The sequence below is a fragment of the Marisediminicola sp. LYQ134 genome (assembly GCF_046599635.1).
Classification (GTDB): domain Bacteria; phylum Actinomycetota; class Actinomycetes; order Actinomycetales; family Microbacteriaceae; genus Marisediminicola.
In genome coordinates this window covers 734986-964164 of record NZ_JBKIWP010000001.1, presented here as the reverse complement: position 1 = coordinate 964164, position 229179 = coordinate 734986, and the positions used below count along the sequence as shown (strand labels likewise).

Here is a 229179-nt window from a genome sequence, read left to right as displayed (position 1 = left end):
CCCTGGTGACCGAGCTCCGGGCGCGACCGGTGCGCGACCTCCCCCGCGATGACGGCAGCGAACTGATCGACACACTGCCGCAAAGCGGTCACCGCCTCGACAGCCGCCGTCAGATCAGCGTGGCCGAGAGCCGCGATCGACTCCGCCGTGCCACCGAGATCGGCGACCACAGCGGCCCGATCGAGGAGGGAGGCGGAGAGGGTGGGCATGCATCAATTCTCCCGAATCGATCGCGTGTTCGAAAGAAGAACGAATCGTCTGCGGAGAGCGGGTTCTCCACACGGGGTGGGGAGGAGAAGACAGTCGGGAGGAGGGGTGTGCCCGCCCCACCCACACTCTTCGGCACACCTCGCCCGCTCGGGATCAGCGTCGCGGAGCGGCGCTGGGGTTTCGCCGTCGAGTTCGCGCCCGCCGTGTCGGCGGTCGGTGTCGGCCTCCTCGTGCTCGCGAGCGGGCTCGGACTGTGGGCCGCGGTGTCGATGCCGACGCTCGGTGGCGGCACCCCTTTTCCGGCGGCTATGGCGAACCGCCTCGTCGTGGTGGGTCCGTATCGTTTCGTTCGCAACCCCATGGCTGTCGCCGGGATCGCGCAGGGCGTCGCCGGTCGGCTTCATCGCGTCGTCGTGGCTCGTCGTGCTCTACGCGGTGGCGGGGTCGCTCGTGTGGAACTACGTCATCCGCCCGCTCGAGGAGACCGACCTCGAGCGGCGCTTCGGCGACGACTTCCGCCGCTATCGAGAGCGCGTGCGGTGCTGGGTGCCCTCGTTCACTCGCCACTGACGGCGCTGTCGGCAGTCACAGCACCGAACGCACAGCGCTCCCCCTCGATCGCCTACTGGTCCGAGACGAAGATGCAGAACGGATGTCCGCTCGGGTCGGCGTAGACGTACAACTCTTCCTCGGGGTCGTTCGACCGGTCGAGCAGAACGGTCGCGCCGAGGTCGAGTGCGCGGTCGTGCTGCCGGGAGAGCGCCGCCGTGTCGGGCACGGTGAGGTCGAGGTGCATCATCTGCGGAACGGTGCCTTCGGGCCACTGCGCTCGGGGTAGGCCGGGCGAGACTTGGAACGCGAGCTTCTCGCCCGCGTCGCCGTGCAGCACGAGCCACTCGGGGGTCCCCTCGCCCTCTCGGGGCTCGTCTCCCGCGCGATAGCGGTAGCCGAGGAGTCGGCGGTAGAACTCGGCGAGACCGCGGGGGTCGGGGGTGTCGATCGCGGTCAGCCGCAGTGTCGGAAAGTCGGTCGTCGTGTCGGTCATGCAACCGTTCTACCGGCACCCACCGACACGGGCGACGACGAGTGCCCCCTACCCTCCCCGAACGATGCGCGCGAAGGATGCCGGCAGCGCGACGTTGCTCGGGGCGCCCGAGAACGCGGGTGCGACATCCGCTGGCGCGTATCCGGCGATTCCGCAGCCGATCTCGGTCACGAGGAAGGTGAGGTCGGGGTTCTCTGCCGCGAATGTCAGGAATGCCGCGATCTGCGCTGTCATGGTCGCGAGCCCGCTCATGGTGTCGATCGCGTAGCTGCCGCCGTGGAGCCCTCGGCCTTCGCCCCACACCGCGCCGAACCTGTCGTGGGCGATGCGCGCGGCTCCCCCGCCGTGATGCCCCGATGCGTTGGAGCCGAACACGAAGATCTCGCCGGGCCCCAGATCGGTGATCCGAGACGAGGAGATGAGGTCGCCGCGCTCGTCTGTCGTGACGTTCGATGCCATGTCTCGGGTCCTCTCGCGGGCGCCGGGCGCGCCATCCGGTGCCGACCAGGGTAGCTCCGCAATCGTCGACCCGCCCGAGCCGGCGTGAGTCTCGGCCCCCGGTTGTCGATAGGGTGACCGCGCGGCGGGAGACACGTGCCCCGGCGCGATCGGCGGGCGAGGCCCGACCGACTCGACGACCCGAGGGACGCCTGTGACTCGCACCACTCCTCCAGCTCCGACGCCCGACCGTGCCGCGCCGATCGCCAGACACGGCATGTTGCGCACGTCTCGAGGCGCGTCGGCCGTCGTCCGGGTCATCGCCATGGCAGCTGCCGTGCTCCTCGTCGCGACGGTCTCCGTCACCGCGATCACCGCCGCGAGGCTCGCGGGCAATGTCGAAACGGTCGCCCTCCCCGGGGAGGATGCCGCAGCACCCGTCGTGGGTCTCGGTGCGTTCGAGGGCGGCTTCGACATGCTCATCGTCGGGAGCGACGAGTGCGTCGACACGGGCGGGTGCCCCGACCGCACCGAAAAACTCAACGACTTCACGATGCTCCTGCACGTCGCCGACGACCAGCAGTCAGCGGTCGCCGTGACTTTTCCCCGCGACCTCATCGTGCCGATCCCCCCGTGTCCGCGGGAGGACGGCTCGGGAACCTACAACGCGATGTCGGCCCAGCAGATCAACGTGACCCTCACCTACGGCGGTCTGCCGTGCACGGCCCTCACGGTCACAGCCCTCACGGGTGTCGAGATCCCCTACGGCGCCATCATGACGTTCGAAGGCGTTCGACAGATCAGCTCCGCCATCGGTGGGGTGGATGTCTGCATCGACGCGCCCATCTTCGACCCCTTCTCCGGCCTCGACCTCCCCACCGCGGGCTTGCACAGCGTCGAGGGCGAGCAGGCTCTCCAGTTCTTACGAACCCGGCACGGCATCGGTGACGGAAGCGACACGGGGCGCATCGGAGCCCAGCAGTCGTTCCTGTCGTCGATGATGCGCAAGATCAAGTCCGAGGAGACCCTCACCGACTTCACGAAGGTGTTCTCCCTCGCCGACGCCGCCTCGCGCAACATGACGGTGTCGGAGAACCTCAAGAACGTCAACACGCTCGCGGCGATGGCTCTCGTCTTCCGCGACATCCCCCTCGAGAACATCACTTTCGTGAAATACCCGGCGGCCCCCGGTATCGACAACCCGTCACGCGTGTTCCCCATCACGAGCTCGGCCGACGCCCTCTTCGAGCGCATCGCGGCGGGCCTCCCGGTCGGGCTCGATTCGGGCGCCGTGGGTGTCGTCGAGCCGCCGTCGCCCGAGACCCCCGCCGACCCCGAGAGCCCGGGGAGCCCCGAGGATCCGTCGACGCCGGCGGCCCCCGACACCGAGGAGCCGATTCCGGATGCCTCGGCGAGCCCGTCTCCCGACCCCTCCCCCTCGGGCGGCTCCCCGACCGATCCCGTGACCGACCCCGAAGACGTTCCGATCGCGGGGGCGACCGGCCAGACCGCGGCACAAGAGACGTGCGCGAAAGCCAACGGCTGACCTGGGAGTGGACTGGACGTCGTCCCCGACAGGAATGGTCACGGGAGCGCTCCCGTTACCGTCCCCTATGACTACCAACACCGAACTCTCTGCTGCGGCATCCGGCACCTACTCCATCGGGGGCGACCTGCCGGTCGTGCGCCTCGGCTACGGCACGATGCAGCTCACCGGCGAGGGCGTGTGGGGCGACCCCCGCGACCCCGCCGAAGCCGTTCGGGTTCTGCGTCGCGCCGCCGAGCTCGGGGTGACGTTCTTCGACACCGCCGATTCCTACGGCCCTGATGTCGCCGAGCAGCTCATCCGCGAGGCGCTCCACCCCTACGCCGACGACATCGTCGTCGCGACGAAGGCGGGGCTCACGCGCTCGGGTCCGGGTGAGTGGAGTCCCGTCGGTCGCCCCGAGTACCTCCGCCAGCAGGCCGAGAAGAGCCTCCGCCACCTCGGTCTCGATCGCATCGACCTCTTCCAGTTGCACCGCATCGACCCTCAGGTGCCTCTCGCCGACCAGGTCGGTGAGCTCAAGGCCTTGCAAGACGAGGGCAAGATCCGCCACATCGGCCTGAGTGAGGTCTCGGTCGACGAGCTGAAGGCCGCATCGGAGTTCGCGACGATCGCCTCGGTGCAGAACCTCTTCAACCTCGCCGATCGCTCCGCCGAGCCGCTGCTCGACTACGCCACAGCCAACGACATCGCGTTCATCCCGTGGTTCCCGCTCGCGACGGGCCAGCTCGTCGGCGACGGCGGACCGCTCACCGAGCTCGCCGCGAAGCACGACGCGACTCCGTCGCAGCTCGCGCTCGCGTGGCTGCTCAAGCGTTCGCCCGTGATGCTGCCGATCCCCGGCACGTCGTCGGTCGCGCATCTCGACGACAACGTCGCCGGCGCCACCGTAACGCTCACCGACGAGGAGTTCGACGCCCTCACCGCGGCGGTCTGATCTCCCGACCGACCGCGAGCCGCACGGCCCCCACCCGCTGAGGGTGGGGGCCGTTCTGCGCGGCGGAGGCCACCGTTCGTGCCGGTCCCCGCGCGGTACTCAGGGCTTTCGGCGCCCGCATCCGTAGGGTTGGGCCCGACGCGTCCGCACGACACAGCCACACCCGAGCCCCATGAACGTCGAGGAGCCCCCGATGAGACTGACCGACACGAGCGACCTCTGGTGGAAGACCGCGGTGTTCTACAACCTCGATGTGCAGACCTACCTCGATTGGAACGACGACGGCGTCGGCGACTTCGAGGGGCTCGCGCACCGCCTCGACCATCTCGCCGAGCTCGGGGTGACGTGCCTGTGGCTCGCGCCGTTCTACGAGTCGCCCCGCCAGGACAACGGCTACGACATCTCGAACTACTACGGCGTCGACGAGCGCTACGGGCACCTCGGTGACTTCGTGGAGGTCATGCGCACGGCGAAGGATCGCGGCATGCGTGTCATCGTCGACCTCGTCGTCAATCACACGAGCGACCAGCACCCGTGGTTCCAGCAGGCTCGCGCCGACCGCACGAGTCGCTACCGCGAGTTCTACAACTGGCGCGACGATGTGCCCGACGACCAGCCCGCCAACATGTTCCCCGACGTCGAAGACGGCGTGTGGAGATGGGATGACGAGGCGGGTCAGTACTACCAGCACACGTTCTATCGGCATCAGCCCGACCTCGCGACCGAGAAACAGGTCGTGCGCGACGAGATCGCGAAGGTCATCGGGTTCTGGCTGCAGCTCGGTGTCGACGGTTTCCGCGTCGACGCCGTGCCGAGCCTCATCGACACGGCCGACGGTGCCGAGCACGAGTTCCTCCGCGCGCTTCGCGGCTATGTCACGCGCCGCAGTGGCAGCGGCGTGCTCCTCGGCGAGGTCAACCTCCCCTACGACGAGCAACTGCTGTTCTTCGGCGAAGACGACGGCAACGAGCTCACGATGCAGTTCGATTTCGTCGCCAACCAGCAGCTCTACCTCGCTCTCGCGAGACAGGACGCCACGCCGCTGCGCGACGCACTCCTCGCCCGTCCGGCGCTCGCTCGAGGCAACCAGTGGGGCAACTTCGTGCGCAATCACGACGAGTTGACCCTCGACCAGCTGACCGAGGACGAACGCAACGAGGTCTTCGACGCGTTCGCCCCCGAGCCCGGCCAGCGCATCCACGGGCGCGGGATCACGCGCAGGCTCCCCCCGATGCTCGACGGCGACCCCCGCCGCATCCGCATGGTCTACAGCCTCATCTTCTCGCTGCCGGGTGCCCCCGTGCTCTACTACGGCGAGGAGATCGGCATGGGAGAGGACCCCACGATCTCGGGCAGCCGCAGCGCCGTTCGCACGGCCATGCAGTGGACGGGCGATGCCAACGGCGGGTTCTCGAACGCCGGCGCCGACGACCTCGTGCCCGGGGTCGTGCCCGGAGGCAATGCGCCCGAGCACATCAACGTCGCGCAGCAGCGGCACGACGACACGTCGCTTCTCGCCTTCATGTCGAGGCTCACCCGGGCGTACCGATCGGCACCCGAGATCGGGTGGGGCGACTTCGCGGTTCTCGACCAGCCGCACGCGTGCGTGCTCGCCCACTCGGTCGAGAGCAGCCTCGGACTCTTCGTGGCCGCGCACAACTTCGCTCCCGACGGCCGCAGCCTCGACCTCGACCTGACGGGAAGCGGCGTCGAGGGAGGCACCGACGGCTTCGTCGTCGTCGACATGCTCGGTGACGATCCGGTGCCGCGTCCGATCGAGAACGGACGCATGTCGGTCGAACTCGAGGGCTACGGTCAGCGCTGGTGGCGCGTCATCCGCCCGGGCGAGAAGCGGCTCGTCTAGCGCGCTCGCTCGTTCGCGCGGGCTGCTGCCGCGGGTGCCGCGTGGCGCGCGGGTGGCCTCAGTGCCGTGTGCGGTCGGCGGCGTCGGCCGCCGCGGGCTCGAACTCGGGCCACGCGAAGGTGAAGCCGTGGGCGGCGAGTCTCCCGGGCAGCACCCAGCGGCTCTTGAGCACGAGCTCGGGTTCGGTGCGCAGCACGAACATCGCCGGTTCGAGCATCCAGCGGAACGCGGGCAGTCCGACGCGCGCCCCGACGACCCGACGCAAGGAGCGCATGAGCGTGCGATTGTCGATGGGGTTCGGTGCCGTCACGTTGACGGGCCCCGACACACCGTCGGTGTCGCGGATGAACCGCACCGCCGCCGCGACGTCGTCGATGTGCACCCAGCTGAACTTCTGTCGCCCCCGCGACCGGTGCCGCGGAGCCGTGCCGTCGCCCGAAGGGTGCTGCCCGATGCCGCGGTAGCGTCGGTGCCCGAACCACCACCCGTCGAGCTGTGGCCCGCCGAGGCCGAGCCTCGCGAGGCGCAGCAGCAGGGATGTCGCGGGGCCGTCGCCGAGCACGATCGACATGCGCAGCGCCACCCGACGCGTGCCCGGCAGGTCGCCCTCGAAGAACTCGGCCTCCCACTCGCGGGCGATGTCGGAGGAGAACCCGGTGCCGAGCTCTCCCCCGCTCTCGGTCATCGGACGGTCGAGCGAGTAGCGGTAGATCGTCGCAGTGCTCGCGTTGAGCCAGACCCGGGGTGGTGTCGCGCTCGCGGCGATCGCCTCGCGGAGCTGACGGGTGGTGTCGAGTCGCGAGTTGAGGATCTCGTCGCGGTTGCGGTCGGTGTAGCGGCAGTTGACGCTCTTGCCCGCGAGGTTGACGACGATCTCGGCGCCGTCGACAGCGCGTCGCACGGCCGCGCCGTCCGACCACGCGACATCCTCCGGCGCCGCGTCGCCGCTGACGGCGACGCCCGAGCCCGCCCGCCCGATTCGCACGACCCGGTAGCCCTCGGCCGTGAAGTCGGCGACGAGGCGGGAGCCGATGAATCCGGATGCTCCGGCGATGACGGCGGTCGGCGCAGAATCATTCACTCGTTCAGAGTATGACCCTCGCGCTCACCGCTCGACGCGACACTCAGCCGTGGTCGGTCGCGGGAACGTGCGTCGTGGCGTAGTCGGTCGTCACGAGGATCGGCATGTGGTCGGATGCCCCCGCAGGCAGCGTTTCGACCTTGTCGATGTGGAGACCCACCGAGGTGACGAAGTCGAAGTGACCGCGATAGAACTTGTATCGCGTGTATGTCGTCGTGTCGCTCAGCGAGAGGTCGTACCCGGTCTCCTTGACACGGCGGTCGAGGTTGCTCTGGAAGTAGGGGTAGTTGTAGTCACCGACCATGAGGGTCGGGAGTCCGTCGCCGAGGCCCCGCAGCTCGGCGTGAGCCGCACGGATCTGGTTGCGCCGCAGCGAGTTGAGGGCGGTGAGCGGTGCGGCGTGGAACGACGCGACGATGAGTTCGCGGCCCGTCGACTCGTCGAGCAGCTTCGTGCCGATGAGTCTCTCGTGCGCGGGAGCGAGGATGCGATCGTGCAGCGACTTCTTGAGCGCGAACGCCTCGGTCTTGACGGCGGCGAACCGGTCGCGGCGATAGTAGATCGCGAGGCCGAGGCGGTTGCGCTTGGTGGAGTCGGCGAGGTGCAGGGGGCCGAGTTCGGCGGGCAGATCGACGGTGTCGACCTCTTGCAAGCACAGCATGTCGAGATCGACGGAGTCGACGAGCGCGCTGAGCTCGCCGCTCGCGTGGTTCTTGCGCAGGTTGTAGCTGATGACGCGGATCACGTCGCGACCTCCTCGGATGATCGGCCGTCAGAGTGGCCTCCGACATTATGCACGCCGTTCACATGACCTTCGTGAGAGCGCGCGCAGCGCACGGCAGACGTCAATAGATGAAGATCGGGAGCCACTCGCGATTGTGCGCGTGCACGAGCACGAGAAACACGACGAGGTCGAAGAGCAAGTGCACGCACACGACGTAGGTGAGCGATTTGGTGCGCGAGAAGATGAAACCCTGCAGGAGCGCGAAGGGGATGGTGAGGGCGGGGCCCCAGCTGCGGTATCCGAGCTCCCACAGGAACGAGACGAAGATGATCGCCTGCAGCACGTTCGCTTGCCACATCGGAAAGTGGCGCCGGAAGACCGCGAAGATCGTGCAGATGAAGAACAGCTCGTCCCACAGTCCCACGGCGTTGACGCCGACGAAGAGTCGCGCGAGTTCGTCGGGAGCGCGGATGGCCGGCCAGTTCTCGTAGGACCCCGACCCGATGAAGTAGAAGGGCAGGATGGCCCATCCGAGAAAGAGCACGAGCGCGAGGTAGGTGCGCTCGAACGTCGACCACTTCTTTCCGGTGCGCACCGGGAAGACGATCGTGCGATGCCGGTAGACGTAGCGGTCGATGACGAACGGCACGGCGACCGCGAGTGTCAGCACCGTGCCCATGATGAGGATGTTGAGGTAGCTGATGTCGGCTTCGAGCGAGATCGTGCTGATGATGAGCAACCCCACGGCGATGAGCGCGAGGTCTTTGCCGAGCTCGCGATCGACGAGGAATGCGGCCGCGAGACTCACGAACAGGGTGATGTAGCCCACGGTCGTGAATTGCATGGCGAACAGCAGAACCGCGGATGCGCACATCCCGAGGGCGGGGAGCAACTTCCACGACAGGCGCGGCAGGGTTTCTGTGGCGAGAGTCGTTGTCACTCCACAAGCATGCCATCCCGGTCGCCACGCGACCTGGGCCGCCGCGTCACCTCGGCCGCCGCGTCAGGGTGCGACGAAGCGCACACCAGACTGCAGGCGCGTGCGCACCTCGAAGAGCTCGGTGCCGCCGTAGAGGGGCGAGTCCGGCAGGCCGTCGCGCAAGAGGATCGGCAGGTGCGATTGCCGCACCGCGACCGTCTGAGCACCGCGGGACTTGCCGAGCACGAAGAACGCCTCCTCGAGGGCGTCGTCGGGGAGCACGATCGCGAGAACGGTGAACTTCACGCCGACCGCCTTGGAGATGATCTTGGCGCGTCGACCGAGCGACTCGAAGGGTTTCTCGCCCGCGAGGGCGTCTCCGATGAGTTCGCCGCGTCTCGGGCGCGCCGGCCCGCCGAAGTCCTCCGACAGCACAGCGAACAGTCCGGTCGGCCCGAGGACGATGTGGTCGATCTTCTCGTCGGGAGCTCCCGTCGCCACATCGTGCCACGCCGTGAACCCGATGCCGAGATCGGTGAGGGCACGAGCGGTCGCCTCTTCGGCGAGGGCATCGGCGAGGATGTGGCGGATCTCGCGCGGGGCGCTCGCGACGAGCGCGGGGTCGTAGGGATCCTCGACGACGGCCCCCCGCCCGGCCCACTCGCGGATGAGGGTCAGGTAGCGCTCGCGCCGCCAGCCCCCGGGATGCCCGTAGGAGCGCGCGCGCGGTCGCGTGTCGGTGGGCTTCGACGACGTGCGCGGGGTCGCCCACGAATGGGGTTCCTCCCGCGTGGCTCCGACGCGGTCGTAGATCGCCCGGCCGGCGGGGGTGCCGATGCGCTCCCACGCGGTCTGCACGGCGTTGAATCTCGCCGCGTCTCCCCCGGTGTCGGGGTGCGCCTCGCGGAGCGCGCGCCGGTAGGCGCGCTTGAGCTCGTCGTCGGTCGCGGTGGGCGCGACGCCGAGCACCTCGTAGGGTGTCGCCGAAATCGGGCTGTCAGGCATCCGTGTCTTCCGGGTCTCGCGGGGAACGGTGCTCCGGCGCGTCAGGCAATGGGTCGTGAGCGACTTTATCGAAGCCAACCTGGGTCGCCCGTGCTCGCTCGGCTCCGGGTCGCGGCAGGCCCGCGCCGGATTCTGACGCGAATGGGGGGCAGAGGGTGCCGCCACAGCAGCGTAGTGTTGCCTCGAACCGTATTCGTTGGGGGACATCGATGGTTATCAACACGGCAACTCTGGATCGGGCTCGGGGCCTCGATCGTCACGACTCCGCTGGGCGCGCCAGCGTCGCGCCTCCCGCACGAGCACGCTCCGTCGTCGCTCGGCGCAACGCGCGGGTGCTCGCCGACGTCACCACCCGACTGACGAGCCCGCTCGTCGGCATCGCGCTCCTCCTCGCTTTCGCGATCGTGAGCGCTCTCGGTCTCGGCCCCGTCGCGGTGTTCGCCGTCGGGGCAGCGGTCATTCTGTGGACCGTCGGGTTCGCACAGCGCCTCTCGCTTCGCGGGGAGACCGCTCGGCGCTGAGCCTGCGCAACCCCTGGTTTCGTCGAACGACCCGGTCGTAGGGTGAGGCTCATCGCCGCCCACCGACCGGGAGAGCCATGAGCTTCGCACCAGCATCCACAGCGTCAGCGTCACCCGCGGCGTCCCCGTCGTCGATCGATCGGAGCGCGCTCGACGCGATCGATGCGCGATGGCGGGCGGCGAACTACCTCTCCGTCGGTCAGATCTACCTGCTCGACAACCCGCTGCTCACCGAGCCTCTCGATCGAGACCACGTCAAGCGCCGGTTGCTCGGACACTGGGGCACCACCCCCGGGCTCAATTTCGTCTGGGCGCACCTCGACCGCATCATCCGGGAGCGCGCGCAAGCCGCTCTCTTCATCGCGGGCCCCGGCCACGGCGGCCCGGGGGTCGTCGCCAACGCGTGGCTCGACGGCACCTACAGCGAGCTCTACCCCGACGTGCCGCAGACGGCCGAGGGGATGCGCGCCCTCTTCCGGCAGTTCTCGTTTCCCGGCGGAATCCCGAGCCACGCGTCCCCCGAGACACCAGGGTCGATCCACGAGGGCGGCGAGCTCGGATACGCGCTCTCGCACGCCTACGGCGCGGCGTTCGACAATCCCGATCTGCTCGTCGCGGCGGTCGTGGGCGACGGTGAAGCCGAGACGGGGCCGCTCGCGACGAGCTGGCTCTCCAACACCTTCGTCAATCCCCTCGCCGACGGCGTCGTGCTGCCGATCCTGCACCTCAACGGCTACAAGATCGCGAACCCCACGATTCTCGCGCGGATGCCCGAGTCGCAATTGCTCGACCTCATGCGCGGCTACGGTCACTCCCCCCACATCGTCTCGGGGGGCTTCGACGGTGAAGACCCGGTCGCCGTGCACGCTCGCATGGCCGCGACCCTCGACACGGTGCTCGACGAGATCGCGGCGATCAAGGCCGCGGCGGCCGACGGCACTCTCGAGGGGCAACCCCGCTGGCCGATGATCATCCTCCGCACGCCCAAGGGCTGGACCTGCCCGTCGGAGATCGACGGACTCCAGGTCGAGGGCACCTGGCGAGCGCACCAGGTGCCGCTCGCGAGCGCCCGCGACACCGTCGAGCACACGCGCTTGCTCGAGTCGTGGATGAAGTCGTACCGCCCCGAAGAACTGTTCGGTGCCGACGGCGTTCCGAACGAGACGATCGTCGCCGCGACCCCCGAGGGCGACCTGCGGATGAGTGCGACGCCGCACGCGAACGGGGGGCGCCTGCGCCGCCCCCTCGAGCTCACCGACTTCCGCGAGCACGGTGTCGACGTGCCGGCGCCGGGCGAGACATCCGCGTCGGCCACCGGGGTCTTCGGCGACTGGCTCGCGACGGTCGTGCGCGACAACCCGCACACCTTCCGACTCTTCGGGCCCGACGAGACCGCGTCGAACCGGCTGCAGGGCGTCTACGCCGAGACCGACAAGCAGTGGTCGAGCGAGATCCTCCCCCTCGACGAGCACCTCGCACGTGCGGGCCGCGTGATGGAGGTGCTGAGCGAGCACCAGTGCCAGGGCTGGCTCGAGGGCTACCTCCTGAGCGGGCGCCACGGGCTCTTCAGTTGCTACGAGGCGTTCGTGCACATCGTCGACTCGATGGTCAACCAGCACGCGAAGTGGCTCGAATCGTCGGCGGACATCCCGTGGCGAGAGCCCGTCTCGTCACTCAACTACCTGCTCACCTCGCACGTGTGGAGGCAAGACCACAACGGCTTCAGCCACCAGGATCCGGGATTCATCGACCACGTCATGAACAAGAAGCCCGACGTCGTGAGGGTCTACCTGCCGCCGGATGCCAACACCCTCCTCTCGACGATGGACCACTGCTTGCGTTCGACCGACTATGTCAACGTCGTCGTCGCCGGCAAACAGCCGAGCGGAGCCTGGCTCTCGATGGACGACGCCATCGATCACTGCGCGAGGGGACTCGGGGTGTGGGAGTGGGCGAGCAGTGAGCGCGACGGCGGCGAACCCGACGTCGTGCTCGCGTGCGCGGGCGACGTGCCGACGCTCGAGGCACTCGCCGCGGCGGCACTCTTGCGCGAGCACGTTCCCGAGCTCGCGGTGCGATTCGTCAACGTCGTCGACCTCATGCGACTGCAAGACGAGACGCAGCACCCGCACGGGCTCGCGAGTGACGCGTTCGACGCGGTGTTCCCTCCCGGGCGCCCCGTGATCTTCGCCTATCACGGCTACCCCGCGCTCATCCATCGCCTGACCTACCGGCGAACCGGCCACGACGACATCCATGTGCACGGCTTTCTCGAGGAGGGCACGACGACGACCCCCTTCGACATGGTCATGATGAACAGGCTCGACCGGTATTCGCTCGTGATCGACGTGATCGATCGGGTCGACGGCCTCGCCGCTCGCGCCCCCGACGCGCGGCAGAGGATGGTGGATGCTCGCGACCGCGCGCATCGCTACACGCGCGAGTTCGGCGTCGACATCCCCGAGGTCGCGGACTGGCAGTGGTCGGCGAGCGGTGCCGGGCATCAGCAGTCGGAGTCGGCGAGCGACGACACGCAGGGCGACAACGACTGACCGGCGCGTAGCCTGGGCGGATGGCCAGAAGCATCGCAACGAACACCCCCGTCGACCTCGACGGTGTGCTCGAGTTCATCCGCCCGCGGCACCGCATGCTCGTGTCGACGACACGTTCCGACGGCAGGCCGCAGATCTCGCCTGTGTCGGGAGGAGTGGACGACGACGGCCGCATCGTGATCTCGACCTACCCCGGCCGGGCGAAGACACGCAACCTCGAACGCGACCCGCGCGCGAGCGTTCTCGTGCTCTCGGACGACTGGAACGGCGCGTGGGTGCAGGTCGACGGCGACGCCGAAGTCATCACGATGCCCGCGGCCGCCGACGCCCTCGTCGACTACTACCGCGCGATCGCGGGCGAGCACCCCGACTGGACCGAGTATCGCGAGGCGATGACCCTGCAGAACAAGGCGCTCATCCGCATCACACCGACCCGATGGGGACCGATCGCGACCGGCGGTTTCCCGGCGGATGTCGCGGCGCGACTCGACGGTCGGTAGATACTGACGGTCGGTGGCTACTGACAGTCGGTAGCTACTGACAGGCTGGATGGCATGACGGACACCCCCGCGACATCCTCCCGCCCCGACACCCGCACCGAGGCGCTCGGCATCCTGCGCGCCCTCGTCGGGCGCGACGACGTCGACTTTCACGAGGGCCAGTTCGACGCCATCGAGACCCTCGTCGACCGTCGGCGTCGCGCTCTCGTCGTGCAGCGCACCGGGTGGGGCAAGTCGGCCGTCTACTTCGTCTCCACCCTCCTTCTGCGCCGGCGCGGAGCCGGGCCGACCATCCTCGTCTCACCCCTGCTCGCCCTCATGCGCGACCAGGTGGCCGCCGCCGAGCGGGCGGGGGTTCGCGCGCTCGCCATCAACTCGACGAACGCGCACGAGTGGTCGGATGTGCTCGACGCCCTCCGTGCCGACGAGGTCGACGTGCTCCTCGTCTCGCCCGAGCGACTCAACAACCCCTCGTTCCGTGACGAACAGCTCCCGGCCCTCGTCGATCGCGCCGGGCTCCTCGTCGTCGACGAGGCGCACTGCATCTCCGACTGGGGTCACGACTTCCGCCCCGACTACCGCCGTTTGCGCGACCTCATCGCGCAGTTGCCCTCGGGGGTGCCCGTGCTCGCGACGACCGCCACGGCCAACGAGAGGGTCGTCGCCGACGTCGCCGAACAACTCGACAGCGAGCACGACGGGGCGGGCGAGAGGGCGAGCGAGGGCACAGCTGCGCCCGGGGTCGTGACGATCCGCGGCCCGCTCGCGAGAGCGTCGCTGCGTCTCGGGGTGCTGAGGTTGCCCGACGCCCGAAGCCGCCTCGCGTGGCTTCTCACCCACCTGGCAGCGCTCCCGGGGAGCGGCATCATCTACGCCCTCACCGTTTCGGCGGCCGAAGACACCGCGCGCTTGCTGCGCGACGCGGGCCACGACGTGCACGCCTACACGGGGCGCACCGACACGGCCGATCGCGAGACCCTCGAGGGCAGGCTCAAGTCGAACGACCTCAAGGCTCTCGTCGCGACGAGCGCGCTCGGCATGGGGTTCGACAAGCCCGACCTCGGTTTCGTCGTGCACCTCGGTGCCCCCTCCTCCCCCGTGGCCTACTACCAGCAGGTCGGGCGTGCGGGGAGAGCCACGGCGAATGCCGACGTTCTGCTTCTGCCGGGAACCGAGGATGCCGCGATCTGGCAGTATTTCGCGACAGCGTCGATGCCCGTCGAGTCGCGCGCCCGCGCCGTGATCGACGCGCTCAGCGACACTCCCCTCTCGACCCCGGCGCTCGAAGCGCGCGTCGATGTGCGGCGCACCCCGCTCGAACTGCTGCTCAAAGTGCTCGACGTCGACGGCGCCGTCAAGCGCGTGCGCGGAGGGTGGGTGTCGACCGGCGCCCCGTGGCAGTACGACGCCGAACGCTACGCCCGCATCACCGAGGCCAGGGAGCGCGAACAGCAGTCGATGCTCGACTACGAGGCGTTGCCCGCGGGCCCCGAGGGGTGCCGCATGGCATTTCTCCAGAGGGCCCTCGACGACGCCACCGCGACACCGTGCGGCCGCTGCGACAACTGCGCCGGCCCCTGGTTCGAGGCCGACGTCGATTCGAGCGCGCGCGAGAGCGCGGCGGGCTCCCTCGACCGCGTCGGTGTCGAGATCGACCCGCGAGCACAGTGGCCGAGCGGCATGGACCGCCTCGGCGTCGCCGTGAAAGGCAACATCCCCGTCGGCGAACGGGCCGAGTCGGGCCGCGCCCTCGCGCGCCTCACCGACCTCGGCTGGGGAGGAACACTGCGCGAGATCTTCGCGCCCGGCGCGGTCGACGCTCCCGCGACCCCCGCGCTCGTGGCCGCGTGCGTGCGCGTTCTCGCCGATTGGGGGTGGGCCGAGCGGCCCGTCGCCGTCGCGAGTGTGCCGTCTCGCCGACATCCGCAGCTCATCGAGTCGATCGCCCGAGGGCTCGCGGATGCCGGGCGCCTCGACTACCTGGGGCCGCTCGAGCTCCTCGGCGGCGGCCCCGAGGGCGACCCCGGGGGCAACAGCGCCTACCGGCTCGCGTCGGTGCGCGGACGATTCGGAGTGCCGGCGGGTGGGGTGCAGTCGGGTGGGGTGCCGACATCCGGCCCCGTGCTCCTCGTCGACGACCTCGTCGACAGCCGGTGGACCATGACGGAGGCGGCGCGCACCCTCAGGCTCGCCGGGGCACCCGCGGTGTTGCCGTACGCGCTCGCGGTGCGCGGCTGACGGGGCGAGCAGGCTCGGCTCGGCCGGTGTCGCCGATCAGCTCTGATCGGAACGCGCTGCACCGATGAGCACACCGCGCTCGGTGGCGGGAAACCGCTCGAGGGCCGCCTCGATGTCGGCGCGCGGGAAGTTCGCCCCGAAGAGCTCGCTCCCGGGTTGCAGCGAGACGCTCTCGTGCAGGGTTCCGGCGATGACCGGGTCGAACCCCACTGCGTCGACGAGGCGCGCGACCTCGGCGAGAGCGTCATCATCGTCGCCCGCGATCGCCATCGCCCGTCGCCCAGGGGCGCCTGCGGGCTGGGGCCCCTCGTCGAGGTCGTGGTAGCCCATGTGACTGAACGCCTTGACGACGCGCGACCCGTTCAGGAAGCTCTGCACGAGCTCGCTCGACGAGACGTCGACGCGCGCGAGGTCGTCTCGGACGCCATCGACCTCCCACCAGTAGTTCATGGCGTCGATGACGAGCGTGCCCTCCAGGAGGTCGCGGGGCACGCTGCGGTACTTGCCGAGCGGCAGGGCGAGGATGACGATGTCGGCGTGGCGGGCGACATCGTCTGCCGAGGTCGCGACCGCGCCGGGCACGAGCACCTCGATCGTGAGGGCGATGCGTGACGGGTCGCCGGATCCGGCGATGAGCACGGGATAGCCGGCCGCGAGAAAGAGCCGGCCGAGCACCGTGCCGACCTTGCCCGCGCCGAGGATCCCGATGACCGGGGGTTCGGTGACGGTGTCGGGCATGGTGGCTCTCCTCGGGTCGTGCCCGCGGGGTCGTTCCGCCGCGGATGTGCTGGTGGGGTCGTGCTGGTGGGGGCGGCGGCGCCCCGGGAGGATGAACCGCGAAGCGCCGAAGCGCATTCCCGTTGCTAGCCCCGCATTACAGTCGGCGTTCGTGCCGTCGCGGCAGAAGGTGCTGCGGAGTAGTGTCCGCTGCGGGATACGACGCGGTGAAGCATCCCTCGTATCCGAAGAGAAAACCGAACACCCGATTTCTGACCTCGAGACTGATGCGGAACACCCCCGCTTCGGCATCCCAGCTCTCGCGGAGGTCGGCGCGACCGGAGAACACCATCGGAAAGCGAAATGCGAGGGGCCCCTCGTAGAAGCGCTGCGCCTCCGACCGCAAGTGCAGCGAGCCGTCGGCCTCGACGGTGAGATCGAGGTCGACGGCGAGATGCTGGTGCGTGCCGAGATAGTCGACGATGACACCGCGGTGCGGGTCGATGACCATCGTCGCGTCGAACCTGCTCGACCTCGCCTTGCCCGGCACCCGATACTCCCTCACGAAGGTCACGGTTTCTCGGCCGTGCGGGTCGAGGTAGGGGTAGTTCGAGATCGTGAACGGCACATCGTCGCCCACGTCGGCGATGAGGATGTTTCGCAGTTTTCCGATGTGCAGAAACGGAACGGTCCACCACGGCCCACGACGAACGCGCGTCATCACGCCGGTTCCGACCATCGCGTATCCCCCGTCGAGCGACACGCCGAAGCGCTTCTGCAACTCGGGGTGCAGTCTCGAGAAGTCGGCTCCGAGAGCGCGCGCGAAGACGGACCCGCGGGTGTCGTCGCCCGTCGTCGACAATCGGGTTCTCACGGCTGAGGCAGACCTTTCAGTGTCGCCGGAGCGTGACCCATCGGGTCGCGTCCGGGGGCTCGGATGACGCATCTCGACGCGCGGGGGCGATCACGGCGCCACACGGCGAGCACGCTCCAGCTCGGCCAGCGCTCCGGGGCGGTGCCCGTTTCTGCCCAGATGCGCAGACGATCGAACGACCACGCCGTCATCCACAGCACGAGAGGCCGCAGAGCGCGATCGACCAGAGGTCCGAAACCGGGCTCGTAGTCGTAACCCGTGATGAATCGCACTCCGCCGTCGACGGGAACGTATCGCCAGTACCCCTGCCCCGATCGCAGGGGCGACAGGCGGTCGGTCGTCGTGAACCTCAGCGCGGAGGTGCGTGTTCCGTCTGACCGGATCTTCTCGCCGATCGACGTGCCGGTACCTCGGATCGTGTGCCCGGGCAGTCGACGCTCGTAGTCGAACCGGTACCCGCCATCGGCGAGGTCTCCTGCGGGCGCGATACGACTGAAGCGCACATCCCACCGGGTGTGCTGTGACGGATTCTGCGTCAGCCCCCACACGGTGTCGACGTCGGCGCGGACGAACGTCTCGACGTAGAGAGCCCTGTTGCGACTCATCATCACCCTCGCGAATCGCGACGGGCGGCCGCGCGTCGATACCCGACGAGCGCACCCACGATCGCTGCGAGACCCCCGAGCATTCCGCCGACTACCGCGCCCTGAGCCATGCCCCCGAAGAAACCCTCGCCGGGGGTGACGTCGAGTGTCGGTGTCGGCAGGATCGGCTGGCCGGTGAACACCGTGACGGCCATCGCAGCGAAGGTGAGCACCATTCCGGCGCCGAGGATCACGAACGTGCGGGTCGTCGACCTGTCGCCCGCGTTCTCGGCCATGGCGCGGATGTCGACCCCGTGCTGCTTCGCGTACCACTGCGCGGCGGCGGACGGGAGGATCGTCATGGCCAGGAGCGCGACAGCGACGATCAGATACCCGACGGTCGAGGCGATCACCGCGAGAGCGAGGCTGAGGTAGATGCCCATGGTCAGGCCGAACGAACTCGCCTCCATGAACACGGCCTTCTCGCGTTCGTCGCCGTAGGCCGGGTTGTCGAGGTCCATGGCTCGTTCGGCTAGCCGGCTGAGTCGAGATTGACGTGTCATCGGTCGTCTCCTGTGTCGTCGGTGAAGAGTTGTTCCACGGTGCCCTCGAGAGCACGAGCGATGCGCAGCGCGAGATAGACCGACGGGGCGTAGTCGCCCTGTTCGATCGCGATGATCGTCTGTCGACTCACGTTCACGCGTGACGCGAGCTCGGCTTGCGTCAGTCGCACGAGGGTGCGGCGCTCTCGCACGGGCGAGGGTGTCGGCGACTGTCGAGGGGTCATGGCTCGATGTTAGGGATAGTTGACATTGAATGTCAATGATATTTGACACTGATGATCGCGGCTCGGTGCAGACGAGCACCGTTGCGGCACGATCCGCGGCTCACGGCACGGGGCGCTCGTCGGGTCCGGAGTAGAGCGAGAGCGGGCGGATGAGCGCGTTGGCGGCTCGCTGCTCCATGATGTGCGCCGTCCACCCGGTCACTCTCGCCGCGACGAAGAGGGGGGTGAACGCCGCCGTGTCGAACCCCATGAGGTGGTAGGCGGGGCCCGACGGGTAGTCGAGGTTCGGCTTGATGTTCTTCGCGTCGTCCATCGCCGTTTCGAGGGCGGTGTAGAGGTCGAGGATGTCCGCCCGGTCGTAGTGCTCGACGAGGCGGTCGAGCGCCGCTCTCATGGTCGGCACGCGCGAGTCGCCGTTCTTGTAGACGCGATGCCCGAAGCCCATGATCTTGCGCTTCGCCGCGAGCGACGCGGTGAGCCAGGCGTCGACGCGCTCGGGTGCGCCGTCTCCGACCCCGATCTCGTCGAACACGTGCATGACCGCCTCGTTGGCTCCACCGTGCAGCGCGCCCTTGAGGGCTCCGATCGCTCCGGTCACCGCGGAATGCAGGTCGCTCAGAGTCGAGGTGATGACCCGCGCCGTGAACGTCGACGCGTTGAAGGAGTGCTCGGCGTAGAGGATCATCGACACGTCGAACGCCTCGACGACGACCGGATCGGGAACGACGCCGAACGTCATGTGCAAGAAGTTCTCGCTGTACCCGAGGTCGACGCGCGGCTCGATGGCCTCGAGTCCGTGACGTCGGCGGTGGTCGAACGCGATGATCGCCGGGAGCTTCGCGAACAGCGCCATCGACTTTTCGAGCTCGGCCTCCGGGGACTCGTCTGCGGTGGTCGGGTCGACCGCACCGATGACGCTTACTGCCGTGCGCACGACATCCATCGGGTGGGAGTCGAGCGGCAGAGCGTCGATGACGACCCTGATGGCGGGGTCGAGGGTGCGGTTCGCGCGCTCGGCCGCGCTGAAGGCGTCACGCTGCTCGTCCGTCGGCAGCTCGCTGTGCCAGAGGAGATAGGCGACCTCCTCGAACGAGCACGACGCCGCGAGCTCCTGCACCGGGTAGCCGCGGTACAGCAGCGAGTTCGTGTCGGGGTTGACCTTCGAGATCGCCGTCGTGTCGACGACAACACCCGCGAGCCCCTTCTTGATGTCGATGGTGCTGACGGCGCTGTCGGTCATCGTGTTCTCCTGGCCTGTGGGGGATGCGGGGGCGGTGTCGGAACGCTAGCGCTCGACGGTGAAGTCGAAGATCGTCGAGTCGAACGCCGTGTAGCCCCGGTAGTCGACGAGGTCGTAGAGGTCGGCGCGGTGCTGCATCTCGCCGAGCTTCGACGTGAGCGAGCCCTCGGTCGTGATCGTCTCGAGTGCCCGTTCGGATGCCCCCATCGCGATGCGCAAGAGCGACACCGGCCAGATGACGATGTTGATTCCGACCGACGCGAGCTGTTCGGTCGTGAAGAGCTCGCTCTTGCCGAACTCGGTCATGTTCGCGAGGATCGGCACGTCGACGGCTGCTCGCATCGCCGCGAACTCGTGGAGCGTCGCCATCGCCTCGGGGAAGATCGCATCCGCTCCCGCGTCGACGAGTGCTTTGGCCCGGTCGACGGCCGCGTCGAGACCGTCGATCGCCCGGATGTCGGTGCGCGCCATGATGAGGAAGTTGTCGTCGCGACGGGCATCCCTGGCCGCACGGATGCGACCGACCGCGGTCTGCTCGTCGACGACCTGTTTGCCGTCGAGGTGCCCGCAGCGCTTCGGGTTCACCTGGTCTTCGATGTGCAGGCCGCCGAGACCGGCGTCTTCGAGCTCGTGCACCGTGCGCGCGACGTTCATGGGTTCACCGAACCCGGTGTCGGCGTCGATGATCGTCGGCAGGTCGGTCATGCGCGCGATCTGGCGGCCGCGCGTCGCGACCTCGGTGAGCGTCGTGAGACCGATGTCCGGAAGTCCGAGGTCGGCCGCGATGACCGCACCCGAGATGTAGACGCCGTCGAAGCCGCTGCGCTCGATGAGCCGCGCCGAGAGGGGGTTGAACGCTCCCGGAAAACGCAGCAGCTCACCTGTCGAGAGTCGTTCGCGAAACAGCCGTCGCTTCTCGTGTGCGGCCACGGTCGAGTACAGCATCAGAAGAGTCCCTTCGGGGTCGGGAGCGCCTCGAGCAGCCCCGCGCGAGCGGTGATGCTGAGGCCGTCGAGCTCGTCCGACCGCAAGTGCGGCAAGCGCTCGGCGACGTCGAGAAAGCGGTCGATCTCGTCGTCGTCGAGGATGTCGGCGGCGAGCGTGCGGAACTTGGTCACGTAGTCGGCGCGAGAGAACGGCCTCGCCCCGAGCGGGTGGGCGTCGGCGACGGCGAGTTCGTCGACGATCGTCGATCCGTCGGTGAGCGTGATCTCGACACGGCCGCCGAACGCTTTCTCGGCGGGATCGATGGAGTGGTAGCGCCGGGTCCACTCCGGGTCTTCGCGCGTCGTCACGCTCCTCCAGAGTGCGACCGTGTCGGTGCGCGCGGCGCGCTCGGGAGTGTAGGAGTCGACGTGGTGCCACGAGCCGTCCTGCAGCGCGACCGCGAAGATGTAGGGGATCGAGTGGTCGAGGGTCTCGCGCGACGCCGTCGGGTCGTACTTCTGCGGATCGTTGGCGCCCGACCCGATAACGGTGTGCGTGTGGTGCGACGTCGCGATGACGATCGACCTGACCGCGCCGGGAGCGAGTACCTCGGGGTGTTCACGATGCAGTTTGCGGGCGAGGTCGATGAGCGCTTGGGCCTGGTATTCGGCCGAGTGCTCTTTCGTGTAGGTGTCGAGGATGCCCAGCTTCGGCTCCCCCGGTGCGGGAAGCGAGACCTCGTATCGCGCGTCCGGACCCCCGAGAAGCCACGCGATGACGCCGTCCTCGCCCTCGTAGATCGGGGTCGGGCTCGACTCGCCCCGCATCGCCCGGTCGACCGCCTCGACGGCGGCCTTGCCCGCGAGCGCCGGGGCGTGGGCCTTCCAGCTCGAGATCTCGCCCTTGCGGGATTGCCGCGTCGCGGTCGTCGTGTGCAGAGCCTGACCGACCGCCTGGAAGATCGTCTCGACGTCGAGACCGAGGAGTGTGCCGATGCCCGCCGCGGCCGACGGACCGAGGTGGGCCACGTGGTCGATCTTGTGCTCGTGCAGGCTGATGGCCTTGACGAGGTCGACCTGAATCTCGTAGCCGGTCGTGATCCCGCGCACGATGTCGCGACCCGTGAGTGCGCGCGCCGCCCCGAGGTGCTGAGCCACGGCCACGATCGCGGGGATGTTGTCGCCCGGGTGGGAGTACTCCGCGGCGAGGAAGGTGTCGTGGAAGTCGAGTTCGCGCACGGCCACGCCGTTCGCCCACGCGGCCCACTCGGGCGACGTGCGCGCGGAGGCAGCGGGGCCGAAGACCGTCGAACCCGCCCCGCCCGTCGAGGGGCCGTGAGCGAGAGCCTGCGATCGGGCGGATGTCACGGGGCGTCGGATGAGCGACGCGGCGGCGACCGCGGCGTTGTCGATCACGCGATTGACGACCATGTCGACGACGTCGCCGTCGGGATCGATCTGGTCGGTCGCGACGGTCGCGATCTTGTGGGCGAGCTGGTCGGGGCGATCGAGTCGCTCGTCGCTCCGGAACATCCGCACGGGGTGTGAGATCACGGTCGTCCTCCATCGGTGTCGGGCGCTGTCGACCCTACCGGACCCCCTCATCGCGCCGGAGGAGACAAGGTGGCGAAAGGAATTGACGGAATGTTCCCAGGAACGACGTTCTGTGACCGATACTCGACTCACCGACGCGTCGGCGCACCACCACCATCGAGGCAAGGAGGCCCCCATGACTGATGTTCCTCTCGACGATCCCCCCGTTTCGAAAGTCGACTACCTCGCGGTGGCGCAATCGGAGACGTTCCTGCGACTCAAGAAGCGGCATCGGAGCTTCACCTTTCCGCTCGCCGTGTTCTTCATCCTCTGGTACTTCACGTTCGTGCTCCTCGCGGCGTATGCGCCCGACGTCATGGCGACACCCGTCATCGGCGACATCAACATCGGGCTCATTCTCGGCCTCGGCCAGTTCGTCACGACCTTCGCGATCACAATGGGCTACGTCGCCTTCGCGAACCGCAAACTCGACCCGCTGAGCGCACAGCTGCGCTCCGAGATGGAAGGGGTCGAGCGCTCATGATCCCGGTACTCGCCACCGCGTCACCGGCGACCGCGGAGAACAACCCCGTTCTCAACATGTCGGTCTTCCTCGCGTTCGTCATCGTGACCCTCTTCATCGTCATCAGGGTGGGCCGCAACAACAAGTCCGCAGCCGATTACTACGCCGGCGGGCGTTCGTTCACGGGCCCGCAGAACGGCTTCGCGATCGCGGGAGACTACCTCTCGGCGGCATCGTTCCTCGGCATCGTCGGGGCCATCGCCGTCAACGGCTACGACGGTTTCCTCTACTCCATCGGGTTCCTCGTCGCGTGGCTCGTGGCGCTTCTGCTCGTCGCCGAGCTCATGCGCAACACGGGCAAGTTCACGATGGCCGACGTCTTGTCGTTCCGCCTCAAACAGGGTCCCGTGCGTGTCGCCGCCGCGACGACCACCCTCGCCGTGTGCTTCTTCTATCTGCTCGCGCAGATGGCCGGTGCCGGCGGGCTCGTCTCGCTCCTGCTCGGCATCGACGACTCCCTCGGTCAGTCGATCGTCGTGACCGTCGTGGGCGTGCTCATGATCGTCTACGTGCTCGTCGGCGGCATGAAGGGCACGACGTGGGTGCAGATCATCAAGGCGTTCCTGCTCATCCTCGGCGCCGGGGCCATGACGATCTGGGTGCTCGCCCTCAACGGCTTCAACCTCACGACCCTGTTCGAGAGTGCGATCGCGGCATCGACGACGAGTCCACCGGAAGCCATCCTCGCGCCGGGACTCCAGTACGGCGCGAACCCCCTCGACTTCATCTCGCTCGCACTCGCGCTCGTGCTCGGCACCGCGGGTCTCCCCCACGTGCTCATGCGCTTCTACACGGTTCCGACCGCGAAGGAGGCGCGCCGGTCGGTCGTCTGGGCCATCTGGCTCATCGGCGGGTTCTACCTGTTCACCCTCGTGCTCGGCTACGGCGCCGCAGCGCTCGTGGGGTCGGAGACGATCCTCGCGGCCCCGGGAGGGGTCAACTCGGCCGCACCGCTGCTCTCGCTCGCGCTCGGTGGGCCCATCCTGCTCGGGTTCATCTCCGCGATCGCCTTCGCGACGATCCTCGCGGTCGTCGCCGGTCTCACGATCACGGCGGCCGCCTCGTTCGCGCACGACATCTACGGGAGTGTCATCAAGAAGGGGAAGACCGCGCCGGGTGCCGAGGTCAAGGTCGGGCGGCGCACGGTCGTCGTGATCGGGCTCCTCGCCATCGCCGGAGGCATCGGCGTGCAGGGTCAGAACATCGCGTTCCTCGTCGCCCTCGCGTTCGCCGTCGCGGCCAGTGCGAACCTGCCGACGATCCTCTACTCGCTGTTCTGGAAGAAGTTCACGACGCGCGGTGCCGTGCTGAGCATGTACGGCGGTCTCGGAACGGCGATCGTGCTGATCGTCTTCTCCCCCGTCATCTCGGGAACCGAGACCTCGATGCTCGGCGACGGCGTCGATTTCGCGATCTTCCCGCTCAACAACCCCGGCATCGTCTCGATCCCCGTGGGGTTCCTGCTCGGGTGGCTCGGATCGCTCGGTGCTCGCGAAGAAGACCCGCGCATCGCCGCGGAGATGTCGGTGCGCTCGCTCACCGGCCACGGTGCCGAGAAAGCGGTCGAGCACTGATCGCCTGATCGGGTCGCGACGCGGCAGAAAGAGAGAGAGCCGAGCATCCGGACGGATGCTCGGCTCTCTCGTCGTGGTCGACGCGGTTACGCGGACTTCGACTTGCTCGCGGCCTTGTCTTTCTTGCCTTGGCGCTTCTCTTTGAGCGACTTGCTCGCCGCGGTCTTGCTGCTCGAACTCTTCGGTGACTTGTCAGCCATGATGTCCTCCTTCGTCGGAGCTCGGTCGGCTCGTCTCCGAAGCGTAGCCCCCACCTCTCAGAACGTCGCGACTTCTCGCGTAACAGGAATTTCGATGCCACGCGCGGCCTTGTTACCGTCGGGTGGGCTTCCGCCCCGCCACCACCAGCCGCCGCGAGCGATCCTCGCTGCCGTCGCAGAAAGCTCCACCATGAGAACCAGGTTCCTCTCCCTCGCCGTCGCCGCAACCGCCGCCCTCGCGCTCGCCGGATGCGCCACCGCGAGCAGCGACGAGACTGCGGAGGGTGACGACTCCCTCACCTCGGTGCAGGAGTCGGGCGTGCTCACGATCGGCACCGAGGGCACGTACCGCCCGTTCTCATTCCACGAAGACGGATCGGGTGACCTCACGGGGTTCGATGTCGAGATCGCGACGGCCGTCGCCGCAGAGCTCGGTGTCGAGGCGCAGTTCGAGGAGACCCAGTGGGACGCCATCTTCGCGGGCCTCGAGGCCGGGCGCTTCGATGTCATCGCCAACCAGGTGTCGATCACCCCGGAGCGACTCGAGACCTACGTCTTCAGCGAGCCGTACACCTACTCCACGGGCGTCATCGTCGTGCCGACCGATGACGACTCGATCGATTCCTTCGAGTCGCTCGAGGGCAAGACGACGGCGCAATCGCTCACGAGCAACTGGAACACGCTCGCTGTCGAGAGTGGGGCGACCGTCGAGGGTGTCGAGGGCTGGGCGCAGTCGGTCGCGCTCGTCGAGCAGGGGCGCGTCGACGCGACCATCAACGACAAGCTGACCTTCCTCGACTACGAGCAGACCACCGGCGCCGACACGATCAAGGTCGCCGCCGAGACCGAGGAGCAGTCGGAGAGTGCTTTCGCGCTCGCCGAGGGGAGCACCGAGCTCGCCGACGCGATCGACGAGGCGCTCGAGTCACTGCGTGCCGACGGTACCCTCGCCGAGATCTCGGAGAAGTACTTCGGCGCCGACGTCACCGAGTAGTCTCCGACGATGACTGATGGCGAGATGACGGAGGCGTTCCGACGACCTCGCCGCTCGGAGTCGACGTGAACGCCGACACCTGGCAGTTGATCCTCGACGCGTTCTGGCCGATCGTCGGCGGCGCGATCATGGGCACCATTCCGCTCGCCCTCGCGTCGTTCGCGATCGGCCTCGCCCTCGCTCTCGTCATCGCGCTCATGAGGCTCTCGCGCATCCGTGTCGTCTCGGGCATCGCGCGCGTCTACATCTCGCTCGTGCGGGGAACCCCTCTGCTCGTGCAGCTGTTCGTGATCTTCTACGGTCTTCCGTCGATCGGCGTCGTCATCGACCCGTGGCCGTGCGCGGTCATCGCCTTCTCGATCAACGTCGGGGGGTATGCCGCGGAGGTCATCCGCGCGGCCATCCTCTCGGTGCCGAAGGGCCAGTGGGAGGCGGCGCACATGGTGGGGATGTCGCGGCGCCTCGCCCTGCGGCGCATCATCCTCCCGCAAGCGGCGAGAGTGTCGGTGCCGCCGCTCTCGAACACGTTCATCAGCCTCGTGAAAGACACCTCGCTCGCGTCGCTCATCCTCGTGACCGAGCTCTTTCGCGAGGCCCAGCAGATCACCGCGTTCAGCGGGCAGTTCATGGTCATCTACCTCGAGGCGGCGCTCGTCTACTGGGTCATCTGCCTCGTGCTGTCGACCGGTCAGGACGCCCTCGAGAAGAGATTGGATCGGTATGTCGCCCACTGACGTCGACCCCCGCGGCTCCGACAGTGCCCCGGGCCCGCTGCTCACCGTGCGCGGCCTCGCGAAGACCTTCGGCACGACCGAGGTGCTCTCGTCGATCGATCTCACGCTCGAACGCGGCGGCGTGCTCACGCTCATCGGCGCGTCGGGGTCGGGCAAGACCACGATTCTGCGGTGCCTCAACGGACTCGAGATCGCGGATGCCGGCACCGTGAGTCTCGACGTCGAGACGATCGACTTCGGGGTGAAGCCTCACCCGCGTCGACTCGCGGCGCTGCGGGACTGCTCGGCGATGGTATTTCAGCACTACAACCTCTTTCCGCACAAGACCGTGCTCGACAACGTCATCGAGGGCCCCGTCGTCGTGCAGAAGCGCCCTCGAGCCGAGGTCGTCGCCGAGGCGGAGGCCCTGCTCGAGCGGGTGGGTCTCGCGCAGAAGCGCGACAGCTACCCGTTCGAGCTCTCGGGAGGTCAGCAGCAGCGCGTGGGCATCGTGCGCGCGCTCGCGTTGCGCCCCAAACTGCTGCTCTTCGACGAGCCGACCTCGGCGCTCGACCCTGAGCTCGTCGGCGACGTGCTCGGTCTCATCAAACAGCTCGCCTCGGAGGGCTGGACGATGGTCATCGTCACCCACGAGCTCGAGTTCGCGCGCGAGGTCGCGAGCGAGATCGCGTTCGTCGACGGCGGTCGCATCATCGAACGCGGAACCCCCGAGCAGGTGTTGCGCGCTCCCCAGCACGAGCGCACCCAGCGCTTTCTGCACCGCTTGCTGTTCCCGTTCTGAGGCCCTAGCCCGCTCGCGAGCCGTGTTCCTCGATGATGCTGTGGCCCGCGGCCGTCACGGTGATGCGCAGGGCCGCGGGGATCTGCTCCTTCATCGAGTCGACGTGGCTGATGAGCCCGATCGTGCGGCCGCCCGACCTCAAGCCGTCGAGAGTGCTCATGGCGATCTCGAGGGTCTCCGAGTCGAGCGATCCGAAGCCCTCGTCGACGAAGAGCGTGTCGAGCGCGACCCCGCCCGCTCCCGCGGTGACGACCTCGGCGAGACCGAGCGCGAGGGCGAGGGAGGCGAGAAACGTCTCTCCGCCCGAGAGCGAGTTGGTGGGCCGAGTTCGCCCCGTGTGTTCGTCGCGGATGGCGATGCCGAGCCCGGCCTCGGTGTTGCGATACTGCTTCGCGTCGTCGAGTTCGAGGGTGTATCTCGCACTCGTCATCGTGCGCAAGCGACCGTTGGCGGCGTCGATGATCTCTTCGAGTCGCGCCGCGAGCACGTAGGTCTCGAGGCGCATTCGCTTGGTGTTCGGTTGATCGCCGTGCACGACCGCCGCGAGCTCCCGCACGAGAGCGTGCTCGTGTGCGAGACCCGCGGATGCCGCGCGCTCGCGGTCGACGTCGCCCACGAGCTGGCGCACGCCCGCCGCCCGTTCGCTCGCCGCCGTCCGACGAGCGAACGCGTCGTCGCGCTCCGTCTGCGCGGCGTCGGCGGACTCCCGCAGCGGATCGAGGTGGACCGCGTCGATCGGGAGGCCCTGGAGCTCCGGGGAGTCGAGCACCGCGAGCGCCGCCGCGAGTTCGCCCTCGTGGGCGCGGATGCGATCCTCTGTCGTCTCGAGTTCGGCATCGGGGAGTCGGGCGGCGACGACGTCGTCGACGTCGTCGAAGTCCGATGCGGCGACGTGCTCGCCGAGGACCGTGTTGCTCGCGTCGGCGGTCGAGAGGGCGAGACCGACGGTGTCGCGCGCCGACACGAGCGCGCGCGCCCTGCCCACCACGAGTTCGAGCGCCTCGAGTCGAGCCGCGATCGACTCGAACTCGCCCCGGTGCTCGACGAGCCTCGTGGCGATGTCGATCATCCGGGTCGTCGCCGCGCCGAGAACGGTGACGGCGGCGTCGCGCGAGAGGCGATCCCGCTCGATCGCGTGTGTGACGGCGTCGAGCTCATCGATGCGCGAGGTGCGCTCGGCCGAACACGTCGCGACGTCGTCCGCCGCCGTGGTCGCGGTCGTGAGCGCCGCCTCGGCGTCGGCGAGCTCGGACTCGAGGTCGCCGAGGTCGCGCCCGCCGGACTCGGCGGCCGCGGCATCCCTCGCCCGCACCGCCTCGGCGACGACCGCACTGGCGGTCTCGAACTCCCTCCGCTCGTCGTCTGCGGCGAGCCGCGCGGCGTCGAGCGCGGTATCGCTCACGGCGGCGACATCGCTCACCGCAGGAGCCGGATGGTCGCGCGAGCCGCACACGGCGCACGGCTCACCGCTCTCGAGGGTCGCGGCGAGGGCCACCGCTTGACCGCTGAGTCTCGCGGAGAGGAGGTCGTCGAACGCCGTCACGGTGTCGCGGTGGCGCCGGCTCGCGAGCACCTCGAGTTCGCGCGCTGTCGCGAGGCGGCTTTCGCCGTCGAGAGCACGGTGGGCCGCGGCGATGGCCGCGGTGAGTCGCGCGACCGTCTCGCGGTGGTCGGGAAGGCGCGCGGCCACCGCGGTGAGCGACACGATGCGCTCGTCGAGGTGGTCGATCACGGCGGGCAGGCTCTCGCGCGATGCCGTCGATTCGTCGAGGCGGCTCTGCGCCGAGGCGACCTCCCGCTCGAGCCCGGGGATGCTCGCGGTGAGGTCGTCGACGGCGCGCTCGTCGTCGAGGCCCGAGCGTGCCGACCCGATGGTCTCGAGCAGCGCGTCGACGACGGTCGAGTCGACGGTGGCGGGGTCGCCGTTCACCCCGAACGCCGCATCGCGACGCCACTGTTCTTCGGCTCGAGCCAGTGCGGCCCACGCGTCGTCGAGGCGCTGCTGTGCCGCGCGAGCGGTCTCGACGTGCGGCCACACGAGGGCAGCCCGCCGCGCTCGAGAGACGACCCGTCTCTCGGCCTCGACGGCGTCCGCGCGCGACTGCAGGCGCGTTCGCCGCGAGAGCGCCTCGGCGCGACGGTCTTGACGCTCGCGCGTGGCCGTGGCCTCGGTGAGAGCATCCGCGGCGGTGCGCCAGACGGCATCCGCGGCTGTCGCGAGCGAGTCGGCGAGCGAGACCGCGGCGTCGACGGTGGTGACCGCCGACTCGAACCACTCCGCGGGCGCGGGGCTCGACGGCGCGTCGAGCCCGAGTTGCGCGGCGAGTCGCGCCGCGTGGCCGTCGATCGCCGCCGTGATGGCCTCGAGCTCGGTGTCGAGCACGCGCCGGCGAGCGAGAAGCGACGACTCGAGCTGCTCGAACCTCGCGGTCGCGAAGAGGGTGCGCAGAACGGCGCGACGCTCTTCGGTCTTGGCGAGCAGGAATCTCTGGAAGCGGTTCTGGGCGAGCAGGATCACCTGCAGAAACTGGTCTTGCTTGAGAGGCAGAACGCTCGCGAGTTCGTGGCCGACATCCACGGGTTTCGCGGCGATGCCGCGCCATCCGTCTCCGTCGGCGATATCGAGGTGGGCGGTCGGCGGCGCGGTGGTCGTCCCCGAGCCTGAGCGCTTGGGTCTCTCGAACTTCGGAGTGCGGTGAACGCGGTAGCGCTCGGTGCCGATCGAGAATTCGAGCTCGACGAAGGTCGGGTCTTCGGCGCGGCAGTGGTCGCTGCGCAGGCTCGAGTCACTCGCCTCGTAGCGCGGCACGGACCCGTAGAGCGCGAAACACACGGCGTCGAGGATGCTCGACTTGCCCGCACCGGTCCTGCCGGAGATGAGGAAGATGCCGTCGTCGTCGAAAGCCTCGAAATCGACGGTCTGCTCGTCGCGGAAAGGACCGAAACCGGCGACACGCAAGGCGAGCATCTTCACGACGGGACCCTCTCCCCCTCGATCTCGCGGAGTGCCGCCGAGACGATCTCGGTCTCCGGCTCCGAGAGCCCCACTCCCCCGCGCACGAACTCCACGAAGTCGGCGACGATCTCCCGATCGCTCTTCGCGACGAGTCGGTCCCGGTAGCGGGCGTCGTCGTCGACGCGGTGCGGCGGGCGGTGCTCGAGGGCGACGCAGTGCGCGAATCGCGCCTGCAGAGCCCGCATCGCGTCGAGTGGTCGCTTCGGGTCGGTCAGTATCGCTTTGACCCAGTCGCCCGCTCGGGACTCGAGCGTCGGGTCGACGAGGATCTGTGCGAGCTCGCCCGTGACCTCGACGAGAGCCCGAGGCACCGGGAGGTCGACCCAGTCGACACTCGACAGCCCCGCGGCGTCGAGCTCGACGAGCCACGCTCCCCGGGGCTTCCCCGCCTCGGCGAACGAGTAGTGCAGGGGCGCACCCGAGTAGCGCACCCGGTCGGAGATCGTGGATCGCCCGTGGATGTGCCCGAGTGCCACGTAGTCCGGTCCGTCGAAGACCGCCGCGGGAACGAGGTCGATGCCGCCCGCGGTGATGTCCCGTTCGACGTCGCTCGCGGTGACCCCCGCCGCGAAACAGTGCGAGAGCACGACCGAGCGCGTGGGACTCGCGCGCTCGGCGAGGTCGCGGCGCACCCGCGCCATCGCGAACTCGAGCGCCGCGGTGTGGGTGCTGACGTCGTCGTCGGGATAGTGGTGTCTGATGAGCGCGGGCTCGAGAAACGGGATGCCGTAGATCGCCACGTCGCCGTGCTCGTCGGCGACGACGACGGGCCTGTCGAGGTCTTCGTGACGCGTGAGCACGTGGACTCCGGCCTCGCCCGCCCACTCCGCTTGAAACCCGAGGCGCGTCGCCGAGTCGTGGTTGCCGCTCGTGACGACCACGCGCGCGCCCGCGGAACGGATGGCGCGCAGGGTGTCGCTCAGCACGCCGTAGGCATCGGCCGACGGCATCGCCGAGTCGAAGACATCCCCCGACACGAGCACGACGTCGACCCCGCGGCCCCGCACCTCGGCGACGAGGGCCTCGAGAACGACACGCACGTGCTCGAGAGTCGGATGGGTGTGGAATGTGCGACCGATGTGCCAATCCGACGTGTGGAGCAACTTCATGGATGTCACGGTAACCCGTATCACCGACACCCCCGGTCGCGGCAGCCCTCCCGCTCTCAGGTCGACACGAGCAGACTGGGGCTTTACGACGAAAGGAATGTCACCATGACAGAGAGCTTCCGCGACTGGCTGCTCGAGCAGGCCGAACGACCGGACGAGGTCGGCGAGCTCGCCGGGTCGGTCAAAGACGACGCGCTCTTTCCCGAGCACGGCGGCAAGGCGATCTACGACGGCTATTTCAGCGCCGACTCGCAGTCGCCCGAATCGCACGCCGCATTCGAGCGCGCGTGGGACGAGTTCGAGGGAACCCCCATCGGTTCCTGACCCCCGCTGGTCCGCTCGCCGGGTTCTCGAGTCACCGCTTCCCCGGTGATCGGGACCGCAGAACGCGCCGCCGCTCCCGCCGGCTCAGTGCCGCCAACGCTTCGGCGTCTCGCTCACGCTCGGCCGCGGCGGCGCGTTCGCGTTCGGATCGCCTCTCACTCCACCGGGCGACCTCGCTGTCGATGTCGCGCGTGGCCGTGACGACGGGCGGCCCCCCGAGCAGTTGCCGTCGTGCTTCGACGATGCGCGCGTTGAACTCCGTGAGGGCCTCGCGCACGGCGTGCTCCGACACCATCGCGTCGAGCCGGTCGTCGAGTGCCGCGTTCTCGGAGCGCAGGGTCAGCGCCGGCGGTCCGAGGCCCGTGAGCTTCTCGCGCTCGATCTTGCGTCGGATCCACCAGTCGGGGTCGTGCGTTCCCGAACCGAGGTCGAGGGGTTTGCCTGCCCCCGGGAGGTCGTCGAAGTCCCCGCGCCGCATCGCCTGCTGCAGCGCCATCTCGACGAAGTGCGCGCGCTCCTGCATGCCCGGAGCCCCCGCATCGCCCGAAGGGTCGCGAGGAGGCGCGTCGGTTGTCGCGTCAGTCGTCGCGTCGGTCGTCCCGTCGGTGGCCCCGGCAGGGCCGCCTTCCGCATCGGCTCCCGCATCCTTCATGTCGGAGTCGAGTCTGTCGAGCCGGTAGCGCGCGGCCGTGATCCGCGCGTCTGCGCCCGCTCCGCTCTCCTCCACCGTGCGAGCCTAGGAACGCTCACTGGATGTTGAGTGGACGGTCGCGCGAGCGAGGTCGGCGAGGAGAGGCGCCCACGGCGTTGTTCCCGGGTGCTGCGGCTACTGTGGCGACGGTGACCATCGACGCTCCCACCCGCTCGCCCGAGACCGCAGTTCCCGGATGGCACCGCCGCACATGGGGTGGCATCCGGCTCCTCGCCGTGGCCCTCGTCGTTGCGAGCATCGCGACCCAGATCACGGAGCAGGTCGCCGACGGATCGTTCGACCCCTCGCAGTACTTCGTGTACTTCACGATCCAGTCGAGCCTCATGAACATCGTCGTGCTCGGCGCTGCCGCGGTGCTCGCCTTCATGGTCGCGCGCGACTCCGAGTTCTTCACGGCTGTGCGCATGTGCATCGTCGTCTACGGCGTCATCACCGGGGCGGTCTACAACCTCCTGCTGCGGGGAATCCAGTCGAACGGCTTCGTGGGCGAGTGGTGGCCCAACGAGGTCATCCACGTCGTCATCCCGATCTACCTCGTCGTCGACTGGGTCGTCGCGCCGGGCCGTGCGCGATTGCGCTTCGGCTGGCTCGCGCTCGCGATCTCCTACCCGCTCCTCTGGGTCGCCGCGACGCTCGTGCGCGCCGAGGTCGACGGGTGGGTGCCCTACCCGTTCGTCGACGTCGACGGCCCCGACGGTGTCTCGGGGGTCGTGCTCTCGGTCGTGCAGATCGCTCTCGCGATCGTCGGTCTCGCGGTCGCCGCCATCCTCGTCTCGCGCGTCGGCGCGGCGGGTGCGCGGCCGCGCGTCGAGCGGAGTGCCTAGGCTCGAGGAATGGATGCCGCCACCGCTCGAGTCGACAGTTGGGTGTGGGCGGTCAGACTCGTGAAGACGCGGCCCCTCGCCGCGGCGTCGTGCAAGGGCGGACACGTGCTCGTCAACGGCGCCAAAGCCAAGCCGTCGACCCCGGTTCGCCCGGGAGACGAGGTGCGCGTGCGCACCGACGACGTGCAGCGCATCGTCACGGTCGTGCGCCCCATCGTCAAGCGCGTGAGTGCGCCTGCGGCCGCGACGTGTCTCATCGACCTCACCCCGCCCCCGCCGCCGCGCGAAGAGCGCCCCATCGCGCCTCAGCGCGATCGCGGCGCCGGCCGACCGACGAAACGTGAGCGCCGCGACATCGACAGGCTGCTCGGTCGTGGCTGAGAGTTCGTCACCGGAGCCCGACGACACCGAGGGCGAGTCCGGTGTCGCTGGTGGTATCGGCGGCAGCGGCGGCGGGGCCGTCGCGCCGGGGGTCGACGCCGTCTCGATCGGGCTCGTCTTCGTCGGGGGTGCTGTGGGCACGGCGCTGCGCGAGGGGGTGGCCCTCTCGATGGCACCCGTGCCCGGCATCGCGACGCTCGTCGTCAACATCCTCGGGGCCTTTCTCCTCGGAGTGGTCGTGACGGTGCTGCTCGACCGGAGCTCACTCGGAGCACACCGATTGCGCGTGCTGCTCGGAACGGGCGTGCTCGGCGGGTTCACGACCTACAGCGCGCTCGCGACGATCACGATGGAGGCCGGGCAGATCGTGCCGTACGCCGCGGCCTACGCGGTCGGCACCGTCGTCTTCGGGGCTCTCGCGACCGGGGCCGGGATCGCGGTCGCCTCCGTGTTGCACCGTCGATCCGGGGAGCGACCGTCGTGACATCCCTCCTGTTCCTCGCCGTCGCCGCGCTCGGCGGTGTGGGCGCCGTGGCTCGCTTCCTCGCCGACGCGGGCTTGCGCCGCGTCATCCGCACGACTCTGCCCATCCCGATCGCCCTCATCAACATCACGGGATCGTTCGCCCTCGGAGTCGTGACCGCGCTCGCCGCGACCGCGGTGCTCGACGCCGACCTCGCGATCGTGCTCGGCGCCGGGTTTCTCGGCGGCTACACGACATTCAGCACCGCGAGCCTCGACACCGTGACCCTCGTGCGAGCGGGTCGGTTCGGAGAGGCCCTCGCCATCGGGTTCGGCACCCTCGTCGCGAGCGTCGCCGCCGCGGGGCTCGGCCTCGCGCTCGGGTACGCCCTCGCACGGTGACGGATGCCGCGGCCGGATGTCGGGCGCGAACGCGGGCAGAGAGCGCGGTCAGGCGAGAGCGCGGGTCAGAAGTCGCGCGGCGGCGAGTTCCAGTGCGCGAGCACCGGTTCGTCGTGCTCGAAACGCAGCTCGCTGATTGTCGCCGTGTCGAGGGTGAAGATGCGACCCCGTTCCGCGGGCAGCCCGAGCCAGGCCGCGGCGAACGACCGCAAGTAGTGGCCGTGGGCGACGATCATGACGTCGCCGCCCGAATCGAGGGTCGGCAGCATCCGCTCGATCACGCGTCGGGCACGCGCGTAGACGTCGCCGCACGATTCGCCCGGGGTGGCTCCCGCCTCGACGCCGTCGTCCCACAGATTCCATCGCCCGCCGACGCGCTCGGCGATCTGCGGTGACGTGAGGCCCTCGTAGGCGCCGTAGTCCCACTCGGCGAGGTCGTCGTCGATCTCGAGGTGCTCGCCGAATCCGGCGAGGTGCGCCGTGCGCGTCGCGCGACGGCGCGGACTGCTGACGACGCGCGCGAATCGCTGGCCCTCGAGAGCGGCACCCACCGCACGGGCTTGATCTTCACCGCGCTCGGTCAGATCGAGGTCGGTCGAGCTCGTGTGTCGTCCGCTGCGACTCCACTCCGTCTCGCCGTGTCGAACGAGAACGATGCGCGTGAGACGTCCGTCGCGCGTGGGGGTGTCATCCATCCCCCGATCCTCTCACCCGCGTGGCTCCGTCGCCGGCGACGAGTCGGTCGCCCACTCCCACAGCTCCTTCTGCAGGAGCAGGGCGAGATCACGGAGCAGGGCGCTCTCCATCTCGGTGAACTCTCGAGGTGAGCTGCCCATGACACACAGCGTGCCGACCCTCTCCCCCTCGGGGGTCGAGATGGGGTGGCCGGCGTAGAAGAGGATGCCGTCGTCGCCCGTCACGTAGGGGCTCGACCGGAACACGGGATGCAGGGTCGCGTCGTCGACGATGAGGGGCCGGGAGTCGCGGATGGCGTGATCGCAGAACGAGCCCGACCGGGGCATGAGTCCGGGTTCGCGACCGCCGCGACGCGACTTGAACCACTGGCGATCCTCGTCGATGAAGCTCAGGGCGGCGATGTCGGCGCCGAAACTGGATCGGGCGTACTCGACGATCCTGTCGAAGCGCTCCTCCGGCGGGGTGTCGAGGATGCCGAGTCGTCGAAGCGCATCGAGCCGCGCCTTCTCCGCTGCCCTCTCCGAGACGGTGGCCGCGGCCTCGGCGCGTGCCTCGACGCACGTCGACTCGAGAACGGTGACCATCTGCCCCGCGATCGCGTCACCCCACACGCGGTAGGTCTCGGGTGTCCGGTGACGGTCGGGCGGGGAGACGGTGCCCTCGGGGATGCGGAGGAGGTGCGCCGTGCCCTCGCGAGCGCACAGCGCGGCCAATCGCGCGTTGAGGATCCGGCGGTGCCTCGACAGGATGGCGTGCACGACGCGCGTCATCGAGCGCATGAGGGGAACCGGGGGGACGCTCGTGACGAAGAGGGTCGTGTGCGCGCAGCGCTCCTGCACGTCGGCGAGCAAGCGGGAGTAGTGACGAGCCCACGCGCGCGGACTCGTCATCCGGAACACGTCGTTCATGCCGAGGGCGATGATGACCGCGTCGTAGACCTCGATGTTGATCGGACTGATGAGTTTCGATGCCGTCGCGACGGTGACGTTCGAATCGACGATGACGTCGACTTGAGCCCCGCGGTCGAGAGCCGCGGCGAGGGCGCGAGCGGTGTGACCGGGCAGAGCGAGATCGTGCGAGAGCACACCCCAACCGGTCGCCGCACCGCTCCCGATCATGAGAACGTGCAGCGGGTTCTCGCCCGGAGCGTGACCGAGACCGCGCGCGGGCGGCCTCGCGATGTCGTGCCACGTCGACGACGCGACCGACATCCACGCGCGCACGAACGGCCGCGCCACCATGCTCACTGCAGTCATTCGTCGCCCCCCGGCATGCCGCTGCGACCCTCGGCCCCCACGGCCGCTCCACGATTGTATCCGGCAGGAGGGTCGCCTCGGCCACCGTGACGTCGCTAGAAGAGCATCGGTTGCGGGGAGGCCGCCGCGATCGAGGCTGCCGCCTCGGCGCTCTCCTGCTGCGCCGTCTGCGCTGCCGTCGCCACGGGGCGCACGGCGACGGGCGGGGACCCGACGCCGAGGGCGCGCGACCGCGGTCCTCCCGTGACCGGATCCTCTCGGCCGCGCTCGAGCTTGTGCTTGCGGATGAGCGGCGCGATGCGCTCCCCGAGCCACGCGCGATACTCGGCCGGGGCGTAGGCGCCGCGGGAGTAGAACTCGGTGTACTTCGCCACGAGTTCGGGGTGCTCGCGCTCGAGCCAGAGCATGAACCACTCCTTCGTTCCCGGCTTGAGGTACATCGACGAGTAGAGCACCGAGGTCGCTCCCGCCTCACTGATGCGCCGCAGCGCCTCGTCGAGGTGTGCGCGCGTGTCGGTGATGAACGGCAGGATCGGCATGAGGAAGACCGAGCAGTTGAGGCCCGCATCGCGAACCGCCGTGACGGTCTGCAGCCGAGCGGTCGCCGTGGGCGTTCCCGGTTCGACCGATTGCTGGATGCCGTCGTCGAAGATCGCGATCGACATCGCGAGATCGACCGTCGTGACCTCGCTCGCCTCGACGAGCAGGGGGATGTCGCGGCGCAAGAGCGTTCCCTTGGTGAGGATGCTGAACGGCGTTCCGCTCGAGGCGAGAGCCGTGATGATCGACGGCATGAGGCGATAGCGTCCCTCGGCGCGCTGATAGGGGTCGGTGTTGGTTCCGAGGGCGACGGGCTGTCTCGTCCATGTCGGCTTCGCGAGCTCCTTCGCGAGCACCTCGCCGACGTTGACCTTGACGATGAGCTGGGAGTCGAAGTCGCGCCCCGCGTCGAGGTCGAGGTAGCCGTGGGTCGGGCGTGCGAAACAGTACGCGCACGCGTGCTGGCAGCCGCGCATCGGGTTGATCGTCCACCCGAACGGCATCGCGCTGCGGCCGGGAACCTTGTTGAGCGCCGACTTCGCGAGCACCTCGTAGAAGGTCACCCCCTGGAAGTCGGGTGTGCGCACCGTGCGCACGAGGTTGTTGAGTCGCGCGAGGCCGGGGAGGGCATCCCCCCGCTCCTCGTTGATCTCCTGCCCACTCCACCGCATGGCCTCAGTCGAACATATATTCGAACGCGGGTCAATCGCGCGGCCGGCGGCAGAGGTGCGCGCGGCCGCGAGGCCACCTCTGCTGCGAGGATGGTCGCGTGAAGACAACTCCCCCACTCGGCCTCCTGCTCGACGTCGACGGTCCCATCGCGAGCCCCGTGAGTCGATCGATCGGCATCGACTCGATCACGCGCGACCTCGTGACCCTCGCGGGCCGGGGCATCCCCGTCGTATTCAACACGGGGCGCACCGACGCCTTCTTGCGCGACGAGGTCATCAAGCCCCTTCTCGCGGCGGGTCTCGCGGCCGACGCGCGCGTCTACGGCGTGTGCGAGAAGGGGGCCGTGTGGTTCGGCGCGACGATGACGAACTTCGCGGGGATCCAGGTCGATGACTCGCTCACCCTCCAGGCCGACGCCGTCGCCGCGCTCCGCACGGTGCACGAATCGTTCACCGACTGGATGTTCTGGGACGACGGCAAGAGGTCGATGGTGTCGCTCGAGCAGCGCACGGATGTCGACAGCGCGGCGTTCCTCCCCGAGCGCGACCGCTTCTGCGCCGACGCCTACGAGGCGCTCGACGCTCTCGGCATCGGAGTCGAGTGGCTCGGTCGCCGCAACGCGGCGGAGCCGACCGTGCGCATCGACCCGACGATCATCTCGATCGACGTCGAAGCCGTCGGTGTGGGAAAAGACCTCGGCGCCGAGCGCGCCCTCGAACTCCTCGCCGCGAGCGGCGAGATCCCTCGCGTGTGGCGCACCGTCGGTGACTCACGCACCGACTACGCCATGGCCGACTACCTGCACGCCGAGGGCTTCGAGGTCGCGCACGTCGACGTCCGCCCCGCCGACGGGGTGCCCGAGAAGGACTACCCGATCCAGACCATGGGTGACCTCGTGAACGACGACGCGGGTGCGGCGTTCCTCGCCGAGTGCGTCGAGCGATACCGCTAGGGAGCCCGAAGACTGCTACCCGGCTGAGCTCGTCGCCCGCCTCGTCGCATCGACGGACCGGTCGCCCGCGCGAATCGCCGGGAGCGCGACTCCCGACACGAGGGCACCGAGACCGCCGGCGACGAGGTCGCCGATCGTGTCGTCGTATCCGACGAAGATGCGGCTGTCGACGAGGTTGTGTCCGAGCCACTCCGCGATCTCCCACACGACCCCGAACGCGAGCCCGAGCGCGGTGACGACGATGATGCTCGCGGCGCGCGTGTGGCGCGAGCCGCGGGCGATGTCGAGAATGCCCGTCTTCTCGAGCACGAGGGCCGCCATCGCGGCGATCACGCCGTTGGCCACGAAGTGGATGAGCAGATCCCAGCCCGGAATCGTGGTGTAGAACTCGAGAACGCTGCTCCACGCGGCGATCAGGAGGGTGAGACCGGCGAGGATGTCGAATGCCGGCCGGGAGCCGAGCATCCGGGGCAGGAGCAGACCGAGGAGGGTGAGGGCGAAGACCGCGAACTCGACGACACCCCACCCGATCGTCGCGACGACGATGCTCACGACGCCGGCGGCGCGTATGGCGTCGGCGACCGTCTCGCCCGCGCCCCGCGGTGCCCGCAGGAATGTCTCGATCACAGCTGAATCCTAGGTGGCCGCGATGTCCGTGCGCGGGGTGTCGACACGCACGACCGCTTGGACGGGCTCGTGGTCCGATGCTGCCGCACCGGGTGCTCCCGCGCTCTGCGGTGCCGTGCCGTCGAAGCGGGTGGCGTTGATCGCCGCGGACTGCACATCGACACCGTCGCTCACGAGGATCCAGTCGATGCGCTTGGCTCCCTCGCGCGGTCGCTTGTAATTCGAGAACGTCGCCCACTCGGGCGTCACCCTCGTGTGCGCGGTCATCCACGAGTCGTGCAGGGGTCCGTCGTCGACGAACGCGCGGTAGGCGCGGGAGTCGGGCCGCGCGTTGAAGTCGCCCATGACGACGGCGGGGTGGTCGCCGCGCGACACGAGGTCGCTCACGAGTCTGCTCGACCGCACGCGCGACTTCACCGAGATGTGGTCGAAGTGCGTGTTGATCACGCGGAGGTGCCGCCCCGTCGCGGCGTCGAGCAGGTCGGCTCGCACGGCGATCCGCGGGATCATGTTGCCCCACGACCGCGAGCCCGGCACATCGGGGGTGTCGGAGAGGGCGATCTGCTCCCAGTCGACCACGGTGAATCTCTCGCGATCGAAGAACAGGGTGCACCGCTCGCCCGAGCCGTCGCGGTTGCGACCCCTCCCGACGCTCGCGAACCGCGGCCCGAGGCTGTCGGCGACGAACGCGCTCTGGTCGGCGAGAGCCTCCTGCACCCCGAGGATGCTCGGGCGCTCGGCCCTCAGGAGCGCTCGGAGAAGCGGGCGGCGGAGTTTCCAGGAGTCCGGGTGCCCGGCGCGCACGTGGGGCATCCGTCGCCGGATGTTGAACGACATGATGTGCACGGCGGGGGCATCGGTCGGGCCGACGATCGGGCCGGCGCTCCGGCTGGCCGCGTGACGCGTTGCCGGGGCATCCGTCCGGTCGTCGTGTGAAGCCATGCCCCCAGTCTCGCGCACCGAACCTGCGCGGTCGTGCGCGGCCGCGCGTGCTCGAGCGAGGTGCCACACGGTGCTGCTGCGCCTATCGTGGGACCCATGACGCACCCCACAGAGAGCTACCCGCAGGGCGAAGCCGGTCCCGACACCGAGTCCGGCCCCGTCGACCCCTCCGACGCCGACGGGGTCGACGACGACGCCGACACGGATGCGGCCCCCGACGCCGAGCTCACCGATGACGGGTCGCTCGCCGCGATCTCCACGGCCGTGGCGAGCGGAACGACCGAGTCGGGCGACACCGAAGCCGCCGTCGAGGCGACGACCGTGGGCAAGCCGCACTCCCGCCCGAGCGACGCCAATCCCGAGGCCCTCGTCGAAGGCGGCCGTGTCGCGACCGCGGAAGACATGGAGTAGTCGCGCTCCGCGTCGGGTGCAGCTAGGGCGTCTCCCGCGGTGCGGGGCACAGGAGCCGCGTCGGGATCGTCGCGCTCCCCCGTCGCACGTCGTGGTCGCCCATCGGGTTGCCGCACACGGGGCAGAGCGAGCGGCCGTCGGGAGGCACGACATCCGCTTCGTCCCCGCCGCCGAGCTGAGCCGGCCCGGCGATCGGGTAGAGGAAGCGGTTGATGCGATTCCAGAACCCCGGTCGCCCGTCGAAAGGGTTCGGTGGTCTGTAGTCGGTCACGATACGTCCATTATCGGCGCTCGGACACGTCGACGGGGCTGAGGGTCGCGATCTTCGGTTCCCGGTCGTCGCCGGACGAGCGCCCGGTCACGCGCCTGCCGATCCACGGGAGCACGTACTCGCGCCAGTAGGCCGCCGTGCGCTGACGAGGGGCGTCGGGCTCCGCGGATCCCGCGGGCGACTGCGCGCCCGTGCTCGCCGTCGGGGTCGCGGCCACGGGCACGCCGAGCGCCGCGAGCACGTTGCTCGCCACACGTGCGTGCCCGGCGGGGCCCAGGTGCAAGCGGTCTCGAGACCAGAACGGCGCTTCGGCGAGCTCGGCGTCTGCCCAGTTGTCGACGAACGTCACGTGGTCTTTCGGCAACCTCGAGCGGATGGCCTCGGCGAGCCGCTCACCGCGCCCCTCCACGAAGGCGCCGAGGGGAATGTGTTTGGTGGGATTCGCGCCGCTCGCGAGCACGACGTGGGAGCCGCGGTCGACGGCGAGATCCACGGCCCGCTCGAGCGAGTCGGCGACCTGCGCGATCGACACGCGCGGACGCATGATGTCATTGCCTCCCCCGTTGATGCTCACGAGCTCGGGGGTCATCGCGAGTGCCGCATCGAGTTGCCCACCGACGATGGGTGCGAGCAGTCTGCCGCGGATGGCGAGGTTCGCGTAGTGCACCGGCGCGGTCGAGGCGAACGCGAGAGACAGCGCCACGAGATCGGCCCACCCGCGCACGGTCCCGTCGGCGAGTTCGTCGCCGACGCCCTCGGTGAAGCTGTCGCCGATGGCGACATAGCTCGCGAAGAGCGGGGGCGACGGGGGCGCGCTGGCGGGGTTCGACACTCGGGAACTATAACCGCGCGGCCCCCTCGCCCTTGTCCTCGGCCGAGCCAGCATCGCGAGCGCGATAGCCGTATCGCCTCGCGAGAGTCTCGGGGTCTGCGCCGAGTCGATACTCGAACCGCAAGCGCCACATCAGAACGATCGTGCGCCAGACCCCGTGCTGCTCCCACCGCCGCGCCGACGTGACGACGACGTCGCGGATGCGCGCGGGCCGCGAGTGACGGCGGAGGATCGCCGAGAGGGCGACATCCTCCATGAGGGGCAGGTCGGGAAAGCCGCCGACCCTATCGAACAGGTCGCGCTGCACGAAGAGGGCCTGGTCTCCCGTGACGATGCCGCTCGCGTGCGATCGCCAGTTCATCGCCGTCGAGACGACCGCGAGGGTGCGGCGGTCGCTGTCGATGCGCACGTCGAACCGGCCCCACCGGAAGCCGCGAGCGATGGCCGCGCCGATCCTCGCGTCGGCGTCCGCGGGGAGCGCTGTGTCGGCGTGCAGAAAAAGCAGAGTCTCGCGCTCGACCGCCGCCGCGCCCGCGTTCATCTGCGCAGCACGACCGCGGGGAGCGGTGAGCACGAGGTCGGCGAGGGGTGCCGCGACCGCCACGGTGCCGTCGGAGCTGCCGCCGTCCACGACGACGAGCACGACGCCGCGGTCGCGCAGCGGTGTCAGGGCGGCGAGTCGCTCGGCGAGGACATCCGCCTCGTCGAGCACGGGAACGACGATCGCGATCGACGCGGCCGGCATCACGACGATGCCACCCGCAGATCGAACTCGTCGAAACCGGCGACGATGGTCTCGATGACGGCAGGGTCGAGATAGTGGTCGACGCGCCCGCGAACGTGCGAGGTCACGGCGGGATCGCTGTTCGCCGCCGACCAGTCTTCGCCGTCGGGAGTGGATGCCGCGCTCGCGCTCGACAGCACGCGCCACTTGGCGCACCACGTGACCGACCACAGCCACATCGCACGGCGCAGCGGGGCGAGCCACTCCTCGTCTCCCGCCGGCGCCACCACGGCCGACCAGTCCCGCGAGAACTCGACGAGCTGGTCGGTCGAGAGCGCGACGGTCGCTCCCGGTTCCCACGTCGTCGAGGTGTAGAGGGTCGCGTGAGCGAGGTCGAGGGGCGCGTAGCTGTAGCGACACTTCTCGAGGTCGACGAGCACGGCCGAGCCGTCGGCGCGCACGACGAAATTGCCCGGGTGGGCGTCGAAGGCGATCAAGCGCTTCGCGGGCCGATCCGCTCGCGCCACGAGCGCGCCGAGGCGATCGAGCTCGCGGTCGATCACCGCGCGGGCGGGGGCGGCGATCATCGCGTCGTCAAGATGGAGCGCGTGGGCGCGCACCTCGTCGTCGAGCGCGGCGAGAGGGTCGGGGGCATCCCCCAGGGGCGGGCGCGAGCCGGGCTGCGGAACCGGGAGTGCGTGGATGCGCGCGAGAGTCTCGGCGATCTGCGGCAGATCGGCAGGAAGCTCCGCGGGCCGCCCGACGATGTGTTCCACGAGGAGGGCTCCCCTCGGCAGCGTCGGGCGAGGGCGCAGCACCCCGACGAGCCGCGGGGTCCTGCCGCTCGCGCCCGCCCTCTCGAAGCACGCCGCCTGGTAGTCGAGATTCGCGTGGGCGTCGAGCTGCATCTGGCTCTGCTTCGGGATTCGCGCGAGCACGCCGTGATCTCCGAGCCGCACGTGGTGGTGCGCGAGCCCCGAGTCAGTGAGCGGATCGAGCACGCCGCCGCCGAACTGCGGTGCCTCGAGGGCGATCGCCTCGGCGAGACCGAACAGCAGCCCCGCGAGAGACGTGATCGGCGGTGGGGTGGCGCTCGCGTCGGTGCGCTGGCTCACGTGCGGGTCGGCGTCACGGTCGGTCACGCGATCACCGTATCGTGAGCCCCTGCGCTCGGGGCCGACTGCTCAGGGGGCGACCGCGCGGGGCTACCGCGCCGCGCCGCGCGCCGGCTAGTCGGTGGCGCGGCGCTCGCGGAAGGCGACCATGTTCATCCGATTGCCGCACCTCACGCTGCAGAAGCGGCGCGACCCGTTGCGGGAGAGGTCGGCGAGCAGCCCGTCGCAATCGGTCGCCGCGCACCGGCGCAGACGGTCGGTCTCGTTCGTGCGGATGACGTCGACGAGTGCGAGAGCCGACTCGGCCCCGATGCGCTCGCCGAGGGGGGCGTCGTTGGATGTCGCGTGCAAGTGCCAGTCGTAGTCGTCGTGCCGCGCGAGCCACGGTGAGGCGGTCGCGGCCTGGAGCATGGCGTTGACCTCGTGGGCGAGGGTGTCGCGATCGAGGGTCCAGATCTCGCGGATGCGATCGCGCGTCGCGACGACGTCGGCGAGTTCGGCATCGTCACGATCGAACCGACCGGTGTAGCGGAACCGCTCGAGCATCGCGTCGAGCTGCGCCCGTGTCGACAGCTCGTCGAGCCCGCTGCGCGACGCTGTCGGAGCGGTGTTGGCGAGGGCGACGTTGAAGACGAGAACGTCTTCCGTGTCAGGGGCAAAATGCAAGTTGACTCCTTACTCAGGGGGACTCTACTCTCAGCATCAGGGTCACGTCGACCCGACGGTCGACCCGCAGGTCGAACTCGCGAAAGAACAGTCATGCAGCAGCGATCCTCCCGTGCCGGTCTCGCCATCGCGGTGCTCGCCGCGGCGTCGTTCGGATTCTCCGGACCCTTCGTCAAGCCGCTCCTCGAGGCGGGTTGGAGCCCGTCGGCCGCCGTCGCCGTGCGCGCGGCGATCGGAGCCGTCGTGCTCGCGCCCCTCGCGCTCCACTCGCTGCGGGGACGCTGGGCGACGGTGTGGCCCGCGCGCTGGCGCATCCTCGGAATGGCCGTGCTCGGTGTCGTCGGAACCCAGTTCTTCTACTTCGCGGCCGTCGAGCGCATCCCCGTCGGCACCGCGATCCTCATCGAATACATGGCGCCGCTCGTGCTCGTCGGCGTCGCGTGGGTCGTGACGAGGCGGATGCCGCAGCGCGTCGTGCTCATCGGATCCGTCTCGGCGTTCGCGGGGCTCATCCTCGTCGTCTCGCCGAGCGGAGCGTCGACCCTCGACCCGCTCGGGCTCGCGTCGGCGCTCGCCGCGATGCTGTGCTGCGCCGCCTACTTCGTGATCGCCGCGCGACCGACCGCGGGGCTGCCACCGCTCGCCCTCGCCGGTCTCGGTCTCGCGATCGCCCCGTTCGTGCTCGCGCTCACCTCCCTCGTCGGGCTCGCGCCGTTCCAGACGACGACCGCCGACGTCTCGATGCTCGACACCCTCGTGCCCTGGTGGGTTCCGCTGCTCGTCGTCGGCGTGGTGTCGACGGCCGTGTCGTACGCCGCGAGCATCACCGCGACATCCATGCTCGGGTCGAGGCTCGCCTCGTTCGTCGGGCTGCTCGAAGTGGCCGCCGCGGCCGTCGTGGCCTGGTTGCTGCTCGGTGAGGTGCTCACCCTCCTGCAGTTCGCGGGGGCCGTGCTCATCCTCGCGGGGATCGCGTTCGTGCGGTCGGCGAAACCCGACGCCGAGCTCGCGGTCGTCGTGGGGCCGGATGCGGGGCCCGGCGCGACGGCCGGGGTGACGCATCGCGGTCGCATTCGGCGCTCATCCCGCGTCGGATAGGACGATTCGCGACCGCGACCGCTCCCCCGATCGAAGGGTGACGGGCGACTCGAACGCTCGAGTCGTCACGAACGTTGGGTGTCGAAGGGCGCACTTTCTCGCGATGCTTGACGAGTGAACTCGAGACGGATGCTGTCGACCATCGCTGCGGCGACGATCGGTGCCGCGCTGCTCGCCGGGTGCGCCGCCGGCCCGGGCGCCGGAACCCTCGAGGCGCCGCCGAGTGTCGCCGACGAGAGCTATCGCGGGCTTCCGAACACCGCGGGCGACGCGAGCGACGATGCCGGCGGCGGCGGTTCGGGAGCCCCCCTCGACGACGGCCTGACGACGGGCGAACCGAGTGCCCGCTGGGTCGAGCGGCCCGGCAGGTTCGCGATCACCGTGTTCGGCAGCTCGAGTTGCCCCGCCGTGCCGACGGCGATGGAGGCGTCCGCGTCGGATCGTGTGACTGTCTCCTTCGAGACCGACTCGAGCGGCGAGTGTACGGCCGACATGGCGGCGACGACCCACGAGTTCACGGTGCCGAGCGAGGCATCCGCTCTTCCGCTCACGATCGTCATCGACGGCGATCCGCCGCTCGAGCTCGTGCTCGACTGAGGTCGTTGCCCGCTCGTCGCGACGGCTTTCGATGCTCCTGGGCGCGCATCGTGGACGCATTCCGTTCGATGCCGCTTCTCAGAACAGCCGTTTGCGACCGCGATCGTGCGGCGGCGACACGGTGGTCGAGGCGCCCGAACGCTCGAGTGCTCGGGAACGTTGGGTGTCGCCGATCCGGGTTTGTCGCGATGCTGGAGTAATGAACTCGAGACGGATGCTGTCGACCATCGCCGCGGCGACGATCGGTGCCGCGCTACTCTCCGGCTGCGCCGCCGAGCCCGCCGCCGGTCCCGCTGCCGAACCCGGCGGTGCGCCAGGAACCGAACCGCTCGACTCTCCCTCGAGCGTCGACTACGACAGCTACCCGGGGCATCCCCATGGCGGGAGCGCGGGCCTCGACGACGGCGTGTTCACCGGTGAGCCGATCGTTCAGTGGGTCGATCGCGCGGCGACGTTCTCGATCACCGTCTTCGACAGTTCGAGTTGCCCTGCCTCGCCCGCCTCGATCGAGACGACGGCGCCACACCTCGTGACGGTGACCCTCGGGAGCGATCCTCTCGCCCCGTGCACCGACGACCTGGCGCCGACGACCCACGAGTTGAGGGTGCCGAGCGAGGCATCCGCTCTGCCGCTCACGATCGTTCTCGAGGGCGACTTCGTCGCGGAGTTCGTGCTCGACTGAGGCGGGCCCGCATCGCGGTCGCATTCTGCTCGAAAGCGCGCTGAGAGCAACCATTCGCGACCGCGCGAGGGCTCAGCCGTGCGTGTGCCGAGCGTTTTTGCGACACGCCGCAGCAATGTCGGTGGCAATTGACATGTTCGAACGTATGTTCGAACATGGAGACATGCTTTCCGGTGCCGCTCTCTCGTCGTACGACGACGTCGAGAGCGACGACGCCTACGCGGATGCCTTCGACCACGGCTTCGACGACGTCGACTACGCCGCGGCGCAAGCCAAGCAGCTCACAGCCCGGCAGCTCACAGCCCGGCAGCTGGAGGCCACACAGTTCGCGCAGAGCAGAGGCCGCAATCGCAGCGTCGCCTCCGCATCAGCCGCCGCGACCATCATCACCGCGCGCGAACTCGCAACAGCAGCAGCCGCACCCGCCGCACCTGCCCCCGCGACACCGACGCCCGCGACCGACTCCCCCGTCGAGACCGTGCGCGACCTGCAGGCGCGCATCCGACAGATGCAGGGCACGAAGCTCGACACCCGCAGCCTCCCCACACATCCGGCGATCGCATCGCTCCTCCCCGGCGGAGGGCTCCAGCAGGGCGCCGCCTACTCGGTCGCGTCGTCGGCGACCCTGCTCATGGCGCTCCTCGCCGGCCCGTCGGCTGCAGGCTCGTGGTGCGGTGTCGTGGGGGTTCCCGAGTTCGGCGTCGAGGCCGCGTCGCACTACGGTGTCGACCTCGAGAGGCTCGTGCTCGTGCCGCACCCCGGCGACCAGTGGCTCGCTGTGACCGCCGCGATCGCCGACGTGCTCACGGTCGTGGTCACGCGTCCGCCCCGCCGCGCCACCGACTCGAACGTCGCGCGGCTCGCCGCCCGGTTGCGGCAGCGCGGCGCGACCCTCATCGTGCTCGGATCGTGGCCGCAGACCGACGCGATGCTGAGCCTCTCGCACAGTCGCTGGAGCGGCATCGGCGACGGATCCGGCCACCTCGCCGCGCGCGAGGTCACCGTCACGGTGAGCACGCGCGCGGGCGCGAGACCCCGCAGCGCGCGGCTGTGGCTGCCCGACCGCGGCTCGTCCATCAGTCGAGCCGAGACGGGCGGGCCCGAGCGCCTCCCCCAGCACACGGCCCCCCAGCACCCGGCCTCGGCTCTCGAGCCCGCTCCCGTGCACCACCTCGCAGAACTGGCCGGATGATGGCGACCCGACTCTCCGCCCCCGTCACGCGCACGATCGTGCTGTGGTGCCCCGACTGGCCGATCACGGCGGTCACCCGCACGTCGACCCTCTCGGCTGATGCCCCGCTCGCCCTCATCGAGAAGGGGCGCGTCTTCGCGTGCTCGGCCGCCGCCCGGCGCGAGGGGGTTTCGCGCGGGATGCGCGTGCGCGAGGCGCAGAGCCGCTGCCCCGAACTCGCGGTGGCGCCATACGAGCAGGCGGTCGACATCCGCTCGTTCGAACCGGTTCTCGCGGCGATCGAGGAGGTCATGCCGGGGGCGCAACTGCTGCGTCCCGGCACGTGCGCCATCACGTCGCGCGGACCGAGCGCGTTCTACGGCAGCGACGACGAGGCCGCACTGTGGTTGCTCGACACCCTCGACTCCCTCGGCATCACGGATGCGCGCGTGGGCATCGCCGACGGCCCGTTCACGGCCGAGCGTGCTGCGCGCAGCACCACGCGCCCCCGCATCAGGGTCGTGCCCCGGGGCGAGTCCGGCGACTTCCTCGCGCCCCTTCCCGTGACGGTGCTCGAGCGACCGCAGCTCGTGACCCTTCTGCAGAGGCTCGGTGTGCGCACCCTCGGCGAGTTCGCGGCACTCGACCCTCTCGACGTCGAGAATCGCTTCGGCGCCGACGGTGCCCACGTGCACGCTCTCGCGGGCGGCCTCGACAGTCGGAGGGTGATTCCGCGCACTCCCCCGCGCGAACTCGACAGCGTCATCGAGTTCGAGCCCCCGCTCGACCGCATCGACCAGGTGGCGTTCGGGTTCCGGGCGTCGGCCGACCGGTTCATCGCCGAGATCACGGCAGCGAAGCTCGTGTGCACGAGCATCAGGGTCGAGATCGACAGCGAGGCGGGTGAGACCTCCGAGCGCACGTGGGCGCACCCCCGCTCGTTCACGGCCTCCGACGTCATCGACCGCATCCGCTGGCAACTGCAGGGCGGCGGAAGCGAGACGGGCCTCAGCTCCCCCATCTGCTACGTGCGTGTCGTGCCCGAGAGCGTCGATGCGATCGGAGGTCACGAGCAGGGGCTGTGGGGCACGGCGGCGGATGAACGCATCCATCACGGTCTCTCGAGGGTGCAGAGCATGCTCGGCCACGGCGGCGTTCTCACGGCGGTGATCGGCGGCGGGCGCACGCCTGCCGACCGGCAGAACCTCGTGGCGTGGGGCGACCGCCCGGCATCCGCCCTCGACGCCACGCAGCCCTGGCCCGGCAGCCTGCCGACCCCCGCGCCGTCGACCGTGTTCGAGGTGCGCCAACCGGTGTCGGTCGTGTCGAGCGACCAGGTGATCGTGACGGTTGACGACCGCGGGGCCATCTCGGCCGCACCGAGCGGGTTCTCGCCGGGTGGCGAGTTCCGCCCGATCACCGCGTGGGCGGGGCCGTGGCCGGTCGAGCAGCGCTGGTGGGCGGCCGAGAGCCCCGTGCGGAGCAACCGTTTTCAGATGGTCGACGACACCGGGCTCGCGTGGTTGCTCATCAACGAGGGCGACCGCTGGTGGGCGGAAGCCCGGTACGACTGATGGGCTGGAGCAACCCGCCCATCACGTGGTCGGAGTTCGAGCGCGCGCTCTCCGACACCCGGCGCCCGGGCTCGGCTCCCGAGGGTGCCGACGGCGGAGACAGCCCGGCGTGGTCGGCGAAGCGGCAGCCCTACGTCGCCCCGGGCCAGAACGGCCAGAAGGCCGCGGGCCAGACCGGCGGCGGAGCGGATGCCGGCGGCGCGAGCTCCTCGACGGTGCCCTACGCCGAACTCCACGTGCACTCGAACTTCAGTTTCCTCGACGGCGCGTCCTCCCCCGAGGCGCTTCTCGAAGAGGCCCAGAGGCTCGGCTTGCACGCCCTCGCTCTCACCGACCACGACGGTCTCTACGGGATCGTGCGCATGGCGGAGGCGGCGGAGAGCTACCCCGACATCAAGACGGTGTTCGGCGCTGAGCTCTCGCTCGACCTCTCGAGCCCGCAACTCGGGGTCGCCGAACCGGAGGGCACCCACCTCCTCGTGCTCGCGCGGCGCGAGGAGGGCTACCACCGGCTCGCGTCGGCGATCACCTCTGCTCAGCTCGCGGGCGGCGAGAAGGGGCGCCCCGTCTACGACCTCGACGACCTCGCGAGGCGCGCCGACGGGCACTGGGTCGTGCTCACGGGGTGCCGCAAGGGCAGGGTGCGGCGCGCGCTCGTCGACGAGTCGGTCGAGGCGGCGGGTGCCGAACTCGACGAGCTCGTGAGGCTGTTCGGTAGAGACAACGTCTTCGTCGAACTCGTCGACCACGGGCATCCTCTCGACTCCACCCACAACGACGCCCTGTTCGCTCTCGCTCGAGACCGCGAACTCGCCGTCGTCGCCACGAGCAACGCGCACTACGCGACCCCCGACCGCCACCGCTTGCAGTCGGCGCTCTCGGCGGTGCGGGCCAGGCGCAGCCTCGACGAGATGGACGGCTGGCTGCAGCCCGCCGGCGCCGCCCACTTGCGCTCGGGCGTCGAGATGCAGCAGCGTTTCGCGCGCTACCCCGGGGCCGTCGAGCGCACCGTGACCCTCGCCGACGACCTCGCGTTCCAGCTCAAGAGCGCGCGCCCCGGTCTCCCGAAGCAAGCGGTGCCCGAGGGGCACACCCCCATGTCGTGGTTGCGGCACCTCGTGTGGCAGGGCGCTGCCGAGCGCTATCCGAGCCTCGCCGACGCCGATCGCGACCGCATCGGCCGCGAGCTCGACGTCATCGAGAAGAAGGATTTCCCCGGCTACTTCCTCATCGTGCACGACATCGTCGCGTTCGCGAAGAGCCAGGGCATCCTGTGTCAGGGCCGAGGGTCGGCGGCCAACTCCGCGGTGTGTTTCGTGCTCGGCATCACGGCGGTCGACTCGATCTTCTACAACCTGCCGTTCGAGAGGTTCCTCTCGAGCATGCGAGACGAAGAGCCCGACATCGACGTCGACTTCGACTCCGACCGCCGCGAGGAGGTCATCCAGTACGTCTTCGACAAGTACGGCAGGCACAACGCCGCCCAGGTCGCGAACGTCATCACCTACCGCCCCAAGTTCGCGGTGCGCGACATGGCCAAGGCGCTCGGTCACTCGCCGGGTCAGCAGGATGCCTGGTCGAAGCAAGTGGAGCGCTGGGGCGGGGTCGTCTCGAGCGACGACCACGACATCCCCGACGCCGTCGTCGGTCTCGCGCAAGAGGTGCTCACTTTTCCGCGGCACCTCGGCATCCACTCGGGAGGCATGGTGCTCACCGACCGCCCGGTCGGCGACGTCGTGCCGATCGAGCACGCGCGCATGGAGAAGCGCACCGTGCTGCAGTGGGACAAAGACGACTGCGCGTGGATGGGCCTCGTCAAGTTCGACCTCCTCGGACTCGGGATGCTCGCGGGGCTGCAGTACACCTTCGATCTCGTCGAGCAGCACCTCGGCGAGACGTGGACCCTCGCGACGCTCCCGCGCGAGGAGCCCGGGGTCTACGACCAGTTGTGCCGCGCCGACTCGGTGGGGGTCTTCCAGGTCGAGAGCCGCGCGCAGATGGGGCTCCTCCCCCGCTTGCAGCCGCGCAAGTTCTACGACCTCGTCGTGCAGATCGCGATGGTGAGGCCCGGCCCCATCCAGGGCGGCGCCGTGCATCCGTTCGTGAGGCGCAAACTCGGCGAGGAGCCGATCACCTATCTCCACCCCAAGCTCAAGGAGCCCCTCGAGCGCACGCTCGGGGTGCCGGTGTTCCAGGAGCAGCTCATGCAAGTGGCGATGGCGGTCGGCGGGTGCACGGGAGAAGACGCCGACCTCTTGCGACGCGCCATGGGCTCGAAGCGCGGCATCGAACGTATCGAGTCGCTGCGCGAGAAGCTCTACGCGGGCATGGCCGAGAACGGCATCACGAACGAGGTCGCCGACGACATCTACGGCAAGATCAAGGCCTTCGCCAACTTCGGGTTCGCCGAGAGCCACTCGCTCAGTTTCGGCCTGCTCGTCTACGCGAGCGCGTGGTTGCGGTTGCACTACCCCGCGGCGTTCCTCGCTGCCCTCTTGCGCGCGCAGCCCATGGGCTTCTACTCGGGGGCGACACTCGCGGCCGACGCCCGTCGCCACGGCGTGCAGGTGCTGCGGCCAGACATCCTCAGGTCCGATGCGGATGCCGTGCTCGAGCCTCTGACCCCGACGACCGGCCTCAGTGCGGCGACGGGTTCGGTCGCGTGTCTCAGTTTCGAGCAGCCCCCCGTGCCCGAGTTCGACCGCTCCGCGCACTTCGACTGCGACGACCACCGGCGCGACGGCGCCCTCGCGGTGCGGCTCGGGCTCGCCGACATCCGCGGCATCGGGGCGAAGCTCGCGAAGCGCATCGTCGCCGACCGCGAGGAGCACGGGGACTTCGCCGGAATGCCCGACCTCGTGCGCCGGGTGGGGCTCGACACGGCCCAGCTCGAGTCGCTCGCGGCGGCGGGCGCGTTCGACGCGTTCGGGCTCAGTCAGCGCGAGGCCCTGTGGGCGGCGGGCGACGCCGCCCAGAACCGCGAAGAGTTTCTCCCCGGGAGCCACGTGTCGGTGCAGCCCCCGCTCTTCAGCCTGCCGTCGGAGGCCGAGACCCTCATCTCCGACCTGTGGGCCACGGGCATCTCGCCTGACGACCACCCCGTGCGCCACGTGCGCGCGGCCCTCGCCGCGCGCGGCGTGCTGTCGTCGGCCGAGCTCAAGGTCGCCGAGTCGGGCAGGCGCGTGGAGGTCGCGGGCGTCGTGACCCACCGCCAGCGACCCGCGACCGCGAGCGGCATCACGTTCGTCAACCTCGAAGACGAGACGGGGCTCGTCAACGTCATCTGCAGCGTCGGCGTGTGGAACCGCTACCGCCGCATCGCGAGGGAGGCCCCCGCGATGATCGTGCGCGGCATGCTCGAGCGCTCGGCCGAGGGGGTCGTCAACATCGTCGCCGACGGATTCGACGTGCTGCCGCTCGCGGCGGAGAACGTCTCCCGCGACTTCCGCTGACCGTTCGACCGGGAATCGGAGGTCCTGGCGGTGCTGAATCGTTGGGGAGCCTCGATGAGAAAGCAGGAGTTCCCCCCTCCGCAGCAGAGAAACCTCCTGCGAAAGGTGCGGGCTCGACAGAAAATCCTGCATCCCCGCGGCCGCCCGCAGCCCGTCAGCGCCCGCGCGCCGCGTTCTTGCGCAGCAGGTCGATGCGCGACTGCAACTGGGCGACGGTCGCGCTCGACACCGCGGGCCCTCCGCACATGCGCCGCAACTCGGCGTGGATGAGTCCGTGCGGCTCCCCCGTGCGCTTGGCGCGCAGCCCCACGAGGCTGTTGAGCAGTTTGCGCTGCTCGGCGAGGGTCCGGTAGAGCGCCGCGGGCGGCTCGGGGGCGGGCTCGCCCGCGTCCTCCCGACGGCGGTCACGGTCCGACGACCGCCGCGACTGCCTCGCCTGCCGCTGCTTGAGCAGGTCGCTCACCTGCTCGGGTTCGAGTAGCCCAGGAATCCCGATGAAGTCGAACTCCTCGGGGCTCCCGGGTTCGGCGAGGGAGCCGTACTCCTCACCGTCGAACATGACCTTGTCGAAGGTCGCCGTCGACGCGATGGCCTCCCACGTGAACTCGTCGAGGAGCTCCGAAGATGCCTTCTCCTCGCGTTCGGCGGATTCGAGCAGCGAGTCGTCGAGACCGTCATCGTCGCTGCGCTTGTCGAGGGCGTGATCCCGTTCGAGCTCGAGAGCCGTCGCGAGGGCGAGCAGCGGCTTGACGCTCGGCACGAAGATGCTCGCCGTCTCGCCTCGGCGCCGCGTGCGCACGAAGCGTCCGATGGCTTGCGCGAAGAACAGCGGTGTCGAGGCGGATGTCGCGTACACCCCCACGGCGAGCCGCGGCACGTCGACGCCCTCCGACACCATGCGCACGGCGACCATCCACCGGCTCGTGTCGTGAGAGAAGGTGTCGATGCGGTCACTCGCCTCTTTCTCGTCGGAGAGCACGACGGTGGGTTTCTCGCCCGTGATCTCGGTGAGCACGCGCGCGTAGGCTTTGGCGGCGAAGTGGTCGGTCGCGATCACGAGTCCGCCCGCGTCGGGCACGGCGTGGCGCACTTCGCTCAACCGCAGGTCGGCGGCGCGCAGCACCGCGGGAATCCAGTCGCCGTCGGGGTTCAGGGCCGTTCGCCAGGCCTGCGAAGTGACGTCTTTCGTGTCGCCCTCGCCGAGGCGCGCCTCCATCTCGTCGCCCATCTTGGTGCGCCACTTCATGCTCCCGGCGTAGGCCATGAAGATCACTGGGCGCACGACGCCGTCTTCGAGGGCACGGCGGTATCCGTAGTTGTAGTCGGTCTGCGAGATGCGGATGCCGTGCTCGTCGGGAAAGTAGGTCACGAACGGGATCGGTGCGGTGTCCGATCTGAAGGGCGTGCCCGTGAGCGAGAGTCGTCTCGTCGCGGGTTCGAACGCCTCGCGGATGGCGTCGCCCCAGCTCAGGGCGTCGCCGCCGTGGTGCACCTCGTCGAGGATCACGAGGGTGCGGCGGTCTTCGGTGAGCGAGCGGTGCAGCGCGGGGGCCATCGCCACTTGCGCGTAGGTCACGACGACCCCGTGATACTGCCGCCCGCCGGTTCCGTGGTTGTTGCGGAACGCCGGATTGAGGCGGATGCTCGCGCGGTGGGCGGCTTCGGCCCACTGGCGTTTGAGGTGCTCGGTCGGCGCGACGACCGTGATGCGGTCGATGGCGCGGCGGGCGAGGAGTTCGGCGGCGAGCCTCAGCGCGAACGTGGTCTTGCCTGCCCCGGGTGTCGCGGCCGCAAGGAAGTCGCGCGGTTCTTTCTCGAAGTAAAGGTCGAGAGCCTCGGCCTGCCAGGCCCGCAGCCGCTCGGCGGTGCCTCGCGCCGCCCGTTCGGGAAACGCCGGCGACAGGTGTTCTGCTGCCGAGGTGCCGAAAGTCGAGGGGGTGCTCACTCGAGTCGACTTTACCGGAGCACACCGACATCGGCCGTCGCTCTGGACCAGACCGGAGTGTTAACGAACGAACTCCCCGCCCTGGGGGCGAGGAGTTCGAAAGCTGTGGTGCTGTGGTGCTCGTTACGCCTTGCGGCTGCGTCCGGTGATGAAACCGTAGATGACGAGAACGAGGAGCGAACCGAGGATCGCGACGATCCAGGTCTGGATCGAGAAGAAGTCCTCGAGTCCGATGTCGAAGAGCGCGCTACCGATGAATCCACCGAGGAGCGCTCCGACGACGCCGAGTACAAGCGTGATGATCCATCCGCCGCCCTGGCGTCCGGGCAGAATTGCCTTAGCAATGGCTCCAGCCAACAGTCCGAGTACAATCCATCCGATGATTCCCATGACGACCTCCCAGTCGATCGAGTTGCGGCGCCGGATTACCGGCGCAGCTAGAAATTCTCGCACAGGCAGTTTCATCCCGCGGAGGGTTGACGTAAGCAGCCGACCTGTGCGAGAGCTGGAGAGAGCCGCCTGATGGGCTCCGACTGTACTTTGAATCTGCTGGCCGCGTGCGGCACTCTGGGGTCATGACTCAGCAGCACCCCTGGTCGCGCTACGTCGCGATCGGCGACTCGTTCACCGAGGGACTCGGTGATCCCGAGCCCCGTTCTCCCGGAGGCAACCGCGGCTGGGCCGACCGGGTGGCCGAGGTTCTCGCGACCAAGACCGACGACCTCGCCTATGCGAACCTCGCCATCCGCGGCCGGCTGCTCAAGCAGATCATGGACGAGCAGATCGACGCGGCCCTCGCGTTGCGCCCCGACCTCATCACGATGTCGGGCGGGGGAAACGACATCATCCGGCCCAACACCGACCCCGACGTCGTCGCGGCCAGGCTCGAGTCCGCCGTCGAGCGCTTGCGCGTCGACGGAGCGACGGTCGTCATCTTCACGGGGCCCGACATCGGCATGACCCCCGTGCTCAACCGCTCCCGGGGAAAGGTCGCGATCTTCAACGAGAACCTCCGGGCGATCGCCCTCAGGCACGACGTCGTCGTCGCCGACATGTGGGCGCTGCGTCAACTCAAGGACTCCCGCATGTGGGCACCCGACCGGTTGCACTTCTCCGCCGTCGGACACAACACCGTGGCCAGGATGGTGCTCGACACCCTCGGCGTCGAGAACGAACTCGAGCCCTTCGCGCCCGAGCCGCTCCCGCCCCGGCCGTGGCGTCAAGCCCGATACGACGATGTCTCGTGGGCGAGGGAGTACCTCATGCCGTGGGTCTTGCGCCGCATCCGGCACCAGTCGTCGGGTGACTTCATCAACGCGAAGCGGCCGACGGCGGCGAGCATGCGCGAGCCGTCGTCGACCGAGTGACCCGACGCGTCAGGGCACTGCGCGATCAGCGCCCGTAGGCGGATGCCGCGGGGCAGTCGAAGGGGTCGCCGCCCGCGGAGAGCCCCACGCGGTTGAGGTACTGGATGACGATGCCGTAGGACTGCATGAGCGTCGTCTCGGTGTAGGCGATGTTGTGGGTGTCGCAGTATTCCTTCGCGATCTGCTGCGCTCGCTTGAGGTGCGGCCTCGGCATGTTCGGAAAGAGGTGGTGCTCGATCTGGTAGTTGAGCCCGCCCATGAACGTGTCCATGGCGACGCCGCCCGTGATGTTGCGCGACGTGAGCACCTGGCGGCGGAGGAAGTCGACCTTGGAGTCTTTGGGCAGCACGGGCATGCCCTTGTGGTTGGGGGCGAACGAGGCTCCCATATAGAGACCGAAGATGCCGAGCTGCACACCGAGGAAGGCGAAGGCGAGGCCGACGGGCAGCACGAGGAACAGCACGGCGAGGTAGGCACCGAGTCGCGTCACGAGCATCGTGATCTCGACGCCGCGCTTGTCGACCTTGCCGCGGCCGAAGACCGTGCGCAGGCCGAGCACGTGGAGGTTGAGCCCCTCGAGCAGGAGGGCGGGGAAGAAGAGGTATCCCTGGCGCTTGGTCATCCACGCGTAGAGGCCGCGCGTCTTGGCGGCGTCCTCGGGGAGGAACGAGATGAAGTCGGGGTTGATGTCGGGGTCTTTGCTCACGACGTTGGGGTTGGCGTGATGACGGCTGTGCTTGGTCATCCACCACGAGTAGCTGATGCCGACGAAGAGGTTGGCGATCACTCGACCGGCGATGTCGTTGGCCTTGCCCGACTCGAACACCTGGCGGTGCGAGGCTTCGTGGGCGAGGAAGGCGTACTGCGTGAGCACGATGCCGAGGCCCGCGGCGATGAGCAACTGGAACCAGCTGTCGCCGAGGAGAACGAACCCCGTGATGAGCCCGCCGAGAGCGACGGTGACGAGGGAGAACATGAGGGCGTAGAAGCCCGTGCGTCGCTCGAGCAGTCCCTCGGCCCGCACAGTGCGCAAGAGAGCCGAATACTCGGTCGTCGGGTTCTTCTGGTTGCCGCCCGGCTTCGTCTTGGTGAATGTGACGACGGGCGTCGCGGTCGCGGTGGCGCTCATGCGGTCCTCGATCTGGCTAGTGACTTCTCAGTCGAAATGGTGAGCGGGTGCTCTCACGGATGACACGACCATAAGACCCTCGTCTGGACGGAACGTGGAGATATTCCGGCGTGGTTACATAGTGCCGCTCAGGGCATGAGTCGTCGGGGATTGCTCAATCGCCACTCGATGCTCGGTGCCTCGAGGGGGGCGTCGAGGGTGAGCGGAACGGTCTGCTCGACGCCGTCGACGACGACCGTCACCGACCCGACGGTCTCGCCCGCGGTCGCCGTCACGACGTCGTCGACGACGACGTCGGTCGTCACGGGAGGAGAAGACCAGACGATGTCGGCGACCCGCTCGCTCGCGACAGCCTGCGCGCTATCACCCCACTCGGTCTCGAAGGAGGCGAACACCTGACCCTCGTCGACGACCACGAGTTCGGTGAAGCCGGCCCGGACATCGTCGAGGAGACCGTCGACGGCGGCGGCGAGGCTCTCGCGGGTCTCCCCGCCCAACACCACTCCGACGACGGTGATGCTCTCGCCGCCGACCTCGACGTCGGTCGAGAACAGGAGGCACGACCCGGCCTCCTCGGTGTTGCCGGTCTTGATGCCGTCGACGCCGTCGTTGCCGCCGAGGAGGAGGTTGGTCGACTCGATCGGCCCGAATCCGGGAACCGAGATGACGGGGGTCGACACGATCTCCGCGAGAACGGGGGTGTCGAGCGCGAGCATCCCGATTCTCACGAGGTCGGTGGCCGACGAGACGTTCCGAGGAGAGATACCGGTCGGTTCGACGAGCCGGGTCGAATCGAGACCGTTCTCGTCGAGCCACTCGGCGGCCGCGTCGACGTAGGCCTCTTGCGAGCCGAAGACCCAGTTCGTGAGGGAGACCGCGTAGTTGTTGGCCGAGGGGACGACGACGAGCTCGAGCACTTCGCGCTGGGTGAGTCTGCTGCCCGGCGCGACGGGTTCGACACTGCCGTTCTGGCGCACGAAATCGAGATAGATCTCGAGGTCCTCGTCGGTGAACTCGATGACCGGACCGGACTCGTCGGGGCCGAGGGGCGCCTCGTCGAGCACGACGAGCGCCGTGACGATCTTCGAGATGCTCGCCATGGGCCGCGAGCCCTGATCGCCGTGGACGGCGAGGTCGGCGCCGTAGCCGGCGGCACCGATTGCGCCGGACCCGTACGACGGCCAATCGAGATCGGTCTCAGGGGCGACGGGGGGCGACCACTCCGCGGTCGACGACGTCGCGGAGTCGAGCGGCGCGGTGAGGGCCAGTGGCACGTAGGCACCCACCGTCGCGACGGCGACGAGGGCGGCGATCGTCACGGAGAGAGCTATCCGGCGACGCATCGAGCCGGGTTTCGTCGCCACCCGCTCATCGTACTTGTTCGGTCGCGGGTCGATCGAATCGTGTCGTCCGGGCCCTCGCCGACCTGCCTAGGCTTGATCGATGCGCACCGCCCGGTTGTTCGAAGCTGCAGGGATCGCCTCATTCCCCGAGCGGTCGACGTGGGACGCCGAAGTCGTCGACATCGTCGCGACGATGGTGCACCGCTGGGGGCTCACGGTCGGTGACGCGCACTCCGGCGGCATCTCGGCGACCGTGCTCGATGTCGTGCGCCCCGACGGCTCCCCCGCCGTGCTCAAGGTGGGGTATCCGCACGAGGAGGCGATCGCCGAGGCCGTCGCTCTCGACGCCCTGCCGCGCGATTGCGCGCCCGCCGTGCTCGCCCAGGATGCGTGGACGTGGTCGATGTTGCTCGAGCGCGTCGACCCCGGGCAGTCGCTTCTCGATGAGGCGCTCGCTCCGAGGGCGGCGCTCGTGGCGGGCGCCGAACTGCTCTCCCGACTCTCGGCGACCCGGCCCGTCGCGGGCATCCCCCTGCTCGCCGATGTCGTGACGGCGCAGCGTCGCGTCGCGCGGTCTCGAGTCGATGCGCAGCGTGACGTGCTCCAGTCGGTCGGCGCTCTCGACCTCGTACCCTCCGCTCTCTCCGACGTCGACGCTCTCGTGCGGTCGGGGATGAGCTCGGCGTTCGTGCACGGAGACTTCAACCCCGGAAACATCCTGCGCTCGCGCGACGGCTGGGTCGCGATCGACCCGAAACCGATGATCGGCGACCCGGCGTTCGATCTCTGGCCGCTCGTCGTGCAGCTCGGCACCCCGTTCGGCGGCCCCGACCCCGTGAGCAGTCTCGGCGAGGCCGTCGGCGTCGCGGCGCGCACGGCCGGGTGCGACCCCGTGCGCGCGACGCGGTGGGCGGCCGTGCGATCCGCGCTCGCGGTCACGTGGTACGTCCACGCGGGCTCTCTCGACGTCGCCGCGCGGGAGGCCGACGAGCTGCGCGTGTGGGCTCGACTGAGCGAGCGGATGACGACGGGGCCCGTCGGTTGAGCGTCGCGGCGCTGGTTGAGCGTCGCGGTGCTGGGTCAGCGCTCGCGCAGAGCCCAGAGAACGACGGCGCTCGTCGCGGCGACGTTGAGGGAGTCGACCCCGTTGCCCATGGGGATCGTCACGACGCTGTCGGAGGCGGCGAGAGCCTCGCGGCTCAGTCCGCTGCCCTCGGCACCCATCATGAGGGCCACGCGGTCGGGCACGGCGGCAGCGAAATCGGCGAGGTCGACGGCGCGATCGTCGAGGGCGAGAGCCGCGAGGTGGAACCCCGCCTCATGCAGGATCTCCCCCGCGCGAGGCCACTCGGGAAGGCGCGCCCACGGCACTTGCAAGACGGTGCCCATGCTCACGCGCACGCTCCGTCGGTAGAGCGGGTCGGCGCACCGGCGGGAGACGAGCACGGCGTCGGCCCCGAGGCCCGCGACCGAGCGGAAGATCGCTCCGACATTGGTGTGGTCGACGATGTCCTCGAGAACGACGACGCGCCGGGCTGTCGTGAGGAGGGACTCGGGGCTCACGAGCGGGGGACGGTGCATCGACGCGAGGGCGCCGCGATGCAGGTTGAATCCGGTGAGGGATTCGAGCACGTCGGGCTCGCCGACGTAGACCGGGATGTCGTGGTCGGCGAGGAGCGGACGCAGTCCGTCGAGCCACTTCTCGATCACGAGGATCGACTTCGGGCGGTGTCCGGCCGCGAGGGCGCGCGTGATGACTTTGAGTGACTCCGCGATGTAGAGCCCACCCTCGGGCTCGGTGACGCGCCGCAGCGCGACATCCGTGAGTCCCGCGAAGTCCTCGAGACCCGGCTCGTCGATCGTCGTGATCCTGACCTCGCGCATGGGTTCCTCTGCAGCTCGACCCCGTGATGCGTCCTCGGCGAGGAACATCCGCGGCTCGCCTCGTGTTGAGCTTCGAGTGTCTATCCTGTAGGCACACCGGTGCTCGAGGCGAATCGCCCGACGCCGGCGACGCACACGGAAGGAACGGATGTCGACGATCGACGCTCTCGGCGGCCCGGCCGACTCGTCTCCCGGCGTTCCCGCAGCCCCCGATCCGACCGCCCTCGATCTCGCGGTCGATGCCTTGCGCGGGCGCACCGTCGCGGTTCTCACGGGCGCCGGCGTCAGCACCGACTCGGGCATCCCCGACTATCGCGGAGCGGGCGCGCTCCCCCGCAACCCCATGACGTTCCAGCAGTTCGTCAAAGACGCCGACTATCGCAAGAGGTACTGGGCGGGAAGCCACCTCGGCTGGAAGAGATTCGACGGCGCCCGGCCCAATGCGGGGCACACGGCGATCGCCCGGCTCGAGAGCGCGGGGGTCGTCAACGGTGTCATGACCCAGAACGTCGACGGATTGCACGTGCGGGCTGGCTCGCAACACGTCGTCGACCTCCACGGCACGATGGATCGGGTGCGCTGCCTCTCGTGCGGTCAGAGCTTCTCCCGGTCGGATGTCGCGCAGCGCATCGCCGAGGCGAACACGTGGCTCGACGCCCCCGACGCCGTCGAGCTCGGCCCCGACGGCGATGTCGTCGTCGACGAGATCGACCGCTTCGTCACGCCCACGTGCACCGTGTGCGGGGGTGTCCTCAAACCCGACATCGTCTTCTTCGGCGAGTTCATCCCGACAGAGAGGTTCAAGGAGGCGACGGCGCTCATGCTCGCGGCCGATGCCCTCCTCATCGCGGGGTCGTCGCTCGTCGTGAACTCGGGCATCCGCTTGCTCGACCAGGCGGCCAAGCGCAAGCTCCCCATCGTCATCATCAATCGCGGCGAGACGCGCGGCGATTCCCGCGCGACCGTGAAAGTCGACGGGGGAACATCGGAGTCGCTCGAGCGACTCGTGCGCGAGTTCGCCTCGTGACCGACCTCTACCTCGTGCGCCACGGCGAGACCGACTGGAACGCCGCGCGTCGCGTGCAGGGAAGCACCGACATCCCCCTCAACGACACCGGTCGCGCGCAAGCGGCTCGCACGGGCCGACTGCTCGCCCGCCGCTCGTGGCACGCCGTCGTCGCGAGCCCGCTGTCGCGCGCGTGGGAGACGGCGACGATCATCGCCGAGGCCGCCGGCGCTCCCTCGCCCGAGAGGCTCGACGCGATCGTCGAGCGGGCGTACGGCGAAGCCGAGGGCCTCGACTACCTCACCCTCGACGAGCGTTTTCCCGCGGGGGTGACGGTTCCCGGGCGGGAGTCTCGCGAGCAGGTCGTGGCGCGGGCGCTCCCGGCGCTCACCGCGCTGGCCGCGGGTCGGCCGCGACAGAGGATCATCGTCGTGACGCACGGAGGCGTCATCCGCGCGCTCGTCAACACCGTCGAGCCCGACGTGCGCGAGTTGCGCGGCATCCCCATCACCAATGGTTCGGTGCATAGCTTCCGATTCGACGGTGGCGGCGTGCGGCTCCTCGAGTTCGACGATCCTCTCGAGCTCGAGTCGATCGACCCCGGAGCCGAGGACTTCGTCGAGCAGAACCCGGTCGCCGCGCGCGACGCCTAGCTGTACCGACTCAGTACGCCTAGCCCACGGGAGTGGCCGTGCGCGCGCGGGAGCGCGAACGCCGCGGCCTCCACCACGCGCGGCGGCGCTCCGGCAGCGTCTCGACGAGCGCGAGGAGGCGAGCGGCCGATTCGTCCCACGAGAAGTCGGCCGCGTGCGCGTGAGCGCGGAGCGACGCCGCCTCCCACACCCCGGGGCGATCCAGTTCGATCACGGCGCGAGCGAACGCGGCGGGGTCGAGGGGTTCGAAGAAGCTCGCGGCGTCTCCGCCCACCTCGCGGAAGACGGGGATGTCGCTCACGACGAGCGGTGTCGCGGCGGCGAGGGCTTCGATGAGGGGGATGCCGAAACCCTCGTCGAGGCACGCGGACACCATCGCCGTCGAGGAGCGCAGCAACTCGAGGTATCTCTCGTCGGAGACGCCGTTCTCGAAGACGACGGCACCCTGGGGCGCGAGGGCGGCGAGGCGCTCACGCGTCGCGTCGTCGATGCGGCTCAAGAGGTGCAGGCGGTATCCGGGCAGCGAGGCCATTCCGCGCACGAGTGTCTCGACGTTCTTGTTCGGCATGAACGTGCCCATGTAGACGAGCGTCTTCGCCTCGTCGTGGTCGCGCGGCGGGAGGTCGAGGGCGTCGACACCGGGGCGGATGACCGTGATCGGCCTCGCCGTGAGCGAGACCTCGTTCATCTCGCGCTCGCAGTTGTACGAACCGGTTACGACGGCCTCGCCGCGATTGAGCGCCATCCGCTGCGGAACGTAGGTGAGGTGATACCCCCACCAGATCGTGCGCACGATCCAACTGAACTCCCGCGGCGGCTTCCGCGTGCGATAGAAGACCATGTCGTGGAGGGTGAGGATGAGGCGGAACCTGCGGTGCGCCGACCCCACCGTCTGCATGGGGCTGTAGACGACATCCGGGTCGTGCCGGTTGATCTGCAGAGCCACCCACGGTTCGAGGAGGCTCGTCGCCGAGCGGATCTTGACCCACGGGAGGTCGGGCAGCATCACGAGTTGGCGTTCGTCGCTGATCATCATCGTCACCGGGTGCAGCCGCGAGAACGCCTCGACGAGTCCCGCGGTGTAGCGGCTGATACCGTCGTGCCGACCGATGCGCGTGTAGCGACAGTCGAAGAGGATCTTCACGATGCCGGGAGGGTGTCGAGGAAGTCGGTGATCGCGGAAGCCGCGAGCTCGGGCACCTCGTAGTGGATGAGGTGTCCGACGTCGTCGAGCACGACGAGGGTTGACCCCGCGATCGCCTCGGTGAGGTCGTACTGGGCCTCGACGGGAGTGATGTCGTCGAGTCGCGCGGCGACGAGGAGCGTCGGCACCGTGATCTGCGCGGCGAACTCGCTCACATCGGCACTGATGCTCGCGGCGAAGCCCTCGACGACGACGTCGCGCGACGCGAACCTGCTGAAGTAGGTGTGGTGCTCCCGGTGGATCCAACGGCGGAGCGCCCGGTCTTTCGTCTTGGCCATGCTCGAGCTCATGAGCTGCACGATGACCCAGCTGCCGAGCAATCGGCGACCCCACCGGGCCGGGAGCTTCTTGGCGAGGCCGTAGTAGAAGACCGTGAGACCCGTGAGCCACTGGCGCGGCCCCTTGAGGCCCGAGGTCGCGATGGGGTTGACGAGGATGAGCGCGAGCGGCCGCATGCCGCCCGCGACGGCGTGAGACACGACGATCGACCCGAACGAGTGCCCGAGAACGATGGGGGCGGCCTCGAGCTCGAGAGCGTCGACGAACGCGACCAGCCACGCCGAGTATCCGGCGACGGAGTGGTCGGTCTCGGTGAGCGGGGTCGACTCGCCGAAACCGGGGAGGTCGGGGCTGACGAAGCGCACGCCGGGGAGGTTGGCGATGATCGGCTCGATCCCGTGGTGCTCGCCGCGGTAGCCGTGCACGATGACGACCGTCCGCTCGGCGTCGGCGGGACTGTAGACCCAATATCTCGTGCGACTTCCGAGCACGGAGACCTCGCTGACGGTGAGGGGAATCGAGGCGAGAAGGGGCGCGTACGGGGATTCGGGTGACATCGGTGTCCAGCATAGGGACGGCGGCAGTCCGATCGCGCTCGATCCCCTCCTAGACTCGTTACGAATGCATTAATAGCGACCGTCTGGTCGAGAGGACGAACGTGAGCTTTACCGCCCCCATCCAACTGCCCGGTCTGACCCTCGACCCCCAGTGGTATCGACGAGCCGTCTTCTACGAGGTCATGGTGCGGTCGTTCGTCGACAGCAATGGTGACGGCGCGGGTGATCTGCAGGGGCTCATCGGCAAGCTCGACTACCTCCAGTGGCTCGGAATCGACGCCCTCTGGCTTCCGCCGTTCTACAACTCGCCGCTGCGCGACGGCGGATACGACGTGTCGGATTTCCGGTCGATCCTGCCCGAGTTCGGAACTCTCGACGAGTTCAAAGACCTCGTCACGAAGGCCCACGAGCGCAACATGCGCATCGTCATCGACTACCCGCTCAACCACACATCCGATCAGCACGACTGGTTCCAGCAGTCGAGGTCCGATCCCGACGGCCCGTTCGGCGACTACTACGTGTGGCGTGACACCGACGAGGGCTACGCGAACATCCGCGTCATCTTCGTCGACACCGAAGAGTCGAACTGGACGTTCGACCCCATCCGTCGACAGTTCTTCTTCCACAGGTTCTTCTCGCACCAGCCCGACCTCAACTTCGAGAACGAGGGTGTGCGCGAGGCCGTATTCGACACCGTGCGGTTCTGGATGGACCTCGGGGTCGACGGAATGCGGCTCGACGCCATCCCCTACCTGTTCGAGACCGAGGGTGGCAACGGCGAGGGCGAACCCGAGACCCACGAGTTCATCAAGCAGTTGCGCGAGATGGTCGACCGGGACTACCCCGGCCGCATCCTCATCGCCGAGGCCAACCAGTGGCCGCGCGAGGTCGCCGCGTTCTTCGGCACCGAGGAGGAGCCGGAGTGCCACATGGCATTCGACTTCCCCGTCATGCCCCGCATCTTCTACTCGCTGCGCTCGCAGCACGCCGGCGAACTGATCAGCGTGCTCTCCGAGACCCTCGACATCCCCGACAACGCCGGGTGGGGCGTCTTCCTCCGCAACCACGACGAGCTCACCCTCGAGATGGTCTCCGAGGAGTACCGCCAGGCGATGTACGGCTGGTACGCCTACGACCCGCGCATGCGATCGAACATCGGCATCCGCCGGCGCCTCGCTCCTCTCCTCGACAACTCGCGCGCCGAGCTCGAGCTCGCTCACGCGCTCCTGTTCTCGCTCCCGGGCAGCCCGTTCCTCTACTACGGCGACGAGATCGGCATGGGCGACAACATCTGGTTGCCCGACCGCGACAGCTCGCGCACGCCCATGCAGTGGACCCCCGACCGCAACGCGGGGTTCTCGACGGCCGATCCCGGAAAGCTCTTCCTCCCGGTCGTGCAGTCGCTCGTCTACAACTACAACCTCATCAACGTCGAATCGCAGCTCGCGCAGTCGCGGTCGCTCCTGCACTGGGTGCGCAACGTCATCCACGTGCGTAAGGCACACCCCACCTTCGGCCTCGGAACCCTCACGGTGCTCGAGACCTCGCACGAGTCGGTGCTCGCGTTCGTGCGCTCCTACGGCGGCTCGGGCACCCAGTTCGGCGACTCGCCCGAAGACGTGCTGTGCGTCTTCAGCTTCGCCCACAACCCCGTGTCGGTGTCGATCACCGTTCCGGGATTCGAGGGTTCGGCCACGTGGGATCTCTTCGGCGGCGGCGAGTTTCCGACCGTGAGCGAGAACGGCACGATCGACCTCACCCTCGCGACCCAGAGCTTCTACTGGCTGCACCTCGGCACGCCGTCCGGTGCCGGTGGCCGACCGTAGGGTGCGGGTGTGACAGCACCCTGGTTCGAGCGGCTCGGCGTCTTCGATCTCGAGACGACCGGAATCGATGTCGAGTCGAGCCGCATCGTCTCGGCGTACGTCGGCGTGATCGACGCCGACGGTGTCGCGACGGGCGTGGAGTGGCTCGCCGACCCGGGGATCGAGATACCCGCGCAAGCGAGCGCCGTGCACGGCATCACGACCGAGCGGGCACGCGCCGAGGGGCGGCCAGCCGCTGAGGTCGTCGCCGAGATCGTCGAGGTTCTGCGAGCTCTTCTGGCTCAGCGCGTGCCGGTGACGATCTACAACGCGCCATACGATCTCACGCTCCTCAACCGGGAGGCGACACGGCACGGCGTGCCGCCACTCGACTCCCCCGCGCCGATCATCGACCCTCTCGTGCTCGATCGAGCGATGGACACCTATCGCAAGGGCAAGCGCACGCTCGAGGTCGCCGCATCCGTCTACGGTGTCGAGCTCACCGACGCTCACGACGCGTCAGCGGACGCCATCGCGGCGGGCCGGGTCGCCCAGGCAATCGCGCGCAAGTTCTCCGCCGAGCTCGGCGAGGATCTCGCCGAGTTGCACGCGAAGCAATCGCAGTGGTGTTCCGATCAGGCGGCGAGCTTTCAGGAATACATGAGGCGCACGAAAGACCCCGACTTCGTCTCGCACGGGGGCTGGCCCGAGCGCTGACTCGTTCTGCGGCGACGCGGGGCGACCGGGCAAACAAGAAGGGCGACCGGCTTTCGCCGATCGCCCTTCCGCAGATGTCTGGTGCTCAGGAACCGAAGCCCTTGTAGCGGGTGTTGAACTTCTCGACGCGGCCGGCCGAGTCCATGATGCGCTGCTTGCCCGTGTAGAACGGGTGCGACTCCGAGGAGATCTCGACGTCGATGACGGGGTAGGTGTTGCCGTCTTCCCACTCGATCGTCTTCGCGCTGCCGACAGTCGACCGCGTGAGGAACGTCGCCCCCGACGCGAGGTCGCGGAACACGACGGGCGAGTACGTGGGGTGGATGTCAGACTTCATGGTCATTCCTTGGGTTGGTGAGTGCGAGGAGGTGGAAAGTTTTCGGGCCATAGGCCAACCACCGATGTTACCAGAAGACGGGTGCCCGGGAGGAGCGCGAGTCGATCTCCGTCGATCAGGCGGCGCGGGCGGTGAAGCGGCCCGCGTGCTCCTCGACGACGAGCTCGAGGCCGAACGCCGACGAGAGTGTCTCGGAGGTGATGACGTCGCCGAGCGGCCCGGATGCCGTGATGGCACCGTCGCCGAGCACGAGGGCGTGGGTGAATCCGACGGGGATCTCTTCGACGTGGTGCGTGACCATGACGATCGCGGGCGATTCGGCCGAACTCGCGTATCCCCCGAGAATCTGGAGCAGCTCCTCACGAGCACCGAGGTCGAGGCTCGCGGCGGGCTCGTCGAGCAGCAGGAGCTCGGGGTCGGTCATGACCGACCGCGCGATCTGCACGCGCTTCTGCTCGCCGTCGCTCAGGTCGCCGAAGCGACGCGACTCGAGGTCGGAGAGCTTCCACTCGGCGAGCACGCGCTGAGCGCGGCGGGTGTCGACATCATCGTAGCTCTCGGTCCAGCGACCCGTGACGGCGTAGGCGGCGGTCAAGACGACGTCGAGCACGATCTCGTCGGCGGGGATGCGACGCGCCATCGCCGTCGAGGCGAACCCGATGCGCGGGCGCAACTCGAAGAGGTCGGTCTTGCCGATGGTGTCGTCGAGCACGAGCGCGGTTCCCGAACTGGGGTGCAGCATGGCCGCGGCAACCTGGAGGAGCGTCGTCTTGCCCGCACCGTTCGGCCCGAGGATCACCCAGCGCTGGTCGTCGTCGACCTCCCACGACAGGGAATCGAGGATGGCGCTGCCACCCCTCACCACGGAGACATCGGACAGTTGCAGAACGCGCGCCATTCTCCAACCCTAGGCCAACTCCCCTGCGTGTCTCCGCACGCCGCGGGGCCCGCTCGGCGAGGGCGGGATCGGCTAGACGAGCGAGTCGTAGATGCGGCCGGTCTCGGTCGCGATGCGGTCCCACCCGAACTCGCGCTCGGCCCGTTGCCGCCCGGCGGTTCCGTAGGCTTTCGCGGCCGCGGGGTCGCTCACGACCTCGGTGAGGGTCGCCGCGAGATCGCGCACGAACTTCTCGGGGTCGGTGGGCGTTCCCGTGCCGTCCTGCTCCTGGTCGATCGGCACGATGCGCCCCGTGACGCCGTCGGCGACGACCTCGGGGATCCCGCCGGTCCCTGTGCCGACGACGGCGGCACCGCACGCCATCGCCTCGAGGTTGACGATGCCGAGGGGCTCGTACACGGACGGGCACACGAAGGTCGTCGCGACGCTCAGCACGGCCGAGAGCTCGTGCTGGCTCAGCATCCGGTCGATCCACACGACGCCCGTGCGCCCGGTCGCGAGTTCCGCGACACCGGCTTCGACCTCGGCGAGGATCTCCGGGGTGTCGGGAGCGCCGGCGCACAGGATGAGCTGCACGTCGGGCGGCAGGAGTTTGGCGGCGCGCAAGAGGTAGGGCAGGCCCTTCTGGCGCGTGATGCGACCAACGAACACGACCGAGGGTCGATCGGGGTCGATGCCGAGCGACCGCACGAGCTCGGGATCGTCGACGGGACGCCAGCGGTCGAGGTCGATGCCGTTGTAGACGACGGAGACCTTCGATTCGTCGAGCCTCGGGTAGGAGCGCAAGATGTCCTCGCGCATGCCGTTGCTCACCGCGATGACCGCGTCGGCGGCGTGGAACGCGGTGCTCTCGATCCAGCTCGACACGCGGTACCCGCCGCCGAGCTGCTCGGCCTTCCACGGCCTCAGCGGCTCGAGGCTGTGTGCCGTGACGACGTGAGGGATGCCGTGGAGCATCGACGCGAGATGACCGGCACCGTTGGCGTACCAGGTGTGCGAGTGCACGAGGTCGGCACCCGACACGTCCTGCGCGATCTGCAGGTCGACGCCGAGGGTCGCGAGGGCGGGGTTCGCGCCCGCGAGCTCGGTCGGCACGAGGTAGGAGTGCACATCCGGCTCGTCCCGCGGGGCGCCGAAGCACCTCACCACGACATCGCGGCTCGGTCGCAGCGCGGAGACGAGCTCTGCGACGTGCACACCGGCACCGCCGTAGACCTCGGGTGGATATTCCCTGGTGATCAGATCGACTCTCACGAGGTGAACGCTAGTACACACGCTCGCCGCGGCCATCTAGGGTTGGGGAATGGCATCAAAGAAGATCTTCGGGATAGTCCTCGCCGGTGGCGAAGGAAAGCGGCTCATGCCCCTCACGGCCGACCGGGCCAAGCCCGCGGTTCCGTTCGGAGGCAATTACCGTCTCATCGACTTCGCGCTCTCCAACCTCATCAACTCGGGGATGCGCCAGATCGTCGTCTTGACGCAGTACAAGTCGCACAGCCTCGACCGCCACGTCTCGCAGACCTGGCGCCTCTCGGGCCTCACGAACTCCTACGTCGCGTCTGTGCCCGCCCAGCAGAGGCTCGGCAAGCGCTGGTTCGCCGGCTCGGCCGACGCGATCCTGCAGAGCCTCAACCTCCTCCGCGACGAGAAGCCCGACATCGTCGTCGTCGTCGGTGCCGACCACGTCTACCGCATGGACTTCGCCGAGATGATCGAGGCGCACATCGAGTCGGGGGCCGGTGTCACCGTCGCGGCGATCCGACAGCCGATCTCCCTCGCCGACCAGTTCGGCGTCATCGAGGTGAGCCCCGACGACCCCACGCGCATCAAGGCCTTCCTCGAGAAGCCGAAGGATGCCGTCGGCCTCGCCGACTCCCCCGACGAGGTGCTCGCCTCGATGGGCAACTACATCTTCAACGCCGACGTGCTCATGGACGCGGTCATCCGCGACGGTGACCTCGCGTCGTCGAACCACGACATGGGCGGCGACATCGTGCCGTGGTTCGTCTCGCAGGGGGATGCCGCGGTCTACGACCTCAACCGCAACGAGGTTCCGGGCGCGACCGATCGCGATCGCTACTACTGGCGCGATGTCGGAACGATCGACTCGTTCTTCGACGCGCACCAGGACCTCATCTCGGCGCTCCCGATCTTCAATCTCTACAACAACGAGTGGCCCATCTTCAATCAGCAGCTCAACGCCCCGCCCGCGAAGTTCGTGCGCGACTCGAGCGGCAACCTTGGCACGACGATCGACTCGATCGTGTCGCTCGGCTCGGTGCTCTCCGGAGCGCACATCGAGCGCAGCGTGCTCGGCCCCTGGGCGACCATCGGCGGGGGCGCGAAGGTCATCGATTCGATCGTCTTCGATCGCGTGCGCATCGGGCCCGGAGCGGAGATCCGCCGGGCTATCCTCGACAAGGAAGTCGTCGTGGCTGCGGGCGCGTCGGTCGGCCTCGATGCCGACGCCGATCGGGCTCGCGGTTTCACCGTGACCGACTCCGGAATCACCGTCGTGGGCAAGGGCGTTCACGTCTCCTGACCGCTCGTGCCTCCCGGGGCGCATCCGATCGAAAGCTCTCCCCCATGGCCCCCTTCCTCGTGGTTCTCGACGTCGACTCGACGCTCATCGAAGACGAGGTCATCGAGCTCCTCGCGGCGGAGGCCGGCGCTCTCGACGCTGTCGCGACGATCACGAGCGAGGCCATGAACGGTCGGCTCGATTTCGCGGCGAGTCTCGAGGCGCGCGTCGCGACGCTCGCCGGGCTCCCCGAGACTGCGTTCGCCGCCGTGCTCGACAGGGTCACGGTCACGCGCGGGGTCGAGGAGCTCGTCGCCGGCGTGCACCGTGCCGGCGGTTTCGTGGGCGTCGTCTCGGGAGGGTTCCACGAGATCGTCGACACTCTCGCCGAGAGGCTCGGACTCGATTACTGGAGAGCGAACCGACTCGAGGTCGCCGACGGTTTTCTCACCGGTCGGGTCAGGGGCGACATCATCGATGCGCGCGCGAAGGCCGACACCGTCACGGAGTGGGCGTCCGACTGCGGCGTCGCGCTACGCCAGACCGTCGCGGTCGGAGACGGTGCGAACGACCTCGAGATGATGTCGATCACGGGTCTCTCGGTCGGTTTCGATGCGAAGGCGCCCGTGCGAGACGAGGCCGACGTCATCATGGATGTCCGCGACCTCGCGCAAGTGCTCCCCCTGCTGGGTCTCCCCCGACCCTGACCTCGCGCGGTCAGTGCCCCATGCCGAGACCACCGTCGACGGGGATGACCGCGCCGGAGATGTAGCCGGCGTCGTCACCCGAGATCCACGTGATGACCTTGGCGACCTCTGTCGCGGAAGCGAAGCGCGCCGCGGGGATCGACGCTTTGTACGCAGCCTGCTGCGCTTCGGGCAGTTCGGCGGTCATGTCCGTCTCGATGAACCCGGGGGCCACGACGTTCGCGGTGATGCCTCGGGCTCCGAGTTCGCGCGTCACCGAGCGAGCGAGACCGATGAGACCGCTCTTCGAGGCCGCGTAGTTGACCTGCCCCGCCGAACCGAGCAGTCCGACGACGCTCGAGACGAGCACGATGCGACCGAATCGCGCCTTGAGCATGCCCTTCGACGCGCGCTTGACGACGCGGAACGCGCCCGTGAGGTTCGTGTCGATGACGCTCGTGAAGTCGTCGTCGCTCATGCGCATGAGCAGGGTGTCGCGAGTGATCCCCGCGTTGGCCACGACGACCTCGACGGGCCCGAGGGCCGCTTCGACCTCGGTGAATGCCGCATCGATCGACGCGGCATCCGTCATCTCGGCGCGCACCGTGAGGGTTCCGGACGGGCCTTCGCCCGAGCGCGAGGTCACGGCGACACGGTGGCCCTGCGCGACGAACTGCTCGGCGATCGCGTAGCCGATGCCGCGATTGCCGCCCGTCACGAGCACGGTGCGTCCGGTCGTCGCCGTGGTGGTCTGAGCGGTGGTCGTGGTGTCTGTCATGAGGGTGGCCCTTCTGCCTCGCGTGCGGGCTTCTCCCGGCAAACTCACACAAGCCTAAGCCTAGGGTTGAGGGGTCACAGCAGGTTTCCGCCGAACAGGAAAACGCAACCCATGGCCAAGCAAACGGTGATCTCCTCGGTCACCTCGCTCCCCAAATCCCCGACGGATGCTCGGCGCGGCCGGATGCGCAATTACCTCATCGCCATGGGGATCCGGCTCATCTGCATCGCCCTGTGTTTCGTCGTCACGGGCTGGTGGCTCGCCGTCGTCGCCGTCGGTGCGATCGTGCTCCCGTACTTCGCTGTCGTGCTCGCGAACGTCGGGGGCGAGCAGGCCGGAACGGTCGAACGCCCCGGCAGCATCGTTCCCGTGGCGCGGCCTGTTCCTCCGGCACCCGGACCAGCCGAGTGATCGGTGGTCTCGGCGGGGTTGTCGATGAGGGCTCTCCGCGGTGCTCGCGCGCCGGGTGCTCGAATGACGCCGAATGGCAGGTCAACTGGCGGAACCCCCGCATCCACGGTCCCGAGCGCGTCAAAGTCTGGCTCGCGTGCTCCGAGCACGACGAGTGGTTCCGCGAGTACTTGAGCGGTCGCGACATGCCCGTGCAGATCACCCGCCTCGGCGTTACCCTCGATCGGGTGGAGTCGGTGTGAGCGGGTGGAGTTTCGCGTTCTCGAAGCGCTGGGCGGGGTATCTCGCCCTCACGGTCGTGTTCGCGATCGTGTGCTCGATGCTCGGCATGTGGCAGTTCTCCCGTCGTGCCGACGCGCGAGCCGAGATCGATCGCATCGACACCAACTACGACGCCTCGCCGATCCCCGTCGACTCGGCTCTCGACTCCCTCGATTCGTTCGAAGACGACCAGCGCTGGCTTCCCGTGCTTCTCGAGGGCAACTACCTCGCCGACGAGGAGGTGCTCGTGCGCAATCGACCGCGTTCGGGGCAACCGGGGTTCGAGGTGCTCACGCCGTTCCTCCTCACCGACGGCAGCGTGTTCATCGTCGACCGCGGGTGGCTGCCGACGGGCTCCGAGCAGGATCTCCCCGACGACATCCCCGCCCCGCCGACCGGCGAGGTCACGGTCTCCGCGCGCCTCAAGGCGGGCGAGCCCGTGCTCGGCTCGACGGAGCGCGTCGAGGGCACCAACCAGATCCGCACGGTGCACCTCGAGTACTTCGCCGACGAACTCGACGCCCCCGTCTACACGGGCGCCTACGGGCTCGTCGCGACGCAGTCCCCCGAGCCCGCCGAGGCCCCGCTCGTGAACCAGCGCCCCGTGCGAGACGAGGGTCCCCACCTCTCCTACGCCCTGCAGTGGTTCGTGTTCGCCGTCCTCGGGTTCATCGGTCTCGGCTGGGCGCTGCGCCAGGAGTACCGCGTCGTCAACGCCGACGATCCCGACGAGGTCGATCGCGCGACCGAGCGCGAGAAGCGCCGTGCCGCGCGCGCGCCGAACGACGACGACATCGAAGACGCCATTCTCGAGAGCGCCGATCGGCGCTGATCGCGCCGCAGCAGGCTCTCGCGCCGAGCGTGATCAGGCGAGGCTGATGAGATCCGCGTAGTCGCGGTTCCAGAAGTCCTCGGTGCCGTCCGGCAGGATGAGCACGCGCTCGGGGTTGAGCGCTTCGACCGCTCCCTCGTCGTGGCTCACGAGCACCACCGCGCCCGCGTAGTTGGCGAGGGCGTCGAGGATCTCCTCGCGGCTTGCGGGGTCGAGGTTGTTGGTCGGTTCGTCGAGGAGCAGCACGTTGGCTCCGGAGACGACGATCATCGCGAGAGCGAGTCGCGTCTTCTCGCCGCCCGAGAGCACGCCCGCGGGCTTGTGCGAATCGTCGCCCGTGAACAGGAACGAGCCGAGCACGCGACGCGCTTCCATCTCGGTGATCGTCGGTGACGACGACACCATGTTCTCGAGCACGCTGCGCTTCACGTCGATGGTCTCGTGCTCTTGCGCGTAGTAGCCGATGCGCAATCCGTGACCCGGCTCGATCTGCCCCGTGTCGGGTTCGTCGACGCCCGCGAGCATCCGCAGGAGCGTCGTCTTTCCGGCACCGTTGAAGCCGAGCACGACGACCTTCGACCCGCGGTCGATTGCGAGATCGACGGCCGTGAAGATCTCGAGCGAGCCGTAGCTCTTGCTCAGATTCGAGGCCATGAGCGGCGTGCGGCCGCACGCGGCCGGCTCGGGGAACCGCAGCTTGGCGACCCGATCGGTCGCGCGCACCTCTTCGAGGCCCGAGAGCATCTTCTCGGCGCGACGCACCATCTGATGGGCGGAGGCGGCTTTCGAGGCTTTCGCTCCGAACTTGGCCGCCTGCGTCTGCAAGACCGAGGCCTTCTTCTCGACGTTGACACGCTCTTTCTTGCGTCGCTCCTCGTCGGCCGCGCGCTGCTTGAGGTAGTTCTTCCAGCTCATGTTGTAGACGTCGATGACGGTGCGATTCGCGTCGAGGTAGAAGACCCTGTTGACGGTCTCCTCGACGAGCTCGATATCGTGACTGATCACGATGAGTCCACCCTGGAACGACTTGAGGTAGTCGCGAAGCCACACGACGGAATCGGCGTCGAGGTGGTTCGTCGGCTCGTCGAGGAGCATCGTGTCCGCTCCGGAGAAGAGGATGCGCGCGAGCTCGATGCGACGGCGCTGTCCACCGGAGAGCGTCGAGAGTGGTTGGTCGAGGATGCGATCGGGGAGGCTCAGGTTGCTCGCGATCGACGCCGCTTCCGCCTCGGCCGCGTATCCGCCGAGGGCGAGGAACCGGTCCTGCAGGTTGCCGTACTTCGTCATGGCCTTCTCGCTCACGGCGGAGTTGGCACTGCCCATGTCTGCGGCCGCGGTCTCCATCCCGAGGAGCAACTGGCCGAGGCCACGGGCGTCGAGGATGCGCGTGCGAGCGAGGTCCTCGGAGTTACCCGAGCGGGGATCCTGAGGGAGGTAACCGACCTCGCCACTGCGGTCGATGCGACCGTCGGTCGGCATCCCCTCGCCCGCGAGCACCTTGGTGAGGGTCGTCTTGCCGGCGCCGTTGCGACCGACGAGCCCGATCTTGTCACCGCTGTCGACGCGGAACGACACGCCTTGCATGAGCGTGCGCGCGCCGACGCGGAGCTCGAGGTCGTGTACGGAGAGCACAGGGTTTGTCCGATTCTTCTAGAGGATTCCGCGCGCTGGCGGGCGCGCCGAAACGGCACGATAAGAGGGGGTCAGCCCTATAGTCTACGTTGACTGCCGCTGGCCCGCAGGCATCGGGATCGATGCGTGCCACGACCATCCCGACCGAGGAGCATTCCCATGACTTCAGCGCCACTCGACACCCCGTTCTCCGGGGCGCCGCGCCTCACCCTCGCCGACCGTCTCGTCACCCGGAGCCGCGCGGGTGACCTCGCTCTCATCGCGACGGGAGCCGCCGTCACCGCGGTCGCCGCGCAGATCGCCGTGCCGCTCTGGCCCGTTCCGATCACGGGGCAGACCCTCGCGGTGCTCCTCGTCGGGTCGACCCTCGGCGCGGTGCGCGGTGCTCTCTCGATGGTGCTCTACGCCGTGCTCGGCATCGTCGGTCTGCCGATCTTCAGTGACGGTTCCGCTGGCCTCTCGATCGTCGCGGGCCCGACCGGCGGATACATCATCGGCTTCGTCTTCGCCGCGGCGCTCGTCGGCTGGGTCGCAGAACGAGCCGGCGACCGCCGTGTTCTCGGTGCGGCGCTGTCGTTCCTCGGCGGCACCGTCGTGACGTTCGCCTTCGGACTGCCGTGGCTCGCGGCATCCCTCGGATTGACCCTCGAGCAGACCCTGCAGTCGGGGCTCTACCCGTTCATCATCGGCGGTCTCGTGAAGTCCGCCCTCGCCGCCGCGGCGATCCCCGCGGTGTGGGCGCTCCTGTCGCGTCGCGACGAGAACACCACGCGCCGCTAGCGCGTCGTCGCACGCAAAAGGGCCCGTCGATACCGACGGGCCCTTCTGCGTTGTGCTGCCGCGCCGTGTGAGAACACCCGCGACGAGAGCGCAGCAGCTACATGCTGAAACCGAGCGCGCGCATCATGTCGCGACCGTCGTCGGTGATCTTCTCGGGGCCCCACGGCGGCATCCACACCCAGTTGATGCGGAACTGGTCGACGATGCCGTCGAGCGACTCGGCGGTCTGCTCCTCGAGTACGTCGGTCAGCGGGCATCCGGCCGACGTGAGGGTCATGCTGATGATGAGCGCGTCGTTCTCGTCATCCCACGTGAGGTCGTAGATGAGCCCGAGGTCGACGATGTTGATCCCGAGCTCGGGGTCCATGACGTCTTTGAGCGCCTCCTCGACCTTGTCGAAGAGGGCCGGAGCGAGAGCGACAGCCACGCTCAGATCACCGCCGGAGCGATGAAACGGTCGTAACCCTCGTTCTCGAGGCGGTCGGCGAGCTCGGGACCGCCCTGCTCGGCGACACGGCCGTCGACGAACACGTGCACGAAGTCGGGCTTGATGTAGCGCAGGATGCGCGTGTAGTGCGTGATGAGCAGGAGGCCGAGTCCGCTCTCGGCCTTCGCGCGGTTGACTCCCTCGGAGACGATCTTGAGGGCGTCGACGTCGAGTCCCGAGTCGGTCTCGTCGAGGATCGCGAACTTGGGCTTGAGCAGTTCGAGCTGGAGGATCTCGTGGCGCTTCTTCTCACCGCCGGAGAACCCCTCGTTGACGTTGCGCTCGGCGAAGGTCGAGTCCATGCGCAGGTTCGTCATCGACTCGCGCACGTCCTTGACCCAGCCGCGGAGTGCCGGGGCTTCGCCGTCGAGGGCGGTCTTCGCCGTCCTGAGGAAGTTGGAGACCGTGACGCCGGGGATCTCGACGGGGTACTGCATCGCGAGGAAGAGGCCGGCGCGGGCACGCTCGTCGACCGCCATGTCGAGCACCTCGGTTCCGTCGAGCTTCACGGAACCGCCCTCGACGTGATACTTCGGGTGGCCGGCGATCGTGTAGGCGAGCGTGGACTTGCCCGACCCGTTGGGGCCCATGATGGCGTGGATCTCCCCCTCGTTGACGGTGAGATCGACCCCCTTGAGGATCTGCTTGTTTCCCTGCTCGGTCTCGACGCTGACGTGCAGGTCGGTGATTTCGAGAACAGACATGTGGTGGTCGCTTTCTGGCTGGGTGGTCGGCGCGTCGCGGGGCGTTACGCGCTGACGGGCGAGGCGGGGTCGATGAAGACCTCGCCGCCCTCGATGGTCACGGGATAGACGGGGACCGGCTCGTAGGCCGGGAGGGTGATGGGCTTGCCGGTCTCGAGTGAGAACTTCGAGCCGTGCGCCCAGCACTCGAGGGTCGCGCCCTCGACGAACCCCTCGGCGAGCGAGATGTCGCCGTGGGTGCAGGTGTCGCCGATGGCGTGCACCGTTCCGCTCGAGTCTTTGACGACGGCGATCGGAAGGCCGTCGATGACGACACGCACTGCCGCGTCGACCTCGAGGTCGCCCTCGTCACAGATTTTCACAGCGGTCATGATCGGGGTGCCTCCTCAGACACGAGGGCCGCTTCGATCGCGGCTTCGAGCCGCGCTTCGAGCTCGGGGGACGGGATCTTCTGCACGACCTCGGCGAGGAACCCGCGGACGACGAGTCGTCTCGCGATGTCTTCGCTGATGCCGCGCGCCTGCAGGTAGAACAACTGCTCGTCGTCGAATCGTCCCGACGCGCTCGCGTGTCCGGCTCCCGCGATGTCTCCGGTCTCGATCTCGAGGTTCGGGATCGAGTCCGCTCGCGCACCGTCGGTGAGCAGGAGGTTGCGGTTCTGCTCGTAGCTGTCGGTCGCGACACCCGAGCGGCGGATGAGGACGTCGCCGATCCACACGGACCGCGCACCCGTTCCCTGCAGTGCGCCCTTGTAGGTCACGCGGGAGCGGGTGTTCTCGGCGTCGTGGTCGACGAAGACCTGCTGCTCGATGTGCTGGCCGGCGCTCGAGAAGTAGGCGCCGTAGAGCTCGGCGTCGCCACCGGGGGCGTCGAGGTGCACGGAGGGATTGATGCGGATGACGTCGCCGTCGAGAGAGACGACGATGTGCCGCAGTCGCGCGTCGCGACCGACACGGGCGAAGTGGCTCGCGAGGTGCACCGCGTCGTCGTCCCACTGCTGCACGCTCACGACCGTGAGGTCGGCGCCGTCTCCCACGACGATCTCGACGTTTTCGCTGAGAAGGGCCGATCCGGTGTTCTCGAAGTAGACCGTTCCGACGCTGTGCGGTCGTGCCGTGATGACGGTGTGAGCCGCTCGCGCACCGCTACCGAGCTCCGAGCGCGTGATGGTGACCGATTGCGGGGTCTCGCCGCCGATCGTCACCGCGAGGGCACGACCGAAGGTCGACCACGCGTTGGCCGCCGCGCGGTCCTCGGGTATTCCCGCCGAGCCGATGCGGTCGTCGTTGCGCCCGATCCACTCGATCGCGACGTCGGAGCCGACATCCACGGCGTCGAACGGCCAATCGCTCGCGTCGAGCGCACCGGCGGTGAGGCCCGTGAGCTTGTCGAGCGGGGAGAACTTCCACGCGACATCGCGATTGGTCACCGTCTCGAATCGGGTGACATCGGTCGACGCGAACCGCTCGGATCGCGTCTGCACGGGGACGTAACTCGATCCCCCGTCGGAGCGCGGCACGGGGCCGGCTTGCACGGGAGTCCCGTCGGGTGGCGTGATCGTCGCGTCGTCCGCCGACGGAGCGGTGTCGGTCGGGGAGGTAGCAGGGAGTGACATCTAGGAGGGACGTCCTTTCGATGGGGGCGCGACGGTCATCCGACGCTGCCCTCCATGCCCATCTCGATGAGCTTGTTGAGTTCGAGTGCGTATTCCATGGGGAGTTCGCGGGATATCGGCTCGATGAAGCCGCGCACGATCATAGCCATTGCTTCGTCTTCGGGCAGACCGCGGCTCTGCAGATAGAAGAGCTGCTCGGCACTCACTCGAGACACGGTGGCCTCGTGACCCATTTGAACGTCGTCCTCGCGGATGTCGGTCGTCGGGTAGGTGTCCGATCGCGAGATGGTGTCGACGAGCAGAGCGTCGCACCGCACGGTGTTCGCGGAGTGGTGGGCCCCCTCGGCGATGCGGATCTCGCCGCGGTACCCGGTGCGGCCTCCGCCTCGAGCGATCGACTTGGAGACGATCGACGATTGCGTGTACGGCGCCATGTGGACCATCTTCGCGCCGGCGTCCTGGTGCTGGCCGGGGCCCGCGAACGCGACCGAGAGGGTCTCGCCCTTGGCGCGCTCCCCCACGAGGTAGATCGACGGGTACTTCATCGTGACCTTCGACCCGATGTTGCCGTCGATCCATTCCATGGTCGCGCCCTCGTGGGCGATCGCGCGCTTCGTCACGAGGTTGTAGACGTTGTTCGACCAGTTCTGGATGGTCGTGTAGCGCACGCGCGCGTTCTTCTTGACGATGATCTCGACGACGGCCGAGTGCAGCGAGTCGCTCTTGTAGATCGGAGCCGTGCAGCCCTCGATGTAGTGAACGTACGATCCCTCGTCGGCGATGATGAGCGTTCTCTCGAACTGGCCCATGTTCTCCGTGTTGATGCGGAAGTACGCCTGGAGCGGGATCTCGACGTGCACGCCCTTGGGAACGTAGACGAACGATCCACCCGACCACACCGCCGTGTTGAGGGCGGCGAACTTGTTGTCCCCCTCGGGGATGACCGTTCCGAAGTACTCCTGGAAGATCTCCGGGTGCTCTTTGAGCGCCGTGTCGGTGTCCATGAAGATGACGCCCTGTGCTTCGAGCTCCGCGTTGATGGAGTGGAAGACGACCTCGGACTCGTACTGCGCGGCGACACCCGAGACGAGGCGCTGGCGCTCGGCCTCCGGGATGCCGAGCTTCTCGTACGTGTTCCGGATGTCTTCGGGGAGGTCCTCCCACGTCTGCGCCTGCTTCTCGGTCGAGCGCACGAAGTACTTGATGTTGTCGAAGTCGATGCCCGACAGATCGGCACCCCACGTCGGCATCGGTTTCTTCGCGAAGAGCGAGAGTCCTTTGAGGCGCTTCTTGAGCATCCATTCGGGTTCGCTCTTGAGCGCCGAGATGTCGGCGACGACCTCCGGGGAGATGCCCCGTTTCGCGGATGCGCCGGCGACGTCGGAGTCCGACCATCCGAACTCGTAGATGCCGAGGCTCTCGAGTTCGGGTCGTTCGATGAGTACGTCTGACATGGCTACCTCTTTCCTACCGACCACAACCACGGTGGCCGAGGTGGTATTCCGTTGTGCTGCCCCGAAGGACTCGCCCGTTCCGGGTGCGTGCTGCGTGAGTAGTCGGGGACCCGCCGTGATTGCGGTCCCGGTGCGACTGTGTGCGGCGTCGCAACCTGATCCAGGGCATGCATCTGGACTCGGCAATTCTACAGGTGCACGGTCGGCCGCGGGGCTGTCGAGCCTGTGAAGGCGCCTGGCGCACCGAGCGAGGACTCGGCCTCGGTCCCGGCCTCGGTTCCGTCTGGGGTCTCTCAGATTGTGCCGCCGTAGAATCGCCTCTCACGAGCGTCGTCGGCCAATCGGCTCACCCGCCGTACGACTTTCCGGGAGAGACATGAGTGGGCACGCCGACATCCGATCGATTCGAACTCGTTTCGTGGAGTGGCTGCCCCGCACGGTCGATCGTCGCGTGCGCGTCGCCGCGTGGGCCACGCTCATCGCGCAGACCCTCATCGTGGGCACCGGCGGGGCCGTGAGACTCACGGGATCGGGGCTCGGGTGCCCCACGTGGCCGCGCTGCACCCCGGAGTCGTTCATCAACACTCCGGAGATGGGCATCCACGGCATCATCGAGTTCGGCAACCGCTTGCTCACGTTCGCTCTCATCGCGATCGCCATCGTCATGTTCCTCTTCGTCGTGCGGATGCGCCGAGACCGCCCCGAGCTGTTCCGCCTCTCGGTCGTCATCGGGCTCGGAATCCCGTTCCAGGGCGTCATCGGAGGCATCACCGTGCTCACCGGGCTCAACCCCTACATCGTCGGACTCCACTTCGTTCTCTCGACCGTGCTCGTCGTCCTCTCGACGGTTCTGCTCTTCCGCGTCTATCGCGGGGCCCGGGGCGACTACGTCGCGGCACCACGCTGGTTCGTGCGAACCGCCTGGGTCTCCTCCGTCACGGTCGCGGTCACGATCGTCGTCGGCATCCTCGTGACCGGGTCGGGTCCGCACGCGGGAGACCACGGAGCGGCCCGCAACGACCTCGATCCCGAACTGATGCAGCACCTGCACAGCTACCCCGCATACGCGACCCTCGCGCTCACCCTCGTGCTGCTCGTCGCAGCCGTGCGACTGCGACTCGCGCGCGTCGTCCCCTTCGTGGTGGGGCTGCTCGCCGTCGAAGCGGTGCAGATCCTCGTGGGTATCACCCAGGCGCGGCTCGGACTGCCCGAGATCCTCGTCGGCATCCACATGGTTCTCGCATGTGTGCTCGCGAGCGCGATGACGGCCGTCATCCTCAGTATGAGGCAGCAGGTCGAGACCGAATCCGACGACGAGATCGCGACCCTCGAGGCCCGCGTCGCCGCCACGAACTAGCGGTCGGTCGACGCGGGCTACCCGTCACGGCGCCCGCGAGCGGCTGGTGCCCGACGGGAGTCAGAACGACAGCAGAGGGTCCACACCCACGGCGATGAAGAGCAGCGTGAGGTAGGAGATCGAGCTGTGGAAGACGCGCATCGGGCGCACGTCGCCCGGGCGGATCGCCCCGCTGTACAAACGGTGGGCCTCGAGGATGAACCATCCCCCGGCGACGATCGCGACAGCGGTGTAGACGATCCCCATCGACGCGACGGGGATGAGCAGCAGCGAGCACGCGACGGTAGCCCACGCGTAGAGCACCACCTGGAGGCCCACGAGAGTGCGGCCGCGCACGACCGCGAGCATCGGCACGTGCGCCTTCGCGTAGTCGGTGCGGTACTTCATCGAGAGCGGCCAGTAGTGCGGGGGCGTCCAGAGGAACACGACGAAGAAGAGGATGACGGGGGCCCACGCGATCGAGCCCGTGACGGCCGCCCATCCGATGAGCACCGGGAAGCACCCGGCGATACCGCCCCAGATGATGTTCTGCGACGTGCGGCGCTTGAGCCACATCGTGTAGACGACGACGTAGAAGAGGATCGCGAGGGCCGAGAACGCGGCGGCGAGCCACGTCGTCGTCGCGGCGAGCCACACGATCGAGACGACGCCGAGGATCCACGCGAAGACGAGAGCCTCGCGATCGGTCACCTCCCCCGTGACGAGGGGCCGGTTCTTCGTGCGGTCCATCACGCGGTCGATGTCGCGGTCGATGTAGCAATTGAACGCTCCCGCGGAGCCAGCACTCAGTGCGCCACCCACGAGCGTCGCGAGAACGAGCCACAGGCTCGGCAGACCGCCCTCGGCGAGAACCATGACGGGAGCCGTCGTCACGAGCAGAAGCTCGATCACGCGCGGTTTCGTGAGCGCGAGGTATGCCCGCGCTTTGCGCGCGAACCCGATCCGCTCGCGGGTCGCCGTCGGATGTGTGACTACGTCCATTGCTCCTCTAACGCGTGGATCTCCAGCGCAAAGTCTACCTCGACGCCTCCCTACGCTTTCCCGAGTGCGCGCGCAAGCCCGGTGCTCTGACGGCGAACACCGGGCGCTGTGAGGGTGCTCTCTCTATACTGGAAGCAGCTTGTCAGCCTCGAGCTCGCCCCGACTCCCCCTCACGGTGGTGTCGTCGCGCGCGACGATGTGAAGCACCGGTGCTCGATAGGCAAGTCACACCTCTACATCGTGGGGGCGAGCGCCGATGGCGGTCGCGCCCACCGCGAACGAAGGGTCATCAATCCGTGTCAGCTCTCCAGTGGGATCCCATCGACAGCCGAGCGGTAGACACCGCGCGAATCCTCGCGGCTGACGCCGTCGAGAAGGTCGGCAACGGCCACCCGGGAACCGCGATGAGCCTCGCTCCCGCCGCCTACCTCCTGTTCCAGAAGGTCATGCGCCGCGACCCGAGCGACAGCACCTGGATCGGCCGCGACCGGTTCATCCTCTCCGTCGGTCACAGCTCGCTCACGCAGTACACGCAGTTCTACCTCGGCGGCTACGGTCTCGAGCTCGACGACCTCAAGGCGCTCCGCACCTTCGAGTCGAAGACGCCGGGTCACCCCGAGTACGGCCACACCGACGGCGTCGAGATCACGACGGGTCCGCTCGGCCAGGGCCTCGCCTCCGCCGTGGGCTTCGCCTACGCCGCCCGCTTCGAGCGCGGTCTCTTCGACCCCGAGGCTCCCACCGGCTCGAGCCCGTTCGACCACCACGTCTACGTGATCGCGGGCGACGGCGACCTGCAGGAGGGCATCACGAGCGAGGCATCCTCGCTCGCCGGCCACCAGCAGCTCGGCAACCTCATCGCGATCTACGACTCCAACCAGATCTCGATCGAAGACGACACGAACATCGCCTTCACCGAAGACGTCAAAGCGCGCTACGAGGCCTATCACTGGCAGGTGCAGGTCGTCGACTGGAAGAAGACGGGCGACTACGTCGAAGACGTCGAGGAGCTCAACCGTGCGATCGACGCGGCCAAGGCCGAGACGACGAAGCCGTCGCTCATCATCCTCCGCACCATCATCGGGTGGCCGTCGCCCAAGAAGCAGAACACCGGCAAGATCCACGGCTCCGCGCTCGGTGCCGAAGAGCTCGCGGCCGTGAAGACGGTTCTCGGGTTCGACCCCGAGCAGTCGTTCCAGGTCGACGACGACGTCATCGCCCACACGCGCAAAGCCGTCGAGCGTGGCCAGGCGGCTCACGCCGAATGGAACGAGCAGTTCGACGCGTGGGCTAAGGCGAACCCCGAGCGCAAGGTCCTCCTCGACCGCGTTCTCGCCGGCGACCTCCCCGAGGGTGTCGTCGACGCGCTCCCCGTCTTCGAGTCGGGCAAAGACGTGTCGACTCGCGCCGCATCGGGCAAGGTGCTCAACGCGCTCGGGCCGGTCATCCCCGAGCTCTGGGGCGGTTCGGCCGACCTCGCCGAGTCGAACAACACGACCCTCGAGGCCTCCCCCTCCTTCGTTCCCGCGGAGCACTCGACAGGCGAGTGGACCGGAAACGAGTACGGCCGCGTGCTGCACTTCGGAATCCGCGAGCACGCTATGGGCGCGATCCTCAACGGCATCGTCCTCCACGGCAACACCCGCCCCTTCGGCGGAACGTTCCTCATCTTCAGCGACTACATGCGCCCCGCGGTTCGACTCGCTGCTCTCATGCAGGCGCCGTCGATCTTCGTCTGGACCCACGACTCCGTCGCGCTCGGCGGCGACGGACCGACGCACCAGCCGGTCGAGCAGCTGTGGTCGCTCCGCGCGATCCCCGGACTCGACGTCGTGCGACCCGCCGACGCCAACGAGACCGCTCACGCGTGGCACGCCATTCTGGGACGTCGTCGCGGACCCGCGGGCATCGTCCTCTCGCGCCAGAACCTCCCGGTCTTCCCGCGAGGCGAGGGCGCAGCCGAGGGCGAGACTTTCGCCTCGGCCGAGGGCACAGGCAAGGGCGCATACGTTCTGGCCGACGCCGCAACCGGTTCCCCCGACGTCATCCTCATCGCGACGGGCTCCGAGGTGCAGTTCGCCATCGAGGCCCGCGAAGCGCTCGCGGCCGAGGGAATCGGCGCTCGCGTCGTCTCGGCACCGAGCCTCGAGTGGTTCTCGGAGCAGTCAGACGAGTACCGCGAGTCGGTTCTCCCGACATCGGTCAAGGCCCGCGTCTCCGTCGAGGCGGGGATCGCCCTCGGCTGGCGCGAGTACGTCGGTGACAGCGGTCGCAGTGTGTCGATCGAGCACTTCGGTGCCTCGGCCGACTACGAGACCCTCTACCGCGAATTCGGCATGACGACCGAGCACGTCGTCTCCGCAGCAAAAGAATCTCTGGCCGCCGCTCAGGCCACCAGCAACTGAGAGAAGAAGACATGACTGAGAACACCACTCCCACCAAAGCTCTCTCCGAGGTCGGGGTCAGCATCTGGCTCGACGACCTCTCCCGCGAACGGATCAACTCCGGCGGGCTGCAGAAGCTCATCGCCGAGAAGAACGTCGTGGGCATCACGACCAACCCGACCATCTTCGCGAGCGCTCTCGCGAAGGGCGAGGCCTACGACGCGCAGATCTCCGAGCTCGCCGCGAAGGGCACGAACGTGACCGACGCCGTCTTCGAGATCACCACGGACGACGTCGCCGCCGCGAGTGACATCTTCCGCGAGGTGTACGACTCGACCTCGGGCTTCGACGGTCGCGTGTCGATCGAGGTCGAGCCCGGGCTCGCCCACGACGCCGCCGGAACCTTCGAGGAGGCCAAGCGACTGTGGGCCAAGGTCGCGCGCCCCAACGCGATGATCAAGATCCCCGCGACGGTCGAGGGCCTCGAGGCCATCGCCGACACCATCGGTGAGGGCATCAGCGTCAACGTGACCCTCATCTTCAGCCTCGAGCGCTACCGCGAGGTCATCAACTCCTACCTCACGGGTCTCGAAAAGGCGAAGTCGAAGGGCATCGACCTCTCGACCATCCACTCGGTCGCGTCGTTCTTCGTGTCGCGCGTCGACACCGAGATCGATAAGCGACTCGAGGCCATCGGCACCGACGAGGCCGTTTCGCTCAAGAGCAAGGCGGGCGTTGCGAACGCCCAGCTCGCCTACCAGGTCTTCGAGCAGTCGTTCTCGAGCGAGCGGGCGTCGCAGCTCCTCACCGGCGGTGCGAACAAGCAGCGCCCGCTCTGGGCGTCCACGGGGGTCAAAGACCCGAACCTGCCCGACACGCTCTACGTGACCGAGCTCGCCGTCACCGACACCGTCAACACGATGCCCGAGAAGACCCTCGAGGCCACGTTCGACCACGCCGAGGTCACCGGGGATGCCGTGACCGGCTCCTACGACGCCGCGAACGGCGTGCTCGACGCGCTCGACCGCCTCGGCATCTCCTACGACGAGGTGACAGCGCAGCTCGAGACCGAGGGCGTCGACAAGTTCGTCGTGTCGTGGAACGAACTGCTCGACACCGTGACCGCAGCGCTCGAAGCATCGGCGTCGGCGAGTCAGCCGGGCGCCGACAACTCCGAGCCCGCGACGATCACCCCGGAGAGCGCACAGTGAGCTTCGACATCGCGGTCACCGGCCCCGCCGCCGAGGCGGTCGCTCGCGTCGTTCCGACGCTTGTCGCCGACGGCGTCGCCTCCGGCATCATGACGCAGAACGGCTCCCTCTGGGGTCCGGACGCCGAGTCCGAGGCGACCAAGCGTCTCGGGTGGGTCGAGGCCGTCGCCATCTCGCAGACGCTGGTTCCCGGCATCCTCGAGTTGCGCGACGCGCTGCGCGACCGCGGTGTCGACCACATCGTGCTCGGGGGGATGGGCGGCTCCTCGCTCGCCCCCGAGGTCATCACGAAGACCGCGGGAGTCGAGCTCACGGTTCTCGATGCCACGGCCCCGGGTCAAGTGCTCGCGGCTCTCGGCGACAGGCTCTCGACGACCGCCGTCGTCATCTCGTCGAAGTCCGGTTCGACAGTCGAGACCGACAGCCAGAAGCGCGTCTACGAGCACGCTTTCCGCTCGGCGGGTATCGATCCGGTCGAGCGCATCGTCATCGTCACCGATCCCGGATCGCCGCTCGACGAATCCGCTCGCTCCGACGGCTACGCGGTGTTCAACGCCGACCCGAACGTCGGAGGTCGCTACTCGGCTCTCACGGCGTTCGGTCTCGTTCCGTCGGGGCTCGCGGGCGTCGACATCGAGGCCCTCCTCGACGAGGCGGGATCGGTGAGCCTCCAGCTCGCCCTCGACAACGACGAGAACCCCGGTCTCGTGCTCGCCGCGGCGATCGCGGGGACCTCGCCCCTCAAAGACAAGCTCGGCATCGTCTCCGACGGAACCCACATCGTCGGGTTCGGCGACTGGGTCGAGCAGCTCATCGCCGAGTCGACAGGAAAGGACGGCCGCGGTCTCCTGCCTGTCGTGCTCGAGATCGACGCGCCCGAGATCGGGGCATCCATTCCCGACCTCCAGATCGTGCGACTCGTCGAGAGCCGCAAGGAGACCGAGGAGGTCGCCGACGGCGAGATCGAGATCAGCGGCACCCTCGGTGCTCAGATCCTCGTCTGGGAGTTCGCGACGGCCGTCGCCGGTCGCCTTCTCGGCATCAACCCGTTCGACCAGCCCGACGTCGAGTCGGCCAAGATCGCGACGCGCGGTCTTCTCGACGCGCGCCCCGAGGCGACGGAGCCGCTCTTCGTCGAAGACGGCATCGAGGTGCGGGGAACCGCGTCCGCGTCGTCGTCGGTGCGCACCGCCGTCGACGAGCTTCTCGCGCAACTGGGCCACGACGGCTACGTCGCGATCCAGGCCTACGTCGACCGCACGGCGCTTCCCGAGCTCGCCGAGCTGCGCTCGCTTATCGCGGCACGCACGGGTCGTCCCGTGACGTTCGGATGGGGACCGCGGTTCCTGCACTCCACGGGCCAGTTCCACAAGGGTGGGCCGGCGGTCGGAGTGTTCCTGCAGATCACGGCGACGGAGACCGTCGACCTCGACATCCCCGAGCGTCCGTTCACCTTCGGTCAGCTCATCGCCGCGCAAGCGGCGGGCGACGCGAGCGTGCTCGTCGACCACGGTCGGCCGGTCGTCACGCTCACGCTCACCGACGGGGCGGCGTCGGCCACGACGCTCTCCCGCATCCTCGCCTGACGGCCGGGATCCCGCTCTACTTCGCAGTCAATTAGGAGACGTATGTCGCCGGTGGATATCACCCCGGAGTTCAACCCGCTGAGAATCGCGAGCGATCGCCGACTCAACCGCATCGCCGGCCCCAGCGGCCTCATCATCTTCGGGGTTACCGGAGACCTGTCACGCAAGAAGCTCATGCCGGCGGTGTACGACCTCGCCAACCGGGGGCTCCTGCCCCCGGGGTTCGCCCTCGTCGGGTTCGCCCGCCGGGACTGGGACACCCAGGACTTCGAGCAGGTCGTTTACGACGCGGTCAAGCAGTACTCGCGGACTCCGTTCGACGAGGATGTCTGGAAGCAACTGGCTCAGGGAATCCGTTTCGTCCAGGGAGAGTTCGACGACGACGCCGCGTTCGCGCAGCTGAAGGAGACGGTCGAGGAGCTCGACGAGCACCGCGGAACCATGGGAAACCACGCGTTCTACCTGTCGATCCCGCCGAAGTCGTTCCCGCAGGTCACCGAGCAGCTCCGTCGCTCGGGGCTCGCCGAGCAGAAGGACGGCCAGTGGCGGCGCGTCGTGATCGAGAAGCCCTTCGGGAGCGATCTGAAGACCGCGCGTGAGCTCAACGACGTCGTCGAGTCGGTGTTCCCCGCCGACTCGGTGTTCCGCATCGACCACTATCTCGGCAAAGAGACGGTGCAGAACATCCTCGCGCTGCGCTTCGCCAACCAGCTCTACGAACCCCTGTGGAACTCGAACTACGTCGACCACGTGCAGATCACGATGGCCGAGGACATCGGGGTCGGAGGCCGAGCGGGGTACTACGACGGTATCGGCGCCGCGCGCGACGTCATCCAGAACCACCTCCTGCAGCTTCTCGCCCTCACCGCGATGGAGGAGCCCGTCTCATTCGACGCCGCAGACCTGCGGGCGGAGAAAGAGAAGGTGCTCTCCGCCGTGCGGCTGCCGAAGGACCTCTCCACGGCGACCGCTCGAGGTCAGTACTCGAGCGGTTGGCAGGGAGGCGAGAAGGTCCTCGGATTCCTGGAGGAAGACGGGATGGATCCCGGTTCGCTCACCGAGACCTACGCCGCGATGCGCCTCGACATCGGCACGCGGCGGTGGGCGGGAGTGCCGTTCTACTTGCGTGCGGGCAAGCGACTCGGGCGTCGCGTCACGGAGATCGCCGTCGTGTTCAAGCGCGCTCCCCAGCAGCTCTTCGCCGAGAGTCAGACCTCGGCTCTCGGGCAGAACGCCCTCGTCATCCGCGTGCAGCCCGACGAGGGGGTCACGATCCGTTTCGGGTCCAAGGTTCCCGGCGCCGGCGTGCAAGTGCGCGACGTCACCATGGACTTCGGCTACGGTCACGCCTTCACCGAAGCGAGCCCCGAAGCCTACGAGCGACTCATCCTCGACGTGCTCCTCGGTGACCCGCCGCTCTTCCCCCGCCACCAGGAGGTGGAGTTGAGCTGGAAGATCCTCGACCCCATCGAGGAGTTCTGGGCCACCCAGGGCCAGCCCGAGCAGTACCGCCCCGGAACCTGGGGTCCCGATTCCGCCGACCGGCTGCTCGCTCGCGACGGCCGCACCTGGAGACGCCCATGATCGTCGACCTGCCAGACACCACGACGAGTCGCATCTCGAAGACCCTCGTCAAGATCCGCGAGGAGGGCGGCGCCGTCGCCCTCGGTCGCGTGCTGACCCTCGTGATCTCGACGTCGCTCGGGCACGAAGAGGAGGCGATCGAGGCGGCGAACGATGCCTCTCGCGAGCACCCCATGCGCGTCATCGTCATCTCGACCGCGGGCTCGGGCGCGACCTCGGACGAGGGCACGCGGCTCGACGCGCAGATCCGCGTCGGTGGCGACGCCGGAGCGAGCGAGGTCATCGTTCTCAAGGCCCACGGTGAGATGAGCAGAGACGAAGAGGGTCTCGTCACCGGACTCCTGCTGCCCGACGCTCCCGTCGTCGCGTGGTGGCCGGGCGAGGCTCCGGATGTCGTCTCGACCTCGCCGCTCGGACGCATCGCGCAGCGCCGCATCACCGACGCCGCGGCGCAGCCCGATCCCCGCCGCTTCCTCGAGCACCTCTCGGCGACCTACGCGCCCGGCGACACCGACTTCGCCTGGACGAGGCTCACCCTGTGGCGCGCCCAGCTCGCCGCGGTGCTCGACCAGCCCCCGTTCGAACCGATCCTCGCCGCGAACGTGCACGGGGCCGAGGCGTCGCCGTCGACGAGTCTTCTCGCCGCGTGGTTGCGCCTGCAATTGGAACTCCCGGTGGAACACACCATCACGGAGTCCCCGGTCGGATCGAGCGGCATCCACGGTGTCGTCTTGAACCGCGCGTCCGGCGACATCGAGCTCGAGCGGTCGCAGCCCAACATCGTGACTCTCGTGCAACCCGGGCAGCCGACCCACGACATCTCGCTCCCCCGGCGCTCGATGCGCGAGTGCCTCGCTGAAGAGCTTCGACGACTCGACCCCGACGACCTCTTCGGCCACGTCATCACCCACGGCTTCTCCGTGAGTGGCGACGACGTCGATACGTCCACGAAGGTCGGAAAGGGCCCCGAATGAGCGCGGATCGCCGAGTTCTCGTCCACCAGGACGCCGCGGGTCTCGCGGGCGCGGTCGCCGCGCGCTTCATCACGAAGGTCATCGACCTCCTCGACGAGAAGCCCGAGGTGCACATCGCGCTCACGGGCGGTGGGGTCGGCACCGGCATCCTGCGGGCCATCGCCGAGTCGGGCGCGCGGGATTCGATCGACTGGTCTCGAGTGCACGTGTGGTGGGGCGACGAGCGGTGGGTGCCGCGAGGCGACTCCGACCGCAACGACACGGGAGCGTTCGAGGCCCTGCTGTCTCACGTGGCCGTGCGTGACGACCGAGTGCACACCTTCCCGGCGAGTGACGACGGAATGGACCTCGACGAGGGTGCGGATGCCTACGCGTCGACCCTCCGCGACGCGGCGTCCGACGGCGCCGACTTCCCCGTGTTCGACATCCTGTTCCTCGGCGTCGGACCCGACGGCCACATCGCATCGCTCTTTCCGGACAGTGCCGGGGTCGAGACCACGGGGCGGTCGGTCATCGCCGTGCGCGAGTCACCCAAGCCGCCGTCGGAGCGCTTGAGCCTCACTTTCGACGTCATCAACAACGCCGATCGCATCTGGCTGTGCCTCGCCGGGGCGGACAAGGCATCCGCTCTCGGCCTCGCTCTCGCGGGAGCAGGCCCGTCGTCGGTGCCCGCCTCGGGTGCGCGCGGGCGCAAGCGCACCGTGTTCTTCGTCGACAGCGCGGCGGCCGCCGAAGTTCCCGAAGATCTCATCAGCAGCGAGTACTGACACTCTCGCACCGCACACGACGACATTGGGCCCCTCCGATCGGAGGGGCCCAGTGTCGTTGAGACAGCTACGTCGTGGCTTCTACTTCTCCGACGCGATGCGCGCACGCCGCGTGCGGAGTGCGACGATCGCCTCGTTGAGGAGCTCCGCGGCCTCTTCTTCGGTGCGGCGCTCTTTCACGTAGGCGAGATGGGTCTTGTACGGCTCGAGCTTCGCGAGGCTCGGGGGGTTCTCTTTGTCTCGCCCCGCGGGGAGACCCGATTGCGGGGAGTCGATCGTTTCGGGGATCTCCTCGTCGGGGAGGGCCGCGGAGAAGTACCGCACCGTCTCGTTGCCGAGGGCGTCCCAGTACGACACGGCGATCCGGTCGGCGTGGAAACCCCGATCCTGCTCACCCATGGGGCCGGCACCGACCCGCGATCCTCTGATTGCACTTCCGCCAGAAGCCATGACGTTCCTAACCCACGCTGTCGAATTTGGTGATGAGCCCGAGCACGATGATGCACGTGATCCAGAACAGCCCGAGGATCACCGTGATGCGATTGAGGTTGCGCTCGGCGACCCCGGACGCACCGAGGTTCGAGGTGACTCCCCCACCGAACATGTCGGAGAGACCGCCGCCGCGCCCCTTGTGCAAGAGGATGAGCAGGGTCAGCAGGATGCTCACGATGCCGAGCAACACCTGCAGGATGACCTGGAGAATTTCCACAAAAAGCCTTTCGGGACCGCGGTAAAACCGTTGATCAGTATAACGGCAGGTCAGACACCGACATGCTTCTGGAAGCGAACGATGCTCGAGAACTCGTCGATGTCGAGGCTCGCGCCACCGACGAGGGCGCCGTCGATGTCGGCTTCGCGCAGGAAGCCTGCGATGTTGCCCGACTTGACCGAACCGCCGTAGAGGATGCGCGTGGCTGCAGCCACGTCGTCACCGAGTGCCTCGGCGATGACCGCGCGAAGCGGCGCCGCGACCTGCTGCGCTTGATCGGGCGTCGCGGCCTGACCGGAGCCGATGGCCCAGACGGGCTCGTACGCCACCACGATGTCCGACCCCGCGGGGAGTGCCGCGAGGATGGTACGCAATTGGGCGACGGGCACGGCACTCGGACCGTGCTTCTCGAGGTCGTCGGCGGTCTCCCCGACGCAGATGACCGGGACGAGTCCGTGCTTCACGGCCGCCGCGGCTTTCGCGCCGACGATCTCGTCGGTCTCACCGTGGAGGGTGCGTCGCTCGGAGTGGCCGACGAGCACGTATCGGCAATCGAGGGCCGCGAGGAACGCACCCGAGATCTCGCCGGTGTACGCGCCGCTGTCGTGCTGCGAGACATCCTGACCGCCGTACTGGATCGGCAGTTTGTCGGCACCCACGAGCGTCTGCACCGAGCGGATGTCGGTGAACGGCGGAAACACCGCTACGTCGATTCCGTCGAAGTCGACGCTCGCGTCTTTGAGGCTCCACGCGAGCTTCTGCACGAAGGCGATCGCCTGAAGGTGGTCGAGGTTGAGCTTCCAGTTGCCCGCGATCAGCGGGATGCGAGCTGCCGGCGTGGTCACGCTTGCCATCCGAGTATCTCCAGTCCTGGGAGTCGCTTGCCCTCGAGGAACTCGAGGCTCGCGCCGCCTCCCGTCGAAATGTGCCCGAACTGGTCGTCCGAGAATCCGAGTGCGCGCACGGCGGCTGCCGAGTCGCCACCTCCGACGACGGAGAGTCCGCTGACGTCGGTGAGGGCGGACGCGACGGCGCGCGTGCCTTCCGCGAACGCGTCGATCTCGAACACGCCCATGGGGCCGTTCCAGAAGACCGTCGTCGACGCGCGGATGACCTCGGCGAACCGTGCTGCGGAGTCCGGGCCGATGTCGAGACCGAGTCCCGAGGCGCCGAAGTCGGTGTCCTGCATGGCGTCGGCGGGGGTGACGACGTGCTCGGCGTCGGCTCCGAATTTCGAGGCCACGACGATGTCCGTCGGAAGCACGATGTCGACACCGTGTCGCTTCGCCTCGTCGAGGTATCCCTTGACGGTGTCGATCTGGTCTCGCTCGAGCAGGCTCGCACCGACCTCGTGTCCGAGAGCGGCGAGGAAGGTGAAGACCATTCCGCCTCCGACGAGGATGGAGTCGACCCTCGGCAGCAGGTGGTCGATGACGCCGAGCTTGTCGGAGACCTTCGAGCCGCCGAGCACGACCGTGTACGGTCTCTCGGGCGATTCGGTCAGACGGTCGAGCACTTCGAGCTCGCTCGCGATGAGAGTGCCCGCAGCACTCGGAAGCAGAGTCGCGAGTTCGTAGACGCTCGCTTGCTTGCGGTGCACGACACCGAAACCGTCGGAGACGTAGGCGTCGCCGAGGTCGGCGAGCTCGGACGCGAACTCGGCGCGCTCGGCATCGTCTTTGGACGTCTCGCGCGCATCGAAGCGGAGATTCTCGAGCACGACCACCTGGCCGTCCTCGAGGGCGTCGACGGCCGAGCGCGCGGCGGGTCCGACGGTGTCGTCGGCGAAGACGACACTCGACCCGAGGAGCGTGCTGAGACGCTGCGCGACCGGTGCGAGCGAGAACTCGGAGTTCGGCTTGCCGTCGGGTCGTCCGAGGTGCGAGATGACGACGACGCGCGCCCCCGCTGCCGACAGTTCGGACACTGTCGGCAGCGAGGCGCGGATACGGCCGTCGTCGGTGATCTCGCCGTTCTTCAGTGGAACGTTGAGATCACAGCGCACGACGACGCGCTTGCCCGCGAGAGACCCGAGCGATTCGATGGTGCGAAGCGACACGGGGATCTCAGAGCTGCGCGGCGACGTACTCGGTGAGGTCGACGAGGCGGTTCGAGTAGCCCCACTCGTTGTCGTACCACGACGCGACCTTGATCTGCGACCCGATGACCTTGGTGAGGCCGGCGTCGAAGATCGACGAGTGCGGGTCGCCGACGATGTCGCTCGAGACGATGGGGTCTTCGGTGTACTTGAGGATGCCCTTGAGGTCACCCTCCGACGCCGCCTTGTACGCCGCATTCACTTCTTCGACCGTGACGGTCGAGGAGGTCTCGATCGTGAGGTCGGTGATCGAGCCGGTCGGCACGGGAACGCGGAGCGCGTAACCGTCGAGCTTGCCGACGAGCTCGGGGATCACGAGGCCGAGGGCCTTCGCGGCACCCGTGCTCGTGGGGATGATGTTGAGAGCCGCGGCGCGCGCACGACGGAGGTCGCTGTGCGGGCCATCCTGCAGGTTCTGGTCCGCGGTGTACGCGTGAACCGTCGTCATGAGCCCACGCTCGATACCGAAGTTGTCGAGCAGCACCTTGGCGAGCGGCGCGAGGCAGTTCGTGGTGCACGAGGCGTTGGAGATGACGTCGTGCACGGAGGAGTCGTAGGTGTCCTCGTTGACTCCGAGCACGAGTGTCGCGACGTTGTCGCCCGTCGCGGGAGCCGACACGAGAACCTTCTTGGCGCCGGCGGTGATGTGCTTGCGGGCGTCGTCGGCCTTCGTGAAGAAGCCCGTCGACTCGATGACGATGTCGACACCGAGCTCGCCCCAGGGGAGGTTCGCGGGGTCGCGCTCGGCGAACACCTTGATGGCCTTGCCGTTGACGACGATCGAGTCGCCGTCGAGCTCGACGGACGCGTCGAGGCGACCGCTGATGGAGTCGTATTTGAGAAGGTGCGCGAGCGCCTTGTTGTCGGTGAGGTCGTTGACCGCGACGATCTCGAGGTCGCTGCCCTTGGCGAGGGCGGCGCGGAAGTAGTTGCGGCCGATTCGGCCGAAGCCGTTGATACCGATCTTGACAGTCACGGGGACTCCTGAGGTGTCGGGCGCCCAGGGCGCACGGTGATGTGGGGGTGGAGGATGAGGGAGGTGGGGAGCCCGGCCGGAGCCGGGCTCTCGGCCGCTACGACAGTAGCAGCAGGCCCGTGGTCTTCTCGCGAGCCGTCTCGAAGCGCGATTGCACGTTCGACCAGTCGACGATGTTCCAGAATGCCTTCACGTAGTCGGCGCGCACGTTCTGGTAGTCGAGGTAGTACGCGTGCTCCCAGACGTCGAGCATGAGCACGGGAACGATGCCCGCGGCGAAGTTGCTCTGCTGGTCGAAGAACTGCTGGATGATGAGGCGCTGGCCGATCGAGTCCCATGCGAGCACCGACCATCCCGAACCCTGCACTCCGAGTGCCGCGGCGGTGAAGTGGGCCGCGAACTTGTCGAACGAACCGAAGTTGTCGTCGATCGCGGCGGCGAGCTCACCCGTGGGCTTGTCTCCCCCGTCTGGCGACATGTTGGTCCAGAAGATCGAGTGGTTGACGTGGCCGCCGAGGTTGAAGGCGAGGTCCTTCTCGAGCTTGTTGACGTTGGCGAGCGAGTCGGTGTCCCGAGCTTCGGCGAGGGCGGCGAGAGCGGTGTTCGCACCCGTCACGTACGCCTGGTGGTGCTTGCTGTGGTGCAGCTCCATGATCTTGCCGCTGATGCTGGGCTCGAGGGCCGCGTAGTCGTATGGCATCGAGGGAAGGGTGTATTCGACCATTGGTTGTCTCCTTGCGTTGTGATGCTCCGGGCACTGAACCGTGCTCTCGGGGTGACCTATCCAGTCTACTTACGGCTAACCGCGCGCGGGCGGGGTTGCTTCCCGCGGGGTGACAATCTCAGCGGATGTTCAACAGTGGGTGACCGCGCCGCTGCGCATCACGCGTCGTCGTAGTCGGGGGGCAGGTTGGCGTCGGTTCCCGGAATGCCGAGGTCGACGGCTTTCTTGTCGGCCATCGCGAGCAACCGCCGGATGCGCCCGGCCACCGCGTCTTTCGTCATCGGCGGGTCGGCGTGGTGACCGAGCTCGTCGAGGCTCGAATCACGGAAGTTGAGGCGCAGTTCGCCGGCGTAGCGCAAGTGGTCCGGCACGTCGCCGTCGAGGATCTCGAGGGCGCGCTCGACGCGAGCGCACGCGGCCACAGCGGCCTGGGCCGATCGGCGCAGGTTGGCGTCGTCGAAGTTGACGAGGCGGTTGGCGGTCGCGCGCACCTCGCGGCGCTGACGCAGTTCTTCCCAGTTGACGACGGTCGTCGCGGCACCCATGTGCTTGAGCATCGCGCTGATCGACTCGCCGTCGCGGATGACGACGCGGTGGATGCCGCGGACCTCCCTGGCCTTCGCCGCGACACCGAGGCGCCCGGCGGCACCGACGAGAGCCATGGCCGATTCGTTTCCCGGGCACGTGATCTCCAGGGCGGCCGACCTCCCCGGATCGGTGAGTGATCCGTGGGCGAGGAATGCTCCGCGCCACACCGCGGCGAGCGATTCGACGCTCCCCGTCGTGAGCTTGTTGGGTAGTCCGCGGATCGGTCGGCGGCGGGCGTCGAGGAGCCCGGTCTGTCGAGCGAGGGTCTCTCCGCCCTCGAGAACGCGCACGAGGTAGTGACTCGTGCGGCGCAGCCCCGATGCCGAGATGACCGAGATCTCGCTGCGCACGCCGTAGAGCTCGGCGAGGTCTTTGCGCACGCGACGTGCCAGTTGCGCGGTGTCGAGTTCCGATTCCACGGCGATGCGCCCGGAGATGAGGTGCAGCCCTCCGGAGAATCTCAGGATCGTCGCGAGTTCGGCCGCGCGCACCGCGGTCTTGGAGACCTCTATTCGAGCGAGTTCGTCCTTGACGTCGGCGGTGAGGGCCACTGAGGGTGTTTCCTTTGCTGTCGGGACTGTCGAGGGGAGCGCGTGAAGGCGAGGTCGGGTCTCGTCACTCGCGTCCGAGGTCGCGGTGCTTGACGCTCACGGCCACTCCGGGCTGTTCTCGCAGTCGCGCGGCGATGGCCTGCGTGACGGCGACCGAGCGGTGTTTTCCGCCGGTGCAGCCAATGGCGATCGTAGCGTGTCTCTTGTTCTCGCGTTGATACCCGGCGAGCACGGGGGCGATCGCCGCGACGTATCCCTCGATGAACGAGACCGCGCCCTCCTGCTGCAGCACGTAGTCGCTCACCTCCTTGTCGAGGCCCGTGTGTGCGCGCAGCTCGGGCACCCAGAACGGGTTCGGCAGAAAGCGCATGTCGGCCACCATGTCGGCGTCGGCGGGGAGTCCGTACTTGTATCCGAAGCTCAAGAGCGAGAGCTGAAGGCCGGGTGAGTCCTCTTTCGCGAAGCTCTCGCCGATCTTCATCGCGAGCTGGTGGATGTTGAGATCGGAGGTGTCGATGATGAGATCACTCGACTCCCGCATCTCGAGCATGAGCTCGCGCTCGGCGGAGATGCCGTCGAGGATCGTTCCGTCGGCTTGCAGTGGATGCGGCCGTCGGACCTGCTCGAAGCGGCGCACAAGCGCGGCGTCGGTGGCCTCGAGGAACAGCACGCGCAATTGCGTGCCGTGTCTGAGCGATTCGACCGTCTCATGCAGATCGGTGAAGAGGTCTCCTCCGCGCACATCCACGACGGCGGCGATCTTCGGAAGGGCGTTGCCGGCGCGCGTCGCGAGGTCGACGAGCGGCGGCAGCATCTGGGGTGGCAGGTTGTCGACGACATACCAGCCGTGGTCCTCGAGGGCGTTCCCGACCGTCGAGCGGCCCGCCCCCGACATGCCGGTGACGATGAGGAGTTCTTGGCCTTCGTGCTCGTCGCTCATGGTGTGTGCTCGCGCTCCCCTTCGTGACTGTGCTCCGTCGACCCTCGGCTCCGTCAAGCCTAGCGACGCACCCGCGCGGCGGTGACCGCGCGGATGGCCCACTCACTCCCTCAGCGTGCGGTAGATGGTCTCGGCGAGACCCGGTCCGATGCCCTTGACCTCGGCGATGAGGTCGGGGGTCGCGGCGCGCAGTTGTTTGACCGAGCCGAAGTGTCTCAAGAGCTCTCGCACGCGTGCGGGTCCGAGACCGGGGATGTCGTCGAGGGCCGACGTGATGTCGTTTCGGCGCTTGGAGCGCTGGTAGCTGATGGCGAATCGGTGCGCTTCGTCTCGCATCCGCTGGAAGAGGAACAGTGCGTCGCTGTTGCGAGGGAGAATCACGGGGTAGTCGGAGTCCGGGAGCCAGATCTCCTCGAGCCGCTTCGCGATTCCGCACAACTGGATGTCGGTGACTCCGGCCTCGGCGAGGGCACGCGCGGCGGCCGCCACTTGCGGCTGGCCCCCGTCGACGACGAGCAGGTTGGGGCGGTAGGCGAACTTCTTGACCGATTGCTCGTCGTCTGCCGCTCGCGTCGTCTCCTCCCCCACGCTCGCGAGTCGCCGACTGAGTGTCTGGTAGATCGACTGGGTGTCGTCGGTCGACTCGGGGATGCTGAAGCGGCGGTACTGGTCTTTGCGGGGCAGGCCGTCTTCGAAGACGACCATCGACGCGACGATGTTGGTTCCGCTCAGATGGGAGACGTCGTAGCACTCCATGCGCAAGGGCGCGTCGGGCATCTTGAGGGCGGCCTGGATGTCGGCGAGAGCTTGCGAGCGTGCGACGAAGTCGCCGCTGCGCCTCGTCTTGTAGAGCATGAGCGCGTTCTTCGCGTTCGACGTGACGGTCTGCGCGAGGGCGGCTTTGTCGCCGCGCTGGGCTGTGCGCAGGCTCACGCGACCCGTGCCCGCTCCACGGTCGGAGCGGATGCCCGTGAGGAGCTGCTCGAGAGCGGCGGCATCGGTGGGGAGTTCGGGAACGATGACCTCCCTCGGGGGTGCGACGTCGTCGTACGCGTTCTGCACGACCGTGTCGACAAGAGCGCCGAGGTCGAGATCGAGCTCCTTGTCGACGACCCAGCTGCGCACCCCGCGGATGCGGCCGCCCCGCACGATGAACTGCTGCACCGCCGCCGCGAGCTCGTCGTGCGCGATGCCGAAGATGTCGGCGTCGACGTCGTCGTGGAGCACGACGGTGCTCTTCGAGAGCGCCGCTTCGAGCGCTCCGATCTGGTCGCGGTATCGCGCAGCCGACTCGAAGTCGAGCTCGCCGGAGGCGCGCTTCATCTTCGATGTGAGCTCGCCGAGGTATCGCGAATCGTTGCCTGCCATGAACGAGGCGAAGTCGAGGGCGATGGCCTTGTGGTCGGATTTGGTGATGCGACCGACGCACGGCGCCGCACACTTGCCGATGTCGCCGAGCAGGCACGGTCGCCCGGTCTGCTCGGCGCGCTTGTAGGTGCTCTCGGTGCAGCTGCGCATCGGGAAGGCTTTGAGCATCTGGTCGACCGTCTCGCGGATCGCCCAGACTTTTGTGTACGGCCCGAAGTAGCGTGCTCCCGTGAGCTTGCGGTTGCGCGTCACGAACACGCGCGGCACGGGGTCGCCGAGCGTTATCGCGAGGTAGGGGTAGGTCTTGTCGTCGCGGAACTTGACGTTGAAGGGAGGGTCGTACTCCTTGATCCAGGTGTACTCGAGCTGCAGGGCCTCGAACTCCGAGCCGACGACCGTCCACTCGACCCCGTCGGCGCTCAGGACCATTCGTCGCGTGCGCTCGTGCAGGCTCCGGAGGGGCGCGAAGTAGTTGCTGAGCCTCGCGCGCAGGTTGTTCGCCTTGCCGACGTAGAGAACGCGTCCGGTGGCGTCGTGGAACCGGTAGACGCCGGGGGATGTCGGTATCTCCCCCGCCCGGGGGCGGTAGTGAACGGTATCGGCCATCGGGTCTACTTCGCGGCGAGTACTTCTTTGAGGAACTGACCCGTGTGGCTCTTCTTCGATCGGGCGACCTTCTCGGGCGTACCGGTCGCGACGACGACACCGCCGCCGGAGCCACCCTCGGGGCCCATGTCGATGAGCCAGTCCGACGACTTGATGACATCGAGGTTGTGCTCGATGACGATCACGGTGTTGCCCTTGTCGACGAGGCCGTTGAGCACGATGAGCAGCTTGCGCACGTCTTCGAAGTGGAGCCCCGTGGTGGGCTCGTCGAGCACGTAGACGCTCCGGCCGTTGGACCGTTTCTGCAGCTCGGTCGCGAGCTTGACGCGCTGCGCCTCACCGCCCGACAGCGTGGTCGCGCTCTGCCCGAGCCGCACGTACCCGAGACCGACGTCGACGAGGGTGTTGAGGAAGCGACTGATCGAGCCGATGGCCTCGAAGAACTCGGCGGCCTCGCTGATCGGCATGTCGAGGACTTCGGCGATGTTCTTGCCCTTGTAGTGCACCGTGAGCGTGTCGCGGTTGTACCGCGCTCCGTCGCAGACCTCGCACACGACGTAGACGTCGGGAAGGAAGTTCATCTCGATCTTGATCGTTCCGTCGCCCGAGCAGTTCTCGCAGCGGCCACCCTTGACGTTGAAGCTGAAACGTCCGGGCAGGTATCCGCGGGCCTTCGCCTCCTGGGTCTCGGCGAAAAGGTTGCGGATCTTGTCGAAGACTCCCGTGTAGGTCGCGGGGTTCGACCGCGGGGTGCGCCCGATGGGGGCCTGGTCGACGTGCACGACCTTGTCGAGGTTGTCGAGACCGCGGACCCTCGTGTGCTTGCCCGGGATCTGACGTGCCCCGTTGAGCTCGTTCGCGAGCACGCGGTAGAGGATGTCGTTGACGAGCGACGACTTGCCCGACCCGCTGACGCCCGTGACGGCGACGAACACCCCGAGCGGGAACTCCACCGTGACACTGCGGAGGTTGTTCGCCCGCGCACCCTCGACGACGAGCTGCCTGTCGGGGTCGATCGGTCGCCGTGTCTTCGGCACCGCGATGGAGCGGCGGCCGGAGAGGTAGTCACCCGTCATCGACTCGGTGTTGGCGAGCAGATCGTCGTAGGAACCCGAGTGCACCACTCGGCCGCCGTGCTCGCCCGCTCCGGGGCCGATGTCGACGACCCAGTCGGCCGTGCGGATGGTGTCTTCGTCGTGTTCGACGACGATGAGGGTGTTGCCGAGGTTCTTGAGTGTCACGAGCGTCTCGATGAGACGACGGTTGTCGCGCTGGTGCAACCCGATGCTCGGTTCGTCGAGCACGTAGAGCACACCCGTGAGCCCCGACCCGATCTGGGTGGCGAGGCGGATGCGCTGCGCCTCTCCCCCGCTGAGCGAACCCGCGGTGCGGGAGAGGTCGAGGTAGTTGAGGCCGACCTGGATGAGGAATTCGAGCCGAGCGCGGATCTCACGCAGCACCGCGGCGGCGATGCGTGCCTCACGCTCGGTGAGCTCGAGCTTCTGCATGAACGCGAAGCACTCCACGAGGCTCAGCTCGCTCACATCCGCGATGCTCTGATCGTGCACCGTGACGGCGAGCACCTCGGGCTTGAGTCGCTTGCCGTCGCACCTCGGGCACGGGATCTCGCGCAGGTAGCTCGCGTATCGCTGCCTCGCCGAGTCGGTCTCGGCCTCGAGGAACTTGCGCTCGATGTAGGGCATGACACCCTCGAAGCCCGTCGAGTACTTCATCTCCCGCCCGTAGCGGTTCTTCCACTTGACGGTGACCTCGAAGTTGTTGCCCTCGAGGATGGCTTTCTTCACGTCGGCATCGAGGTCGCGCCACGGTGTCTTGAGCGAGAAGTCGAGGTCGCGCGCGAGCCCCTCGAGCAGTCTCTGGAAGTAGTTGAAGAGTCCCTTGCCCGATTGGGTCCACGGGAGGATGACCCCGTCGGCGAGGCTGAGCTCTTCGTCGCCCAGGAGGAGTTCTGCGTCGACCGACATGCGGGTTCCGAGTCCGGAGCACACCGGGCACGCGCCGAACGGGGCGTTGAACGAGAATGTGCGGGGTTCGATCTCGGTGAGCTGCACGGGGTGGCCGTTCGGACACGAGAGTTTCTCCGAGAAGTTTCGCCACGCGGCGTCGCCTGTCTCGTCGACGAAATTGATCGCGAGCAGTCCGTCGGTCAACCGGAGGGCGGTCTCGACCGAATCGGTGAGCCGGGTCAGGATGTCGTCGGCCGCGACGAGCCGGTCGACGACGACGGCGATATCGTGCTTGACCTGCTTCTTGAGTGTCGGGGGGTCGCTCAACTGCACGGTCTCGCCATCGACGATGGCTCGCGAGTATCCGGTGGCCGCGAGCTCTTTGAAGAGGTCGACGAACTCCCCCTTCTTCTGCGAGACGACCGGGCTCACGACCTGGTAGCGCGTGCCGGCCTCGAGCGTCATGAGTTGGTCCGCGATCTGCTGCACGGTCTGTCGCTCGATGCGCTCACCGCACACGGCGCAGTGCGGCACGCCGATGCGTGCCCACAGGAGGCGCATGTAGTCGTAAATCTCGGTGATGGTTCCGACGGTCGAGCGCGGGTTGCGGTTCGTCGACTTCTGGTCGATCGAGACCGCGGGGCTCAGCCCCTCGATGAAGTCGACATCCGGTCGGTCGACCTGGCCGAGGAATTGGCGCGCGTACGCCGAGAGCGACTCGACGTAGCGGCGCTGGCCCTCGGCGAAGATCGTGTCGAAGGCGAGGGACGACTTTCCCGAGCCGGAGAGGCCCGTGAAGACGACGAGGGAGTCGCGCGGGATCTCGAGGTCGACATTGCGGAGATTGTGGACTCGTGCGCCTCGGACACTGAGTCGGGCATCGGACTCTACGGGGGAAATAGACACTCTCTATATCCTACGGACGCCACCGACATTGCTCGTCACGGGGCACTCCGCCCGTGACGCTCTCGGCGAAATGATCAGAAGTCGGCCGAAATTGCTACCCCTTCGGCATTCCTAATTTTCTCGGGTTCTGGGCAGATTCACAGGTAGCTGTCCTGTTATCACGTTGTTATCGAACAATCCTCGCGTGTGATCGCATGCCGTGTCCGCATTAAGGGGGACCGCTTCCCTCGCGGAAAAGTGAATAAACATTGTGAAACCGGGCGGCGCACGGTGCGGTCGACGGACGGGGTACGGCGCGGTCGCGGTGGTGTCGTCGCCGACGCGCAGACCGTCACGCTCCCCCGGCAGCATGAGCGCCCAGGAGACCCCCTCAAAGTGGGGGTATACGGCGCAGGACAGCGGTTGACGGGCTGAACCTCACGTGAAAACGTTCGGCAAAGGCACGCAGATCAGAGCAGACCTGCTTGGACGCTTGCCACTCACCATCCCGGCATGGGTGACGTGAGGACAGTTCCTACGCAACGGAGAACCATGAAAACGACCACACGCAACCGGGCATTCGCCATCACGTCATCCGCTGCTCTCGTCACGGGCAGCCTGTTCGTGTTCACGGCGCCGGCCAACGCGGCGCTCGACGACCCGGCTTGCATCACCGCGCAGGCGGAGTTCCGTGCCACTCTCGCTTCGCTCGGTGCCGACCCGACGCTGTCGGAAGACGTCATCGCCGCCCTCGCCGAGGTGCTCATCGCCGAGGCCGCACTCGACCTCGCAATCGACGGAGCCGACCTCGAGGCCGCCGCTGAGGCGCAGATCGTTCTCGACGCGGCCATCGAGGTGCGAGGCGAGGCCCAACTGGTTCTCGACGCGGCCATCGAGGATGCTGCCGCCGCCGACGCGGACGCGGACGCCACCGCGGCTGCCCTCGTCGAAGCAGAGGCTACGGCCGACGCGGCCGCTCAGCTCGTCGTCGACCTGACGGCGGAGCTCGAGCTCGCGGTCATCGCTGCCGACGATGCCGAGGCCGACGTGACGGCGGCGACGGATGCTGTCGCCGCAGCCGACGCCGACGTGATCACAGCAGGTGCCGCTCTCGTCGAGGCCCAGGCGGACTTCGAGGACGCAACGGACGCGGCAGAGATCACGGAAGCCGCCGTCGTTGCAGCCGAGGCGGACCTCGCCGCGGCCGTCACCGATGAGGAAATCGCCGACGCGGAGGAGGCGCTGGATGTCGCGCTTGCCGCGCAGGCCATCACCTCCGACGCGCTCATCGAGGCCGTCGCGGCACTCGCGGTCGCGGTCACCGCCGCTGCCGACGCCGCCGACGCTGCTGACGCTGCCGACACCGACCTCGAGCTCGCGATCGCCGCGGAAGCAGACGCCGACGAGCTCGTCGACGACCTCACGGCTGACCTCGCCCTCGCGGTGACGGCATCCGAGGACGCCGACGACGCAGTGCTCGTCGCCGCTATCGACGCCGAGGACGCCGCGGCAGTCGCTGCAGACGCCGCAGTCGTCTTGGACGACGCCCAGGCCGACTTCGATGCCGCGGCCGAGGCCGTCGTCGACGCGCAGGCCGCTCTGGACCTCGCGCTCAACACCGAGGCCATCCTGGCAGCCGAGCTCAACCTGGCTATCGCGCTCAACACCGTCTTCGACCTCGCGGTCGGCGCCGGCGCTGAGGTCGAGGCGAACCTCGCCCTTCTCGAGGAGCAGTACGCCACCTCGATCGCGGCGTGCGCCGGCGACATCGTCATCGAGGTCTCGGGCGACGCTGTCGCTCCGGCCGCGGTGTCGGGCAACGCGACCTACGCGGGCTAAGCACCACTCCGCACCACGGCTGGTCGGGCCGAGGGTTCTCCGAAAGGGGAGCTCTCGGCCCACCGGCATGTGAGGGTACCACCCCGCACGTCTCGCCCCTCCGGGCAGCAAGGAACACCTCATGATCCGAACGACACTCGCCGGCAGGACCGTCGCACTCGCCGCGGCTGCGATCCTCCTTCTCAGCGGTTGCACCGCGTCACCCGAACCCGAGGCGCCCGTCTCGTCGAGCTCCGACGATGCGGTCGAGACCGACGCGACGTCGCCCTTCGACGACGGCAGCTTCTACTCCGCGACGGCGACGATGCCGTTGGTGCGCGTGCTCGACGCCCCCGACGGGGAAATCGCGAGCCGGTTGGATCACCCCAACGCCGCGGGAGCACCTTTGACGTTCCTCATCAAGGAGCACGAGGGTGATTGGCTCGAGGTCTACCTGCCCACTCGACCGAACGGCGTCACGGGCTGGATCTCGGCTCGAGGCATGGACATCGAAGAGCTCCCCTACCGCCTCGACGTGTCGACCGACGACAACGAACTCGACCTCTACGAAGCAGACGAACTCGTTGCGACCTACTCCGTCGCGACGGGAACCGGCGGTACCCCGACTCCGCACGGAACCTTTTATCTCACCGAACTCCTGGCGCCGACCAACGACGGATACGGGCCGTTCGCCTACGGGCTGTCGGCGTTCTCCGAAGTTCTCTCGGAGTTCGGCGGCGGGCCGGGGCAGATCGGCCTCCACGGAACGAACGACACCGCGAGCATCGGCCAAGCGGTCAGCCACGGATGCATCCGCCTCGCGAACGACGACATCACCGAACTCGCCGAGATGCTTCCGCTCGGAACCCCGATCGAGATCGGGGCCTAGCCCTCGATCGGGCCGTCTCACACGAGGTGGCCCGCGGCCTCCATCTGCCGCAGCTCCTTCTTGAGGTCGGAGACCTCGTCGCGCAACCGCCCGGCGAGCTCGAACTTGAGCTCCCCCGCCGCTTGCAGCATCTGGTCGTTGAGGTCGCGGATGATCGCCTCGAGGTCGCCGGCACCGGCGGAGGCGAGCCCCTCGCGACGCAGATTGGGCGTGGGTGAGCGCTTGCGGCCGTCACGCTTGGCGAGCAGCTCTTGGGTGTCGGCCTGCTCGCGCTGCAGAACCTCGGTGATGTCGGCGATGCGCTTGCGCAGCGGCTGGGGATCGACGCCGCGCTCGAGGTTGTACGCCACTTGCTTCTCGCGACGCCGGTTGGTCTCGTCGATCGCCCGCTTCATCGAATCGGTCATGACGTCGGCATACATGTGCACGGCTCCCGACACGTTTCGGGCGGCTCGACCGATGGTCTGGATGAGCGACGTCGACGACCGGAGGAATCCCTCCTTATCGGCGTCGAGGATCGCGACGAGCGAGACCTCGGGAAGGTCGAGACCCTCGCGCAGGAGGTTGATACCGACGAGAACGTCGTAGACGCCCGCGCGCAACTCGGTGAGCAGTTCCACTCGACGGAGCGTGTCGACGTCGGAGTGCAGGTAGCGCACGCGGACGCCCGCTTCGCCGAGAAAGTCGGTGAGCTCTTCGGCCATCTTCTTCGTGAGCGTCGTGACGAGCACGCGCTCGTCGCGCGACGTGCGAGTGCGGATCTCCTCGAGGAGGTCGTCGATCTGACCCTTCGACGGCTTGACGACGATCTCGGGGTCGATGAGACCCGTCGGACGGATGATCTGCTCGACAACGGAGTCGGTGATACCCATCTCGTATTTGCCGGGGGTCGCCGAGAGGTAGACCTTCTGACCGACCCTGTCGAGGAACTCGTCGAACTTGAGCGGGCGGTTGTCGAGTGCGCTCGGCAGGCGGAACCCGTGTTCGACGAGGGTGCGCTTGCGCGAGGCATCCCCCTCGTACATCGCTCCGATCTGCGGGATCGTGACGTGGGATTCGTCGATGACGACGAGGAAGTCGTCGGGGAAGTAGTCGATGAGGCAGTGCGGCGCCTCGCCGGGCTGCCGCTGATCCATGTGGCGCGAGTAGTTCTCGATGCCGCTGCAGAAACCGATCTGCTCCATCATCTCGAGGTCGAACGTCGTGCGCATGCGCAGTCGCTGCGCTTCGAGGAGCTTGCCCTCGCGTTCGAGTTGCGCGAGGCGCTCCTCGAGCTCCGACTTGATCGAGACGATGGCCTTCTCCATGGCCTCGGGGCCCGCGACGTAGTGGGAGCCGGGGAAGACCGAGACGGCGTCGAGCTTCTTGACGATGTCTCCCGTGAGCGGGTGCAGCGAATAGAGCGCCTCGATCTCGTCGCCGAACATCTCGATGCGGATCGCGAGCTCCTCGTACATCGGGATGATCTCGATCGTGTCGCCGCGCACGCGGAAGTTGCCTCGCGAGAAGTCGACGTCGTTGCGCTGGTACTGCATCGAGACGAACTTGCGGATGAGGGTGTCACGGTTGATCTTCATGCCGACCTGCAGGGCGATCATGGCCTCGAGGTAGCCCTCGGAGCTGCCGAGACCGTAGATGCACGACACGGTCGACACGACGATGACGTCGCGGCGACTCAAAAGGGCGTTCGTCGTCGAGTGACGCAGCCGCTCGACCTCCGCGTTGATCGAGCTGTCTTTCTCGATGAAGGTATCGGTCTGGGGAACGTAGGCCTCGGGCTGGTAGTAGTCGTAGTACGACACGAAGTACTCGACGGCGTTGTTGGGCATGAGCTCACGGAACTCGTTGGCGAGCTGCGCCGCGAGGGTCTTGTTGTGGGCGAGCACGAGGGTCGGGCGCTGCACCTGCTCGACGAGCCACGCCGTCGTCGCCGACTTGCCGGTTCCCGTCGCGCCGAGCAGCACGACATCGGTCTCGCCGGCATTGATGCGGGAGGTGAGCTCGGCGATCGCCGCGGGCTGGTCACCGCTCGGCGTGTATTCACTGACGACTTCGAATGGCCGAACCGACCGAGTGGGCTGCATCACTCCAGCTTAGGCAGCACCACTGACACGCGGCTCAGTGTTTGCCAGCAGCGGAACGGGCCGCGACCCTCCACACCTCGTCGGCCGCCGCGAGGGTCTCCTCGAGGGTGGAACCGGAGTCGATGACGATGTCGGCGACGGCCCGGCGTTCGGCGTTGGTGGCTTGCGACGCGATGCGGCTCTCGGCGTCGGTGCGCGACATCCCCCGCAGGTCGACGAGGCGCTCGATCCTGACCTCGTCGCTCGCTTCGACGACGACGACGAGGTCGAACTCGCCGGTGCGGCCGGTTTCGACGAGGAGGGGGATGTCGTAGACGACGACGGCGTCGGGGTCGGCCTCGCCGGCCGCGGAGATCCGCTCGCGCGCGAGTGCCCGCACGGCGGGGTGGGTGATCGCGTTGAGCCTGTCGAGCTTCGCGCGGTCACCGAACACGATCGCGGCGAGAGCACGGCGATCGAGATCCCCCTCGGCGGTCACGACGTCGGCACCGAACTCGCGCTCGATCTCGGTGAGAGCCTCGGTGCCCCGATCGACGGCTTCGCGCGCGAGGGCGTCGGCGTCGACGTGCACGGCTCCGTGGTCGGCGAGACGACGAGCGACCACGGATTTGCCCGAGGCGATCCCGCCGGTGAGGCCGATGAGCAGCATGACCTCATCGTAGGTCGCCGGGCACGGGCGTGCCGTCGCACGGCGCCGCGTCGCGCGACACCGGGCCGTCACCCCCGCGGGTGCCCTGCCGGGCCCGGGGGCGACTCGCGTACGATCGAAGGCGACCGTCACGAGGGGAACGCCATGCTCGAGTTGCTGACCGGAACCGGGCTCGCGCTGGCCGCAGGCCTCAACGCCTACATTCCGCTGCTCGCCCTCGGCCTCGCCAACAGGTTCCTGACCTTCGTCGACCTCCCCGATCAGTGGGAGTGGCTTTCGAACGAGTGGGTGCTCGGAATCGTCGCGGTGCTGCTCGTGATCGAGTTCATCGCCGACAAGATCCCGGCGGTCGACACGATCAACGACTGGATCCAGACGGTCGTGCGCCCGACATCCGGCGGTCTCGCTTTCGGTTCGGGATCGACGAGCGAGACCCTCGCCGTGAGCGACCCCGCCGAATTCTTCGCGAGCACCGAGTGGGTGCCGATCGCGACGGGCGTGATTCTCGCCCTCCTCGTGCACCTCGCCAAGATGGCGGTGCGGCCCGTCCTCAACGTCGTGACCGCGGGTGCCGCCGCTCCCCTCGTGAGCGCAGTGGAGGATGCCGGGAGCATCCTGCTGACGATCTTCGCGGTTCTCGTGCCCGTGCTCGTGATCGTCGCCGTGCCCCTCGCCGTGTGGGGTGCCGTCGTGGCCGTGCGCCGTGTCACCGCGCGGCGGCGGGCCCGCGCCGTCGATCTCCCCGCGCCACTCTGACGCAGCTCGTCGGCGGCTGGACAGTCGGCCGTTAACCGCCGAACGGCCGGCCCCCGAGGGGACCGGCCGTTCGAGTCGACTGCTTAGGAGTTGTTCGACAGCTTCTCGCGAAGAGCGGCGAGCGCCTCGTCGTCGGCGAGGGTGCCGGCCGAGTCTGCGTCGCTCGAGAAGGTCGACCCACCGGCTGCTGCTGCGGCCGACGGCATCGGCTCGTTCGCGGCTGCGGCGACCTGCTTCTTGTGCGCCTCCCAGCGAGCCTGGGCGGCAGCATAATCCTGCTCCCACTTCTCGCGCTGGGTGTCGAAGCCCTCGCGCCACTCGTTGGTCTCCGGGTCGAAGCCCTCGGGGTACTTGTAGTTGCCCTGGTCGTCGTACTCGGTGAGCATTCCGTAGAGTGCCGGGTCGAACTCGGTTCCCTCGGGGTCGACACCCTCGTTGGCCTGCTTGAGGCTCAGCGAGATGCGGCGACGCTCGAGGTCGATGTCGATGACCTTGACGAACACCTCGTCGCCCACGGCGACGACCTGCTCGGCGAGCTCGACGTGCTTGCCCGAGAGCTCCGAGATGTGCACGAGACCCTCGATGCCCTCGGCGACACGCACGAACGCTCCGAAGGGAACGAGCTTGGTGACCTTTCCGGGAGCGACCTGGCCGATCGCGTGAGTGCGAGCGAACACCTGCCACGGGTCTTCCTGCGTCGCCTTGAGCGAGAGCGACACGCGCTCGCGCTCGAGGTCGACCTCGAGGATCTCGACAGTGACTTCCTGACCGACCTCGACGACCTCGGAGGCGTGCTCGATGTGCTTCCAGCTGAGCTCGGAGACGTGGACGAGACCGTCGACGCCGCCGAGGTCCACGAACGCACCGAAGTTGACGATCGACGAGACGACACCCTTGCGGACCTGGCCCTTGGCGAGGTTGTTGAGGAAGGTCGTGCGGCTCTCGGACTGGGTCTGCTCGAGGAGCGCGCGACGCGACAGAACGACGTTGTTGCGGTTCTTGTCGAGTTCGAGGATCTTCGCTTCGATCTCCTGGCCGAGGTACGGCGTGAGGTCGCGGACGCGGCGCAGCTCGATGAGCGAGGCCGGGAGGAACCCGCGGAGGCCGATGTCGACGATGAGTCCACCCTTGACGACCTCGATGACCGTACCGGTGACGACTCCGTCGTCATCCTTGATCTTCTCGACGTCGCCCCACGCACGCTCGTACTGCGCGCGCTTCTTCGACAGGATGAGGCGGCCTTCTTTGTCTTCCTTCTGGAGGACGAGCGCTTCGACGCTGTCGCCGACCTGGACGACCTCGGTGGGGTCCACATCGTGCTTGATGGAGAGTTCGCGGGAGGGGATGACACCCTCGGTCTTGTAACCGACGTCGAGGAGGACCTCGTCGCGGTCGATCTTCACGACGACGCCCTCGATGAGGTCTCCGTCGTTGAAGAATTTCAGAGTCTTTTCGACCGCGGCGAGAAAGTCTTCAGCAGATCCGATGTCGTTGATGGCGACCTGCTTCGGTGCCCTGTCGGTCGTTGTGATTGTCATGTAGTGGTTGCTCCAGGATGGACGTGCTCGGGATGAGCACAGAATTCAGGCCGAGAACGGGGGTGATGGTGGGTGCCTCGGCAGGCGGATAGGGATGTCGTCAAATGCGACACTCCAGACTACCTCCCTCTCGGGAACCCCGGCAACCGCCCGACGCGCACGTTACCCGCTGTTTCGGGCGGATTCGCGCTCGGCGGAACGCTCTGCGATACAGGAGTGTGACCACCATCCCTCCCACTCCCCTCATCTCGACCCCGCGGATGCCGACGGCCAGACCCGATGGCGTCGAGTCGCTCCAGAGCGACACGGCCTCCTTCACGCCTCCCGAGGCGTTCGCGCGCGCCGCCAACGTGACGGCGGAGACCGTCGAACGGGCGGCACGACTCGGCGACGAGGCGTTCTGGGAGCAGCAAGCGGGCAGGCTCGACTGGAGGTCACCCTGGGACTCCGTGCACGAGTGGACTCCCCCGCTCGACGCCGACGGTGTCGAGGTCGTGCCGGCGGCCACGTGGTTCGCCGGGGGCACGCTCAACGTCGCCGAGAACTGTGTCGACCGCCACGTCGACCGCGGGCACGGCGAGAGGGTCGCCCTGCACTTCGAAGGGGAGCCCGGCGACCGTCGGACCATCACCTATCTCGAGCTCCGCTCCGAGGTCGCGAAGGCCGCCAACGCCCTCACGGCGCTCGGTATCGTCGCGGGCGATCGCGTCGTCGTCTACCTCCCCGTGATCCCCGAGACGATCATCATCACCCTCGCGATCGCGCGGATCGGCGCGGTGCACTCGCTCGTCTTCGGAGGGTTCTCGGCCGAGGCGCTGCGATTCCGCCTCGAAGACACGGGAGCGAAACTGCTCGTCACGAGCGACGGCCAGTTCCGTCGGGGAGCGGCCGTGCCCGTCAAAGCGACGGCGGATGCCGCGGCCGCGGGCAACACGACGCTCGAACACGTGCTCGTGGTCGAGCGCACGGGCACGCTCACGCCCGACGTGCCGTGGACGCCCGGGCGCGACGTGTGGTGGCACGAGACGGTCGACGAGCAGAGCGACAGCCACGACGCCGCGGCGTTCGATGCGGAGCATCCGCTCTTCATCATCTACACCTCGGGCACGACGGGTCGTCCGAAGGGGCTCGTGCACTCGAGCGGGGGGTACCTCACCCAGGCGTCGTGGACGCACTGGGCTCTCTTCGACTCGAAGGAGTCCGACGTCTACTGGTGCACCGCCGACCTCGCGTGGGTCACCGCCCACACATACGAGATCTACGGCCCGCTGTCGAACGGCGTGACGCAGGTGATCTTCGAGGGCACTCCCGACAGCCCGCACCGGGCGCGCCACTTCGAGATCATCGAGCGGTACGGCGTGACGACCTACTACACGGCCCCCACCCTCATCCGCACCCTCGCGAGCTGGTTTCCCGACGGTGTTCCCGCGGAGTGGGACGTCTCGAGCCTGCGACTGCTCGGCACCGTCGGCGAAGCGATCAACCCCGAAGCGTGGTCGTGGTTCCACGACAGGCTCGGGCGCGGGACCGCCCCCATCGTCGACACGTGGTGGCAGTCGGAGACGGGGGCGGCGATCGTCGCTCCCCTGCCCGGGGTCACGGCCCTCAAACCCGGAAGCGCGACGAGACCCCTCCCGGGGCTCTCGGCGCTCGTCGTCGACGGCGACGGCGTCGAGGTGCCGCGCGGCTCGGGCGGACTGCTCGTGATCGACCGCCGCTGGCCCGCGATGGCCCGCACCGTGTGGGGGGATGCCGCGCGCTACCGCAGTGCCTACTGGGAGCGGTTCGCCGAGCAGGGGTTCTTTCTCGCGGGCGACGCCGCGGCCTACGACGCCGACGGCGACATCCGGTTGCTGGGTCGCGTCGACGACGTCATCAATGTTTCTGGACACCGCCTCTCGACGATCGAGATCGAGTCGGCTCTCGTCGCCCACCCGCTCATCGCCGAAGCCGCCGTCGTCGGCGTGCCCGATGCGACGACGGGTCAGGCGATAGCGGCGTTCGTCGTGCCGACCGTCGCCGCTCAGGGCGGGGGGCGCGGAGTGGATGTCGACGACAGCGCGCAGTGGGTCGAGGTGGGTGCGGGGCTCGCGACGACACTGCGCGACCACGTGGCGACGGCGATCGGCCCGATCGCGAAACCGAAGCGGGTCGTCGCCGTTCCCGACCTCCCCAAGACGCGCTCGGGCAAGATCATGCGGAGGCTCCTCGTCGACGCCGTCGCGGGGCGCCCGCTCGGCGACGTCACATCACTGCAGGACGACACGGTCGTGCCGCGCATCCTGCGCATCCTCGAGCCGTCCGACGGCGCCTGAGCGGCGCCTGAGCGGCCCCGGCCGGCCGTCAGAGGTTGGCGCCGCCGCGGTAGCGGGCACCCTCGTGCGTGTCGGGGAGCCGGTCGTGGCCGAACAGGCGGCCGCGCAGGGTCGGTGACTCGTAGCTCGTGCGGTAGAGGCCGCGGCGCTGGAGTTCGGGCACGACGTGCTCGACGAAATCCTCGATCGTTCCGGGGGTGACGAACTGCCGGAGGTTGAAGCCGTCGAGTCCCGTGGCGCCGACCCACCCCTCGATGGCATCGGCGATGTCGGCTCCCGTGCCGACGGCGAAGAAGGGGCCGCGGTCGAATCGCGTGACCTCGCGCAGGGCGTCGCCGACCGTCGCTCCGGGGGCGTACCGCTTCGTCGTCGACGCGTCGCGCGACGAGGGCGGGAGGATGTCGTCGATGAGGGTCTCGGGAGCGTGGGCGGCCAGATCGATCCCGCTGCCTCCCCCCGCGTGCGCGAGATATCCCTCGGCGCTCGCGAGAGCCTCGTACTCCCGCGCCTTGCGGTCCGCGGCGGCTCGCGTCGCACCCGGGATGATGACCGCACTCGCGAGGGTGCGCACGGCATCGGGCCCGCGGCCGGCCTCCTGCGCCTGCTCCCGGATGTCGGTCACTGTCGCCGCGAAGTCCTCGAGGCTCGACCCTCCGACGAACACCGCCTCGGCGTGCTTCGCCGCGAACGCGCGCCCGGTCGGCGAGCTGCCCGCCTGATAGATGACGGGGGTGCGCTGCACCGACGGCTCCGAGAGGTGCGGCCCCGCGACGCGGAAGTACTCCCCCGCATGGTCGATGCGGCGCACCCTGTCGGGATCGGTGTATCCGGAGTCACTGTCGCGCACGACCGCGTCGTCGTCCCACGAGCCCTCCCACAGTTTGTAGAGCACGTCGAGGTATTCGTGGGCCCGCGCGTAGCGCTGCGCGTGGTCGAGCTCGTCGTCGAGCCCGAAATTGCGTGCGGCGTTCGGCAGGTACGACGTCACGACGTTCCAGCCGAACCGGCCCTTCGTGAGGTGGTCGAGGGTCGACGCGCGGCGCGCGAACGCGAACGGGGGCTCGTAGGTCGTCGAGAACGTCGCGACGAAACCGAGGTTCTCGGTCACCGCGGCCATCGCGGGGATGACGAGCAGAGGGTCGTTGTTCGGAATCTGCACGGCCTCCGTGAGGGCGGGGGCTATCGAATCGCGGTAGCCGTCGTAGGCGCCGATGACGTCCGCGAGGAACACCGAGTCGAAGAGGCCGGCCTCGAGCAGCGTGGCCTGGTTCTGCCAGAACTCGAGGTCGGTGTAGCGGTGCCGCGTGTTCGCGGGGTGCCGCCACAGTCCGTGCGAGATGTGGCCCACGGTGTTCATTTCGAAGAGGTTGAAGCTCAGAGGACGTGACATCCCAGAAGGCTAACCCGGCCGCCGCGACCCTCCCGTGGATGCGACGCAGTGTTGCACTCTCAGCCGAGCACGGCCGCCCTCAGGGTGTCGAGACCGACCCCGCCGATGTCGAGTGCGCGCTTGTGGAAGGCGCGGATATCGAAATCCGCCCCCTCACGGCGGGCCGACTCGTCGCGCAACTGCTCCCAGATGCGCTGACCGACCTTGTACGACGGCGCCTGGCCCGGCCAGCCGAGGTAGCGGTTGACCTCGAACCTCACGAACTCCGGGCTCATGTTCACGTTCTCGCCGAGGAATCCGAACGCGTGCTCGCCCGTCCACCGCCCCGAACCGTCAGGGAGGGTCTTCTCGAGGTGCACGCCGATGTCGAGCACGACGCGAGCCGCGCGCATCCGCTGTCCGTCGAGCATTCCGAGGCGGTCGGCCGGATCGTCGAGGTAGCCGAGTTCCTGCATGAGGCGCTCGGCGTAGAGGGCCCACCCTTCGGCGTGACCCGAGGTGCCCGCCGTGCGCCGCCAGGTGTTGAGCTGCGCCTTGTTGAAGGTCGCCTGTCCGATCTGCAGGTGATGGCCCGGCACGCCCTCGTGGTAGACCGTCGTGAGCTCGCGCCACGTGTCGAACTCGGTCACGCCCTCGGGCACACTCCACCACATGCGGCCGGCCCGCGAGAAGTCGTCGGTGGGCCCGGTGTAGTAGATGCCGCCCTCCTGGGTCGGGGCGATCATGCACTCGAGGCGCCGGACGGCCTCGGGGATGTCGAAGTGGCTCCGCGACAGCTCCTCGACCGCGCGATCGCTCGTCTCCTGCATCCAGCGCTGCAGGGCGTCGGTGCCGTGCAGTTTGCGGGTCTCGTCGGCGTCGAGGAACGCGATCGCCTCGGCGACGGAGGCCCCGGGCACGATCTCCCTCGCGATGGACTCCTGCTCGGCGACCATGCGTGCGAGCTCGTCGATGCCCCACTCGTAGGTCTCGTCGAGGTCGACGGTCGCGCCGAGGAAATCCCTCGAGGCGAGCTCGTAGATCTCTCGGCCGACGGCATCCCTCGCGGGCGCGTGCGGGGCGAGTTCCTCGCGCAAGAACTCGGCGAGCTGCGCGTATGCGCCCGCGGCGGCAGCGGCACCGCGATCGAGGTCGGCCCGCAGAGGCGCGGGCAGGTCGCCCTCGGGTGTCGACGCCCCGGAGGTGAGGCTCGCGAAGAACCCGGTCGGGGCAGCGTGCTTCTGGGCCTGCACGATGATCTCGCGCACTTGCCGGAGCGCCGGCACGGTGCCGTCGGCGATGCCCGAGCGGAGCGTGTCGAGATATCCGCTCATCGCGCCGGGGAGGTTCGACAGTCGGGAGGCGACGTCGCCCCAGTCCTCGGGCGTGTCGGTCGGCATGAGGTCGAAGACGTCGCGCAACTCCTGCGCGGGCGAAGCGATGACGTTGAGGTCGCGCTTCGCGAACCCCGCCTCGTGCTTGTCGACCGCGAGACGCAACTCGCGCTCGAGGTCCATCTTGGTGATGCGGTCGACCTCGTCAACGGGAGCTTCGGCTTCGATGCGCGCGAGGGTTCTCGAGACCGCGGCGACGGCCGCCTCCGCACCCGCGGGCGAATAGTCGGAGTACTCCCCCTCGCGCCCCGGCCGACCGAGGTAGACCCGGAACTCCGGGAAGAGGTCGAGTTGCGTGTCGACCCAGTCTTCGGCGATCGCGTCGATCGGGGTGGGGTCGCGGGGGTCGGACGGGAGCGGAGCAGTCATCGGTCCAGCATATTTGCGCGTCACCGCGCCGTTCGGCGTCGACGCGAGAGACTCAGAGGGCGTCGAGGTCCGACGAGAGCAACTCGGCGAGGGTGTCGAGCGCGGCATTCGCCCCGGGCTCGTCCGATTCGAGCACCACGGTCTCCCCGTGATCGATTCCCAGGGCGAGAACAGCGAGGATGCTCGCGGCGTTGGCCGTGCGCCCCGACTCGGCCGTGATGAGCACCGTGACACCGGTCTCGGCGGCCGCTCGGCTGAACAGGGAGGCGGGGCGGGCGTGCAACCCGATCGCCGATCGGATGACGACGGTTCGCTGCGGCATGACGGCCCCCTCGCTCGTGAGTGTGTCCACCCTAATCACTCTCCCGGAGGGCGTGCGCGGCCGCGGCGACATCGGGCGCCGCCCGCAGCTCGTCGGCACGCCCCGGAACGAGGAGAACCGACGCGAGTCTGCTCACGAGACCGACGTGTCCGCGCCCTCGCGCCGCGATCCCGATGGCGATGGTCACGCTCTCGCCGTTCCAGTCGAGAGGCTCGGCGAACGTCACGAGTGCGAGCGCGTCGTGTGACACGTCTCCGCGCGACGCGAGGGTCGCGTGCGGGAAGGCGATGCCGTCGCCGACGAACGTCGACACGCTCTCCTCGCGAGCGAGCATCGCGTCGAGGTAGCTCTCCTCGACCGCACCCGCCTTCACGAGCAGACCGCCGACCTCGCGGATGGCGCTCTCGACGTCGCGCGCCGACGAATGGAGCACGACGGAGTCGGCGCCGAGGAGGTCGACGAGCGGCGACGCGGGATCAGTGTGCTGCGGCATCCCAGTCCGTTCCTGTTCCGAGCTGGACCTCGAGGGGCACGGTGAGGTCGGCCGCCGACCCCATGCGCGTGCGGACGACCTCGCTCAGATCGTCGAGCTCGCCCTCGGCGACCTCGAAGACGAGCTCGTCGTGCACCTGGAGGAGCATGCGCGACGCCATGCCCCGGGTCGCGATGTCGTCGGCGATGCCGAGCATCGCGATCTTCATGATGTCGGCTGCGGAACCCTGGATGGGCGCGTTGAGGGCCGCGCGCTCGGCATTCTCCCTCAGCACGCGGTTCGACGAGTTGAGGTCGCCGAAAGGCCGACGTCTGCCGAAGATCGTCTCGGTGTATCCGTCGACCTTCGCCTTCGCGACGACGTCGCGGAGATAGTCGCGCACGGCACCGAAGCGCGAGAAGTAGTCGGTCATGAGCTGCTTCGCCTCGGCGCTCTCGATGCGCAATTGCTTCGAGAGCCCGAACGCACTCAAGCCGTAGGCGAGGCCGTACGACATCGCCTTGACCTTGTTGCGCATGGCCGGAGTGACGTCGGCGGGCTCGACGCCGAAGATGCGCGAACCGACGAACCGGTGCAGGTCCTCCCCCTCGTTGAAGGCGAGGATGAGCCCCTCGTCTCCCGAGAGGTGGGCCATGATGCGCATCTCGATCTGCGAGTAGTCGGCCGTCAGGAGGGTGTCGAACTCGGCACCGTGCACGAACGACGACCGGATGCGGCGACCGACCTCGTTGCGGATGGGGATGTTCTGCAGGTTGGGGTCGGTCGACGAGATGCGACCCGTGCTCGTGCCGGTCTGCTCGTAGCTCGTGTGGATTCGGCCGTCGCTCGCGATCGACTTCTCGAGGGTCTCGATGATCTGACGCAGCTTCGTGGCGTCGCGGTGCTTGAGCAGGAGGTCGAGGAACGGGTGGGGGTTCTGCTCCTGCAGATCGGCGAGGGAGGCGGCATCCGTCGAGAACCCGGTCTTGTTGGCACGCGTCTTCGGCATGCCGAGCTCGTCGAAGAGCACCTGCTGCAACTGTTTCGGAGACCCGAGGTTGACCTCGCGGCCGATCTCGGCGAACGCCGCTGTCGCGAGCGACGACGCCGTCTCGGCGAGCTCGGTCGATTGGGCGGCGAGGATGGCCGCGTCGACGGTGACCCCCGTGAGCTCCATCGTCGCGAGCACCGGAACGATCGGGAGCTCGATCCGCTCGAGAACCGCGAGAGACGAGTCGAGCTTCTCGCGCAGGTAGGCCGCGACCCGCACGACGAACCACGCCTCGGTCGCGAGGCTCGCGGGCTCCGCCTCGGGCACGAGCTGATTGGGGTCGGATGTCGGCATCGTCTCGCCGAGGAAGTCGTAGACCTGCGTCGTGAGGGTGTGCGCCGACCCTCCCGGACGGATGAGCCACGCCGCGATCTTCGTGTCGAAAGCGATGCCCGCGAGAGGTAGTCCGGCTCGAGTGAGGGTCTTGAGGTCGGACTTCGAGTCGAAGAAGTACTTGGGGGCGTCGCTCGCGAGCCACTCCTCGAGAGCGGTGTAGTCGGGCCGACCCGCGGCCCACGGCACGAACACCGAGTCGGTCTCCGACGCGATCCCGATGCCCGTGAGGCCGTCGGGGCCGCTCTCGAGCCGCACGCCGAGCGCCGTCGTGCCGGAGGCGGTCGCCGCGGTGAGCCAGTGCGCGAGTTCCTCGTCGACGAGGGTGCGCACGCCCGGTGCCGAGACGCCGACCGAGGTCGCAGCGGATTCGGCGGCGGCATCCCCGCCCTCGTCGGTCGCGGCGCCGTAGATCTTGAGCACGCGATCGAGGAGCGTCTTGAACTGCAGCTTGGCGAAGACCTCGCGCACCGCCGCCTCGTCGATCGGACGCCGCTCGAGATCGGCGGGGCCGACCGGCAGCTCGACGTCGCACAGCAAGTGGTTGAGCTTGCGATTGCGGATCGCGCGGTCCTTCTGCTCGCGGAGCTTCTCCCCCACGACGCCCTTGATCTCGTCGGCGTGCTCGAGCACACCGTCGAGGCTGCCGAACTGGGTGATCCACTTGACCGCGGTCTTCTCGCCGACCTTGTCGATGCCGATGAGGTTGTCGCTCGTCTCCCCGACGAGGGCTGCGACATCCGGGTACTGGTGGGGTTCGATCGCGTAGCGCTCGAACACGGCGTCGCGGTCGTAGCGCTTGAGCTCCGACACCCCGCGCGCGTTCGGGTAGAGCAGGGTGACGTCGTCGTTGACCATCTGGATGGCGTCTCGGTCGCCCGAGACGACGAGCACGCGATAGCCGTCGTGCGCGCCCTGCGTCGCGAGGGTCGCGAGGATGTCGTCGGCCTCGTAGTCCTCCTTCGTCACGGTCGTGATGCGCATGGCCTTGAGGGCCTCCTCGAGGAGCGGGATCTGCCCGACGAACTCGGGGGGCGTCTCGCCGCGTGTGCCCTTGTATTCGGGGTACTCCCGCGTGCGAAAGGAGTAGCGCGAGATGTCGAAGGCGACGGCGAGGTGCGTCGGCTTCTCTTTCTGGAGCAGGTTGATGAGCATCGCGATGAACCCGTGGATCGCGTTGGTGTGCTGACCCTCGCGGTTCTGGAAGCTGTCAACGGGCAAGGCGTAGAAGGCTCGGAACGCGAGCGAATGGCCGTCGATGATGAGCAGAGTAGGCTTTTCGTTGTCCGACACGCTGTCAGCCTAATCGGGCCCGCCGACACCCCGACGACGCGAAAGTGCCCCATGACTGTTTTTCCGGAGGGCTTGGACGCCGAGCTCGTCGCCCGCCTCATCGACTCGGAGGGCGGGGCTCTCGCTCGCAAGATGGGCATCGATTTCGTCGAGCTCTCGGCGGAGAGATCCGTCGCGCGGATGCCCGTCGAGGGCAACACTCAAGTCATCGGGCTCTTGCACGGCGGGGCCCACGTCGTGCTCGCCGAGACCCTCGGGTCGGTGTCGTCGGCCATCCACGCCGGACCGGGCCGCTACGCCGTCGGGATCGAGATCAACGCGACCCACAGCCGCTCCATCAGCGAGGGCTGGGTCACCGCGACGTGCACGGCGCTCGTGCTCGGTCGCACCCTCGCGACGCACGAGATCGTCATGACCGATGAGGCCGGCCGCCGCCTCTCGACGGTCCGCATGACGAACATGCTCCGCGACGCGACCTGACCGGCCTCCCGCCGTCTCGCCGCCCGCGCCGCCGCCACACCCGCCCCGACAGTACGTCGTTTCCGCGAGCGAACGTCGGATCCGACGTACGCTCGCGGAAACGACGTACTGTGGGGCGGCGCCGGGTGCGGCAGAGGGAGGGGGCGCGCTACTTCTTGGCGGAGAGCTGGTCGATGATCGACTGCGCGACGTCGTGCATCGTGAGCCTGCGGTCCATCGACGCCTTCTGGATCCAGCGGAACGCCTCGGGCTCGGTGAAGCCCATCTTCTCGTTGAGCAGGCCTTTGGCGCGGTCGACGAGCTTGCGGGTCTCGAAGCGCTCGACGAGGTCGGCGACCTCGGCCTCGAGCGTGATGATCTGCGTGTAGCGGCTCAGCGCGATCTCGATTGCGGGGAGCAGGTCGTTCGGGGTGAAGGGCTTGACGACGTAGGCGAGAGCACCGGCCTCGCTCGCGCGCTCCACGAGCTCCTTCTGGCTGAACGCCGTGAGGAGCACGACGGGCGCGATGTGGTTCTTGGTGAGTCGCTCGGCCGCGGAGATGCCGTCGAGCTGCGGCATCTTGACGTCCATGATGACGAGGTCGGGGCGTAGTTCGGTGGCGAGGGCGACAGCGGTCTCGCCGTCTCCCGCCTCACCGACGACCTCGAAGCCGTTGTCGCGGAGGGTCTCGACGATGTCGAGGCGGATGAGGGATTCGTCCTCGGCCACGACGACGCGGCGGGGAGCTTGGGGAGCGGAATCCTGGTCGGTCATGCCTAAACCCTACGGTATTCTGAACGCTGTCGTTGTGCGCCGGATTGGCGGAATGGCAGACGCGGAGCACTCAAAATGCTTTGTTCGAGAGGACGTGTGGGTTCAAGTCCCACATCCGGCACGACAGAACGAGAAGGGCCCCTGCACACGCGTGCAGGGGCCCTTCTCGTCTCCACCGTCGACCGGGGTCAGGCTTTGCCCGGCCGGACGGCGGCGTCGTCGCGCCAGTCGACGCGCGTGGTGCCGTCGTCTTTCGTCGTGACGTCGACGCGAGGCGCGGCGTCGTCCTCCGTCGATTTCGGCGCGGTCGTCAGCTGGTCGTGACGCTCGTCGTCGTTCACGCTCGTCACGCCTCGTACGCCGGAGCGACGGCGTTGCGCGCGTCGCCGACCCGGTGGACGCGGATGTCGTTCGTCGAACCGGAGACCCCGGGAGGGGACCCGGAGATGACGACGACCTTGTCTCCGACCTCGGCGAGGCCGTTGTCGAGGAGCGCGTCGTCGACCTGGTGGTACATCGCGTCGGTGTGCGTGACGCGCTCCCCGAGGAACGACTCGATGCCCCACGTGAGAGCCATGCGGCGACGGATCGCGGCGTCGGGGGTGAACGCCTTCATCGGGATGTTGAAGCGCAAGCGCGACATGCGGCGAGCCGAGTCGCCCGACTCGGTGAACACGCACACGTACTTCGCCTCGACGAAGTCGGCGACCTCGGCCGCGGCGAGGGTGATCGCGCCACCCTGTGTGCGCGGCTTGGTGCCGAGCGCCGGAATGCGCTCGAGGCCGTGGTCCTCGGTCGACTCGACGATGCGCGCCATGGTCTGCACCGTGATGACGGGGTACTTGCCCACGCTCGTCTCACCGCTCAGCATCACGGCGTCGGCACCGTCGAGAACGGCGTTGGCGACGTCGGATGTCTCGGCGCGGGTCGGGATGGGGCTCGAGATCATCGACTCGAGCATCTGCGTCGCGACGATGACCGGCTTGGCCATGCGGCGCGAGAGCTCGACGGCGCGCTTCTGCACGATCGGCACGGCTTCGAGCGGGAGCTCGACGCCGAGGTCGCCACGCGCGACCATGATGCCGTCGAACGCGTCGATGATGGCCTCGAGGTTGTCGACGGCCTGCGGCTTCTCGATCTTGGCGATGACGGGAACGCGGCGCCCCACCTCGGCCATGATCTCGTGCACGCGCGTGACATCGTCGGCGTCGCGCACGAACGAGAGCGCGATGTAGTCGGCACCGAGCTCAAGGCCCCAGCGGAGGTCCGCCTCGTCTTTCTCACTCAGAGCCGGAACACTCACGGCGACTCCGGGGAGGTTGATGCCCTTGTTGTTCGAGACGGTTCCCGCGACGACGACCTCGGTGTTGACGGTCGTGGCGTCGCTCGAGAGAACGCGCAGCTTGACCTTGCCGTCGTCGATGAGGAGGAAGTCACCCTCGGCGACATCCGCGGGGAGACCCTTGAAGGTGGTGCCGCAGACATCCTTGTTTCCGAGGATGTCGTCGGTCGTGATCGAGAACCTGTCACCGACGGCGAGGTCGTGCGGTCCGTCGGAGAACTTGCCGAGACGGATCTTCGGACCCTGGAGGTCGACGAGCACGGCGACGGCGCGACCCGAGTCCTCGGCGGCCCGACGCACGTTCGCGTAGACCTCTTCGTGCACGTCGTAACTTCCGTGACTGAGGTTCATGCGCGCGAGATCCACTCCCGCGTCGATGATCGCTCGGATGCTGTCATAGCTCGACGTTGCCGGACCGAGAGTGGCGACTATCTTTGCGCGTCTCATTGATTCCTTCTGGGTTGTCGGTTCTGGGGTGTTCGAGGTGGTCGTCATCGGGTTTCGATGCGCCGTGGAAACTATAGGACTAAAGCGCGAGCGCGCGATCCGTCGGGCGCACGGGCGCGGGGAGCTCGGTGTCGCCCTCGAGGTAGCGGTCGACCGCTGCCGCGACGGCTCGACCTTCGGCGATCGCCCACACGATGAGCGATTGCCCGCGACCGGCGTCGCCCGCAGCGAAGACTCCGGCTTCGCCGGTCTGGTAGTCGCCGTCGCGCGCGACATTGCCGCGCTCGAGGGGCAACCGGAGCTGCTCGGTGAGGAGCTCGCCCTCCGTGCCCGTGAAGCCCAGGGCGAGGAGCACGAGGTCGGCCGGGATCTCCCGCTCGGTGCCCGCCTTGGGCACGCGGCGACCGTCGATGTACTCGGTCTCGGCGACGCGGATGGCGCGCACCTCGCCGTTGTCGTTGGCGAGGAACTCGACGGTCGACGCGAGGAACATGCGCTCCCCGCCCTCCTCGTGAGCGCTCGTGACCTCGAAGAGGTTGGGCATCATCGGCCACGGTTGGTCTTCGGTGCGCTCGGTCGGCGGTTGCACGCCGATGGCGAGGTTGGTTACCGACAGGGCGCCCTGGCGGTGCGCCGTGCCGATGCAGTCCGCTCCCGTGTCGCCGCCGCCGAGCACGACGACGTGCTTGCCGTCTGAGGTGATCTGGTCGACGATCGAGTCGCCCGCTCCCGCACGGTTCTGCTGCACGAGGTACTCCATCGCGAAGTGCACTCCCGACAGGTCGCGGCCCGGGATCGGCAGGTCGCGCGGGACGAGCGCGCCCGTCGCGACGACGACCGCGTCGTAGCGCGCCCGCAGGTCGGGCCACGTGATGTCGACGCCGATCGTGACACCGGCGCGGAACCTCGTGCCCTCGGCCTGCATCTGGCGCAATCGCGACTCGAGGTGCTTCTTCTCCATCTTGAAGTCGGGGATGCCGTAGCGGAGGAGTCCGCCGATGCGGTCGTCGCGCTCGAAGACGGCGACGGTGTGGCCGGCACGCGTGAGCTGCTGCGCCGCCGCGAGGCCCGCGGGCCCCGACCCGACGACGGCGACCGTCTTGCCGGTGAGTCGCTCGGGAGGGTGCGGTTCGACCCAGTCGTTGGCGAACGCCTGGTCGATGATCGAGACCTCGACCTGCTTGATCGTCACGGCGGGCTGGTTGATGCCGAGCACGCACGAGCTCTCGCAGGGGGCGGGGCACAGTCGCCCCGTGAACTCCGGGAAGTTGTTGGTCGCGTGCAGACGCTCGATGGCCTGGCGACCCTCCCCGCGCCACATGAGGTCGTTCCACTCGGGGATGAGGTTGCCGAGCGGGCACCCCTGGTGACAGAACGGGATGCCGCAGTCCATGCAGCGTCCCGCCTGCTTGCGCACGGTCGCGGTGTCGCCCTGCTCGTAGACCTCTTTCCAGTCCATGAGCCGCAGCGCCACGGGTCGCCTCGGGGGCAGCTCGCGTTCGGTCGTCTTCAGGAATCCCTTGGGATCAGCCACCGGTCACCTCCATGATGCGTTCCCACACGACGTCGCCGTCGGGGTCGAGTCCTTCTTCGATGGCCGACGCTCTCGTCTCGAGAACGGCGGCGTAGTCGCGCGGGACGACTTTGACGAACTGCTCGACGGTCTCGGTGAAGCTCGCGAGCATCCGCTCGGCGAGCTTCGACCCGGTCTCGGCGACGTGGCGCTCGAGGAGGTCGTGCAGCATCTCGGCGTCGGCGGCGCCGAGGGGGTGCAGAACGAGTTCTCCCGTCGCGAGCGAGTCGGGGTTGACCCTGTCGCTCTCGAGAGCGTGGATGTATGCGGTGCCTCCCGACATCCCTGCACCGAGGTTCCGCCCTGTCGATCCGAGGATGACCGCGAGCCCACCGGTCATGTATTCGAGGGCGTGATCACCCACCCCCTCGACGACGGCGGTCGCTCCGGAGTTGCGCACGAGGAACCGCTCACCGACGATGCCGCGGATGAACATCGTGCCGCGCGTCGCGCCGTAGCCGATGACGTTGCCCGCGATGACATTGTCTTCGGCGGGGAAGACGCTCGCCGCGTTCGGTCGCACGACGATGTCCCCGCCCGAGAGGCCTTTGCCGACGTAGTCGTTGGAGTCTCCCTCGAGCCTCAGGGTGATTCCCGCGGGGAGGAACGCGCCGAGGGACTGACCGGCGGACCCCCGCAGGGTGATGTCGATCGTGCCCGCGGGCAGTCCGTTCTCTCCGTAGCGCTTCGTGACCTCGTGGCCGAGCATCGTTCCGACGGCGCGCTCCGTGTTGCGGATGGGCAGGTCGATCGACACGGGTGAGGCGTGGTCGAGAGCGTCGGCGCTCCGCGCGATGAGCTCGACATCGAAGTGCTCGTCGAGCTCGTGGTCTTGAGCGACGAGGTGCCTGAGCGGTGCGTCCGCGGCGAATTCCGGTCCCTGGAGGATGGGGGTGAGGTCGAGGCCGTCGGCTTTCCAGTGCTCGATGGCGCGTTCGACGCCGAGGAGCTCTTTGTGTCCGATCGCCTCGTCGAGTGAGCGGAAGCCGAGCTCGGCGAGGTACTCGCGCACCTCTTGCGCGAGGAACTCGAAGAAGTTGACGACGAACTCCGGCTTGCCCGTGAACCGGTCGCGCAGCTCGGGGTTCTGCGTCGCCACGCCGACGGGGCACGTGTCGAGGTGGCACACGCGCATGAGGATGCAGCCCGAGACGACGAGGGGCGCCGTTGCGAAGCCATACTCCTCGGCCCCGAGGAGGGCGGCGACGATGACGTCGCGCCCCGTCTTCATCTGCCCGTCGACCTGCACGACGACGCGCTCGCGCATGCCGTTGAGCATGAGCGTCTGCTGGGTCTCGGCGAGACCGAGCTCCCACGGTGTCCCCGCGTGCTTGAGCGAGTTGAGGGGGCTCGCGCCCGTTCCGCCGTCATGTCCGGAGACGAGCACGACGTCGGCGAGAGCTTTGGTGACTCCCGCGGCGACGGCGCCGATCCCCTTCTGGCTCACGAGCTTGACGTGCACTCGCGCCGCGGGGTTCGCGCGCTTGAGGTCGAAGATGAGCTGCTTGAGGTCTTCGATCGAGTAGATGTCGTGGTGCGGGGGCGGGCTGATGAGCCCGACGCCCGCGGTCGCGTGCCGCGTGCGCGCGATCCACGGGTAGACCTTGTTCGGCGGAAGCTGTCCGCCCTCGCCGGGCTTCGCCCCCTGCGCCATCTTGATCTGGATGTCGGTGGAGTGCGTGAGGTACATGCTCGTGACGCCGAAGCGGCCGGAGGCGACCTGCTTGATGGCGCTGCGACGCTCGGGGTCGAGCAAGCGCGCGGTGTTTTCGCCGCCCTCCCCCGTGTTGCTCTTGCCGCCGAGCTTGTTCATGGCGATCGCGAGCGTCTCGTGCGCCTCGGGGCTGATGGAGCCGTAGCTCATCGCCCCCGTCGAGAAGCGCTTGACGATGGCCGACACGGGCTCGACCTCGTCGATCGGCACGGCGGGACGCACTCCGGTGCGGAGCTTGAGGAGACCGCGGAGGGTCATGAGGTTCTCGGCCTGGTCGTCGACGAGCTTCGTGTAGTCGCGGAAGATGTCGTAGCGGCGCGCGCGTGTGGAGTGCTGCAGACGGAAGACCGTGTCGGGGTTGAAGAGGTGCGGCGGCCCCTCGCGACGCCACTGGTATTCGCCGCCGATCGCGAGTCGCTCGTGCGCGTGGCTCGAGCCGTCTTCGGGGTAGGCCGCGTCGTGTCGAGCGGCACTCTCGGCCGCGATGACGTCGATGCCGACACCGCCGAGGAGGCTCGACGTTCCCGTGAAGTACTGGTCGACGAACGCCTGGTCGAGACCGACGGCCTCGAAGGTCTGGGCGCCGGCGTACGAACCGACGACCGAGATGCCCATCTTCGACATGATCTTGAGCACGCCCTTGCCGAGCGCCTTGATGAGGTTGCGCACCGCGGCTTCGGGCGTGATGCCCGTGAGCATTCCGCTGCGCACGAGCTGCTCGGCGCTCTCCATCGCGAGGTAGGGGTTGACCGCCGAGGCGCCGTAGCCGATGAGGAGGGCGACGTGGTGCACCTCGCGCACGTCTCCCGCTTCGACGATGATGCCGACCTTCATGCGGTTGCGCTTGCGGATGAGGTGGTGGTGCACGGCCGCGAGCATGAGCAGCGAGGGCACGGGGGCGAAGTCTTTGTTCGAGTCGCGGTCCGAGAGCACGATGAACGTGCTGCCGTTCTCGATCGCGTCGTCGACTTCGGCGCACATCTCGTCCATGCGGTTCTGCATCGCGAGGGGCCCCTGGTCGACACGGTAGAGACCGCGCACGGTCGTCGTCGTACGGCTGCCCGGATGCGGGTCGATGTGCTGGATCTTGGCGAGTTCGTCGTTGTCGATCACGGGGAAGTCGAGGATCACCTGGCGGGCGTGCTCGGGGGTCGCCTCGAGGAGGTTGCGCTCGGGGCCGACACCGACCGTGAGCGACGTGACGACTTCTTCTCGGATCGAGTCGAGCGGCGGGTTCGTCACTTGCGCGAACGCCTGCGTGAAGTAGTCGAAGAGCAACCGGGGTCGCTTCGAGAGCACGGCGATCGGGGTGTCCGACCCCATCGCTCCGATCGGCTCGGCGCCCTTGGCCGCCATCGGCTGGAGGAGGATGCGCACCTCTTCCTCGGTGTAGCCGAAGGTGCGCTGGCGTCTCGTGACCGACGCGGGGGTGTGCACGATGTGCTCGCGCTCGGGGAGGTCGCGCAGGTTGATGCGCTCGCTCTCGAGCCACTCCCCCCACGGCTCGGATGTCGCGATCTCGGTCTTGATCTCGTCGTCTTCGATGATGCGGCCGGCCTCGGTGTCGACGACGAACATCCTGCCCGGGCGCAGCCGACCCTTGCGCACGACGCGAGCGGGGTCGATGTCGAGAACGCCGATCTCGCTCGCGAGCACGACGAGTCCGTCGTCGGTCACGAGGTAGCGGCCGGGGCGGAGGCCGTTGCGATCGAGGGTCGCACCGACGATGCTGCCGTCGGTGAAGACGAGGGCGGCGGGGCCGTCCCACGGCTCCATGAGCATCGAGTGGTACTCGTAGAAGTCGAGGCGGGTCGAGTCGATGCCGACCTGGTTCTCGTAGGCCTCGGGGACCATCATCATCATCGCGTGCGGCAGCGACCTGCCGGCGAGATTGAGCAGTTCGACGACTTCGTCGAACGAGGCGGAGTCGCTCGCGCCCGGGGTGTTGATCGGCAGGAGCGCGTCGATGTCGCCGAGCACGTCGGAGCTCAGTTGCGACTCGCGCGCGCGCATCCAGTTGCGGTTGCCCTGCACGGTGTTGATCTCACCGTTGTGCGCGACCATGCGGAACGGCTGCGCGAGGGGCCACGACGGGAAGGTGTTGGTCGAGTAGCGCGAGTGCACGAGGGCGAGTCGCGACGCAAACCTCTCGTCGGAGAGGTCGGGGTAGAACGGCTCGAGCTGCAGCGTCGTGACCATGCCCTTGTAGACGATCGTGCGGCACGAGAGCGAGGGGAAGTAGACCTCGGTCTCGCGCTCGGCGCGCTTGCGCACGCGGTAGGTCTGGCGATCGAGGCGGATGCCCGAGAGACGGGCGCCGTCGGCATCCGAGTGGGCGCTCTGCACGAAGAGCTGCTCGAATGCGGGCATCGCGGCACGCGCGAGCTTGCCGACCTCGTCGGCGCGCACGGGAACCTCGCGCCATCCGAGGATCTCGAGGGCCTCCTCGCGCGCGATCTCCTCGATGCGCGCTTTCACGGAAGCGCGATCCGCCTCGTCGCGGGGAAGGAACGCGGTGCCGACGGCGTAGGAGCCCGACTCGGGAATGGGGAATTCGGTGACCGCCCGGAAGAAGTCGTCGGGGATCTGCGTGACGATGCCGGCGCCGTCACCCGTGCCCGCGTCTGAACCGATCGCTCCGCGGTGCTCGAGGTTGCGCAGGGCACCAAGGGCCGCGTCGATGATGTCGTGGCCCGGGGTGCCGCGCAGTGTCGCGACCATGGCGAGACCGCACGCGTCGCGCTCGTTGTCGGGGTTGTACAACCCGGATGCCGCAGGCGCACCGCCGAAGCGGGAGAAAGGAGGCGAAAGAGCCATCGGGAACCGTCCTCGAGAGGGAGAAGTCGAATGGGACGTCGTCGGCCCGGGGAGCGGCTACCGAGGAGGGAGCGCGCAGTGTGCGGCTGAGTCGAGGAGAAGTCGTACCGACCTCGAGCTACTTTTTCGCACCGCCGCCGCTTGTGGCGGAGGGGGGTGCTGCACTCGACCCGACCATCGCTGGGGCGCTGTCGCCATCACTGTTGCTGTCGTCAGCGGTATCGGAGTAGGTGTCCTCCGAGTCTAACCCAGCCTCGGGCTTCCACTCGCGACCGGGCAGGTAGGCGCTCGGCTCTGCTCCGGGGTGCCGGCGACCCTGGATGATGATGATGAGCAAGCCGACGACGATCGCGGCGAAGGCAGCCCACACATTGACCCTGACGCCGAGGATGATCTCGCTCGGGTCGATGCGGATCGACTCGAACACCGCGCGACCGAGGCCGTACCAGACGAGGTAGAGGCCGAGCAGGCGGCCCCACTGCAGGCGCGGGGCGAGCGGCTCGATGCGCGTCGACGTGATCGAGTCGACCGTCGTCTTGATACGCGCGAACTTGCGCTCCGCGAGGAGGAGCACGGCGACGCCGGCGAGGTTCCAGACGATCTCGTAGAGGAACGTCGGGTGGAAGAGTGTGTCATCGGGGAGACCCGCGGGGAACGCCCCGTTCGGCTGATCGATCTCGAGACCCCACGGGAGGTCGGTGGGCACGCCGTAGAGCTCCTGGTTGAACCAGTTGCCGAGCCTGCCGAACGCCTGCGCGAGCAGCAGGCCGGGGGCGAGGGCATCCGCGTAGGTCCAGAACCGCAGACCCACGAGGCGGCACCCGATGAACACACCGAGTGCCCCACCGAGGAGGGCTCCGAAGATCGCGATGCCGCCGTCCCAGATGGCGATGACTGCCCACGGGTCGGCGCCCGCGAAGAAGTAGTCGTCTGGGTGGGTGAGCACGTGGTAGATCCGGGCGCCGATGACGCCGAAGATGAGCGCGAAGAACGCCACATCGAGGGTGACTCCGGGTTCAGCTCCGCGGCGGTTGAGACGGGCGTTCGTGAGCAGCGCTGCCGCGAAGATTCCGATCAGAATGCAGATCGCATAAGAACGGATCGGGAGGTCGAAGGTCACCCAGCTGAGACCGAGGTCGCGGAGGACATCGCCGAGGTCGACAAGGACCCGCCATTCGGGGCCGGGACTGGGGATGCTTGCGGGTGCGAACACGTACTCGGTGCCTTTCTGAAGGGGGAAGCCGCAGGAGGCTGTGTTAGAGCCTAGTACCGGCGGAGAGCGCGGCTGCCGCGTCGGCGAGACCGGACACTCCCCCGTCGGTGAGGGCCTTCACGAGGAGCGAACCCACGATCGCGCCGTCGGCGTATTCGAGAACTTCGCGCACCTGGTCGGCGGTCGAGATACCGATTCCGACGCACGTGCTCGTCGCGCCGGCGTCGCGCAGTCGGCCGACGAGCGAGCGAGCCGCGGTGTCGACATCCGTGCGTGCCCCCGTGATCCCCATCGTCGAGACGGCGTAGACGAATCCTCGGCTCAGCTCGACCGCGCGGGAGAGCCGCGTCTCGGTCGACGACGGCGCCGCGAGGAAGATGCGGTCGAGTCCCGTGCGTTCGGACGCGGAGAGCCACGACCCGGCCTCGTCGGGGATGAGGTCGGGAGTGATGACGCCCGCTCCCCCGGCCGACACGAGGTCGTCGGCGAAGCGGTCGACGCCGTATTGCACGATCGGGTTCCAATAGCTCATGAAGACCACGGGAACGTCGACCCGAGCGGTGATCGCCGACATCGCCTCGAAGCCGTGCGCGAGCTTGAACCCGCCCGCGAGGGCGACCTGGGTCGCCGCCTGGATGACGGGACCGTCCATGACGGGGTCGGAGTACGGCAGGCCGAGCTCGATGACGTCGACACCGTTCTCGGCGAGGGCGACAGCCGCGTCGACGCTCGTCTGGAGGTTCGGATACCCCGCGGGGAGGTAACCGACGAGGGCGCCGCTGCCGGCAGCCGTGCGGCGGGCGATCGCCGCCTCGACGGGGCTCGTGGTTTCGCTCATCAGACCTGCTCCGCGTCGTCGTCGAGAACACCGAAGTAGTTGCCCGCGGTGACCATGTCTTTGTCTCCGCGGCCGCTGAGGTTCACGAGGATGACGGCGTCGGGACCGAGCTGCTTTCCGAGTTCGAGCGTGCCCGCGAGGGCGTGGGCGGTCTCGATCGCGGGGATGATGCCCTCGGTGCGCGCGAGGAGACGGAGGGCGCTCATCGCCGCGGTATCGGTGACGGGCACGTACTGGGCGCGGCCGATGTCGGCGAGCCACGCGTGCTCGGGTCCCACACCCGGGTAGTCGAGGCCGGCAGAGATCGAGTGCGATTCGACGGTCTGGCCGTCTTCGTCTTGGAGGAGGTAGCTCCGCGCCCCGTGGAGCACGCCGGGGCGCCCCTTCGTGATGGTCGCCGCGTGCCTCTCGGTCTCGGCCCCGTCTCCCGCGGCCTCGTAGCCGACGAGCGCGACGTCGGGGTCGTCGAGGAACGCGTGGAAGATGCCCATCGCGTTCGATCCGCCGCCGACGCACGCCGTGACGGCGTCGGGGAGGCGCCCCGTGAGGGCGAGCACTTGTTCCCGCGCCTCTTCGCCGATGATCTTGTGGAAGTCGCGCACCATGACCGGGAAGGGGTGGGGGCCCGCGACGGTGCCGAGAAGGTAGTGGGTCGTCTCGACGTTGGCGACCCAGTCGCGCAGAGCGTCGTTGATCGCGTCTTTGAGCGTGCGCGATCCGGTCTCGACGGGGATGACCTCGGCCCCGAGCAAGCGCATCCTCGCGACGTTAAGCGCTTGCCGCTCGGTGTCGACCGCACCCATGTAGACGACGCACTCCATGCCGAAGAGGGCGGCGGCGGTCGCTGTCGCGACGCCGTGCTGGCCCGCCCCGGTCTCGGCGATGAGCCGGGTCTTGCCGAGCTTGCGCGCGAGCAGCGCTTGTCCGAGCACGTTGTTGATCTTGTGCGACCCCGTGTGGTTGAGATCTTCCCGCTTGAGCAGGATGCGCGCGCCACCGGCGTGCTCGGCGAAGCGCGTCACCTCGGTGATGAGCGAGGGTCGACCCGTGTAGGTCGCGTGTAGAGCCGTGAGTTCGGCTTGGAACTCGGGGTCGGTCTTGGCGGTCTTGTACGCCGCGTCGAGTTCGTCGAGGGCCTCGACGAGGGATTCGGGAACGAAGCGGCCTCCGTATTCGCCGAAGTAGGGTCCGATCTCGTCGCGCAGGGTCGTCATGATGCCGCCAAAAATTGTCGAAGGGTGGAGATGGGGTCGCCCGTTACGAGCGCCTCACCCACGAGCACGATATCGGCGCCCGCTGAGCGGTACCTCGCGACATCGTCTGCGGTCTTGACCGCCGACTCGGCGACCTTGACGACCCCCGCCGGAATGAGGTCGACGAGCGTCGCGAAGAGGTCGCGATCGAGCTCGAAGGTGCGCAGGTCGCGAGCGTTGACGCCCACGATCGACGCGCCGAGATCCCGGGCGCGCGCGATCTCGTCGGCACTGTGGGTCTCGACGAGCACGGCCATGCCGAGCGATGTCGAGAGCGCGTGGAGTTCGACGAGGGTCTCCTGATCGAGCGCCGCGACGATGAGGAGGATGAGATCGGCTCCCGCCGCCCTCGCCTCGAACACCTGGTAGGGCTCGGCGATGAAATCCTTGCGCAGAACGGGGAGAGCCACCGCGGCGCGCACGGCCTCGAGGTCGTCGAGGGAACCGGAGAACCGGCGTTGCTCGGTGAGCACGCTGATGGCACTCGCTCCGCCGGTCTCGTATGCGCGACCGAGCGAGGCGGGGTCGACGATGTCGGCGAGAGCACCGCGAGACGGACTCGCCCGCTTGATCTCGGCGATGATCTTGACGGCGTCCGCCGGGGCGAGAGCAGCGAGCGCGTCGACGGGGGCGTCACGCTCGAGAGCGGCGCGCTCGACGTCGGCGAGAGGGCGCGTCGAGCGACGCTCCGCAGCGTCCTCGAGGGCTCCTGCGGTGAGGTCGGCGAGCACCGGGTCAGCGTGCCTTCGACAGAGCGCGGTCTCCACCGACGCCGTAGCCGAGGCGCGCGAGGATGAGACCGACGATGAGGCCCACGATGACGAGACCGGCCGAGGCCCAGACGAGCCAGGCGATCGAGAAGAAGAACGCGACGGTTCCGACGCTGAAAGCCACGAGCATGATGACTACGGCCGTCCATGCCGCAGGCGAATTGCCGTGGCCTGGTTCGGAATTGTCGTGGCTCATAGTGCTCCAGTGGTTCGGTGGTGGCGTCAGTCGAGTCTAGCGTGCGGTGGGGTCGCCGCCGTCGCTCAGGGCGTCCCAGTCGGCGACCGAGTCGGAGCCGCGGTCAGCGGTTGGCTCGGCGTCCGCGGCATCCGTCGTCGCGGCGGCACGCGCACCGCTCGCGCGTGTCGCACCCGTCGTGTTCGCGGAGGAGACATCCGCGGTGGCGGTGTCGATCGCCGTGTCGCTGTCGGCGGCGTCGGCACCGTGGTCGGCATTCTCCACGGGAACGAGCCCCGCGGTCTGGTACTTGCGCGACGACCCCGGCCACGAGCGACTCGTCACGAGGATGCCGACGCCGATCCCGACGCTCGCGATGCCGAGAGCGAGCGTGATGAACGGCCAGGGCGTGTTCGACACGCTCTCGACGAGGCTCGCGACCGAGGCGTCGCCCGTGACACCCGTGAGCTCGGTGACGGGTGCGGAGACGGCGCCGACGGGGTCGCCGGTCGCCGCGAGGCTCGAGGCGATGACGGCGACGCCGAGAAGGGCGTGGAGTACCCCGAGCACGAGCCGGAACGCGGGGCCCGCGATCGAGAGTGCGCCCGCGAGGGCGAGACCGGCGAGCCCGAGCGCGGCGAGTCCCCCGGCCGCCGAGTCTCCTGCGGCGGCGATCGAGGTGTCGACCTGCGCAGCGTCGACGAGCCGCACGGTGAACCACACCTGGGTCCACGAGATGAGCGTGAGCGCGTTGACGGCGAGAACCGCGAGGAGCGCCGTCGACTTGAGCCGGCGCGGGGTCACGGGGTCACCCGGGTCATGGCGTTCGCGACGGCGATGGCCCGGAGCGGAGCGGCGGCCTTGTTCTGGGTCTCCTGCTGCTCGGCGACGGGATCGGAGTCGGCGACGAGCCCCGCCCCCGCTTGAACCCGGGCGATGCCTCCCGCGATCGTCGCGGTGCGGATGGCGATCGCGAGATCGACGTCGCCCGCGAAATCGAAGTAGCCCACGACTCCCCCGTAGAGGCCGCGCTGCGCGACCTCGAGTTCGTCGATGATCTGCAGGGCACGGGGCTTGGGTGCGCCCGACAGTGTGCCGGCGGGGAAGGTCGCGGTGAAGACATCCACGCCCGTGACGCCGGGCCGGATGTCGCCCTCGACCGACGAGACGAGGTGCATGATGTGGCTGAACCGCTCGACGTGCATGAACTCCGTCACATCGACAGACCCGGGAACGCAGACCTTCAGGAGGTCGTTGCGCGCGAGGTCGACGAGCATGAGGTGTTCGGCGCGCTCCTTGGGGTCGTTCTCGAGCGCGTCGGCGAGGGCCTGGTCGTGTTCGGGTGTCGTTCCGCGGGGCTTCGACCCCGCGATGGGGTGCATGTGCACGCGCCCCTCGTCGACCTTCACGAGGGCCTCGGGCGACGAGCCGACGATCCAGTACGGCTCGCCCTCGGGGTCTTCGAGCGCGAGGAAGTACATGTACGGGCTCGGATTGAGCGTGCGCAAGACCCGGTAGACGTCGATCGGTTCGGCGGTGAGCTCGTGGTCGAACCGCTGCGAGATGACGACCTGGAAGACGTCGCCGTCGACGATGAACCGCTTCGATCGTTCGACCGCCGCCCGGTATTCGTCGGGCGTGATGCGTGGGCGCGGTGACGGCGACGTCTCGAGGTCGAGGTCGGCGAGCCACGCCTCCGACGGTGCACCGAGGGCGGTCTGCATCGCGTCGAGGTCGGATTGCGCGGCGTTCCACAGCGCGTCGTCGGTCTCGTGGCCGTCGTTGAGGGCGGCCGCGATGAGCAGAACCGACCCGGTGCGGTGGTCGACGACGACGAGTCGCGAGACGAAGCTCATCGCTTGACCCGGCATGACGAAGTCGGCGGGAGGGGCGTCGGGCAGTCTCTCGATCTGCCGGATCGCCTCCCACCCGATGAATCCGACGAGACCGCCCGTGAGCGGCGGGTGGCCGTCGATCTTGGGCGTCTTCCAGCGCTCGTGCGCGTGCGCGATGGCGTCGAGGGGCCGCGTCGGAAAATCGTCTCCGAGGGCGCGCTCGACGGGCAGGCCGTAGTCGATCCACGTGGCCTCGCCGGCGACCTGGGTCAGAACGCCGAAGCTCGAGACGCCGATGAAGGAGAATCGCGACCAGATGCCGCCCTGTTCGGCGGACTCGAGGAGGAACGTGCCCGCTTCGCCCTTCGCGAGCTTGCGATAGATGCCCACGGGGGTCTCGCCGTCACCGTAGAGCTCCCGGATGACGGGGACGACCCGGTGGTCGCCGAGCAACCGGTCGAACTGCTCGCGCGTGGTCGTGTCACGCATCGCGGAACCCCACGACGGGCTCGAGAGGATCGACGTCGAAGCACGCGTGCGCGCCCGTGTGGCACGCGGCGCCGACCTGGTCGACGGTCACGAGCACCGTGTCGGCGTCGCAATCGAGTGCGGCCGTCTTGACGAATTGGGCGTGACCCGAGGTGTCTCCCTTGCGCCAGTACTCCGACCGCGATCTCGACCAGAACGTCACGCGGCCCTCGGTGAGCGTGCGTCGCAACGCTTCGGCATCCATGTAGCCGAGCATGAGCACCTCCTTCGAGTCCCACTGCTGCACGATCGCGGGCATGAGGCCGTCGCGACCGAACACGGCGCGGGCGAGAACTGCTTCGACGCTGGGGGCGACCATGGCGACCTACCTCGTGATGAGGCCCGCGGCTGCGAGCTCGTGTTTGATGTCGCCGACCGTGAGGTCGGCGTCGTGGAAGACGGATGCCGCGAGCAGCGCGTCAGCGCCGGCCTTGATCGCGGGGGCGAAGTGTTCGAGGGCCCCCGCGCCTCCCGAGGCGATCACGGGCACCGAACTGATCTCGCGCATCGCCGTGATGAGCTCGAGGTCGAAGCCGTTCTTCGTGCCGTCGGCGTCGATCGAGTTGACGAGGAGCTCGCCGGCACCGCGCTCGACGGCTTCGCGTGCCCACTCGAGGGCGTCGAGGGTCGTCTCGGTGCGGCCGCCGTGGGTCGTCACGACGAACCCGCTCGCCGTCGACGGGGCGCGCTTGACGTCGAGGGAGAGCACGAGAGCCTGAGCTCCGAAGCGATCCGCGATCTCGTCCAGGAGACCGGGGCGCGCGATCGCCGCGCTGTTGACGCCGATCTTGTCTGCTCCGTGCCCCTGGAGCTTGGCGACATCCTCGACGGAGCGCACTCCCCCGCCGACGGTGAGCGGGATGAAGACCTGTTCGGCCGTCGACTGCACGACGTCGTACATCGTCGCGCGCTCGTCGACCGTCGCCGTGACATCGAGGAAGGTGATCTCGTCCGCGCCCTGCTCGAAGTACCGGCGGGCGAGTTCGACGGGGTCGCCCGCGTCGCGGAGGTTGACGAAGTTGACTCCCTTGACGACTCGACCGGCGGCGACGTCGAGGCACGGGATGACGCGGACGGCGAGGGTCACGTCAGATCCTCGCGGCGTGGATCGAGCTCACGAGGATCGCTCGGGCACCGAGGTCGTAGAGCTTGTCCATGACCTCGTTCGTGTCGACGCGCGCGATCATCACGCGCACGGCGACCCAGTCGGCGTCGCGGAGGGGCGAGACCGTCGGGGACTCGAGCCCCGGCGTGATGGCCGACGCCGCGTCGACGAGCTCGACGGGGAGGTCGTAGTCGAGGAGAACGTATTGGCGCGCGACGAGCACGCCCTGCAGCCGACGGTGCAAGACCTCGATGCCGGGGTGCACGGTCGCTCCGCTCACGAGCACCGCGGTCGACTCGAGGATCACGGGGCCGAAGATCTCGAGCCCCTGCGCGCGCAGGGTCGAACCGGTCGAGACGACGTCGGCGACGGCATCCGCGACGCCGAGCTTGACGGCGGATTCGACGGCGCCGTCGAGGTTGACGAGCTCGGCCGTGACGCCGTGGCGCTCGAGGAACGCTCCGACGAGGCCCGGATAGCTCGTGGCGACCCGGATGCCCGCGAGATCGCCGAGCTCGGAGAAGCGGCCGGCGGGGCCGGCGAACCGGAACGTCGAGTCGCCGAAGTCGAGCGCGGCGGTCTCCCGAGCGGCGGAACCCGAGTCGAGGAGCAGGTCTCGCCCGGTGATTCCGACGTCGAGGGCGCCCGAACCCACGTAGGTCGCGATGTCGCGGGGGCGCAGGTAGAAGAACTCGACCTCGTTGCGCGGGTCGACGGCGTTGAGCGCGCGAGGGTCACGCCGGCCGGTGTACCCGGCCTCGGCGAGCATGTCGTGGGCGGTCTCGGCGAGAGACCCCTTGTTGGGCACTGCGATGCGGAGCATGGTTCTTCTCACTCGCCCGAGGTGGACGGGTAGCGGCGGGAGGGGCGGTCGGCGGTCGCGACGCCGACGGTCGGAACGACGGTGACGACGCGGGGCCTACAGATGTCGGTAGACATCCGCGGGGGTCAGCCCTTTCGCGAGCATGAGCACCTGGAGGTGGTAGAGCAATTGCGAGATCTCCGCCGCCGTCTCGTCGGTCGACTCGTACTCCGCGGCCATCCAGACCTCGGCGGCCTCCTCGACGATCTTCTTGCCGATGGTGTGCACTCCGCCATCGAGTTCGGCGACGGTGCGCGAGCCCTCGGGCCGGGCCGCGGCTTTGCCTGCGAGCTCCTCGAACAGGGCGTCGAACGTCTTCACAGGGTCAAGGGTACCGCTCGCGGAAGGCCAGGTCTCCGTCGCCCCGCGCGGCGCGGGGCGACGGAGACCGGAGGCTCGTCGACGCGAGGTCTCAGCGCACGCCGAGGAGGTCGATGACGAAGATGAGGGTGCGCCCGCTCAAGCGGTGGCCTCCGCCCGCCGGTCCGTAGGCGAGTGCGGGAGGGACGATGAGCTGGCGACGTCCGCCGACCTTCATGCCGGGGATGCCCTGCTGCCATCCGGCGATGAGCTGCGCGAGCGGGAAGACGATGGACTGGCCGCGGTTCCACGACGAATCGAACTCCTCCCCGGTGGCGAACTCGACGCCGAGGTAGTGGACGTCGACGGTCGCGCCGGGCTCGGCGGTCTCGCCCGTGCCCTCCTCGATGTCGACGATGACGAGTTCGGTGGGCTCGTCGCCCTCGTAGAAGTCGATCTCTGGCTTGGTCTTGTCAGTCATTTCTCCATCCAAGCATGACTGTGTCGCTCGGCCGACTCCCGCAGGAGCGCGATGCGCGCCGCGGGGTCGTCGAACGCGAAGACGGCGGATCCGGCCACGAACGTCGTCGCCCCCGACTCCGCGGCGATACCGATCGTGTTCTCGTCGATGCCCCCGTCGACCTGGAGCCACACGTCGAGTCCGTGCCGCGCCACCTCGGTCGCGAGGGTGCGGAGCTTGGGCATCGTGCCCTCCATGAACGATTGCCCTCCGAATCCGGGCTCGACCGTCATGACGAGCACCTGATCGAACTCGGCGAGGATGTCGAGGTAGGGCTCGACGGGAGTGTCGGGTTTGAGCGCGATCCCCGCTCGAGCGCCGATGTCGCGCAAGCGCCTCGCGAGGGCGACGGCGTCTGTCGCGGCTTCGGCGTGGAAGGTGACCGAGAACGCGCCGGTCTCGGCGTAGCCCGGTGCCCACCGGTCGGCGTCGGAGATCATCAGGTGGATGTCGAGCGGGATCGGTGACACAGCCTGCAGTCTCTCGACCATCTGCGTGCCGAACGTGAGGTTCGGCACGAAGTGGTTGTCCATGACGTCGACGTGCACGAGGTCGGCGCTCGCGATGGTCGTGACATCGCGCTCGAGGTTGACGAAGTCGGCGGCGAGGATGCTCGGGTTGATTCGGACGGCCATGGTCCGAGCCTAAACGCGACTCGACGTCTCGCGTCGCGTCGCCCGCCGACTACGCGGTCTTCTCGAGGAGGCAGATGAACATCGCGTCGGTGCCGTGTCGGTGGGGCCACAACTGCACCGATCCCGGAGACGTGCCGAGGTCGAGCGGCTCGGTCGTGACACCGCGGAGGACGTCGGCCGTGTCGAGGCGTCGCACCGTGCCGTCGCTCCGCGAGACCGCCCCGTCGACGATCGCGCGCGACTCGGCGAGGTGGGGGGAGCACGTGACGTAGGCGACGATGCCGCCGGGCTTGACGGCGTCGAGCGCCGAGGCGAGCAACCGCGACTGGAGCGGCGCGAGGTCGGCGACATCCTTCGGTTGTTTGCGCCAGCGGGCCTCCGGGCGCCTCCGCAACGCTCCGAGTCCCGTGCACGGTGCGTCGACGAGCACACGGTCGTAGCTCCCGGCTCGGTCTCGGCCGACCTCGGTTCCGTCGCCGACCGTCACCGTCGGGGGATGCTCGAGTGCCGCGACGGCTTTGCGCACGAGTTCCGCTCGAGCGGGAACGAGTTCGTTCGCGTCGACGGTCGCTCCCGCGGCAGCGGCTTCGGCGCCGAGGAGCGCGGTCTTGCCCCCTGGCCCGGCGCACAGGTCGAGCCACACCTCCCCCGGCTCGACGGGCCGCGCGCGCGTGAGGGCGAGCGCGGCGAGCTGGGAGCCCTCGTCTTGCACGCGCGCGCGGCCCGCGGCGACGGGAGGCCACGTGGCAGGGTCTCCCCCCTCGATGATCGCGCCGTAGGGCGAATACGGTGCGCGCCGGGTTCTCGGCAGCTCGTCGACACTCGAGAGCCCCGGGAGGGCGACGAGATTCACGCGCGGAGCGGTGTTGTCGGCCTCGAGCAGATCGTCGAGCTCGATCTCGCGCCCCTCCGCCGAGAGCGCGCGGCGGAAGGCACGCACGATCCACACGGGGTGGGAGTGCTCGAGGGCGAGTCGTTCGTCGTCGCTCCGCGCGGACTCCATGACCCGGTCGTGCCAATCGAGAGGGTCGGTGCGCGTGATGGTGCGCAGCACTCCGTTCACGAAGCCCGTGACGGATGCCGACCCCACCGATCGCGCGAGAGCGACGGCCTCGTCGACGGCGGCGTGCGGTGCGACACGCATCGACAGGAGCTGGTGCACGGCGAGTCTCAGAACGTCGAGCACGGGCGGGTCGATGCGGGAGACGTCGCGGCCCGCGGCGATCGCGATGACGGCGTCGTAGTAACTCTGCCGGCGCAGCGTGCCGTAGGTGAGCTCGGTCGCGAGGGCGGCGTCGGCGGTGCCGAGTTTCGCCCGCTCGAGTTTCACGGGCAGAAGGAGGTTGGCGTAGGCATCCGACTCCCCCACGGCGCGGATGACGTCGAAGGCGATGCGTCGCGCGGGTTGCACCGAGGATCCCCCGCGCGGGGTCGCCGCGCCGCGGCCCGGTGCCGCACGACGTGCGGGCTCGCGACCCGCGCGGCGGTCGGTGGGGCCGCTCACGAGGCGACCTCCGGAATGTCGCTCCCGCGACCGCGCCACCAGTCCGCTGCGGCCATGACACGTTTTCCGGCCGGGTGCACTCGCACGAGTTCGAGGGGGTAGGTCGCCGTGCCGACGAGCACCGCGCGACCGACGAGGGCGAAGCGACCGGGTTCGAGCGCGGCCGCGTCGCGAGCGAGTGCCGCCTCGGCGACGCCGAGTTTGACGGTGCCGAGTCGGGCGTCGACGAGCTCGGTGAAGGCGCCCGGTTCGGGAGTGACGCCGCGGATGCGATCGAACACCTCCCGGGCGGGCCTCGCCCAGTCGATGCGTGCGTCGTCGAGGGTGAGCTTGGGAGCGAGGGTGACGTCGCCGCGCTGCTCCTCCGGGCGTGCGTCGCCCGAGGCCAGGAGATCGACGACGCGCGTCAGCAGGTGCGCTCCGTCGACGGCGAGGGAGTCGAGGAGGTGGCCGGCGGTCTCGTGTGCCCCGATGGGCGCGGTGAGCGAGCCGTAGATGTCGCCCGCGTCGAGTTCGGGCACGAGATGGAAGACCGTCGCGCCCGTGAGGTCGTCTCCCGCCATGATGGCGCGTTGCACGGGGGCCGCCCCGCGCCAGCGCGGGAGCAGCGAGAAGTGCAGGTTGATCCACCCGAGTCGCGGCGTCGAGAGGAGGGGCTCGCGCACGAGCCCGCCGTATGCCACGATGACCCCGAGGTCGGGGCGCAACTCCTCGATCTCGCGAGTGGTGTCCTCGTCGAGACGGTCGGTGCGGATGACCGGCACACCGAGCCTCCCGGCCGCGTCGGCCACCTCGGTCGGGGTGAGCACGCGCTTGCGACCCCGCGGGGAATCCGCGCGAGTGACGACGGCCGCGACGTCGTGTCGCGATGCGACGAGAGCCTCGAGGCTCGGCACCGCCGCGGCGGGACTGCCCGCGAACACGAGACGCAGTGCAGGACTCACCGCGGTGTCGTTCTCGACGGGCTGACCGTCGTCGCGACGATCGTCGCGACTCGCGCTCGGGGGTGTACTGCTCGGCACTCGACTCATCTCGACGGGGTGGTCATTCGGCGAACGGCTCGATGTCGTCGAGCCGGACTTTCAGTGTAGGGAGGGTCACGGGTCGAGGGCCGCGCGGCACCGGCTTGCGCCGCGACGTCGCCGCCGTGATGACCGCCGCCCGCAGGGCGGTCGCGACCTCGCGCCCCGAGCGGAACTCGAAACGGATGATCGCGCGCACGACACCCTCGGAGGTCTCGACGGGCCCGAGCACGTCGAGACCCTCGATGCCCGCGACGGTCGCGACGGCCTTCTCGACCGCGGCCGTCGCTCCCGTGACCGTCGCGACCCGCACGGCCGGGGGAAATCGCAATCTCCGCCGGTCTGCGAGTTCGGTCGAAGCGTATGCCGCGGGGCGCCAGGTCGCCATCGTCGACGCGAGGGGTCCCCCGACCCCCACGAGCACGACGGGGCTCCCGGGCGCGGCGAGAGCCGCGGCGTTGGTCCACCACCGCAAGCAGTCCTCGCCGACGCGGAGGCTCTCGCGCGCGAGCATCCGCTCTCCGTCGAGCAGGAGCACCGCGCGGTATCCGCCGTCGGCGAGCGGCTCGGCTCCGCGGGTCGCGACGACGAGCGCGGGACCGTCGTCGACGCGGAGCACGGGGTGGGTGCCGTCGGCGACGATGACGCGCACTCCGGGAAAGGCGCGGCCGAGTTCGTCTGCCGTGCGGACCGAACCCTGACCGACGTCGGTCATCGTCGTGCCTTCGCACACCGGGCACACCCAGTCGGCGGCGAGCTTGCCGCACAGCGAGCACGCGGGGACGGCGCCCGATCGTGACCTCGACAGCGCACCATCGCATCGCGTGCAGCGGGCGGCGGCCGAGCAGGTCGCGCACGCCGTGCGCGGGGAGTATCCGGGCCGAGCGACCTGCACGAGCACGGGGCCGTGCTCGAGGGCGGCTCGCGCTTCGCGCCACGCCGTCGAGGGGATGCGCGCCATGGCCGCGAACCGGTCGGTCGACGACTGCTGCGCCGTCGGCACGACCCTGGGCGAGTAGGTGCGAGCCGCCGAGAGCACCGAGAGGAACCCGAGCTCGACGAGCCTCTGCACCTCGGTCGTGCGCGAGTGACTGAGGAACCAGAGGCCGCATCCCGCTTGCTCGCTGCGCACGAGGGCGGCGTCCCGCGAGTGCACGTAGGGGCTCAGCGGCTCGGAGTGCAGAGGGTCGCCGTCGTCGACGACGATCATGAGACCGAGTCTGGGCGCCGCGGCGTAGACCGCGGATCGATTGCCGACGACGACGATCGCCTCGTCGTCGAGACCCGCGAGGTGCGCTCGATACCGGTGCGGGTTCGACTGGCGCGCATCGATCCGCACGACGCGGTGAGCCGCGACCTCGTCGGCGAGGGCGGCCTCGAGCTGCTCCTGGTCGCGATAGTCGGGCACGCACACGATGGCACTCTCGCCGCGCGCGAGTGTCTCGGCGGCGGCCGCCGCCGCCGTTCGCGCCCACGCTCCCACCCAGACGCCGCCGCGTAGTCGCTCGGGTCTCGGCACGGCGTCGACGGCGTAGCGAGCCCCGCGCGCGAGAGCGGTCTCGCGATCGGCGGGGGCGTAGCTTTCGAGCCCGGGCCTCGACTCTTTGCCGGGAGCGCGTTCACGCACGCCCGGCGCCGCACCGCCCGGCGCCGCCTCGTCTGTCGACACCTCGCCTGTCGCGTCTGTCGACACCTCGCCGTCATCGGTGTCGTCCGCGCGCGCGAGCCACGCCTTCTCGACGCGCACCTGGCGCTTCGGCACGGCGAGTCGCACGACGTCGCTCGCGGTGCCCGCGGCCCGATCGGCGACGGCGCGCGCGAGCGCCCACACGTCGGGGGTGAGAACGGGCACGCTCGAGACGACCGCGTCGAGTTCGCTCAGCGTGCCGGCGTAGTCGCCGGGCGGCCCGATCTCGACGACGAAACCGTCGGCGATGCGCCCGGCGGACCGCACGGGCACGCGAACCCGCACGCCCACGGCCACGTCTGCGGTGAGCGACTCGGGAATCGCGTAGTCGAAGAGTCGATCGAGCTGCGGAACGGTCGAGTCGATCATGACCCGCGCGACGTCAGCGGGCCCGGGCACGGTCAGAGCCCGGCGGCGCTGCGGAGGTCGTCGACCCTGTCGAGGCGCTCCCACGTGAAGTCGGGCAGCTCGCGCCCGAAGTGCCCGTAGGTGGAGGTCTGCGTGTAGATCGGCCGCAAGAGGTCGAGATCACGGATGATCGCGGCGGGACGCAGATCGAAGACGTCGGAGATGGCGCTCGTGATCGCATCGTCGCTCACCGCGCCGGTGCCGAAGGTCTCGACGTAGAGACCCACGGGGGTCGCTCGCCCGATCGCGTAGGCGACCTGCACCTCGAGGCGATCGGCGAGGCCCGCCGCGACCGCGTTCTTGGCGACCCACCTCATGGCGTAGGCGGCCGAACGGTCGACCTTCGAGGGGTCTTTGCCGCTGAATGCTCCCCCACCGTGGCGGCTCGCGCCCCCGTAGGTGTCGACGATGATCTTGCGGCCGGTGAGACCCGCGTCACCCTTGGGGCCGCCGATCTCGAACCGACCGGTCGGGTTGATGAGCATGCGGGTCTCGCGCGAGTCGAGGTCGACGCTCTCGAGCACCGGACGGATGACGAGGCGCTCGACCTCCTCGGCGAGTTCGGCGTCGCTCACCGAGGGCGAGTGCTGCGTCGAGAGCACGACGGTCTCGACCGTGCGCGGCACGAGCCCCTCGTATCCGATCGTCACCTGGGTCTTGCCGTCGGGGCGCAAGAAGTCGACGAGCTTCTCCCGGCGCACGGTCGCGAGGCGTTCGGCGATGCGGTGGGCGATCCAGATGGGGATCGGCATGAGCTCGGGAGTCTCGCGCGTCGCGAACCCGAACATGAGGCCCTGGTCTCCCGCACCCTGAGCGTTGAGCGCGTCGGCGTCACCCGTGCGGGCTTCGAGCGCACGATCGACCCCCTGGGCTATGTCGGGCGATTGCGCGCCGATCGAGACCGTGACGCCGCAATTGCGGCCGTCGAAGCTCACCTCCGACGAGTCGTAGCCGATCGAGGTGATGCGATCGCGCACGAGGGTCGGAATGTCGACGTAGCCGGAGGTCGTGACCTCGCCCGCGACGTGGACGAGCCCCGTCGTCACGAGCGTCTCGACGGCGACACGACTCGTCGGGTCTTCGGCGAGGAGGGCGTCGAGGATGCCGTCGGAGATCTGGTCGCAGATCTTGTCCGGATGACCCTCGGTGACTGATTCGGAGGTGAACAGGCGCAAACCTGAGGGAGTCGACGTGCTCATGGGTGCCCCGCTAGTCGTGGTGTCGGTCGAAGGAACTGCTCACTGCGACGTCGGACGGACCAACAGGTCGAGGATGCGATGGGCGACGGTCGACTTGCTCCCTGCCGCCGTCTTCACTATATCTCCGGCCGAATCGACGACGACGACGTCGTTGTCGGGCAGGGAGAAACCGGAGGTCCACCCGACCCTGTTGACGACGAGATAGTCGCTCCCCTTGCGCGCGATCTTCGCACGAGCGAGGGCGAGCAGTGCTTCGTCGTCCGACTCGGTTTCGGCCCCGAACCCGACGATGATCTGGTCGGGTCGCTTCGAGGCCGCGAGGTCGCTGAGGATGTCGGGGTTGCGCACGAGATCGAGGGTCAGCGACTCCCCCTGGTCCTCTTTCTTGATCTTGCCCTCGGCGACGAACCGCGGTCGGTAGTCGGCGACGGCGGCCGTCATGATGACGGTGTCGTGGCCGGGCGCCTGCTCGTTCACCGCCTCCGCGAGGTCGGCGGTCGAGACGACCTCGACGGTTTGCACCCCGGGGGGTGGGGCGACCTCGAGGTTCGCTCCGATGAGGGTCACGGTCGCCCCGCGCGCGGCGGCGGCCGCAGCGAGGGCGACGCCCTGGCGTCCGCTCGACCTGTTGCCGAGGAACCGCACGGGATCGAGCGCTTCGCGAGTGCCGCCCGCGGTCACGAGGATGCGACGCCCCTCGAGATCGCGAGGCGCCAGGGCGAGCAGCACGGCCGCGACGATCTCGTCGGGTTCCGACATCCGCCCGGCTCCGCTGTCGCTTCCCGTGAGTTGTCCCACTCCGGGGCCGACGATCGTCATGCCCCTCTCGCGCAGTCTCGCGACGTTGGCCACGGTCGCGGCGTTACCCCACATCTCGGTGTGCATCGCCGGAGCGAGCACGACGGGGGCCGTGCTCGCGAGCACGGTGTTGCCGAGCAGGTCGTCGGCGATACCTGCCGCGAGCTTCGCGATCGTGTTCGCGGTCGCGGGAGCGATGACGATGACGTCGGCGCTCTGCCCGATCGAGACGTGCCGCACCTCGGACACGCCCTCGTAGAGGTCGACGTTCACGGGGTTGCGGCTGATCGCCTCGAGCGTCGGCTTGCCGACAAAACGCAGCGCCGCCTCGGTCGCGATGACCGAGACGTCGTGGCCGAGCAACACGAGCGAGCGGATGACGCTCACAGCCTTGTAGGCCGCGATGCCCCCCGTGACCCCGACGACGATCGTGCGCGCGCCCCCGGTGGGGTCGGTGCGCGACGAAGACATGCGGGTGTGCGGCTGTCGGACTACTCGGCGATGGGCTTCGCGGTGAGCTTGTCTTCGTTGATCTCGTGGAGCGCGACGGAGAGCGGCTTGTCGTCGATCGTCGAGTCGACGAGCGGTCCGACGTTGTCGAACAGGCTTCCCTCGTGGAGGTCGGCGTAGTAGTCGTTAATCTGGCGCGCACGCTTCGAGGCGAAGATCACGAGGGCGTACTTCGAGTCGACCTTGGTGAGCAGTTCGTCGATGGGCGGATCGATGATGCCTTTTGCCTTGTCGGCCATGAGTGCTCCTGTGCGGTAGTGAATTTCAGTGGTGAGAACGGGGCGGTGTGCGGGCCTGAGAGGGGCCGGTCCTGGCCGGGCCAGACCGCATCATCCGAAGTCGTGGGCCGAGATGTCCGGGCCCTGAACCATCAAGTCTACGACTTCTTGTGCCGCGGTGCTGACGTCGCCGTTCACGACACGGTGGTCGAACTCGTCTTGCGCGGCCAATTCGACCTTCGCGGTCTCGAGTCGCCTGCGTTGCTCCTCGGCGGATTCGGTGCCGCGCCCGATGAGCCGGCGCACGAGTTCGTCCCACGTGGGCGGAAGCAGGAACACGAGGACGGCCGAGGGCATCGCCGCCTTCACTTGGCGCGCACCCTGGATGTCGATCTCGAGGAGCACGCTCTTGCCGCTCGCGAGGGCCTCGAGCACGGGGGTGCGGGGAGTGCCGTAGCGGTAGGCGTTGTGCACGGTCGCCCACTCGAGCATGTCGTCGCTCGCGACGAGCCTGTCGAACTCGGCGTCGTCGACGAAGAAGTAGTTGACGCCGTCGACCTCGCCGGGGCGCGGGGCACGCGTCGTGGCCGAGACCGAGAGGTGCACGTCGGGGTGGTTCTCGCGGATGAAGGTCGAGACGGTCCCCTTGCCGACGGCGGTGGGGCCCGCGAGCACGACGAGTCGATTGGCGCCCGCGGGGGTCGACGCTCCCTCGCGAGTCGTGAGCCACTCCCGGAGCCGAGCGCGCTGACGCGTTCCGAGACCGCCGAGTCGCTTCGAGTCCGCGATGCGGAGTTCGGCCATCACTCGCGCGACGCGCGTCGGGCCCATGCTCGGAACACTCAGGAGGAGATCGCGGGCGCGGAGACCGGATTCGGCGGAGGGCGGGTCACTCTCCAGACCCGCGGTGTCGAGCACGTCGACGGCGGACCGTCGGCGCGAGGCGACATCGTTCTTGATCGTGGCTCGAGCTCGGCGGGCGGCGACGGCGGCGCGGGATGCCGCCGCGCGGTCGACGTCGGGAGGGGTCGGGCGGGTCACAGCGTGACCTCGGTCGCGGCACGAGCGATCGTGTCGGCGAGGGCGTCGGGTCCCGCGCTCAGCAGACCGCGCGATCCGTTGACGATGGTCGCGCGCGCGGCCGCACCGTAGATCGCGGGGAGGTCGGCGACATCCGCGCCCTGGTGTCCGAAACCGGGAGCGAGCACGGGGGTCGACGGCTCTCCCCCGAGCGTGTCGGGGTCGATGCCGAGAGAGCGGATGTCGACGGTCGCCCCGAGCACGAGGCCGACGCTCGCGATCGACCCCGGCCCGGCCGTCGCCTCGGCGGCGTTCCACTGGAGCACGTCGTCGACGATCGCCCTCGAGACGGTCGAGCCCGAGCGTGGACCGTGGGCGACGATGGCGGACTGGATGTCGCGCGACTCGGGATTCGACGTCGCGCCGAGCACAAAGAGGCCCTTGCCGTGCTCGCGAGCGAGGGCGAGGGGCGCGTCGAGCGACCCGAAACCCTGGAAGGCGCTCACCGTCATGGCGTCGGACTCGAGAGGCGACCCGGCGCTCAACCACGCCTCTCCGTAGGCCTCGACGCTCGACCCGACATCGCCGCGCTTGACGTCGGCGATCACGACGAGACCGCGCTCGCGAGCAGCCCCGATCACGACCTCGAGGGCGGCGAAGCCCGCGGACCCGTGTCGTTCGAAGAACGCAGCCTGGGGCTTGACGATGCCCGCCGAGCCCACCGCTGCCTCGACGACCGCGAGACCGAAGCTCTCGAGGCCCGCCGCGGAGTCGGGGAGCGACCAGGCGTTGAGGAGGTAGGGGTGCGGGTCGATCCCGACACAGAGCCGACCGTGGGAGCGGAGCGCATCGGCGAGGCGGCCGCCGAACGTCGGCGCGCCCGGCTCCGCATTCGACACCGTCACAGGCTCGCCGCCCGGCGCTCGGCGTACTCCTGCAGCGACGTCACCTCGAAGCCCTGCTGGATGGCTTCGAACGACGCGACCGCCGCGCTCAACTGCGCGATCGTCGTGAAGAGGGGCTTGTCCGCGGCGACGGCGGCGGCACGGATCTCGTATCCGTCGGCGCGAGCGCTGCGTCCGCTCGGCGTGTTGATGACGACATCCACGCGCTCCTCGTTGATGAGCTCGACGATCGAGGGTCCCGAGGCGTCGTGCGACTCGCCGTCATCGGTGCTGCCGTACTTGCGCACGACCGTCGCGCGGATGCCGTTGCGGCCGAGGATCTCGGCGGTACCGAGAGTCGCGAGGATCTCGAACCCGAGCTGCTGCAAGCGCAGCACGGGCAGGATGATCGCGCGCTTGTCACGATCGGCGACCGAGACGAACACGGCGCCGCTCGACGGCAGGCCCCCGTATGCCGCCTCCTGGCTCTTCGCGAACGCCTTCGGAAAGTTCGAGTCGATGCCCATGACCTCGCCGGTCGAGCGCATCTCCGGTCCAAGCACGGAGTCGACGATCTGGCCGTCTTTCGTGCGGAACCTCTTGAAGGGCAGCACGGCCTCCTTGACCGCGACGGGCGAGTCGAGCGGCACGTGCGCGCCGTCGACCGCCGGGAGCAGTCCGCTCGCGACGAGGTCGCGGATGCTCTCGCCGACCATGATGCGCGCGGCCGCCTTCGCGAGCGGGATCCCGAGCGCCTTCGACACGAAGGGCACCGTGCGCGAGGCGCGCGGGTTGGCCTCGAGCACGTAGAGCACGCCGGCACCGATCGCGAACTGCACGTTGAGCAGACCGCGCACGCCGATGCCGCGGGCGATCGCGAGCGTCGCCTCCTGCACCCGGGCGATCTGGTCGCGACCGAGGGTCACGGGAGGAAGGGTGCAGCTCGAGTCGCCCGAGTGGATGCCCGCCTCCTCGATGTGCTCCATCACTCCGCCGACGTAGAGTTCTTCGCCGTCGAACAGGGCGTCGATGTCGATCTCCACCGCGTCGTCGAGGAACCGGTCGACGAGGAGAGGGTGGGACGCGTCGATGATCCCCTGATCGGCCACGCGGTCGAAGTAGTCCTCGAGCGAGGGGGTGTCGTAGACGATCTCCATACCGCGACCGCCGAGCACGAACGACGGACGCACGAGCACGGGGTACCCGATCTCCTCGGCGATCGTGACCGCACCGTCGACCTCGATGGCCGTGCCGTTGCGCGGAGCGACGAGCCCCGCGGCGTCGAGGATGCCCGAGAACAGCCCGCGCTCCTCGGCGAGGTCGATCGCCGCGGGGCTCGTGCCGAGGATCGGGATGCCCTCGGCCTCGAGTCCCTTCGCGAGACCGAGTGCCGTCTGGCCGCCCAATTGCACGACGACACCGACGAGCTCACCGCTCCGGCTCTCGGCGTGGATGATCTCGAGCACGTCTTCGAGCGTGAGCGGCTCGAAGTAGAGACGATCGGAGGTGTCGTAGTCGGTCGACACGGTCTCGGGGTTGCAGTTGATCATGATCGTCTCGAAGCCCGCCTCCGCGAGAGTGAACGACGCGTGCACGCACGAGTAATCGAATTCGATGCCCTGACCGATGCGGTTCGGGCCCGAACCGAGGATGACGACCTTGCGGCGGTCGCTCGGCGCGACCTCGGTCTCCTGCTCGTAGCTCGAGTAGTGGTACGGCGTGAGCGCGGGGAACTCCCCCGCACACGTGTCGACCGTTTTGAAGACGGGGCGCACTCCGGCGGTCCACCGCGCGTTGCGCACCGCAGCCTCGGGGATGCCGCGCAACTGCCCGATCTGGGTGTCGCTGAAGCCGTGCTCCTTCGCGAGCCTGAGGGTGTTCTCGTCGAGCTCCTCCGCCGTGCGCACGGTCTCGGCGACCTCGTTGATGAGCACGATCTGGTCGATGAACCACGGGTCGATGCCGGTGGCCTCGTGCACGTCGGCGATCGACGCTCCCGATCGGAGTGCCTGCTGCACGGTGACGATGCGACCGTCGGTCGGAACCGCGGCGACCGCGAGCAGCTCCTCGGTCGAGCGCGACTCCTCACCCCAGTGGAAGCTCGACCCGCGCTTCTCGAGCGAGCGGAGCGCCTTCTGCAGAGCGGTCGAATAGTTGCGCGCGATCGCCATCGCCTCGCCGACCGACTTCATGGTCGTCGTGAGGGTCGGGTCGGCGGCCGGGAACTTCTCGAACGCGAACCGGGGCACCTTGACGACGACGTAGTCGAGGGTCGGCTCGAAGCTCGCGGGGGTGACCTTGGTGATGTCGTTGGGGATCTCATCGAGGCGGTAGCCGATCGCGAGCTTCGCCGCGATCTTCGCGATCGGGAAGCCCGTGGCTTTCGACGCGAGGGCGCTCGAGCGCGAGACGCGGGGGTTCATCTCGATGACGATGATGCGGCCGTCTTTCGGATCGACGGCGAACTGGATGTTGCATCCGCCCGTGTCGACGCCGACGGCGCGGATGATGTCGATCGAGATGTCGCGGAGCTTCTGGTATTCGCGGTCGGTGAGGGTGAGAGCGGGTGCCACCGTGATGGAGTCACCCGTGTGCACTCCGACGGGGTCGACGTTCTCGATCGAACACACGACGACGGTGTTGTCCGCCGTGTCGCGCATGAGCTCGAGCTCATACTCCTTCCACCCGAGGATCGACTCCTCGAGCAGCACCTCGGTCGTCGGGCTCTGGTGCAGACCGTCGGTGACCATGCGCACGAGCTCCTCGCGCGTGTAGGCGAAGCCCGAGCCGAGCCCGCCCATGGTGAACGAGGGGCGGATCACGAGGGGGTAGCCGAGCTCCTCGGCGAAACCGACGGCGTCGTCGACGGTCGTCGCGATGAACGACTTCGCGACGTCGGCGCCGCACGCGACGACGAGCTCCTTGAAGATCTGACGGTCCTCGCCCTTCTGGATCGCCTCGAAGTTCGCGCCGATGAGCTCGACGTCGTACTTCTCGAGGATGCCGTGCTCGTGGAGCTGGATCGCCGCGTTGAGGGCGGTCTGGCCTCCGAGGGTCGGGAGCACCGCATCCGGTCGCTCCTTGGCGATGATCGTCTCGATGACCTCCCACGTGATCGGCTCGACGTAGGTCGCGTCGGCGAAGCCGGGGTCGGTCATGATCGTCGCGGGGTTCGAGTTGATGAGGATGACCCTCACCCCCTCCTCGCGCAACACGCGGCACGCCTGGGTGCCGGAGTAGTCGAACTCGGCGGCCTGGCCGATGACGATCGGGCCCGACCCGATCACGAGCACACTGCGGATGTCGTCGCGTTTGGGCATCAGTTGGCGTCCTTCTTCGTCTTGCTGGCCACGACCATGTCGCGGAACCGGTCGAACAGGTAGTTGGCATCGTGCGGCCCTGCGGCCGCCTCGGGGTGGTACTGCACCGAGAACGCGGGGATGTCGAGGGCGTTGAGTCCCTCCACGACGTTGTCGTTGAGGTTGACGTGGCTCACCTCGACGCGGCCGAATCCCGCGGGAGAGGGTGTCGGCTCGCCGACGGGGGCGTCGACGGCGAAGCCGTGGTTGTGCGAGGTGATCTCGACACGACCCGTGACGGTGTCGATGACGGGCTGGTTGATGCCGCGGTGGCCGAACGGGAGCTTGTAGGTGTCGAATCCGAGGGCGCGACCGAACAGCTGGTTGCCGAAACAGATTCCGAAGAACGGGAGACCCTCGCGCAGCACAGCCTGGAGCAGCTCGACGTGGGCGTCGCTCGCGGCCGGGTCACCCGGGCCGTTCGAGTAGAAGACGGCGTCGGGCTGCAGCTCGAGCACGCGCTCGCGAGTGACCGACTGCGGGAGTACGTGCACGTCGAAACCGCGCGCCGACAGGTAGCCGAGCGTCGAGTCCTTGACTCCGAGGTCGAGCACGGCGACGGACCCGAGCCTCTCCCCCTCGGCCTCGATCGTGTACTCCTCGTCGACCGACACGGATGCCGAGAGATTGAGCCCCGTCATGTCGTCGCCCGAGGCGACGATGCGGGACTGCTCGTCGGGGTCGATCGCGAAAGCGTCGCCCGAGAAGATGCCCGCGCGCATCGAACCGACATCGCGCAACCGGCGCGTGAGGGCGCGGGTGTCGACGCCGCTGATGCCGACGATGCCGTCGGCGACGAGCTGATCGTCGAGGCTGCCGCGCGAGCGGAAGTTCGAGACGACGCGCGAGGGGTCGCGAGCCACGAAGCCGTTGACCCAGATGCGGCGCGACTCGGTGTCCTCGTCGTTGACGCCCGTATTGCCGATGTGGGGCGCGGTCATGACCACGATCTGGCCGGCGTAGCTCGGGTCGGTGAGGGTCTCCTGGTAGCCCGTCATCCCCGTCGCGAAGACCGCTTCGCCGAGGGTCGTGCCGCGAGCACCCCACGCGCGTCCAGTGAATCGGGTGCCGTCTTCGAGCACGAGCACGGCCGGATCGGTCGTCGTCACTTCTCCTCGTTCCTGGCGCCCTCGGGCGCCGACATGATGGTCTTGATGGTGTCGATGAGTTCGGTGGGGTCGTCGGGGTCGGCGACCCGCAGGAAGCTGTCGACCGCGGTGTCGCCGAGCGTCCAGCTCACGCGCACGAGACCGCCGCGTTCGACGACGCGGTCGATCGTCCACGTCGACCTGCCGACCGCCGAGATGTCGGCGGCGGGGAGGAACGCCGCGTTCTCGCCCGGGATGGCGAGCACCACTCCCGCGTCGGTGACGGTCACGCGCGCGCGAGCGCGGAAACCGAGCCCCCGCACGGCGATGCGGTCGAGGGGTGAATCGCTCACCGTCGTCGCGACGTAGAACACCTCGAGCGACAGCAGCTCGGCTCCGGGATCGGCGGGAACGGATGCGGGCTGCGGGAGGGTCGCCTGCCGACGCTGCCTCGCGCGCCACCCGAGCACCATGAGACCGAGCAGCACCACGAGCAGCACGATCACGGCGACGGCGGGGGTGACGCGATCATCCATTCGTCGACCTCGCCGCTCTCGCGGCCGAAGCCACGGTCTCGGCATCGACGAGAGCGCCGTCGACGACCGTCGGGTAGCCGGAGCGGAACGTGTGCACGACCCGGCCGGGGAGCTCGGTGCCGAGGAACGGCGAATTGGTTCCCTTGCCGCGGAGGTCGTCGAGCCCGAGGGTGCGCGAGGCGACCGGATCGACGAGGGCGATGTTCGCGGGCGCACCCACAGCGATGCCGTCGGCGTATCCCGCGACGCGGCCGATCTCGGCCGGCACGCGCGAGAGCACGCGCGAGACGTCGCTCCACGAGAGCAGACCGGTGTCGACCATCGTCGACTGCACGACCGAGAGTGCGGTCTCGAGCCCGACCATGCCCATCGAGGCGGCACCCCACTCGCACTCCTTCGACTCGGTCGGGTGCGGAGCGTGGTCGGTCGCGACGATGTCGATGGTGCCGTCGGCGAGCCCGGCGCGCAGCGCCTCGACGTCTTCGGCGCGGCGCAGCGGCGGGTTGACCTTGAAGCGCGCGTCGTAGCTGCGCACGAGCTCATCGGTGAGCAGGAGGTGGTGGGGAGTGACCTCGGCGGTCACCCGGATGCCGCGCGCCTTCGCCCAGCGCACGACCTCGACCGAGCCCGCCGTCGACACGTGGCACACGTGGAGGCGCGCACCGACGTGGTGGGCGAGCAAAACGTCACGCGCGATGATCGCCTCCTCGGCGACCGCCGGCCAGCCGGCGAGACCGAGCTCGCCGCTCACGACACCCTCGTTCATCTGCGCGCCCTCGGTGAGCCGCGGCTCTTGAGCGTGCTGGGCGACGACGCCCCCGAACGTCGAGACGTATTCGAGGGCCCGACGCATGAGCAGAGCGTCGGAGACGCACTTGCCGTCGTCGCTGAAGACGCTCACCCGCGCGCGGCTCTCGGCCATCGCCCCGATCTCCGCGAGCTCCCGCCCCAGAAGACCGACCGTCACCGCGCCGACCGGCCGCACCGTGACGTAGCCGGCGGCGTCACCGAGAGAACGCACTTGCTCGACGACCCCCGCGGTGTCGGCGACGGGTGCGGTGTTCGCCATCGCGTGCACCGCGGTGAAACCGCCCGCGGCGGCCGCGCGCGAACCCGAGAGCACCGTCTCGCTCTGCTCGAAACCCGGTTCGCGCAAGTGGGTGTGCAGGTCGACGAGTCCCGGGAGTGCCACGAGCCCGTCGGCGTCCACGACGGTCGCCGCGGCATCCGTGAGACCCGACCCCATCTCGGCGACGACCCCGTCGCGGATGAGGATGTCGACGCGAGACCCGTCGTCGAGGGTCGCCGCCCTCAGAACACAACTCGTCATGACAGTCCTTCCCGTTCACCTGCGAGCACGAGATAGAGCACAGCCATCCGCACCGAGACACCGTTGGTCACCTGGTCGAGCACCGTCGATCGCGCGGAATCCGCTGCGCGAGACGAGATCTCCAGACCGCGATTCATCGGGCCGGGGTGCATCACCATGCTATCGGCCGGCAGTCTGTCGAATCGCACGTCGTCGAGGCCCCAGCGCCTCGCATACTCGTGCTCGTTCGGGAAGAACGCGCCCGACATCCGCTCCGACTGGATGCGCAGCATCATGACGACGTCGGGGCCCGCATCGACCGCGGCGTCGAGGTCGGAGCCGACCGTCACGGGCCAGCTCGACACACCCACGGGCGTGAGGGTCGCGGGCGCGACGAGGTGCACGTGGGCGCCGAGGGTCGAGAGCAACCACGCGTTCGAGCGCGCGACCCTCGAGTGCAGGATGTCTCCGACGATCGTCACGCTCACCCCGTCGAGATCGCGCCCGCGCGAGCCCGCCCCGTGCAGGCGTCGGCGGATCGTGAAAGCGTCGAGCAGGCCCTGCGTCGGGTGCTCGTGGGTGCCGTCACCCGCGTTGACGATGCCGGCCTCGATCCACGAGCTGTCGGCGAGCACGTGGGGTGCTCCCGACGACGGGTGCCGGATGACGACGGCGTCGGCACCGATCGCCGCGAGGGTCTGCGCGGTGTCTTTGAGGCTCTCGCCCTTCGACACGCTCGACCCCTTGGCGCTGAAGTTGATGACGTCGGCGCTCAAGCGTTTCGCGGCCGCCTCGAACGAGATGCGCGTGCGCGTCGAGTCCTCGAAGAACAGGTTGACCACGGTGCGGCCGCGCAGGGTCGGCAGTTTGGGCACCTCGCGCGAGCGGACATCCGCCATGTCCTCGGCGATGTCGAGGATGCGGATGGCGGTCTCGCGGTCGAGGTCGCGTGTGCTGAGCAGGTGCTTCATCGGATGCTCCCGTCGAACGTCATGACTCGATGCTCACGAACTCGTCGCCGTCGACCTCGGCGAGTCGCACGAAGATGCGCTCGTCGCGAGCGGACGGGAGGTTCTTTCCCACGAAGTCCGGGCGGATGGGCAACTCGCGGTGCCCGCGGTCGACGAGCACCGCGAGGCGCACGGCGCGCGGCCTGCCGAGGTCGCTCAGGGCGTCGAGGGCGGCGCGGATGGTGCGCCCCGAGTAGAGCACGTCGTCGACGAGCACGACGGTCGCGCCGTCGATGCCGCCGGGAGGGAGGTCGGTCGGCGCCGGGGTGCGCACGGGGCCCTTCGCGAGGTCGTCGCGGTACATCGTCACGTCGAGGGCGCCGAGGGGAACGGGCGCACCGAGGATGCGGGAGACCTCGCGCGCGATGCGCTGGGCGAGCACGACCCCGCGGGTCGGGATGCCGAGGATGACGAGGCGGTCGTTGCCGTCGGCGATGCCGGGAACGGATTCCACGATCTCGTGGGAGATGCGCGTGAGCGCACGGGCGATGTCAGCTTGCTGGAGCACGGTTCTGCCGGGCAATCTGACCTCCTTCCTCGCCTCGCAGGACGAAAATTAAAGGATGTCGAACCCCTGAACTATACCCCGCCCCCACTCGACACAATTTCCGCGAGCGTGCGCCGGATCTGGCGCACGCTCGCGGAAATTGTGTTCTGTGGGGCGGGGTTTGAGGGGGCTAGGTGAAGCGGCGCAGCAAGTACCTCTCGACGAGGCCGATGAGCGCGTCTGTCGCCTTGCCGAGCACGGCGAGGAGGATGATCGCGAGGAAGATGCGATCGAGTCTGCCGTTGTTCTGGGAGTCGGCGAGCAGGAACCCGAGCCCCATCGACGATGCGATGAGTTCCGCCGCGACGAGGAACAGCCAGGATTGCGCGAGCGCGAGGCGCAGGCCCGACACGACCGTGGGGATGACGGCCGGCAGTTGAACGCGCGCGAGGAGCGCGACGCGGCCGAGACCGTATGCACGCCCGACCTCGACGATGTGCGGGTCGACGTGGCGGAGAGCGCCCGCGACGGTCGTGTAGACGGGAAAGAGCGCCCCGATCGCGATGAGGGCGACCTTGGAGTCCTCGTTGATGCCGATGTAGAGGATGAGCAACGGAACCCACGCGAGCGAGGGCACGGCCCGGAACCCGCCGATGGTCGGCGCGAGCAACACGCTCGCCCAGCGGGAGAGACCGACGATCGAGCCGAGCACGAGGCCCGCGACCGATCCGACGATGAACCCGAGGAGCACGCGCTGCGTCGAGATCGCGACGTACTGGCCGAGCAGCCCCTGCTGGGCGAGGTCGATGCCCGCAAGCCACACGTCGGGCGGTGACGGCAGGCGAAAGGAGGGGACGATGCCGGATGCCGACACCGCCCACCAGAGGCCGAGCAGCGCGAGCGGAAGCACTCCGCCGAGGAGGGCGAGGGAGGCCCCTCTCGATCGTGACTCCCCCGCCCTCGGTCGGCGGCGACCCGTCGCAGTACCGGCGGCCGAATAACCCAGGGCAGAGCTGTACTGCAGGAGCAACCCCGGCTCGGACCCGCGACCGGCCGACCGCTCGTGACCGTCGGACTCGACGCGGTCGCCTCGCGTCGACACTCCCGCGCCTCCCCCGCCGGTCACAGGGAGCCCGGGTCGGCGCTCTCGGCGAAGGTCGGCTCGAAGAGCGCGTCGAGCGCGTCGTCGATGAGGCCCTGGCTGGCGACATCCCCGGAGTCGACGAAGATCGGGCCGACGATCTCGAGAACGTCGCGCTGAGCATCTCCCGGCACGGGGTCGATGTCGAGAGCGGTGCGGTCGACGAGGGTCGTCGTCGCGATGTCGATGTCGATCCCTGCCACCTCGGCGAGGATCGCCGCGGTGTCGTCGGGGTTGTCGATGGCCCACTGACGGGCTTTCTCGTAGGCGTCGACGACGAGCTGGGCGAGGTCGGGGTGATCGGTCACGAACTCCTCGGTCGCGTTGAGGAAGCCGTAGCTGTTGAAGTCGATGTTGTCGTAGATGATCTCCGACCCGGCGCTCTCCACGCTCGTCGTGAGCAGAGGGTCGAGCCCCGACCACGCGTCGACGCTGCCCGACTCGAGCGCGCTCTTGCCGTCGGCATGCTGGAGGTTCTGCACGTCGACGTCGTCGAGGCTCAGGCCCGCTTCTTCGAGCGACTGCAGGAGGAAGAAGTAGGGGTCGGTGCCTTTCGTCGCGGCGATCGACCGGCCGGCGAGGTCACTCACCTCGGTGATGTCCGATCCTTCGGGCACGACGAGGGCCGACCAGTTGGGCTGCGAGTAGATGTCGATCGTCTGGATGGGCGAGCCGTTCGACTTCGCGAGCAGGGCCGCGGACCCCGCGGTCGATCCGACATCCACGGCTCCGGCGCGCAGCGCCTCGTTGGCCTTGTTCGACCCGGCGGATTGCACCCACGTGACCTCGACGTCGTCGCCGAGCGCGTCTTCGAGCCACCCCTCCTCGCGGATGATGAGGCTCAGCGGGTTGTAGGTCGCGAAGTCGAGGGTGAGGGTGTCGCTCGACCATCCCTCGCTTTCCGCCGCGGAGGCCGGTCGGTCGGTCGCCGACCCCTCCCCGGCGACACACCCGCTCAGAGCGAGTGCACCGACGGCGGCAGTGGCGGTGGCGAGCAGGAGGCGGGAGCGGTGCGTCATCGGAGGTCCTCTGTCGGTTGCGGCTGTGGCTGGGTGGGGATCGTGGCGCCGTGGTGGCGGTGGCTCTCGACGCCGAGCCCCTCGAGCAGTTCACCGCGCAGGGCGGCGAGTTCGGCGTCCGCTCGATCGCGGGGGCGAGCGCCGGGAACGGTCAGGACGCGGCGGATGCTCGCACCTCTCCCGGTTCCGTCGTCGCCGAGCAGCACGACCCGGTCGGCGAGGTAGAGCGCTTCGTCGACGTCGTGCGTCACGAGGAGGATCGTCGCGCGCTCGACCGAGTGCACGTCGAGCAGGAGGTCTTGCATCTTGAGTCTCGTGAGCGCGTCAAGGGCGCCGAAGGGCTCATCGAGAACGAGCACTCCGGGGTTGCGCGCGAGGGCTCGGGCGAGCGAGGCGCGTTGCGCCATGCCGCCGGACACCTGGCGGGGGCGCAAGCGTGTGGCCGAGGTGAGGCCGACGAGGTCGAGGAGCTCGGTCACGCGCGCTGCGCCGTCGACCCGGTCGGATGTGCGCGGCAGACCGAGGGCGACGTTGCGCTCGATGGTGCGCCACGGAAGGAGTCGCGGCTCTTGGAAGGCGACGGCGCAGCGCTCGTCGATTCCGGCGACCGCGCGGCCCCCGATGGCGACGTCGCCGCTCGTCGGCGCGTCGAGTCCGCTCACGAGGCGCAGGAGCGTCGATTTGCCGCACCCGGAGGGGCCGATGAGGGCGACGATCTCCCCGGCCTCGATCTCGAGGTCGACGTCGTGCAGCACGGCGCGGTCGTCGACCGAGCGGTCGGTGCTCGAGAAAGTGCGGCCGACGCCGCGCACGCTCACCCCGAGTGCGGGGATGCGCTCGGAGACGGGGGTCGCGGGGAGGGACATGCAGCGAATGTAGCGGCGCCCTCGGGGGCTCCGACAATCACCGCGTAACGCGACGACACACTGCGGCACCGTCGTGCACCGCGCGACGGATGAGGAGCGTCAGACCGCTGTCGTCGGCGTGGAGATGCGCGCGAGCAGTCCGTTGACGAACTTGCCCGAGTCATCGGTGCTGAACTCGCGAGCCTGACCGACGGCCTCCGAGATCGCGACTCCCGCGGGGATCTCGTCGTTGAAGAGCAGTTCCCAGATGCCGATGCGGATGATCGCGCGATCGACGACGGGCATGCGTGCGAGGGTCCACCCTTGCGCATAGGTCTCGATGAGTTCATCGATCTCGTCGCCGTGCTCGACGACGCCGTTGACGATCTCGCGCGCGTAGTTCCACGACTCCGAGCGTTCCGGCTCGGTGAGGGCGCGAGCGGCAGCCTCGGCGAGGGCGTCGTTGATGCTCGTGCCGCGCACATCCGCGCCGTAGAGCACGTCGAGCGCGCGCTTGCGCGCTTTGGAGCGAGCGCTCACTAGTCGTTCACGCGGCCGAGGTAGCTGCCGTCTCGTGTGTCGACCTTGACCCGCACGCCCTGCTCGAGGAAGAGCGGAACCTGGATCTGCGCGCCGGTCTCCACGGTCGCGGGTTTGGTGCCGCCCGTCGAGCGGTCGCCCTGCAGACCGGGCTCGGTGTACGTGATCTCGAGAACGACGGATGCCGGCAGCTCGACGTAGAGCGGGTCACCGTTGTGCAGTGCGACCGTCGCGTTCTGGTTCTCGAGGAGGTAGTTCGCGGCGTCGCCGACGACGACCGACGAGAGGGTGATCTGGTCGTAGTCGCTCACATCCATGAAGACGAACCCGTCGCCGTCGCGGTAGAGGTACTGGAAGTCGCGACGGTCGACCGTCTCGGTCTCGATCTTCGCGCCCGCGTTGAAGGTGCGGTCGACGGTCTTGCCCGTCATGACGTTCTTGACCTTGGTGCGCACGAACGCGCCGCCCTTGCCCGGCTTGACGTGCTGGAACTCGATCACGGTCCAGAGCTGGCCGTCCATGTTGAGAACGACGCCGTTCTTGATGTCAGCGGTAGAGGCCATGGGATCGATGTTCCGTTTCGTGTGGTGTTCGGTGCAGAGGGTGAGCTTGGGGGCGCGACGGCGCCGGGGGTCGAGTTTACCGGCTATCCGAGCCGTGACCGAATGAGCTCGAGCGCGAGGCGGTAGGAGTCGAAGCCGAACCCGGCGATGACGCCCGTCGCGACTCCGGAGATGACGCTCGTGTGGCGGAACTCCTCCCGCGCGTGGGGGTTGGAGAGGTGCACCTCGACGAGCAGGAGCCCCGACGACGTGACGATCGCCGCGGCATCCCGCAGGGCGTAGGAGTAGTGCGTGAACGCCGCGGGGTTGAGCACGACGGGGGTGCGGGCGTCGACGGCGTCGTGGAGCCATCCGATGAGCTCGGACTCGGAGTTGGTCTGCCGCACGTCGACGTCGAGGCCGTCGATGTCTGCGAGTTCGGTCGCGAGGTCGTCGAGCGTGGCCGAACCGTAGACATCGGGCTCCCGCGTGCCGAGGCGGTTGAGGTTGGGGCCGTTGACGACGAGGACGCGGTTCACGGCTCCGAGCCTATCGGCCCGTCAGACACCGACCTCTTGGTAGGCGGCGAAGAGGAGGCTCTGATCGGGGCCCTGCAGCACGGTCGGCTTGGCGACGTCGTCGAGAACGATGAATCGCAGCATGCTCCCCCGCGCCTTCTTGTCTCGCTGCATCGCGCCGAGGAGGGTGTTCCACCGACCGATCGGGTAGTCGGTCGGCAACTGCAGCGAGGTGAGGATGCTGCGGTGCCGGTCGACGACCTCGTCGGAGAGTCGGCCCGTGAGCCTCGCGAGCTCGGCCGCGTAGACCATTCCGATGGCGACGGCCGCGCCGTGCCGCCACTGGAAACGTTCGGCGTACTCGACGGCGTGCCCGAGGGTGTGACCGTAGTTGAGCATCTCCCGCACACCGCGGTCGGTGAGGTCCTCCCCCACGACGCGCGCCTTGATCGCGACCGAGAGTTCGACAAGGCGGCGGAACTCGTCGGTCGTCGAGTCGGTCGCGCGGTCGACATTCGCCTCGATGATGTCGAGGATCTCGGGCTCGGCGATGAACCCGTACTTCACGACCTCTCCGAATCCGGCGAGGATCTCCATCTGACTGAGCCCCTGCAGAACGTCGAGATCGATGACGACACCGCGCGGCGGGTAGAAGGCGCCGACGAGGTTCTTGCCCTCGTTCGTGTTGATGCCCGTCTTGCCGCCGATCGCGGCGTCGACCATGCCGAGGAGCGTCGTCGGCACGGTGACGAGGGTGACGCCGCGCAACCACGTCGCCGCGACGAAACCCGCGAGGTCGGTGACCGCTCCCCCGCCGAAGCCGATCACGGCGTCGGTGCGCGTGAAGTCGGACTGCCCCATCACTTGCCAGCAGAACGCCGCGACCTCGACGCGCTTGCCCGCTTCGGCGTCGGGCACTTCGGCGAGGATGACCTCGAAGCGGTCGAGGAGGCTCTCGCGCAACGCCGTCGCTTTCGCGCCGAGGGTCGAGGGGTGCACGATGAGCACCTTCTCGACTCCCGCACCGAGTTGGTCGGCGACGGAGTCGAGGATTCCGCGGCCGATGAGCACGTCGTAGGGGGCCGAGCCGCCCACGGTGATCGTCGTCGTGTCGGTCATGGTGTGTCGTCCGTTCGTCGTGTCTCGTCGGCTCGTCGGGTGCGCACCCAGTCGGCGATCTCGTTCGCGATCGCGTCGACGGGGCGCGACGAGGTGTCCCACGAGCGCGAGGCGAGGCTCTCGTAGGTGGCGCGGCGGGCCTCGACGAGGTCGCGCCACGCGTCGACCCCCCCTTGCTTGAGCAGCGGGCGGTTGACGCCGATGCGGTTCGCCACGGCTTCGGCGCTCACCGTCATGAGCGCGACGGGCAGCCCCTCGAGATCGGCGCGCGTGCGCTCGTCGAGCACGGCCCCTCCGCCGAGCGAGACCACGGCGCTCTCGCGGAGCGCCTTCGCGACCTCGATCCTCTCGATCGCGCGGAAGTGCTCTTCGCCGCGCGCCGAGAAGATCCCCGCGATCGGGCCGTACCTCTGCACGATGCGCCGATCGGTGTCGATGAACGGCGAGCCGAGCACGCGCGCGATGCGCTTTCCGATGCGGGTCTTGCCCGCGCCCGGTGCGCCGATCACGACGAGCAGGGGGCGCCCGTCGGGCGTCGACGCGGCCGTCACGCTCGGGGGTCGGTTGCAGTCGGGTCGCTCGAGGGCGCGGTCGTGAGGGCGTCGGGGATCGAGGCGAGGTAGGCGTCGAGGTTGCGTCGGGTCTCGCCGAGCGAGTCCCCTCCGAACTTCTCGAGCATGGCGTCGGCGAGCACGAGGGCGACCATCGCCTCGGCGACGACACCCGAGGCCGGGACGGCGCACACATCCGACCTCTGGTGGTGCGCTTCGGCTGCGGCGCCCGTCGCGACGTCGACCGTGCGGAGGGCGTGCGGAACCGTGGCGATCGGTTTCATCCCCGCGTGCACGCGCAAGACCGTGCCCGTGCTCATGCCGCCCTCGGTGCCACCGGCGCGATCGGTGAGCCTCGTGATGCCGTCGGCGCCGTGCACGAGTTCGTCATGGGCCACCGATCCGCGGCGAGTGGTCGTGAGAAAGCCGTCGCCGACCTCGACACCCTTGATCGCCTGGATGCCCATGAGCGCGCCCGCGAGTCGCGAGTCGAGTCGGCGATCCCAGTGGGTGTACGACCCGAGTCCCGGCGGTAGGCCGTAGGCGAGAACCTCGACGATGCCTCCGAGGGTGTCGCCGTCGTCGTGCGCCCGGTCGACTTCGGCGACCATGAGGGCGGATGTCTCGGGGTGAGCGCAGCGCAGCGGGTCGGCGTCGAGCGCATCGACCTGCTCGGGCGTGGGGAGCGGGGCGCCGTCGGGCACGCGCACGGGCCCGATCGAGAGGGTGTGGCTCACGAGTTCGACGCCGAGTCCCCGCAGGAACGCCCGAGCGACGGCGCCGAGGGCGACCCGCGCTGCGGTCTCGCGGGCACTCGCGCGCTCGAGAACATTGCGCGCCTCGGGGAAGTCGTATTTCTGCATTCCGACGAGGTCGGCGTGGCCCGGGCGGGGTCGCGTGAGTGCGGCACCGCGTCCCTTGGGCAGGGTCTCGAGGTCGACGGGAGACGCGCTCATGACGTCGACCCAGCGCGGCCACTCGGTGTTGCCGATGCGGAGCGCGACGGGGCTCCCCATGGTCGCGCCGAATCGCACTCCACCGGAGATGTCGAGGGCGTCCTCCTCGAACTTCATGCGCGCGCCACGGCCGTAGCCGAGCTTGCGTCTCGCGAGGTCGGCGCGGATGTCGTCGAGGCTCACGGGCACTCCCGCGGGGAGCCCCTCGAGGATCGCCACGAGTTCGGGGCCGTGCGATTCTCCTGCGGTGAGCCAACGAAGCATAGAGAGAATCCTTTCACAGCCGGAGGTCGACCGAGCTCAGTGCGCGGCGTTCGCCGGCCCGTCGAGGTCCACGCTCGCGCGCATCGCGGCGAGAACGCTCGGCTCGTCGGTGACCGAGAGCGTCGGATCGCCCGAGACGAACACGCGCACTTGCCCGAGAGCCTGAGCGACGAGCATCTCGAGCCCCGAGATCACGGGTCGACCGGCGCGTGACCAGGTCGACGCGAGCGCGCTCGGCCACGGGTCGTAGGCGACGTCGAAGAGCGTCGACGATCGGATGTGCGCGTCCGCGACGGGCCACGGCAGGCTCGTGCCCCCGGGGAGCGTCGAGACCACGAGCGTCGGCTCTCCGGCGGGTGGGGTCGCGAGGTCGGTCACGGTCACGTCGAGACCGATCCGCTCGGCGATCACCGCGAGGGGCGCGGCCCTCTCGGGGGCCCGTGCCGCGACGACGACCCGCGCCGCGCCGAGCTCACCGAGAGCGACGATGAGCGACCCCGCGGTCGCGCCCGACCCGAGCACGAGCACGTCGGAGACGTCGGTCGAGCCCAGGGCCGACACGATGCCGAAGACGTCGGTGTTCATGCCGTGGATGCCGTTCTCGCCGAAGACCACGGTGTTCGCCGCGCCCGTGAGGGCGGCGACCTCGTCGAGGCTGTCGAGAACGGGCACGACGTCGCGCTTGAGTGGCATTGTGAGAGAGAGCCCGCGCCACGCCGGGGTCCTCGACGTCACGAATCCGGCGATGCCGCTCGCATCCATGTCGATGCGCTCGTACGACCAGTCGACTCCGAGCTCGCGGTAGGCGGCGAGCTGCAGGTCGGGAGACTTCGAGTGGGCGATCGGGTGTCCGAGCACGGCGAGTCTGTTCGAGAGCGCGCGCGGTCGGACCTCACGCACAGTTGGGGCTCTGCGTCTCCGCGCACCAGGCCTGCAGCTGGTTCACCGCGGTGTTGTGCTCGTCGAGCGTCGAGGTGAACACGGTCTCCCCCGTGTCGAGGTTGACGGTCACGAAGTAGACCCAGGGTCCGTCGACGGGGTCGATGGCCGCGTCGATCGCGAGGTCGCCCGGGGCGCCGATCGGCCCCACGGGGAGGCCCGTGATGACGTAGGTGTTGTACGGGTTGTCGTCGCCACGCTCGGCGTCCGAGGTGAAGACCGACTGGTCTTGACGCTCGCCGTAGGCGTCCGCGTATCCGTAGTGCGAGGTCGAGTCGAACTGCAGGGGCATGTCGACGTCGAGTCGATTCTGGATGACCCGCGACACCTTGTAGAAGTCGTCGGGGTTCGACCCCGCCTCCCGCTGGATGAGCGAGGCGATCGTGAGCACGCGGTGCCGGTCGTCCGGCGCGACGCTCGCGGCGTCGAGCGACTGGAACGTGCGGTCGACGAGAACAGTGATGATGTCGGTCGCCGTGAGACCGGGTTCGAAGGTGTAGGACGCCGGGAAGAGGTAGCCCTCGATGTTCGGCGCCTCGGCGCTGATGCCGTAGGCGGTCGGATCGGCGACGGCGGCCTCGAAGTCGGCGAGCGGGATGCCCGTCGACTCGGCGAGGGTCTCGAGGATCTGGTCGGTGCTGAGCCCCTCCTGGAAGAGGGCCTCGACGACGATGCGGTTGTCGGGGTCCTGAAGGGCCTCGAGGGCGGCGTCCGCGCTCATCTTGCTCTTGAGCGTGTAGCTCCCGATCTGGAACGAGATCGACGGGTCGGCGAGCAGCAGATCGTAGAAGGCGTCGTAGCTCATCGTGACGTCGGCGTCGGCGAGGGTCTGCGCGATATCCGATCCGACCTGACCCTCCGTGATGGCGACGACGACCTCGCCGGTCCCCTCACCGGTGTAGTCGTTGGGCTCCTCCCAGCCGAGCACTTCGCGCACCTGGGGCTCGAAGGCGAAGAACGCGGCCGTGGCGCCGAGGCCCGTCACGAGGAGCATGGCGAGCGGAATCCAGAGCCACGCGAGGCTGCGTCGTCGCGAGCGCGTCGGTGAGGCCAAGGTCGAGGTCGACGCTGTCGCCGACGAGTTGTCTCGTGCGCGCCGCTCGCGCGGTGCCCGGCGCGAGCGGGATGCCGTCGGCGGGGGTGTCACCTCGCCTCGCTTGAGCAGCGACTCCGAGCGCGGTGACCGCTTCGCCCGTCCCGCGTCCCCGGTGTCGACAGCGCCGGAGCCGGGGGCGCCCTCGGCGTTCGCGTCGGCGGGACCTGGCTGGGAGGAGAAGAGGTCGTCCCACTCGGGATCTCGGGGCACTAGTCACATTCCTTCGTCGGGGGTGACCACGGTGCCGGGAGCTCGTCCGCTGGACCGTTCGTGATCGAGGGCATGTTGCAGAATTATAACGGCGGCGACCTGGTCGACGATCGACCGCGAGTTCTTGGCCGTGCGTCCCGCCCCCCGCAGGGCCTGGTGCGCGGAGACCGTCGACAGCCTCTCGTCGACGAGGCGCACGTCGATCGCGGGTGCGGCGAGGGCGAGCGCGAGAGCGAAGGCGCGCGCGTCGGCGGTCGACGCGGTGTCGTTTCCACTCAGCGCGATCGGGAGACCCACGACGATCTCGGTCACCTCGAGCTCGGCCGCGTGCGCGAGGATCGTCGCGATGTCACCCGTGCCCCGCGCGACCGTCTCGACAGGGAGCGCGAGCATGCCGTGCAGGTCGCTGCGCGCGACGCCGATGCGGGTCGTGCCCACATCGACGCCGAGGCGCACTCCGGATCGCACGCGCTAGTTCTCGAGTCCCCGCGTGATGGCGGTGAGGGCCTGGGGGATGGCGGATGCATCCGACCCTCCGCCCTGGGCGAGATCGTCTTTGCCGCCTCCCCCGCCGCCGAGCACCTTGGCGGCGTCCTTCGCAAGCACACCGGCTCGCACTCCCCGAGCGCGCGAGGCGTCGTTGGTCGCGACGATGACGGCGGGCTTCCCCGCGACGACGCTCGCGAGAGCGACGACGGCCGGGTCGGTTCCGAGCCGTGAGCGCACCGATTGCACGAGACTGCGGAGGTCGTCTGTCGACGCGAGCTCCCCGACGTCGAGGGCGACGACGGTCAGCTCGCCCGCCCGGGTCGCCGATTCGACGATCGACGGCACCCGTTGCACGAGGGCGGCGGACTCGAACTCTGCGATCTTCTTCTCGGCCGACTTGAGACTCGCGATGAGTTCGGCGATGCGGTCGGGGAGCATCTCGCGCGGCGTCTTGAGGCTCGACGTCAGCTCGGAGACGATCGCGCGCTCGGCGGCGAGGTCGCGGAAGGCGTCGACCCCGACGAGAGACTCGATGCGACGATTGGACGATCCGACCGACGACTCGGAGACGAGGTTGACGAGTCCGACCTCGGCGCTGCGACCGACATGGGTTCCTCCGCACAGTTCGCGTGACCACGCGCCGCCGATCTCGACGACCCGCACGCGTTCACCGTACTTCTCACCGAAGAGTGCCATCGCGCCGAGCGCTTTCGCCTCGTCGAGCGACATGACGCGGGTCGTGACCTCGTAGTTCTGCCGCACGGCGTTGTTCGAGATCTCCTCGATCTCGCTCTTCGTCTCGGGGGAGAGCGCGCCGGTCCAGTTGAAGTCGAGGCGCAGGTAGCCCGCGCGGTTGTACGACCCCGACTGGTGGGCCTGGGATCCGAGGGTGTCGCGCAGCGCCGCGTGAACGAGGTGGGTCGCGGTATGCGCCCCCGTGGCGCCGCGGCGCCACTCCTGGTCGACGACGGATGTCGCGGCCGCACCGACGGCGACCTCCCCCGAGCGCACCTGCACCTTGTGACTGATGAGGCCCGCGACGGGTCGCTGCACGTCGAGCACCTCGAGGTCGAAGCCCGTTCCGACGATCGACCCCGCGTCGGCCTCCTGTCCACCGGACTCGGGGTACAGGGCCGTCTCGGTGAGGATGACCTCGGCGATGTCGCCGGCGACGGCGGAGTCGACCGAGGTGCCGTCGACGATGATGCCGAGCACGGTCGACTCGGCGGCGAGGTCGTCGTAGCCGCGGAACACGGTCTCGCCGCCGGCGCGGAAGGCGCTGTAGACCGAGAGGTCGGCGAGGAGCGTCTTCTTGGCCTTGGCGTCGGCCTTGGCCTTCGTGCGCTGCTCGAGCATGAGCGCGTCGAACGCCGACCTGTCGACCGTGAGGCCCGCTTCCTCGGCCATCTCGAGCGTCAGGTCGATCGGGAAGCCGAAGGTGTCATGGAGGAGGAACGCGGTGTCTCCCGCGAGCGTCGTCGCGCCGGCATCCGCGGTCTTCGCGACCGCGAGGTCGAGGATCGTCGTTCCGCTCGCGAGGGTGCGCAGGAAGGTCTCTTCCTCGGCGTAGGCGAGGCGGGAGATGCGGTCGTAGTCGGTCTCGACCTCGGGGTACGCCGCCTTCATGGCGTCGCGAGACGCGGGGAAGAGCTCGGTGAAGGTCGCGGTGTCGACCCCGAGCAAGCGCATCGCGCGCACGCTGCGTCGCAAGAGCCGACGGAGGATGTAACCCCGGCCCTCGTTCGACGGCGTCACGCCGTCGCTCATGAGCATGAGGGCGGAGCGCACGTGGTCGGCGACCACGCGCATGCGCACGTCGTCGTCGTGGTCGGCGCCGTAGCGTCGCCCCGAGAGGGCGGCAGCGCGGTCGAGCACGGGGCGCACCTGGTCGATCTCGTAGATGTTCTCGACACCCTGCTTGAGAAAGGCGACGCGCTCGAGGCCCATCCCCGTGTCGATGTTCTTGCTCGGGAGTTCGCCGAGGATCTCGAAGTCGTGCGCGCCGATCGAGGCGCCGCGCAACCACTGCATGAACACGAGGTTCCAGATCTCGATGTAGCGGTTGTCGTCGGCGGCGGGACCACCCTCGCGGCCGTACGCGGGCCCGCGGTCGAAGAACACCTCGGAGTCGGGACCGGCCGGCCCCCCGGGTGTCCCCATCGACCAGTAGTTGTCGGCCTTGCCCATCCGCTGGATGCGGTGCTCCGGAAGACCCGCGATCTCCCGCCAGTGGCGAGCCGCATCGTCGTCGTCCTCGTGCACGGTGACCCAGAGGTCCTTCTCGGCGAAGCCGAAGCCGCCGTCGGCCTCGGACGTCGTCAGGAGCTCCCACGCGTAGGAGATGGCCTGCTCCTTGAAGTAGTCGCCGAACGAGAAGTTGCCGTTCATCTGGAAGAACGTGCCGTGCCTCGTCGTCTTGCCGACCTCCTCGATGTCGAGGGTGCGGATGCACTTCTGCACACTCGTCGCGCGTGTGTACGGCGCGGGGACGAGCCCCGTGAGGTACGGCACGAAGGGCACCATGCCGGCGACGGTGAAGAGGAGGGTCGGATCGTCGCTCACGAGCGACGCCGACGGCACGACCGTGTGCTCGCGATCGGCGAAGTAGTCGAGCCAGCGGCGGCGGATGTCAGCGGTCTGCATGGTGTCCCGGAGTGAAAGGGGATCGCGACGGCGCGAACACGCCGGAGGATCGGATGAGTGGGGTGGGTGGGGTGGGTGAGAGGGAGGTCAGCGGCGCGGCGCAGAGGCGTCGGCGGCGTCGGCGGCAGCGTCGGCGATGTCATCGACGGCGTCACGGAGTTCGGCTTCGCGCGAGCGGTAGCCGTCGACGACGGCATCACGGAAGGCTGTCGTCGTGGCATCGACGTCGGCGAAGAACGCCCGACCCGCCGGCGTCTTGTTGATCCGATGCGCGGCGGCGAAGCCGAGCACGACCCCGATCAAGACCAAGAGTGCGCTCTTCATGAGGTGTGTCCTTCAATCGTGGCTAACGGTGCGCCGACCAGCTTACTGGCCGACTCTTGAGCGTCGCTCGAGCCCCTTAACGACAGCGAGAGCGGGCTGCCCGAAGGCAACCCGCTCTCGCACGGTGGTCGGATCAGCGAGCCGCGTAGTACTCGACGACGAGCTGGACTTCACACGTCACGGGCACTTCGGCACGCTTCGGGCGACGCACGAGGCGCGCCTGGAGCTTGTCGATCTCCACCTCGAGGTACGCGGGCACCTTGGGGAGCACGTCCTGGTGCGCGCCGGCGGCGGCGACCTGGAAAGGCTCCATGCCCTCGCTGCGGGCGTGCACGTGGATGAGCTGGCCCTCCTTGACGCGGAACGACGGGCGGTCGACGCGCTGTCCGTCGACGAGGATGTGGCGGTGCACGATGAGCTGGCGAGCCTGCGCGGTCGTGCGAGCGATTCCCGCGCGAACGACGAGAGCGTCGAGGCGCATCTCGAGGAGCTCGACGAGGTTCTCACCCGTCAGGCCCTTGGCGCGGCGAGCTTCCTCGAACGCGATCTTGAGCTGCGCTTCGCGGATGCCGTACTGGGCACGCAGACGCTGCTTCTCGCGAAGACGCACGGCGTAGTCGGAGTCGGTCTTGCGCTTGGTGCGGCCGTGCTCACCCGGAGCGTACGGACGCTTCTCGAGGTACTTGGCTGCCTTCGGCGTGAGGGCGATGCCCAGCGCGCGCGAGAGACGGGTCTTGCTACGAGTACGTGACTTAGTAGACACGGTTTCCTTTCGGTACAGAGATCATCGGTCTTCAGCAGGCTCCCGGGCACGCGAGTGCGTCTCGGGAAAATAGAAGAGGGATGTGCCGCGGGTACCGTCCGGCTAAAGAACGCTTCCCATTCAGAAGGACCGAAGCAGCAGCCGTGCGCGAAAGTCCCCTGTAGGCGGAGTAAATACTAGCACGCGCGGTCAGCGTCCCCGGGTGATCCTGCGGAGCTTCTCGAGCCGCGCCGACACGTCCCGCTCGTTGCCGTGGTCGGTCGGCGAGTAGTACTCGGTTCCGACGAGAGGATCGGGCAGATACTGTTGCTCCACGACCCCGACATCGGAGTCGTGGGCGTAGCGATAACCCTTGCCGTGTCCGAGTCGCTTGGCGCCGGGATAGTGCGCGTCGCGGAGGTGCTTTGGCACTCGCCCGAAGTCTCCGGCGCGCACATCCGCGATGGCCCTGTCGATGGCGAGGTAGGAGCGGTTCGACTTCGGAGCCGTCGCGAGGTAGGTCACGGCCTCGGCGAGCGGGATGCGCCCCTCGGGCATGCCGATGAGCTGCACGGCGTCGGCCGCCGCGACGGCGATGACGAGCGCGTTGGGGTCGGCCATGCCGATGTCTTCGGCGGCGCTCACGATGATGCGCCGCGCAATGAAGCGCGGGTCCTCCCCCGCCTCGATCATGCGCGCGAGGTAGTGGATGGCCGCGTCGACGTCCGACCCCCGCACCGACTTGATGAAGGCGCTGATGACGTCGTAGTGCTCGTCTCCGTTGCGGTCGTAGCGCAAGAGGGCACGGTCGACGGCGGTCGCGACGATCTCGGCGGTGATCACGGGAGCACTCTCGCCGTCTCCCGTCGACGACGCCGATTGCGCTGCGGCCTCGAGGGCGGTGAGGGCGCGTCGTGCATCCCCCGAGGCGAGACGGATGATGGTCGCCCGCGCCTCGTCGTCGAGCGCGACCTTGCCCGCGAGCCCGCGGTCGTCGCTCACAGCGCGGTCGACGAGAGTGCCGAGGTCGTCGTCGGAGAGCGGCTCGAGGGTGAGGAGCAGCGAGCGGGAGAGCAGAGGGGAGATGACCGAGAACGACGGGTTCTCCGTCGTCGCGGCGACGAGGATGACCCAGCCGTTCTCGACCCCGGGCAAGAGCGCGTCTTGCTGCGCTTTCGTGAACCGGTGGATCTCGTCGAGGAAGAGCACGGTCGAGACGCCGAAGAGATCGCGCGACGACATCGCCTCGTCCATCACCTGACGCACGTCGCGCACGCCGGCGTTGACCGCAGACAGTTCGACGAACTTGCGGCCCGAACTGTGGGCGATGGCTCCCGCGAGAGTCGTCTTGCCCGTGCCGGGAGGACCCCAGAGGATGACCGACACCGAACCGCGCTCCCCCGTCGTGTCGCTCGCGAGGCTCACGAGCGGCGATCCGGGCGTCAGGAGGTGCCGCTGACCGGCGACCTCGTCGAGGCTGCGCGGCCGCATGCGCACGGCGAGCGGTGTCGCACCGCCACGCAATCCGAGCTGGGCGTCGACCATGGGGCCATGGTAGTTCGATGCACCGACGTCGTCGTGCGGGCGCCTCGTTCCGAGAGCACCGCGCAGGGCGGGCGCTACTGTTCTGAGGGCGACATCGGCCAGGCGACGGAGGTAGACAGTGGCACAGGGCAAGAGCACCGACCGAGCGGCGCGAGAGCGGCTGAGGCTCTACCGGGCGCGGCAGACGGTGCACGTGCACCAGGTCGAGCGGCGCAGACGCGACAACCTCCTCGCCATCGCCGCGGTCGTCGTGGTCGTGACCCTCGCCACGATCGGTCAGGTCACCTACTTCACGTCCGGACCGGGGGCGCCGGATGCGGAGGCGAGCGAGAGTGCGTCGGAGGATGCCGCGCCCGACGCGAGCGGGATCGAGACGACGGGCGACGTGCCCTCGATCGAGATCGCCGAGGGTCGCGAGTGGACGGGAACTCTCGAGATCAACGACGTCGACCTCGGCATCCGTCTCGACGGCGAACTCGCCCCGCAAGCGACCTCGGTCTTCATCTCCCTCGCTCGGGAGGGCTACTACGACGGCAACGAGTGCCACAGACTCACGTCGAGCGAGTCGCTCAAGGTCCTGCAGTGCGGGCAACCGTCGCTCGACGGTCCCGCGGCTCCCGACTTCTCCTACGGCCCGCCCGAGAATGCACCGGATGACGGGGGCTATCCCGCGGGAACCCTCGCGATGGCTCGAGCCGAATCGCTCACGAGCCAGACGACCCAGTTCTTCGTGACCTACGAGGATTCGGTCATCGACCCGAGCGCCGGGGGATACACGGTCTTCGGTCAGGTCACGAGCGGACTCGACGAGTTCGTCGCGGCTGTCGCGAGCGCGGGCGTCGAGCCCGCCGACGACGGATCGGCCCGATCCGACGGACCACCCGTCGTGCCCGCGACGATCGGCTCGATAACTGTCGAGTGACGACGCCGAGGTCGAGCGCGCCATGCCATTAGTCTTGGAGTCGGCCGCTGACCCCGGACGGCCCGAGCAGCAAGGTGAGTCTTTTGGCGAGTAACGATCAGGCACCATGGGGCCGCGTCGACGAGACGGGCACCGTCTACGTCCGCGAGGCCGAGGGCGAGCGCGCTGTCGGGCAGTACCCCGACGGCACCCCGGAAGAGGCGCTCGCCTACTTCGAGCGCAAATTCTCTGAGCTCGCCGGTCAGGTGACCCTGCTCGAGCAGCGACTCAAGCGAGGCACGGCCGTCGCGGATGTCGCGAAGACGATCTCGGCGCTCAGCGCGTCGATCGCCTCGGCGAACGCCGTCGGTGACCTCGCGTCGCTCCAGCGCCGCATCGACGCTCTCGGCGGAGCCGTCGGCGAGATGGTGGAGAAGCAATCGGCCGAACAGAAGGCCGCGGTCGACGCCGCAATCGTCGAGCGTGCCGCACTCGTGGCCGAGGCGGAGGCCCTCGCAGCGCAAGACCTCGCGAAAGTGCAGTGGAAGCAGACCGGCGCGGCTCTCGACGACGTCTTCGCGCGCTGGCAGAAGCACCAGCAAGAGGGTCCCCGACTTCCGAAGAACGAGTCGAACGAGCTGTGGAAGCGATTCCGCGCGGCCCGCACGACGATCGAGACCAACCGCAAGGCGTTCTTCTCCGAGCTCGACTCGGTGCACAAGGATGCGCGCGGCAAGAAGCAGGCTCTCGTCGAGCGCGCCGAGGCGCTTGTCTCGAGCGGAACGAGCGGCATCCCGACCTACCGCCAGCTGCTCGACGAGTGGAAACTCGCCGGTCGCGCGGGCAAGAAGTTCGACGACGCACTGTGGGCCAAGTTCAAGGCTGCGGGAGACGTGCTCTACGCAGCCAAGGCCGAGGTCGACGCGAAAGACGACGAAGAGTTCGCCGGCAACTACGAGCAGAAGCTCGCGTTGCTGACCGAGGCGGAGCCTCTCCTCGCCGAGAAGGACCGCACGAAGGCGAAAGAGGCCCTGCTCTCGATCCAGCGCCGCTGGGACACGATCGGCAAGGTGCCTCGCGACAAGGTCAAGACGGTCGAAGAGCGCTTGCGCAAGGTCGAGGCCGCGGTGCGCAAACTCGACGAGGAGCACTGGGAGCGCAACAACCCCGAGCGCAAAGCGCGCTCGGAGGGGCTCGCGAGCCAGCTCCACGACGCCATCGCGAAACTCGAGCGTGAGCTCGACGACGCGAAGTCGACGGGCGACACGGCGGCGATCGCCCGTGCTCAAGAGGCTCTCGACGCTCGCAAGGTGTGGCTCGACGCGATCGGCTGACCCCGGCCGGGCCGTTCTCCACAGCCATCGGGCGCGTCCACAGTTGCGCGACGGTGTCGTTCGGGCGGCTGATGAGCGCTCATGCTCGACCGCATGGCCCGAATCATCCCCTCCGTCTTCGACACCTCCGACTTCTCGCACGCCGAGCTGAGCGCCGCGAGGCTCGACGGCGAGATCGTCGCTGTCGACGAGTGCTGGCAGGTCATCGACGAGCACGGTGACCCGCTTGCCCGTGCCCGCTCTCTCGCCCGCGTGCTTCCGCCGCGTGTCATCGTCGAGCGCCTCTCCGCAGCGTGGGTGCTCGGCGCGATCGACGACCCGCCCGCGGTCCACGAGGTGTGCGTCGACAGTGCCGCGCGCTACAGCAGACTCGGCTTGCCGCGGCTGCGCATCCGCGAGGTCGTCATCACGTCGACCGAGATGAGCTCTGTCGGGCCCGTGCGTGTCACGAGTCCGCTGCGCACCGCGGTCGACCTCGTGCGATTCTCCCCGAGATTCGGCGAGACCGAGCGGTCGATCGTCGCACGACTCGTGGAGATCGGGGGCTTCAGCCTGGGTGACGTCGAGGCGAACCTCGATGCGCGCCGCAACCTCCCGGGCAAACTCCTCGCTCGCGAGCGGATGCGATCGGTGTTCGATGAGAGCCTCACGCCGCCGCTCGCATCGGCGCGGCGCGAGGTCTAGCCCGCCGACACCCGATAGACGTCGTAGACGGCGTCGATGCGTCGCACGGCGTTGAGCACCCGATCGAGGTGGGTCGTGTCACCCATCTCGAAGACGAAGCGACTGATGGCGAGGCGGTCGCTCGAGGTCGACACGGTCGCCGACAGGATGTTGACGTGGTACTCGGAGAGCACCCGGGTGACGTCGGAGAGCAGTCCCGAGCGATCGAGTGCTTCGACCTGGATCTGCACGAGGAAGATGCTCTTCGACGAGGGCGCCCACTCGACGTCGATCATGCGCTCCGGTTCGTGCTCGAGCGACGCGACGTTGTGGCAGTCCGCCTGGTGAACCGAGACACCGGCACCGCGCGTCACGAATCCGACGATCGGGTCACCTGGCACGGGGGTGCAGCACTTCGCGAGTTTCACGAGGATGTCGGGGGCACCGCGCACGAGCACGCCGGAATCGCTGTTGCGGAGCTGCTTCGACTTTCCGCTCGTCGGAATCGTGAGCTCGGCGTCTTCGGTCTCCGCCTCGGTGTTGATCGACGCGAGCAGTTTCTCGAGCACCGACTGGGTCGACACGTGACCTTCGCCGACCGCGGCGTAGAGCGACGAGACGTCGTCGTAGCGCAAGTGCGAGGCGACCTCGCTGAGTGAACTCTGGCTCATGAGCTTCTGCAGGGGCAGGTTCTGCTTGCGCATGGCGCGGGCGATGGCATCCCGGCCCTGCTCGATGGCCTCGTCGCGACGCTCCTTCGTGAACCACTGCTTGATCTTGTTGCGCGCCCGAGGGCTGCGCACGAAATTGAGCCAGTCCTGGCTCGGGCCCGAGTCGGGGTTCTTCGAGGTGAACACCTCGACGACGTCGCCGCTGTTGAGCGAGGTCTCGAGGGGGACGAGGCGCCCGTTGACCTTCGAGCCCATCGTGCGGTGCCCCACCTCGGTGTGGACGGCGTAGGCGAAGTCGACCGGCGTCGCTCCCGCGGGCAACCCGATGACCTTCCCCTGCGGGGTGAAGACGTAGACCTCTTTCGCACCGATCTCGAAGCGCAGCGAGTCGAGGAACTCGCTCGGGTCGACCGTCTCCGCTTGCCAGTCGCTGATGTGGGCGAGCCACGCCATGTCGCCATCGGCGGAGCCCTCGGCGGCGACCACTTTGCCCCCGTTGACCCGCTCCTTGTACTTCCAGTGCGCCGCGACACCGTATTCGGCGCGGCGGTGCATCTCCTCCGTGCGGATCTGGATCTCGACGGCACGACCGTTCGGACCGATGACCGTCGTGTGGAGCGACTGATAGAGGTTGAACTTGGGCGTCGCGATGTAGTCCTTGAACCGACCGGGAATCGGTGTCCAGCGGGCGTGGATCGCGCCGAGCACCGCGTAGCAGTCTCGCAACGAGGAGACGAGAACGCGGATGCCGACGAGGTCGTAGATCTCGTCGAACTCGCGGCCGCGCACGACCATCTTCTGGTAGATCGAGTAGTACTGCTTGGGGCGACCCGCGACCTTGCCCTTGATCCTGTTGACCTTGAGGTCGTCGGTGACGGAGTCGATCACGTTCTGCACGAACTCTTCGCGCTGCGGCGTGCGCTGTTTCACGAGACTCTCGATCTCGACGTAGAGCTTCGGATAGAGCACCGCGAACGAGAGATCTTCGAGCTCCCACTTGATGGCCTGGATACCGAGCCTGTGGGCGAGAGGCGCGTAGATCTCGAGGGTCTCCTGCGCCTTGCGCTTGGCCGAGGCGGATTCGACGAACCCCCACGTGCGCGCGTTGTGCAAGCGGTCGGCGAGCTTGATGACGAGCACGCGTATGTCTTTCGACATCGCGACGACCATCTTGCGCACCGTCTCGGCCTGCGCGCTGTCGCCGTACTTGAGCTTGTCGAGCTTCGTCACACCGTCGACGAGCATCGCGACCTCGTCACCGAAGTCGGCGCGCAGCACGTCGAGACTGTATGCGGTGTCTTCGACGGTGTCGTGGAGGAGTGCTGCGGCGAGGGTCTTGGGGCCGATGCCGAGGTCGGCGAGAATCTGCGCGACCGCGACGGGGTGGGTGATGTAGGGCTCACCGCTCTTGCGCTTCTGGCCCTTGTGGGCTTTCTCGGCGGTCGTGTACGCCCGCTCGATGATCGCGATGTCGGCCTTGGGGTGATGCACGCGCACGGTGCGGATGAGCTGGTCGACGGCCCCCGCGGGTTGCGCCCGGGAGAAGAGCCTCGGCAGGAGGGTGCGCAGTGGCGCGCTTTGCGGTGCCGTGGTCTCTGTCATGCGAAACGCTCCTCCCGAGCCAAAGTTAGCACCGCTCCGAGGCCGTCGATCGCGGGTTCGCTGTGGGCGGCACGCGACGCAACCGACCTCGGGTCACCCTCAGTCGACGGTCGGTGTCTCGCCGTTCTCCGAGACGATCTCGCCGCCGTCGGCGTGCCACGCGATCATCCCTCCCGCCACGGAGACGGCGTCGTAGCCGGCCCCGACGAGAGCACTCGTCACTCGGGCTGAGCGCTGCCCCGAGTGGCACACGACGAGGAGTCGCGTGTCGGCCGAGAGCTCGGTGACACGCTCGCTCAACTGCGACATCGGCAGCAGGCTCGCCTCGGGAGCGTGCCCCTTGTCCCACTCGTTCTGTTCGCGCACGTCGACGAGAACGCCGTCACCCGTGTCGATCGCGGAGCGGGCCTCGGCGGCCGTGACGGTGGGGATCGCCCCCGGTGCGTCGCTCATTCGGCTGCGACCTCTCGCGCCGCGAGTGCTCGTTCGTCTCGCGTCTTGATGCCGAGCTCGTTGCGCCGCATGTCGGAGTACAGGGGGGCGGCGACGAAGATCGTCGAGTAGGTTCCCGCGATGATGCCGACGAGCAGTGCGAGCGAGATGTCGCGGAGGGTGTCGGCGCCGAGAACGAACGATCCGATGAAGAGGATGGCTGCGACAGGCAGCGCCGCGACGACACCCGTGTTGATCGATCGGACGAGCGTCTGGTTGACCGCGAGGTTCACGGTGTCGGAGAACGTCGCGCGCGAGTCCGCGGCGAGCTCCGCCGTGTTCTCTCGGATCTTGTCGAAGACCACGACCGTGTCGTAGAGCGAGAAGCCCAGGATGGTGAGGAAGCCGATGACCGCGGCCGGGGTGACCTCGAAGCCCGCGAGGGCGTAGACGCCCGCGGTGAACACGAGGTCGTGGAGGAGCGCGACCATCGCCGCGACCGACATCTTCCAGGTGCGGAAGTAGAGCGCCATGGCTACGGCGGCGAGCCCGAGGAACACGAGGAGACCCCGGATGGCCTGGCCCGTGATGTCGGCACCCCAACTGGGGCCGACGAACGACGACGCGACGTCGTCGGCTGTCAGCCCGTATGACTCGGCGAGAGCGGCGGCGACCTCGCGAGTCTCGTCGTCGCTCAATTGCTCGGTCTGCACGCGGATGCCCGTGTCGCCCACCGTCGTCACGCGCGGCACCTGCTCGGGCACGACCTCGGCGACCGCTTCGGTCGCGGGAGCCGTGTCGGGGTCGCTCACGTTCGTCACCTGGAACTGCGACCCGCCGCGGAACTCGATGCCGAGGTTGAAGCCTCCACCGATGAGGGGGATCGAGATCGAGATGGCCATGACGGCAATGGCGATCGTGTACCAGAGCTTGCGTTTCGCGATGAACGGGATCGATCGCTTGCCGGTGTAGAGATCGTTTCCGAACTCGGTCAGGTTCGCCATCAGGACTTCTCCCCCGTCGTCGGGCGTGCCGGTTTGTTGGAGGCGCTCGCCTCGGCGGCTTCCGCCGCTTTGCGTTCGGCGATCGACTGGCGACGTGCCGCCTCGCGCGTGCTCCCCGTGGGCTTCTTGGTGGTCGCGGCCACCGGGGTGCGGAACTGCGCCCGCCCCCGGTAGATCGCTCCGAGAGCGTGCGGGTCGAGACCGCTCCAGCGATGGCCACTCGAGAAGAACCTCGTGCGAGCGAGGAGTTGCATGAGCGGATGCGTGAAGAGGATGACGATGATGAGGTCGATGATGACGGTGATGCCGAGGGTGAAGGCGAAGCCGCGCACGTTGCCGATCGCGAGCACATAGAGAACGATCGCCGACAGGAGGGTCACGCCTTTGGCCGCGAGGATCGTGCGCAACGCGCGCTTCCACCCCGCCTCGACCGCGGACTCGAGGCCGCGCCCGTCGCGGAGCTCGTCTCGGATCCTCTCGAAGTAGACGATGAACGAGTCGGCGGTGAACCCGATCGCGACGATGAGCCCGGCGACACCCGCGAGGGACAGTCGGAATCCCTGCCTCCACGAGAGCACCGCGATCACGAGGTAGGTGAGAACACCCGCGACGATGAGCGAGGCGATCGTGACCGTGCCGAGGAGGCGGTACTGGAAGAGCGAGTACGCCGCCACGAGGATGAGCCCGATGATGCCCGCGATGATCCCGCTGCGGAGCTGGTCCGTTCCGAGCGTCGCCGAGATCGTGTCGCGACTCTGCACCTCGAAGCCGATCGGAAGCGCTCCGAATTTGAGCTGGTCGGCGAGGGCCGCCGACGTGTCCTGCGTGAACGAACCGCTGATGACCGCGCGCCCGTCGGTGATGACGTTGTTGGTCGACGGCGCCGTGATGACGCGACCGTCGAGCACGATGGCGAACTGGTTCTGAGCGCCCGTGAGAGCGTTGAGTCGTGTCGTGACGGCGGCGAACTGGTCGGCACCCTCGGAGTCGAACTCGATGTTCACGCCCCACACGTTGGTCGCGATCCCCTGGCTGTTCGGTACGAGGCTGCTGCTCGCATCGGCGATGCTCTCGCCCGAGATTTCGGCGGGGCCGAGGATGTACTTGAACGACGCGGTGTCGTCGCACGTCACGAGGGGTTCGTCGACGGGAGCGACGTTGAGCGCGAGCTGATCGACGGCGGCGCAATCGAAGTTCGTGAACTCGTCGATCAGGGCGGGTGTGACGTAGTTGAGGTCGCTCGCATCCGTCGGGCTCACGCTCGGCGTCGCCTCGAGGTCGGTCGGTGCCGACTCGCTCGGTGACGGCGACGCCTCGGGGTCGTCGCCCTCTCCGACCGAACTCGTGGGAGCCACGTCGGTGACGAGAACGGGGCGGAACTCGAGTTTGGCCGACGACTCGATGCGGTCGAGGGTCTGCTGGTCCGGCACGCCGGGGATAGCGACGACGACGTTCTGTGCGCCCTGCGTGCTCACTTCGGCTTCGGACACCCCGCTCGCGTCGATGCGCTGGCGGATGATGCCGACCGCCTGCTGCAGTTGCTCGGAGGAGACCTCCTGGCCTTCGCCGAGCTGCGGCTCGAGGATGATCTGCGTTCCGCCCTGGAGGTCGAGAGCGAGTCTCGGAGACCAGCTGCCGTTGGAGAACAGAGCTCCCCCGGCGTTGGCGACGGTCAGAAGCGCGGTGATGACGAGTAACCACGTCAGAGAACGCCACGCCTTTCGGGCCGTTGTCGATCTTGCCACTGTTACTCAGCTTTCTCTCTGCACGGTGCGCACCGCGCACGGAACACGTGCAGTCCGCCCTCGATCAGACGAGGGCCTCCATCAGGGTAGTGCTACTCGTCGACGCGCTTGGTCCGCGGGCCGTCGGTCGTGCTGTCGGGGTCGACGCGCTCACCGAAGTCCGGCTCGATCGCTCGCGACGAGCGAGTGTCGTCGACGACGATCTCACCCTTCTCGTCGAGCACGACGTCGTCGGAGACATCTTCCGACTCGTCGATCTCGGGAACGGTGTCGTAGTCCGCGATCTTGAGGATGGTCTGGCGGTGGATCTTGACGGTGCTTCCCGGCGAAGTCTCGAGCGTCACGAGGTTGCGCTCCTCATCCATCTCCACGATCGTGCCGTAGAGACCGAAGTTGGTCATGACCTCGACCCCGGGAACGAACTGGGTCTGGCGCTCTTCGGTGTCGCGGCGGCGCTTACGCCCCTGGAAGACCTGGAACACGATGAATGCTCCGAACAGGATGGCGATGAAGATGAGTTCCATGAAGAGAACGACCCTTTCCGGGGTTGCGATGGGGACGGCGACCGCGTCGGCGTGATCTGTGCGGTCGGTCAGGTTGAATTATAGATCAGCGCTCCCGCGCGTCCGTCTCTGGCCGTTCAGTCCGCCGCGGGGACGTCGGCCGTCGGCGTGAGCCCGAAGTGGCGCCACGCGAGCCTCGTTGCGACGCGACCGCGCGGGGTGCGCGTGAGCAGCCCGATGCGCACGAGGAACGGTTCGACGACCGACTCGATCGTCTCCGACTCTTCGCCGACCGAGACGGCGAGGGTGTTGAGGCCGACGGGGCCCCCGTCGAATCTCTCGAGGATGATGCGCATGACGGCACGGTCGAGCCGGTCGAGACCCAGTTCGTCGACGTCGTAGAGCGAGAGGGCGCCGTGGACGGCGTCGAGCCCCGCCCCCGTGTCGTGCACGAGGGCGTAGTCGCGCACGCGGCGGAGCAAGCGGTTGGCGATCCTCGGGGTGCCTCGGCACCGACCCGCGATCTCGGCGAGAGCGGCTCGATCGACGGGCAGGTCGAGAAGGGCTGCGGCACGTTCGAGCACTCTCTCGAGCTCGGAGTCGGAGTAGAACTCCAGGTGGGCGGTGAACCCGAACCGGTCTCGCAGCGGGTTCGGGAGCAACCCTGAGCGGGTCGTCGCCCCCACGAGCGTGAACGGCGCGAGATCGAGCGGAATGGATGTCGCGCCCGCCCCCTTACCGACCATGATGTCGATGCGGAAGTCCTCCATCGCGAGGTAGAGCATCTCTTCGGCAGCGCGCGCCATGCGATGGATCTCGTCGATGAAGAGGATCTCGCCGGGCACGAGCGACGAGAGCACCGCGGCGAGATCGCCCGCGTGCTGGATGGCGGGGCCGCTCGACATGCGCAGCGGCCGACCGCTCTCTTCCGCGACGATCATCGCGAGGGTCGTCTTGCCGAGACCGGGAGGGCCGGCGAGGAGGATGTGGTCGGGGGTGCGGTTCTGCAGCGTCGCCGCCTGCAGCAGCAACTGCAGCTGGGCGCGCACCTTCGTCTGTCCGACGAACTCGGAGAGTGTCTTCGGCCGCAACGCGCCCTCGAAGGCGAGTTCGGCTTCGGACTCCGGCGTCGGACGCACGATCGCGTCGGGGCCCTCGAACCCCGCGGCGTCGCTCGAGGTCTCGCGCGTCACGAGCGGGCTCCCTGCGGGCCGAGTCGCGCGAGCGACGCACGGAGGAGCACGGGAACCGTGGCGGCCGCGAGGTCGGGATCGTCTCCGAGAGCGTCGGCGACAGCGATCCCGGCGACTCTCTCCTGCCACCCCAATCCGACGAGCGCGACGACGACATCGTCTGCTGCCGTCGCCGGGGCGGCGACCGCCGTTCTCGCGGGGCTCGGCGCAGTGATCGCGATCTTGCCCGTGAGTGACAAGACGATGAGTTTGGCGGTCTTGGGCCCGATGCCCGAGACCTTGCGGAACGCGGAATCGTTCTCGGTCGCGACGGCGGTCGCGACATCCGACGCCGTCATCGCCGCGAGCACGGCCATGGCCGACTTGGGCCCGACCCCCGTGACGCCGCGCAGGAGGTCGAACACCGCGAGTTCGTCGGTGTCGGCGAACCCGTAGAGCGAGAGGTCGTCTTCGCGCACGATGAGAGCGGTGCGCACCGTCGCCGTCGCCCCCGCGTGGAGTGACGCGGCGTGTGCGGGAGTCACGGTGACGGCGAGACCGATGCCTCCGACCTCGATGACGACGGATGCGCCGCTCGAGGTGAGAACGGTGCCGCGGACTGACGAGATCATCGTGCCAGCCTAGAGTCGCGCGGAGGGGACGCCGCGCCTCTCTCGGCGGCGCGCCACGCCGCTTGAGCCGGCGTGAGGGCGGCGCTCCCGGCAGGGTTCGCAGGGAGCGCTGCTCCGCTCCAGGCGTGGCAGATCGCGATCGCGAGGGCGTCGGCGGCGTCGGCGGGTTTCGGCGGTTCGGTGAGACCGAGGATGCGCGCGACCATCGCCCCGACCTGCTTCTTGTCGGCCGACCCGTAGCCCGTGACCGCCGCCTTGACCTCCGACGGAGTGTGCAGTCCGACCTCGAGGCCGCGCTTCGCGGCCGCGTGCAGAGCGACACCGCTCGCTTGGGCCGTGCCCATGACCGTGCGCACGTTGTGTTGCGCGAAGACACGCTCGAGAGACACCGAGTCGGGCGACCACGTGTCGAGCATGTCGTCGATGCCCGAACCGATGAGCAGCAGACGCTGCGCGAGCGCGAGCCCCGGGTCGGAGCGGATGACACCCACGGCGACGAGAGTCGCCCGCCGGTTCGGGTGCACGTCGACGACGCCGACACCGCATCGCGTGAGCCCCGGGTCGATTCCGAGCACGCGCACGGTCATCGGTTCGGCTACTCCTCGTCGAGCTGCGCGAGCACCTCGGCGGGCACGTCGTAGTTGCCGTAGACGTTCTGCACGTCGTCGTTGTCTTCGAGGGCGTCGACGAGGCGGTAGACCTTGCGCGCCGTGTCGGCGTCGACCTCGACGAGGAGCCCGGGCACGAACTCGATGTCCGCCGACTCGTAGTCGATGCCGGCCTCCTGCAGCGCCGTGCGGGTCGCGACGAGTGAACCCGGATCGGTCACGACGTCGAAGCCTTCACCGCGATCGGTGACCTCTTCGGCGCCGGCGTCGAGCACGGCGGTGAGTACGTCGTCTTCGGTGAGGCCCTCCGTCTTGCGCACCGCGATGACACCCTTGCGGCTGAAGTTGTAGGCGACGCTTCCCGGGTCGGCGAGAGTGCCGCCGTTGCGCGTCATGATGGCGCGCACATCCGCCGCGGCACGATTGCGGTTGTCGGTGAGGCACTCGACCATGAGTGCCACGCCGTTGGGGCCGTAGGCCTCGTAGATGATGGTCTGGTAGTCGACCGCTTCACCGAGCTGACCGGAGCCGCGCTTGACGGCGGAGTCGATGTTCGAGTTCGGTACCGACGTCTTCTTCGCCTTCTGGATGGCGTCGACGAGGGTCGGATTGCCCGCGAGGTCAGCGCCGCCGATCTTCGCGGCGACCTCGATGTTCTTGATGAGTTTGGCGAACGACTTGGCACGGCGCGAGTCGATGATCGCCTTCTTGTGCTTCGTGGTCGCCCACTTGGAGTGGCCTGACATGTGTCTCCTCTGCAGCCTGCTTTGTGCGTGTCCAGTGTACCGAGGCTCGCAGACTCGGCCCGCGGTATCGCCGGTTCGGCGGCGCGCGCTCGCGGAGCTCGTCAGGGGATCTTGACGCCCGCGTGCTGCAGGGTGATCGCCGCGAGGGCACGGATGGTCTCCGGATCCCGGTCGCGCCACCCCTCGATCGCCGGCCGGTCGAGGGAGAGGATCTGCGCGGTGTCCGCGTTCGCGAGCGCACGGAACGCGAGCAACTCCATCCCGCCCGCGAGCCGCGTCGTCTTCGCCGCGGCGGTGGCGCGGCGGGCGAACGCGAACCTCGTGACCCACCAGAGTCTGGCGATGACGAGAATGGGCACGACGGCGATGAGCACCCCGAGGGCGACCGCGAGATTGTCGATGAAGATCTGCTGGTCTCGGCCCGCCGATTCGAGCGCTCCCCCGGCGCCGCTCGCCCCGTCGAACGGATCGCGCACGCCGCCGCCGACGAGCGGGATCGAGCCGACGGCGTCGGCGGCATCCGCCATCGTCTGTCGCAAGCCCGCGCCGGCTTCCTCGACCGTGACACCGAACTGCGCGAAGGCGCGGATGATTCCCGCGACGGTGACGCCGCTGACGATCGCGATGACCGCGAGACCGAGGCACACGACGTCGGCCGTGATCTGACGGGAACGAGCGAGGGCGAAATCGGAGTAGAACTTCATGGCCCCACTATGACCGACCGCTCGAGAACCCGCAGATCGTGCGTCAGCCGCCTCGTGTCACGACGGTCAGCGCTCGGCGATCATCCTCAGAAACAGTTCGTGGAAGCGGGTCTCCCCCGACATCTCCGGGTGGAACGACGTGCCGAGGAGGTTGCCCTGCCGTGCGGCGACGATGCGTCCGTCGGCGAGGGTCGCGAGCCGGTCGACCGACTCGCCGGCCGTCTCGATCACGGGGGCACGGATGAAGACCGCGTGCACCGGTGCCTCCCCGACCTCCGGGATGTCGAGGTCGGCCTCGAAGGACTCGGTCTGCTCACCGAACGCGTTGCGCCTCACGGCGACGTCGAGTCCCCCGAAACTCTGCTGGCCCGAGATCGGGTTGACGATCGTGTCGGCGAGCATGATGAGCCCCGCGCAGGTGCCGTAGACGGGCAGCCCGTCGCGGATGGACTCGCGGATGGGCTCGGCGAGACCGAAATTGCGCGAGAGCTTGTCGATGACCGTCGACTCGCCACCGGGGATCACGAGACCGTCGATCTCGTCGAGCTCGCTCGCCCGCCGCACGGTGCGCGACGTGACGCCGAGCCCGGTGAGAACGGCGAGGTGTTCCCGGAAGTCGCCCTGAAGGGCGAGCACGCCGACGGTCGGGGTGTTACCAGCCACGCTCGGCGAGACGGTGCGGTGCGGGGAGGTCGGAGACGTTGATCCCGACGATCGCCTCCCCGAGCCCGCGCGACGCGTCCGCGATCACGGCGGGGTCGTCGAAGAACGTCGTCGCCTTCACGATCGCCGCGGCGCGCGCCACGGGGTTGCCCGACTTGAAGATGCCCGAGCCGACGAAGACGCCGTCGGCTCCGAGCTGCATCATCATTGCGGCATCCGCGGGGGTGGCCACTCCCCCGGCGGTGAAGAGCACGACGGGGAGTTTGCCCGTGCGCGCGACCTCTTTGACGAGGTCGAACGGCGCCTGCAGCTCCTTGGCCGCGACATAGAGCTCGTCGTCGCTCGTGGCCGTGAGGGCTGCGATCTCGCGCTTGATCGTGCGGATGTGCTTCGTGGCCTCGGAGACGTCGCCCGTGCCGGCCTCGCCCTTCGAGCGGATCATCGCGGCACCCTCGGTGATGCGTCGGAGCGCCTCGCCGAGGTTCGTCGCGCCACACACGAAGGGAACGGTGAAGTTCCACTTGTCGATGTGGTTGACGTAGTCGGCGGGGCTCAGCACCTCGGACTCGTCGATGTAGTCGACCTTGAGGGCCTCGAGGATCTGAGCTTCGACGAAGTGGCCGATGCGTGCCTTCGCCATCACGGGGATGGACACGACGTCGCGGATGCCCTCGATGAGGTCGGGGTCGCTCATGCGCGAGACTCCGCCCTCGGCACGGATGTCTGCGGGGATGCGCTCGAGCGCCATGACGGCGACGGCCCCCGCGTCTTCGGCGATGCGCGCCTGCTCGGCGTTGACGACGTCCATGATGACACCGCCCTTGAGCATCTCGGCGAGGCCTCGTTTGACCCGGCTCGTGCCGACGGTTTCGGTGTTCGTGTTGTCGCTCATGGTGGGCTCATTCTAGCTCTCGGGTGCTGGGCGTCTGCCGCCGAACCCCCGTGTGTGACGTCCGGAGTAGACGGCCGGCCGGGAGTCGGCCGGACGGGGTCAGGAAACGGGCCAGGCCTCGGCGATGCTGCGGCGTACATCCCCCAGAAGTTGAGGGAGCGCCTTCGTCTTCGCGATGATCGGGAAGAAGTTGGAGTCGTGGGCCCAGCGCGGCACGATGTGCTGGTGAAGATGGTCGGCGATGCCGGCTCCCGCGAGCTTGCCCTGGTTCATCCCGATGTTGTAGCCGTCGTTGCGCGAGACCGTCTTGATGACGCGCATCGCCGTCTGCGTGAGGCTCCCTATCTCCGCGACCTCCTCGGGGGTCGCCTCGTCGTAGGTGGCGACGTGACGGTAGGGACACACGAGTAGGTGCCCGCTGTTGTAGGGGAACAGGTTGAGCAGCACGAAGGCGTGCTTCCCCCGCGCCACGATGAGGGCATCCTCGTCGGACATCGTGGGGGCGACGCAGAACGGGCACGCGTCGGGAGCCGGCTGTTGCCCCGTCTCGATGTAGACCATGCGGTGCGGCGTCCACAGGCGCTGGAACTCGTCGGGCACTCCCGCGAGCTCGGACGACCAGTCGATGCGCACGTCGTCGTCGAGGGGTGGCACGGTCACACCTGCACCTTGTCGGCGATCGCGGCGGTGATGCGCGCGATCGCGTCGTCGACCGGCACGCCGTTCTCCTGGGTGCCGTCGCGGAATCGGAAGCTCACGGCACCGGCCGCGCGATCCTCTTCGCCCACGATGAGCTGGAACGGCACTTTCGCTTTCGTGTGGGTGCGGATCTTCTTCGGCATGCGGTCGCTCGAGTGGTCGACCTCGGCGCGCACGCCTTTCGCGCGCAGCTGAGCGATGACCTCGTCGAGGTAGGGGCCGTAGTCCTCGGCGACCGGGATGCCCACGACCTGCACGGGGGCGAGCCACACCGGGAACGCGCCGGCGTAGTGCTCGAGCAGGATCGCGAAGAATCGCTCGATCGAGCCGAGAAGCGCGCGGTGGATCATGATCGGCTGCTGGCGGGTGCCGTCGGCGGCGGTGTACTCGAGGTCGAACCTCTCGGGCTGGTTGAAGTCGAGCTGCACCGTCGAGAGCTGCCACGTGCGCCCGATGGCGTCGCGCGCCTGCACCGAGATCTTGGGTCCGTAGAACGCGGCACCCCCGGGGTCGGCCACGAGCTCGAGGCCCGACTCGGTCGCGACCTCGCGCAGGGTCTCGGTCGCGTCATCCCACAGTTCGAGCGACCCGACCGACTTCTCGGGGTTGCGGGTCGAGAGCTCGAGGTAGAAGTCGTTGAGGCCGTAGCCGCGCAGGGTCTCGAGAACGAACTCGAGCTGGCTCGCGATCTCGGTCTTCACCTGATCGGGCGTCACGTAGATGTGAGCGTCGTCCTGGGTGAGTCCGCGCACGCGGGTGAGGCCCGAGAGGGTTCCGCTCTTCTCGTAGCGGTACACCGTGCCGAATTCCGCGAGACGCAGGGGCAACTCGCGGTAGCTGCGCCCGCGAGCACGGTAGATGAGGTTGTGGAAGGGGCAGTTCATCGGCTTGAGGTAGTAGTCCTGGCCCTGCCGAGTGATATGGCCGTCGGCATCCGTCTCTTCGTCGAGGTGCATCGCCGGGAACATGCCGTCCTTGTACCACTGCAGGTGACCGCTCGTCTCGAAGAGCGACCCCTTGGTGATGTGGGGCGAGTAGACCTGCTCATAGCCGTTGGCGATGAGCCTCTCGCGCATGTAGTTCTCGATCTCGGCGCGGATGATGCCGCCCTTGGGGTGGAAGACCGCGAGACCCGAACCGATCTCGTCGGGGAACGAGAACAGGTCGAGTTCGCTGCCGAGCTTGCGGTGATCGCGCTTCGCGGCCTCCTCGAGACGGGTCTGGTAGGCGCGAAGCTCGTCTTTGGTCGGCCACGCCGTGCCGTAGATGCGCTGCAGCTGCGGGTTCTTCTCCGACCCGCGCCAGTATGCGGCGGCCGTGCGCATGAGGGCCGCACCGTTGCCGATCATGCGCGTGTTCGGCAGGTGGGGTCCGCGGCACAGGTCTTTCCAGACCGTCTCGCCCGTCTTCGGGTCGACGTTGTCGTAGATCGTGAGCTCTCCCGCGCCGACCTCGACCGACTCGTTGTCTCCGCCCTCGGCCGCCGCACCCTTGAGGCCGATGAGCTCGAGCTTGTACGGCTCGTCGGCGAGCTCGGCGCGCGCCTCGTCTTCGGTGACGACGCGACGCACGAAACGCTGGCCGGCACGGATGATGCGGTCCATCGCTTTGTCGATCGCTTTGACGTCGTCGGGGGTGAACGGCACGGCGACGTCGAAGTCGTAGTAGAAACCGTCGGCGATGGGCGGCCCGATGCCGAGCTTCGCCTCGGGGTTGATGGTCTGCACGGCTTGCGCGGTCACGTGGGCGGCGGAGTGCCGGAGGATACTGAGCCCGTCGGGCGAGTCGATGGCGACGGGTTCGACCGTGTCATCCGGCCCCACCGTCGTTGCGAGGTCGACGAGCTCTCCGTTGACGCGCATGGCGACGATCGATCGGTCGGTGAAAAGCTCGAAGCCGGTGTTCGCGGAGGTCATTCCCCCAACTTTAGTGCGGGGGCGGGGGTGCGCCGCGCGGGGTGTCGATGAACGACGAAGGCCCCGGAACTCGCGTTCCGGGGCCTTCGTGTGTGTGAGCGATACCGGGATCGAACCAGGACGGTCGTCTCGGGGAGATCGCGAAGCGATCGACGACGACCGTCGGTCGCCGGCTCGATCCACCAATGACGAAGGCCCCGGAACTCGCGTTCCGGGGCCTTCGTGTGTGTGAGCGATACTGGGATCGAACCAGCGACCTCTTCCGTGTCAGGGAAGCGCGCTACCGCTGCGCCAATCGCTCAAACTCGTGTTCAGTTATGTGCTGCTGTGTCGAGGCATTTCTGGAGGTGGCGACGGGATTTGAACCCGTGTGGACGGCTTTGCAGGCCGCTGCCTCGCCTCTCGGCCACGCCACCATGAGTGATTTCTCACTCCACGCGAACCTGCCACGTGAGACTTGACTCGAGCGGATGACGAGATTCGAACTCGCGACCCTCACCTTGGCAAGGTGATGCGCTACCACTGCGCCACATCCGCTTGCTCGCATTTCTGCGTGCGTTGAAGACTCTAGCCCACGTCGAGAGCGAGAGCCAATTCGTGACGGCCGTGTCGCGAGAGTGTGGCTGACGACCCCGCGAGTTGTGGCAGGATTGGAGCCGTCAGGGCGATTGGCGCAGTTGGTAGCGCGCTTCCTTCACACGGAAGAGGTCATCGGTTCGAGTCCGGTATCGCCCACACTCCTTTCATCTCCTTCTGCCGGAGCCGTTCCGTTCGGCGTTCCCCATCGTCACGCGGGTGTTACATCCGCGAAACCACGCGCCGGAGTTCGAGGGCTAGCGTGACGCGCAACGCCGATGACGTCGTCGACCTGCACGATCCAGTCCCCCTCACGCTGGAGGCTTCCATGACCGCGACCGCCCCCGTCGACGACTTCGACACGCACGCCGGATCCGACCCGCACCCGGGCCTGTACAACGACGACCTCGCCCCGCTCCCCCGCGAGAAACGTCGGTGGGGCGCATTCGAGTTCTTCAACGTCTGGACCAACGACGTGCAGAGCCTCGCCGGTTACACCCTCGCGGCGAGCCTCTTCATCACGGCGGGCATCAGCGGATGGTGGGTGTTCGCGGCGATCATCCTCGCCGGTGTCTTCGTGAACTTCCTCGTCAACCTCACGGGCAAACCGAGCGTGAGATACGGCATCCCCTACGCGGTCATGGCGCGCTCGAGCATGGGGGTGCGCGGCGCGCAGTTCCCCGCCGTCATCCGCGGCATCGTCGCGATCTTCTGGTACGGCGCGCAGACCTATTTCGCCTCGACCGCCGTCGCACTCGCCATCAACGCCGTCATCGTCACGCCACCCGAGGCGACGTTCATGGGGATGACGTGGGTCGATTGGGTGTCCTACGTCTTCGTCGCGGGTCTGCAGGTGGTGCTGTTCCTCAAGGGCATCGCCTGGATCGAGAAGTTCTTGAACTTCGCCGGCCCCGCCGTCTACATCGTGATGATCGCCCTGCTCATCGCCATCTGGGTGCAGGCGGGCGACCGGTTGATCCCCGCCGTCGGGTCGATCTTCACGAGCGCGTCCGTCGAGGGTTGGGCGGCCGTCGGGGCGTTCTTCGGGGTCATCGGCACGATGATCGCCTATTTCTCGGCGGTCATCATCAACTTCGGTGATTTCGCCAGGTTCTCCCGCACGGAGAAGTCGATGAGGCGCGGCAACTTCTACGGGCTCCCCGTGAGCCTCACGTTCTTCACCTTCCTGAGCCTGTTCACGACGGCGGGCGCGTACATCGTGCTGCAGGGCGGCGAGGGCGAACCGCTCACCAACCCGGCGGAGATCGTCGGGCTCGTCGGCAACGTCGCCCTCACGATCGTCGCCGCCGTGACCTTCGTGATCGCGACCATCGGCATCAACCTCGTCGCCAACTTCATCCCGCCCGCCTACGACCTCTCGAACCTCGCGCCGCAGCGCATCAGCTTCCAGACGGGCGGATACCTCACCGCCGCCCTCGGGTTCGTCGTCGGGGCGCTCTGGGTCGCGACGATCAGTCAGATCGGTCTGCCGGCGTTCGTCGACACCCTCGGGGCGATCCTCGCCCCGCTCTACGGGGTGCTCGTCGCGGATTACTACGTCGTGCGCCGACGCTCGGTGAAAGTCGACGATCTGTTCACGATGCGCGCCGACGGACGGTACTTCTACCAGAGGGGGTGGAACATCCGTGCTCTCGTCGCGGTCGGGGTCGCGGCGATCTTCTCCATCGCGGCGGTGTGGGTTCCCGTGCTCGTGGGGCTCCGCGGGTTCGCCTGGGTCATCGGAGCCCTGCTCGGAGCGATCCTCTACACGCTCGTGATGTGGTCGTACCGGCCTCGGGCCGACGTCGCAACCGGTGGGATGCCTCCGTCCGAATCCACTCCGGCAGACGCGCTCCCCGAGAAAGCGTCCGTCTGAACGACGAAGCGGATGCTGCGCCCCGAGGTCCGGGACGCAGCATCCGCTGTGGGTTGTCGCGCGCTACTTCTTGGGGTACTGCGTGAAATCGGCGGTGTCGGGATCGGCTCCGATGCGTCCGCCGGACTCGAGCGCGTCGATCTGGGCGAGCTCGTCGAGGGTCAGCGAGACGTTCGCCGCCGCGAGGTTCGACTCGATGCGCTCGGGTGTCACCGACTTGGGGATCACGATGCGCCCCTGCGCGAGGTGCCACGCGAGAACGATCTGCGCCGGCGTGGCATCGTGCGCCGTCGCGAGCGATGTGACGATGTCGCTCTCGAGGTCGGCCCCCTGCCCGAGCGGGCTGTATGCCTCGATCTCGATGTCCCGTTCGATGGAGAAGGTCGACAGGTCGGCCTGCTGAAAGGTCGGGTGCACCTCGATCTGGTTGACCGCGGGAACCGTGTCGGTCGCGCCGAGGAGCTCCTCGAGGTGGTGCGGCAGGAAGTTCGACACACCGATGGCGCGAATGAGCCCTTCGGCGTAGAGCTTTTCGAAGGCACGCCACGTCTCGACGAAGAGCCCGTGCTTCGGGTAGGGCCAGTGGATGAGGTACAGGTCGACGAAGTCGGTGCCGAGCTTCGCGCGGCTGTCTTCGAACGCCGCGAGGGTGCTGTCGTAGCCCTGGTCGCCGTTGCGGAGTTTCGTGGTCACGAAGATGTCTTCGCGCGGCAGTCCCGATGCGGCGATCGCGGCGCCGACACCCTCCTCGTTGTAGTAGCCCGCCGCGGTGTCGACGTGGCGGTAGCCCTTCTCGAAGGCGAGTTCGACGACTTTCTGCGTCTCGTCTGGCGGAGTCTGGAAGACACCGAGACCCAGCTGAGGGATGGTGACGCCGTTGTTGAGGGTGATGAGAGGTACCGTCATTGAGCTTGCTCCAATTCGTTGCGTACCTCCATTCGATCTGCGACACGGAGCCTCGTCAAGGCGGTCGCCGCGGGCGCTCCCGACCACTACGCTGAGCGCATGGATCGTCCGGTCGAGGCTCGCCCGGGCGTGGCTCAGGAGTTCTTCGCCGGGGTGCGGATGCTCGGTCGGGGCCTCGCGATGTGGTCCACGGCCCCTCGCCTGATGATCATGGGCGCTCTCCCCGCCCTCGTCGTCGCCGTGGTCTTCGTCGTCCTCTTCGTCGTGCTCGCGGTCAACGTGACGGCGATCGCCGAGTGGCTCACGCCGTTCGCGCGCGGGTGGGGTGAGGCCCTCGAGTTCGCCGCCGTGACGCTCGTGTCGGTCGGCATCGTCGTCATCGCGGGCCTCGCGCTCGTCTACACGTTCACGGCCCTCACCCTCCTCGTGGGTGACGTCTTCTACGAGAAGATCTGGGCGTCGGTCGAGACGCGTCTGGGTGGCGGCCCTGCGGCGGAGACGCCCGGATACTGGCGGTCACTGTGGCGGTCGACATCCGATTCTCTCCGCATTCTGCTCGTGACCGTCGGTGCGAGCCTCGCGGTCGTGCTCACGGGGCTCGTGCCCGTCGTCGGCGGACTTCTCGTTCCCGTGCTCTCGGCGATCGTCGGCGGCTGGTTCCTCGCCGTCGAACTGACGGCGCGCGCCTTCGACTCGCGCGGGTTCACGCTCACGGAGCGACGCCGGATGCTGCGTTCCCGCCGGGCTTTCGCGCTGGGATTCGGCGTGGCGACCTACCTGATGTTCCTCATCCCCCTCGGCGCGGTCGCGGCGATGCCCGCTGCGGTCGTGGGCGGAACCCTCGTGGCGCGCGACACCCTCGACCGGTCGGGTGCGTCACCTCGTCGGCAGCTCGCCTCCGGTCACACCGCCGCGGGCGCACCGAAGAGCGTGCGCACCCCGGGCGAATAGAGCACCGAGTCCGGCTCGCGGCGTCCGACCGAGCGGATGCCGGCCGCGGCGAGGAGCGACTCGTCGAGGTCGACCAGGTCGGCGTCGAAGAGCGCCCACGTGTCGTGCTCGTTGGGCATGATGAGCGTGCGCCCGCGCCTCTCGACGAAGAGAGTCCACCGAGCGGTGAGGAACTCCGCGAGCTCGCCCACCGCGGGTGTCGTCGACGTCGTCGCCCGCACACGGGACATCGCCCCCGACCCGTCGAGTCGGTGGGAGCGATACGCGAGGTCGCTCCCCCGACGCACCGAAGCGGCTCGCGCCCACTGATATGGCAGCGAGAAGGCGGCTCGAGCCGTGAGCACGGCCGCGAGTCGCGAGGCTTCGAGCGACGAGAAGACGACACCGCGGCGACCGTGCCGGTCGACCCCGTACAGGCGCACGTTCACCTCGGTGAAGGTGCCGAAGTATCCGACGGGCACGCGCCCGAAAACGCGCGTCTGTTCCATTTCGAACGGGATCAGACCGACCCACGACGACCCGTCGAACTCGTCCGGCACGATTCCGGGCGGAAGGAGCGGAGCGACCTCCGAGGCATCCACTCGCCAGTGCACGAACACGAGATCGCGCCAGAACTGCGAGAGCACGACCGCTCCGGTGAGGCCGGGAGCGCGGGGAGTGATGGGGTCCACGTCGTCACTGTACGACGCCGTCACTGAGTGTCGACGCGCGCGCGCCGACCTCCGCGAGTCGCGATCGACCACAGCACGAGGGAGACGACGAACGAGAGCCCGATCGCCGAGCCCGCACTCGCGAGCTGGCTCAGGATCGTCTCGGGCTGCCCCGTCACGACGAGTCCCGACCTGATGGCGAAGACGCCGACGAGCACGGCGCCGATGGTGCCGCCGACGAGCAGCTGGATCGTGGGCAACCACGAGGCTTGACCGTTCGTCCTCGCGAGGTGGTATCCGAGGAGCGAACACACCGCGCCCGCCGTCGCGCCCGTGACGATCGCGCCCGTGGAGTCGATGTAGCCGCCCGCGGGGGCGATGGCGACGAGGCCGCAGTAGAGCCCACCGAGCGCGGCGGTGAGGGTCGTCTCGGCTCGACGGATCCGCTGCACGACGAGCCAGGCGACCGCGGCGGCGACGGGAGCGAGAAGGCCGTTCAGGAGGATGCGGGGCGACGCCGTCGTGATCGCGAGTTCGAGCCCGAGCATCCACACGAGCCACAGCGCCCACAGGACGGCGAAAAGGAGAACGATCCGCACGCGCGACCGCCGGTCGACCCCGGGTGGGAAGGCCCGGTCGGTGTCTCGCGTGACGAGGAGGAATGCCGCCCCGCTCGCCCCCGCAGCCACGAGCCCGGGGAGCGCTCCCGCGAGATCGAGAGGCACGTATCCCGTCGCGAAAAACCCTGACACGGTCGTGAACGCGACGAGGGTGATGGGCGAGTAGACGAGCAGCGACCACGCCGCGACGACGCCGTACGTGCGGTGTGGCGAGAGGCCGACGATGTGCGCGGGCGTCGACACGAGCACGGCGGCGAGCCCGCTCACCGCCGCGAGTGGAAGCACCAGGGCGCCGTCGAGCGCCCTGCCGGCACCAGCCCACGCGAGCAGGAACGCCGTCCAGCCGATGGCCGTCGCGATCGCGGCTCTCCCGATCGACGCCGCGGAGGCACGACCCCACCAGAAGTCGACGAGCAGAGCGACGACGACACCGAGGAGGGTCGTCGCCGCGGTCGACGCGGTGGTGAGAGCTGTCAGGTCGATCGGAGGGCCTTTCCGCAGCACATCGTAGTGAGGAGACGAGAACGGGGGTGCCGTCGTGATGACGGCACCCCCGGGGTGCTACCGGGCCTCACCTCACGGTGACGGGCTCAGTGGCTCATCGCTGAGGAGTCAGCACGTAGCCTTCCTCGCCGTGGACGACCGTGTCGATTCCGGCGATCTCGTCTTCGTCGGTGACCCGGAATCCCATCGTCTTCTGGATGATCCATCCGATCGCGTACGACAGGATGAACGAGTAGGCCATGACCGCGAACGCCGCGAGAGCCTGACGTCCGAGCTGCGACGCGTCGCCACCCGTGAAGAGTCCGACGTCGGTAGCGAAGAACCCGATGTAGAGGGTTCCGATGAGGCCACCCACGAGGTGGATGCCGACGACGTCGAGCGAGTCGTCGAAGCCGAGCTTGAACTTCAGGTCGATCGCGAGGGCGCACACGACACCGGCGATGACGCCGAGGAGGATCGACCATCCCGGGGTGAGCGATGCACACGCGGGAGTGATCGCGACGAGACCCGCGACGGCTCCGGATGCGGCTCCGACCGAGGTGGGCTTGCCGTCCTTGATCTTCTCGACGACGAGCCATCCGAGGATGGCGGCGGCGGGAGCGGCGATCGTGTTGAGGAAGGCGATGGCGGCGATGCCGTCGGCGGCGAGCTCCGAGCCGGCGTTGAACCCGAACCAGCCGAACCAGAGAAGACCGGCTCCGAGCAGAACGAACGGCGGGTTGTGGGGCACGTGCGCGCCCTTCGCGAAGCCGACGCGCTTGCCGAGAACGAGGGCCAGGGCCAGAGCCGCGGCACCCGCGTTGATGTGCACCGCTGTCCCACCCGCGAAGTCGATGGCACCGACCGTGTAGGCGATCCATCCACCGTCGACGACCGATCCGTCATCGCCGAGCGTGAAGTTGAAGACCCAGCTCGCAACGGGGAAGTAGACGACCGTCGCCCAGACACCGGCGAAGACCATCCACGCTCCGAACTTGGCGCGGTCGGCGATGGCTCCCGAGATGAGGGCGACCGTGAGGATCGCGAAGGTCGCCTGGAAGGCGGCGAACGCGATGAGCGGGAACCCGCCCTGCGGGTCGGCGGCCTCGGCGTAGACACCGGCGAGACCGATCTCCGCTGTGTCGATGCCGATGATCCCGTCGATTCCGACGAAGTTGCCCACGCCGTCGTTCGAGAACGCGATCGCGTAGCCGTAGAGAACCCAGAGGACACCGATGAGGCCGAGGGCCCCGAAGCTCATCATCATCATGCTGATGACACTCTTCGCTTTGACGAGTCCGCCGTAGAAGAAGGCGAGACCCGGGGTCATCAGTAGAACGAGTGCTGCGGCGATCAATAGGAAGGCGGTATTGCCTTGATCCATCGTGAACCTCTCTCAGTGTGCGGGAACCGTTCCGCGACACGAGTGCTGGGTCGCGACGAACGGGGCGGGTACGACGCCAGTTTCGCGGCGGGAGGTTTCGCCCGGGGCGTCGGAGTGTTTCGGGCGCGTTACGCGCCCTCGGTGCGCGTTAACATCGTGTTTCGCGCCCCCACGAGTCGACTACGAATCGCGCTCTCTCGAGGTGAGCGAGATGAGCCGCGACATCGCGCGCAAGTACTTCTTGCGGTAGCCCCCCGCGAGCATGTCGTCGGCGAAGACGGCGTCGAGCGGAAGCCCGGTCTGCACGACGCGGACGCCCGCGTCGTAGAGACGGTCGACGAACGCGACGAGCCGGAGGGCGTCGGTCTGGCTCGAGAGCACGCGCACGTCGCGCAGGCCGACGCACTGCACGCCGTCGACGAGAGTGACGTAGCGCGAGGGATGCACGCTCGAGAGGTGCTCGACGACGTCGCCGAAGTCGTCGACCGTCTTCTCCCCCGGCTCGGCGGCCATGATCGCGTCGAACCCGCTGTCGTCGACGACGGTCGCGTGACCCTCGACGGTGCGCCGGCGGTAGTCGAGCCCGTCGATGCGGATGGTCGTGAATCGCGCGGCGAGCGCGTCGATCTCGCGCAGGAAGTCCGCCGCGGCGAACCGTCCCTCGCCGAGAGCGTTGGGTGGGGTGTTGGATGTCGCGGCGATGCGCGTGCCCGAGGCCACGAGTTCCGAGAGCAGTCGTGACATGAGGCGCGTGTCACCCGGGTCGTCGAGCTCGAACTCGTCGATGCACAGGAGGGTGGCGCCTTTGAGGAGCTCGATGGTCGCGGCGTATCCGAGCGCTCCGACGAGAGCCGTGTATTCGATGAACGTGCCGAAGTACTTGCGGCCCGCGGCCGCGTGCCACAGGGCGGCGAGGAGATGGGTCTTGCCGACACCGAACCCGCCGTCGAGGTAGATGCCCGGGAGCGCGACATCCGTCTTCTTGCGAGAGAAGAGGCGCGTGACCGCGGGCCGCGTCGCTCGAGCGCTGAACTCGCCGACGGCGTCGACGGCCTCCTGTTGGGAGGGGTAGTCGGGGTCGGGGCGATACGACTGCACCGATGCTGTCGCGAACTGGCGCGGCGGCACGAGGTGAGCGACGATCTGCTCGCCGCTCAGAGTGGGCGCCCGATCGACGAGTCTCGACGCGGCACGCACGGGGTCAGCGGACAATTGGAGGCCTTACTGTGTGTCGGCGTTTTACGCGTGTCACGTGTCGCCCATGTCGAGTCGGTAGATTCGTATGCGAACCACAAGCCAGCTTATCTGCGGCGTTCGTCACGAACGGGCGCCGGAATGAGCCTTTCAGGAGGTATCCATGGCCGTCGAGGTCGACCCATCCACCGAATTCGCCGCATACGCCCACCCCGAACGGCTCGTGTCCACCGAGTGGCTCGCCGCGAACCTCGGGACCGAGGGCCTCGTCGTCGTCGAGTCCGACGAAGACGTCTTGCTCTACGAGACGGGACACATCCCGGGCGCCGTGAAGATCGACTGGCACACCGACCTCAACGACCCCGTCCAGCGCGACTACATCGACGGACCCGCGTTCGCGGCCCTCCTCGGCTCGCGCGGCATCTCCCGCGACACCACGATCGTCGTCTACGGAGACAAGAACAACTGGTGGGCGGCCTACGCGCTGTGGGTCTTCACCCTCTTCGGCCACGAGGATGTGCGCTTGCTCGACGGCGGCCGTGCGAAGTGGGAGGCGGAAGGCCGTGAATACACGACCGAGCGTTCCGAGGTCACGCCGGTCGAGTACCCCGTCGTGACCCGCGACGATTCCGCGGTGCGCGCCTTCAAAGAAGACGTGCTCGAGCACTTCGGCCAGCCCCTCATCGACGTGCGCTCCCCCGAGGAGTTCAGCGGCGAGCGCACGACCGCACCGGCCTACCCCGACGAGGGAGCCCTCCGCGCCGGCCACATCCCGACCGCCAAGAACGTGCCGTGGGGCAAAGCAGCGGCCGAAGACGGCACCTTCAAGCGCGTTCCCGAACTCGACGCGCTCTACCGCGAGGGCGCGGGACTCTCGGCGGGAGACGACGTCATCGCCTACTGCCGCATCGGAGAGCGTTCGGCACACACGTGGTTCGTGCTCACCCACCTGCTCGGCTTCGAGAACGTGAAGAACTATGACGGCTCGTGGACCGAGTGGGGCAGCGCCGTGCGCGTTCCGATCGTGCAGGGTTCCGAGCCCGGAGTCGTTCCCGTTCGGTGACCGATCGCGTGAGCGGGGGATAATCGGTCGGTGACCGATCTCCTCTCTGCCGATTCCCGCGCCGACCTCCCCCGGGCTCTCGCCGACATCCGCGACGACTTCCTGGCGCTCGAGAAGCAGGACCGCCTGGTTCTGCTTCTCGAGTTCGCCAACGAATTGCCCGAGCTCCCCGCGCAGTTCGTCGACCACCCCGATCTCCTCGAGCGCGTCGAGGAGTGTCAAGCGCCAGTGTTCATCTTCGTCGAGGTCGCCGACGACGGCATCGTGCATCTCCACGCGACGGCCCCGAAAGAGGCGCCGACCACCCGCGGCTTCGCGTCGATCCTCGTGCAAGGGCTCGCGGGGCTCACGGCCGCCGAAGTGGTCGCGGTCGACGACGATTTTCCGCAGACCATCGGATTGACCGAAGCGGTGAGCCCCCTGCGTCTGCGAGGGATGTCGGCCCTCCTCGCGCGAGCGAAGCGTCAGATCCGCGCCAAGACCGCCGCGTCGTGAAGCTCACGCGCGTCGTTCCCGAGCCGTCGTCGTCGATCGACGTCGGCACGCCGGAGGCGCGCGAATCACTCGCCGAGTGGTACCCGAGGCTGAGCGGGTCGGCGGGGTCCACCGCGCGCGCCCTCGTGAGGGTCAATCTCGTCGCGAGTATCGACGGCGACGCCTCGGCGGGTGGTGCGACCTCCGACTCGCTCAGCAGCAGAGTGGATCGCGCGATCGTCGGTGCCATTCGGCGCGCGGCCGACGTCGTCGTGACCGGGGCGGCGACGGTGAGGGCCGAGGGGCTCATCCTCCCTCGGAGCGGGCACCTCGCAGTCGTGACGAGGGGAACGGATGTCGCCTCGCTCCCCCGACCCGAGAGTCTCACCGACGGCGCGAGACTCCTCGTTCTGTGCGCAGCCGACACCGCCGCGCGGGTCGAGGCCCACTACTCCGCGTCGGGCGTGACGGTCGAGGCGCTCTCGTCGTCGAGCGCGGACTCCCCCGACGTCGACGACATCGTGCGCATCCTCGCGGAGCGCGGAGCACGCGACATCGTGTGCGAGGGCGGGCCGTCTCTCGCCGGAGCGTTCGTCGAGGCGTCACACGTCGACGAACTCTGCCTCACGACGAGCCCCGTGCTCGCGGCACGCGCGCTTCCGCTCTTCGGGAGGGCTCTCGAGGGTCGCGGGCCCGGCGACCGATCACACGACGACGAGCGCCTCGACCTCCGGCAGATGCTCGTCGACGAGGCCGGGTTCGTCTACGCGCGATGGGGGTTCCGCGACCGCTAGGCCGGCAGGATCCGGTCGACCCACTCGCCGATCTCCCGGTCGAATCGATCGGGATCGAAATTCCAGAGCTTGGCGTGCCGGGCATCCGTCCACCGGTGGAAGTCCACGATGTCGGGTCGAGCCCGAGCGAGGGCCTCGGACGCCTCGATCGGCACGAACCCGTCGTCGTCGCTGTGCATGAGCAGAATCGGAACGGTGATTTCGCTGGCCCGCTCGACGAAATCGAGTGACGCGAAGTCGACGGCCGTGCTCTGGCCCGCGATCGCCGCGAGCGACGGTGTCGACAGGAGCGCGACGCTCGCTCGACGGATCGCGGGAGGGATGCGCATGCCCTGCGCCTGGAAGTCGAGGGTCGGTGCCCACGCGACGACGGGCGACTCGAGCACGATGCCGCGGATGAGCGGGGCGTGCGGAGAATTGCGCGCCGCCTGGAGCGAGATCGCACCGCCCATCGACCACCCGACGAGCACGACGTCGCGCGCGCCGTGGTCGCGAGCGAACCCCAGGGCGGCGTCGACGTCGTTCCACTCTGTCGCGCCGAGACCGTAGCGGCCGTCGGGACTCGGCGGAGCGTCGCCGTCGTTGCGCCACGACACGACGAGGCACGTGAAGCCGCGACCGTGCAGCACGGGCACGGCGCGGAGGGCTTCGGCCCGCGAGACTCCTCGACCGTGCACGAGGATCGCCCAGCGGCCGCGGCCGATGGGGGCAGTGTCGCCGACGGGGTCGACCGCGGCGGTGTCGACCGCAGGGTCGGACGCGGCCGGGATGAGCCACGCGGGCGCCGCGCCGAGCTCCGTCTCGACCTCGACGGATCGCCAGGGCAGATCGATGTCGTCGGGGGTCACGTGATACCAGCCGCTGAAACGCCCTCCGGCCGCGCGCTCGGGCTGCCCGAGGTCGATGCCGTCGAGGTGGCGAGTCACGGTGGTGGGGGTCGAGGAGACGATCTCCCCGAGCTTGAGGTGGCCCGTGTCGCGGTCGGTCCACAGCCCGTAGCGTCCGGGCAGGGAGGTGTCGGCCGTTCGGCTCAGGGTGATCGTGGCGCCGTCGAGGTCGACGGCGAGAATGCGCGTGTCGTCGGACCGCTTGCGGGGAGGGGTCACGACCACGCGTGCCACGAGAGTCGTCATGGTCGCCGCGGCGATCGCGGCGCCCCCGGCCACGGCGACGAGCGCGGGCAACGCGCGGTACAGCAGCCATGCCCGCCCGACGGCGTGCCTCCCTGATTCACTCACGCGTGAACTTTAGTCTTCTCGTGTGTCAGAGCCCACCGCAGGATCATCCAGTCCGTTGGCCTTCGATGCCGCTCTCGAGAGCATTCGCGCGGCCCGGTTGCGTCCGGAACTCGCGGTCAACGACATCCCCTCGCCCTCCGGTCTCGCTCCCTACTCGATCGCTCTCGCCGCGGATGTCACGCCCGCGCGCCACGACGCCGACTCCGACGAGGGCACCGGGCGGTTCATCCTGCTCTTCGATCCGAGCGCACCGGATGCGTGGGGCGGGGAGTTCAGGGTCGTGTGTTTCGCCCAGGCTCCGCTCGAGACCGACATCGGCGTCGACCCGTTCATCGCCGACGTCGCGTGGTCCTGGCTCTCCGACGCCCTCGATGCCGGAGGTGCCCGACACCACTCGCTCTCGGGCACGGCGACCAAGATCCTCTCGACGGGATACGGCGAGCTCGCGAGCCAGGGCGACGGCGCGCAACTCGAACTCCGCGCCTCGTGGACCCCGTCGACCGCGGACATCGGCGCTCATGTGGAAGGCTGGGGTGAACTGCTGTGCATGCTGGCGGGGCTTCCGCCGATGATCGAAGGAGTCACCGTGCTGTCTGCCCGCCGAGCATCTCGTGGGTGAACGGGCTATGAGCGACTCCTCGACCGGCAGCAAACCGACCATCGACCCGGCGTCTCTCGACCCGCAGACGATCGACGCTCTCTCGGAGGTCGCGCCCGTCACGGCCGCCGTCGTCGCCGAGAGAGCGCCGCTCACGGTCATCTCCTCTCGCACCGACTACCTCGAGGCCGTCGAGTCGCTCGCCCGAGGCCACGGTCCCCTCGCCGTCGATGCGGAGCGTGCGTCGGGCTTCCGGTACTCGCAGCGCGCTTATCTCATCCAGGTGTTCCGTCGCGGTGCCGGGATCTTCCTGTTCGATCCACCGGCCATCGGCCGCTTCGACGAACTCAACGAGGCCATCAGGCACGAGGAGTGGGTTCTGCACGCCGCGAGCCAAGACCTCGCGTGCCTCCGTGAGGTCGGCCTCGATCCGACGAAGATCTTCGACACCGAGCTCGGAGCCCGGCTCGCATCGCTTCCGCGAGTCGGTCTCGGAACGGTCGTCGAAGAACTCCTCGGTGTCTACCTCGCCAAGGAGCACTCGGCCGCCGACTGGTCGACCCGCCCGCTGCCGCAATCGTGGCTCGTCTACGCCGCCCTCGACGTCGAACTGCTCGTCGATCTGCGAGACGCGATGGCCGCCCTGCTCGCATCGCAACGCAAGTCGGGCATCGCCGAGCAGGAGTTCCAGGCCGTGCTCGATCGCGAGGCGAAGCCGGCGAAGACGGATGCCTGGCGCCGCATGTCGGGGCTCAGCGTCATCCGTTCGCCTCGCAACCTCGCTGTCGCGCGAGAGCTGTGGACGGCGAGGGACGAGTACGCCCGCGAGATCGACAGCGCTCCGGGACGACTCATCCCCGATTCGTCGCTCGTCGCCGCCGCGCGCATCCTGCCCTCGTCGAAGCGCGAGCTCGCGTCCATCCGCGAGTTCAGCGGCCGTGCGAGCCGCAGTGAGATCCAGCGCTGGTGGGACGCCATCGAGCGCGGCACCCAGACGGATGACCTGCCCGCCCAGCGCGGACCGGTCGAGTCGGTGCCGCCCGCGCGCGTGTGGGCCGACCGCAATCCTCCCGCCGACCGGAGGCTCAAGCTCGCGAAGGCCGCGATCGCGGCGGTGTCGGAACTCCTGTCGATCCCCCTCGAGAACCTGCTCATGCCCGAGACGCTGCGCCGACTCGCGTGGTCACCGCCGGAATCACTCACCCTCGACGCCATCCGCTCGGCTCTCGAGGATCTCGACGCCCGGCCGTGGCAGATTGACGCTACCGCACAGGTAATCCTCGATGCCTTTGTCGACCTCGACCAAACACCCGTCGAGGCCGACGGCGGAGCTTCGTAGGAACAGTCAAAGGATTGAGGGGCCCCGTGGTGCCTCTCTAGGCTCGCAGCATCCGACCCAAACTTGGAGGCATTGTGGCCGAAAGACCTGAAGTTGTATTCGTCGACGGGGTGCGGACCCCGTTCGGTCGAGCGGGTGAGAAGGGCATGTTCTGGCAGACGCGCGCCGACGATCTCGTCGTCAAAGCGATCATCGGACTGCTCGAACGAAACCCGAGCCTGCCGAAAGACCGCATCGACGAGGTCGCGATCGCGGCGACGACTCAGACCGGTGACCAGGGTCTGACCCTCGGGCGCACCGCGGCTCTCCTCGCCGGACTCCCCCGGTCCGTGCCCGGCTACGCCATCGACCGCATGTGCGCGGGCGCGATGACGGCCGTCGCTGCAACCGCGGGCGGGATCGCGTTCGGTGCTTACGACATCGCCATCGCGGGTGGTGTCGAGCACATGGGTCGCCACCCGATGGGGTTCGGTGCCGACCCGAACCCGCGGTTCATGGCGGAGAAGCTCGTGAGCGCCGATGCCCTCAACATGGGCAACACGGCCGAGCGCATCCACGATCGGTTTCCGCACCTGACCAAGGAGCGGGCCGACAGGTTCGCCCTCGGGAGCCAGCAGAAGACGGCTCAGGCCTACCGCGACGGCAACATCCAGCCCGACCTCATCCCCGTCGTGACGCGGAGCGGTGACGGCTGGGGACTCGCGACGCGAGACGAGGCTCCGCGACCCGAGACGACTCTCGAGGGGCTCGCCGGGCTGCGCACTCCGTTCCGGCCGCACGGTCGGGTGACGGCAGGAAACTCTTCCGGGCTCAACGACGGGGCGACGGCGAGCCTCCTCGCGAGTGCCGACACCGCGAAGGAGCTCGGTCTGACGACCAAGATGCGGCTCGTGAGTTTCGCGTTCGCGGGCGTCGAACCCGAGATCATGGGCATCGGTCCCGTTCCCTCGACCGAGAAGGCGCTGCGGAAAGCGGGCCTCTCGATCGACGACATCGGTCTCTTCGAACTCAACGAGGCGTTCGCCATCCAGGTGCTCTCGCTCCTCGACCACTTCGGCATCGACGACGACGACCCGAGAGTCAACATGTGGGGTGGCGCCATCGCCGTCGGACACCCGCTCGCCTCGTCGGGGGTGCGGCTCATGGTCCAGCTCGCCCGACAGTTCGAGCAACACCCCGAGGTGCGTTACGGCCTCACAGCGATGTGCGTCGGTCTCGGCCAGGGCGGCTCGATGATCTGGGAGAACCCGCACTTCACCGGCAAGTCGAAGAAGAAGGGCAAGTGATGTCGACACCGTACGCCGCGCTCACCGCGATGTCCGACGACGAAGTGGTCACCCACTCCTACGTCAAGGATGTCTCGCTCCCGAGCGGCAAGACCCTCGCGCTCATCACCCTCGACAACGACAGGGACCACACGCGGCCCAACACCCTCGGGCCCGTCACTCTTCTCGAACTCGGCGGCGTCCTCGACGAGCAGAGGGCGAGGGCCTCGCGCGGGGAGATCGCCGGGCTCGCGATCACGGGCAAGCCGTTCATCCTCGCCGCGGGCGCCGACCTCAGCAAGGTCGGCGACATCCCGAGTCGCGACGTCGCGCGCCAGCTCGCTCAGCTCGGCCACGAGGTGCTCGGCAAGCTGCACGACTTCGGGGTGCCGACGTTCGTCTTCATCAACGGGCTCGCCCTCGGCGGCGGCCTCGAGATCGCGCTCAACGCGGACTATCGCTCGATCGACCGCAGCGTTCCCGCCGTAGCGCTTCCCGAGGTGTTCCTCGGGATCATCCCCGGCTGGGGAGGGGCGTGGTTGCTCCCGAACCTCATCGGCATCGAGAACGCCCTCAAGGTCGTCATCGAGAACCCGCTCAAGAACAACCGCACCCTCAAGGGGGCGGACGCTCTCGAGCTCGGTATCGCCGACGTGCTCTTCGAGTCGGCCAACTTCCTCGAAGACTCGCTGTCGTGGGCCGATCGCGTGATCGGCGGCGCCTCGGTGCCTCGCCCGAACGCCCCCGGGCGCATCGAGCGCGCGGTCAAGTGGGACGTCGCCATCGGAATCGCCCGAAAATCTCTCGAGAGCCGCATCGGAACGGTCGCGAAGTCGCCCTACAAGGCGCTCGAGCTCCTCAAGGCTGCGAAGAACACCGACCGGGCCACGGGGTTCGCGGCAGAAGACGAGGCTCTCGCCGAGCTCATCTCCGGTGACCAGTTCCAGGCGAGCATCTACGCGTTCAACCTCGTGCAGAAGCGCGCCAAGAAACCCGCGGGAGCCCCGGACCCGTCGCTCGCGAAACCGGTCACGAAGGTCGGCGTCGTGGGTGCCGGGCTCATGGCGAGCCAGTTCGCGCTCCTGTTCGTCCGGCGTCTCAAGGTCCCCGTCGTCATCACCGACCTCGACCAGGCGCGCGTCGACAAGGGCATCGACTACATCCACGGCGAGATCGACACGCTGCTCGGCAAACGACGCATCAACGCGGACGAAGCCAACCGACTCAAGGGGCTCGTCACGGGAACCACCGACAAGGCCGACTTCGCCGACGCGGACTGGGTCATCGAAGCCGTCTTCGAAGAGCTCGGGGTCAAGCAGGACGTGTTCGCGGAGATCGAGAAGCACGTGTCGGAGACGGCGGTGCTCGCCACCAACACGTCGTCGCTCTCGGTCGAGAAGATCGGCGCGAGGCTCGCACACCCCGAGAGGCTCGTGGGGTTCCACTTCTTCAACCCTGTCGCCGTGATGCCGCTCGTGGAGGTCGTCAACTCCCCGTCGACAGACGAGGCGACGCTCAGCACCGCGATGGTGACCGCGGCGAAGCTCTACAAGAACGCCGTCATCACGACCGACACCCCCGGCTTCGTCGTCAACCGCATTCTCGCCAAGCTCCTCGGCGAGGCGATGCACGCGGTCGACTCCGGCACCCCGTTCGAGGTCGTCGACGCGTCGATCGCGCCGTTCGGGCTGCCGATGACGCCGTTCGAGCTCCTCGAGCTCGTGGGCCTCAAAGTCGGCGCGCACGTTCTCGACACGCACCACGCGGCGTTCCCCGAGAGGTTCTTCGAGAGCGCCAACCTCCACGCGCTCGCGGAACACGGTCGGATCTTCGATCGCGACTCGAAGGGCCAGATCAAGGGCTTCGACAAGAAGGCCGTCTCGATCACCAAGGGTGGAAGGTCGCCTCTCACGGGTGACGAGATCCTCCGTCGAGTCGAAGACGGTCTCGCCGACGAGATCAGGAGGATGCTCGACGAGAACGTCGTCGCTGCACCCGAGGACATCGACCTGTGCCTCATCCTCGGGGCGGGGTGGCCCTTCCAGATGGGCGGGGTGACGCCGTACCTCGATCGCGTGGGTGCATCGGAACGTGTCTTCAGTTCGACCTTCCACACGCCGCCGCTGCGCGGAGTGTCCTGACCGTTCCGACCATCACCACGAGAGAACGCCCTCGTCCGATCGGACGGGGGCGTTCTCTCGTTAGCGGGTCAGTCGCGACTGCTGGAGTCCTGACTCGACGGCGAGGTGCCGGCATCGAGGTCGGAACCGTCGGTGAACCCGCGCGCCTCGGCATCCGCGTCGGGCAGAGGGCGCGCGACGGGGATCTTGCTCCCGAGAACCTGGGCGATGACGTCGCGCGCGATCTTCTGCGGCGTGAGTCCCATGTCGTCCATGATCTGGGCGCGCGACGCATGATCGATGAATTCCGCGGGAAGGCCGAGCTCGGTCACCGGAGTGTCGACGCCCGCCGCTCGCAGGTCTTGCCTGATGCGCGTGCCGACCCCGCCGACCCGCACACCGTCCTCGATCGAGATCACGATGCGGTGGTCCGCCGACATCTCGACGACACTCGCCGGAACGGGCACGACCCAGCGCGGGTCGATGACGGTCGCGCCGATGCCTTGCGCCGCGAGCCTGTCGGCGACCTGCAAGCCGAGCTCGGCCATGGCGCCGACGGTGATGATGAGCACGTCGAGGTGGTCGCTCTCGCGCAAGACGTCGACGCCGTCGGGCGTGCGACGCACCGCGTCGAACTCCGTGCCGACGCTGCCCTTCGAGAATCGGACGACCGTCGGCCCGTCGGAGACGGCGACGGCTTCGCGCAGCTCCTCACGGAGTCGCGTCGCGTCGCGGGGTGCGCTCAACCGGATGCCGGGCACGACCTGGAGGATCGAGAGATCCCACATGCCGTGGTGGCTCGCTCCGTCGGGACCGGTGACCCCCGCGCGGTCGAGCACGAACGTGACCCCCGCCTTGTGCAGGGCGACATCCATGAGCACCTGGTCGAAGGCGCGGTTGATGAAGGTCGCGTAGAGGGCGACGACCGGATGCAGTCCGCCGAAGGCGAGCCCGGCGGCGGAGGTCACGGCGTGCTGTTCGGCGATGCCGACGTCGAGAACGCGGTCGGGGTACTTCTCGGCGAAAGTGTGGAGCCCCGTCGGACGCAGCATCGCCGCGGTGATGCCGACGACGGTGGGGTCGTCGTCGGCGATCGCGACGATCTCGTCGGCGAACACGGATGTCCACGACGGCTTGTCGTTCGCGCCGAGGGGTTCGCCGGTCTCGGGGTCGATCTGGCCGACGGCGTGGAACTGGTCGGCCGCGTCGAGTCGTGCGGGCTCGTAGCCGCGCCCCTTCTGGGTGATCGCGTGCACGATAACGGGCGCGCCGTAATTCTTCGCTTGCTCGAGGGCTTCGGCGAGAGCCGCGACATCGTGTCCGTGAATGGGCCCGATGTATTTGATGTCGAGGTTCGAGTAGAGCGCCTCGTTGTTCGTGAATCGCGCGAGGAATCCGTGGAGGCCACCGCGCACTCCCCGGTAAATCGCCTGCCCGGGCTTGCCGAACTGGTCGAACAGTTTTTGGCTTCCGAGATACAGATTGCGATACGACCTGCGGGTGCGCACGGTGTTGAGGAACCGGGCCATTCCCCCGATCGTCGGAGCGTAGGAGCGCCCGTTGTCGTTGACGACGATGATGAGGCGACGGAGGTTGTCGTCGCTGATGTTGTTGAGGGCCTCCCACGTCATTCCCCCGGTGAGGGCCCCGTCGCCCACGACGGCGACGACGTGACGATCGGTCTGGCCGGTCATCGAGAAGGAGCGGGAGATGCCGTCAGCCCACGAGAGCGAGCTCGACGCGTGCGAACTCTCGACGACGTCGTGCACCGACTCCGCTCGCTGCGGATAGCCGGCGAGGCCGCCGCGCTCCCGGAGGTGCCGGAAGTCCTGCCGGCCCGTGAGGAGCTTGTGCACGTACGACTGGTGACCGGTGTCGAAGATCACGGGGTCGTGGGGGGAGTCGAAGACCTTGTGGATCGCGATCGTCAGTTCGACGACGCCGAGGTTGGGTCCCAGGTGACCACCGGTCTTCGACACCGCCGAGATCAGGAAAGCCCTGATCTCGGCGGCGAGCTCGACGAGCTCCGCGGTCGAGAGCCCGTCGAGATCTCGAGGCCCCCTGATGTTCTCGAGCAATGACATGAAGACGATCTTAGATCGTGGGCTACGCCTGAACCGGCGAGACGAGTGAGCGCAGCACGTACTGGAGGATTCCACCGTTGCGGTAGTAGTCCGCTTCACCCGGAGTGTCGATGCGTACGACCGCGTCGAACTCGATGGTCTGCTTTCCGGCCGGCGAGTGCTCGCTCGGTTCGGCGACGACGCGCACCGTGCGCGGCGTGACACCCTCGTTCAGTTGCTCGATTCCCGTGATCGTCACGATCTCGGTTCCGTCGAGACCCAGGCTCGACCAGCTCTCGCCAGCCGGGAACTGCAGCGGCACGACGCCCATTCCGATGAGGTTCGAGCGGTGGATGCGTTCGAAGCTCTCGGTGATGACGGCCTTGACGCCGAGAAGGCTCGTGCCCTTGGCGGCCCAGTCGCGCGACGACCCCGAGCCGTATTCCTTACCGCCGAAGATGACGAGGGGCGTGCCCTGCTCCTGGTAGTTGGCCGACGCGTCGTAGATGAACGACTGCGGAGCGTCCGGCTTCGTGAAGTCGCGCGTGTACCCACCCTCGACACCGTCGAGAAGCTGGTTCTTGAGCCGGATGTTCGCGAAGGTGCCGCGGATCATGACCTCGTGGTTGCCGCGACGAGAGCCGTAGGAGTTGTAGTCCTTGCGGTCGACACCGTGGGCATCGAGGTAGTGCCCGGCGGGGCTGTCGGCCTTGATGTTTCCGGCGGGGCTGATGTGGTCGGTCGTGACCGAGTCACCGAGTTTCGCGAGGACGCGGGCTCCCGCGATGTCGCTCACGGGAGTCGTCTCGAGCGTCATTCCCTCGAAGTACGGGGGTTTGCGCACGTAGGTCGACTCGGAGTCCCACTCGAACGTCGGGCCGGTCGGCGTCGGAAGCGAACGCCAGCGCTCGTCGCCGTCGAAGACCCCCGCGTACTCGTGGGTGAACATCTCCGTGTCGATCGACGAGTCGATCGTCGACTGCACTTCGGCCGCGTCGGGCCAGATGTCGGCGAGGAACACGTCACGGCCGTCGGAGTCGGTGCCGAGGGCATCCTTCTCGAAGTCGAAGTTCATCGATCCCGCGAGGGCGTAGGCGATGACGAGCGGAGGGCTCGCGAGGTAGTTCATCTTGACGTCGGGGTTGATACGACCCTCGAAGTTGCGGTTTCCCGAGAGGACCGCCGTGACCGCGAGGTCGTTGTCATTGACCGCGGTGGAGATCTCGTCGAGAAGGGGACCGGAGTTGCCGATGCACGTCGTGCAGCCGTAGCCCACGGTGTAGAAACCGAGGTCTTCGAGGTAGGTCGTGAGGCCGGCCTTCTCGTAGTAGTCGGTGACGACCTTCGAGCCCGGGGCGAGCGTGGTCTTGACCCACGGCTTGGCCTTGAGGCCCTTCTGGCTCGCGTTGCGAGCGAGCAGACCCGCGGCGAGCATGACCGAGGGGTTCGAGGTGTTCGTGCACGAGGTGATCGCCGCGATCGCCACGGCTCCGTGATCGAGCGTGAAGTCGTTGCCGTTCTCGAGCGTCACCTTCGTCGGCTTCGAGGCGTGCGACGGCGCGTTGCTCGCATACGACGGAGCGTCGGCGTGGGCGCTCTCCTCGTCTTGCGGGGTCAGACCGATCGGATCGGACGCCGGGAAGGTTCCCTCGACGGCCTCGTCGACCTTCGAGTGACCGGTCGCGTAGGCGCCGAGGTCGATCTCGAACTGATCTTTCGCGCGGCTGAGCTCGACGCGGTCCTGCGGGCGCTTGGGTCCGGCGATCGAGGGGACGACGGTCGCGAGATCGAGCTCGATGTACTCGCTGTAGGTCGCCTCAACGGAGGGGTCGTGCCAGAGCGACTGCACCTTGGAGTAGGCCTCGACGAGCTCGACCTGGGCCTCGCTGCGGCCGGTGAGGCGCAAGTAGTCGAGGGTTACGTCGTCGATCGGGAACATCGCCGCGGTCGACCCGAACTCGGGGCTCATGTTGCCGATGGTCGCGCGGTTCGCGAGCGGAACCGCCGCGACGCCCTCGCCGTAGAACTCGACGAACTTGCCGACGACTCCGTGCTCGCGCAACATTTGCGTGATGGTGAGCACGACGTCGGTCGCCGTGACGCCGGTCGGGATGGCGCCCGAGAGCTTGAAACCGACGACCTTGGGGATGAGCATCGAGACGGGCTGGCCGAGCATCGCCGCTTCGGCTTCGATTCCGCCGACGCCCCAGCCGAGAACACCGAGGCCGTTGACCATCGTCGTGTGGGAGTCGGTGCCGACGCACGTGTCGGGGTAGGCCTGCAGAGCGCCGCCGACCTCGCGCGTGTAGGTCACGCGAGCGAGGTACTCGATGTTGACCTGGTGCACGATGCCGGTTCCCGGGGGCACGACCTTGAAGTCGTCGAACGCCGTCTGGCCCCAGCGGAGGAACTGGTATCGCTCGCCGTTGCGCTCGTACTCGATCTCGACGTTGCGCTCGAGAGCGTTCTCGCTGCCGAAGAGGTCGGCGATGACCGAGTGGTCGATCACGAGCTCGGCGGGCGCGAGGGGGTTGATCTTCGTCGGGTCGCCTCCCAGTTCGGAGACGGCTTCGCGCATGGTCGCGAGGTCAACGATGCACGGCACCCCCGTGAAGTCCTGCATGACGACGCGAGCGGGGGTGAACTGGATCTCGGTGTCGGGCTCGGCCGTCGGCTGCCACGCGCCCAGAGCCTCGATCTGCGATCTCGTGACGTTCGCGCCGTCCTCGGTGCGGAGGAGGTTCTCGAGCAGCACCTTGAGGCTGAACGGGAGCTTGTCGAAACCGGTAACGGTGTCGAGCCGGAAGATCTCGTAGTCGGTCTCCCCGACGGTGAGGGTGTCTTTCGAACCGAAGCTATTGACTGCAGACATGACGTCGTCTCCCTTGCTGGCGTGAGCCAATCCTGACCGCCGTGTCAGGTCGAAACCAGCAAGGCAAGCCTAAGTGTGCGCGCCCCTCGAACGGGAGGTCGGTCGCGCTATTTATCTTGATGTCGAGATAAATAGTACACGCGGCTCACTCCGCGGGCGTTACCACTCCGCGTCGGTAGACGGCCCTCACGAGCAGCCAGGTGATCCAGAGGAGCACGGCGTAGGTGGGCACACCGAGGATGAGCTTGACGGTCGCGAGCAACTCGACCTCCCCCGCGAGATACAGCGGGAGCTGGGCGCCGAGACGCACGGCGAAGAGACCGGCCCACAGCACTGTCGTGAGAGTGAGCACTCGGCGTTTCGCCCGGTCTTTGCGCCACTCGAGCCCCTCGTTCGCGAGAATCCCCACGACGAGCCCGATGAACGGATACCTCACGATGATGCTGATGAGGATCGCGGTGAGCGAGACCGCGTTGATGATGAGCCCCGGGAGGAAGTTGTCTTCGGGTCGGCCGGTGCTGAGCGCGACGACAGCCGAGATCGCCACCCCGGCGACGCCCGCGAGAGCTCCCGTCACCGGGGTCTTCGTCAGGAGTCTCGCGAGCACGAAGACGACCGCGACGACGACCGGAATCGTCACGGAGAGCACGAGCTCGCCCGTGAGCGTGTAGAGAACGAGGAAGGCGAGCGGCGGGAGAATCGTCTCGGCGAGACCGCGCACGCCGCCGACGGCGCTCAGGAGAGACGACGCCGTCGGGATCTCGCCCGGCGCCACCTGGCCGATGCCGGCGTTCCGCGCCGCGGCGCCGAACAGGGCCCCGAAAGACGGATCGGACGCCGTCGCGCCATCCGTGGTCGTGGCGGGCTGGGTCTCGTCGGCGGGGTTCGAGGCCCCCCGTTCGTGAGCGGTCACGCGTCGGGGGTGGTCGGGGCCTGCTGCCCCGACGCCGTCTTCGGCATCTGGAGCGGGATGAGGTCACGCGGGGGCATGGGGGTCGTGCCACGAACCACGACGATGCTGCGGAAGAGGTCTTCGATCTCTTCGGCGGCGCGCGGATCGGAGAGGGCTTTGCCGGCGATGACGCCGCGCAGGAACCACCGGGGACCGTCGACCCCGACGAATCGGGCGAGTCGTGTCGACCCGTCGCCTCCCGACGCGACGGCGGGGATCTCGGCGAGGAGTTCGGGGCCGAAGGCGCCGACGGTGAGCTTGGTCTTGCCGCCCTGTTTGAGGATCTGATCCGAGATCTGCTGGCGGATCTCATGCCACAGACCCGTCGACCGGGGAGCAGCGAACGGCTGCAACTGGAGCGTCGACTCCGCGATGTCGAGCGCGACCGCGACGACGCGCTTGCTGCCCTCTTCGACCTCGAGCCTCAAGTGCAGACCCTCACGGGGCAGCACCTTGATGCCGCCGAGGTCGACATACGGCCTCACGGCGTTGGCTTCGCTCTCATCGAAGGGTCCGACGATCTCCCGATCGATCGGGGCGGACTTCGACTGATCGAGTTCTGCTGGCTCGTCGCTCTCGACTGCTTCGACCTCGGTGTTGTCGCTCACGCGTTCTCTCCTGGTTCGTTGCTGCGGTATCCGGTCGATCCGAACCCGCTGTCGCCTCTCGCGCTCCCCGGAAGTATCGCGACGGGAACGAAACGAGCTCTCATGACCGGCATCACGACGAGTTGCGCGATCCGATCACCGACTGCGACAGAATACGGCACCGACTCGTCGGTGTTGAGAAGCGTCACGCGGATCTCGCCCCGGTAACCGGCATCCACCGTGCCGGGACTGTTGACGATCGTGATCCCGTGACGAGCGGCGAGTCCGCTGCGCGGCACGACGAAACCGACGAAACCGTCGGGAAGAGCGATCGCGACCCCCGTGCCGAGCGTGACGCGCCCGCCTGCCGGGATGACTGCCGCCTCGACGGAGCGGAGGTCCGCTCCCGCGTCACCCGGATGCGAATACGCCGGGGTGGTGTCGCTCGCCTCGTCACCGTCGGCCGCGAGCAGGAGGACATCGACGAATTCGGGCACGTGACGAGGGTAGTGCAGTTGGTCTGATGCAATAGGGGGATGGAACACTATCGCGAGCGCATGTGGCCGTCGCCCTGGATCTTCATCTCCCTGGGGCTCGTGGTCCCCGCGAGCCTCCTCGTCTTCCTGCCGATCAGCATCCTGACGGGTATCGTCACCGCCATCGTGCTCTACGGGGCGACGGTCGGAAGCCTCGTGGCCACGTCCCCCGTCATCACGGTGCGGGACGGCAGACTCACTGCGGGCAAAGCCACCCTCCCCCTCGAATATGTCGGCGAGGCGACGGCGTTCGAGGGCGCCGAGGCGACACTCGAACGAGGGCGCCGCCTCGATGCTCGAGCCTGGCTCGTCATCCGCGGGTGGATCAACCCCGTGGTCAAGATCGTCGTGACCGACGAAACCGATCCGACGCCCTACTGGCTCGTGTCGTCGAGGCGACCGGACGACTTGATCGCCGCACTCGGATCAGCGGGTGCGCGAACGAACTGAGTGCGTATCCGCGAGGACGACGCACTGCGGGTGCAGAGCGCTGAGGCCGAAGCGAATCAGGCCGCGCACTCCATGCAGATGGCGCCGAGCTTCTCCTGGTGGTCGAGCTGCGAGCGGTGCTTGACGAGGAAGCAGCTCACGCACGTGAACTCGTCCGCCTGGGGCGGGAGAACGACGACGTCGAGGTCGAGGTCGGAGAGGTCCGCGCCGGGCAACTCGAAACCGCCGGGGTTGTCGGAGTCGTCGACATCCACGACTCCCGACATCTTGTCCGGAACGCGCTCCTTCAGGGCCTCGATCGACTCGGAGTCGTCGTCGGTCTTGCGGGGGGCGTCGTAGTCGGTTGCCATGCCATTTCCAGTCTGTTGAGCCGTGTCCGGTGCGGATGGGCGGCCACAGTTTGCAACATTAGATTCCGAATTGCAAACCATCGGGGAAGCCGCTCCCACGTGCTTCCCGGTCAACTTGCGGCACGCCCGGTCTATTCCCCGAATACGGCCTCGCGGCGTGACATTCTTGCCCTGATTCGACACAGTCGGGAAGGCCACTCGCATGCAAGACCTCACAGTCATCGGTAATGAAAACGGCGCACTGCTCGTCTCCGCTCCCGACGGGACCCGGTTCCGGATCGCGATCGACGAGACGCTCCACTCGACCCTCCGCGGAGCGCAGTCCAGTTCGGCGAGTGACCGCCGGATCGCCCCGAGGGAGATCCAGACGCACATCCGGTCCGGGATGTCCGCCGAAGAGGTCGCGACCATCACCGGGACATCGGTCGACTACATCCGCAAGTTCGAGGGTCCCGTGCTCGCCGAGCGCGAGTTCATCGTCGAATCCGCCCTCAACGTGCCGGTGCGCACGGCCATCGACATCGACCCCTCGGCCGCGAGTTCGACCTTCGGATCGGTCATCCGCGACCGTCTCGCCGACCTCGGTGCCTCCGGTGAGCGGTGGGCGAGCTGGAAAGAGGTCGGCGGCGGATGGATCGTCAAGCTCGAATTCACCGCCGACGAGATCGGGCACGACGCCCGCTGGACGTTCGAGCCGCGCAAGTCCGCCCTCTCCCCGCTCAACACCGAGGCGAACACCCTCTCTCAGCAGGGCGAGATGCCGGGCGGGCTCATCCCCCGCTTGCGCGCGGTCAGCGGCGACGAGCGCGCGGCCGACTCCTCGCGCTTCGACAGCGGAGCATTCGACGTCGGGCCCGTGCGTACGAGTGAGCGGGAGAGCTCCTCCCCCGAAAGCGCGAACACTGAATCGCACGGCGTCGCTCGCGCGTCCCTCTCGTCACCCGAGGTCTCGGCCGCGGCGATCAATCGTGCGCCTGCCGAGCAGGTCGCATCGAACCAGACCGCCGACCTCCTCGACGCTCTGCGACGTCGTCGCGGAGAGCGTGAGAGCGCCGCGGCGTGGGAAGACGGCGAACGCGACGAAGAGACGTCGCGTCGCGCGCATCCGTCTACCGGGAGCATCCGCCTCGTCGACGTGCCGCTCGACACGTTCGACGACCTCGAGTCCGAGCCCGTCGACACCGCGCAGCAGCCAGCTCCGGTCAAGCAGAACGCCCGCAAGGGTCGTGCCTCGATGCCGAGCTGGGACGAGATCGTCTTCGGAGCGCGCAGCGACGACGACCCGGCCTGATCGGATCGGGGCGGCAATGCCGCCGCGCGCGGCGAGTCGCGCCGGCGAGTGTGCCGCTCGCTCAGGCTGCAGCGAACGCGCCGAAGCGCAGCAGCGGGATCGCGGTCTCGTCGCGACTGAGTGAACCGTGCTGGCCGATCATCCCGCGGGCGCTCTGATTCTGCGGGCGCGAGTCGTAATAGGCCACGTTCTTGCGGGCGGCGACGATGAGGTCGCCGATGCGCGGCAGAACCTCGGGATCGACGCGGGCACCGAACCAGCCCGCGGCAACCGCTTCGTCGCGCGTGAGAACCCACGATCGGGCGGACTCGTGCTCTCGCCAGGCCGCGATCGTGCGCTCCCGCTCGGCGTCCGACGCCTCGGGGTCGAAGTGCAATTGCAGGCACCTCGGTTCCCCCGCCACCCAGCGGATGGCGTCGACGAGCTCGGAGCTCTCGTCGAAGAGGATGTGCGCGTGCTCCGGGGTGTCGATGACACCGTGGTCGGCCGTGACGAGCATCCCCGTCTGCCGACCGAGGCGCGAATCGGCATCCCGGACGGCCGCGTCGATGCGCTCGAGCGTGGCGATCCACGCGTCGGATGCGGAGCCGCGCGCGTGGCCGACGGCATCGAGTTCCGCAATGTAGAGGTAGACCACGGAGCGTTCGACCGCGGCGGAGATCGCGAGCGCCTCGTCGAAACGGTCTTCGATGGATGCCCCGGACCGATAGTCCGCTCCACGCAGAACCGCTCGCGTGAAGCCGGAGCTGCGGAACTTCTCGGGGGCGACGACGAACGCCGAGGCGTCGAACTCGCTCGCTCGCTCGAACATGGTCGGTGAGCGTTGCCAGGTCGCCGGATCGAGGTCGGCGTCCCATCCGGTCAGTTGGTTGACGACCCTGTCGTTGTCGGAGTCGAGCACCGAGTATCCGACGAGTCCGTGCTCCCCGGGAGCCGTTCCCGTGGTGAGTGTCGCGAGCGACGAGGCCGTCGTCGTCGGAAAGCCCGCGCTCATCGTCGAGGCTTTCGAGAGGCGCTCGGAGAGGGTTCGCGCGTGGCCGGCGCGCTCGGCGAGAGGTACGGCACCGAGACCGTCGACGAGCACGACGATCGCCGAGTCGACCGGAGCGAGACCGAGGGTGTTCGACGAGGCGGCGACCGCACCGAAGCAACTCGGAAACACGTCGGCCAGGCTCGGCCGATCCGATTTGGTGGCCGGTAACATGGTCGCAATCCTATGACTACACCTACTGACACCGCGCCCGAAAACGAGCCGACGGAGCGCATCGAAGACGTCGATGTCTCCGATGAGATGCAGGGCTCCTTCCTCGAGTACGCCTACTCGGTGATCTACTCCCGGGCGCTCCCCGACGCGCGCGACGGCCTCAAGCCCGTGCAGCGCCGCATCCTCTACCAGATGACCGAGATGGGGCTGAGGTCGGACCGCGGTCACGTCAAGTCGGCGCGAGTCGTGGGCGAGGTCATGGGCAAGCTGCATCCTCACGGGGACGCGTCGATCTACGACGCGATGGTTCGGCTGACCCAGTCGTTCATCATGCGCGTGCCCCTCATCGACGGCCACGGAAACTTCGGCTCGCTCGACGACGGTCCCGCCGCCGCCCGCTACACGGAGGCGCGACTCGAGGCGGCAGCGCTCGCGATGACCGAGGATCTCGACGAGGACGTCGTCGACTTCATCCCCAACTACGACAGCCAGCTCATGCAGCCCGAGGTGTTACCCGCGGCGTTCCCGAACCTCCTCGTCAACGGGGCGAGCGGAATCGCCGTGGGAATGGCGACGAACATGGCGCCGCACAACCTCATCGAGGTCGTCGGCGCCGCGCGCCACCTGCTCGAGAACCCTCGGGCGACTCTCGAGGAGATCATGGCTTTCGTTCCCGGCCCAGACCTCCCGACGGGCGGGACGATCAGCGGGCTCGCGGGCATCAAGGACGCGTATGCGACGGGTCGCGGGGCGTTCAAGACGCGAGCCAAATCGTCGATCGAGAGCATCTCGCCGCGCAAGATGGGGATCGTCGTCACCGAGCTCCCCTATCTCGTCGGCCCGGAGCGCGTGATCGAGAAGATCAAAGACGGGGTGACGTCGAAGAAGCTCAGCGGCATCTCCGACGTCATCGACCTCACCGACCGCAAACACGGCCTCCGCCTCATCATCGGGATCAAGACCGGTTTCAGCCCCGATGCCGTGCTCCAGCAGCTCTACCGCTTCACGCCGCTCGAAGACAGCTTCAACATCAACAACGTCGCGCTCGTCGACGGTGGGCCGAGAACGCTCGGACTCGTCGAGCTCCTGCAGGTCTACGTCGAACACCGATTGTCGGTCGTCACCCGTCGCAGCCGGTTCCGGCTCGCGCGTCGGCGGGAACGGCTGCACCTCGTCGAGGGTCTCCTCGTGGCGATCCTCGACATCGACGAGGTCATCCAAGTGGTGCGCACGAGCGACGACAGCGACGAGGCGCGCGGGCGCCTCATGGACGTGTTCGACCTCAGCACGGTTCAGGCCGAATACATCCTCGAGTTGCGACTCCGCCGCCTCACGAAGTTCAGCCGCATCGAGCTCGAGGGCGAGCGTGATCGACTGCGAGAGGAGATCGCCGAGCTCGAGGCGATCCTCGCCGACCCGGCGAGGGTGCGGCAGGTCGTCTCCGACGAACTCGAGGAGGTCGCCGAGAAGTTCGGAACCCCGCGTCGCACGCTCCTGACCGAGGCGGCGCCGTCGATCGCGACGACGAGCAGCCGCAAGAACGCGCCCGTCCTCGAGATCGCCGACACTCCGTGCCGCGTCTACCTGTCGACGACGGGGCGTGCCGTGCGGGTCGACACCCCGGACGGTGCCGACACGGTTCCGCCGCCGCGTCGGCGCTCGAAGCACGATTCGATCCGCTCGGTCGTTCTCACCACGAGCCGGTCGGAGATCGGTGTCATCACCAACCGGGGCCGCCTGTTGCGCGTCACTCCCGTGGACCTCCCCAACGTGCCCGAGAATTCCGTGCAGCTCGGTGCCGGTGCCAAGATCCGCGACTACGTCGGGCTCACCGACAAGACCGAGCGCGTCGTCGCCCTCGTCTCCCTCGACGACGACGCCCCCGTCGCCCTCGGAACACGGTCGGGCACCGTCAAGAGGTTCGTGCCCACGACGCTCTCCAACCGCCCCGAGATCGAGGTCATCGCGCTCAAGCCCGGCGACGAAGTCGTCGGTGCCTCCCCCGCTCCCGACGACCACCAGCTCGTCTTCGTCACGGACGCCGCACAGCTGCTGCGCTTTCCCGCGGCCCTCGTGCGCCCGCAGGGGGCGTCGGCGGGCGGAATGGCGGGAATGAGCATCCCGTCGGCGGCGAGTGCGATCTTCTTCGGCGCCGTCGACCCGGCGGCGGATGTCGTCGTGGCCACGGTGTCGCGCACGGCCGACACCATCGCGGGAACCGACCCCGGTCGCGCCAAGGTGTCCGCTCTCGACGAGTTTCCGGCCAAGGGCAGAGCGACAGGCGGGGTGCGAGCCCACTCGTTCCTCCGCGGTGAGACGGGTCTCGTCGTCGCGTGGGCTGGGCCGGCACCCGCACTCGCGAGTGCGGCCGACGGGGGCGTTCGCGCCCTCCCCGCGACGGGAGCGAAGCGCGACGCCTCGGGAACGCCGCTCGACGGTGTCGTCGACCTCATCGGATCGGCCATCTCCGACTGAGCGGCCGACCCGACCCCCGGTCGTGAGCTAGATCGGCGGCAGCGCGGGCAGACTCGAGTCGCCCGCGGCCGCTCGCAAGTAGGGCTCGACGAACACCCTGTCGTCACCCTGCTCGGGTCGCCACCAGCGGGCGGCGATGACCGAGTCGTGCACGAGCGGAACGGTCGTGGTCGATTCGGGCGAACTGACCCACGCGAGGGCCGTCGATTCGGCGACGCGGTATCCGAGCGAGGCCATGTGCTCCACGAGGTCGCGTGCCGACGCGGCGAGGGTTTCGGCCGCGCGATCGAGCGCGTTCTCCTGCCGGGTCCGGGCGATGCGGGTCGGGATGACGACGACGAGCGCGAAGAGCACGCCGATCGAGACGACCCCGAGAGCGATGAGAACGAGGATGTCTGCACCGCCACCCGTGATCGCCGCGGCCACCACGGCGGCGATCGCGACCACCGCGAGCACGAGGAACGCTCCGAAAGCGCGGGCACCGGCCCGACGCGGCGAGGGGACATCGTCGGCGGCACGCCGCACGGCCGTGATCTCGAAAGCCGCGGGCGGGAGGTGGCGGGGCGCGTCAGACATCGATGCGCTCGCGGCTCAGTCCGGCTCCGTCGATGATGAACTCCTTGCGGGGGGCGACGTCGTTGCCCATGAGCAACTCGAAGACGTTGGCCGACATCTCGGCGTCGGCGACGTTCACGCGGCGCAGCGTGCGGCCGCGACGGTCCATCGTCGTGTTCGCGAGTTGGTCGGCATCCATCTCGCCGAGGCCCTTGTACCGCTGGATGGGGTCCTGATAGCGCTTGTTCGACTTCTTCAAGCGGGCGAGCACGGCCCCGAGCTCGGCCTCGGAGTAGGTGTAGATGGTCTCGTTGGGCTTGGAGCCGGGGTTCATGACGACGACGCGATGCAACGGCGGCACCGCGGCGTACACGCGCCCCTCCCTGATGATCTCGGGCATGTAGCGGAAGAAGAGGGTGAGCAGCAGGGTGCGGATATGAGCACCGTCGACATCGGCGTCGCTCATGATGATGATCTTGCCGTAGCGCGCGGCCGAGAGATCGAAGCTCCGGCCGGAGCCGGCACCGATGACCTGGATGATCGACGCGCACTCCGCATTCGAGAGCATGTCGGAGACCGACGCCTTCTGCACGTTCAGGATCTTGCCTCGAATGGGAAGCAGAGCTTGATACTCGCTGTCTCGCGCGAGCTTGGCTGTTCCGAGCGCCGAGTCTCCCTCGACGATGAAGAGCTCGCTGTTGGCGACGTCGTTCGAGCGGCAGTCGACGAGTTTCGCGGGGAGCGAGGAGCTCTCGAGAGCGTTCTTGCGTCGCTGCGTCTCCTTGTGCGCTCGAGCACTGATGCGGGACTTCATCTCGGCGACGATCTTGTCGAGCACGAGAGCCGTCTGAGCCTTGTCATCGCGCTTCGATGAGGAGAATCTCTCGGCGAGGGCCTTCTGCACGACGGAGGCGACGATCGCCCTCACCCCGGGGGTGCCGAGGATCTCCTTGGTCTGACCCTCGAACTGCGGCTCGGGCACACGCACGGTCAAGACCGCGGTGAGGCCCGCGAGGATGTCGTCTTTCTCGATCTTGTCGTTGCCGGCTTTGAGGCGTCGTGCGTTGGCTTCCACCTGGGCGCGCATGAACTTCATGAGCCCGGCCTCGAATCCGGCCTGGTGCGTTCCCCCCTTCGGTGTCGCGATGATGTTGACGAACGACTTGAAGGCCGTCTCGTAGCCCGTCCCCCACCGCAGGGCGATGTCGACGACGCACTCGCGCTCGAGCTCGGTCGCGACCATCGCCCCCGTCGGCTGCAGCACGGGCACCGTCTCGGTGAAGGTCCCCTGCCCCTGGATCCGCCACGTGTCGGTGACCGGCGCATCCGTCGACAGGTGGGCGACGAACTCGGAGATCCCGCCGTCGAAGCGGAAGGACTCGTGGGTGGGCTCGGCGCCGCGCTCATCGACGATGTCGATCCCGAGTCCGGGAACGAGGAACGCCGTCTGGCGTGCCCGGGCGAGAAGCTCGTCGGTCTGGAACGCGGACCCCCTGGTGAAGATCTGCCTGTCGGCCCAGTAGCGGATGCGGGTGCCCGTGACGCCCTTCGCGACCTTGCCGACGACGGTGAGCTCGCTGCCCGACACGAAGGGCGTGAACGGTGCGTCGGGCGTCTTCTCGCCGTCGTCGGCGAAGGTTCCCGGTTCGCCGCGGTGGAAGGACATCGCCCAGGTCTTGCCGCCGCGGTCGACCTCGACATCGAGTCGCTCGGAGAGGGCGTTCACGACCGATGCGCCGACACCGTGCAGGCCACCGGATGCGGCATACGATCCGCTCCCGAACTTCCCGCCCGCGTGCAGTTTGGTGAACACGACCTCGACACCGCTCAAACCGGTCTTGGGCTCGATGTCCACGGGGATACCGCGAGCGGTGTCACGCACTTCGACGCTGTCGTCGGCGTGGAGGATCACGCTGATGGACGATCCGTGCCCCCCGAGGGCCTCGTCGACCGAGTTGTCGATGATCTCCCACAGGCAGTGCATGAGACCGCGGGAGTCGGTCGAGCCGACGTACATCCCGGGACGCTTGCGCACCGCTTCGAGCCCCTCGAGCACCGACAGGTGTCGTGCGGAATAGGCGGATTCGGCCACGGGTTCTCCTCGACGTCAAACGGGGTCGCCCACTCCCCGCTGCGAGGGGAGGCTTCATGCGACCGCGTTCAACACTAACGAGCACGACAGGCCGCCCCGGCCATCGACACCCCTCCGCAGAAGCGCTTCCGTACGCGCCTAGCGAAACAGGCGCCGAATGAGCGTGCGAACAGGTTGAGCGTGTTTGACTAGTGCAGCACCACCTTCGCTTCGAGTTTGGAGGAACCCGAATGTCCCAGAGCACACCGAATTCCACGGTCGAACTCGAACAGCGTCACGAACTCTCCGCTGCCGACCGCTGCGACAGCTGCGGCGCGCAAGCGTACATCCGCGTCACCATGGCGACGGGTCAGTTGTTCTTCTGCGCGCACCACGGCACGAAGTTCAAAGACAAGCTGTCGGCGAGCGCCCTCGAGTGGCACGACGAGTCCGACAAGCTCACCGCCGACGCCTGACACCCGTCCGGTCCGTCGCGCGAGACTCCGGTCTCGACACGATGTGACGCCCGCGTCCGCTGCACACCGGTGCCGCGGGGCGGGCGTTTCGTCGTTCCGGGGCTGTCGTCGATTCAGGCTCGTCGGTAGTGGCGCTCGAGGTCGGGGCTCAACCGCACGACGATCTCTTCTCCGATGGTGCCCATCGCGTCAGCCCACTCCTGGAGCGTCGGTGCGCCGTCCGACGCAGACCCGAAGAGCACCGCGTCGTCGCCGACACGCACGTCGGAGCCCGTGACGTCGACGTCGACCTCGGTCGCCCGCACGGGGCCGATGAGGCGGTGGCGCGCCCCGGCGACCGAGACGTCCACGCGGTCGGCGGCGTCGCCGAGCACGCCGTCGACGAACCCCGCGGCGACCGTCGCGATCGACGCGGCCCCATGGTGGCGCACTCCGACGACCTCGCTCGTGAGCGTCATGACCGGGGTGAGCCCGAGGGACTGGGGAGTCACTCCCCCGCCCGGGGCGATGCCGTAGGTGAACGCCCCGACGCGCACGGCGTCGTAGCGCGAGTCGGTGCGCGCGAATCCGGCGGCACTCGCCGCGAGGTGGCGGACGCTCGGAGCCCCGCCGAGGTCGGAGACGACCTCAAGCGCGCGGTCGAAGTTGCGCATGGCGGCGGTGTCGTCGTCGTCGGAAGCCTCACCGATGTGCGTCCAGACCCCGACGAAGTCGACGAGTCCGAGGCTGTGGAGTTCGACCGCGCGCGCCACGACCGACGGCCAGTCGGCTTCGGACGCTCCGGACCGGTGCAGTCCAGTGTCGATCTTGAGGTGCACGCGTGCGGGCTGCGACGCGGCGGCCGCCGCGATGCGGTCGAGCTGGCGAACGTGCGAGATGCCGAGGTCGACACGGTTCTCGATGAGGTCGCCGAAGTCCTCGTCGTAGTCGAACAGCCATGTGAAGAGCCGCGTGTCGTCGAGAGCCGACATCGATCGCACGGTCAACGCGGAGGTGCGGTCGAGAACACCGAGCCACGGAACCCCGCTGCTCGCCGCCGCGGCCGCGACAGGGCCGAGACCGTGACCGTACGCGTTCGCTTTCACCATCATCATGAGGTCGGCGGGCGCGATCGTCGAAGTCGCGAGGGCGATGTTGCGCTCGAGAGCATCGAGGTCGATGGTGGCGACGGCGCTCACGACCACACCCGCTGCACTCGTGTTCCGATGCGCGACGTGACCTCGAGCGGTGACGCCCCGATGGATTCGGCCCACTCGTGGGCGGAAGCGTGTCCATGCCCGGCCTCCCCGAAGACGACAGCGCGGAGGGTACCCGCGGGGGGCCGGGACTCGAGCGGTTCCCCGAGGTCGAGCATGTGCGCATCCATGGCCACTCGACCCGCGATCAGTCGCGCTCGCCCCTCGAGCCAGACACGCCCGACGTTGCTCGCCCCGCGGTGGATGCCGTCGGCGTACCCGAGCGGAACGAACGCGAGCGTCGTGTCGACGGGTGCCCGCCACGTGTACCCGTAGCTCACGCCCTCACCCGCCGCGACCGTCTTGTAGGCGAGCACCTGGGCCGTGCAACGCATCACGGCGTCCCCCCACCCGAGTCCGTAGACGCGCGAGGCGAGCTCTCGCGCCCGGTCATCGGCGATGCCCACGTCGGAATCGAGACCGGCCGCGGTGAGCCGCTCCCGTTCTCGCACGTCGCGCACCGCGACCCGCGCGCCCTCCTCGAGAGCGACACGGCCGATTCGGAGCGCGCCGTGACCGTAACCATCACCCGTGACGTCGACCGCGACATCCGCGTCATCGGAGACGAGCGCGCGGATGTTGCGACGGGCGGCACCGAGATCGATGCGGGCTTCTCGGGAGCTCACCGGCGACTCGAGTGCCACGGACGGCTCAGATCCGCGAGAAGTGGTGAGCGACGTTGCGCGTGATGACCTCGCGGGCACGCGTCGCGTACCCCTCGAGCTCGCCCTCGACCGTAGACGGGGTGAAGTCCCCCCCGACGCGCCGGGCCACCGCGGCGACGAGGCGATCGGTGAGGTCGGGGTTGAGGGGAAGCACGGGGCCCCCGATCTGCGTCGCGAACGACTCCCCCGCGACGGCGCCCTCACGCCCGTCACCGTTTCCGTCGCCGGCCTCGATGCGCCCGAGAGGCTTCGCGTCATTGTCGAGGACCCACACCGAGGCGTTGTCTTCGAACCCGACGACCCGGCCGCTGTCGGTCTGCGTGATCACGTAACCCACGGAGCGGGTCGAGACGCGGCGGGCGCGGAAGGGGAAGAGTCCCAACCCCTCGATCGTCGAGCCGTCGAGGAGGTCGATCCCCTCGGAGAGGAGTTCGGCGCCCGATCCGTAGGCGAACACGGGAACGCCCGCACGAGCCCACTCGACGAGCCGTGCGCCGTTGACCGTGAGGTCGTCGAGGATCGTGCGCATCGCCGAGATCGGCCCGTTGCCGATGACGACCGCGTCGGCCGAGTCGACGAGTGTGTCGCCGCGGCGGTGCTCGACGACGGTCGGACTCAGGCCCGCCGCGCGCAGACGGGAGGCGAGCGCGAGCACGTTCCCGCGATCTCCCGCGACACCCAGTTCTTCGGGATAGAGCTGAAGGATGGTCGCGTCGGTCATCGTTGGTTCTCCAGTTCTGCGAAACCGATGTGCTTGCGTGCGAGCATCATCTGTTCGTAGTTGACGATCCACGTCTTCATGCCGCTCGACGGTTTGGGCATCTCCCTCATGAGGTCGATGGCCGTCTTCAGATCGGGTTCGACACGGCCGATCGGCACCCCCTGGTGACCGAGGCACAGCGCGATCTGCCAGGCTTTCGCGCCCGTGATCACATCGACGTGGTCGAGGCCGGAGAAGTCGATGTCGTAGATCCACGAGATATCGGGGGTGCCCTCGTCGATCGCGAGCAGAACCTGTTCCGGTGGGCTCTCGATGGCGTCGAGGTTGAGCTGGAGGCTCGCCGCGTTCTTGAACATGACGAACTCGACGCTCTCGTCTCCGAAAGCGAGCAACTCTCCGCGACCGTAGGCGGGCTTCATGGCAGCGAACGCGCGGGCTGCCGACGCCCCGTCGAATCCCGATTGCAGGATCACGGCGGCGGTCGCCATGGCCGCCGCGGCGTCGATCGCGTAGTGGAGACCCTTCGCGGGCAGCACGACATCGACATCGTCGCCGTCGATCGAGACGGTCGCGCCCGTGCTGCTCGTCGCGACGACCTCGGCCCGAGCTTCGCGCACGGCGTCGTCACCGCCGTCTCGGAAGTCCTGGGCGTTCACGAGCCCGTGCGGTGACTTCTCGACGACGGCGGGGGCGACCCCGAAGTAGGTGATGTCGGGGTAGACCTGGGTGGAGGCATCCGCGAACCGGCGGTCGATCTTGCTCAGATACGGATCGTCACGATTGGACACGATGTGTTCGGTCGCGCGCTCGAGGGTGTCGAGCATCATGTCGGCGACGCGCTCGGTCTCGAAGAACCGGTAGAGCTGGTCGACCTGGGTGTTGAGAGCGAGAACGGTCGTGGGTCGCAGGATGCCCGCGAGCTCGAGGGCGTAGGCCTCGTCGACCTCGAGCACCGCGATGTCGGCGTCGATACGGCCCGTGAGATTCGCTTCGCTCAGAAGTGACGACGCGATCCCCTGGGGGAGGTTCGCCCCCGACGGGTTGGTGAACACCGAGACACCGTGCGCGCGGAGCACCTCGGTGAGCATGTGGGTCGTCGTCGACTTGCCATTCGACCCGAGCACGAAGACGACTCCGTGCTTGAGCTGCGATGTGGCGTCTTCGAGAAAGCGCGGTGCGAGCTTGAGCGTCGCCCACCCGGGAAACGCCGAGCCGCCGCCGCGGAGCTTGCCAGCCACGCGCAGCGACTTGCCGACGAGCATCGGCACGACATAGCCGAGCCCCGAGCGTCTACTCAAGGTAGTCCCGCAGCGACTGCGAGCGCGACGGGTGGCGGAGCTTCGCCATCGTCTTCGACTCGATCTGGCGGATGCGCTCGCGCGTGACACCGAAGGTGTCGCCGATCTGGTCGAGCGTCTTGGGCATTCCGTCGCCGAGACCGAAGCGCATCCGGATGACGCCCGCTTCGCGCTCGGAGAGCGAGTCGAGAAGCGATTCGAGCTGCTTCTGGAGCATCGTGAAGCCCACGGCGTCGGCGGGGACGACAGCCTCGGTGTCCTCGATGAGGTCACCGAATTCGCTGTCGCCGTCTTCGCCGAGCGGGGTGTGGAGCGAGATCGGCTCGCGCCCGTACTTCTGAACCTCGACGACCTTCTCGGGCGTCATGTCGAGCTCGCGGCTGAGCTCCTCGGGTGTGGGTTCGCGTCCGAGGTCCTGGAGCATCTGCCGCTGGACGCGGGCGAGCTTGTTGATGACCTCGACCATGTGGACGGGGATGCGGATGGTGCGGGCCTGGTCGGCCATCGCACGAGTGATCGCCTGACGGATCCACCACGTGGCGTAGGTCGAGAACTTGAATCCCTTGGTGTAGTCGAACTTCTCGACGGCACGGATGAGACCCAGGTTCCCCTCTTGGATCAGGTCGAGGAACTGCATACCTCGACCCGTGTAGCGCTTGGCGAGGGAGACGACGAGGCGGAGGTTCGCTCCGAGCAGGTGGCTCTTGGCCCGCTGGCCGTCGCGCGCGACCCACAGCAGCTCGCGACCGGCGGAGGTGCGCTGCTCGGTCTCGCTCATTCCGGAGAGTTTGTCTTCCGCGAACAGACCGGCCTCGATGCGCATCGCGAGCTCGACCTCTTCGGCTGCGTTGAGCAGAGCGACCTTTCCGATCTGCTTCAGGTAGTCCTTGACCGGGTCGGCGGTCGCCCCCGTGATCGCGGAGGAGTAGACGGGAACGTCGTCGTCGTCGTCGACGAGCGAGAGCACGAGTGCGCCGGCGGGCAGCTCCTCGGGAACATCCGCCGCCTTCTTCTTCGTGTCGTCGTCATCCGACTCGATGTCGTCTTTCGGGGCGTCGACCTCGGGCTCGGTGGTCTCGTCGGCGTCCGTCGCCGCCTTGGCCTTCGTGGCTCGCTTGGCGGATGCTTTCGCGGGTGCCGCTTCGGTGTCGGTGTCGCTCGCCGCAGCCTTGGCAGCGGCGGCCTTGGTGGGAGCCTTGGCCGCGGGAGCCTTCTTCACGGCGGGCTTCTTCGCCGCGGGAGCCTTGGCTGCCGGCGTCTTCGCGGCTGCCGTCTTCTTCGGAGCGGCGACGTCGACGGTCTCGGCCGCGTCAGACGTCGCGGCGGTCTCGGTGGTGGGATCGGCGGTCTTGGTTCGGGTAGCCATTCGGATACCTTTCATTTCGATTCGGTGCCGTCAGTGCGGGTGCCATGCACCCGGAGAGCGAGTCAGTCGAGGGTGTCGGCCGAATTCGGGCAGAGCTAAGACCCATGTCAAGTTTCGGACGACGACTCGACCTATCGGCCGGTGCGCCCCGCAAACGAGAACGGGTCTTGAAGACAATTATTGCACGCTTTGCTGCGCACCCTTGACATTTCGTCCACAGTCCACGTCGTCGACGGAGTCATTCCTCGCTCTTGCGTCTCCACCTCCGTGCGACGACGACCCACAGAGGTGCCACCTCGATGCCCTCGTCCTCGTGGAGCTGTCGGCGGGTGCGGCGGCGAACCCGGATCACGAAGACGAGCCCGGTCCCGATGACGAGGTACTGCACGAGGAAGGCGACGCGGAAGGCCTCCCACGTGAAGACGGGTTCGCCCCCGGACGCCGAGCCGAGCGCGTCGAGAACGACGCCGACGAGGAACATCATGATGAAGCTCGCCGTGAAGCCGCCGACGTTCACCACTCCGTTCGCGGACCCGAGGCTCCGCATGGGGTTGAAGGTGCGCGCGAAGTCGAATCCGATGAGGGAACCCGGTCCGCCCACCCCGAGGGTGATGAAGAGAACGACGATGAGCCAGAGCGGCGGTTGGCCCGGCCACGCGAGGGTCGCCGTCCACGCGATTCCGATTCCCACGACGATCGCGAGGACGAGGTTGGATCGGCGCAGCGGAAACCGTGCCGTGAGGATTCCGATGATCGGGCCCGACACGACACCCGCGGCGACGAAGAGCGTGAGCAGTGCCGATGCCGCAGCGCGGTCGTATCCGAGACCCGCCGTGAGCATCGGGAAGCCCCACAGCAGCACGAGCATGGTTCCCGGTGACTGCGTCACGAAGTGCGACCAGAAGCCCAACTGTGTTCCCGGGCGCGCGAGGGCCGCACGCAACACCGACATCGATTCCCGCCAGGAGCGCACGGGGTTCTCGTCGCGAGGCGTTCCGGGTGGCGCGTTCCTGACGACGACGACGACGAGGATGCCGGCGAGCAACGACAGAGACGCCGCCGCGACGAAACTCGGCTCCCACCCCGCCGACACGAGAAGGGCGGAGAGCGGGACGGCCGAAAGCACCTGCCCGAGCTGCCCGATGTTGCCGGTCCACTGGGACACCTGGGGCAGGATCCTGCCCTCGAACCACCCGGAGAGCAATCGGATGACCGAGATGAAGGTGAGCGCATCGCCGGCGCCGACGAGAACCCGCCCGAGGATCGCGAAACCGATGTCAGGAGCGAAAGCGAGCGTCGCTTGACCGGCCGCCATGAACACGGCGCCGCTGATGATGAGGAACCGCGCTCCGAGCCGATCGAGGATCACTCCCACCGGCACCTGGAGGGCGGCATAGACCACGAGCTGAACGACCGCGAGCGTCGACAGCACCGACGCCGAGACGCCGAACCGCTCGGCGGCATCGACTCCCGCTACTCCGAGCGACGTGCGCTGGAAGACGGCGACGATGTACGCCGAGACGGCGATGCCCCAGACGAACCAGGACCGCCGCGAATTCACGACCCCTGCTGGTCGTCCTCGCCCGTCCGGCGGATCGCGAGGAAGTTCTCGAGCTCGGCGGCGATCTCGTCTGCGGACGGCAGCTCGCCGTCTTCATCCGTCAGAGGCGACCGAAGCGGGTTGCCCTCCATGTAGGAGTCGTGGCGCTCTTCGAGCGTTCCGACGAGCCGCGCGAGTTCGACGTTCGTCTCGACCTGGGCGTCGATCTTGGCCACGAAGTCGCGGCCCTCCTCACGCAGTCGGTCGGTCGGGAACAGCAGTCCGGTCGCGGCGCTGATGCTTTCGAGGGCTTTCACGGCGGCATCCGGGTGCTCGGTGTCGGCGAGGTAGTGGGGCACGAGCAGAACGAATCCCGCAAGAGGGTGGTCGAGCTTCTGCAGACGGTATTCCACGAGGTGCAGTGCGTTCGACGGCACTTGCGTGTGCGGGCGCCACACCGACATCGAGTCGATGAGTTCGGTTCGGTTTCCGCTCACGGTCACGCCGATCGGCCGTGTGTGCGGCACCGGCATCGGGATCGAGTGCACCCACGTCGTGGTCTTGACCTTGAACCGGTCGATGAGCTGCAGAACGGATGCCGTGAACCGCTCCCACTGGAAATCCGGTTCGAAGCCCGTGAGCAGGAGGAACTGCTGTCCGATCTCGTCTGTCGCGATGTAGAGGGCGAGGGTCGCAGGTTCGTAGTCGGTGAGGTGGTCCTGGTCGAAGTACATCGTGGGGCGTCGGGCGCGGTAGTCGAGCAGAGCATCGGTGTCGAACGTCGCGACGATCCGGTGGTCGAGGGTGTCGAGCAGGTACTCGCTCAACTGGGTCACGGCCGAACCGGCGTCGGCGAATCCGGTGAGGCCCGCGACGAGGGGAAGACCCTCGGGGATGTCGGTGTCATCGGGGGTCAGGTCATACAAACCAGCAGGATCTCGCATCCGTCGATTCTACGGCCGACGACATTCGCTGCCCCTCGATCGGCGCCCGGCGACGTGGTGCCGACAGCGAACACGACGCCGCGCCGAGTGCCCGGGTGGCGCGGATAGCATGGCCGCATGACTGTGCCTGCGCTCAGCGCGACCGACCGTTCCCCCCTCGAAACCCCCGCAGACGTGCTCGTTCTCGGCGTGCTGCACACCGACGACGGCCCGCGCATCGTCGACTCCCCCGCCGGTCTCGACCGCCTCGCGGAGTCACTCGAGGGCATCGCGTTCCGGGGTTCGCGCGACGAGTTCCGGCGTGTGCCCTCGACGATCGACACGATCGGTTCGATCGCGCTCGTCGGCCTCGGCCGGACCGTCGACACGCACTCCCTCCGCTACGCGGCCGGTGTCGTCGGCCGCCACGTCCGCGGTGCCGCGAGTGTCGCGGTCGCGCTCCCGGTCTCCTCGGTCGTCGACGCGGAGGCGGTGCTCGAGGGCCTCGCCGTCGGCGCGTACGCGTGCACGGTCTACAAGTCGGCGCCCGTCTCCTCCGACCCCGAGGGCGCCCCGGATGACGTCGCCCAGGCCGTGCCCGCCGCGTCGGGTTTCGCGGTCCACGCGACCGTTCCCGTCC

215 protein-coding genes and 5 tRNA genes (2 of these 220 cut by a window edge) are annotated in these 229179 nt (G+C 68.4%); 69 read left to right on the top strand and 151 right to left on the bottom strand.

Annotated features, from left to right (window positions below; translation table 11 throughout):
• Positions 1-209 carry the 5' end (the start) of a DUF222 domain-containing protein gene (locus tag ACLHIH_RS04705; RefSeq protein ID WP_411315542.1) on the bottom strand. It extends 1189 nt beyond the left edge of the window, so 209 of the gene's 1398 nt are visible here — the first part of the coding sequence; its start codon is at positions 207-209; the stop codon falls past the left edge of the window.
• A gap of 424 nt (positions 210-633) precedes the next feature.
• Here ACLHIH_RS04705 and ACLHIH_RS04700 point away from each other — a divergent pair, with 424 nt between their 5' ends.
• Positions 634-780 (top strand): hypothetical protein, encoded by a 147-nt coding sequence (locus tag ACLHIH_RS04700; RefSeq protein WP_411315541.1) that lies wholly within the window; start codon positions 634-636, stop codon positions 778-780.
• Positions 781-832: 52 nt separating this feature from the next.
• Here the strand turns inward: ACLHIH_RS04700 and ACLHIH_RS04695 are convergent, their stop codons facing one another.
• A complete protein-coding gene (locus ACLHIH_RS04695; protein WP_411315540.1) occupies positions 833-1255 on the bottom strand; it encodes a VOC family protein in 423 nt (140 codons plus the stop codon).
• A gap of 48 nt (positions 1256-1303) precedes the next feature.
• On the bottom strand, positions 1304-1714 hold the full coding sequence (locus tag ACLHIH_RS04690) for a hypothetical protein (RefSeq protein ID WP_411315539.1): 411 nt from the start codon (positions 1712-1714) through the stop codon (positions 1304-1306).
• A gap of 193 nt (positions 1715-1907) precedes the next feature.
• Here ACLHIH_RS04690 and ACLHIH_RS04685 point away from each other — a divergent pair, with 193 nt between their 5' ends.
• The 3 genes from ACLHIH_RS04685 to ACLHIH_RS04675 all read left to right on the top strand — a co-directional run bounded on the left by ACLHIH_RS04685 (position 1908) and on the right by ACLHIH_RS04675 (position 6040).
• On the top strand, positions 1908-3239 hold the full coding sequence (locus ACLHIH_RS04685; protein WP_411315538.1) for an LCP family protein: 1332 nt from the start codon (positions 1908-1910) through the stop codon (positions 3237-3239).
• A gap of 67 nt (positions 3240-3306) precedes the next feature.
• Entirely contained in the window at positions 3307-4176 is an 870-nt protein-coding gene (locus tag ACLHIH_RS04680) for an aldo/keto reductase (RefSeq protein ID WP_411315537.1), read from the top strand.
• Positions 4177-4369: 193 nt separating this feature from the next.
• Complete coding sequence (locus ACLHIH_RS04675; RefSeq protein ID WP_411315536.1) at positions 4370-6040, top strand: alpha-amylase family protein; 1671 nt, start codon at positions 4370-4372, stop codon at positions 6038-6040.
• Positions 6041-6098: 58 nt separating this feature from the next.
• Here ACLHIH_RS04675 and ACLHIH_RS04670 read toward each other — a convergent pair whose 3' ends face one another.
• From ACLHIH_RS04670 to ACLHIH_RS04655, 4 genes are all read right to left on the bottom strand, one after another.
• A complete protein-coding gene (locus ACLHIH_RS04670; RefSeq protein ID WP_411315535.1) occupies positions 6099-7121 on the bottom strand; it encodes an epimerase in 1023 nt (340 codons plus the stop codon).
• 43 nt (positions 7122-7164) lie between these two features.
• Positions 7165-7863 carry an endonuclease/exonuclease/phosphatase family protein gene (locus ACLHIH_RS04665; RefSeq protein WP_411316314.1) on the bottom strand — a complete coding sequence of 233 codons (699 nt, stop codon included), beginning with the start codon at positions 7861-7863 and terminating at the stop codon, positions 7165-7167.
• 103 nt (positions 7864-7966) lie between these two features.
• Positions 7967-8785, bottom strand: a complete 819-nt coding sequence (locus ACLHIH_RS04660; protein ID WP_411315534.1) for a type II CAAX prenyl endopeptidase Rce1 family protein — start codon at positions 8783-8785, stop codon at positions 7967-7969.
• Between the two features lie 63 nt (positions 8786-8848).
• Positions 8849-9769, bottom strand: coding sequence for a J domain-containing protein (locus tag ACLHIH_RS04655; RefSeq protein ID WP_411315533.1), 921 nt, complete (start codon positions 9767-9769; stop codon positions 8849-8851).
• Between the two features lie 209 nt (positions 9770-9978).
• Here ACLHIH_RS04655 and ACLHIH_RS04650 point away from each other — a divergent pair, with 209 nt between their 5' ends.
• The 4 genes from ACLHIH_RS04650 (at position 9979) to ACLHIH_RS04635 (ending at position 15580) form a co-directional block, all read left to right on the top strand.
• A complete protein-coding gene (locus ACLHIH_RS04650; protein ID WP_411315532.1) occupies positions 9979-10290 on the top strand; it encodes a hypothetical protein in 312 nt (103 codons plus the stop codon).
• A gap of 77 nt (positions 10291-10367) precedes the next feature.
• On the top strand, positions 10368-12842 hold the full coding sequence (locus ACLHIH_RS04645; protein ID WP_411315531.1) for a phosphoketolase: 2475 nt from the start codon (positions 10368-10370) through the stop codon (positions 12840-12842).
• A gap of 20 nt (positions 12843-12862) precedes the next feature.
• Positions 12863-13342: a PPOX class F420-dependent oxidoreductase gene (locus ACLHIH_RS04640; RefSeq protein WP_411315530.1), complete on the top strand. Its 480-nt coding sequence runs from the start codon at positions 12863-12865 to the stop codon at positions 13340-13342.
• A gap of 54 nt (positions 13343-13396) precedes the next feature.
• Positions 13397-15580, top strand: a complete 2184-nt coding sequence (locus ACLHIH_RS04635; RefSeq protein WP_411315529.1) for a DEAD/DEAH box helicase — start codon at positions 13397-13399, stop codon at positions 15578-15580.
• A 36-nt stretch (positions 15581-15616) separates the two neighbouring features.
• Here the strand turns inward: ACLHIH_RS04635 and ACLHIH_RS04630 are convergent, their stop codons facing one another.
• The 8 genes from ACLHIH_RS04630 to ACLHIH_RS04595 all read right to left on the bottom strand — a co-directional run bounded on the left by ACLHIH_RS04630 (position 15617) and on the right by ACLHIH_RS04595 (position 22241).
• On the bottom strand, positions 15617-16318 hold the full coding sequence (locus ACLHIH_RS04630) for an NADPH-dependent F420 reductase (RefSeq protein WP_411315528.1): 702 nt from the start codon (positions 16316-16318) through the stop codon (positions 15617-15619).
• Between the two features lie 136 nt (positions 16319-16454).
• Positions 16455-17171: a DUF4166 domain-containing protein gene (locus tag ACLHIH_RS04625; protein ID WP_411315527.1), complete on the bottom strand. Its 717-nt coding sequence runs from the start codon at positions 17169-17171 to the stop codon at positions 16455-16457.
• Positions 17168-17776: an SRPBCC family protein gene (locus ACLHIH_RS04620; RefSeq protein WP_411315526.1), complete on the bottom strand. Its 609-nt coding sequence runs from the start codon at positions 17774-17776 to the stop codon at positions 17168-17170. The genes ACLHIH_RS04625 and ACLHIH_RS04620 overlap by 4 nt, the downstream gene beginning before the upstream one ends.
• Positions 17777-17778: 2 nt before the next feature.
• A complete protein-coding gene (locus ACLHIH_RS04615) occupies positions 17779-18276 on the bottom strand; it encodes a hypothetical protein (protein ID WP_411315525.1) in 498 nt (165 codons plus the stop codon).
• 38 nt (positions 18277-18314) lie between these two features.
• On the bottom strand, positions 18315-18542 hold the full coding sequence (locus tag ACLHIH_RS04610; RefSeq protein ID WP_411315524.1) for a helix-turn-helix transcriptional regulator: 228 nt from the start codon (positions 18540-18542) through the stop codon (positions 18315-18317).
• 100 nt (positions 18543-18642) lie between these two features.
• Positions 18643-19782, bottom strand: a complete 1140-nt coding sequence (locus ACLHIH_RS04605) for a bifunctional 2-methylcitrate synthase/citrate synthase (protein ID WP_411315523.1) — start codon at positions 19780-19782, stop codon at positions 18643-18645.
• 45 nt (positions 19783-19827) lie between these two features.
• Positions 19828-20727: a methylisocitrate lyase gene (gene prpB, locus ACLHIH_RS04600; RefSeq protein WP_411315522.1), complete on the bottom strand. Its 900-nt coding sequence runs from the start codon at positions 20725-20727 to the stop codon at positions 19828-19830.
• Positions 20727-22241, bottom strand: coding sequence for an MmgE/PrpD family protein (locus tag ACLHIH_RS04595; protein ID WP_411316313.1), 1515 nt, complete (start codon positions 22239-22241; stop codon positions 20727-20729). The genes prpB and ACLHIH_RS04595 overlap by 1 nt, the downstream gene beginning before the upstream one ends.
• 196 nt (positions 22242-22437) lie before the next feature.
• Here ACLHIH_RS04595 and ACLHIH_RS04590 point away from each other — a divergent pair, with 196 nt between their 5' ends.
• The 5 genes from ACLHIH_RS04590 (at position 22438) to ACLHIH_RS04570 (ending at position 27107) form a co-directional block, all read left to right on the top strand.
• Positions 22438-22785, top strand: coding sequence for a DUF485 domain-containing protein (locus ACLHIH_RS04590; RefSeq protein WP_411315521.1), 348 nt, complete (start codon positions 22438-22440; stop codon positions 22783-22785).
• Positions 22782-24398, top strand: a complete 1617-nt coding sequence (locus tag ACLHIH_RS04585) for a cation acetate symporter (protein ID WP_411315520.1) — start codon at positions 22782-22784, stop codon at positions 24396-24398. Before ACLHIH_RS04590 ends, ACLHIH_RS04585 begins: the two co-directional genes overlap by 4 nt.
• A gap of 390 nt (positions 24399-24788) precedes the next feature.
• Positions 24789-25592 (top strand): amino acid ABC transporter substrate-binding protein, encoded by an 804-nt coding sequence (locus ACLHIH_RS04580; protein WP_411315519.1) that lies wholly within the window; start codon positions 24789-24791, stop codon positions 25590-25592.
• Positions 25593-25657: 65 nt separating this feature from the next.
• A complete protein-coding gene (locus tag ACLHIH_RS04575; RefSeq protein WP_411315518.1) occupies positions 25658-26326 on the top strand; it encodes an amino acid ABC transporter permease in 669 nt (222 codons plus the stop codon).
• On the top strand, positions 26313-27107 hold the full coding sequence (locus ACLHIH_RS04570) for an amino acid ABC transporter ATP-binding protein (RefSeq protein ID WP_411315517.1): 795 nt from the start codon (positions 26313-26315) through the stop codon (positions 27105-27107). The genes ACLHIH_RS04575 and ACLHIH_RS04570 overlap by 14 nt, the downstream gene beginning before the upstream one ends.
• 4 nt (positions 27108-27111) lie before the next feature.
• Here the strand turns inward: ACLHIH_RS04570 and ACLHIH_RS04565 are convergent, their stop codons facing one another.
• Positions 27112-30075 carry an AAA family ATPase gene (locus ACLHIH_RS04565; protein WP_411316312.1) on the bottom strand — a complete coding sequence of 988 codons (2964 nt, stop codon included), beginning with the start codon at positions 30073-30075 and terminating at the stop codon, positions 27112-27114.
• A 2-nt stretch (positions 30076-30077) separates the two neighbouring features.
• Complete coding sequence (locus ACLHIH_RS04560) at positions 30078-31232, bottom strand: exonuclease SbcCD subunit D (RefSeq protein ID WP_411315516.1); 1155 nt, start codon at positions 31230-31232, stop codon at positions 30078-30080.
• Positions 31233-31337: 105 nt separating this feature from the next.
• On the opposite strand from ACLHIH_RS04560, the gene ACLHIH_RS04555 reads away from it, so the two are divergent.
• Positions 31338-31556: a YozE family protein gene (locus ACLHIH_RS04555; protein ID WP_411315515.1), complete on the top strand. Its 219-nt coding sequence runs from the start codon at positions 31338-31340 to the stop codon at positions 31554-31556.
• A gap of 31 nt (positions 31557-31587) precedes the next feature.
• Here ACLHIH_RS04555 and ACLHIH_RS04550 read toward each other — a convergent pair whose 3' ends face one another.
• Positions 31588-32208 carry a DUF1992 domain-containing protein gene (locus tag ACLHIH_RS04550; protein WP_411316311.1) on the bottom strand — a complete coding sequence of 207 codons (621 nt, stop codon included), beginning with the start codon at positions 32206-32208 and terminating at the stop codon, positions 31588-31590.
• Between the two features lie 188 nt (positions 32209-32396).
• On the opposite strand from ACLHIH_RS04550, the gene ACLHIH_RS04545 reads away from it, so the two are divergent.
• From ACLHIH_RS04545 to crcB, 4 genes are read left to right on the top strand one after another with little or no spacing between them, the layout of a single operon-like run.
• On the top strand, positions 32397-33092 hold the full coding sequence (locus tag ACLHIH_RS04545) for a Pr6Pr family membrane protein (RefSeq protein WP_411315514.1): 696 nt from the start codon (positions 32397-32399) through the stop codon (positions 33090-33092).
• A 9-nt stretch (positions 33093-33101) separates the two neighbouring features.
• Positions 33102-33473, top strand: a complete 372-nt coding sequence (locus ACLHIH_RS04540; protein WP_411315513.1) for an RNA-binding S4 domain-containing protein — start codon at positions 33102-33104, stop codon at positions 33471-33473.
• The gene (locus ACLHIH_RS04535) at positions 33466-33957 is read left to right on the top strand and encodes a fluoride efflux transporter FluC (RefSeq protein ID WP_411315512.1); all 492 of its coding nucleotides are present in this window, start codon (positions 33466-33468) and stop codon (positions 33955-33957) included. The genes ACLHIH_RS04540 and ACLHIH_RS04535 overlap by 8 nt, the downstream gene beginning before the upstream one ends.
• Positions 33954-34337, top strand: a complete 384-nt coding sequence (gene crcB, locus ACLHIH_RS04530; RefSeq protein ID WP_411315511.1) for a fluoride efflux transporter CrcB — start codon at positions 33954-33956, stop codon at positions 34335-34337. The genes ACLHIH_RS04535 and crcB overlap by 4 nt, the downstream gene beginning before the upstream one ends.
• Before the next feature lie 65 nt (positions 34338-34402).
• Here crcB and ACLHIH_RS04525 read toward each other — a convergent pair whose 3' ends face one another.
• The 3 genes from ACLHIH_RS04525 to ACLHIH_RS04515 form a co-directional block, all read right to left on the bottom strand.
• A complete protein-coding gene (locus ACLHIH_RS04525; protein WP_411315510.1) occupies positions 34403-35032 on the bottom strand; it encodes a histidine phosphatase family protein in 630 nt (209 codons plus the stop codon).
• A gap of 12 nt (positions 35033-35044) precedes the next feature.
• Entirely contained in the window at positions 35045-36289 is a 1245-nt protein-coding gene (locus tag ACLHIH_RS04520; protein ID WP_411315509.1) for a GAF domain-containing protein, read from the bottom strand.
• 95 nt (positions 36290-36384) lie between these two features.
• Positions 36385-37500 carry an Rv2578c family radical SAM protein gene (locus ACLHIH_RS04515; RefSeq protein WP_411315508.1) on the bottom strand — a complete coding sequence of 372 codons (1116 nt, stop codon included), beginning with the start codon at positions 37498-37500 and terminating at the stop codon, positions 36385-36387.
• 98 nt (positions 37501-37598) lie between these two features.
• On the opposite strand from ACLHIH_RS04515, the gene ACLHIH_RS04510 reads away from it, so the two are divergent.
• Complete coding sequence (locus tag ACLHIH_RS04510) at positions 37599-38453, top strand: hypothetical protein (RefSeq protein WP_411315507.1); 855 nt, start codon at positions 37599-37601, stop codon at positions 38451-38453.
• A 15-nt stretch (positions 38454-38468) separates the two neighbouring features.
• Here ACLHIH_RS04510 and ACLHIH_RS04505 read toward each other — a convergent pair whose 3' ends face one another.
• Together ACLHIH_RS04505 and ACLHIH_RS04500 are read right to left on the bottom strand one after the other, a co-directional pair.
• Positions 38469-39080 carry a hypothetical protein gene (locus tag ACLHIH_RS04505; RefSeq protein WP_411315506.1) on the bottom strand — a complete coding sequence of 204 codons (612 nt, stop codon included), beginning with the start codon at positions 39078-39080 and terminating at the stop codon, positions 38469-38471.
• Between the two features lie 9 nt (positions 39081-39089).
• Complete coding sequence (locus ACLHIH_RS04500; RefSeq protein ID WP_411315505.1) at positions 39090-40022, bottom strand: endonuclease/exonuclease/phosphatase family protein; 933 nt, start codon at positions 40020-40022, stop codon at positions 39090-39092.
• 96 nt (positions 40023-40118) lie between these two features.
• Here ACLHIH_RS04500 and ACLHIH_RS04495 point away from each other — a divergent pair, with 96 nt between their 5' ends.
• Positions 40119-40433 carry a hypothetical protein gene (locus ACLHIH_RS04495; RefSeq protein ID WP_411315504.1) on the top strand — a complete coding sequence of 105 codons (315 nt, stop codon included), beginning with the start codon at positions 40119-40121 and terminating at the stop codon, positions 40431-40433.
• 22 nt (positions 40434-40455) lie between these two features.
• On the opposite strand, the gene ACLHIH_RS04490 is transcribed toward ACLHIH_RS04495, so the two are convergent.
• The 5 genes from ACLHIH_RS04490 to ACLHIH_RS04470 all read right to left on the bottom strand — a co-directional run bounded on the left by ACLHIH_RS04490 (position 40456) and on the right by ACLHIH_RS04470 (position 44041).
• Positions 40456-40704, bottom strand: coding sequence for a hypothetical protein (locus ACLHIH_RS04490; RefSeq protein WP_411315503.1), 249 nt, complete (start codon positions 40702-40704; stop codon positions 40456-40458).
• Between the two features lie 10 nt (positions 40705-40714).
• A complete protein-coding gene (locus tag ACLHIH_RS04485) occupies positions 40715-41536 on the bottom strand; it encodes an SGNH/GDSL hydrolase family protein (protein ID WP_411315502.1) in 822 nt (273 codons plus the stop codon).
• A 7-nt stretch (positions 41537-41543) separates the two neighbouring features.
• The gene (locus tag ACLHIH_RS04480) at positions 41544-42281 is read right to left on the bottom strand and encodes a TIGR04283 family arsenosugar biosynthesis glycosyltransferase (RefSeq protein WP_411316310.1); all 738 of its coding nucleotides are present in this window, start codon (positions 42279-42281) and stop codon (positions 41544-41546) included.
• On the bottom strand, positions 42281-43402 hold the full coding sequence (locus tag ACLHIH_RS04475) for a phosphotransferase (protein WP_411315501.1): 1122 nt from the start codon (positions 43400-43402) through the stop codon (positions 42281-42283). The genes ACLHIH_RS04480 and ACLHIH_RS04475 overlap by 1 nt, the downstream gene beginning before the upstream one ends.
• An 87-nt stretch (positions 43403-43489) precedes the next feature.
• Positions 43490-44041 carry a CGNR zinc finger domain-containing protein gene (locus ACLHIH_RS04470; protein WP_411315500.1) on the bottom strand — a complete coding sequence of 184 codons (552 nt, stop codon included), beginning with the start codon at positions 44039-44041 and terminating at the stop codon, positions 43490-43492.
• 93 nt (positions 44042-44134) lie between these two features.
• Here ACLHIH_RS04470 and ACLHIH_RS04465 point away from each other — a divergent pair, with 93 nt between their 5' ends.
• The 6 genes from ACLHIH_RS04465 to ACLHIH_RS04440 all read left to right on the top strand — a co-directional run bounded on the left by ACLHIH_RS04465 (position 44135) and on the right by ACLHIH_RS04440 (position 52615).
• Positions 44135-45139 carry a DMT family transporter gene (locus ACLHIH_RS04465; RefSeq protein ID WP_411315499.1) on the top strand — a complete coding sequence of 335 codons (1005 nt, stop codon included), beginning with the start codon at positions 44135-44137 and terminating at the stop codon, positions 45137-45139.
• A 114-nt stretch (positions 45140-45253) separates the two neighbouring features.
• A complete protein-coding gene (locus tag ACLHIH_RS04460) occupies positions 45254-45736 on the top strand; it encodes a hypothetical protein (RefSeq protein ID WP_411315498.1) in 483 nt (160 codons plus the stop codon).
• 199 nt (positions 45737-45935) lie between these two features.
• The gene (locus ACLHIH_RS04455) at positions 45936-46418 is read left to right on the top strand and encodes a hypothetical protein (protein ID WP_411315497.1); all 483 of its coding nucleotides are present in this window, start codon (positions 45936-45938) and stop codon (positions 46416-46418) included.
• A gap of 163 nt (positions 46419-46581) precedes the next feature.
• Complete coding sequence (locus ACLHIH_RS04450) at positions 46582-47610, top strand: hypothetical protein (RefSeq protein ID WP_411315496.1); 1029 nt, start codon at positions 46582-46584, stop codon at positions 47608-47610.
• Positions 47607-49163 carry a DNA polymerase Y family protein gene (locus ACLHIH_RS04445; RefSeq protein WP_411315495.1) on the top strand — a complete coding sequence of 519 codons (1557 nt, stop codon included), beginning with the start codon at positions 47607-47609 and terminating at the stop codon, positions 49161-49163. The genes ACLHIH_RS04450 and ACLHIH_RS04445 overlap by 4 nt, the downstream gene beginning before the upstream one ends.
• A complete protein-coding gene (locus ACLHIH_RS04440) occupies positions 49163-52615 on the top strand; it encodes an error-prone DNA polymerase (protein ID WP_411315494.1) in 3453 nt (1150 codons plus the stop codon). Before ACLHIH_RS04445 ends, ACLHIH_RS04440 begins: the two co-directional genes overlap by 1 nt.
• Positions 52616-52769: 154 nt before the next feature.
• Here ACLHIH_RS04440 and ACLHIH_RS04435 read toward each other — a convergent pair whose 3' ends face one another.
• Together ACLHIH_RS04435 and ACLHIH_RS04430 are read right to left on the bottom strand one after the other, a co-directional pair.
• The gene (locus tag ACLHIH_RS04435) at positions 52770-54560 is read right to left on the bottom strand and encodes a DEAD/DEAH box helicase (protein WP_411315493.1); all 1791 of its coding nucleotides are present in this window, start codon (positions 54558-54560) and stop codon (positions 52770-52772) included.
• A 123-nt stretch (positions 54561-54683) separates the two neighbouring features.
• A complete protein-coding gene (locus tag ACLHIH_RS04430; RefSeq protein WP_411315492.1) occupies positions 54684-54950 on the bottom strand; it encodes a GlsB/YeaQ/YmgE family stress response membrane protein in 267 nt (88 codons plus the stop codon).
• A gap of 185 nt (positions 54951-55135) precedes the next feature.
• Here ACLHIH_RS04430 and ACLHIH_RS04425 point away from each other — a divergent pair, with 185 nt between their 5' ends.
• Complete coding sequence (locus ACLHIH_RS04425; protein ID WP_411315491.1) at positions 55136-55927, top strand: SGNH/GDSL hydrolase family protein; 792 nt, start codon at positions 55136-55138, stop codon at positions 55925-55927.
• A gap of 25 nt (positions 55928-55952) precedes the next feature.
• Here the strand turns inward: ACLHIH_RS04425 and ACLHIH_RS04420 are convergent, their stop codons facing one another.
• Positions 55953-57056 carry a fatty acid desaturase family protein gene (locus ACLHIH_RS04420; RefSeq protein WP_411315490.1) on the bottom strand — a complete coding sequence of 368 codons (1104 nt, stop codon included), beginning with the start codon at positions 57054-57056 and terminating at the stop codon, positions 55953-55955.
• Between the two features lie 128 nt (positions 57057-57184).
• The gene (locus tag ACLHIH_RS04415) at positions 57185-58420 is read right to left on the bottom strand and encodes a D-alanyl-D-alanine carboxypeptidase family protein (RefSeq protein ID WP_411315489.1); all 1236 of its coding nucleotides are present in this window, start codon (positions 58418-58420) and stop codon (positions 57185-57187) included.
• A gap of 79 nt (positions 58421-58499) precedes the next feature.
• Here ACLHIH_RS04415 and ACLHIH_RS04410 point away from each other — a divergent pair, with 79 nt between their 5' ends.
• Complete coding sequence (locus ACLHIH_RS04410; RefSeq protein ID WP_411315488.1) at positions 58500-59444, top strand: aminoglycoside phosphotransferase family protein; 945 nt, start codon at positions 58500-58502, stop codon at positions 59442-59444.
• A gap of 35 nt (positions 59445-59479) precedes the next feature.
• Here the strand turns inward: ACLHIH_RS04410 and ACLHIH_RS04405 are convergent, their stop codons facing one another.
• Positions 59480-60283, bottom strand: a complete 804-nt coding sequence (locus ACLHIH_RS04405; protein ID WP_411315487.1) for a TrmH family RNA methyltransferase — start codon at positions 60281-60283, stop codon at positions 59480-59482.
• A gap of 148 nt (positions 60284-60431) precedes the next feature.
• On the opposite strand from ACLHIH_RS04405, the gene ACLHIH_RS04400 reads away from it, so the two are divergent.
• On the top strand, positions 60432-61310 hold the full coding sequence (locus tag ACLHIH_RS04400) for a Sir2 family NAD-dependent protein deacetylase (RefSeq protein ID WP_411315486.1): 879 nt from the start codon (positions 60432-60434) through the stop codon (positions 61308-61310).
• Entirely contained in the window at positions 61307-61942 is a 636-nt protein-coding gene (locus ACLHIH_RS04395; protein WP_411315485.1) for a histidine phosphatase family protein, read from the top strand. The genes ACLHIH_RS04400 and ACLHIH_RS04395 overlap by 4 nt, the downstream gene beginning before the upstream one ends.
• A gap of 19 nt (positions 61943-61961) precedes the next feature.
• Here the strand turns inward: ACLHIH_RS04395 and ACLHIH_RS04390 are convergent, their stop codons facing one another.
• Together ACLHIH_RS04390 and ACLHIH_RS04385 are read right to left on the bottom strand one after the other, a co-directional pair.
• Entirely contained in the window at positions 61962-63086 is a 1125-nt protein-coding gene (locus tag ACLHIH_RS04390) for a glycosyltransferase family 4 protein (RefSeq protein WP_411315484.1), read from the bottom strand.
• Positions 63083-63982: an alpha/beta fold hydrolase gene (locus ACLHIH_RS04385; protein WP_411315483.1), complete on the bottom strand. Its 900-nt coding sequence runs from the start codon at positions 63980-63982 to the stop codon at positions 63083-63085. The genes ACLHIH_RS04390 and ACLHIH_RS04385 overlap by 4 nt, the downstream gene beginning before the upstream one ends.
• Before the next feature lie 101 nt (positions 63983-64083).
• Here ACLHIH_RS04385 and treS point away from each other — a divergent pair, with 101 nt between their 5' ends.
• Both treS and ACLHIH_RS04375 read left to right on the top strand, forming a co-directional pair.
• Positions 64084-65808 (top strand): maltose alpha-D-glucosyltransferase, encoded by a 1725-nt coding sequence (treS, locus tag ACLHIH_RS04380; RefSeq protein WP_411315482.1) that lies wholly within the window; start codon positions 64084-64086, stop codon positions 65806-65808.
• Between the two features lie 9 nt (positions 65809-65817).
• On the top strand, positions 65818-66504 hold the full coding sequence (locus ACLHIH_RS04375) for a 3'-5' exonuclease (RefSeq protein WP_411315481.1): 687 nt from the start codon (positions 65818-65820) through the stop codon (positions 66502-66504).
• Positions 66505-66589: 85 nt separating this feature from the next.
• Here the strand turns inward: ACLHIH_RS04375 and ACLHIH_RS04370 are convergent, their stop codons facing one another.
• From ACLHIH_RS04370 to glgA, 3 genes are all read right to left on the bottom strand, one after another.
• Positions 66590-66841, bottom strand: a complete 252-nt coding sequence (locus ACLHIH_RS04370) for a type B 50S ribosomal protein L31 (RefSeq protein WP_411315480.1) — start codon at positions 66839-66841, stop codon at positions 66590-66592.
• A 115-nt stretch (positions 66842-66956) separates the two neighbouring features.
• Positions 66957-67739 carry an ABC transporter ATP-binding protein gene (locus ACLHIH_RS04365; RefSeq protein WP_411315479.1) on the bottom strand — a complete coding sequence of 261 codons (783 nt, stop codon included), beginning with the start codon at positions 67737-67739 and terminating at the stop codon, positions 66957-66959.
• A 72-nt stretch (positions 67740-67811) separates the two neighbouring features.
• Positions 67812-68993 carry a glycogen synthase gene (gene glgA / locus ACLHIH_RS04360; protein ID WP_411315478.1) on the bottom strand — a complete coding sequence of 394 codons (1182 nt, stop codon included), beginning with the start codon at positions 68991-68993 and terminating at the stop codon, positions 67812-67814.
• 49 nt (positions 68994-69042) lie between these two features.
• On the opposite strand from glgA, the gene ACLHIH_RS04355 reads away from it, so the two are divergent.
• Together ACLHIH_RS04355 and serB are read left to right on the top strand one after the other, a co-directional pair.
• Positions 69043-70281 (top strand): glucose-1-phosphate adenylyltransferase, encoded by a 1239-nt coding sequence (locus ACLHIH_RS04355; protein WP_411315477.1) that lies wholly within the window; start codon positions 69043-69045, stop codon positions 70279-70281.
• A 44-nt stretch (positions 70282-70325) separates the two neighbouring features.
• Positions 70326-70967 carry a phosphoserine phosphatase SerB gene (serB, locus tag ACLHIH_RS04350; RefSeq protein WP_411315476.1) on the top strand — a complete coding sequence of 214 codons (642 nt, stop codon included), beginning with the start codon at positions 70326-70328 and terminating at the stop codon, positions 70965-70967.
• A 10-nt stretch (positions 70968-70977) separates the two neighbouring features.
• Here serB and fabG read toward each other — a convergent pair whose 3' ends face one another.
• Positions 70978-71724, bottom strand: a complete 747-nt coding sequence (gene fabG / locus ACLHIH_RS04345) for a 3-oxoacyl-ACP reductase FabG (protein WP_411315475.1) — start codon at positions 71722-71724, stop codon at positions 70978-70980.
• Between the two features lie 111 nt (positions 71725-71835).
• Here fabG and ACLHIH_RS04340 point away from each other — a divergent pair, with 111 nt between their 5' ends.
• Genes ACLHIH_RS04340 through ACLHIH_RS04330 form a run of 3 tightly spaced genes read left to right on the top strand, consistent with a single transcriptional unit; the run spans position 71836 to position 73228 of the window.
• Positions 71836-72135, top strand: coding sequence for a DUF3099 domain-containing protein (locus ACLHIH_RS04340; protein ID WP_411315474.1), 300 nt, complete (start codon positions 71836-71838; stop codon positions 72133-72135).
• The gene (locus tag ACLHIH_RS04335) at positions 72132-72377 is read left to right on the top strand and encodes a hypothetical protein (RefSeq protein ID WP_411315473.1); all 246 of its coding nucleotides are present in this window, start codon (positions 72132-72134) and stop codon (positions 72375-72377) included. Before ACLHIH_RS04340 ends, ACLHIH_RS04335 begins: the two co-directional genes overlap by 4 nt.
• Positions 72374-73228: an SURF1 family protein gene (locus ACLHIH_RS04330; RefSeq protein ID WP_411315472.1), complete on the top strand. Its 855-nt coding sequence runs from the start codon at positions 72374-72376 to the stop codon at positions 73226-73228. Before ACLHIH_RS04335 ends, ACLHIH_RS04330 begins: the two co-directional genes overlap by 4 nt.
• Before the next feature lie 33 nt (positions 73229-73261).
• Here the strand turns inward: ACLHIH_RS04330 and ACLHIH_RS04325 are convergent, their stop codons facing one another.
• On the bottom strand, positions 73262-74860 hold the full coding sequence (locus ACLHIH_RS04325) for an ABC-F family ATP-binding cassette domain-containing protein (protein ID WP_411315471.1): 1599 nt from the start codon (positions 74858-74860) through the stop codon (positions 73262-73264).
• Between the two features lie 159 nt (positions 74861-75019).
• Here ACLHIH_RS04325 and ACLHIH_RS04320 point away from each other — a divergent pair, with 159 nt between their 5' ends.
• Positions 75020-75640: a biotin transporter BioY gene (locus ACLHIH_RS04320; protein WP_411315470.1), complete on the top strand. Its 621-nt coding sequence runs from the start codon at positions 75020-75022 to the stop codon at positions 75638-75640.
• Positions 75641-75737: 97 nt separating this feature from the next.
• On the opposite strand, the gene ACLHIH_RS04315 is transcribed toward ACLHIH_RS04320, so the two are convergent.
• The 5 genes from ACLHIH_RS04315 to sufB are packed head-to-tail and all read right to left on the bottom strand — an operon-like array spanning position 75738 to position 79900.
• The gene (locus tag ACLHIH_RS04315) at positions 75738-76067 is read right to left on the bottom strand and encodes a metal-sulfur cluster assembly factor (protein WP_411315469.1); all 330 of its coding nucleotides are present in this window, start codon (positions 76065-76067) and stop codon (positions 75738-75740) included.
• A gap of 2 nt (positions 76068-76069) precedes the next feature.
• Positions 76070-76831, bottom strand: a complete 762-nt coding sequence (gene sufC, locus ACLHIH_RS04310) for a Fe-S cluster assembly ATPase SufC (protein ID WP_411315468.1) — start codon at positions 76829-76831, stop codon at positions 76070-76072.
• Between the two features lie 44 nt (positions 76832-76875).
• Complete coding sequence (locus ACLHIH_RS04305) at positions 76876-77202, bottom strand: non-heme iron oxygenase ferredoxin subunit (RefSeq protein WP_411315467.1); 327 nt, start codon at positions 77200-77202, stop codon at positions 76876-76878.
• Positions 77199-78446, bottom strand: coding sequence for a Fe-S cluster assembly protein SufD (sufD, locus tag ACLHIH_RS04300; RefSeq protein WP_411315466.1), 1248 nt, complete (start codon positions 78444-78446; stop codon positions 77199-77201). The genes ACLHIH_RS04305 and sufD overlap by 4 nt, the downstream gene beginning before the upstream one ends.
• A 35-nt stretch (positions 78447-78481) precedes the next feature.
• A complete protein-coding gene (sufB, locus tag ACLHIH_RS04295) occupies positions 78482-79900 on the bottom strand; it encodes a Fe-S cluster assembly protein SufB (RefSeq protein WP_411315465.1) in 1419 nt (472 codons plus the stop codon).
• 376 nt (positions 79901-80276) lie between these two features.
• Between sufB and ACLHIH_RS04290 the strand changes: the two genes are divergently transcribed.
• Complete coding sequence (locus tag ACLHIH_RS04290) at positions 80277-81257, top strand: COX15/CtaA family protein (protein WP_411315464.1); 981 nt, start codon at positions 80277-80279, stop codon at positions 81255-81257.
• Between the two features lie 60 nt (positions 81258-81317).
• On the opposite strand, the gene ACLHIH_RS04285 is transcribed toward ACLHIH_RS04290, so the two are convergent.
• Entirely contained in the window at positions 81318-82238 is a 921-nt protein-coding gene (locus tag ACLHIH_RS04285) for a heme o synthase (RefSeq protein ID WP_411315463.1), read from the bottom strand.
• Positions 82239-82534: 296 nt separating this feature from the next.
• Here ACLHIH_RS04285 and tkt point away from each other — a divergent pair, with 296 nt between their 5' ends.
• From tkt to pgl, 6 genes are read left to right on the top strand one after another with little or no spacing between them, the layout of a single operon-like run.
• On the top strand, positions 82535-84643 hold the full coding sequence (tkt, locus tag ACLHIH_RS04280) for a transketolase (RefSeq protein ID WP_411315462.1): 2109 nt from the start codon (positions 82535-82537) through the stop codon (positions 84641-84643).
• Positions 84644-84654: 11 nt separating this feature from the next.
• The gene (tal, locus tag ACLHIH_RS04275; protein WP_411315461.1) at positions 84655-85833 is read left to right on the top strand and encodes a transaldolase; all 1179 of its coding nucleotides are present in this window, start codon (positions 84655-84657) and stop codon (positions 85831-85833) included.
• Positions 85830-87419 carry a glucose-6-phosphate isomerase gene (locus tag ACLHIH_RS04270; RefSeq protein WP_411315460.1) on the top strand — a complete coding sequence of 530 codons (1590 nt, stop codon included), beginning with the start codon at positions 85830-85832 and terminating at the stop codon, positions 87417-87419. Before tal ends, ACLHIH_RS04270 begins: the two co-directional genes overlap by 4 nt.
• 42 nt (positions 87420-87461) lie before the next feature.
• The gene (zwf, locus tag ACLHIH_RS04265) at positions 87462-89003 is read left to right on the top strand and encodes a glucose-6-phosphate dehydrogenase (protein WP_411315459.1); all 1542 of its coding nucleotides are present in this window, start codon (positions 87462-87464) and stop codon (positions 89001-89003) included.
• Entirely contained in the window at positions 89000-89977 is a 978-nt protein-coding gene (locus ACLHIH_RS04260) for a glucose-6-phosphate dehydrogenase assembly protein OpcA (protein ID WP_411315458.1), read from the top strand. Before zwf ends, ACLHIH_RS04260 begins: the two co-directional genes overlap by 4 nt.
• Positions 89974-90744 carry a 6-phosphogluconolactonase gene (pgl, locus tag ACLHIH_RS04255; protein ID WP_411315457.1) on the top strand — a complete coding sequence of 257 codons (771 nt, stop codon included), beginning with the start codon at positions 89974-89976 and terminating at the stop codon, positions 90742-90744. The genes ACLHIH_RS04260 and pgl overlap by 4 nt, the downstream gene beginning before the upstream one ends.
• Positions 90745-90825: 81 nt before the next feature.
• Here pgl and ACLHIH_RS04250 read toward each other — a convergent pair whose 3' ends face one another.
• The 10 genes from ACLHIH_RS04250 to uvrA all read right to left on the bottom strand — a co-directional run bounded on the left by ACLHIH_RS04250 (position 90826) and on the right by uvrA (position 102177).
• Positions 90826-91194, bottom strand: coding sequence for an RNA polymerase-binding protein RbpA (locus ACLHIH_RS04250; RefSeq protein ID WP_411315456.1), 369 nt, complete (start codon positions 91192-91194; stop codon positions 90826-90828).
• Positions 91195-91201: 7 nt separating this feature from the next.
• A complete protein-coding gene (gene secG, locus ACLHIH_RS04245) occupies positions 91202-91453 on the bottom strand; it encodes a preprotein translocase subunit SecG (RefSeq protein ID WP_411315455.1) in 252 nt (83 codons plus the stop codon).
• Between the two features lie 50 nt (positions 91454-91503).
• Entirely contained in the window at positions 91504-92307 is an 804-nt protein-coding gene (gene tpiA, locus ACLHIH_RS04240; protein WP_411315454.1) for a triose-phosphate isomerase, read from the bottom strand.
• Positions 92295-93512: a phosphoglycerate kinase gene (locus ACLHIH_RS04235; RefSeq protein ID WP_411315453.1), complete on the bottom strand. Its 1218-nt coding sequence runs from the start codon at positions 93510-93512 to the stop codon at positions 92295-92297. Before ACLHIH_RS04235 ends, tpiA begins: the two co-directional genes overlap by 13 nt.
• Before the next feature lie 7 nt (positions 93513-93519).
• Complete coding sequence (gene gap / locus ACLHIH_RS04230) at positions 93520-94527, bottom strand: type I glyceraldehyde-3-phosphate dehydrogenase (RefSeq protein ID WP_411315452.1); 1008 nt, start codon at positions 94525-94527, stop codon at positions 93520-93522.
• 97 nt (positions 94528-94624) lie between these two features.
• Positions 94625-95251: a superoxide dismutase gene (locus ACLHIH_RS04225; protein WP_411315451.1), complete on the bottom strand. Its 627-nt coding sequence runs from the start codon at positions 95249-95251 to the stop codon at positions 94625-94627.
• Positions 95252-95409: 158 nt separating this feature from the next.
• Positions 95410-96390, bottom strand: a complete 981-nt coding sequence (gene whiA / locus ACLHIH_RS04220; RefSeq protein ID WP_411315450.1) for a DNA-binding protein WhiA — start codon at positions 96388-96390, stop codon at positions 95410-95412.
• A 64-nt stretch (positions 96391-96454) separates the two neighbouring features.
• Positions 96455-97330 (bottom strand): RNase adapter RapZ, encoded by an 876-nt coding sequence (gene rapZ, locus ACLHIH_RS04215; protein ID WP_411315449.1) that lies wholly within the window; start codon positions 97328-97330, stop codon positions 96455-96457.
• Between the two features lie 102 nt (positions 97331-97432).
• The gene (gene uvrC, locus ACLHIH_RS04210) at positions 97433-99304 is read right to left on the bottom strand and encodes an excinuclease ABC subunit UvrC (RefSeq protein ID WP_411315448.1); all 1872 of its coding nucleotides are present in this window, start codon (positions 99302-99304) and stop codon (positions 97433-97435) included.
• 5 nt (positions 99305-99309) lie between these two features.
• Positions 99310-102177, bottom strand: a complete 2868-nt coding sequence (gene uvrA / locus ACLHIH_RS04205; RefSeq protein WP_411315447.1) for an excinuclease ABC subunit UvrA — start codon at positions 102175-102177, stop codon at positions 99310-99312.
• 531 nt (positions 102178-102708) lie between these two features.
• Between uvrA and ACLHIH_RS04200 the strand changes: the two genes are divergently transcribed.
• On the top strand, positions 102709-103995 hold the full coding sequence (locus tag ACLHIH_RS04200) for a hypothetical protein (protein ID WP_411315446.1): 1287 nt from the start codon (positions 102709-102711) through the stop codon (positions 103993-103995).
• Between the two features lie 121 nt (positions 103996-104116).
• Entirely contained in the window at positions 104117-104863 is a 747-nt protein-coding gene (locus ACLHIH_RS04195; protein WP_411315445.1) for a L,D-transpeptidase, read from the top strand.
• Positions 104864-104880: 17 nt separating this feature from the next.
• Here the strand turns inward: ACLHIH_RS04195 and uvrB are convergent, their stop codons facing one another.
• Together uvrB and coaE are read right to left on the bottom strand one after the other, a co-directional pair.
• Positions 104881-106947 (bottom strand): excinuclease ABC subunit UvrB, encoded by a 2067-nt coding sequence (gene uvrB, locus ACLHIH_RS04190; RefSeq protein ID WP_411315444.1) that lies wholly within the window; start codon positions 106945-106947, stop codon positions 104881-104883.
• A gap of 34 nt (positions 106948-106981) precedes the next feature.
• Positions 106982-107596: a dephospho-CoA kinase gene (gene coaE / locus ACLHIH_RS04185; RefSeq protein WP_411315443.1), complete on the bottom strand. Its 615-nt coding sequence runs from the start codon at positions 107594-107596 to the stop codon at positions 106982-106984.
• Positions 107597-107740: 144 nt separating this feature from the next.
• On the opposite strand from coaE, the gene ACLHIH_RS04180 reads away from it, so the two are divergent.
• Positions 107741-108352, top strand: a complete 612-nt coding sequence (locus ACLHIH_RS04180; protein ID WP_411315442.1) for a DUF4126 domain-containing protein — start codon at positions 107741-107743, stop codon at positions 108350-108352.
• Between the two features lie 83 nt (positions 108353-108435).
• On the opposite strand, the gene rpsA is transcribed toward ACLHIH_RS04180, so the two are convergent.
• Entirely contained in the window at positions 108436-109890 is a 1455-nt protein-coding gene (gene rpsA, locus ACLHIH_RS04175) for a 30S ribosomal protein S1 (RefSeq protein ID WP_411315441.1), read from the bottom strand.
• A 260-nt stretch (positions 109891-110150) separates the two neighbouring features.
• On the opposite strand from rpsA, the gene acs reads away from it, so the two are divergent.
• Positions 110151-112205 carry an acetate--CoA ligase gene (gene acs, locus ACLHIH_RS04170; protein WP_411316309.1) on the top strand — a complete coding sequence of 685 codons (2055 nt, stop codon included), beginning with the start codon at positions 110151-110153 and terminating at the stop codon, positions 112203-112205.
• Positions 112206-112233: 28 nt separating this feature from the next.
• On the opposite strand, the gene ACLHIH_RS04165 is transcribed toward acs, so the two are convergent.
• From ACLHIH_RS04165 to polA, 5 genes are read right to left on the bottom strand one after another with little or no spacing between them, the layout of a single operon-like run.
• The gene (locus ACLHIH_RS04165) at positions 112234-113595 is read right to left on the bottom strand and encodes an LLM class flavin-dependent oxidoreductase (protein ID WP_411315440.1); all 1362 of its coding nucleotides are present in this window, start codon (positions 113593-113595) and stop codon (positions 112234-112236) included.
• A gap of 59 nt (positions 113596-113654) precedes the next feature.
• Positions 113655-115337, bottom strand: coding sequence for a DUF885 domain-containing protein (locus tag ACLHIH_RS04160; RefSeq protein WP_411315439.1), 1683 nt, complete (start codon positions 115335-115337; stop codon positions 113655-113657).
• A gap of 52 nt (positions 115338-115389) precedes the next feature.
• Positions 115390-115689 (bottom strand): HPr family phosphocarrier protein, encoded by a 300-nt coding sequence (locus ACLHIH_RS04155; protein WP_411315438.1) that lies wholly within the window; start codon positions 115687-115689, stop codon positions 115390-115392.
• A 1-nt stretch (position 115690) separates the two neighbouring features.
• Positions 115691-116152: a PTS sugar transporter subunit IIA gene (locus ACLHIH_RS04150; protein WP_411315437.1), complete on the bottom strand. Its 462-nt coding sequence runs from the start codon at positions 116150-116152 to the stop codon at positions 115691-115693.
• On the bottom strand, positions 116136-118808 hold the full coding sequence (gene polA, locus ACLHIH_RS04145; RefSeq protein WP_411315436.1) for a DNA polymerase I: 2673 nt from the start codon (positions 118806-118808) through the stop codon (positions 116136-116138). Before polA ends, ACLHIH_RS04150 begins: the two co-directional genes overlap by 17 nt.
• Positions 118809-118859: 51 nt before the next feature.
• Here polA and ACLHIH_RS04140 point away from each other — a divergent pair, with 51 nt between their 5' ends.
• Complete coding sequence (locus ACLHIH_RS04140) at positions 118860-119288, top strand: hotdog fold thioesterase (protein ID WP_411315435.1); 429 nt, start codon at positions 118860-118862, stop codon at positions 119286-119288.
• Between the two features lie 148 nt (positions 119289-119436).
• Here ACLHIH_RS04140 and ACLHIH_RS04135 read toward each other — a convergent pair whose 3' ends face one another.
• Positions 119437-120042, bottom strand: a complete 606-nt coding sequence (locus tag ACLHIH_RS04135; protein WP_411315434.1) for an ANTAR domain-containing response regulator — start codon at positions 120040-120042, stop codon at positions 119437-119439.
• Positions 120043-120080: 38 nt separating this feature from the next.
• Between ACLHIH_RS04135 and ACLHIH_RS04130 the strand changes: the two genes are divergently transcribed.
• Positions 120081-120163: transfer RNA gene (locus ACLHIH_RS04130), tRNA-Leu, on the top strand.
• 67 nt (positions 120164-120230) lie between these two features.
• Here the strand turns inward: ACLHIH_RS04130 and ACLHIH_RS04125 are convergent.
• The 47 genes from ACLHIH_RS04125 to ACLHIH_RS03895 form a co-directional block, all read right to left on the bottom strand.
• The gene (locus ACLHIH_RS04125) at positions 120231-120383 is read right to left on the bottom strand and encodes a hypothetical protein (RefSeq protein ID WP_411315433.1); all 153 of its coding nucleotides are present in this window, start codon (positions 120381-120383) and stop codon (positions 120231-120233) included.
• A gap of 5 nt (positions 120384-120388) precedes the next feature.
• Complete coding sequence (pyk, locus tag ACLHIH_RS04120; protein WP_411315432.1) at positions 120389-121831, bottom strand: pyruvate kinase; 1443 nt, start codon at positions 121829-121831, stop codon at positions 120389-120391.
• Between the two features lie 79 nt (positions 121832-121910).
• Entirely contained in the window at positions 121911-123365 is a 1455-nt protein-coding gene (locus tag ACLHIH_RS04115) for a glutamate synthase subunit beta (protein ID WP_411315431.1), read from the bottom strand.
• Entirely contained in the window at positions 123358-127935 is a 4578-nt protein-coding gene (gene gltB / locus ACLHIH_RS04110) for a glutamate synthase large subunit (RefSeq protein WP_411315430.1), read from the bottom strand. Before gltB ends, ACLHIH_RS04115 begins: the two co-directional genes overlap by 8 nt.
• Before the next feature lie 118 nt (positions 127936-128053).
• Positions 128054-129148: a prolipoprotein diacylglyceryl transferase gene (gene lgt, locus ACLHIH_RS04105; protein ID WP_411315429.1), complete on the bottom strand. Its 1095-nt coding sequence runs from the start codon at positions 129146-129148 to the stop codon at positions 128054-128056.
• A gap of 43 nt (positions 129149-129191) precedes the next feature.
• The gene (gene trpA, locus ACLHIH_RS04100; RefSeq protein WP_411315428.1) at positions 129192-129986 is read right to left on the bottom strand and encodes a tryptophan synthase subunit alpha; all 795 of its coding nucleotides are present in this window, start codon (positions 129984-129986) and stop codon (positions 129192-129194) included.
• A complete protein-coding gene (gene trpB, locus ACLHIH_RS04095) occupies positions 129986-131200 on the bottom strand; it encodes a tryptophan synthase subunit beta (RefSeq protein WP_411315427.1) in 1215 nt (404 codons plus the stop codon). Before trpB ends, trpA begins: the two co-directional genes overlap by 1 nt.
• On the bottom strand, positions 131197-131970 hold the full coding sequence (trpC, locus tag ACLHIH_RS04090; RefSeq protein WP_411315426.1) for an indole-3-glycerol phosphate synthase TrpC: 774 nt from the start codon (positions 131968-131970) through the stop codon (positions 131197-131199). The genes trpB and trpC overlap by 4 nt, the downstream gene beginning before the upstream one ends.
• Before the next feature lie 4 nt (positions 131971-131974).
• Positions 131975-132205, bottom strand: coding sequence for a DUF6704 family protein (locus ACLHIH_RS04085; protein WP_411315425.1), 231 nt, complete (start codon positions 132203-132205; stop codon positions 131975-131977).
• A gap of 36 nt (positions 132206-132241) precedes the next feature.
• Complete coding sequence (locus tag ACLHIH_RS04080) at positions 132242-132988, bottom strand: Trp biosynthesis-associated membrane protein (RefSeq protein ID WP_411315424.1); 747 nt, start codon at positions 132986-132988, stop codon at positions 132242-132244.
• Complete coding sequence (locus ACLHIH_RS04075) at positions 132985-134508, bottom strand: anthranilate synthase component I (protein WP_411315423.1); 1524 nt, start codon at positions 134506-134508, stop codon at positions 132985-132987. The genes ACLHIH_RS04080 and ACLHIH_RS04075 overlap by 4 nt, the downstream gene beginning before the upstream one ends.
• Complete coding sequence (gene hisI, locus ACLHIH_RS04070) at positions 134501-134866, bottom strand: phosphoribosyl-AMP cyclohydrolase (protein WP_411315422.1); 366 nt, start codon at positions 134864-134866, stop codon at positions 134501-134503. Before hisI ends, ACLHIH_RS04075 begins: the two co-directional genes overlap by 8 nt.
• A gap of 6 nt (positions 134867-134872) precedes the next feature.
• Complete coding sequence (hisF, locus tag ACLHIH_RS04065; protein WP_411315421.1) at positions 134873-135634, bottom strand: imidazole glycerol phosphate synthase subunit HisF; 762 nt, start codon at positions 135632-135634, stop codon at positions 134873-134875.
• A gap of 1 nt (position 135635) precedes the next feature.
• Positions 135636-136475 (bottom strand): ATP phosphoribosyltransferase, encoded by an 840-nt coding sequence (hisG, locus tag ACLHIH_RS04060; RefSeq protein ID WP_411315420.1) that lies wholly within the window; start codon positions 136473-136475, stop codon positions 135636-135638.
• Positions 136476-136571: 96 nt separating this feature from the next.
• On the bottom strand, positions 136572-136835 hold the full coding sequence (locus tag ACLHIH_RS04055; RefSeq protein WP_411315419.1) for a phosphoribosyl-ATP diphosphatase: 264 nt from the start codon (positions 136833-136835) through the stop codon (positions 136572-136574).
• Positions 136836-136926: 91 nt separating this feature from the next.
• Positions 136927-137295 (bottom strand): FKBP-type peptidyl-prolyl cis-trans isomerase, encoded by a 369-nt coding sequence (locus ACLHIH_RS04050; RefSeq protein WP_411315418.1) that lies wholly within the window; start codon positions 137293-137295, stop codon positions 136927-136929.
• Positions 137292-137969 (bottom strand): ribulose-phosphate 3-epimerase, encoded by a 678-nt coding sequence (rpe, locus tag ACLHIH_RS04045; protein ID WP_411315417.1) that lies wholly within the window; start codon positions 137967-137969, stop codon positions 137292-137294. The genes ACLHIH_RS04050 and rpe overlap by 4 nt, the downstream gene beginning before the upstream one ends.
• 49 nt (positions 137970-138018) lie before the next feature.
• A complete protein-coding gene (locus ACLHIH_RS04040; protein WP_411315416.1) occupies positions 138019-139473 on the bottom strand; it encodes an RsmB/NOP family class I SAM-dependent RNA methyltransferase in 1455 nt (484 codons plus the stop codon).
• Positions 139470-140405, bottom strand: a complete 936-nt coding sequence (gene fmt / locus ACLHIH_RS04035) for a methionyl-tRNA formyltransferase (RefSeq protein WP_411316307.1) — start codon at positions 140403-140405, stop codon at positions 139470-139472. Before fmt ends, ACLHIH_RS04040 begins: the two co-directional genes overlap by 4 nt.
• Positions 140406-140517: 112 nt before the next feature.
• Positions 140518-142551 (bottom strand): primosomal protein N', encoded by a 2034-nt coding sequence (locus tag ACLHIH_RS04030; protein ID WP_411315415.1) that lies wholly within the window; start codon positions 142549-142551, stop codon positions 140518-140520.
• A gap of 32 nt (positions 142552-142583) precedes the next feature.
• Entirely contained in the window at positions 142584-143789 is a 1206-nt protein-coding gene (metK, locus tag ACLHIH_RS04025) for a methionine adenosyltransferase (protein WP_411315414.1), read from the bottom strand.
• A 39-nt stretch (positions 143790-143828) separates the two neighbouring features.
• Positions 143829-145058, bottom strand: coding sequence for a bifunctional phosphopantothenoylcysteine decarboxylase/phosphopantothenate--cysteine ligase CoaBC (coaBC, locus tag ACLHIH_RS04020; protein WP_411315413.1), 1230 nt, complete (start codon positions 145056-145058; stop codon positions 143829-143831).
• A 20-nt stretch (positions 145059-145078) separates the two neighbouring features.
• The gene (gene rpoZ, locus ACLHIH_RS04015) at positions 145079-145336 is read right to left on the bottom strand and encodes a DNA-directed RNA polymerase subunit omega (RefSeq protein WP_411315412.1); all 258 of its coding nucleotides are present in this window, start codon (positions 145334-145336) and stop codon (positions 145079-145081) included.
• A gap of 90 nt (positions 145337-145426) precedes the next feature.
• Positions 145427-146356 carry a guanylate kinase gene (gmk, locus tag ACLHIH_RS04010; RefSeq protein ID WP_411315411.1) on the bottom strand — a complete coding sequence of 310 codons (930 nt, stop codon included), beginning with the start codon at positions 146354-146356 and terminating at the stop codon, positions 145427-145429.
• Positions 146353-147234, bottom strand: coding sequence for an orotidine-5'-phosphate decarboxylase (gene pyrF / locus ACLHIH_RS04005; RefSeq protein WP_411315410.1), 882 nt, complete (start codon positions 147232-147234; stop codon positions 146353-146355). The genes gmk and pyrF overlap by 4 nt, the downstream gene beginning before the upstream one ends.
• Before the next feature lie 2 nt (positions 147235-147236).
• Complete coding sequence (carB, locus tag ACLHIH_RS04000; protein WP_411315409.1) at positions 147237-150539, bottom strand: carbamoyl-phosphate synthase large subunit; 3303 nt, start codon at positions 150537-150539, stop codon at positions 147237-147239.
• Positions 150539-151687, bottom strand: a complete 1149-nt coding sequence (gene carA, locus ACLHIH_RS03995; RefSeq protein ID WP_411315408.1) for a glutamine-hydrolyzing carbamoyl-phosphate synthase small subunit — start codon at positions 151685-151687, stop codon at positions 150539-150541. Before carA ends, carB begins: the two co-directional genes overlap by 1 nt.
• Entirely contained in the window at positions 151684-152202 is a 519-nt protein-coding gene (locus ACLHIH_RS03990) for a hypothetical protein (protein WP_411315407.1), read from the bottom strand. Before ACLHIH_RS03990 ends, carA begins: the two co-directional genes overlap by 4 nt.
• On the bottom strand, positions 152195-153532 hold the full coding sequence (locus tag ACLHIH_RS03985; RefSeq protein ID WP_411315406.1) for a dihydroorotase: 1338 nt from the start codon (positions 153530-153532) through the stop codon (positions 152195-152197). Before ACLHIH_RS03985 ends, ACLHIH_RS03990 begins: the two co-directional genes overlap by 8 nt.
• Positions 153529-154482 carry an aspartate carbamoyltransferase catalytic subunit gene (locus tag ACLHIH_RS03980; RefSeq protein ID WP_411315405.1) on the bottom strand — a complete coding sequence of 318 codons (954 nt, stop codon included), beginning with the start codon at positions 154480-154482 and terminating at the stop codon, positions 153529-153531. The genes ACLHIH_RS03985 and ACLHIH_RS03980 overlap by 4 nt, the downstream gene beginning before the upstream one ends.
• Positions 154483-154501: 19 nt before the next feature.
• Positions 154502-155044 carry a bifunctional pyr operon transcriptional regulator/uracil phosphoribosyltransferase PyrR gene (pyrR, locus tag ACLHIH_RS03975; protein WP_411315404.1) on the bottom strand — a complete coding sequence of 181 codons (543 nt, stop codon included), beginning with the start codon at positions 155042-155044 and terminating at the stop codon, positions 154502-154504.
• Between the two features lie 154 nt (positions 155045-155198).
• On the bottom strand, positions 155199-156038 hold the full coding sequence (locus ACLHIH_RS03970) for an ABC transporter permease (protein ID WP_411316306.1): 840 nt from the start codon (positions 156036-156038) through the stop codon (positions 155199-155201).
• A gap of 92 nt (positions 156039-156130) precedes the next feature.
• The gene (locus ACLHIH_RS03965) at positions 156131-157168 is read right to left on the bottom strand and encodes an aliphatic sulfonate ABC transporter substrate-binding protein (RefSeq protein ID WP_411315403.1); all 1038 of its coding nucleotides are present in this window, start codon (positions 157166-157168) and stop codon (positions 156131-156133) included.
• On the bottom strand, positions 157165-158034 hold the full coding sequence (locus ACLHIH_RS03960) for an ABC transporter ATP-binding protein (RefSeq protein ID WP_411315402.1): 870 nt from the start codon (positions 158032-158034) through the stop codon (positions 157165-157167). The genes ACLHIH_RS03965 and ACLHIH_RS03960 overlap by 4 nt, the downstream gene beginning before the upstream one ends.
• 99 nt (positions 158035-158133) lie before the next feature.
• Positions 158134-158553 carry a transcription antitermination factor NusB gene (gene nusB, locus ACLHIH_RS03955; protein ID WP_411315401.1) on the bottom strand — a complete coding sequence of 140 codons (420 nt, stop codon included), beginning with the start codon at positions 158551-158553 and terminating at the stop codon, positions 158134-158136.
• Positions 158553-159116: an elongation factor P gene (gene efp, locus ACLHIH_RS03950; RefSeq protein WP_411315400.1), complete on the bottom strand. Its 564-nt coding sequence runs from the start codon at positions 159114-159116 to the stop codon at positions 158553-158555. Before efp ends, nusB begins: the two co-directional genes overlap by 1 nt.
• A gap of 83 nt (positions 159117-159199) precedes the next feature.
• Positions 159200-159634, bottom strand: a complete 435-nt coding sequence (locus ACLHIH_RS03945; RefSeq protein WP_411315399.1) for a type II 3-dehydroquinate dehydratase — start codon at positions 159632-159634, stop codon at positions 159200-159202.
• A gap of 21 nt (positions 159635-159655) precedes the next feature.
• Complete coding sequence (gene aroB / locus ACLHIH_RS03940) at positions 159656-160732, bottom strand: 3-dehydroquinate synthase (protein WP_411315398.1); 1077 nt, start codon at positions 160730-160732, stop codon at positions 159656-159658.
• The gene (locus ACLHIH_RS03935) at positions 160729-161283 is read right to left on the bottom strand and encodes a shikimate kinase (RefSeq protein ID WP_411315397.1); all 555 of its coding nucleotides are present in this window, start codon (positions 161281-161283) and stop codon (positions 160729-160731) included. The genes aroB and ACLHIH_RS03935 overlap by 4 nt, the downstream gene beginning before the upstream one ends.
• The gene (aroC, locus tag ACLHIH_RS03930; RefSeq protein ID WP_411315396.1) at positions 161280-162503 is read right to left on the bottom strand and encodes a chorismate synthase; all 1224 of its coding nucleotides are present in this window, start codon (positions 162501-162503) and stop codon (positions 161280-161282) included. The genes ACLHIH_RS03935 and aroC overlap by 4 nt, the downstream gene beginning before the upstream one ends.
• A gap of 36 nt (positions 162504-162539) precedes the next feature.
• On the bottom strand, positions 162540-163361 hold the full coding sequence (locus tag ACLHIH_RS03925; RefSeq protein WP_411315395.1) for a shikimate dehydrogenase: 822 nt from the start codon (positions 163359-163361) through the stop codon (positions 162540-162542).
• A 34-nt stretch (positions 163362-163395) separates the two neighbouring features.
• Positions 163396-164748 (bottom strand): endolytic transglycosylase MltG, encoded by a 1353-nt coding sequence (gene mltG, locus ACLHIH_RS03920; RefSeq protein WP_411315394.1) that lies wholly within the window; start codon positions 164746-164748, stop codon positions 163396-163398.
• A gap of 3 nt (positions 164749-164751) precedes the next feature.
• Positions 164752-165216 (bottom strand): Holliday junction resolvase RuvX, encoded by a 465-nt coding sequence (gene ruvX / locus ACLHIH_RS03915; RefSeq protein WP_411315393.1) that lies wholly within the window; start codon positions 165214-165216, stop codon positions 164752-164754.
• A gap of 3 nt (positions 165217-165219) precedes the next feature.
• Entirely contained in the window at positions 165220-167880 is a 2661-nt protein-coding gene (gene alaS / locus ACLHIH_RS03910; RefSeq protein ID WP_411315392.1) for an alanine--tRNA ligase, read from the bottom strand.
• An 87-nt stretch (positions 167881-167967) separates the two neighbouring features.
• On the bottom strand, positions 167968-168204 hold the full coding sequence (locus tag ACLHIH_RS03905) for a hypothetical protein (protein ID WP_411315391.1): 237 nt from the start codon (positions 168202-168204) through the stop codon (positions 167968-167970).
• Between the two features lie 133 nt (positions 168205-168337).
• Positions 168338-168967 (bottom strand): 30S ribosomal protein S4, encoded by a 630-nt coding sequence (gene rpsD / locus ACLHIH_RS03900; RefSeq protein ID WP_411315390.1) that lies wholly within the window; start codon positions 168965-168967, stop codon positions 168338-168340.
• A gap of 189 nt (positions 168968-169156) precedes the next feature.
• The gene (locus ACLHIH_RS03895) at positions 169157-170491 is read right to left on the bottom strand and encodes a replication-associated recombination protein A (RefSeq protein ID WP_411315389.1); all 1335 of its coding nucleotides are present in this window, start codon (positions 170489-170491) and stop codon (positions 169157-169159) included.
• Positions 170492-170609: 118 nt separating this feature from the next.
• On the opposite strand from ACLHIH_RS03895, the gene ACLHIH_RS03890 reads away from it, so the two are divergent.
• The 3 genes from ACLHIH_RS03890 to ACLHIH_RS03880 all read left to right on the top strand — a co-directional run bounded on the left by ACLHIH_RS03890 (position 170610) and on the right by ACLHIH_RS03880 (position 173410).
• Positions 170610-171413, top strand: a complete 804-nt coding sequence (locus ACLHIH_RS03890) for a peptidylprolyl isomerase (protein ID WP_411315388.1) — start codon at positions 170610-170612, stop codon at positions 171411-171413.
• 83 nt (positions 171414-171496) lie between these two features.
• Entirely contained in the window at positions 171497-172726 is a 1230-nt protein-coding gene (locus tag ACLHIH_RS03885) for a DUF349 domain-containing protein (RefSeq protein WP_411315387.1), read from the top strand.
• A 93-nt stretch (positions 172727-172819) separates the two neighbouring features.
• A complete protein-coding gene (locus ACLHIH_RS03880; RefSeq protein ID WP_411315386.1) occupies positions 172820-173410 on the top strand; it encodes a type IV toxin-antitoxin system AbiEi family antitoxin in 591 nt (196 codons plus the stop codon).
• Here ACLHIH_RS03880 and ACLHIH_RS03875 read toward each other — a convergent pair.
• The 17 genes from ACLHIH_RS03875 to ACLHIH_RS03795 all read right to left on the bottom strand — a co-directional run bounded on the left by ACLHIH_RS03875 (position 173407) and on the right by ACLHIH_RS03795 (position 187915).
• Positions 173407-175662, bottom strand: coding sequence for a RelA/SpoT family protein (locus ACLHIH_RS03875; protein WP_411315385.1), 2256 nt, complete (start codon positions 175660-175662; stop codon positions 173407-173409). The two genes, ACLHIH_RS03880 and ACLHIH_RS03875, sit on opposite strands and share 4 nt — an antisense overlap.
• A gap of 99 nt (positions 175663-175761) precedes the next feature.
• Positions 175762-176115: a rhodanese-like domain-containing protein gene (locus ACLHIH_RS03870; protein ID WP_411315384.1), complete on the bottom strand. Its 354-nt coding sequence runs from the start codon at positions 176113-176115 to the stop codon at positions 175762-175764.
• Positions 176112-177098, bottom strand: coding sequence for a protein translocase subunit SecF (secF, locus tag ACLHIH_RS03865; protein WP_411315383.1), 987 nt, complete (start codon positions 177096-177098; stop codon positions 176112-176114). The genes ACLHIH_RS03870 and secF overlap by 4 nt, the downstream gene beginning before the upstream one ends.
• The gene (secD, locus tag ACLHIH_RS03860; RefSeq protein WP_411315382.1) at positions 177098-178843 is read right to left on the bottom strand and encodes a protein translocase subunit SecD; all 1746 of its coding nucleotides are present in this window, start codon (positions 178841-178843) and stop codon (positions 177098-177100) included. The genes secF and secD overlap by 1 nt, the downstream gene beginning before the upstream one ends.
• Before the next feature lie 92 nt (positions 178844-178935).
• Positions 178936-179367, bottom strand: a complete 432-nt coding sequence (locus ACLHIH_RS03855) for a preprotein translocase subunit YajC (protein ID WP_411315381.1) — start codon at positions 179365-179367, stop codon at positions 178936-178938.
• A 116-nt stretch (positions 179368-179483) separates the two neighbouring features.
• Positions 179484-180488, bottom strand: a complete 1005-nt coding sequence (gene ruvB, locus ACLHIH_RS03850) for a Holliday junction branch migration DNA helicase RuvB (RefSeq protein WP_411316305.1) — start codon at positions 180486-180488, stop codon at positions 179484-179486.
• 47 nt (positions 180489-180535) lie between these two features.
• Positions 180536-181150: a Holliday junction branch migration protein RuvA gene (gene ruvA, locus ACLHIH_RS03845; protein WP_411315380.1), complete on the bottom strand. Its 615-nt coding sequence runs from the start codon at positions 181148-181150 to the stop codon at positions 180536-180538.
• Complete coding sequence (ruvC, locus tag ACLHIH_RS03840; RefSeq protein ID WP_411315379.1) at positions 181147-181737, bottom strand: crossover junction endodeoxyribonuclease RuvC; 591 nt, start codon at positions 181735-181737, stop codon at positions 181147-181149. The genes ruvA and ruvC overlap by 4 nt, the downstream gene beginning before the upstream one ends.
• An 8-nt stretch (positions 181738-181745) precedes the next feature.
• Positions 181746-182504: a YebC/PmpR family DNA-binding transcriptional regulator gene (locus ACLHIH_RS03835; RefSeq protein WP_411315378.1), complete on the bottom strand. Its 759-nt coding sequence runs from the start codon at positions 182502-182504 to the stop codon at positions 181746-181748.
• Between the two features lie 101 nt (positions 182505-182605).
• Entirely contained in the window at positions 182606-183208 is a 603-nt protein-coding gene (locus ACLHIH_RS03830; protein WP_411315377.1) for a hypothetical protein, read from the bottom strand.
• Between the two features lie 66 nt (positions 183209-183274).
• A complete protein-coding gene (gene pdxT, locus ACLHIH_RS03825; protein ID WP_411315376.1) occupies positions 183275-183871 on the bottom strand; it encodes a pyridoxal 5'-phosphate synthase glutaminase subunit PdxT in 597 nt (198 codons plus the stop codon).
• Positions 183861-184763 (bottom strand): pyridoxal 5'-phosphate synthase lyase subunit PdxS, encoded by a 903-nt coding sequence (gene pdxS, locus ACLHIH_RS03820; RefSeq protein ID WP_411315375.1) that lies wholly within the window; start codon positions 184761-184763, stop codon positions 183861-183863. The genes pdxT and pdxS overlap by 11 nt, the downstream gene beginning before the upstream one ends.
• Before the next feature lie 99 nt (positions 184764-184862).
• Positions 184863-185423, bottom strand: a complete 561-nt coding sequence (locus ACLHIH_RS03815; RefSeq protein ID WP_411315374.1) for an HIT family protein — start codon at positions 185421-185423, stop codon at positions 184863-184865.
• Positions 185420-187378: a threonine--tRNA ligase gene (gene thrS, locus ACLHIH_RS03810; RefSeq protein ID WP_411315373.1), complete on the bottom strand. Its 1959-nt coding sequence runs from the start codon at positions 187376-187378 to the stop codon at positions 185420-185422. Before thrS ends, ACLHIH_RS03815 begins: the two co-directional genes overlap by 4 nt.
• Positions 187379-187607: 229 nt before the next feature.
• Positions 187608-187679, bottom strand: a tRNA-Val gene (locus ACLHIH_RS03805).
• Positions 187680-187720: 41 nt separating this feature from the next.
• A tRNA-Cys gene (locus ACLHIH_RS03800) sits at positions 187721-187794 on the bottom strand.
• A gap of 49 nt (positions 187795-187843) precedes the next feature.
• Positions 187844-187915, bottom strand: a tRNA-Gly gene (locus ACLHIH_RS03795).
• A gap of 125 nt (positions 187916-188040) precedes the next feature.
• On the opposite strand from ACLHIH_RS03795, the gene ACLHIH_RS03790 reads away from it, so the two are divergent.
• Both ACLHIH_RS03790 and ACLHIH_RS03785 read left to right on the top strand, forming a co-directional pair.
• Positions 188041-188113: transfer RNA gene (locus ACLHIH_RS03790), tRNA-Val, on the top strand.
• Positions 188114-188282: 169 nt separating this feature from the next.
• The gene (locus tag ACLHIH_RS03785) at positions 188283-189830 is read left to right on the top strand and encodes an NCS1 family nucleobase:cation symporter-1 (protein ID WP_411315372.1); all 1548 of its coding nucleotides are present in this window, start codon (positions 188283-188285) and stop codon (positions 189828-189830) included.
• A 63-nt stretch (positions 189831-189893) separates the two neighbouring features.
• Here ACLHIH_RS03785 and ACLHIH_RS03780 read toward each other — a convergent pair whose 3' ends face one another.
• Entirely contained in the window at positions 189894-190736 is an 843-nt protein-coding gene (locus ACLHIH_RS03780) for an aldo/keto reductase (RefSeq protein WP_411315371.1), read from the bottom strand.
• A 99-nt stretch (positions 190737-190835) separates the two neighbouring features.
• On the opposite strand from ACLHIH_RS03780, the gene ACLHIH_RS03775 reads away from it, so the two are divergent.
• Positions 190836-191687, top strand: a complete 852-nt coding sequence (locus ACLHIH_RS03775) for an EI24 domain-containing protein (protein WP_411315370.1) — start codon at positions 190836-190838, stop codon at positions 191685-191687.
• On the opposite strand, the gene ACLHIH_RS03770 is transcribed toward ACLHIH_RS03775, so the two are convergent.
• The 4 genes from ACLHIH_RS03770 to zapE form a co-directional block, all read right to left on the bottom strand.
• Positions 191639-192358, bottom strand: coding sequence for a YqjF family protein (locus tag ACLHIH_RS03770; protein ID WP_411315369.1), 720 nt, complete (start codon positions 192356-192358; stop codon positions 191639-191641). The two genes, ACLHIH_RS03775 and ACLHIH_RS03770, sit on opposite strands and share 49 nt — an antisense overlap.
• A gap of 20 nt (positions 192359-192378) precedes the next feature.
• Positions 192379-193461, bottom strand: a complete 1083-nt coding sequence (locus tag ACLHIH_RS03765; protein ID WP_411315368.1) for a hypothetical protein — start codon at positions 193459-193461, stop codon at positions 192379-192381.
• 94 nt (positions 193462-193555) lie between these two features.
• Positions 193556-194824: an ammonium transporter gene (locus ACLHIH_RS03760; protein WP_411315367.1), complete on the bottom strand. Its 1269-nt coding sequence runs from the start codon at positions 194822-194824 to the stop codon at positions 193556-193558.
• 180 nt (positions 194825-195004) lie between these two features.
• Positions 195005-196036: a cell division protein ZapE gene (zapE, locus tag ACLHIH_RS03755; protein ID WP_411315366.1), complete on the bottom strand. Its 1032-nt coding sequence runs from the start codon at positions 196034-196036 to the stop codon at positions 195005-195007.
• Between the two features lie 145 nt (positions 196037-196181).
• Between zapE and ACLHIH_RS03750 the strand changes: the two genes are divergently transcribed.
• From ACLHIH_RS03750 to ACLHIH_RS03740, 3 genes are read left to right on the top strand one after another with little or no spacing between them, the layout of a single operon-like run.
• On the top strand, positions 196182-197081 hold the full coding sequence (locus ACLHIH_RS03750; protein ID WP_411315365.1) for a sulfurtransferase: 900 nt from the start codon (positions 196182-196184) through the stop codon (positions 197079-197081).
• A gap of 30 nt (positions 197082-197111) precedes the next feature.
• Positions 197112-197576 carry a SufE family protein gene (locus tag ACLHIH_RS03745; RefSeq protein ID WP_411315364.1) on the top strand — a complete coding sequence of 155 codons (465 nt, stop codon included), beginning with the start codon at positions 197112-197114 and terminating at the stop codon, positions 197574-197576.
• Positions 197573-198349 (top strand): dihydrofolate reductase family protein, encoded by a 777-nt coding sequence (locus ACLHIH_RS03740; RefSeq protein ID WP_411315363.1) that lies wholly within the window; start codon positions 197573-197575, stop codon positions 198347-198349. The genes ACLHIH_RS03745 and ACLHIH_RS03740 overlap by 4 nt, the downstream gene beginning before the upstream one ends.
• Here ACLHIH_RS03740 and ACLHIH_RS03735 read toward each other — a convergent pair.
• Positions 198346-199587, bottom strand: coding sequence for an alpha/beta hydrolase (locus tag ACLHIH_RS03735; RefSeq protein ID WP_411315362.1), 1242 nt, complete (start codon positions 199585-199587; stop codon positions 198346-198348). The genes ACLHIH_RS03740 and ACLHIH_RS03735 overlap by 4 nt on opposite strands.
• A gap of 22 nt (positions 199588-199609) precedes the next feature.
• Here ACLHIH_RS03735 and ACLHIH_RS03730 point away from each other — a divergent pair, with 22 nt between their 5' ends.
• From ACLHIH_RS03730 to ACLHIH_RS03715, 4 genes are all read left to right on the top strand, one after another.
• Positions 199610-200206, top strand: a complete 597-nt coding sequence (locus ACLHIH_RS03730; protein WP_411315361.1) for a DUF3000 domain-containing protein — start codon at positions 199610-199612, stop codon at positions 200204-200206.
• Positions 200207-200213: 7 nt separating this feature from the next.
• Positions 200214-201524, top strand: coding sequence for an HRDC domain-containing protein (locus ACLHIH_RS03725; protein ID WP_411315360.1), 1311 nt, complete (start codon positions 200214-200216; stop codon positions 201522-201524).
• Between the two features lie 74 nt (positions 201525-201598).
• Positions 201599-202810, top strand: coding sequence for a thiolase family protein (locus ACLHIH_RS03720; RefSeq protein ID WP_411315359.1), 1212 nt, complete (start codon positions 201599-201601; stop codon positions 202808-202810).
• Positions 202810-204930: a 3-hydroxyacyl-CoA dehydrogenase NAD-binding domain-containing protein gene (locus ACLHIH_RS03715; protein WP_411316304.1), complete on the top strand. Its 2121-nt coding sequence runs from the start codon at positions 202810-202812 to the stop codon at positions 204928-204930. The genes ACLHIH_RS03720 and ACLHIH_RS03715 overlap by 1 nt, the downstream gene beginning before the upstream one ends.
• Before the next feature lie 68 nt (positions 204931-204998).
• Here the strand turns inward: ACLHIH_RS03715 and dxs are convergent, their stop codons facing one another.
• The 5 genes from dxs to dut all read right to left on the bottom strand — a co-directional run bounded on the left by dxs (position 204999) and on the right by dut (position 211856).
• Positions 204999-206993: a 1-deoxy-D-xylulose-5-phosphate synthase gene (gene dxs, locus ACLHIH_RS03710; RefSeq protein WP_411315358.1), complete on the bottom strand. Its 1995-nt coding sequence runs from the start codon at positions 206991-206993 to the stop codon at positions 204999-205001.
• Positions 206994-207015: 22 nt separating this feature from the next.
• Positions 207016-209844, bottom strand: a complete 2829-nt coding sequence (acnA, locus tag ACLHIH_RS03705) for an aconitate hydratase AcnA (protein WP_411315357.1) — start codon at positions 209842-209844, stop codon at positions 207016-207018.
• Positions 209845-209989: 145 nt separating this feature from the next.
• A complete protein-coding gene (locus ACLHIH_RS03700; protein WP_411315356.1) occupies positions 209990-210757 on the bottom strand; it encodes a DUF3159 domain-containing protein in 768 nt (255 codons plus the stop codon).
• Entirely contained in the window at positions 210754-211404 is a 651-nt protein-coding gene (locus tag ACLHIH_RS03695; RefSeq protein ID WP_411315355.1) for a DUF3710 domain-containing protein, read from the bottom strand. The genes ACLHIH_RS03700 and ACLHIH_RS03695 overlap by 4 nt, the downstream gene beginning before the upstream one ends.
• Positions 211401-211856: a dUTP diphosphatase gene (gene dut, locus ACLHIH_RS03690; RefSeq protein ID WP_411316303.1), complete on the bottom strand. Its 456-nt coding sequence runs from the start codon at positions 211854-211856 to the stop codon at positions 211401-211403. Before dut ends, ACLHIH_RS03695 begins: the two co-directional genes overlap by 4 nt.
• Positions 211857-211919: 63 nt before the next feature.
• On the opposite strand from dut, the gene ACLHIH_RS03685 reads away from it, so the two are divergent.
• Positions 211920-212369 (top strand): DUF3093 domain-containing protein, encoded by a 450-nt coding sequence (locus ACLHIH_RS03685; protein ID WP_411315354.1) that lies wholly within the window; start codon positions 211920-211922, stop codon positions 212367-212369.
• A 56-nt stretch (positions 212370-212425) separates the two neighbouring features.
• Here the strand turns inward: ACLHIH_RS03685 and ACLHIH_RS03680 are convergent, their stop codons facing one another.
• On the bottom strand, positions 212426-212719 hold the full coding sequence (locus ACLHIH_RS03680; RefSeq protein WP_411315353.1) for a DUF4193 domain-containing protein: 294 nt from the start codon (positions 212717-212719) through the stop codon (positions 212426-212428).
• 202 nt (positions 212720-212921) lie between these two features.
• Here ACLHIH_RS03680 and sepH point away from each other — a divergent pair, with 202 nt between their 5' ends.
• Positions 212922-214010, top strand: coding sequence for a septation protein SepH (sepH, locus tag ACLHIH_RS03675; protein ID WP_411315352.1), 1089 nt, complete (start codon positions 212922-212924; stop codon positions 214008-214010).
• 61 nt (positions 214011-214071) lie between these two features.
• Here sepH and ACLHIH_RS03670 read toward each other — a convergent pair whose 3' ends face one another.
• Positions 214072-215214: an alkaline phosphatase family protein gene (locus ACLHIH_RS03670; RefSeq protein ID WP_411315351.1), complete on the bottom strand. Its 1143-nt coding sequence runs from the start codon at positions 215212-215214 to the stop codon at positions 214072-214074.
• Between the two features lie 12 nt (positions 215215-215226).
• Here ACLHIH_RS03670 and ACLHIH_RS03665 point away from each other — a divergent pair, with 12 nt between their 5' ends.
• The gene (locus ACLHIH_RS03665; RefSeq protein WP_411315350.1) at positions 215227-217689 is read left to right on the top strand and encodes a DNA topoisomerase (ATP-hydrolyzing) subunit A; all 2463 of its coding nucleotides are present in this window, start codon (positions 215227-215229) and stop codon (positions 217687-217689) included.
• A gap of 27 nt (positions 217690-217716) precedes the next feature.
• Here ACLHIH_RS03665 and ACLHIH_RS03660 read toward each other — a convergent pair whose 3' ends face one another.
• Together ACLHIH_RS03660 and ACLHIH_RS03655 are read right to left on the bottom strand one after the other, a co-directional pair.
• Positions 217717-218265, bottom strand: a complete 549-nt coding sequence (locus ACLHIH_RS03660) for a hypothetical protein (protein ID WP_411315349.1) — start codon at positions 218263-218265, stop codon at positions 217717-217719.
• Complete coding sequence (locus tag ACLHIH_RS03655; protein ID WP_411315348.1) at positions 218258-220336, bottom strand: type IIA DNA topoisomerase subunit B; 2079 nt, start codon at positions 220334-220336, stop codon at positions 218258-218260. Before ACLHIH_RS03655 ends, ACLHIH_RS03660 begins: the two co-directional genes overlap by 8 nt.
• 230 nt (positions 220337-220566) lie before the next feature.
• Here ACLHIH_RS03655 and ACLHIH_RS03650 point away from each other — a divergent pair, with 230 nt between their 5' ends.
• Complete coding sequence (locus ACLHIH_RS03650) at positions 220567-220791, top strand: hypothetical protein (protein ID WP_411315347.1); 225 nt, start codon at positions 220567-220569, stop codon at positions 220789-220791.
• 113 nt (positions 220792-220904) lie between these two features.
• Here ACLHIH_RS03650 and alr read toward each other — a convergent pair whose 3' ends face one another.
• The 7 genes from alr to ACLHIH_RS03615 all read right to left on the bottom strand — a co-directional run bounded on the left by alr (position 220905) and on the right by ACLHIH_RS03615 (position 228560).
• Positions 220905-221969, bottom strand: a complete 1065-nt coding sequence (alr, locus tag ACLHIH_RS03645; RefSeq protein ID WP_411315346.1) for an alanine racemase — start codon at positions 221967-221969, stop codon at positions 220905-220907.
• Positions 221966-222670, bottom strand: a complete 705-nt coding sequence (locus ACLHIH_RS03640; protein ID WP_411315345.1) for an alanine racemase C-terminal domain-containing protein — start codon at positions 222668-222670, stop codon at positions 221966-221968. The genes alr and ACLHIH_RS03640 overlap by 4 nt, the downstream gene beginning before the upstream one ends.
• A gap of 7 nt (positions 222671-222677) precedes the next feature.
• Positions 222678-223412, bottom strand: coding sequence for a type 1 glutamine amidotransferase (locus tag ACLHIH_RS03635; protein WP_411315344.1), 735 nt, complete (start codon positions 223410-223412; stop codon positions 222678-222680).
• Positions 223409-224710, bottom strand: coding sequence for a MurT ligase domain-containing protein (locus ACLHIH_RS03630; protein ID WP_411315343.1), 1302 nt, complete (start codon positions 224708-224710; stop codon positions 223409-223411). Before ACLHIH_RS03630 ends, ACLHIH_RS03635 begins: the two co-directional genes overlap by 4 nt.
• Positions 224703-226076: an RNA polymerase sigma factor gene (locus tag ACLHIH_RS03625; RefSeq protein ID WP_411315342.1), complete on the bottom strand. Its 1374-nt coding sequence runs from the start codon at positions 226074-226076 to the stop codon at positions 224703-224705. Before ACLHIH_RS03625 ends, ACLHIH_RS03630 begins: the two co-directional genes overlap by 8 nt.
• Positions 226077-226314: 238 nt before the next feature.
• Entirely contained in the window at positions 226315-227637 is a 1323-nt protein-coding gene (locus ACLHIH_RS03620; RefSeq protein ID WP_411315341.1) for an MFS transporter, read from the bottom strand.
• Positions 227634-228560, bottom strand: coding sequence for a proteasome assembly chaperone family protein (locus tag ACLHIH_RS03615; RefSeq protein ID WP_411315340.1), 927 nt, complete (start codon positions 228558-228560; stop codon positions 227634-227636). The genes ACLHIH_RS03620 and ACLHIH_RS03615 overlap by 4 nt, the downstream gene beginning before the upstream one ends.
• A 117-nt stretch (positions 228561-228677) precedes the next feature.
• Between ACLHIH_RS03615 and ACLHIH_RS03610 the strand changes: the two genes are divergently transcribed.
• Positions 228678-229179, top strand: the beginning of a protein-coding gene (locus tag ACLHIH_RS03610) for a leucyl aminopeptidase (RefSeq protein ID WP_411315339.1). The gene runs 1022 nt beyond the window's last position; 502 of the gene's 1524 nt are visible here — the first part of the coding sequence; the start codon lies at positions 228678-228680; the stop codon falls past the right edge of the window.

Excerpts from the sequence above, each read along its gene's own strand:
- ACLHIH_RS04525 (WP_411315510.1), bottom strand. The coding sequence starts at position 35,032 with ATGGATGACACCCCCACGCGCGACGGACGTCTCACGCGCATCGTTCTC.
- ACLHIH_RS04585 (WP_411315520.1), top strand. The coding sequence starts at position 22,782 with ATGATCCCGGTACTCGCCACCGCGTCACCGGCGACCGCGGAGAACAAC.
- ACLHIH_RS03985 (WP_411315406.1), bottom strand. The coding sequence starts at position 153,532 with ATGACGAGTTGTGTTCTGAGGGCGGCGACCCTCGACGACGGGTCTCGC.
- ACLHIH_RS04675 (WP_411315536.1), top strand. The coding sequence starts at position 4,370 with ATGAGACTGACCGACACGAGCGACCTCTGGTGGAAGACCGCGGTGTTC.
- ACLHIH_RS04480 (WP_411316310.1), bottom strand. The coding sequence starts at position 42,281 with ATGCCGGCCGCGTCGATCGCGATCGTCGTTCCCGTGCTCGACGAGGCG.
- ACLHIH_RS04160 (WP_411315439.1), bottom strand. The coding sequence starts at position 115,337 with ATGACTGCTCCGCTCCCGTCCGACCCCCGCGACCCCACCCCGATCGAC.
- ACLHIH_RS03650 (WP_411315347.1), top strand. The coding sequence starts at position 220,567 with ATGTCCCAGAGCACACCGAATTCCACGGTCGAACTCGAACAGCGTCAC.
- ACLHIH_RS04250 (WP_411315456.1), bottom strand. The coding sequence starts at position 91,194 with ATGGCTTCTGGCGGAAGTGCAATCAGAGGATCGCGGGTCGGTGCCGGC.
- ACLHIH_RS03685 (WP_411315354.1), top strand. The coding sequence starts at position 211,920 with ATGGAACACTATCGCGAGCGCATGTGGCCGTCGCCCTGGATCTTCATC.
- ACLHIH_RS04305 (WP_411315467.1), bottom strand. The coding sequence starts at position 77,202 with ATGACCGCTGTGAAAATCTGTGACGAGGGCGACCTCGAGGTCGACGCG.
- hisI (WP_411315422.1), bottom strand. The coding sequence starts at position 134,866 with ATGGTCGCCCCCAGCGTCGAAGCAGTTCTCGCCCGCGCCGTGTTCGGT.
- gltB (WP_411315430.1), bottom strand. The coding sequence starts at position 127,935 with ATGGCTCTTTCGCCTCCTTTCTCCCGCTTCGGCGGTGCGCCTGCGGCA.
- ACLHIH_RS04370 (WP_411315480.1), bottom strand. The coding sequence starts at position 66,841 with ATGAAGTCTGACATCCACCCCACGTACTCGCCCGTCGTGTTCCGCGAC.
- tpiA (WP_411315454.1), bottom strand. The coding sequence starts at position 92,307 with ATGGCAAGCGTGACCACGCCGGCAGCTCGCATCCCGCTGATCGCGGGC.
- dxs (WP_411315358.1), bottom strand. The coding sequence starts at position 206,993 with ATGTCATTGCTCGAGAACATCAGGGGGCCTCGAGATCTCGACGGGCTC.
- ACLHIH_RS04290 (WP_411315464.1), top strand. The coding sequence starts at position 80,277 with ATGAGTGGGCACGCCGACATCCGATCGATTCGAACTCGTTTCGTGGAG.
- ACLHIH_RS03980 (WP_411315405.1), bottom strand. The coding sequence starts at position 154,482 with ATGAAGCACCTGCTCAGCACACGCGACCTCGACCGCGAGACCGCCATC.
- ACLHIH_RS04195 (WP_411315445.1), top strand. The coding sequence starts at position 104,117 with ATGATCCGAACGACACTCGCCGGCAGGACCGTCGCACTCGCCGCGGCT.
- rpe (WP_411315417.1), bottom strand. The coding sequence starts at position 137,969 with ATGGCCGTCCGAATCAACCCGAGCATCCTCGCCGCCGACTTCGTCAAC.
- ACLHIH_RS04085 (WP_411315425.1), bottom strand. The coding sequence starts at position 132,205 with ATGAGCCACGACAATTCCGAACCAGGCCACGGCAATTCGCCTGCGGCA.
- ACLHIH_RS04410 (WP_411315488.1), top strand. The coding sequence starts at position 58,500 with ATGCGCACCGCCCGGTTGTTCGAAGCTGCAGGGATCGCCTCATTCCCC.
- pdxS (WP_411315375.1), bottom strand. The coding sequence starts at position 184,763 with ATGAGCGACAACACGAACACCGAAACCGTCGGCACGAGCCGGGTCAAA.
- ACLHIH_RS04420 (WP_411315490.1), bottom strand. The coding sequence starts at position 57,056 with ATGAGCGCCACCGCGACCGCGACGCCCGTCGTCACATTCACCAAGACG.
- ACLHIH_RS03760 (WP_411315367.1), bottom strand. The coding sequence starts at position 194,824 with ATGGATCAAGGCAATACCGCCTTCCTATTGATCGCCGCAGCACTCGTT.
- ACLHIH_RS03830 (WP_411315377.1), bottom strand. The coding sequence starts at position 183,208 with ATGAAGTTCTACTCCGATTTCGCCCTCGCTCGTTCCCGTCAGATCACG.
- hisG (WP_411315420.1), bottom strand. The coding sequence starts at position 136,475 with ATGCTCCGCATCGCAGTGCCCAACAAGGGGTCTCTCGCCGAGACCGCC.
- sufB (WP_411315465.1), bottom strand. The coding sequence starts at position 79,900 with ATGTCAGACGTACTCATCGAACGACCCGAACTCGAGAGCCTCGGCATC.
- ACLHIH_RS03835 (WP_411315378.1), bottom strand. The coding sequence starts at position 182,504 with ATGTCAGGCCACTCCAAGTGGGCGACCACGAAGCACAAGAAGGCGATC.
- ACLHIH_RS04695 (WP_411315540.1), bottom strand. The coding sequence starts at position 1,255 with ATGACCGACACGACGACCGACTTTCCGACACTGCGGCTGACCGCGATC.
- acnA (WP_411315357.1), bottom strand. The coding sequence starts at position 209,844 with ATGTCTGCAGTCAATAGCTTCGGTTCGAAAGACACCCTCACCGTCGGG.
- acs (WP_411316309.1), top strand. The coding sequence starts at position 110,151 with ATGCCGACGGCCAGACCCGATGGCGTCGAGTCGCTCCAGAGCGACACG.
- ruvA (WP_411315380.1), bottom strand. The coding sequence starts at position 181,150 with ATGATCTCGTCAGTCCGCGGCACCGTTCTCACCTCGAGCGGCGCATCC.
- ACLHIH_RS04260 (WP_411315458.1), top strand. The coding sequence starts at position 89,000 with ATGATCGTCGACCTGCCAGACACCACGACGAGTCGCATCTCGAAGACC.
- ACLHIH_RS03775 (WP_411315370.1), top strand. The coding sequence starts at position 190,836 with ATGGATCGTCCGGTCGAGGCTCGCCCGGGCGTGGCTCAGGAGTTCTTC.
- ACLHIH_RS03895 (WP_411315389.1), bottom strand. The coding sequence starts at position 170,491 with ATGGTCGACGCCCAGCTCGGATTGCGTGGCGGTGCGACACCGCTCGCC.
- ACLHIH_RS03615 (WP_411315340.1), bottom strand. The coding sequence starts at position 228,560 with ATGCGAGATCCTGCTGGTTTGTATGACCTGACCCCCGATGACACCGAC.
- ACLHIH_RS04030 (WP_411315415.1), bottom strand. The coding sequence starts at position 142,551 with ATGATCGACTCGACCGTTCCGCAGCTCGATCGACTCTTCGACTACGCG.
- aroC (WP_411315396.1), bottom strand. The coding sequence starts at position 162,503 with ATGCTTCGTTGGCTCACCGCAGGAGAATCGCACGGCCCCGAACTCGTG.
- ACLHIH_RS04515 (WP_411315508.1), bottom strand. The coding sequence starts at position 37,500 with ATGCGGTGGAGTGGGCAGGAGATCAACGAGGAGCGGGGGGATGCCCTC.
- ACLHIH_RS03670 (WP_411315351.1), bottom strand. The coding sequence starts at position 215,214 with ATGTTACCGGCCACCAAATCGGATCGGCCGAGCCTGGCCGACGTGTTT.
- ACLHIH_RS04540 (WP_411315513.1), top strand. The coding sequence starts at position 33,102 with ATGGATGCCGCCACCGCTCGAGTCGACAGTTGGGTGTGGGCGGTCAGA.
- ACLHIH_RS04320 (WP_411315470.1), top strand. The coding sequence starts at position 75,020 with ATGACTTCAGCGCCACTCGACACCCCGTTCTCCGGGGCGCCGCGCCTC.
- ACLHIH_RS04075 (WP_411315423.1), bottom strand. The coding sequence starts at position 134,508 with ATGCGTGACACGACCACGCGCGAGCAGTTCGACCGGTTGCTCGGCGAC.
- ACLHIH_RS04430 (WP_411315492.1), bottom strand. The coding sequence starts at position 54,950 with ATGGGAATCATCGGATGGATTGTACTCGGACTGTTGGCTGGAGCCATT.
- ACLHIH_RS04400 (WP_411315486.1), top strand. The coding sequence starts at position 60,432 with ATGTCGACGATCGACGCTCTCGGCGGCCCGGCCGACTCGTCTCCCGGC.
- aroB (WP_411315398.1), bottom strand. The coding sequence starts at position 160,732 with ATGACCGACACGACGACGATCACCGTGGGCGGCTCGGCCCCCTACGAC.
- ACLHIH_RS03990 (WP_411315407.1), bottom strand. The coding sequence starts at position 152,202 with ATGGATGATCGCGTCACCCCCGCCGTCGCCGTGATCGTGCTGCTCGTG.
- ACLHIH_RS04385 (WP_411315483.1), bottom strand. The coding sequence starts at position 63,982 with ATGTCACCCGAATCCCCGTACGCGCCCCTTCTCGCCTCGATTCCCCTC.
- tal (WP_411315461.1), top strand. The coding sequence starts at position 84,655 with ATGACTGAGAACACCACTCCCACCAAAGCTCTCTCCGAGGTCGGGGTC.
- ACLHIH_RS04620 (WP_411315526.1), bottom strand. The coding sequence starts at position 17,776 with ATGAGTCGCAACAGGGCTCTCTACGTCGAGACGTTCGTCCGCGCCGAC.
- ACLHIH_RS03715 (WP_411316304.1), top strand. The coding sequence starts at position 202,810 with ATGTCGACACCGTACGCCGCGCTCACCGCGATGTCCGACGACGAAGTG.
- ACLHIH_RS04355 (WP_411315477.1), top strand. The coding sequence starts at position 69,043 with ATGGCATCAAAGAAGATCTTCGGGATAGTCCTCGCCGGTGGCGAAGGA.
- ACLHIH_RS03855 (WP_411315381.1), bottom strand. The coding sequence starts at position 179,367 with ATGGAACTCATCTTCATCGCCATCCTGTTCGGAGCATTCATCGTGTTC.
- pyk (WP_411315432.1), bottom strand. The coding sequence starts at position 121,831 with ATGAGACGCGCAAAGATAGTCGCCACTCTCGGTCCGGCAACGTCGAGC.
- ACLHIH_RS04690 (WP_411315539.1), bottom strand. The coding sequence starts at position 1,714 with ATGGCATCGAACGTCACGACAGACGAGCGCGGCGACCTCATCTCCTCG.
- rpoZ (WP_411315412.1), bottom strand. The coding sequence starts at position 145,336 with ATGGCCGACAAGGCAAAAGGCATCATCGATCCGCCCATCGACGAACTG.
- ACLHIH_RS04140 (WP_411315435.1), top strand. The coding sequence starts at position 118,860 with ATGACTGTTTTTCCGGAGGGCTTGGACGCCGAGCTCGTCGCCCGCCTC.
- ACLHIH_RS04340 (WP_411315474.1), top strand. The coding sequence starts at position 71,836 with ATGGCCAAGCAAACGGTGATCTCCTCGGTCACCTCGCTCCCCAAATCC.
- ACLHIH_RS03960 (WP_411315402.1), bottom strand. The coding sequence starts at position 158,034 with ATGTCCCTCCCCGCGACCCCCGTCTCCGAGCGCATCCCCGCACTCGGG.
- prpB (WP_411315522.1), bottom strand. The coding sequence starts at position 20,727 with ATGCTGTACTCGACCGTGGCCGCACACGAGAAGCGACGGCTGTTTCGC.
- coaBC (WP_411315413.1), bottom strand. The coding sequence starts at position 145,058 with ATGTCTTCGTCGCGCACCGACCCCACCGGGGGCGCGCGCACGATCGTC.
- ACLHIH_RS04565 (WP_411316312.1), bottom strand. The coding sequence starts at position 30,075 with ATGCTCGCCTTGCGTGTCGCCGGTTTCGGTCCTTTCCGCGACGAGCAG.
- ACLHIH_RS04520 (WP_411315509.1), bottom strand. The coding sequence starts at position 36,289 with ATGACTGCAGTGAGCATGGTGGCGCGGCCGTTCGTGCGCGCGTGGATG.
- ACLHIH_RS04365 (WP_411315479.1), bottom strand. The coding sequence starts at position 67,739 with ATGGCGCGCGTTCTGCAACTGTCCGATGTCTCCGTGGTGAGGGGTGGC.
- ACLHIH_RS04645 (WP_411315531.1), top strand. The coding sequence starts at position 10,368 with ATGAGCTTCGCACCAGCATCCACAGCGTCAGCGTCACCCGCGGCGTCC.
- uvrC (WP_411315448.1), bottom strand. The coding sequence starts at position 99,304 with ATGGCCGATACCGTTCACTACCGCCCCCGGGCGGGGGAGATACCGACA.
- sufD (WP_411315466.1), bottom strand. The coding sequence starts at position 78,446 with ATGTCACTCCCTGCTACCTCCCCGACCGACACCGCTCCGTCGGCGGAC.
- ACLHIH_RS04200 (WP_411315446.1), top strand. The coding sequence starts at position 102,709 with ATGAAAACGACCACACGCAACCGGGCATTCGCCATCACGTCATCCGCT.
- ACLHIH_RS04150 (WP_411315437.1), bottom strand. The coding sequence starts at position 116,152 with ATGCCGCAGCACACTGATCCCGCGTCGCCGCTCGTCGACCTCCTCGGC.
- fabG (WP_411315475.1), bottom strand. The coding sequence starts at position 71,724 with ATGACAGACACCACGACCACCGCTCAGACCACCACGGCGACGACCGGA.
- ACLHIH_RS04555 (WP_411315515.1), top strand. The coding sequence starts at position 31,338 with ATGACAGAGAGCTTCCGCGACTGGCTGCTCGAGCAGGCCGAACGACCG.
- sufC (WP_411315468.1), bottom strand. The coding sequence starts at position 76,831 with ATGTCTGTTCTCGAAATCACCGACCTGCACGTCAGCGTCGAGACCGAG.
- ACLHIH_RS03785 (WP_411315372.1), top strand. The coding sequence starts at position 188,283 with ATGACCGCGACCGCCCCCGTCGACGACTTCGACACGCACGCCGGATCC.
- trpA (WP_411315428.1), bottom strand. The coding sequence starts at position 129,986 with ATGAGCGAAACCACGAGCCCCGTCGAGGCGGCGATCGCCCGCCGCACG.
- ACLHIH_RS03750 (WP_411315365.1), top strand. The coding sequence starts at position 196,182 with ATGGCCGTCGAGGTCGACCCATCCACCGAATTCGCCGCATACGCCCAC.
- ACLHIH_RS04650 (WP_411315532.1), top strand. The coding sequence starts at position 9,979 with ATGGTTATCAACACGGCAACTCTGGATCGGGCTCGGGGCCTCGATCGT.
- ACLHIH_RS03965 (WP_411315403.1), bottom strand. The coding sequence starts at position 157,168 with ATGACGCACCGCTCCCGCCTCCTGCTCGCCACCGCCACTGCCGCCGTC.
- ACLHIH_RS04500 (WP_411315505.1), bottom strand. The coding sequence starts at position 40,022 with ATGGCTTCACACGACGACCGGACGGATGCCCCGGCAACGCGTCACGCG.
- ACLHIH_RS04405 (WP_411315487.1), bottom strand. The coding sequence starts at position 60,283 with ATGCGCGAGGTCAGGATCACGACGATCGACGAGCCGGGTCTCGAGGAC.
- ACLHIH_RS04465 (WP_411315499.1), top strand. The coding sequence starts at position 44,135 with ATGCAGCAGCGATCCTCCCGTGCCGGTCTCGCCATCGCGGTGCTCGCC.
- metK (WP_411315414.1), bottom strand. The coding sequence starts at position 143,789 with ATGAGCACGTCGACTCCCTCAGGTTTGCGCCTGTTCACCTCCGAATCA.
- efp (WP_411315400.1), bottom strand. The coding sequence starts at position 159,116 with ATGGCCTCTACCGCTGACATCAAGAACGGCGTCGTTCTCAACATGGAC.
- thrS (WP_411315373.1), bottom strand. The coding sequence starts at position 187,378 with ATGACCTCCGCGAACACCGGCTTCGAGCTTTTCACCGACCGATCGATC.
- ACLHIH_RS04680 (WP_411315537.1), top strand. The coding sequence starts at position 3,307 with ATGACTACCAACACCGAACTCTCTGCTGCGGCATCCGGCACCTACTCC.
- ACLHIH_RS03725 (WP_411315360.1), top strand. The coding sequence starts at position 200,214 with ATGAGCGACTCCTCGACCGGCAGCAAACCGACCATCGACCCGGCGTCT.
- ACLHIH_RS04450 (WP_411315496.1), top strand. The coding sequence starts at position 46,582 with ATGCTTTCCGGTGCCGCTCTCTCGTCGTACGACGACGTCGAGAGCGAC.
- ACLHIH_RS04455 (WP_411315497.1), top strand. The coding sequence starts at position 45,936 with ATGAACTCGAGACGGATGCTGTCGACCATCGCCGCGGCGACGATCGGT.
- ACLHIH_RS04595 (WP_411316313.1), bottom strand. The coding sequence starts at position 22,241 with ATGTTCCGGAGCGACGAGCGACTCGATCGCCCCGACCAGCTCGCCCAC.
- alaS (WP_411315392.1), bottom strand. The coding sequence starts at position 167,880 with ATGCAGACCGCTGACATCCGCCGCCGCTGGCTCGACTACTTCGCCGAT.
- pgl (WP_411315457.1), top strand. The coding sequence starts at position 89,974 with ATGAGCGCGGATCGCCGAGTTCTCGTCCACCAGGACGCCGCGGGTCTC.
- ACLHIH_RS04550 (WP_411316311.1), bottom strand. The coding sequence starts at position 32,208 with ATGAAGGATGCGGGAGCCGATGCGGAAGGCGGCCCTGCCGGGGCCACC.
- ACLHIH_RS04050 (WP_411315418.1), bottom strand. The coding sequence starts at position 137,295 with ATGACTGACAAGACCAAGCCAGAGATCGACTTCTACGAGGGCGACGAG.
- ACLHIH_RS04590 (WP_411315521.1), top strand. The coding sequence starts at position 22,438 with ATGACTGATGTTCCTCTCGACGATCCCCCCGTTTCGAAAGTCGACTAC.
- carB (WP_411315409.1), bottom strand. The coding sequence starts at position 150,539 with ATGCCCAAACGCGACGACATCCGCAGTGTGCTCGTGATCGGGTCGGGC.
- sepH (WP_411315352.1), top strand. The coding sequence starts at position 212,922 with ATGCAAGACCTCACAGTCATCGGTAATGAAAACGGCGCACTGCTCGTC.
- ACLHIH_RS03780 (WP_411315371.1), bottom strand. The coding sequence starts at position 190,736 with ATGACGGTACCTCTCATCACCCTCAACAACGGCGTCACCATCCCTCAG.
- secF (WP_411315383.1), bottom strand. The coding sequence starts at position 177,098 with ATGGCGAACCTGACCGAGTTCGGAAACGATCTCTACACCGGCAAGCGA.
- ACLHIH_RS04655 (WP_411315533.1), bottom strand. The coding sequence starts at position 9,769 with ATGCCTGACAGCCCGATTTCGGCGACACCCTACGAGGTGCTCGGCGTC.
- ACLHIH_RS04425 (WP_411315491.1), top strand. The coding sequence starts at position 55,136 with ATGACTCAGCAGCACCCCTGGTCGCGCTACGTCGCGATCGGCGACTCG.
- ACLHIH_RS03665 (WP_411315350.1), top strand. The coding sequence starts at position 215,227 with ATGACTACACCTACTGACACCGCGCCCGAAAACGAGCCGACGGAGCGC.
- ACLHIH_RS04635 (WP_411315529.1), top strand. The coding sequence starts at position 13,397 with ATGACGGACACCCCCGCGACATCCTCCCGCCCCGACACCCGCACCGAG.
- rpsA (WP_411315441.1), bottom strand. The coding sequence starts at position 109,890 with ATGACAATCACAACGACCGACAGGGCACCGAAGCAGGTCGCCATCAAC.
- rapZ (WP_411315449.1), bottom strand. The coding sequence starts at position 97,330 with ATGAGCGACGAGCACGAAGGCCAAGAACTCCTCATCGTCACCGGCATG.
- ACLHIH_RS03905 (WP_411315391.1), bottom strand. The coding sequence starts at position 168,204 with ATGAAGAGCGCACTCTTGGTCTTGATCGGGGTCGTGCTCGGCTTCGCC.
- ruvC (WP_411315379.1), bottom strand. The coding sequence starts at position 181,737 with ATGACCGTGCGCGTGCTCGGAATCGACCCGGGGCTCACGCGATGCGGT.
- ACLHIH_RS04640 (WP_411315530.1), top strand. The coding sequence starts at position 12,863 with ATGGCCAGAAGCATCGCAACGAACACCCCCGTCGACCTCGACGGTGTG.
- zwf (WP_411315459.1), top strand. The coding sequence starts at position 87,462 with ATGTCGCCGGTGGATATCACCCCGGAGTTCAACCCGCTGAGAATCGCG.
- ACLHIH_RS03875 (WP_411315385.1), bottom strand. The coding sequence starts at position 175,662 with ATGACAGAGACCACGGCACCGCAAAGCGCGCCACTGCGCACCCTCCTG.
- ACLHIH_RS04165 (WP_411315440.1), bottom strand. The coding sequence starts at position 113,595 with ATGTCACGTCCTCTGAGCTTCAACCTCTTCGAAATGAACACCGTGGGC.
- trpB (WP_411315427.1), bottom strand. The coding sequence starts at position 131,200 with ATGACGACCCTGCGCGACGAGATCGGACCCTACTTCGGCGAATACGGA.
- ACLHIH_RS04285 (WP_411315463.1), bottom strand. The coding sequence starts at position 82,238 with ATGGACGTAGTCACACATCCGACGGCGACCCGCGAGCGGATCGGGTTC.
- ACLHIH_RS04560 (WP_411315516.1), bottom strand. The coding sequence starts at position 31,232 with ATGAAGTTGCTCCACACGTCGGATTGGCACATCGGTCGCACATTCCAC.
- ACLHIH_RS04570 (WP_411315517.1), top strand. The coding sequence starts at position 26,313 with ATGTCGCCCACTGACGTCGACCCCCGCGGCTCCGACAGTGCCCCGGGC.
- ACLHIH_RS04605 (WP_411315523.1), bottom strand. The coding sequence starts at position 19,782 with ATGACCGACAGCGCCGTCAGCACCATCGACATCAAGAAGGGGCTCGCG.
- ACLHIH_RS04225 (WP_411315451.1), bottom strand. The coding sequence starts at position 95,251 with ATGGTCGAATACACCCTTCCCTCGATGCCATACGACTACGCGGCCCTC.
- ACLHIH_RS03660 (WP_411315349.1), bottom strand. The coding sequence starts at position 218,265 with ATGTCTGACGCGCCCCGCCACCTCCCGCCCGCGGCTTTCGAGATCACG.
- ACLHIH_RS04610 (WP_411315524.1), bottom strand. The coding sequence starts at position 18,542 with ATGACCCCTCGACAGTCGCCGACACCCTCGCCCGTGCGAGAGCGCCGC.
- ACLHIH_RS04495 (WP_411315504.1), top strand. The coding sequence starts at position 40,119 with ATGACGCACCCCACAGAGAGCTACCCGCAGGGCGAAGCCGGTCCCGAC.
- ACLHIH_RS04440 (WP_411315494.1), top strand. The coding sequence starts at position 49,163 with ATGGGCTGGAGCAACCCGCCCATCACGTGGTCGGAGTTCGAGCGCGCG.
- ACLHIH_RS03635 (WP_411315344.1), bottom strand. The coding sequence starts at position 223,412 with ATGACCGACGCGACCATCCTTCAGCTCTATCCCGAAGAACTGGGTGTC.
- ACLHIH_RS04445 (WP_411315495.1), top strand. The coding sequence starts at position 47,607 with ATGATGGCGACCCGACTCTCCGCCCCCGTCACGCGCACGATCGTGCTG.
- ACLHIH_RS03880 (WP_411315386.1), top strand. The coding sequence starts at position 172,820 with ATGGCCCGAATCATCCCCTCCGTCTTCGACACCTCCGACTTCTCGCAC.
- ACLHIH_RS04630 (WP_411315528.1), bottom strand. The coding sequence starts at position 16,318 with ATGCCCGACACCGTCACCGAACCCCCGGTCATCGGGATCCTCGGCGCG.
- ACLHIH_RS03680 (WP_411315353.1), bottom strand. The coding sequence starts at position 212,719 with ATGGCAACCGACTACGACGCCCCCCGCAAGACCGACGACGACTCCGAG.
- ACLHIH_RS03870 (WP_411315384.1), bottom strand. The coding sequence starts at position 176,115 with ATGAGCGACGCACCGGGGGCGATCCCCACCGTCACGGCCGCCGAGGCC.
- ACLHIH_RS03625 (WP_411315342.1), bottom strand. The coding sequence starts at position 226,076 with ATGGCTACCCGAACCAAGACCGCCGATCCCACCACCGAGACCGCCGCG.
- ACLHIH_RS04180 (WP_411315442.1), top strand. The coding sequence starts at position 107,741 with ATGCTCGAGTTGCTGACCGGAACCGGGCTCGCGCTGGCCGCAGGCCTC.
- ACLHIH_RS04580 (WP_411315519.1), top strand. The coding sequence starts at position 24,789 with ATGAGAACCAGGTTCCTCTCCCTCGCCGTCGCCGCAACCGCCGCCCTC.
- ACLHIH_RS04135 (WP_411315434.1), bottom strand. The coding sequence starts at position 120,042 with ATGACCGACCAGGATTCCGCTCCCCAAGCTCCCCGCCGCGTCGTCGTG.
- ACLHIH_RS04615 (WP_411315525.1), bottom strand. The coding sequence starts at position 18,276 with ATGGACCTCGACAACCCGGCCTACGGCGACGAACGCGAGAAGGCCGTG.
- serB (WP_411315476.1), top strand. The coding sequence starts at position 70,326 with ATGGCCCCCTTCCTCGTGGTTCTCGACGTCGACTCGACGCTCATCGAA.
- coaE (WP_411315443.1), bottom strand. The coding sequence starts at position 107,596 with ATGCTGCTCATCGGCCTCACCGGCGGGATCGCCTCGGGCAAATCCGTG.
- uvrB (WP_411315444.1), bottom strand. The coding sequence starts at position 106,947 with ATGCAGCCCACTCGGTCGGTTCGGCCATTCGAAGTCGTCAGTGAATAC.